Below are 225,705 nucleotides of genomic sequence, written 5' to 3'. Positions count from 1 at the left end.
GCCAGGCCACGACGGCTTCGTCGGCATTGGTCTTCGCATAGGTTAACGCACTTGATCGCAGCCTATGACGCGTTCTCGGTGCTCAGGGTTCCGCATTTCCCCAGACGCGGGCAAGCGGTTCTCAAGACGTGTAAACGTGCGGATCCAGGGTGCCGATGTAGGGCAGGTCCCGGTAACGCTCCGCGTAGTCCAGGCCGTATCCGACTACGAATTCGTTGGGAATGTCGAACCCGATGTACTTGACCGGTACGTCGACCTTGACCGCCTCGGGCTTGCGCAGGAGCGAGACGACCTCGAGCGAGGCCGGGTTGCGGCTGGCGAGGTTCTTCAACAGCCAGGACAGCGTGAGCCCGGAGTCGACGATGTCCTCGACGATGAGCACGTCGCGGCCGGCGATGTCGCGGTCGAGGTCCTTGAGGATCCGCACCACGCCGGACGAGGACGTCGCCGAGCCGTAGGAGGAGACCGCCATGAACTCGAGCTGCGAAGGAAGAGGGAGTGCCCTGGCGAAGTCGGTCATGAACATCACCGCGCCCTTGAGCACGCCGACGAGCAGGAGGTCTCCCCGCCCCGCGCCGGGGCCGTCGGCCGGATAGTCCGCGGCGACCTGCGCGGCCAGTTCGGCGATCTTGTCGTTGATCTGCTGCTCGGTGACGAGCACGGAGGCGATCTCGCCTTCGTACACGGGACGATCCCCTCTAGGTGGTGGAATGGGGTGCTTCGAGCAAGAGCCTGCCATGCGCCCGCTTGGCCACCAACTCGCCGGGTAGCCAGACCCCGCCCTGACCCCGCCAGTTCCCCACCAGCGCGTCGACCGAACGCAGGTGGGCGTCGGTGAGTTCGCGGACCCCGGAGTCCAGCAGCCACCTGCGGAGGACGCGCCGCCGCAGCGCGGGCGGTTCGGTGGCGAGCACCGCGGCGTCGAGCCCTTCCCCGGTGAAGGCCCGCAGGTGGAGCTCGTCCGCGAGTGTGTCCAACGCCTCGGTGTCCTCGCGCAGTTGCGCCGCCGTGCGGGCCAGCGAGGCCGCGACACCACCGGAAAGCACATCCTCCAGAAGGGGCAGTACTTCCGTCCGTAACCGGACACGGGTGAACCGCGGGTCGTCGTTGTGCGGGTCCTGCCACGGGTCGACGCCGAGCGCCCGGCACGCCTGCCGGGTGATGGCGCGGGTGACGCCGAGCAGCGGCCGCCCCCATGGCGGGTCGTGCGGCCGCATCCCGGCCACCGATCGCGGTCCGGAGCCCCGGCCGAGGCCGAGCAGGACGGTTTCGGCCTGGTCGTCGAGGGTGTGGCCGAGCAGGACGAGGCCGTGTCCGCCGGGGAGCGCCGAACGCAAGGCGCCGTAGCGGGCCCGGCGGGCCGCGGCCTCCGGTCCACCCGCGCCCTCGACCCGCACCTTCAGGACCTCGGCGGTGTCGGCGCCCAGTTCCCGCGCCGTACTCGCGGCTTGAGCGGCGGTCTCGGCGGAACCGGTCTGGAGGCCGTGGTCGACGACGAGTGCCCGCACCTTCAGCCCGGCGCGGGAGCCGACGAACGCCGCCGCTTCGGCCAAGGCCAGGGAGTCCGCGCCGCCGGAGACGGCGACACACACCTCGTCGGCGACGGTCGCCGACGCCAGGAAATCCCGTACGGCCGACCGCACGGCCGCGATCGCCGGATCCGGTCCGCTCACCCGTGCAGGCGCCGCACCCAGGCCGCCGGATCGGTGATCTCGGCCCTGGTCGGCAACGTGTTCGGCGAAGTCCACACCGCGTTGAAGCCGTCCATGCCGACGGCGTCGACGACGTGCTTGGTGAACTTCGCGCCCTGTTCGTACTGGCGCAGCTTCGCGTCCACGCCGAGCAGGCTGCGCAGCACGCGGTCGATCAGCCCGCCGCCCTTGCGCCGCGCGGTGAACCGCGAACGGATCAGCTCGACACTCGGCACGACCTGCGGCCCGACGGCGTCCATCACGAAATCGGCGTGCCCCTCCAGCAACGTGGAGAGGGCGAGGAGCCGGTCGAACACCGCGCGTTCGCTCGGCGACTGCAGGAGTTCGGCGAGTCCGGCGCCGCCCGCCTTGCCCTTGCCGATCTGCTTGATGGTGTCCGGCAGACGGCCGACCAGATCGCTCAGCCCGTCCGCGTCCCGGCCGGCGAGCCCGCCGATCAGGCGCTCGACCTCGTCGGCGAAGTAGTCGCGCAGCCAGGTGACCGCGGTGAACTGCAACCGGTGGGTGCATTCGTGCAGGCACACCCACAGCCGGAAATCGTGCCCCGGCACGTCCATCGCCTGCTGGGCGGCGACCACGTTCGGCGCGACGAGCACCAGCTGCCCACGGCGTTCCGGCCCGCCGAACGGGTCGTACTGGCCGAGCACGCGGGAAGCCAGGAAGGCGAGCACCAGACCGGTCTGGACACCGGCGCCACCGGCCAGCACGGGCGCCAGCGGGCCACCTTGGGCCTCCGGCAGCGCGCGCCCGGTGAGCGCGTCGAGCCCCGCGGCGGCCGAGCGGACCCAGCCGGGCCTGTCGACGACTTCGGCTGGCAGCAGCGGCAGGTCGAGGCCGAGCCCGGTCAGCTCGCGGACGTGCCCCTCCGCCTCACTGGTCAGCTCACGCAGATCGGCGACGGCTTCTTCGGCCACTTCGCGGTCGACCACCGGACCGCCACGCACCAGGAGGGCGCCCGTCGAGGCGGCCAGGGACCAGTCGACCATCGAACGTGTCTTGGTCGGCGTTTCCTCAGTCACTCTTATGACGCTACCCGCTGAAAGACCGGTTTCCGTCCCGACTTCCTCACGCTCCGATTCCGTTCGCTCACCTGCAGCCGCACTTGTGCAAGGTCGCCGCGACGACGTCGAGCGCGGCCCTGCCCTTGTTCTGGTCCGAACCGGACGACATCAGCGCGAACACGAGCATCCGGCCGTCGGTGTCCAGCACCACGCCCGCCAGGGTGTTCACCCCGGACAGCGTGCCGGTCTTGCCGCGCACCCAGCCGCGGCCCGCGGCCGACGCGGGATCGCCGTAGCGCTTCTCCAGCGTCCCGCTGCCGCCCGCGACGGGAAGGCCGGCCAGCAGGGGCCGCAGTTTGGCCGTCCGCGGATCCTTGCCGTCCGGCGCCGCCGCGACCGCGAGGATCTCGCTGAGCGCCTTGGCCGGGATCTTGTTCTGGTCGGACAGTCCGCTGCCGTCGTTGATCTGGACGCCGGTGAGGTCGAATCCGGCCTGCTTGAGCACGTCCATCGTCGTGGCCGCGCCGCCGGTGAACGACGGCTCGGCGCCCTTCGCGAGCGCGAGCTGGCGGGCGAGGACGTCGGCCATCAGGTTGTCCGAAAGCTGCAGCAGCGAGTTCGCGAACTCCGCGAGCGGCTGCGACTTGACCTCGCCGAGCACCTTCGCGTCCTTCGGCGCCGTCGTCGTACCGCCGGCTTGGGCTTCGAGCTTCCCCGCGATCTTCTGGGTCAGCGTGGCCGCCGGGTTCGCGATACGGGGCGAATGGTCGTTCTTCGGATCGGCGCGGCCGCCGTCGGCCATCACGGGGAGGACCGGCGCCATGTAGGTGTTCCCGGCGGCCGTGTCCTCCGGGTCCCAGCCCTTCGCCGACGTCGGTCCCTTGAACAGGCTGATGTCCAGCTGGACCTTGGAGATCTTGCCGCCGCCCGCCTTCTTGACCTGGGCGACGAGGTCGTCGACGTGCGCGGCGCCCGGGTACAGCGGCGAGTCGGTGCCCAGCGGCAGCGACGTCAGCGAGGGGTCACCGCCCGCGACGAGGATCACCGTGCCCGGCTCGGCGCCCTGGACGATCTTCGTCGAGAACTGCGTCCCGTGGTCCATCGACAGCAGCGCGGCCGCCACGACGAGGATCTTCGTGGTCGACGCCGGGGTCAGCGGGGTGCCGGAGTTCTTGTCCCAGAGGACGTCACCGGTCGCCGCGTCCACGACGGTGCCGGTGAGCGTGCCGAGGTCGGCGGCACCGGCGGGACCGGCCAGCGCGGCCGCGAGACCTTCCTTCGTCGGCGCGACGCCGTTGACGTCCGGCCCGTGCAGGACCCGGGTGACACCGGCGGGCTTCGGGATCTCACCCTTCGGCGCGTTCGGCGCCCAGGGCAGGCCGAGCCGGTTCGACACCTTCGGCATCGCGGCGGCGCCGCCCATCCCGGCGAGCAACAGGACGACGACCAGGGTCGTGATCAGCAGGGTCTTGCGCTTGCGCTTCGGCTTCGGCGCGGGCGCGGCCTCGGTTTCGGCTGCCGGGGGTTCCTGGGACGGCGGCTCGGGCCGCTGGATCCCGACGGTGGCTTCGGAGTCGAAGCGTTCTTCGGACGGCTCGATGCGGACCGGGCGCGCGTGCATGGTCGCGGACGGGACCGGCGCGGGAAGCGGCGGCTCGACCCGGCTCTGCTCGGGACGGCGCGACGGCTCCTGACGCGGCTGCTCCTGCCTCGGGGGTCCCTGGCTCGGCTCGGGTCTCGAGGGTTCAGCGTCACGCGGTGGGGTGGCGGTGCCCCGGTCGAACTGGTCCCAGTCCGGTTCGTCCTTGTGCTGCGGCTGGACCGGCTTGACGAAGAGCGTCTTAGGCTCTTCGTGCTGCTCCGGCTCGGCCGGCGTCACCGGTGTCACCGGCTCGAAGGCGGACCACTGCGGTGTCGGGGTCTCCGGAACGTCCGGTTCCTCGTCGATGTCACCGACCTCGACGACGGGCTGGAACCACGAGCCACTTTCGGGTGTGACCTTCGGCACTGACAGCTCTTCGGTCTTGCCGTTCGCCAGGCCCGACATGGGCAGCCAGACGGTGGCCTCACCCTCCCTCTTGGCGCCCTTGGGCTCGGCGGATGAGGTGTCCTTGTCGTCCGACGGCCACATCGGGACATCGTTTTCCGGCACTCAACGCTCCTTCATCCACCGTCCGGGGAAGGGGCCAAGCTCACATACGACCACATCGATGCGACCGCCCGAGCCCCCGTGGTCCACACTAGTGAAGACAAGACCATGAACTCGGTGAGCCGTCCGCGACGGCGGGGCGTACCAAAGACGAGAGCAGCGAGGCCGGCGTGGAATTCGACGTCACTATCGAAATCCCCAAGGGGGAGCGCAACAAGTACGAGGTGGACCACAAGACCGGTCGGATCAAACTCGACCGGACGCTGTTCACCGCCACGCAGTACCCCGCCGACTACGGGTTCATCGACGACACCCTCGGCCAGGACGGCGACCCGCTCGACGTGCTGGTGCTCGTCCAGGAGCCGACCTTCCCCGGCTGCCTGATCCGCTGCCGCGCGATCGGCATGTTCCGGATGACCGACGAGAAGGGCCCGGACGACAAGGTCCTCGCCGTCCCGACGAACGACCCGCGCCTGGAGCACCTGCGCGACATCCACCACCTCAACGAGTTCCACAAGCTCGAGATCCAGCACTTCTTCGAGGTGTACAAGGACCTGGAGCCGGGCAAGAGCGTCGAGGGTTCGAGCTGGGTCGGGCGGTCCGAAGCCGAGGCCGAGATCCAGCGTTCGTTCGAGCGTGAGACCGACCGGCTGGCCAAGGAAGCCGTCGACGGTCCGGCTCACTAGTCGCTTAAGTGCCGAAGGGGCCCTTCACCGCGTCGCATGCGGTGAAGGGCCCCTTCGCTTCTAAGCACTCACGATCACCCGCCGACCGTGTCGCGAAAGCCACTTTCGGGACGCTGGGCGTCGCGAAAGTGGCTTTCGCGACGCACCAACCCAACCCAAGCGCCCTGATTACGCCGAGTAGCCCGGGATCGGGAACGGCGCCAGGAACTCGCGGATCTCGGCGGCGATGGTGTCCAAAGCGGACTGTTCCTCGCCGGCCGCCGCGGTGATCGTGCGGTCGATCCAGTCCGCGACCTGCGTCTGGTGCTCCGGCTTGAGCCCGCGGGTGGTGATCGCGGAGGTGCCGAGGCGGATGCCGGACGGGTCGAACGGCTTGCGCGGGTCGAACGGCACCGTGTTGTAGTTCAGTTCGATGCCGGCGCGGTCCAGCGCCTGCGCGGCCGGTTTGCCCGGCACGTTCTTGTTCGTCAGGTCGATCAGCAGCAGGTGGTTGTCGGTGCCGCCGGACACGAGGTCGTAGCCGCGTTCCACCAGCGCCTCCGCCAGCGCGCGGGCGTTGGCGACGATCGTGTGCGCGTACTCGGCGAACTCCGGCTTCTGCGCCTCGCCGAGCGCGACGGCGATCGCGGCGGTCGTGTGGTTGTGAGGGCCGCCCTGCAGACCGGGGAACACCGCCTTGTCGACGGCCTTCGCGTGGTCGGCGTCGGAGAGGATCATCGCGCCGCGCGGGCCGCGCAGGGTCTTGTGCGTGGTCGTGGTGATGACCTGCGCGTGCCCGACCGGCGACGGGTGCGCGCCGCCGGCGACCAGCCCGGCGATGTGGGCGATGTCGGCGACCAGGACGGCGTCGACCTCGCGGGCGATCTCCGCGAACGCCGGGAAGTCGATGGTGCGCGGGATCGCGGTGCCGCCCGCGAAGATCAGCTTCGGCCGGTGCTTCAGCGCGAGTTCGCGGACCTGGTCGAGGTCGACGCGGCCGGTCTCCTTGCGGACGCCGTAGCGGACCGGGGTGAACCACTTGCCGGTCGCGGACACGCTCCAGCCGTGCGTGAGGTGGCCGCCGTCCGGCAGCGCCATGCCGAGGATGGTGTCACCCGGCTGCGCGAAAGCGAGGTACACCGCCAAGTTCGCCGGCGAGCCGGAGTACGGCTGGACGTTCGCGTGGTCGGTGCCGAAGACGGCCTTCGCGCGCTCGATGGCGAGTTTCTCGACCTGGTCGATGAGTTGCTGGCCCTCGTAGTACCGCTTTCCGGCGTAGCCCTCGGAGTACTTGTTGGTGAGGACGGTGCCCGTCGCCTCCAGTACGGCCTGGGAGACGTAGTTCTCGGACGCGATCAGGCGGATCTTGTCGTGCTGGCGTTTCGCCTCGTCCTCCACGAGCCCCGCGATCTGCGGGTCGGCGGCGGCGAGCGCGGAAAGTTCGGGCTGGTGTGTCATCGGACGTACTCCTGCCAGAGACGGCCGGACCCAGGCGCGCGGTACCGGCCTTGTCGTCGCTTCCCGGTGGTGCTCCACCTCAAATGGCGCCAGTCGCTGGTGCGGACAAGCCTAGAGCACGGGCCGGGGCTCGGCGTGCGGACGATGTCCGGCGCACCACCGGCGGCTGCATCCGGCCGTGCGATCACAGAACGCCTGTGCGCAGACGGCGCAGCGTTTGATCCGCCGCCAGCCGCCGAACGCGACGAGTTCCGCCAGCCCGGAGGCGCCCGCGACCAGGTCGCCGCAGCCCGGCCACGAGGTCACCTGCACGACACGCCAGCCGTTTCCGGCCTCGACCAACCGGGGCGCGGCACCGGTCCCGGCGAGGATCCGGTTGAGCCGGTCGGCGGCCGCGTGTTCGTCGGGCAACGCCGATACGACTCCGGCGAGCCACGGATTCCCTTGCGCCAAAAGCCTTTCCGCGACCTCGAGGGCCGGGTCGAGGTCGCGGAAGGGCGGGACGATCACGTGCTTGCGCGTCACGGTTCTTCGATCGCGACGCCCATCGAGCGGGCCGTGCCCGCGATCGTGCGCATGGCCGCGCCCAGGTCTCCGGTGTTGAGGTCGGGCAGTTTCCGTTCGGCGATCTCGCGCAGCTGCTCCTGGGTCAGCTTCCCGGCGACCTCATGCCCTGGGCGTCCGGATCCCTTGCCGCCCAAGGCTTTCTTGATGAGGAACGACGCCGGCGGGGTCTTCAGCCGGAGTTCGAAGGAGCGGTCCTCGAACACCGACACGACCACCGGGACGATGTCGCCGCGCTGCGTGGCGGTCGCCGCGTCGTAAGCCTTCTTGAGCTCGACGAGGTTCACGCCGGTCTGCCCCAGCGTCTTCCCGAGGTCGACCACCGGCGCGTTGCCGGCGGTCAACTCGAGCGTCGCCTGGTGCGTCTTCTTCTTCGACTTCGGTGCCATGAGCCCGAAGCTATGGTCTCCAGTTACTGGAGAGTCAATCGATCGGCTTGATGCTTTCCGCGTGCCTGCGCGCCAGCTCCTGGTAGATCGCCGCGTTGTGCTCCACCCAGCCGCGGGCGGTGCCGTCGAGCGGGACGTGCTTCTTCGCCGGACTGCCCATGGCGACCGTCTCCGGCGGGATGATCATCCCGGGTGTCACCGTGGCACCGGCCGCGACCAGGGCCTTCGCCCCGATCTGCGCCTTGTCGAGCACGGTGGAGCCGTTCCCGATCAGCGCCTGCTCGCCGATCGTGCAGTCGTGCACGAGGCACTGGTGCCCGACGGTGACGTTCTTGCCGACCTCGGTCACGCCGCCGTTGACGTGGATGACCGAGTTGTCCTGGATGTTGGCGCCCTCGCGGATGAGGATCCGCCCGAAGTCGGCGCGCAGCACCGCGCCGTACCAGACGGAAGCACCCTTCTCGACGACGACGTCACCGATCAGGGTGGCGGTGGGGGCGATCCACGCTTCGGGATCCACCTGGGGACGGTGCCCCTCGAATTCGAACATCGGCATGCCCCGCACCCTATGCCGAAAATCCGTGAAGGCCTCCTTCTGTAATGGCCGCTTTCTGACCTGCGCAAACGCGCCGGATGGGCCGGTGACCAGCGAAAACCGATCCTGTTAGTACCGGTCGCTACTGGCCCTTATCGGTGCTCGTGTGTACCCAGCGCGTACCGGTACACAAGCCGTTGGCCCCCTCCTTTGACCAGGTGGGGGCCTTCTGCTTTGTCGGTCAGGACTTCCGTGCCTCGCGCGGGCTCAGGGCGTCCGCGATGATCCATTGCGTCTGAGTGTCGCCCGCGTCAGGCTCGCCCATGGCGAACGTGACCCATCCGACCCAATGGCCCGTCGTGGTGGCTCTCCACATGCTCAGGAAGCCGGGCACCTTCACCGTCAGGTCTAGCCCGTCCGACACAGTGGAGACCGTCTCAGGGACCTGGTAAACGACGCTCAGGTCAACCCAGACGGCACAGGGTGGACGGACCATGTGTAGGTATGGCGTCCTCGGTGACGTGGTGTCTCCGGTGTCGAGCATGAGCCGATTATGCACCCGACTCGAACGCCTGTTCGTATCGAGCAACGCGGGGCAGCCCTAGAGCGGGCCGTCTTGCTCTGTCCAGTTCACGCCGGACGGCCGTTGCCCGCCGGAAGTCAGGAAATCGTGTGCGGCCTGCCGGGCGACGTCTGCGGGGATCTCGGCGTCGTCCGGGTACTCCCGAGGGTTGTTCATGAAGTAGTAGAGAACCTCGCCGTGTTCCGGCAGCGAGAAGGTTCCACCCTTCGAGTGCGCCCCGTTCGGCGCGTCGTCGCCGACGTAGCGCAGGCTTGCCCGTTCGCCGTGCAATCCGATCTCAAGCCATGATTTTTCCGGGTCGCCGTCCGTGTACAGCTCGGCGAGCGTCGGCCCGCTCATGGCCGCCACAGCGTCTAGAACACGGTCGAGACCGGCCGCAGTGGTGACCGTGGTCGCTCCGGACGCGTTGCCGTCGTACCAAGCTTCGATCATGGCTTCTTTCTCTGTCCGAGGTAGGTCGTCCCGATCGGGGTTCCGTCCGGCGTGGTCCCGTACACGGTGAGCGCGCTTCCTTGGGGAAGGATCTTAGGGACCAAGGTTTCACAGCCGAACGGGCCTTTGCACACTTCGTTGTTGACGGCGACGGTTGCGCTGGTGATGCCCTTGTTCTGCATGTGAACGGCTAGCTTGACCTCGACGTCGGCAGTCGTGGAAGGCATCCGCCGGACGCCCTGGTCCTTGAAAAACTGGACGGCATCGGCTTCCAAGTCGTCACGGCCGCTCACGATGTGCCCGGCCTCCCCGTCGCCCGAGTCCGTGACCCACTGCCCGTGTGTCTTCTGCCCCTCCCCACGGTCGACGCGCGGCGGAAGACCTCGCTTCAGCTCGCCCACGCGGTCTTGTGAAACCGGGTCGGGCTTCGTCTGCGTAGTTGTGGTGTGCACACCAGGCCGGCCGCGGGCTCCATCCTCAGCCTTCGGTGCATTGACCTGCGGGTTCGCCGGAGCTTCCGGCACGCCAAGCTTGCCCAGATATGCCGAGATGCTCGCTTTCACGGTCCTGTAGTGGCTGACCGCCTGCTCTGCGGACTGGCGTAGTCCGTCGTAAAGCCCAGGCAAGGCCCCTATCTCAGGGTTAGTGGTGCCGTAGACGGCCTGGCCTAGATGCGCGGCCGATTCTCCGAAGTCCCCGGCGGCCTGCTGCGTCGCCTGCTCCGCCTTTTCAAGGGACGTGACGGCGGCCCGCAGCGCTGCGGCGACTGCTTCGATTTCGCTCAAGCCACACCCCCTGTCTCCCCGTGTCGCGGATCATGACACGGGTGTCTGACAGAGGGGTGCCGATCAGCCGAGAACCGGGGCTAGCCGCTGAAGCAACCACCCAGCGACCCAACGAGACTCCGAATCCTTCACATCGATCGCTTCCTTCGCCAGCTTCGCCCCGAGTTTCTTCGGGTCCGGCGCTGTTGTCGGGTCGTCTGCGACCTGTAGCGACGTGGGCCAATCCCACTGCATCAACCTTGACACCTCCGACGCTACGCAGAGCCTCCGAACCTTCGGGTCCGTGTCGAGCGCCCGCGCCACCACTTCGGCGTTCTCGCGGCCCGGCAGGAAGCCCAGGACGGAAATCGCGTTAGCCCGCAGCGTCGATGTCTTGCCTTCGACCGCCCAGGTTCGGAAGTGGCCGATAGCAGTCTCGGACAGGTTCGGGCAGATCGCCGCATCGATAGAGCTGGACGTCGGTCCTTGGGCGAACACATCAGGCTCTCCCGCCTCGACGGCCGCTAAGACGCGTTCACGCTCCTGCGGAGTGTCGATCTTGATCAGGCGAGGATGGACAAGGTCGGGCCTCTTCATGCCGTCTCCTAGCACTCGCTCGTACGCGGTCAGCAACTCCAGGGTAACGGGCTTTTTCCCCGTCTCGACGAGACCGAGGTAGCTCTTCGCGTACCTCGTGGCCTTGGCCATCTCAGCTAGCGAGAGCTTCATGTAGAGGCGGGCGCCCCGGAGCTGCGCACCCGTCGTCGTTTCGCTGATCTCAGTCGGAGTAGACACCAGTAGACACCTCGCCTGTTCACCTCACGCCCAGTAGCAACGATGCTACTTGACAAGGGAATACAGGCGAGGGGGCGAGGACTTGGAGAACGCAGCGGTGTGCGTTGCTGGTGGGCTCTTCGTCCTAGCCGGGGTGCTCGGAGTGGTGACCTTCCGGCGTCAGCGACAAGAGCGGCTCGCGCGTGGCTCCAAGCGTGTTCCGTGGACTGTGCTGGAAGCTCGCATCAAGAAGGAGAGGGAGGCCGAGTCCGCCACCGCTGCGGCGCTGCGGCGTCAGCGTGAGGGCGTACCGGTCTCTTGGGCTTCCGCGCCCAGAGTGCCTCAATACGTTACGGACCATTTGAGAAGCTCCGCCGGACGGGCGCCGGAAGATGACACCGTCGTCATTCCGAAGCAGTCGAGAGTGGAAGTAACGCAGCCCCTTCCCGTCATTGGCCGCTTGAAGGTGTGAAATGGATATTGACGAAGCTTTTGATGAACTTTCAAAGCCTGAATGGGAGAAGTGGGCTTTCGGGGCGGAGAATGACCCGATCGGCCTTGTGTACATCTACTGGTGGAATGAATGCGCGGACGTCGTGCTGATCCGAAGCGAGGAATCCGCAGACACTTACCGTGCGCGAGTCAGTGACAAAGTTCACCCATTTTCCCCCGATGTTGTCGATTGGTACTTCGGCGGGAAAACTGGCGATGCAGTTGGGCGTCTCTTGCGACTGCCCCCGCCGGGAGATCCACGCGCCCCCACGCATGGGCACCGATTTCTTGGCTCTTCACGAGTGCCCATGACTTGGATGTCGGGACCGAAGCGACTCGTAGCGGCTGGCACGCGTCGCCCAGGGTAGTAACGCGCCCGACTTTCCACAGCTCACGGCGGGTGCATCGGCTAAGCGCCTTGAGTGCTCGACGCGGATGCGCCCGCCGTGCTCCACTTGACCAAAGGCAAAGCTTGAGTGTTTACGACCTAAAGCGAGGCATTGAAAGTTCTCGCCAGAAGCTCATGGATGACACCGATCCAGCTTTTCAGTTTATCGAAGGCAAGTTCAACGAAGCTGCACTCGAATTTCACAACGCAACACAGGGTTACCAGTACCTTCCGCACGTGGAGTCCATGACCGCAGGCTTTATGGAGGTGAACGAAGTTCTCACGAACATGCTTGCGAAGCGTGTCTACATGAGCGCAATGATGATGAGCATTCGGGATTCGGTTTAGGCGGGCCACCGTGATGACAGAGCAGGAAGTACGAGAATGGAAGGCGGACGAAGCGAAGGCCAATCGTCTTCGTGCCACGCTTACGCCTGACAAACGTGCCGTTCTCACCCTGATTTATGAACGTAGGTGCGGCCTTACGTTCGGTGAGATCCAGGCCGGAACCGGACTCGACATGCACCGTATCTACGGAATCGTCAGTAATTACTTGCGTCACGATGTGCTTAAGGAGCGAAGACCGTACGCGGACACAGCGTGGCAACGCCGTTACTTCTACAGTGGCAGGTTCGGCGGCGCCGCAATCCTCGGTGAATAAGAGAGGCCCCCTCCCGGCGCGGGGAGGGGGCCTCTCGTGCTTGTGCCGCTAGTTCTCACACTGCTTCGGCCCGGCCGTCTCGTTCTGGTGGGCAAGGGTGCGGTCGTCGGCACTGCGGACGGCCACGCTCTGGAAGTCGGTCTTCGTGTCCTTGGCGGCCTTGAGCGCGGCCTCACAGACGGCTGTGGACGTCGCCTTGTCGGTTTTGGTGAGCGAGGTAGCGACGATCACCGCGCGGCCGTCCAACGTGATCTGCGAGACCTTGTCGGCCCACGGGGTGGACTTGGCCGAAGCGGTGAAGGCGTCGCGGAGAGCTGCGGGTGTGTCGACGGCCGGAGCGGACGACACCGGAGGTACGGAGGGCACGGGGGCCGTGGTGGTCTCGGCGCCGCAGGCGGCTGTCAGGCAGAGCCCGGCGAAGGCCGCTGCGGACGCGGCGAAACGGCGGACGGACTTCGTCGTAAAGGTGTGGTTCACGTGCTCTCTATCGCTTTCCGCGCGCGGATAGTTACTTTGTTGTGTGCACCACAAGAATGGGCAAAAAGAAAGACCCCCCACCCGGAGGTGAGGGGTCTTCCTGTTCGGGTTAGAACCGGCGTATAAGTCCGTCCCGGCCCGAGACGCGCTCAGAGTACCAGCACGCACCAGGGCACAGGACCGACCTTCGGCCCTACTTTGAGGCGGCCTTCTTGCGGCCTGTCTTCCGCGCGGATGCTGTCCCGGAAGCCTTCTGCTTGGCCTGGTCGTACTGAAACTTCACGGTCTGGGGGATCGCACCCCGCGTGCCCAGGTTGTAACCGTTCTCTGCGGCCCACGCCCGGATCTGTGGGTTCTCCGGGTTGGCGGGCTTCCGCACGTAGGCGGGCCGATCCGGTTGCGTGGAGCTCAGAGCAGGACGGGCGTCCTTACGGATCTTGCGCCCCCCGACGCGCCGAGCCTTCGCGATGTACGTACTCAGATACTCCCGCAGGTCGCTCGCGCGTTCGCTGGACAGGTCGATGCGGTAATTGATCCCGTCGAGTGCGAACGGCACCGATTCGGCGCCAGGCGTCCCGTCGAGATCACACACTACCGAAGCAGTGATTTTCCTAGCCATGGCTAATCCTTACTCCTAGCTCCCCATCTAACGCACACATCGTATCGACCAACGAACCGGAGTTTTGCAATACCCCACAATAGATCTGACCGGCTTGCGCGCATTGTGGTGCACATTCCAAACGACACGGAAACGGTCGCGGTGTGCACACTAATTCGTCGGACCCGGCTTGTGGTGTGCACGCCACAAAAGGCCCCCGCGGCCGGCGAGGGGACTCTTGTGGTGTGCACGCCAACTAGCGCCGGACGGTGTCCGGGTACTTGTCCACCGTGACCAGGTGCGTTCGGGGGAAGCCGTTCTTCGTGCGGCACTCGCGAACGCTGAACTCGGAGCCTGCGACCAATTCCCGGATGTGGTGCGTTTTCCCGTGCTCGCAGGGCGAGACGCGATGCAAGGTCACGGGCTCAGCTCTCACGCTGCCTCTGCTGCGGGTTCGGCTGCGACCCACTCCGCAGCCTCGAAGAGGTCCACGTCTCCGGCCTCGAACAGGGTGGCCGTGATCTTCAGCGCGGCGGCCCGCCGGGTCAGGTCGGCGAAGGTCTCCGCCGTTGCGGCCGGGGTGTCCTGCGTGCGGTCGTCGGCTTCGGATGCGGTCAGGGTGAGCTTGTCGGCGGCGTCGGCCGCGTCCGTCCGGGAGAGGATGACGCTGCGGCTCGTGCCGCCGTCGACACCGACGCAGAGAAGGATTCCGGGGTCGTCGGTCGTCCGGCCCAGGAAGACGCCGGAGACTTCGCCCGCCTTTCCCTGTTCGGCGAGAAGCTCGCGGATCTTGTCGGCAACCGCGCGGGCGTCGTCGCTGGTGATCTCAAGCTCTGCCGCGTCGGCGAGTCCGTCCGTGGGTTCGGCTTCGTTGACGGTGATCAGGATCGAAGAGCCAAGGGTGGCAATCCCGATGAAGTCCTCTTCGTCGGTAACACAACGATAGACGTGCATTAGTAGTTCCTTAAGAGAGTACGTATGGCCCGGAATTAAGCGGCGCAACGCGCGTCTTCGGGCGAACGGGGCTTGACGATTTCGGGCGCCGGTTCGTCGGTGTCGGCGCCGTGTTCGCGTGTGACTCCGATGGCGTCGGCAGCGCGGGTCAGCTTGGCGAGCGCGGAAGCTCGCAGGCGTTTCACGTGACGGGAGGACATGCCGAGAAGCTCGGCGGTCTCTTCGGTCGTGGCGGCCAGTCCGCGAAACCCGAAAATCGCTTCAATGACGTCGTGCTCGCGCATGGTCAATTCGGCGTGCTCAATGGTGCGGTGAACGTCGTCGCGATCCTCGACACGGGCGAGCGCTTCGGCTGCGGCAGGGTCGGCGGTGGTTTCCGCGAAGGAGAGCCCGCCGGAGTTGCTCGCGTCGTTCCATTGCACGGGCGCACCGAACGCACTGCCATGCACCGCCCAGAAATGAGCGAGGCTCCACCCGAAGTGGTTGCGGGCGTATTGGACGGCCGCAAGCGTGCTGTATGTCCCGTCATCGTTCACGGTGGCGTTGAGCGCTTCCCGGAGGCGGCGCCGTTCCCGTCCCGGAATCGGCGGGCGGCCGGGTCGCTGCGAGTCGACCAGGTCGACCAGGTGGCGACGGAGTGACCGACCGATGTACGGGCCGATAGCTCCGCCGAATCGCTCGCTCACCAGTCCGGCGCGCACGTCTTCGATGAGCCGAAGTGCGCCTTCCTGGTGGAGGTCCTCCCGGCTCAGTGCAGCGTCCCCCGCGACGCGTGCGGCTGTCCGTTCCAGGTCTGTCGCCACCCGCACGTACAGCGGCAGCTCCGCCGCGCGGTCGCCCTGTGCGATGTCCGCGACGAGATCCGGCGTCTCCCTGAAGTCCTCGTGTGCTTCCCCCGCGAGCCCGCTCAAAGCGAGTCGCGCAATGTGCCCCGGCAGTGCCGCACCCTGCGCTTGGATCGGCTTCTGCGCGTCCATCCGGTCACGCAGAGTGTCAGCAAGCGCTCTCTGCCGGGTTGTGCCCTGAACCAAACTCCTCGTCCTCCCCCTACCTCGCATTCGTGTCCCCGACCGCTGCATTGCTCAGCCAAGCTAGCGCCAAGCGACGGGGCACGCCTTCGTGAAAAAAGTTCGGCAAAACGTGTAACGCGCAGGTCAGCGCCGCTTTCCTACTGTCCGGTAAGGACAGTTGAAACTTGAAACACCTGCTCGGCCTGCGGATCGACTCGAACGTGTGTTCGATGTGAATCAGGTGCGGCCCTGGCGGTAACTCTCGCGTTCGTCCATGTGGTAGCGAACAGATCACTTGAATGTGAGCAGTGTCACCATCGAATACTCTCAGCCGTTAGGCTGTTCGAGTGATTTCGATCAAGGAGCGGCCTGCCTGATCTCCAGCGAACGGGCAGCGTCGCGGGTCCTCGCGGTGGCGGCTTCGGTGTGTAGAACGGCTTGCACGATGTGACGCCGAGTAGCGTCCAGCGCCCCGTACAGCCCGGCGTCTTCCCGAGCGAGGATGACGTCTTCCACGGGACGGCTCACCCCGTCGACAGGGCGAGCGGGCGCGGCCCTCGGAGACATCGCGGTTGCGGAGTCGGCGACTCCGGCCACGGCCTCGAACGCGTCGGCGGCAGTCCGCAGCCTTCGCGCGATAGAGACGAAGGTGTCGGTTCTCAGGCTCAATTCGATTCCCTCTCGGTGTCGGCAATGGCAAGTAATTCGTCGGCGCGGGCGAGATATACGACGGCCGCGCGCAGGATTTCCGGCGACTCCCGGAAATGTCCGATTCCGGCGTTGCACGAATGGCAGAGCAAGGCGCGCACGGTCCCGGATTGGTGGTCGTGGTCGACCATGAGCCCAAGCGGTAGGCGGTCTTCGTGCCGTCCGCAGAGCGCGCACCGGTAGCGCTGTTCGGCCCGCAGCTCGTCCACGTCGGCGGCCGTGATGCCGTACCGAGCTACGTACCTTCTGTTGCGTGCCGCGTCGCGGGTGGCCTGATGGCGGATGGCGGCGGCCCGGCGGGTGCACGTGGCGCAGATTCCCCGGCGGCCGTCCCGGCTAGAAGCCCTCCGGTAGTACTCGGACAAGGGCTTTAGTGCCCCGCAGCGACCGCAGACCTTCGCGGCCGTCACGCGGCCGTCCAGGTGCGCCACAGGCCCCGGACGGCCGCCCGCTGGTCGTCGGTCAGGTCGGCGAGCCTGCCAGGCAGCCACTCGCCCAACGTCTTCCCGCCCTTGGACAGGTTGCACGGCGAGCAGGCCGGAGCGAGGTTCCACGGCGCGTCATCCCCGGCCAGGACGAGCGGCCACACGTGGTCCAGGTGCTCAGCCTTCCCGCCGCAGTAGGCGCAGCGGTCACGGTAGAGCCTGCGCAGCCATGGCACGTCATACGCGAGGGCGTACACGGCCCGCTGGTCGGCCCGTAGGGCGTGACCGCGTGCTCTCTGCCGATCCCGGTAGGACGGGAAGACCCGGTATGCCTGGTCGGCGAAGTCGCGGAAGTACCTCGCGGCCTGCGCAGCGAGTGCCTCCAGGCAGGCACGGACGTCGTCGGCGACTTGTGGTGTGCACGCCAATCCGGCCCCGCGGCCGGCGAGCGGTGCTCTCGTGGTGCACACACCAAGGTCGGGCCGCTCCGTGTCGGCCCGCAGGGCGACGTGATGAGCCTCCGCCCGGCGGGCGGCCTGGTCCATGTCGCCGTACTGCGCGAGCAGCCGCGCCGTCTCCAGTCGGCGCCGTGCCTTGAAATGCTCTCCCGAGCACGAGCGGCACAGGAAGAGCTTGCGCGGCCACATCGGGTAGACCCGGACCCCCTCGGTTGCTCCGCAGCGACACCGCGCCATGGCTTCCCCCTCCTTGCTCAGGCGGCGGCCCCGTAGAGCGATCCCCACGTGCGTCCGCCGATGTCCAGATCTGTGGTGAGCGGCACGCCGAAGAAATCGGGTACCGCCATTGCCGTTTGAATTTCGTGCCCGATTTCTTTCGCGTCTTCGGCGGGCGCGACGAAGACCACTTCGTCATGCACGGGAAGCCGGAGATAATCGGTCAGGCCGCGCTCATCGAGCCGCAATAGCGCTTCGGCCAAAACGTCGCGCGAGGTGCTCTGAACCATGTAGTTCGTGGCCGCGTAGAGCCGTCGCCGGTCGAGCGGGAGACGGCGCCCGGACGGGGTGATGACCTCCTTGGCGCCCCACTCGGCCCGGTTCTGAAGCCGCTTCGAGTACCGGCGAACCCCGGCATAGGCGCGGTCATAGGCGCGGATGGCGGCCTTGACCTGGTCCAGCGGTGCCCCGGTCTGCCGGGCGAGCGTGTCCGGGCCTCCGCCGTAGACCTTCCCGAAGCCGATGCCCTTGCACACCTTGCGGTGGTACTCGGTGAAGCCGGGGCCGTAGATCAGCTCCGCCGTGAAGCCGTGCAAGTCCTTTCCCGCGTGGATTGCGGCGGTCATCTGGACGTCCCCGGACAGCGCGGCGAGTACCCGCAGCTCGACCGCCTGATAGTCGACCGTGCCGACGACGCAGCCGGGTTCGGCCTGCATGGCGCGGCGGATCACCCAGTCGCCGGACGGGAGTTGCTGAAGCGGAGGCCGGGAGATCGACATGCGCGCCGTGCGGGCCTGAAGGCTCGCGATGTCCGGGTGAATCCGGTCCTGCCCGTCGCGGCGGGACAGCATGGCGTCCGCGTAGGACGTAGCCCACTTCGACGCGCGTTTCGCCCGCAGCACAGCGTCCGCAAGAGGATTCGGCTCACGCGCGCCGATGCGTTGCCACTTGCGGTCAAGGTCGGCAAAGGGCAGCAAGACTTCCTTGTCGACCTTCAGCGCCCCGGATTCCGTTGTCTCCGTGAGGGTTTCGCCCATGCCTTCGAGCGCGGCGGAGATCTGCGCCGGAGCGTTCACCGACGACACCCCGAACCTGCGGGCAACCCCGCTCCACTCGTCCGCTTCGGCGAGTAGCCGCGCAGCAAGGGATTCGGTGTACTCGACGTCCAACAGGAAGCCCTTTGCTTCCATCCGCGCGCACACCAGCGCTACCGCGTGCTCGAACTCCGAGAGCCGCTCATACCCGGCGGCCTGCGCGAGCGGACCCAGCACGCGGAACAGGCGGGCCGTCAGGATGACGTCCAGCCCGGCGTACAAGGTGTACAAGGGATTGCGGAGGTCGATTGCGGCCCAGCCGGTTTCCTTGTTGTGCCCGATCTTCCGGAACTCCGAGTACAGCCCGGCTTGAGTGTCCGGCGCGTCCGGGTCGATGTGCCGTGCCGACAAGGGTTTGAGCCCTTGCCCGATGCCGCCGGGGTCCTGCGGCCCGCGCGGGTCAAGCAGGTGCGCGAGAATCCGCGTGTCCGTGACCCGGCGCCACAAGCTCGTCAGTTCCACGCCGAGATGAGCCCACACGGCGAGCGCATCGAACTTGGCGTTGTGTGCCAACAGGTACGGCAATGTTTCGAGCGCTTCGCGGACGGCGGCTTGTGGTGCACACACCAGGCCGGCGAGAGGGTCGACCGGGATCACCCATGCTTCGCGTTCGGTGCCGAACTGGACCAGGCGGACCCGGAATCCGGGCGCGAAGATGTCGAGCCCGGTTGTCTCCGTGTCGAACGCAATGGGACGGTTTTCGTTGCTACGGCACCAATCCAGGAACGCGCGAACATCTTCGGACGTCTCGACGTTGCGGACGATGACCTGTTCCCCGGCGATCCGGTAGCGCTGTACGCGCATAGTCCCCCTTGCTGCAAGCGCGCAGAACTGACCAGGCCACAAGGAAAACCCTGCGGCCCGGCCTGTCTGCTTGGTGGTTGCGGGCTACCCCGCGTGGATCTCGTCCGGCCTTGCGGCCCGTACTCCGATCAGCTTCTTACCTGCGTTCGCGCGAATGCTCTTCACCTTGCGTGATTCCAGGTTGCGGGCGAATTCCCTTGGACCCCAACGAAGAACCTGCATGACCTGCTCGTCGTCCCTCCAGTTCTGGAACATGTCCCAAGCCTGCTTTTGCAGGATGCTTCCCTGTGGGTCGCGCACGAGCACGCCCGGCAGAAACCCGTCCAACAGGTCGGACTGTTGCCGGTACTCGGCGACGGCCGCACGCACGGACGCGGGTTCACGCAGGCCCCCGGCGTACCACTCGGCCGCCCCCTGCACTGCCCACGCGAGGATGCCCGGCGCTTCGGCGAGCAAGGTCCGCGACAGGGCCGGGTCCTTGTCCGCGTCGCTGAACGCGCGCGTGAACGGGATGAGCCTTGTCCTGCGCCAAAACCCGTCATCCTGACCGCGCACATCGGGCCGATAGTTCGTGGCCATGAGCATGAGCGCGGTGGGCTGAAAGGTGAAGATCCCCTTGTACAGCTCACGTGCCGTGACGGGGTCCCCGGCGGTGAGCTGTTTCAACAGTGCTTCGTTCAGCCGCAGCCCCTCGGACAGCTCCGAGAGCACCGCCAGGCGGACACCGCGCAGCGCCGCAAGAGCCGGGTTCGCGGCACCGGGGTCGTAGCTTCGCTGGTAGGCCACGGCCGCTTGCGAGACATGCCCCGTGATGCCGCGCAGCACGTCCGCCAAGGTGTTGACGAACACCGACTTGCCGTTAGAGCCGTGCCCGTAAAGCAATGCGAAGGCGTGCTCTCGTGTCTCGCCGGTGATGCCGTATCCGATGAGCCTACGCATGTACGCGGGCAACTCGGCGTCGTCCGGGAAGATCTCGGCGAGAAACTGTGTCCACCGTGGACACTGCGCGTCCGGGTCGAAGTCCTGCCGGATGAGCTTGGTCAACCGGTCGTCACGCGTGTGTGGCCGTAGCCGTCCGGTGCGCAGGTCCACCACGCCGTTGTTGAACGTGAGCAAGTGCGGGTGTGCGTCGAAGTCCTCGACTTCGTGACCGGTGATCGTGCGGAGGTGCTCCAGCGCGGCCCGGATGCCGGAATCCATGTGCATCCGCCGCGTGGTTTTCAGTGCGCTCTTGTACGCGTTGGACTCGTCGCCGAACCGCTCGCGGATCTCGGCAAGCTCCGCCGTCATCGCGTCGGCCACCCGGTGACCGATGGCTCGTTCCCGCGTGGCACTCATGACCGACCACACCTTGCCCGTCCACGTCAGGAAGCCGACTCCGTCCACATAGGCGGTGTCCTTGCCGACGATGTCCAGTGCCCGGCGGGCGTTGGCAATGTCGGTCCCCTCCATCGGCACCCGCTCCCTTCGCGGCCTGGTCGGTGTCGGCGGTGTCGTCTCCGCAGCCACCCACGCGGGCGCGTCGGACACAGCGGTGTGCAGCGCTGCGGCGAACTCGCCCGGTCCGGCGGCACGCCACGCGGCGAGATCCTTGATCCCGGCAGGGATGGCGAGGACGCACACCTGAACGTCGAGCGCGGCGAGCTGCGCGCCCAACGCGTCGTTGAATTCCCGGCCCGATCGGTCGTTGTCCCCGGCGAGCACGAACAAGGCCCCGTCCGGCGCCCCGTCGACCAGCTCCCGCGCCGTGCGTTCGGAGCGCGCGACCCCGGAGCCACGGACGGCCACGGCGGTGTACCCGGCGGCAACCGCCGTCAGAGCGTCGCCCGGCCCCTCGGTCACTAGGACCGTGTCGAAGGAACCGGAGGTGCGGAACACCCCAGTAGCGGACCACCTCATGCCTTCGGCAGGACTCGCGAGGTTCACCCAGCGGGCCGGGCAGGCTCCGCCAACGTCACGGCCCTGAAGCCCGCGCGGCGTCCCGTGCCAATCGAGCATGGGCACGACCAAACGCGGGTGAGCGGTGTACGCCTGCGTGCGGAAATCCTTGCCCCGCGTCGTCACGGTCCCGTCATCGTGGCCAAGCTGTAGCTCCCGGCCCATGTCCTCGGTCACCCCGAACCGCTCCAGCGCGTACACGGCGCTCTCAGAGCCAGGAAGGCGGACCGCTGCGGCCGTCACGTACTGCATGAGCGCGGCGACGGCGCCGGGGTCCAGCTCCACGGGCGGAGCGTCGGAGAGAGTCGGCTCACCGCTCACCCCGAACAGGTCGGCCGTCCGCAGCCCGGCGGCCGTCAGGACAGCGTCGGTCGAGCATCCGGCGCGGCAGTGGATCAGCGCCCGCCCGTCCGGCTTGAGCGAGACGAACAGCGACGGGCGCCCGTCCTTGTGCGCGGGACAGGTCACCAGGACCCCGCCCCGGTCTTCGAGCACGGCCCCGCCGCCCAACCGCTGTAGCAGCGCGTCAACGTGCAACGGTCTTCCCCCTCCTGATCAGTTGGTGTGTGCACCACAAGCCACCCTTCGCCGGCCGCGGGGCCGGGGGCGTGGTGTGTGCACCACAAGAAATCGTTCCTCGCTTGTGGTGATTACAACGATTAGTGCAAACGGTGCGGGTTTGGCAAGCGGTGAAGCGCTGACAGTTTGTCAGCGTGGATCACATCGAATTATTTAATTCAAACCAAATGCGCTTATGATTTGATTCAAATCATTGCGGATGGGTCCTAGCACGAGAAATGGCCCCCGGAGCCGTCCAGGTGGACAGCTCCGGGGGCGGTAGTGCGAGCGCCTACGCGGCGCCCTTGATGGTGATCTCCGGGCGGTGGTACTCGACGTGCCTACCGGCCTTCGTGTCGTACTCGACGAAGGTCAGCTTCAGGTCCGCCTTGAGCGGGCCGTCCGCAGCAGACAGCGTCCGCTCCAGCTCCGGCAGGTCGTTCACGAGCGACCACGAACCGGACGAGAACAGGAACAGCCCAAGGTCCGGGTCGTCAGCCAGACGGAACCGCAGCCGGATGTCCGGCTTCGGACCCCGGCCGCTCTTGGCCTGCTCCTTGCGCTTGGTCAGCTCGCGCGGGCACCCGCACGACTCGCCGATCTCCGCATCTTCGGGGTGGCCCTCGATGAAGTACGCACCGTCACAGATGTGGATCGGCCCGGCCTGCCCGTAGAGAGCCATCCGGGTACGCAGCGCGGAAGCGTCCTCGATCACGACGGACACGCTCGCGGAGTCGGTCATTACCTGAAGGTTGTCGGACTTGTCGGTGTCCCACTCTTCCGGAGTGCCGCCGTACAGCTCCGCCATGCGGTCGGCGACGTCCGGGTCATCGGTCGTCACACGCCACTCTGACAGCGCCTGCGGGCGGCGACCGATCAGGATGCCGGAGCGGAAACGCCCGACGATGTCGTCGGCAAAGTTACTCCGCGTCTTGGGCTTGGCGTCCGGATCGGTCTCGAAAATACGCAGCGACAAAAGGAATCCTCGCTGTCGTGTGCGGACCCGGCTGGTCCGCAGTGGTGCAGAAGCTCAGAAACGGAACGGGTTCACGTACTGCGGCGCCCGAAGCTCGCGGTACAGCGCGTCCATGTAGGCCGCGTTGCGCCGGGCCGTGAGCCTGCGGGACTCCGCCTTGCGTGCCTCTTCGGCCCTCTCCCGCGCGGCCCGCTCGCTCGCGGCCATGTCGGCGGCCTTGATCAGGGTTTCGCCGATCTCGCGGGCCTGCGCTTCGGTGAGCGGCAAGCCCTTGGCGTCCCCGGTGCCATCGGCCGTGATCTTGATGGTTGCGGCGTGCTCGTCGTTCGCCTCCACGCGGTTGACCCGCAGCGTGCGGCGGTGCGCGGTGACGACGGCCGGGAAGGGTGAGACGGTCTCGACCTTCGCGCCCTTGGGCAGCGTGGCCGTGTCCGGCTTGTTGGTGGTTTCGTACGTGACCTTGTGCGTTGCCATGAAACGGTTTCCCCTCTTACTACTTGCTGGACGAGCGACGTTCGGAGCCGGTCGAAGCGACGGACTCATAAAGTGGTTTGCCGATGACGGTTGACGCTTCGGTCGTGACCCTGTCGAAAACCTTGCGCAGAGTCAGGAAGTAGCCGAAGACCTCTGCGTCGACACGAGCCGGGACGAGCTTCCAGCCCTCCGGCCGCAGATGCAGAACCGCGCCCGCGTGGATCTCCGGAACGGGAACCTGCTCGCCGTCCTGCGTCACGATGTGGTCCGCGTAGCTGTACGCGGAGAGCTGCAACGCCACTTCTTCGTGGACGCCGGAGCGCGTCGACTTCGCGTCGAGCATCACGGTTTCGCCGTCGATGTCACAGATGGCGTCGAACGAACCGGCGTACTTGTGCGTGGTCGACCACACCGTGTCTTCGATGTGCCGATAGGACGGCTGGTAGCGGTCGTGAAACTCGTTGATCCACCGGACGTAGGGTTCCAAGTCCGGATGCTGCCTCCCGACCTGATCGCCCCGCGCCAACTTCTCGTACAGCGCATGGACTTCGGTCCCGATGTCGGCCGCTTCGTTCGTGGTCCGGCGGTGCGCCCGCTTGAGGTAGTCGACCGCGCCGGTTGGGTCGTTCATGGCCAGACCGACCACGGGGCCGATGTTCGACACGGCCGATTCGGCGGTGACCTTCGCGGCCCAATAGGTCAGGAAAGGCTTGGGAAGCATGGAAAGTACGGACGTGACGCCGGGGACCTTTTCGCGGGTCTCAGGGTTCACGTAGAAGCGGCTTCCGCCGCGCTTGATGGTTTTTACTGCGCTCACTCATTTCCCCTCTGTCGCGCTCTCTCAACCCGATCAGTGGCGGTAGAGGGACGCGAGGGGACATGATCCGAAGAGAAAGTTTCCGGACATGAAAAAGCCCCTTGTCCCGCAAGGGAAAGGGGCTCAATCTTCGAGCAGTCGTTACGGGCCTTCGGGTTCCAGCCGGGTACGCAGGCGGTCACACGCGGCGGCCGTGTCGGCGAGAACAGCGCGGACCTTATCGGCCGTGTCCGCGTCCAAGGTGGACGCTTCCGGCGAGTCGACAAGGGCGGTAGCAAGCGTGTGGAGTTGCGCTACCTGATCGGGCAGGCTCGCCGAAGCACTGGTGACACGATCGGCATCCGCGCCCTTGCGACGCGGGGCGTTACGGTCCTGCGGGCTCAAGTCGTATTCGGCGAGCTGTTCCGTGCTCAGCTCCCGCCGCAGCACGATTCCGACTTGATGGCGGACCGACCCTTGCAGCCGCTTCGAGTCCTCACGGGACAGCCCCGACGCTTCGTAGAGCGCGGCCACGGCGGACCGGTACGCCTGCGACTTCGCCGCGTAATCCGGCCTGCCCTTCTCATCCTGAAACGTCCCCCGCAGCTCGAACAGCACGCGGGCTAGCTCCTGCTTGGCGTCAAGCGAGTTGCGCAGGACGGCAGTCTTCGCCAGGTCCGCCCCGGTGCGGACAAGCGCGGCCTGCCGGGTCGTGAGGTCCGGATGTGCTCCCATGTCTCCCACCCTTTCACGGGGCGAGCCCTCCATGCGGACTCGCCCCGTGACCATGGTAACGCAGCTCAGGCGTGCTTATTCGTCGTCTTCGTCCTCTTCGTCGCGCGGCCGGAAAGGCTCCATGCAGTCGCCGCAGAGGATCGGGGCGCGCTCCAGGCGGCCGGGGGTGATCGGGAAAGGATCGGCGGTCGCACAGATGCAGGTCACGTAGATGCGCTTCCCACCCCGCGACCCGCCGCGCGAGCCCCTGCCGCGCTTCTGCGTGCCGCTACCGCCGTCGCCGTCTTCCCCGCCGTCGCCACCTTCCCCACCCAAGGCGCCGGGGTCTCCGTTCTCCAATCTCCGGCCCTCCGCCAGGTACGCGAGACGAGCGGCTTCGAGTTTCTCGATGACCTTCTCGTACTTCGCGGCGGTCTTGTCGGTGATCTCGACCTGCGAAAAGCCGATGGACTTGTGCGGCGCCTTGCCTTCGGGCCAGATAAGTCCCAGTTCGTTCGCGGCCCGCACGAACGTCTTGTTGTGGCGACCGTTGATGTTGGTCCCGTGTTCGCTGCGAGCTTCGTTGAGTCCGTGCGCGGCTTCGTGCAGAAGGGTTTGCATGATCCGGCGGCCGGGTAAGCCGAGCAACTCGCCAGAGACGAAAAGCTCCGGCATGCCCGTGAGGATCTGCTGAATGACGTTGGGCGCAGCACCTTCCTTGCCCTCTTCGTCCTGCGTCCAGCGACCAGGCCAGAAGTGCGCCCACTTCGGGTTCTTCCCGTGGAAGCCGGAGCCTGTTACCACGACCACGTCGGGTAGCTCCTTGTGCTTACGCTGGATCGCCCGCCACGCCATCTCAATGGTCTTGATGATCTCGCTACCGGTCTTCGTCATGTCAGCTTCCCTCCGTCGTGGCCTGCTGCAACAAACCTAAGCTGCGTTACCATGGTAACGCAGCTATTTGTGGTGCACACCACACCGACACAGCTGTGCCCGGCTTGGCGTGCACACCACAAGGAAGGCCCCGCGGCCGGCTCGAGTGCGCTTGATGTGCACACCACAAACCGGACGCGGGCGACGGGCTCAATCGGCCGGGGCGGTCTCCGGCTCCGGCGCGTCGTCCTCGAACTCGTATTCGTGGGCGCGTAGGCCGCGCTGGTCGGCAGGGACGGCGGTCACCCGGCGGTGGATCTCCACGCCCGCGATGAGCGAGACCGCAGCGGCGGCGACGTCGAGCAGGGCGCCGTCCGGCAGGCCGGGCACCAGGTGCACGAGCAGGCCCACCAGGGCGCCCACGAGAGTGAGCACCAGGGCCGGGAACCGGCGGACATAGGCAATCAAAGTACGTACTCCTTCACGAGCTGATGGACGCGGTCGGCGAGCGCGTCCGGGGTGTCGTCGTTGGTCACGGTCACGTCCGCGCGGATGGCGTCGGACTCGCTTTCGGACACGTGGGTGTCGGCTCCGGTCAGGCCGGGCCGCCGGACGCGGAGGATGACGAAGCCGCGTGACCGCAGCTCGTCCGCTTCGTTGGCGAATCGCACGTCCGGAACGACCACAGGCCCGTGCACCAGGCGGACGCGATCGGTTAGCGCGTTGACCCACACGCCCGGCCCGAGGGCCTCCCGTGCGCTCACCCCGAGACGCTGAAGAACCCGCCGCGTCTCCGGGTAGGCGTCCTTCGCCCGCTCCCAGCCGATCCGGTCGACCACATCCGCGAGCCGTTCACCCTCCCGCACGAGCGGGCTCGTTTCGTAGGCCATGGCCTTCAGCGGGTCGGCGAAGCCCAACCGCGTGTACCCGTGATGCCGCACCAGCACCCCGGCGGCCGTGTCCTTCCCGGACCGCATCCGGCCGACGATGCCAACAGACCTTCGTGTCATCTCTTCCCCTCCCTGTGGCTGCCCCTTGCTTCGTCTTCAGTGGCGGTAGGAGGGCTTAGGGGGACATGGGCGGACCGGAAACCTTCCCGGTCCGCCCGAGGGCCTCTCAGAGCTTCAGGGCCGCGAGCGTGCGCGGACCCGCGATGCCGTCCGCGACGAGCCCGGCCCGACGCTGAAACTCCTTGACCACACTTTCCGTACCGGCGCCGTAGATGCCGTCAGCCGTGAGATGCGAGTACGCGGGGTACCAGGCGTTGAGCCGACGCTGAAGCGCGGTGACAGCCGGACCTTGCGAACCGCGCTTGAGCGTGGCCCCCGGCGGCGCAGGTGTAGGAGTGCCCCCACCAGTGCCAGGAACAGCACCCCCAAGACCGGAAGTGATTCGCGCCCACGTGGCGGGGCCGACAATCCCGTCAGCGGTGAGGCCCTGCCGGGACTGGTAGCGCTTGACGGCCGATTCGGTGTCAGTTCCGAAAATGCCGTCCGCCTTGAGACCGAGGAATCGTTGAACAAGCGCGACGTCGGCCCCGGAGCTACCGCGCTTGAGGGTGGCGCGTCCACCGGAGCCGGAGTCAGGAGGGGAGGGGTTGCCGCCCCCGTTCAGCCGGGACGCGACCGCAGCCACGCGGGCGTGCGGTGCGTTGATCTCGAAGTGCATTTCGTCCGCGCGGCCGGAGTAGTCGCCACCCCATCGCACGACGTTGTCCACTTCGGACAGAATCCGATGGATCTCCGCGACCTGCGGCCCGGTGAAGGTGCCCCGCTTGCCGAGCGGGTGCCGCGTCGCATTCGCATCGGCGGCCGTGGCCGAAGCGTGGTTGCTGGTCGCGGTGCCGCCCCGGATCGGCCTGTTCGCATAACCCCAGTCGTCGGCGCCCTGGTCGAGATCCTCAACGCGCTTGTCGAACTGGGACAGCACGTACATGAGCACGTCGCCCGCCGGGCCGTCCGCAACGACGATGCGAACATTCGTGCCGGGAACCGTGCGGGACGAGCGCGGAGGGTTCACGGGCCAGCCGTTCTGAGAAACAGCCATAGAGAAACTCCCTTGCAGCAGAAGGAAAAAGAAGGCGGCTTGTGGTGTGCACGCCAAAGGGGAGGCACCGCGGCCGGCGAAGGGTCGCTTGTGGTGCACACGCCAAGGTCAGTAGCCGAAGCCGCGCGGCTCCAGCGGCCAAGTGCCGTAGGTGTTCGGGAACGGGGCAGCCTCTTTCGGCGATGGTGCCGGGAGGTCGGGGGTCTCGAACACGGGCGGAGGCAAAGGGGGAACCGGCTTCGGCAGCTCGATCCGTTCCGGGTCAGGTGGGACAGGATCGTCGGTCGGCTCCGTCGTCAGCGTCTGCCGTTGCTGTGCAGCGGCTGCACTCGGCGTCCCCTGAAGCAAGGTGCCTTCCGCCGTCGCGGTCGGGTAAGACGACAGCGGAGCCAGGAACACGTATTCCGGCTCGTACACAAGTACGGAAATCGTGTTCTCGGTCGGCTGTACCCAACTCAGTAGGACGTTGGCCTGTGGCACGGAAAACCCGTTGGCCCGCGCGTCATCCCAGATGGAGCTAGGCCGCGCATTCAGCACATGGTTGGAGGTGGCTTCGGCGAAGTACCGGACGACGCACTTCCGCAGTACCGAGACGGCTTCGGTGTCCTGCCATTCGTCAACCGGCATTCCGTGTAGCCATGCCATCTCGAATACCTGAACGTTCCACTCGTCAGGATTGGTCTTCCCCCGGAAGGTGAACGTCCGGGTTGACGTCCTCAGGCCACCAAGTGCCGCCTCGAAGTTGAAACGGAGAGACGAAGTGCCGAACGCTTGAATCATGAAGCGCGCCACTAGAACGGGGTACTTGGGGTTCACCATTCCGCTTGCGTAGACCGCTTCACGGCCGTTGCGCGTGAAGAGTTGCCGGGGCACTGCTCCGTCGTTCGTCGTCAGCCTGTCGCGGTAGGTGACCTTTCGTTCTCCGCGCTCAAGGGCGCTGATTCTGTCCGCGAGGCCCCGGAATTCCGCTTGCAGCGACGGCGGCAAAGTCGGGTTAGCCATTGGTGTCACCTCCAAACACTTCGCGGGGAGCGGCGGTCAAAGTGATTTGCTCCGCGCCGGACTCGTCGACGGATACGGAAAGTTCGGTGATGCGCCACATGCCGTCAATCGGGACAAGGCCGGACCCGCCACGTACGGTCAGTGCGTCGCCTAAGGCGAAGTCATCGAGTCCGGGTGAGCTGTTCGGGTAGAGCGCGATGGAGGGCAATGTGATGGGCGCGGAACCAATCCGGATGCGCTCTTCAGCCTTGGCCTTGAGCGTGCCGTACTCCTTGACGTCCGAAAAGGACTCGACGGCTTCCAGACGCGGAAAGACCTTTGACGGGAAGCCCGCCGATGCCCACACCTGATCTGCACCGTCGCCCGAACCGAGTGCGAAAGCGTGCGTTACTACCGACTTTCCGCCTACTGTCGCCGACGGGATATCGCAGTTACGCCCCTGTTCAAGCGTGACCGCGCGAAATCGTCCGACCGCCGGGTAATGGACCGTGAACGTGGTGACCAAGTCCGCATCTCGCCACGCGGTATCAAACGAGAAATCGAATCCATTGATGACGGCGGCGAGTTGCTCGACCGCTTCACCGATACTCTTGTGTTCAGACTCTTTGTACGTACGGTCCCGCTTGATTCCGGTCTTCTCGTTCCCGTATTCGATCATTCCCAAACGGGAGCCGTCGCCGTAGTTGCCAGCGTGCCGGAGAAGGGATCGGGCAATGTCCGCCTGGTCGACTTGGGTGAATGCCGTCGTTGCATGGTAGTGCCGATGGCGGAAGTATGAGAGCCAGCCTTCGCAATTCAACTCTAGTGTGCCTGCCGCGAAATCGGCGGAGGCATCCCAGACGAGCCCAGACCAGACGATACGGCCGGACCGCTCGATGTATACGGCGGTGGCTCCGCCTGCGATGACCGTTTGCGTGTTCACGCGGGCAACAGTTGGATTCAGAGCGATTGTGACGGATGCCGATCCGGGGGCGTTGAGGGTATTGGTGTAGTTGAACTTCTCCGCCGGTAGTTCGCCGTGAATGATTCCTGACAAGACGTCCCGGAAGAGAACACGATATGTGGCGGTCACAGAGCCCCGATATCTTCGACCATGAGAATCCGACCGTTTCCACCCGAGAAGGTCAAAGCCGGGTTGTCGAACCCGTTTGCGGTCAGGCCAAGCGAATACGTGCCGCTCGTGGGGACAGTGAACGTAGTCACCATCTCGAAGGTCTGCCGTGTCGCGTTGTTCTTCAGGATGCCGGTCGTCTTGATGACGGGGCTGGACAGGGACACGGACGTGCCCGCAGCAAGGCGGATATCCGCGCTACCGTTCGGCGGCCCGAAACCGGCGGCATGGTGTTGCGCCGAGAACGTAACCTTGTATCGGCGCGATGCCGAAAGGCTCAAGGTCAGGCGTTCCAGGAGAACGGGCGATGTGAAGGTGTCTTCCGTTGTCCGCTTGACCTCGCCGACCCAGCCGCGAGGCAAGGTCGGATCGGTCGCACCGATCCACGCCGAACCGTTCCACAGCCACAGTTGCCCAGTGGTGCCGTCCGACCAGATCTGACCAGGGCGGCCCCTGGTGGGCCTCTCTGTGCTCGTGATGGTCGGTCCCGCGATCATCTGTTGCCCGCCAACGAAACGCTTGTCGAAGCCGGACGGGTTGACCCCCTTCGACGCGGCCGGAATAGCGAAATCCCAGACGACATAAGCGTTTGGAGTCTCCGGCGGTACGGGCGTCGCGGCGGGAGCGCCCTTGCGGATCTCCATGAACCACTTGCCCGTGTCCGCGCCGGTCACCGGCGGGACGACGTAGGCGACGAGCCGGTCTGTACGGTCGCGGGTCGAGTCGGCGGGGTCCAGCGTCAACGCTGTTGCTTCCGTCGACTCGACCAGGTACACGCCTGATTCTGTTGTGCCGGAGGGGATCGCACCGCGTCCCGGTGCGACGGTCACGGCCGATCCGGACAGTGACACGGCGAAGTCGGCGGTTCCGAAGAGTCCGACCGTGTCGCCGATCATCTGACCCAGCAACCGCCGGACAAGCCCGGCAGCGTATTCGGTGCCGTCACAGAAGAGAGGTGGAGTGTCCATCTGTTTGACAAGCGCCATATAGGAAATTCCTCCCGGCGAAGATCAGACCCAAGCGGATGTCCATTGGCATTCCAACGAGGCGCCTTCGCCGCCTGAACCGGGATCGATGCGGAATCCGCGAAACACGAATTCGGTAAGGCCGGGTGAGCAGGTAAGCCACGTATTCGCGGTACCTGAAGTAAGGAACCGCGGGGCAGTGCCATTAAGTAGGACTTCATGGGTGTACGTGTCGATATCGAGCCACTCGCCACGGAGTAGCGTGTAATTGAAGCTCAGCATTTGCCCGGTTGCGAGATTGATAATCTGCGGGTTGGTGACCGGTCCGCGAATGATGAACTTCGGGTAAGTGGTGAAGTTTCCTTCGTTGAGAACACGGACGATTCCCAGGCTTCGGGGTGGCCCGAATTTGATGGGGAACCGGAATGGTGGTTTGATTCCGCCGCCTAGCGCGTTGGCGTCGGCAAGCGGTGCAGAGTCGCGCAGTAAGACCGGGGAGACGATAAGCGGGCTTGCGCAATACATTTCGACCGTGACCATGGCGAGCCCGTTGGAGTACTCCACGTTTACCGGGATGCCGCGCTTGCGGACGCGAGCGGAGACGAAGCGGACTCCGCCTCCGGCGATACCCGGAAAACGGAACACCAACGGCGCGTCCGGTGCGGCCGGGGTGAAGGCGGCCGTCACCGCGTTGAGCGCGTCGGCCAGCTCGGCGCCGTCGCGTCCGTATGCCTCGATGGTGAGGGTGACCGTGCGCGACCCCAGGTAATCGGAGCCGCTCACGTCGCCGTGACGGCTCAGAGCGGCCCTGTCGGAGGTCCGCATACCGGGGACGTCTAGAAGCCCGTCCACGGCCACGAGGGACAGCGGAGAATCCGGGGCGCCGATGATCAGCCCCCGGTACTCCGCCATCCACTCGTCCGTGACGGTCTCGGCGGCTCGCTGCGCTGCGGAGAACAGGGTGGGAACGAGTTGCATTCGACTACCTCCCACCGGTTCTCATGGCCCACGCGACTTCACGACCAATGGCGTACGGGTTCGCATTCGTTTGCGCGTAGACATTTACGACGGCGCCATTTCCTGAACCCCCGCCGGCCGCGGCATGATTCGGAATTACCTGCGCACCTTTCGGTAATAGCACTTGCTCCGGTCCTCGCTCGCCGACCGTGTAAACTCCAGTCGCCGAGATTGGGCCACCCATGGCGCGGAAAGGGTTGATGCTGCTAAGGAAATTGCCGACGTCTGAGATGCGGTCCTGAATCCACTGAATCGCTCCCCGGATCTTGGACACGACCCAGTCGAACGCGTCGCCGATGGCTCGGCGGATGTCGCCTCCGAGATTGAAAAAGAATCCGGTTATCCCGGACCAGATATCGATGACCCAGTTATAGGCGCCCCGGACTTTGTCAACGACCCAGTTGAAATGTTCGGTGACAGTGCGGACGATGTTGCGTCCGGCAGACACGATGAAATCTACGACCGCATTCCAGGCATCGACCGTCCACTGTTTCACCGTGTCCCAATTCGCGATGATCAGCGCGACCAGGCCGACGACGGCGGCGATGATCCAGCCGATAGGCCCCATGGCCATGACCCAGGCTGCGGCCATCTGCGCGCCCCGGATCAAGGACTGCACGCCGAGTGCGACCCATCCGGCGACAAGCACGGCGAACGCGGGAACCTGCGCCGCGAGTGAGGCGAGCGCTTCCACTTTGGACAGGACCCAGGCCCCGGCGATACGGGCGCCCTGAATCGCTGCCTGTACTCCCAGCCCGACCCACGCGGCTCCGAGAGCGACGAAGGCGATCATCTGCCCGGCGAGCGATGCGGCGGCCTGAACCTTCGACAGGACCCATGCGGCGGCGACTCTCGCCGACTGCATAAGACTTTGCAGCCCGAGACCGACCCACAGCGCGGACAGAGACACCAGCGCGGCCGACTGTGTGACGAGAGACGCTATCGCCTGAACCTTGGAAACCGTCCACGCCGCAACTGTTTGCGCTGCGCTGATGGTGGCCTGTACGCCCATCGCGACGAGCGCGGGCAGGAACACGGCTGTGATGATCCCAGCCACGACGGAGAGCCAATCGGCGTTACGTCCGACCCAGTCCACAAGGGACGTCAGAGCCGGAAGTACTGTGCTGGTCAAGATCCCAGCGGCGACGCTCAGCGCCGGGCCTAGGACGGTGGCCAGTACGCCCGCCACCTTCTCGATTAGTGGCACCACGTAGGTACCGAGGACGGTCACGAGCCCGCTAGACAACGTGCGGCCGAACGCTTCAAGCTTCGCCTGTGCGTTGTCGTGCAACGTGTTTCCGGCCGCTGCGGCGGCGCCGGACACTTGGCCTAGACCCGCGACGGCGGTTGACGGGTCGAGCGCATAGAGCGCGTCCTGAAGGTCTTCCGCCTGCGTGCCGAAGAGATTCACGGCCGCCGTCGAGCGCTTCACGGGGTCGGGGATGGCACGGAGCCGGTCTAGGGTGAGGTCGAGCGCTGCGGCGGCGACTGGTCCGCCTGCGGCGAACTTGCCCGCCATCTCCGACGCGCTCAGGCCGATTGCAGTGAACCCGTCTGCTGTGGTTTTGCTGCCATCCTTGGCGCGGATGGCGAACTCCTTCAACGCGTCGGCGACTTTGTCCGCGTCGCGCGCTCCGGCCTGAAGTCCTTGGGAGAGCAGGCCGGTAGCCGTCTGCCCGTCGAGCCCGAGAGCGCGGAACATGGTGCCGTATTCGTTGAGCGTGTCGAGAAAGTCACCGGACTTGTCCACACCACGCTGAAACCCGGCAACGATGATGTCGAAAGCCTCATCGGCGTTCGCTGCTAGGCCGGTACGGATCATCTGCCCAACGGCGCGGGTGACTCCGCCTAGGTCCTGGTCGAAGATCTTTGCCGTATCACTGGCCTTCGCGCCGATCCTCTGAAGCTCGCCTTGTGACGCGGTGCTCATGCCGTCGATGTTCTGCACGACACCGCGAATCGCTTCGGTGATATCGGCCATCGATTCGCCGTAGCCCTTGGCGTACAAGGCACCTGCGGCGGCGCCGTAGGTCTTGGCCTGTGCTCCGGTCGCGCCAAGTTGGGCGTTGAGCTTGTCCGTCAACGACTCTTGCGCGATAGCGTCTGAGATAGCGGTTCCGATGCCTGCGACCGCGCCGGACACGAGTGCGAATTTCGCGGCCATGCCAGCGACTTTTCCGGCGACGTTGCCGAGTGAGACGCCGAAGCCGGACACGGCTTGTTCGCCGTCGTCAAGTTTCTTGGTGAGGTCGGAGACGTCACCAAGGATGGTTACCTTGATCGGCTTAGCCATCGGCGCCCCCTCACGTCATCACCGGGGTACGTCGCGTCCCCGGCTCGTGCCCTCCGCCGTGTCGGCGGTTGCGGTCCTTCAGGTCTTTGTCCATTGCGGACACCAGCGCGTTGAACTCCACGAGCCGCAGCGTGTGCAGGTCTGACCATGTGACGCCGAAGTGCGCCACAAGCCGCGCTTTCGTTACTGCGCGGCGGGCACAGTAGGGTCCGGCTTCCCCGCCGGGCGCTCGACGCGGATCTTCAGGCTTCCGGCCTGCTCGATGGTGAAGGCGGGGTCTTCACGACGCTTCACCACGAACGCGAGGGCGCGGAGGAACTTGCCCTTGCGGGAACCGGGCTTGGCCACCGATTCAATGGACGCGTCGATGATCTCTTCGACGGTCTCGATTTCGTCAATCGTCAGTTCATCGATGTCAATGGAAATAAAGTCGGACAACGATTCTCCAGTCTGTTTAAGAGCCGAGAGCGCGCCGGACGAGCCGGGTAATCCGCTCACGAAACACAGCGGTGTACTCGTCTTGCTTCCGCCCGGCGGTGTGGAATAGGAAGGGCTGCGCGCGGATGTGCCGCTTGCGCCACCCGAAGTGGATCGGCCCGGCGTACGGGACCGACGAGCCGCGTCCCGCGCGAACGATGGCGCCCTTGACGCTCGCGCTCGGCTTGACCGTGCGTGCCAGTCGGCCGGAGCGATGCGGAGCCGCACGGCTCGCAGGCTGCGCGACAACGTCGGCGGTGTCCTTATGCGCCTGCGCTAGCTCCTTGCGCAGGTCGGCGTCCTTAGTGCGGCGGATGGCGCTCCGTAGCTCCCGGAGCCCATCTACCCGCACCTCGAAGTCACGGACCATGGAAGGGATGGACCTCCTTGTGGTGTGCACACCAAGCCCCCTTCGCCGGCCGCGGGGCCTTCAGGTTGTGGTGTGCACACCAAGCAGGGGGCGGACTCAGCCGCTCGTCGGAGGGGTCGGAGTCGGCTCGGTGTAGACGAGCTTCAGCGCGTCGGCGGTACCGGGGTCGAGAATCCGGAACGGCAATTCCATGACCGTGACTTCGTCAATGGAGGCTTCGGGGGAATCGCCGGTGAACTGGATCGCCGGAGCTTCGACAACGAGAGAAGACGGCTTTCCGTCACTCGCCTTCGTCGCGCCCGTGTAGGTGATGCGAGCGGACAGCACGGCGCCCGCAATGAATGCCTCATATAGCGCGAGCGTCGAGTCATCGAATTCTGCTTCGATGGACCCTTCGTAGGTCGGCACTGCCGCACGAACGGGCACTTTCTTGAGCGGGTTCGCCCGTACAAAGCGCCGGTCGGTCTTCAGGCCGGACTCAGCCGAGATGGTCCACTTCGTCACGTCGAGCGGCGTGTACGCGGACGCGCCGGGCATCTTGAACTCAACCACGCCCGCCGTCCAGTCGTACGGGAAGGCTTCAGTCGGGTAGGCCGGGGCGAGCGGGGCCGCGCCGTGCGTCACGGTCTGAAAGTCGAACGCCACCTTGGCCGTTAGCGGGGAACCGACTTCCTGCGTCAGCTCAACGGTTGTCGCGACACACCCGACGTGGCGGAAGGCGGTTACACCACCGGATGCTTTAGGGCGCACCATTTCGGCGGTGAAGCTCTTGCCGCTTCCGGTGCTCGCGGACGTGAACGTGTGCACCGTGGTCTTGCCTGCGGGCTTGCTCTCATGCCGGTCGAAGGCGGAGGCGAACAGGGTTGCGGCTCCAGCGTCGAGTACATCGCACTCGATCTCACCTTCGCCGCCCATGTCCACGATGCGGCGGCGGTCTGCGCGGGCGGTCTGTAGACCGGTGCGGAAGCCCACGGACTCCATGAACTCGCGGGTAGTCTTCCAGCTATCGCCCTTGCCTTCGTAGCCGTCCACAGTGGATGCGGCGGTGCCGTAGGCGGTTTCAGCGCCCAGGGCGATTGTTGCGTCTAGGGCCACTGGGGCACCCTCCTATGTGTGTATGCGTGCCCGAAGAGCGAGCGTGACGTCAGCGACGGCGGTTGAGCCGTTGCCGCCGTCGCCATTGGTGACGGCGACACGCACGGGCCGGGCGTCCATGAGCCCGGACACTCGGTGCGGGTGGAAGTCGTCCAGCACAGCGCGTTCGATCTCGGCCCGTAGCTCATACGCTGCGGTCTCGGCCCTGACCGGGTCGCCGGGTACCGTCGCCCATGCCCTGATGGTCAGTTCGGCCGTGACGTTGGACGGCTTCCGTCGCCCGGCCGCGAGTGCTACGGGCTCGATCTCCGGTTCTACGGTGTCGGTGAACCACACGCTTCGGCTTCGTGCGTCTGCGGGTTCGGCGTAGGACACCTGGACCCCTGACCCGGCGAACCGGGCCGTGAGTGCTTCGTACAGCGCGAGCTTGGCGGCAAGGATCACGTACACGTGCTCACCCCCACGGGGGCCGGGTTCGATAGCGGTTCAGGACCGCGTTCACCTCCGGCAGGGACGTAGGCCGCCAGTCGCCCCCGGCTTGGGCAAGTGAGACCTGTCCGAACTCTGAGTTGATGGACAGGGCACGGTCGGGCATCCGGGAGTGGAGATCCACGGCCCACTGTCGCGCGATGGTCCGCACGGCCCACCTGATGGCCGTAGGCGGGCGTTCCGGCCACGCTTGGCCCGTGTACCCCTCCACGGTTTCGACGGCGTAGGAGAGGGCCTCCGACAGGTCCGCGTCGGTGAACAGATCGGCGTCGGCGAGCCCGTCCAGGCGCCGCAGCTCCGGCAGGGTCGCGTACTGGTCATGCACCACGCGGCACCTCCGTTCTTGTGGTGTGCACCTCAAGGCACGCCCGCGGCCGGCTCGAGTGCGGAATGTGGTGCGCACTCCAACCGGCCGGGGGCGTTACCGCAGGTGGGACGGATCAGGCAGCGGTGACCGGAGCGGGCAGGGTGAGCAGGGCGGAGCCGGTCGCGTCGAGCAACGAGCCCCCGGCCCGCTGAACGAACTTGTACGAGACCAGGTCCTCAACGAACTTCGCTTCGGTCGAGCGTGCGACCCGCAGCGGACCGGCGAACCGGGTGATGAAGCCCGAGAGGTCCGACAGGACGACCTTGGTGTTGTCGTTGTCGAAACCGGCGTCTCGCAGGACCGGGCGGCCCATGAGCGTGAGGGCGGTCCCGTCCGCGACGGACTTCAACAGGTACTGCCCGTTGCCGTCCTTGAGCTTGCGCAGGCGCGCGATGGTCTTACGGCCCATGAGCCAGCTCGCGCGGTTCGCGGCTGCGGTCGGCAGCTCGTAGAACAGATCGATGACGTAATCGGCCGCGTCGGCTTCCTTGGTGAGCTTCGCCGGGGTCTCCTTGATGGTGATCCCGGCGAGCAGGGCGGCGAGGAAGTCCCTGCCCATCTGGTCGGCCAAGTTCGGCCCGGCGTCGGCAGCGAGGAAGCCCACCAGGTCCACCACGTCGTCCTGAACCAATTCGGACGACAGGTGAGTCACGTAGCCGTACTTCTCCGGCGTGTTGCTCACGGTGTCGGTGGACGGGTAGTTCTCCGGCAGAGCCTGCGCCTCAGTGGGCTTGGTCTCCGGCCGCTTCGGGGAGACGCGGGGGAAGGTCAGCTTCTCGCCCGTGCTGGTCGTGACGGAGCGGGCGCCACCGACGATGACGTTGGACCGCTCCGCGATGATCTCGATGAGCTGCGTGTACAGCGTGTCCGAAGGAGTGGCCTTGCCCGCCTGCTTGTTCGCCGCGTCCACGCCCACGCCCATCACGGCGCGGAACTCGGCCGCGTCGCCGACGTTCATGCTTCGGAGGGTGGTGCTGTCCTTCTCGCGGGCGTCGATGGCCTGCGGCTGCGGGGCGCCCTGCGCGAGCAGAGCCACGGCGAGGCTGCGGGCCTCTTCGGTGCGCTGCGCGGCCTGCTCCCGCGCTTCGGCGGTCTTGGCGTTGGCGAACAGGTCGGCGAAACGGGTGTCAAGCCGGTCGAGCAGCTCCAGAATGCGGGCGCTCGTGTCGGTGGCGCCGTCTGCGTCGGCGGCGGTGAGGGCGTGCTCTGCGCGGGCGCGCTCTTCGGCGGTGTCCTGAAGCTCAGCAGTGGTCAAGGTGGTGGTGCTCCCCTTCGGTGTGGCTGCGGCCGTCGCGGGCCGGGCGTCGGGTGTCTTGGCGCTGCGGGCTTCGTGAAGGGCGCGCAGGGCTGCGGTGGTGTCGGGGTAGGCCGGGTTCAGGACCGGGCCTAGTTCCACAACGTTGATGCGGCGAAGGGTGCGGATCACTTCGCCGTCTGGCGTGTCGGTCCATTCCTGATCGGAACGGGCGTCCGGAAGGGAGAACGTGAACGAGCTGCCCGCAACGACACCGCGCCGGATCAGCTCGGCGACATCGCGCGCGGTGCTGGTGTTCGGTAGGTCGATCTCGTACCAACCGCCGATGTCGTCTTCACCGACGCGCAGCCCTGCGCCCGTGCGGGCAAGGGGGGCGTTCGCGTTGTGGTTGAACGTCGCGAGCATCTCGTTACGTGCCATGGATTCCCGGCCCGCTCCGCGTTCGATGCGCTCCCGGAACCCGCCTAGGTCATGGGACAGCGCGCCGAAAACGTAGGCGTAGCCGCGAATGGTGGTGTTCTCGCCTTCGGATCGCAGCTCGACCGGGCGCGCGTAATCGCGTCGCTCAGTGGTCAACGGGTGCGGTCTCCTTTGGCTTCTCGGCGGAGTCTTCGCCGGTTTTCTCCGCGTCGGTCGCGGGGTCTTCGGGGGCGGTCTCGTCCGGCTCGTCGGCCGGTTCGGTGGTGGTCTTTCCGCCGGAGAGCGACAGAGGGCCGTCCGGGGTGAGCAACGCCAAGTTGAGCGGGAGTTGAAAGAAGTCGCCGTACTCGGTGTCCGGTGGAAGGTCTTCCAGTGCCCGGACTTCGTTGCGGGTGTAGATCCCGGATGCGAGACCGACGCGGTAGGTGTCCATGCGGTCTTTGAGGGCGCCGCGCTGGATAGCGTCGATGTTCAGCCGGACGAACGCTTTCGTGTCTCCTGTGTCGGCGATGAGCAGAGCCGTTAGGGCTTCCTCGATCCGCTCGACCCATGGGCGCGTGGAGTACTGCGCAAAGCTCGTGTTCTGTTCCGACAGGCCGGAGCCCCACGACGTCGAGTTGGTGGCGTCCGCGATGAGATGCGGCGGCACACCGAAAAGCCTTGCCACGTCGGGGACCTGGAACTGTCGCGTCTGCAAGAACTGCGCTTCGTCCGGGCTGATCGTGACCTTCTGGAACGTCGCCCCCTCCGTGAGGATGGCGAGCCCGTGACGATTACCCCGGCCCCTGTGGATATTGCGCCACGTCTGCCGGGCAGCCTTCAGGCCCTCCGGCGTCATCGGGCCGGGCACGTTGACCACTGCGCCGGGAAGCGCGCCGTCTCGAAAGAAGTCCGCTCCGTACTCCAGTGCCGACAACGCGGAACCGATGGTGAGGGATGCGGCCTTGAGCGGCGAGACCCCGCGCAGTTCTCCGGCGAGCGGGAGCCCTTGAAGGTGAATGACGTCCTTCGGGTCGAGCGCTCCGACCACGTCGGACGGTTCCTCTTCGCCCGCGACCGACAGTTGATACACCAGCCGCTTACGGCCGGAACGGGTCGCGACGTAGCGCGGCTCCACCATGGACGCGGGGATGACGTCGAGCGCGACCACCCGGCCGCCCACACGGGAAACCAGGATGTAGGCGTTTCCCTCCAACAGAAGGCTTGTCATGATCTGCCCGAAGAACGCAATCCGCCCGATATCCGGATTCGGCTTGGTCAGCCAGTCGGGCGCGGTGAACGGGCGGCGACGTCCGGCCACGCGGCGGTACGCGTCCACGGGAAGCGTCGCAATCGCATCGGTCAGAAGCCGGACGCAGGCGAAGACAGCCGAGACCTTGAGCGCGGTCTCACGCGTCAACGGCTCGTCGTCCGGGGCATCCACGCCGAACAGTTCGGCGGTGGTCCTGGCCTGCTCGACCGGGACCGGCGCGGAGCGCTTCTCCACAAAGGACATGAAGCCCACTAGGCCGCACCACCCTTCGACTTGGCAGCGCACACCGCGCCGATCACGGCGAGCACTCCGCCTGTGATCCATCCGGCGGGGCCGTAGATGGCTGCGGCGCCTGTCGTGATCGCCGACGCGCCCCCGGTCGCGAGGATCTCCGCTGTGTTTTTCCGCCACAGTGCGGCGGTACGTTTACGGAGTTTCTTTGCGGCGCAGGCGATTTGCCGCCACTTGTCAGTGTTGAGCACAGCGGCCCCCTTTCACCACGTGTCGTCATCCTCGAAGTCGTCCCAGGGCTTGCCGTCTACTAGGAAGCCGTCACTTGTGCGCCTGTCCTCGCGGAATAGCTGTGCGCGGTGAAGGGCGCCGATCAGGCATACGGCGAGGTCGATTTTTCGTTTGCTGCCTGCGGTTTCCTTGTGAATTCGCGGGCCTCGCGTGTCCTCTCGTACGACCGCGTTGGCGAGATGGCGGGCTAGCGCCGGGTCGCCGGAGTGCGTCATCCGGCCTTCCGTGATCACCTCATAAGCGCTCTGTGTCGCGGGCACCATGCGTGCAAGTGAGTTGGTCGGGAACTCCACGACCGGCAAGCCCTCTTCGGCTAGCTCCTGCATCGCAACTTCCCACCGGTACGGGTCGCCGGGGACCTCCGCAACGCGGTAGATCCCGCAAATATCCCGGATTCTCTGCTTGACCTCACCCAGTGGCGTACGCCAGTGCGGGTCATCCGGCGGGGCTTCCCAGTGCCCGAGTACTTCCGCGTGCAAGTCGGACAGGCGGACACCGACGATGCCGGTTGAATCGCCTTTCCACGCCGCGTCAACGAAAGCAACGATTTCGTCGCCGGGCTCAAGCCGCTTGTCCGGCCGCGCGAGCGCTTCCCACGCGCCGTGGGGAAGCCACGTCGAGCCACCCCGGACGAACTGATTCAGCCGGTACATGCGGAAATTGGCTTCGGGCGTGCGCTTGCAGCTCGCGGCGAAGTCCGCGTGATTCATGATTTCCCACGACGGATTGCAGCGCTGCCACACGTCGGGGTCGCGGTGGTCCACGGTTTCGCCGGGGTGGACCCCGTACCAGCGGGACCAGAAAGAGGGGTCGTCCTCTTCGCCCGACTCGACCCGGCGGCCGTGCTCGACCATGTCCGCGAACGGCCCGTCAGGCAACGGCCCGGCGGTCGAGATCACCAAGAACAATGGCTCGTTCCGTTGGGCAGAGCCAAGAGTGAGCGCGTCGAACAGGTCACTGTTCTTCGCCTGCGCGTACTCGTCCATCACGATCATGGACGGGTTCAAACCTTGCTGAAGTCCGGCGTCGGCGGACACGGCCTTGAACCGGCCGCCTGTCGCGTGGCAGATGATCTGATCACGTTGGACAGTGCAGATGTCCGATAGAAGCGGGGACATGCGGACCATGCGTGAGGCTTCGGCGAACAGTAGCCGGGCCTGGTCGCGGGTGTTGGCGGCGCAGATGACTTCCGGCGCTGCGTCGCGGGTGTCCGCGCACAGGTGGTACAGCGCGAGCGCTGCGGCAAGCTGTGTCTTGCCGTTCTTGCGCGCCACGCCGAGAACGGCCGTGCGGTATCGGCGTCGGCCGTCCGGGGTGAGCCGGTAAATCTCATCGATGACGTCGCGTTGCCACGCGAGCAGACGGAACGGCTGCCCGAGATAGGAGCCGCCTAGCGTGAGGTGCTGGACGAATCGGCGTACCCGTCGTCCCTCTGTTTTGGGGGACAACGGTTTCGCCTCCTAATCGTCGTCAGGGTCACCCAAGATGTCGTCCAAAGTCGTCCGGCGCGCAGCGTTCGCGGCGATTCCCAGACGAAGGCGGGCTTCCAGATTCAGCCCGAGAGTTGTTTCTATGGCGCGCATTTCCTTCTCGGTGGACTCGACGTACCGCAGCGCCGGATGAATTACGGTCTGCCCGGTACTGCCCACTGTCGTGAGCCCGTCGATTTCCACTTCGCGCAGCAGAGCGGCCCGCCGGTCGTGAAGCTCGCAATAGCGTTCGATCACGAACCGGTCGGTTGCGGGGAGGTAGGCGCCTTCACCCGCAGCCCACACGGCCCGCCAGATCTCGCGGCCGACGTCGCCCAGCTTCGACGGTACGCGCGGCGCACGTCCGACGTGGACAGTTGGCGCGGACGGGGAACCGTTGGCACTGCGCGGGTTTCCGGAGCGATCCTCCGGCCGCTTCGCGTGCGACATGCCGACTACCTCCATCCCGTCTTGTGGTGTGCACCTCAACCGGCATCTCGCCGGCCGCGGGGTCTTTCTTGTGGTGTGCACACCAAGCTGCATGTCATCGCTAAGATTGATCGGACGAGCAAGCGGATGGGGAGCTATGGACTTGGGAGCACTTTGGCGGGATCTACCGAGATGGGTTCATGATCTCGATTGGGGAAATGTGCCGTCATGGCTGTCTGCATTATCGATTGTCGTCGCGGTTGCCGCATTCATGCGCGACAAGCGCAGACACCAACGGCGACAGGTTGACGAAGTCACAGCCGCAGGTCACGTTCTCTTTGATGCGCCGCGCATTCGCAATAGGGATGACTCCGAAGAGTCCGAGTACGATCCGCTATACGTCTCGCTCTACGTGCAGAATGCCAGCAAGCTTCCCGTTCGCGATGTTGTAGTTAACTACACTGTCCGCGTGCACTGGCGAGACAGGCGCACGCGAAAGTTCTACCGTACACGCTTTACCAGGGTGGCCTGGTACGCGCAGAATATCGACCCTGATACTACGATGAAACCGCAAATGTCTGAAATTGAGATAGCGGCACCGCCGAACGAACGCCATACATTGACGCGTGATGCCTCGCTGACTATCACACATGTGTACATACGCGACAGTGTTGGCAAAATGTGGGTGTGGTTCCCCGGCTCAGGCCGGGCGGCTATCCCCATGGGATTCAGAAGCGCGCTTCGGAACCTCGGATCGGGCATCCGTCGGCAAACTCAGTACTAGGTCAGTAGCCGCTGTAGCGGGCGCCCGTGCGCCTGCCGACGACTCCGGGCACGTTGCTTTCCGAGCCGTAGCGGCCACGGGCGTAACGAACTCCCGCAATGATGTTGTCGACGGGGTGGCGGATGTCGCCATAGCCGGGCAACGCCCATCGGTCGAACGTCGGCCGGATCGTTTGGACCAGGCCCACACTCGGCGTTCCGCGTCGGGCGTTGATGTCCCAGGTGTTCACGGCGCACGGGTCGCCGGAGGACTCGGCCGCGATGATGAGCCGCAGCGCATCCCTGTCAGTGATCGGCGGTTCGCCGACGTGCTCCAGCGCGGCGGAAGCTTGCGCAATCCATCGGTCGAGCGCGTCCCCCTTTGCGGGGCCACACGGCGGGTTCGAGTCCTTCGCCGGGGGTTCGGGGTCCGGGCCTGCCCCGGCGGGCTGCGGGCTCGCGGGCACCGAAGGCAAGGCGGGCCGGGTCGGTTCGGCAGGCTGCGACCACACCAGGGCCGGGCGCGGCCGGGGGTTCACGGCGTACACCGTGGAGAACAGGAGAACGGCGACGAGTGCCCCGGCGATCACGCGGTCGGTCGCCGACACGGAGCCGGGCAAGGTGCCTCCGTTCAGAGGTCGGCCGGGGACCGCCGTTGCGGACCGGCGTGTAAGTCCGTCCTTGGCGTCGCCCGGCGGGCGCGGAAGAGTGGGACCGCCCCGAACGGGGAGCACCAGGCCGCGAGAGGGGCGCGGCCGGGCTCAACCCGCACGGGGCGGTGGTCTACGCAGGCTGCGCGGAAGCGAGCTGCGGGAGGAGAAGGCACACGGCGGAGGCCGCTTGCTGCGGCACGACACCGTTACCGAGAAGGCGGAGTTTCTGCGCGCGGGACAGGCCGGGCATCTCTGCCACGTATCCAGGCGCAAGGCCCATGAGCCACTCAACGAACGGCGCGGTGAGCAGGTAAGTACCTCGCTCGGTCTCGAAGGCCGGAGCCGGGGCTACTCGCCTAAGGGCGTGTTCCCATCCTCGGACGGCGTCGGAGTACTTGCCCCAGTCGAGTCCTCCACCAAGCGCGCTATCGCCGTCTGAAGGTTGAGCCCTCCCCGGCGGCCCCCCGACCAGGCGCCCGCGTGGCACGTCGCGTGTGGGGTCGGCAGCAACCACGAATAGCCTCCGCCGCAGATGCGGCGCCCCGACATCACCAGCGGATACAACCGCCCATGCGAATAGATACCCAGCTTCGGCAAGGTCTGCAAAGACGACATCGGCGCCGCGCCGGAGATGTCCGGCAACGTTCTCCAGCACGATGACTCTCGGTCGAAGTACGCGAATGGCGCTAGCGATCCAGGGCCAGAGATGGCGGGGGTCTTCGGTTCCAAGTCGCCTCCCGGCGTGCGAGAAAGGCTGACACGGGTAACCGGCGGTCAACACGTCGACAGGTGGGACGGTCTGCCAATCGGTCGCCGTGACGTCCCCCAGGTTCGGGGCGGATGGGTGGTAGGCGGTCATGACCGCGATAGCCGCCGGGTCGATATCGGCCCACCACGCGAGCCGCCCGCCGAACACCTCGACGGCCGCGAGGTCGAGCCCGCCGAGACCGGAACACAGAGACCCGATCGTCGGAGAGGTCACTTGCCCGCCCGGCATCGGTCGAGCGCAAGGGCGAGATAGTCCGGGTTCAGATCGACCCCGATAGCGCGCAGACCTGCGGCGCGAGCGGCGACGAGCGACGTCCCCGACCCGCAGAAAGGGTCAAGGATCGTGGGGTGTGCACCACAAGATTCGGCACCGCGGCCGGCGAAGGGCTTCTTGTCGTGTGCACCACAAGAAGGCACGGACGCGGCAATACAGCGTTCGGCGAGCCGCAGCGGCATCGGCGCGAAGTGCGCGCCCTTGAAAGGCTGCGTCGGTAGCGTCCACACGTCGCCGGGATTGTGGCCCCGGTCTTCGTGCCCCGGTGGCGGCCACACGCTCGTGACGCTGTTGGCCTTCTTCGGCCCCGGCTTGCGGGCACGGCGGGACGGGGAGCGGTCGCCCGTGTACGGCTCGCGGACCGCGTCCAGGTTGAACCTGTACCGGTTCGACTTCGTCAGCAAGAACACCGACTCGTGCCGGTTCGAGAACCGGTCTTGCACGCTCTCCGGCATCGCGTTCGGCTTGGCCCAGATGATGGCGTTCCGCAGGAACCACCCGTCCGCCTGAAGGGCGAAGGCCACCTTCCACGGAAGGCCGATCAGGTTCTTAGGGCGCGTCCCGGTCGCTCCGGCCCGCAGCGGTCCGGACTTCGCGGTGTAGGCGTCGCCCAGGTTCAGCCACACAAGGCCGTCGTCGACGAGCACCCGGCGGACTTCGGCGAACACGGAAACGAGCCGTTCGACGTACTCCGCCACGGTCGGCTCATGGCCGATCTGTCCGGCGTCGCCGTAGTCGCGGAGCCCGAAGTACGGCGGGCTCGTCACGACCGCGTTCACCGAACCGGGCTCCAGCGTTCGGAGCACGTCGGCCGCGTCGCCCTGGTGAAGGGTGAGCGTCTCGTCTCGGTAGTACTCGGCCACGCGCTCACCTCCATTCAGTCGGCGCGGGGAAGCCCGCCACGGGGAGCTATCAACAAGGGCCAGACACCCGCGAAGCGCTCGACCCGTGACGGGCTGGAATGGCTGCCTAAGCCCCTGTTTCCGGGGGTTTTAGGCACGTTTTAAAGGGCTTTCGCCCTGCTTTCGGGCAGCGTGAACCGGCCCGCGAGCAGGCAAAACGCACGCTCGCGGGCGGCTCGTGCTGGTCAAAAAACGGACTCGCACTCAGGGCGTGTCCAAAGAGGGGCCGGGGTGTTCTACCGCCCCGGAGCGGCCAGACTTTCGCCCCGCCTTCCCCATGAGCGCGCAGCGCGTTCGCCTTCAGAAGAGAGCGTGAAGGATCGCAGGATGAGTAAGGGTGTGCCTGCCTGTCCTAGCTCTGTGGTCTGAAGATCCGGCGCGCGTTCTCGTCTTCGGTCTTGTCCTTGTGGCACGCGGTGCACAGCACTTGAATGTTGCCGGGCTCGTCGCGTCCGCCATCCCGCAGTGGCCGGATGTGATCCACCTGAACAGCCCGCGCGGGGAAGGTGTGACCGCAGCCCCGGCAGCGTGCCCCGCCTGCGCGGTTGATCGCTCGTCGGACTGCCTGCCGGACGCGGTCACCCGCCCTCCGGCGATGGCTACCCCCGCAGCGCTCACAGTGGGCGCCCCCAGGAACAGCCGTCCGGGGACAGGTCATGCACGCACGTCGGAGCATGAGCACCCCCAGGGCTGTTTGCGGCCTCTACTTACTTCAGTGGCGGTGGGGTGACATCCGACCAGGCGAAACGCCCTCCCTGTGGCGCACACCACACCAAGACGTGTCGAAGTGTCGATTAGAGCCCTTTTCTGTAATCCCCTTAGAGAGAAGAGAGCTATAGAAGACCTAGAAACACCCGCATTTCAACACTTCGACACTCCGCCCCGCGTCCGCCCGCAGCACGGCACGTGCCGCGTGTCCCCCTACCGCCACTGAGAGGTAATGACGGGAAACAAGGCGCACGACGAAGTCCGGCGAGCGCCTCCCGTGGAGGTGGCCTATGGGGGCACTGCTCACCGCGCGGGAAGTCGCGCAGTACTGCGGAGTGCCGCTGAAGACCGTCTACGGCTGGAACACGGCCGGAACGGGACCGAAGTACTACCGGGTTGGGAAGCACGTCCGATACAGAGCGTCCGAAGTGGACAAGTGGCTAGAGCGGCACGCTGTGACCCCGCGCGACCCGGCGTAGGGACTGACCTTCAGAGATCGGTGAACAACGTCGCGACGTCCACGCCGAGAGCGTCCGCGATTTGAAAGACCGCGTCCACGGACGCGCTGTTCCGCCCGGCTTCGATGCGCCCGTAGGTGGTGCGGTCGAGCCCGGCAGCGTCGGCGATGTCCTGTTGAGTCCGGTTCGCCTGCTCGCGCACGTCGCGAATCCGCACGCCAAGGGCAAGACGGCGGCGGGGAGCGGCCTTACGGCTTGTCGGCGGCACGGCGAACAACCTAGCCCACCCCAGAGGGAAGGGCGGTACGCTACAGTCCATGCGGCACATATGCCGCATTAGTGATCATGAAATGGGGTTGGCTTCGATGAGCGTTGAGGACCGGTGGCACCACAAGGGCACCCGCAAGCGCACGGCGGACTACGGCCGGGGCAAGCGGTGGCGCGTGCGGAACAAGGGCGCCCGGACCATGTCCTTTCACAAGAAGAGCGACGCGCAGGCGCACGACGTCAAGGTCAACAACGACTTGCTCAAGGGCCTTGTGCCGTTCGATCCGACGGCCGGGCGCGTCCTGGTGTCGGAGGCGGTCCCCAAGTGGCTCAAAGAGCGCTACTCCGACGTTCAGACCCGCCGAACGGTCGCGTCCCGGTTCAAGAACCACATTTTGCCGACGTTCGGTCACCTGCGGGTCTGTGACATCACCCTGTCGCGGGTCATGGAGTGGTGGGCGGAGATGTGCGAGAAGACCAAGCCCAACGGCGAGCGGTACGCGACCAGCACCCTTGAGCTTGTCTACGTCCATTTCGGCTCGTTCCTGCGGACTGCGGTCAAGGGCGCTACCAAGCTTCTCCCCGTGCATCCCTTCGACGGGTGGGACGTGGAGGTGCCCCGGCGTGACAGACGCGTCCGGAACATCTGGGAGCAAGAACGGGTCAACACCGTGCTTGCCGCCATGCCGGAGCGGGAACGGCCCATCGGGCTCGTGTCGGCGACGTGCGGGCATCGGCAGGGCGAAGCGTTCGCCGTCGCGCTCGAAGACGTGAACCGCTTCCGCAAGGAGATCACCATCCGCCACCAGGTGAAGCGCGTCGGCGGGAAGCTCGTCCTAGCCAAGCCCAAGGGCGGCAAGGTCCGCACGGTCCCACTCGCCGACGTCACCGCGACCGCCATTGCCCAGCACGCGGAGAAGCACGGGACGACGGTCGTCCGATGCACGTGCTGTAACAAGGACTGGCACGTGGTATTCACCAACGACAAAGGCGGCCTGATCGACCGCGCCAAGTGGAACCCGGACGTCTGGCATCCCGCGATCAAGGCGGCCGAACTCGCCAAGGGCGGCGCCCACGGGATTCACAACCTGCGCCACTACTACGCGTCCCGGCTCATCGAAGGCGGCCCCGGTCATCGGGGAGCGTCCATGGAACAGGTCCGCGACTACATGGGGCACGCTTCCATCGTCACCACCAGCGAGACGTATGGGCACCTGTTCGAGCAGGCTCACGAGCGCGCCCGCTCGCTCATGGATGACCTGTTCTCGGCTGTTGTGTACCCGCTGCGTACCGCCGAAGGCCGGTAGCCGTGTTAGCGCAGGTCAGACGGCTACCGGTCTCCGGGGCTACAGAAGGGGCCCTTCCCTACCTTGAGAGTCGTGAGGGCCTCCTTCCCTACCCTGAGAGTAGGGAAGGAGGCCTTCACGGAACGCCGCTCAGCCGATGGCGGTGTTCAGCAGGAGGTCCACGGCGCGGTCGTTACGCGTGGTCTCCCGGACGATCACCTCGTCGGGCGGGTAGAAACCGGGGTTGGAGCCCCGCGGGTACATCTCGAAGGTGAAGCTCAGGATCTTGTGGGTGCCCCACATCCAGTCGTCGATCGTCCCGTCCGTGATGTACAGGTCGCTCGACTGCTGCGGCGTGTAGCCGTTGGTCGCCGCCAGCTGCCTGCCCACCGTCTGGAAACGCTGCGCCTCGGCCGCGGTCATCCCCGGCGCGGTGTCGTTGTAGGTGAAGCCGAACGGCCACAGCACGAGCTCCGAATAGGTGTGGAAGTCGATGCTCGCCTTGATCTGCTGGACGCCGCCGATCTTGCGCGAGTTCACGAAGTTGGACACGGCCCTGGTCTCCGGCGCGGAGAACGCCGACGGGCCGCGGTAGGTCTCACTGGTCGTCGAGCCCGACGAACCGCCGCAGCAGCCCCAGTTGTAAGCCCAGTTGCGGTTGGGGTCGGTGCCGTTGCCCTGACGGTTCTTGCGCCAGTACTTGTAGCTGCCGCCGGAGATGTCGTACTCCGAGCCGTCCGGGTTGACGTTCGGGATCACGTAGATCTCGGTGCTGTCGACGAAGCGTTTGATCGCCGGGTCGGCGGCGTAGCCCTGGGTGAACCGGTTCACGATCCGCAGGCACATCTCGGTGGTGAGGTGCTCGCGGGCGTGCTGACCGCAGGTGAAGAGGACTTCGGGCTCGTTCTCGTCGGTCGCCACGTTGTCGCTGATCTTGAACATGTTGAGGGCGCGGCCCTGGTACGAATTCCCGACACTGCTCAGGCGCCCGATCGACGAGTAGGTCGAAGCGGCGTTGCGCAGGACCGTCGTGACCTCGGCGTAGTTGTGGAAGCCGGAGTCAGACGGCGGGAAGTCGTTGATCGCGTTGGTGCCGACCTTCTCCGACCTGTCGACGACGCCGCGCTGCTCGACGCGGAAGCCGAGCGAACGGACCTTCGCCGCGTCGGACGCTTCGCCGATGAACGTCGTGGTGCCACCCGCGGAGCCGAGGACGTCGACGCCCAGCCGGGAGATCTGCGTGCGCTGCTGCGCGGTGCCGGTCCCGAATACCTCGTAGATCTGCACCTGCGCGTCTTCGGCCTGCTGGTCGGCGGTCGCCGGACTCGCGGCGACCGGGATGGTGAACGCCGCGACGGCCGCGATCGCCACGGCCATGCACCGTCTTATGCGCATCGTCGTCTCCTAGCTCTGGGCAAGGGAAGGGGAACCTCACCATGGCCGGAGCCGGAAGAGGAGAACAATCCGTAACGGTACGGATCTAATGCGTATTTCTACCCGTAGTTCGCGAAACAGAGCGCTTCGATGTCGCCGCGCAGTGCGGCGAACGGCCGCCGCCGCACACGCTGCTGGACGATCGCGCCGAGCAGGTAGGACAGCAGGGCCCGTGCCCGCGCCCGCGGGTCTTCGACGTCGAGCGGGGCGAGCAGTTCCGCGAGCAGTTCGGTGATCGACGTCAGCATGACGTCGATGGCCTGCGGATGCTGCGCGCGGCCCGCCGCGATCCAGTATTCGAACCAGAGGAAGGCCGCGTTCGGGCGGCCGGAGAACTCGGCGAGGAAGGCTTCGAGCGCCGCGAAGAGCCGCTCATCCGGGTGATCGTGCTTCGCCGAAATTTTGCGCAAATCGGCCGTGAACGTTGTGATGTGCGCCGCCATCGCGCGGTCGATCAGGACGTCGATGTCCGCGAAGTAGTAATGAATCGCACTCTTCGTGAGCGGCCCGGCCTCCGCGATCGCGCGGACGGTGCACCCCGCGAGCCCGTCCCTCGCGAGCACGACACGCGCCGCTTCGACGATCTGTTCCTGTTTCTGCAGCTGATTGGGGGAGAGCCGCGCGCTGCGGCCGGGAACGGCGGTCACGAAGTTCCTTACACCAAGTAGTCAGGACACGAGCCCTGAAGCTTAGGGCAACCGTCCTGGCCGGTCACAGCGGGTGAAAAATCTAGGTGGCTAGCGGCCGATCTGTAGCGGACAATGCGCGGCATGGTGACCTCAGGGGACAACGGGTTCAGCCCGGCCGCACGACGGCAGCTGGAGAAGGAACTCGCCGATCTGCGTGCGCAGCGCGACGCGATGGCGCCGCTCGTCGGCGAGCAGGAACGAACCGGCGACGCCGCCGATCAGGCGGAGGTGCTGGACCGCGCGGAGGCCGCCGCCTACCTCGACCGGCGCATCGCCGACGTCGCGGCGAAGCTCGAGCACGGCGGCCGGAACAGCAAGGGCCTGCTCCCCGACGGCACCACCGTCACTCTCAAGTTCGCCGACGGCGACGAAGACGAACTCCACATCGTCACGATCCCGGGCGAGGACGCCGACGCCTCCACGGTCACTTCGGACAGCCCGCTCGGCCTCGCGCTCGTGGGTGCCAAGGAGGGCGACGAGATCAAGTACCGGACGCCGCGCGGCGAGACCAGCGCCACCGTCGTCACGCTGAAGCCGCCTGCCTGACCTCGGTCCAGGTGGTCGTGAGTGGCGATTCGGGTTCTAGCTGAACCTGTCTTATGTACCTACTGTGGATCACATGGGATTCAGTCATCAGGTTAGTGCAGGTCAGGGCGGGCGTCAGCCGGTGTTGGACTCGTATGCGCGCCTGTCGCGGAATCAGGCGGGGAAGCTGGAGAAGTGCGAGACCCAGCACGCCGACAACCGGGATGTGATCGACCGGTTGGGCGGCGTGCTGGGTGAGGAGATCTCGGACCCGAAGCTGTCGGCCTGGAACCCGAAGGTGCATCGTCCGGGCTGGGAACGGATCATGAAACGGGTCGCGGCGCGGGCGTCGGATGGGGTGGTGTTGTGGAACACCGACCGTGGTTGGCGGCAGTCGCAGGATCTTGAGGACCTGTTCAAGCTGATCGAGGGCACGGGCTATGACTCGTACACGGTGGCGTCCTCACACGGCCGCTACGACCTCACCGACTACAACGACCGGTACCAGCTACGGCAGGAGGTCGCGCACAATCAGCGCAACTCCGATGAGGCGTCTCAGCGGATCTCACGGCGGTTCGAGGTGCTGCGCAAGCGCGGTATCCCGCATCACCAGGGGCGCCGGTTCGGGTTCGGGGGTCTGGACCGGACGGTGCCGCGTGAGGAGTGGTTGGACGCGGACGGAAAGGACACCCGTAAGCCTGTTCCGGCGGAGTTGGTGGAACGCGAACGCAGGGCGTTGAGGGACGCCACGGACGCCGTGTTGGCGGGGGTGTTCCAATCCACGATCGCGGACGAGTGGAACGCGGCGGGACTGCTCACGATCACGGGTAAGACGTGGCTGCCGCGCCAAGTCGGTGAGGTACTGCTCAGGCCGATCAATGCTGGTCTGATCGAGCATGACGGCGTGGTGGTGGGCACGATGCCGGGTGAGCCGATCGTGAAACCGGAGAAGTTCACCAAGCTGCGCGCGTTGTGTGCGGGGCGGACGCAGGGCCAGCATCCGAGCGGGGTCTACGTAGGGTCGGGGATCTTGCGGTGCCCGCTGTGCGGGCGAGGTGTGAGCGGGCGCCCGCATTCGGGGAACTACCCAGACGGTGAGCGGCGACGGCAGTACGGGTGCTCGAAGAGTTCGGGCGGGTGCGGCAAGGTCGGCGCCGATATGCGGCGGGTGGATCGTGAATTGCGCGGGCTGGTGATCTCGCGTCTGTCGGACACCAAGCACGCGGCGGCGATCCGGGCCGCGCGTGCGCGTGTCTCGGAACGGTTGGCCGAGATCCACATGGAACTCGGTGAGTGTGAACGCTTGTTGAAGTCGATCGCGGCGAAACTCGGCGCGGGGAAGATGACCGAGGACGCTTACGATGCGGCCAACGAACCGCTGATGGCCACACATGCACGGTTGGAAGCGGAGCGGGACGAACTGACCGGCGGGAACCCGGACGGTCCTACCGAGGCGATGAGCAGTGAGGACGCGGCGGCGCAGTGGGACGCGGCCGAGTTCGATGAACGCCGCGCGATGCTCACCGACGCACTCAGCGGTGACACTCTGTATCTCGACCCCGCCGCTAAGAACGGGAAACGGCAGTTCGACCCCAAGCGGGTGCGGATCGACCCGCACAAGCCCAAGCGCCGTACGCGCGGCCAGCACGCGGCCTGATAGAGCAACGACCCGAGGCCACACCACCCCGGAAACGGGGGCGGGTGTGTCCTCGGGTCGTCGGTGTGTCAGGCCGCGCGGCGGCTTTCGTCGTTCCTCTCAGCGTTGGCGGCGTGGCGGCGTTTGTCGATGCGGTTAAGGATCACCGCGAGTGAGGTGATCCGTTCTTCGGTGAGCGGCGGGAGGTCGGCGACTTTCGCGGCCCACCGGTCGACCGCTTCGGCGTCGAGTCGGGCTTGTTCTTCGGCGTACGTTTCCTTCCTGCGGGTGTCTGCTTCGGTGGCCTTGAGGTGGCGGTGCGGGCGGCGTGGGTGCGGTTGCCGGGTGGGCATGGCGGCGGTGTCCTCTCGGCGCGTGGTGCGGGTATCGGCGGTGTGAGTTCGGCTGGCGTCTCCTTTCCAGGGGTTGCGGTGACAGGTTCGGCGGGCACGTCGATGCATGCCCCGGTCGCGAGGTCGTAGACGGACAGTTGGCGGGCGGCGCGTCCGTGGTCGAGTGCTTCGGCCAGGGTGGGCACCACAATGGACACATCGAGGTACACGCGTCCGGTGTCGGGGTTGTGCCAGCCGCCGAACGCCCTTCCCTCCACATGCAGGATGGGTGCGTGGCGGGTGAGGTAGGCGGCGAGCTCATCGGGGGTCACGGGTGCCTCGGTGACGTGTTCGTACTGCGGGTGCACCGACACCGCGAACCCCGTACGCGGCGTGACACCCGTGACGGGGTCGACCGTGAACCCGCCGTCCGGGACGGCGCACGCGGCTGCCAGTTCAGCCAGCCGCGCCACCGACAACCCGTCTTCCTGCTCGGTGGTGGCTTGGTTGTTCACGCGGACCTCCGGGGAGTGAGGCCGGACGGGGAGTCCCACCACGCCGGTTCGCGCGGTGGTGCGGGCGCGGCGGCGAGTAGCGGCATGATCGCCTTGTCGCCCGGCTGGAACGCCGCTTCCCCGTACGGGAGTTCCGGGGCGTGGTGGCTCACCCGTGGACCCCGTTCGGGCAGGTTCGCCAACGTGAGCCGGGTGACCGGACCATGGTCACGGCCGGACCACAACGTCCACACCTCTCCCGCCGGATCATCGGCGCCCGGCAGGTCCCGCGCGGTCGTCGCGATCACCACGCCCGGATCGTGTCCACCGAGGAACTTCACCAGCCCGGCCCGGAACGCCTGTTCCCGCCGCGCGGAGTGCAGGGAGAACAGCAGCACCCCGAACCGATCGGTGTAGAACGCACTGTAGGCGGCGATCTTGCGGGCCAGCACCCGCAGCGACTCGGTACCGGTGTCGTATTCGAGGAAGAACCGCACCGCGCGGCCGCCGGACTCCCAGCAGCCGTAGCCGTCCGGCCGCACCCGCGCCTCGCCCCCGTCGGTTCCCTGGTTGGTCCAGAAGAACTCCGCCGAGCGGCGTTCCGGCCACCACTGCGTTAGCCTCCCCGCCCCGCCGTCATCGGTGCGGGTGGGGTTCGAGTGCGCGGCCAGCCCGCAGAAAAACCCGTTCACCCCGAGCTGATGAGTGAGGGTCGGTAAGAACGCGAGCCGTTCCAGCCGTTGCATGTGGGCTTTCGCGGTCGGCGGGGTCACCGCCCGCGCGGCGGCGATCATCCGCGCCCCTATATAGCCGAGCGCGTAGCGGGCCTCACTGGTCCCGCCGAACATGTACGAGTCACGGAACGCGAACAGCACACCCAACGACCGCAACCGCGCCAAACGGTCTTGCGCACGGCGCCGTGACGAAAACTCCAGTGACGCGATCTGGCCCGTGGTCAGCACCTGGTGTTCGGCCAGCAGCCACAACAGGCGACGATCCCGCTCGACCAGGCGGAACCAGATCCCAGGGTTGGGTTCACCAGGCCGGACCGACCTGGCCGGCGACCGTCCCGCGGCCGCAGCCGACGACCCCGCGGACCCCACCTTTTTCCGGGTGGATGATGACTCATACCCCTTCACTCGGCCTCCCTCACCGGGCCGCCGAATCCACGCCGTACCAGGGGACACGCGACCAGCGTCCCCGGCGCTTGGGGCGGCGGACATAGAACGCCGAGCCGATGCCGAAGCATCCGCCGAACCAACCGCCAACCCATCCGCACCGCCACCACCGAGACCACGTGAACCGCTGCCGGGCGGCACTGCGGCTTGTGGCGACTGCGTAGTTTTCCTGTCAGACATGAGAAACAACCTCTTTCGAACACGCGACGAACCGAGCAAGACCGAATAGCTATCCAGTTGTCTCTACCGCTCACACGACCAATCGGTGATCACCTCCTTGCGCCCCCTAACTCCGAAAAAAACACTGTTTTTGGACATTGCATTGGCAAACTTCTCAACTTTTACCCGAATGGGGGACGGGGTCGGGCCCCCCGCCATCTGGGCGCCCTGCAAGCCCTCACCAGCGGATCAGCCGTTCCCCGCCCCGGCGGGTGGGGCAGCGGAGTTACAGCGTCGAAACTGCGCCGAACCACCCGCCTGACACGTTTTGGCGACGCGGGATGCCTTACCGCGCCCTTTCGAACCAAGAGGCCGGATTTCGGGCCTTTTTTGGACACCAAGCGCGGCACGGTCACCCGGGTTGGGCTCCCGCCAGCCGGGCGCCTCAAGCGGCGTCGCCAGCGGGTCAGTCGCCCCGTTTCAGCGAGTGAGGCGGCACAGTTACGACGCCGACCAAGCGCCGCACCATCCGCCGGACACCTTGTTCACTGGGCAATACCGAGAAAGCAGAGTCTTTGCGGCACGGGTTCTCGAATAACTTGTTTCACGTTCCGTGAGTGCGGCCGCCGTCCCCTCCTTTCGCAGCAAGAAGCCGGTTTTCGGGCCCTTTTTCGACACCGAGCACGCCAAGGTCACCCGAAAGCACCAATGCTTGGTGCATGTTCGCGTCTTCCGGCATGGGTTGATGGAGGCACGATGATGACGGTGACAGTGCGGGCTGACAACGAAGCGGGGGTACGCTGGTCTGGTAGTTCTCCGCGTGCGACTCCGCGAATGAGGGATGCGTAATGTCCTCGCCGATCAGCAACAGGCTACGAGAGATTCGTAAAGCTCAAGGCAAGTCGCTAGCGGTCATCTCCGGGCTGGCTGGTATTTCGCCGTCGTACCTGTCCCGGCTCGAATCCGGCGATCGGGCGCTTGACCGCCGATCGCTTGTTGTCGCCCTCGCCAACGCTCTCGAAGTGGCGCCGAGTGAGATCACCGGGGCCGCCATCACCATGGGCGAACTGGAGGAAGACCACTCCCTAAACCAAGTACGACTCGCGCTTCTCGCCGTCAGCATGGGCGACCCGCGTGGGGAAGTTATGCCTCTGGAAGCCTTGCTGCTCCGAGCTTCCGACCTTCTCGCCAAACAAAGAGAGTGTGACTACGCCCTGGTCGGGGCTCTGCTGCCGCAACTGATCAGGGACCTCCATGCCACCTTGGATGCCCGGCGCGACGAGCGGGAAATTCTCCGGCTGCTGGTGACAACACACGTGCAAGGCACCCAAGCGTGGCTTGGTGACATCGGCGCGAGCATGGACCTCGCTTGGCAAGCCGTCAGCCTTGCGCAACGCGCGGCCGAACGGCTCGATGAACCACTGTATGGGGCGGTGTCGGCCTTCGGGACAGCGTTCGGACTGATCGGTGCCGGAGGCTTCGACATGGCTGCCCGCACGCTTGCCGATGCCGCGCCCGGTACCGCGACGTCAGCGGACATGCAGGTGTCCGGGATGCTTAGCCTGACGTCCTCTCTCGTGTCCGCTGCGCGGAAGGACAACACGCAGCGCGTAGCTGCGCTTGACCATGCGGCCGATCTGGCGGTTCACGTCGGCGAGGGCAACAACGCATTGTGGTTCGGCTTCGGACCATCGAACGTAGGCGTGTGGCGCATGTCGGTGGCGCTGGAAGCCGGAGAACACGCGGACGCCGTAAAGATCGCTGAGATGGTCAACCCGGATGCGCTACCCACGCCAACGCGGCGGTCGGCCTACTATCGGGAGTACGGGCGCGCCCTCGCCAGATTCCCTAAACGCCGTGACGAAGCCGTGCTGATGCTCCGCCGGGCGGAGAAAATCTCGCCTGCCCGTATTCACCGGCACCCGTTCATGCGCTCGATCCTTGCCGAACTGGTTGCCAAGGGCACCAAACAGGCCGCTGTCGGCCGCGAACTTCGCGGCATGGCGTACCGGGCTGGCTTGCGCGTCTAACTCGAACGTGTAGCCCATTCGAGTGTTTGCCACCGTGGCAAGTTTCGGATCTTGACCGGCTCGAAACTGATCATGTGACTGCACACGAAGGCGGAACACCTCCGGCGACTAGCGGAGAGAACGAGGATGACAGGAATTCGAATGCCTGGCACGGCAGTGAAAAACATTGCCATAGCGGCCTGACAGATCTCGGGTTCGATAATCGAGGCCATCGCCGTGCTGGTGAAATCGACCTTGAAAACCGCCATCACGGCACGACGATCGCGGAGATGACCGCCGCCGATTGGGCGGAGGCAGCACGAATGCTACGGGCGTGGGATGCGGGGTGGCGACCGTGATCCACGGAGCGCGGCCGGGGCGGCATGGTGGGCTGTACATCTGCTGGCATCGCAGCCAGCATGACGGGCAGGATCATGCGGTCACAGATGAGGAATTCTTCCGTGCACGCAAGGAAAACTCCCGTGGACGGTATATGGCCTTGTGTGGTCACGTGGTACTGGCGGCGCCGATGCTCATGCCGAACGGCCGCCCATGCGAGGGCTGCCGCGCGTTCGTGAGGGCCTGGTCAACTGCGCGCACTGTTCGACATTGGCGGCGACCGACACGGCATCGCGCACCGGCCGGATGGCGCCGCCTTGTCCGGAAATGCAGCCGTGTCACACCGCGAACACAAGCTTGACGCAAGCAGCAAATTGCTATTCGCAAACTTCGAGTGAACTGAAATGGATCCGAGCATGAAAACGCGTGGCGCGATGCCGTTGGCTGATGCGAATAGTGACAGGGAGGCGATGCAGGAGATTGTCCGGGTTCAGCATCAACTGTCCAGGATCAGGAAATCCCGAAAGTGGTCTTTGAACTACGTGGGAATCGAGTTGGATGTGCATCCATCTACCGTATGGCGATGGGAGAACAACCCTGCCTATTCCGGCAATGTCGGCGAGCTTCAGATGTATGCACGCTTCCTTGGCTATACGCTTCGGGTTCTAGTCGTTGCCGACGACATCAACGAATCAAAAACAGTAGTCCCTGAAGATTCTGAGCATTCTGACGGTATCGCTACTGGCGAGCTAAGGTCTTTGCCTGGTGGCGATACCGGCGGCTACTTCACCCCCGAAGCACACCACTTTGGTGCCGCTCGCGGTCCCGCGCCGGACCAGTAAGGCCACGAACGGTTCGCTTGCTCTGCTGACTTCAGGCCACCAGAGCAAGCGAGCCAAATCCGCAGGTCACGAGTAGGTAACTTAAACAGGGTCAGCTCTAACCCGAATCGCCACTCACGACCAACGTGCCCCACTCGCCACCGCCGCCTTCACGCGCCCGGACGGCACAGCACCGGATTCGCCAGTTCGGCGCACGGCCGGTGCCCGTGGGACCGCACGATGTCCTTGCCGACCTGGTTGGTCAGGTACCGCAGGAAGCTGGCGACGAGCGAGTCCGCCTTCGGCTCGCCGAACGTGTACGCGTACTCGGTCTCCCAGAACGGGTACGCCGCGTGGATCGCGCCCTCCAGCGTCGCCTGATGGCCGTCGATGCGGACCGGCAGCACGTCCTGGCGTTTCGTGGCCGCGCCGAGTTCGCTGTAGCCGAGCGCGCCCGGCACGCGCGACACCGCGTCGAGGACGTCGTTCGTGGACGGCTTCGCGCAGCGCACCACACCCGGCTGGGCGCCCGGCGCCGGCTTGAGGCAGTCGTCGGAGTTGTCTCCGGGCTCCCGCTTGCCCGCCAGGATCTGTTCCTCGAACGTCCGCCGCGTGCCGGAGTCGGAATGCCGGTCGACGAGCCGGACCGGCCGGTCCTTGCCGCCGATCTCCTTCCAGTTCGCGATCTTGCCGTCGTAGACGTCGCGGATCTGCGCGAGCGAAAGGTCCTGGACGCCCGCTTCGGCGTTGATCACGAGCGTGAACAGCGAGAACGCGACCGGACGCGGCAGCAGTCGCGGGTAACCCTCGCCCTTCGCCCCGTCGGAAAACGCCAGCGTGCCGTCGTTCCCGGCCTGGTTCAGGCTGCCGAGCCCTTCCGCGCTCCCCCTGCTGTCGAAGGTGAACGATGCGCCCGGGCACGTCTTCGTGTACGAAGCCGTCGTCTCCTTCAGCACCGGCGCGAAGGCCGTCGATCCGGTGATCGTGAGCTTCCCGGACGCGCAGTCCAGCGGAGGCGGCTTCTCGTCGAAGACCAGCGAGCGGGTCAGCTGGAAGATGCTGAGCACCACGAGGAAGAGGATCAGCGCCATCACCGAACCCGTCGGCCCGGTGCGGCTCTTGGTCTCGCGGAGGCTGCCGCCCTTGATCTCGCCGATGACCTGGGGATCGTCGAAAGCGTCGGGCGAGCCGTTGGGGATACGGTCGAGTACGGCGAGGATCTTGTAGTGCGCGCCGCGGTTCAGCGGCACCCTCGGCAGGTCGATCACCCCGGCAGGCCGTTCGGGATTCTCGTCGCGCGCGCCGAAACCGGAGTCGTCGCCGAAACATTCGTGCAGATGCGGCGAGCTGAGCTCGGTCACCACCATCCCGGCCACGGTGCGGCCGGGGAACTTCACGCGGACGCCGACGCGATCGTTCTCGTTGACCGCGTAATCGTCTGTGTCGATGTCGGTGGTGCCGCTGTTCTCGATGCGCAGCAGCACGAACGACGGGTCGACGAGCCGCTCGCCGTTCTCGTGCTGCAACTGCGCGAGCGCGTCCGCCGTCGGCGCGAACCCGCGTCCGGACGCCGTCGGGGTGTCCATCTGCACGCGGTAGCCGAGCCGTTTGCGGCCGACCAGCACGAACTCCCACAGGAACGCGACGGCAGGGACGGCGATCCCGACCACCGCGAGCAGGACGTCCCAGGGAAAGCCTTCCAAGACCAGCCTCCAGGTTCGGGGAATCGAACCTAAGGCTCATCCCGGCCGGGGACGGCGGACTTCAGCCAGTGTTCACCGGCCGTCCGCGAAGGCGTAGTCGTCGAGGTCGAAGAACCGGCTCGTCACCATCGTTTCCAGCGTGGGCGAGGCACGGAACGGCACGTCCCCGTTCGCGTCGAAGTAGTAGCTGTTGGCCAGCGAACAGCTGTCCTGGAAGAACACCTGGTGCTTGCGGCGGTCCAGCATGCTCCGGAAGTACCGGTCGTTGGCCTCGTTCGTGACCTCCACGCGGGTCGCGCCGGTCTTCCGCGCGTTGCGCAGGCACCGGATGATGTGCGCGGTCTGCGTCTCGATGAGGTTGAAGTACGAGGAACCGTTGTAGCCGTAGGGCCCGAGGATGGTGAAGAAGTTCGGGAAGCCGGGGACGCTGACGCCCTGGTAGGCCTGGAACCGGTTCTCCTCCCAGAACTTCTCCAGGTCGGCGCCGCCGGATCCGCGTACGGTGAACGCGGGCATGTTGCCCTTCTCGAACACCTTGAACCCGGTCGCCAGCACCAGGACGTCGATCGGATGCTCGGTGCCGTCGACGGTGCGCACCCCGGATCCGGTGATCGCGTCGATGCTCGTGGTCTCCAGCGTGACGTTGTCCCGGTCGAAGGTCTGCAGGTAGTCGTTGGAGAAGCTCGGCCGCTTGCAGCCCAAGGCATAGCGCGGGGTGAGCTTCTCGCGGGTCACGGGGTCCTTCACCGCGCGGCGCAGATGCGCGCGCCCGATCCGCTCCCCCGCGCCCGCGGTCGGCAGGAGATTGTGGAAATGCGCGGCCAGCGGGAAGGTCACTTCGACCAGCGCCTGGCTGGCCAGCCGGGACACCAGTTTCGCGCCGGGCAGCCGCCGCAGCGCGAGCCGCGCCGCCCGCGGCAGGACGGCGTCGGGTTTGGGCAGGCACCAGATCGGCGTCCGTTGGAACACCGTCAGATGCCCGGCCTCCGGCGCGATCGACGGGATGACCTGCACGGCCGAGGCCCCGGTCCCGACGACGGCGACGCGTTTGCCGCGCAGATCGACGCCGTGGTCCCAGCGGGCGGTGTGCATGACCGTGCCCCGGAAGGCGTCGAGCCCGTCGATGTCCGGCGGCTTCGGCTGGGTGAGCACGCCGGTGGCGCCGACGACGAACCGCGCCGTCATCGACCAGCCGTCGGCGGTTTCCAGGCGCCACAAGTGCGTTTCGTCGTCGAAGGCCGCGGAGACGACCTTGCTGCCGAGGCGGGTGCGGCGGCGGATGTCGTACTTGTCGACGCAGTAGTCGGCGTACGCCTTCAGTTCGCGGCCCGGCGCGTAGACCCGCGACCAGCCGGAGATCTGCTCGAACGAGAACTGGTAGCTGAACGACGGGATGTCGACGGCGACGCCGGGATAGGTGTTCCAATGCCAGGCGCCGCCGACACCGTCGCCCTCCTCCAGCATCAGGAAGTCCTCGAAGCCGGCTTTTTGAAGCAGGATCGCGGCGCCGATCCCGGAGAAGCCGCCGCCGATGATCGCGATCTCGTGGTCCGGCGTCATGCGGGAAGTCCTTCCTTGGCGAAAAGCGAACTGGCGCCGAGCACGACGACGTCGGCCTGGTGCTCGATCCCTTCGGCGGTACGGATTCCGTGGGGTACGAAGGCGTAGACCGGCCAGGTGATGAGTTTGCAACCGGGCTTTTCGAGCGCGCCGTAATAACCGAGACCGGGCGCCGTCCGACGCGACCCGAAGTGGCGGTCGGGGGTCAGCAGCCTGCGGAGCCACGGGTCTTTCACCTGCCAGCGCAGGAAGACCTTGGCGACGGCGATGCCGAGGACGTCCGGCCCCGGGACCGGCATCGGTACCACCCAGTCGGGTTCTTCCTGGAACACCTTCACCGCCCGCGCGGTGGCCGCCACCTCGGGCACGATCTGCGCCGCCTCACGGCCGGGCGCGACCACGGCGACCCGCTGCCCGGCGAAGTCCCGTCCGAACCAATCGGTACCGCGCAGCACCTCGCCGCGGAATTCGCCCAAGGTCATGACGCGACCGGTTCGTGGGTGATCTCCTCGGTCCACGACTGCGGCTTTCCCAGCAGCCGCGCGGGGATCAGGCGGGTCATCTTCACCATCGGGTCGGCGAGCAGCCGGTGGTAGGCGTGCGAGCGGTCGACGATCATCGCCGCCTGCGCCTTGAGCACGTGGTACGCCGGGATGCGTTTCGTGAACTCGCCGCGGCCGCCGATCGTGGAGAACCGCTTCACGGCGTTGTACAGCTTCTTCTCCGGCAGACCCATCGCCACGATGTTGTCCCGCATCTTGTTGATCAGCGGGACGAACACCACGATCAGGCCGAGGACGATCTGGGGTTTGAGCGAGCCGACGGATTCGGTGAGCAGCTTGGTCGTGGAGCCGGCGCCGATCAGTTCCAGCACCTCGAAATCGGCCGTGATGTGCCGGGACTCGTCGGAGTTGATATGCCGGAACACCTGGTGGCACACCGGATCGGAGACCTCTTCCAGCAGGAACTTCACCAGTGCGCCGTCCAGCGCGCATTCCAGCAGCGGGATGAGCGTGGCCAGCGCCGTCAGCGGCAGCGTGTCGCCGTAGTCGTCGAGGACCTTGATGGCGAGTTTGACGTTGATGTTCGGCTCGGGCATCGAACCGTGCTCGTCGAGCATGCCCCAGCGCTTCATCAACGCCAGTTCGGCGTTGGCGTGCTTCTGTTCCTCGGCGTGGAAGTAGCGGTAGATCTCCTGGATGACCGGTGTCGGGGCCTTCTTGGCCAGCGAGGCGAACCCGCGGGCGCCGACGTGCTCGATCCACACGAGATCGGCCATGAACGGCCGCATCTTGGCGCGGAGTTCGTCGGTCATCGTCTCCGCGCCGGGCGCGTCCCAGTCGATGTCGGCCAGCGACCACTGCTTGTCCTTGATGGTCTGGAGCATCGCCTCGAAGTCGTAGGCCATCACTTCTCCTTTTCGGCGGGCAGGAACCGGCCGAGCAGACCGGCGATCCGCGTGTACGGGACGGGCACGAAACGCTTGGCGTGCCAGAGAAGCTGAGCGTCGGGTTGCGGCACCACGTAGAGACGGCCGCGATCGTGGGCGTCGAGGGTCGTCCGCGCGACTTTTTCGGCGGAGAACCCGACCACGTCGGAGACCCGCCGCGCGAGGCCGCGCGCCTCGGCGTCGATGAGTTCGCCGTCGAAGATGTTGGTACGCACGAAAGTCGGGCACAGGACGGTGACCGCGACACCCGTGCCGGACAGCTCCGCGGCCAGTGTCTCCGAAAGACTGACGACCCCGGCCTTGCTCACGTTGTAGGCGGCCATCCTCGGTGCGGCGGTGAAGCCGGCGGCCGAGGCGACGTTGATGACGCCGCCCGCCTTCGCCGCCCGCATGGCGGGGACGAAGGTGTGGCAGCCGTGGATCACACCCCAGAGATTCACGCCGAGGGTGCGCTGCCAGTCGGACAGCGGGCTCTCCCCGACGGGTTTGCCGCCGGCGCCGATCCCGGCGTTGTTGACGACGAGATCCGGCTCGCGGCCGAGCCAGGAACGCGCCTGGCTCGCGAGCTCGGCGACTTCATCCACACTGGACACGTCGCAGGCGATGGCGACCGCGTTCTCGAGCGTTTTCGCGGTTTCCTCGGCGGCTTCGAAGTCGATGTCCGCGCACACGACCCGGCTGCCGCGCCGGACGAGTTCGGCCGCGATCGCCCTCCCGATCCCGCTGCCCGCGCCGGTGACGACGGCGTGTGCTCCGTGAGTCCGTTTCACTAGGCCGCCTTTTCGATCGCTGTCAGATTTTCGGTCAGGAACCGGCAGGCACGCTCCATCGCGGGCCGCGCCTCCGGGACGAAGCGGGTCAATGCCTGGAACACGTGCATCTGACCGGGGACCACGTCGAGTTCGCAGTCCGCGCCCGCGCGGCGCAGCGCCCTGGCCAGCTCGATGGCGTCCGCGGCGAGCATTTCGAGTCCGCCAGCCTGGATGATCGTCGGCGGGAAGCCCTTGATGTCGTCGAAGGCGAACCGCAACCGTGCCGACGCGAGGTCGGCGTCCACTGTGTACAGACCGACGAGCCGGGCGGCCGCGGCGGCGGAGATCATCGGGTCCGGGCTCATGCGTTCCCTCTGGGCGGCCAACGAGAAAGTCACGTCGAACAACGGTGAGAAGAGGGCCAGCGCGGCAGGCGGATCCTTGCGTTCCCGGATCAGCTGCGCGGCGAGATCGACCGCGAGATGCCCTCCCGCCGAGTCACCCGCGACGAGGATCCGCCGATATCCCTGGTCGAGGAGCCGTTCGTAGGCCGCGCGGACGTCGTCGGCGGCGCTCGGGAAGCGATGCCGGGGCGCGAGCCGGTACTCGCAGGCGAAGACCGGCAGCCCGGTGCCGTCGGAAACCCGCGTGGTCAGCCCGCGATGCGTGCGCGCCGAGCAGAGCGCGTAGCCGCTGCCATGGACGTAGAGGACAACCGCGTCGCCTTCGGTCACTTCGGGGCCGCGGACCCACTCGCCACCGACGCCGGGCTGGACGCGGCTTCCCTTCAACGGCGGCGAAGCCAGCCACAAACTGCTCGCGATGAAAGCGCGGGAGAACGCGACGCCCGCCCGGTTGGCCGGGATCGCGTTGGCGATCGGCCGCACGAAGGCGGACGTCAGCGCGGCGGCCAAACCAGGTCGCAGGCCATTCTGCGGTCGCATGCCCTCAGAATGAATCCGAGGGCACCTGCTGTCAAGATGGACAGGTGACCGCGTCCCGCCGCTACAGCGGCAAGACCGCAGACGAACGCCGCGCCGAACGACGGCTCGCGCTGCTCGCCGCCGCACTGGACATCTGGCAGGAACAAGGCTGGGCGGCGGTCACCATGCGCGGCGTCTGCGCGCGGGCGAACCTGACGGACCGGTACTTCTACGAGAGCTTCGCGAACCGCGACGCCTTGCTCGCCACCGCCTGGGAACAGGTCCGCGACGAGACCCTGCGGATGATCCTCGACGCCGTCGCCGCCCGGATCGAGCAACCCGCCCTCGACCAGCTCCGCGCCGCCGTCGACGTCGTCGTGCACCACGTGCAGGAAGAGCCATCCCGCGCGCAGATCCTGTTCGGCGACCACGCGGGCAGCGCGGTGCTGGAGCAACTGCGGCGGCAGACCGTCCAGGAGACCACCGGCCTGCTGATCGAACTCGCGCGGCCGCATCTGAAGCCGGACGTGGACGGGCTGGAGTTCCGCGTCAACGTCCTGCTGGGCATCGGCGGCTTCGTCGAGATCATGCTCGCTTGGCGCTCCGGCCTGCTCGACGCGGACGCGGACACGCTCGTCGACCACCTCACGGGAGTGGGCACTTCGCTGTCGCGGATGTTCCTCAAAGGTGACACCAACGAGTGAATTTCCGTTCCGGGTGCGGAGCCTGCCCCGGAAACGGATCAGGGCCCCATCCGGAGTGTCCGAATGGGGCCCTGACCTGCGGAGCCGCCTAGGGGAATCGAACCCCTGACCTATTCATTACGAGTGAATCGCTCTGGCCGACTGAGCTAAGGCGGCGGACATCGGGCTCGCACCCGATGACGGAGACAAGTGTAGCGGAGGCTTGAACGTCACCTTCGAGGGCCACCGTCGTTAAGGTCCTATGACGCCGGTCTCAGTCCCCCAAGATCGGCCCACCCCCACTGGAGGACCTGTTCATGCGGCAACGACTGCCCCGTGTGCTGGCGCTTCCGGCCGCCGCGGCCCTGCTTCTGCTGACCGCGGCCCCGGCGACCGCCCAGACGATTCCCACCACGCCGATCCCCGATCCGGCGAATCCGGGACAGCCGCCGATGTCGGCGCCGATCGGTCCGCAGCCGCTGGGCAAGGCCGTCGGTGACGCGGGTGCGGCCCTCGGCGTGCTGCGGCTGCTGCCGAACGCGGTGCCGACCAGCGCCATCCTCCCCGGGGCGGGCGAGATGCTGCCGAAGCAGTCCGCGCTCGAGGCCGGGATGGGGCTTTCCAGCGCGCAGGCCAACTCCGAGGCCTACCTGAGCTACGAAAAGTCGATCGCGCAGTCGTCGCCGTTCGGCCTGTCCGCCGCGGGCAACGCGCCGCAGACGCCGGGCAGCCTCGTGCAGACGGCGTTGCCGGACAACCCAAAGCAGATCAGCGGCGGCCTCAACGCGCCGAAGAACCCGCTGTTCAACCTCGGCCTGCTCAACGGTGAAGCGCACGCGCGCTGGAGCCCGACGCTCGGTCCGTGCGTCGGCACGATCGCCGACTCGAGCACGTCGATCGCGAACCTCGCGCTGCTGCCGACCATCCCGAACATCCCGGGCGCCGACCAGCTCACCCAGGCTTCGGAGCAGCTCAAGTCGGGCCTGTCCGCCCTCGGCCCGCTGGCGAACCTCGGCGGCCTTCTTTCGGGCACCAGCACCAACGCCGACGGCAAGGGCGCCGTGCTGAGCCTGCCGAACACGCTGTCGTCGCGGTCGGTCGTGCGGCTGGTCGACATCCCCGGTTCGAAGAACAAGGCCGTCGAATCGACGTCGACCCTGCAGGCGGCCAACATCGAACTGCTGAAGGGCACGCCGCTCGGCCTGACGATCAAGGTCGCCAGCCAGCCGACGCTGCGGGTCACCTCGACCGGCGACAAGAAGACGTCGAAGGTCGAGTACACCGCGCCGGTGCTGCAGATCGTCCGCGGCGACAAGGTCCTGTTCACCCTCGACGCGAACAACCCGGCCAAGGACATCCCGATCGGCATCCCGCTGCCGTCGCTCAAGCAGGTCCCCGGCTTCGAGCAGCTGAAGAACGTGCCGGTCGTCGGCGGGCTCGCCGAGATGGTGAACGGTGCCACCAAACAGCTTCCGGGCGGCGAGGCCGGGAACGGGCTCACCCTCGACCTCGGGGTGCTGAAGCTGTCGATCGCCGGGCTGAACCAGAAGTCGAGCGACATGACCTCGCCGTTCAAGGGCTTCCAGATGGGTGCCTCGGCACGACTGCTGGACCTGCAGATCCTGCCGACGACGGCACTGCAGAAGGCACTCCCGCCGGACGCCGCGAAGAAGCTGCCTTCGTCGCTGGCCCAGGTCTCGCTCGGTGAGCAGATCGCCCGCGCGTACGCGCCGGCCGGCGGTGTCGAATGCGGCACCGTGACCCCGCCGCCCGCGGGCAACAACGGTGGCGCGGCGCCGAAGGGGCCGGTCAAGAACCTGGCCTACACCAACGCGGCCTACGACACGGTGCCGATGTTCTGGTCGGGTACCGCGATGCTGCTGATCGGTGTCGTCCTCGTGGCCGCCATGCCGGGACGCCGCCGGCTCGCAGTGGTCACCGTCACGGAAGACACGCCTGGGCCGGGGTCGCCGGGGTTCGGGTCGCCGGGGTTCAAGCCTTCGCCGCGGCCGCGCTCGGGGGACTAGACGGGGCGAGGAGGGTGATGAACGGTCCTTTCACGCCTTGCCCCCGCGTGAGAGGTCCGTTCGTACCTCCCTCTTAGCCGCCTTTCGGAAGTCAGGGGCCTTCGCCGCTTTCATGCGGTGAAGGCCCCTTTCGCTTCTCGGTGACTGTGTGGATTTTGGTGCGTTGGATGACCAGAAATCCACACAATCACCGGTTCGCCGCCCTGCTCGGCCGCTTTCGCCCACTTCGCTACTTCGCTGCGTTTCGCGGCTTCGCTCACTTCGCCGCTTCCCCCGCCTTCGCTCACTACTCCCATCGGCCCCGCGATGCCCCCAATGCCACATTGGGGTCGCTGAGCGTCTCCAATGCCACATTGGGGACATCACAGCACCAGCACCAGCACCAGCCGAACCCGAAGCCCCTTCACTTACCCACAGCACTTGTCCACAACCATCCCCACCTGTGGACAACTCCCGCGACCAGCCCTTTTGACCCTCCACCCCCGGTAGACTGGACTCGGGGACGCCCCCCTGGGACGGGCGGGGGGCTGGGGTAGGTGCGAGAAGAGCCGGGTCAGCCTTGGCGCAGGGTGGTGACCATGGCTTCGACGGCGATTCGTGGCTTCACGTTCAGGTCGATGGCCTCGCGGCATTCCAGGACGGCTTCGAGGCGGCGCAGGATCGAGTCCGGCGCCCAGGCGGAAGCGGCCTGCGTGATTTCCGAGGCGTGGTCGGGATGGTTCAGTGTCGCGCCGGCGCCGCTCGCGGTCACGAGCACGTCCCGGTAGAACGCGGCGAGGTCCACCAGCGCGAGATCGAGGGTGTCCCGCTGCGTACGGGTCGCGCGTGACTTCTGGCGCTTCTCGAGTTGTTTCACAGCGGCTTCGGCGGCTCGTTTCGCCCCGCCGACGCCCTTCCCGATGCCGTCGCCACCCATCGCGGTGCGGAGTTCGGAACGTTCGGCCTCGTCGCGGACCTTGCTCTCTTCGCCCGCGTCGGCCTCGGCCGCGCTGATCAGCTGATCGGCGCAGGTGAACACATCGGACGGACGGCGCAGGCCGAGCGGGATCCGCAGCACGGTCGCCCGTCGCTGCCGGGCGGCCTCATCCGTGGCGAGCCGTCGCGCGCGGCCGACATGTCCACTCGAGACGGACGCGGCCCAACGCGCACGTTCGGGGTCGATACCGTCCCGCTCGATCAGCACCTGCGCGATCGCCTCGGGCGGCGGCGTCCGCAACGTGACCAGACGGCACCGCGAGCGGATCGTCACCGACACGTCGTCCGGGTGATCGGAGGGCGCGCACAGCAGGAACACCGTGCGATCCGGCGGCTCCTCGACGGCCTTCAGCAACGCGTTCGACGCGCCTTCGGTCAGCCTGTCGGCGTCCTCGATGACCACCACCTGCCACCTCCCGGTGGTCGGGCGGCGGGCGGCGGACTGCACCAGTGAGCGCATTTCGGCGACGGAGATCGAAAGGCCTTCGGGCACGACGAGTTTGACGTCCGCGTGCGTGCCGGCGAGCACGGTGCGGCAGCCAGGGCATTCCCCGCATCCGGTGCCGGTGCTGCACTGCAACGCCGCCGCGAAAACCCGCGCGGCGGTCGAGCGCCCCGAACCGGGCGGGCCGGTGACCAGCCAGGCGTGCGTCATCGCGCCGGGCGCGACAGGCTGGTTCTCGACGATCCGCGCGGCCGCCGTCGACGCCGAAGAAAGCGTGCGCGCGGCGGGCTCCTGGCCGACGAGCTGCTTCCAGACACCGATCAGCGCAGGGGCTTCCGTCATCTCACCTCGACCTTTTCCTCCGACGGTGCGAGCCCGGCGAGCCTGCCGACGAGCACCGCGCGGATCGCGGTCCGCACGCGGTCGCTCACCTCGTCCTCGGTGCCGTCCGCGTCGACCACGACGTACCGGTCCGGGTCGGCGGCGGCCATTTCCGTGAGCAGATGCTGCACCCGCCACTGCGCGTCCAGCGATTCCGACTTCCGCATGACCGTGCCGGGGTCGGCGTCGAGCAGGACCGTGATGTCCGGCCGCAGCCGGTTGGTCGCCCAGTCGGCGAGCCCTTCGAGTTCCTGGCTGTCCAGCCCGGCGACCGCCGACAGATGCGCCAGCGGCGAGTCCACGAACCGTTCCATCACGACGACCGAACCGGCGTCGAGCGCGGGCTGGATGTCCCGTTCGACGATGTCCGCCCGCACCGCGGCGGCGGCGAGCGCCTGCGCCCGCGCACCGGTCAGCGAAGCACCGGCGAGCAACTTCGCGAGCCGTTGGTCGTCCAGCGCCGGGTCAGCCGCCAGTACGACCGGACGCGTGCCTCCGCGCAGCCATTCGGCCAGCCGCGCGGCCTGCGTTTCGGTGTTGATCGCCCGCGTCCCCTCGAGCGCGATCAGCAGCCCGTTCACCCGGCGCGGGCTGCGGCGCAAGGCGTTGCGGAGGTCGGCGAGGATCGGCTCGGCGCGCCTGTCGTCCATCTGCCGGTAGGCGACGATGCCGGCGATCAGCGCGAGGACACCGCCGCCGATCATCACCGGCCGGGTGCCGTCGATCGTGATCGTGCCGCCCCACAGTTCGACCTCGGTCGTCTGGACCGCGCTGATCAGCACCGGCACCAGGATCGTCGAGCCGAACAGCACGATCTTCATCAGCGACTGGTAGATCGCGTTGATCCGGCCGCGGATGGAGTCCTCGATCCGCGAACCGATGATCGTGACACCGGTCAGGAACGCCGTCCCGGCCCACACCCCGACGGCGGCGACGGCGACCAGTGAAACGGCGAGATGCGGCGACAGCGCGACGACGATGAGGCACAGGCCCGCGGCGACGATCGAGATCCCGAACAGCCGGTCGTGCGCGAGCCGCCGAGCGAGCTTCGGGGCCACCGCCATCCCGGTGGCGAGCCCGAGGAAGACGGCGAGCACGAGGAGGTTGAACGCCGCGTCACCGGCGAGCAGGCTCGACGAGTACGGCTTGGCCGAACCGATCACCGCGCCACCGGCGGCGAACGCGCCGAACGCGCCGATCATCAACCCGCGGACCAACGGCGTCGTCCGCACGAACCGGGCGCCGTCGGAGATCATCTGGCGGAAGCCGAATTTCTCCTCGTCCGCGGCCTTGACCTTGGGTTTCTCGACCGAGTGGACGTTACGCAGCGAGAGCTCGGGGATGCGGGTGGCGATCACGATCGCACTGGTCAGGTACAGCAGGCCGGTGATGACGACGGCGACCTTCGCGATGCCGAGCTGGGCGTCGCCCTGGAAGAAGTGGAACGTGGTGTTACTACCGGTGAGCACGGCGTTCGCCCCGGCCGCGGTGATCACCGCGAGGCCGTAGGTCATCACCATGCCGAGCTGGTTGGCCGTCTCGACCTGATCCGGGCGGCGCAGCAGGTTCGGCACCGCCGCGTCCTTCGACGGGATCCACATCATCGCGCAGCAGCCGACCAGGAAGTTCCCGACGAACACCCACCACGGCGTGCCGACGAACGCGATCGACAGCAGGAACCCGCACCGACCGAGGTCGCAGAGCACCATCACCTTGCGCCGGTCGAACCGGTCGGCGAGCAGCCCGCCGAGCGGGGCGAACAGCAGCCCCGGCAGCAGCGACGTCAGCACGACACCGACGAACGCGAAGTTCTGCGCGGCGTAGTTGTCGGTCAGTTTGGTGACCAGGCCGGTCAGCGTCAGCAGGTTCAGCCAGTCCGCGACACTGCACAGGTACGAGACACCCCAGATCCGGCGGAACGGCTTGATCGCCAGCACCCGCCGCACGCGATGCATCGTGGAAGCGTCACGCCCCGCCGAAGAACCAGTGCCCGCTTCGGGCACCGACTGCACGCCCTCGCTGATACGCCCACCCCACTAGTCACGCGGCGCCGAGGTGCGACCCGGGTCAACGCCGGGTCCCCCGACCGTATGGCCAGGGTATCCCGATGGGTGAGGTCCGTCCGGACGGCCCCGTCCGGCGCAAGCGCCGGACGGGTTACCCGAAGATCCCCGTGATGCTGTTGAACAGGCTGGACAGCAGCTGGATGGCGAGGATCGCGAAGACGATCATGAGGGCGACCGCGATCATCACACCGGCGGTGTTCGACGACGGCTTGCCGAGCCTCGGCATCTGCATGGAACGCTTGGCACGCCGTACTTCGACCTCGGCCTCTTCGTCGACCTCGACCGGCTCTTCCTGCTTCAAGCGGCGCGGTGGACGGATCAGCTGAGACGGCCTCGAAGGCCAGGTCCGCTGTTGGGGCAGGATCCCGATCGGCGCAGCGCCCTGCTCACCGACCGTGCTGACGATCTCGGTGGGCGGACGGACGGCGCCGGGGCTTCCGGCGGGCTGCTCGTCCGCGAGCATGGCCGCGCTGACCATCCGGCTGACGACTTCGGGGTCGTGCTGGACCGGTCCCGGTATCGGTACGTGGATGTCGTCGGCCTCGGCCGACGGATTCGCTTGGGCCGCGGTGCCGGTCGTGACCAGCCCGGACAGGGGGTCGGCGAACCTGTCGCCCGGAGGATCTGCCTGAGTGCCATCGCCCTTCACGAAGTCGGGGGCATCGAAGAAGGGAGTTCCGCCCTTCCCGCTCATGGTGACCACCTCACTACGGAATGTCCTCTGCTTCCAGGGTAACCACCTCGGCTCGTCGCACATCCGCCCAATGGGCCAGATAAATGTCACGCGCCGCGAGGCTGACCTTCACATCCTCCAACAAGGGTTCGAAGAAAGAACGCCGGTACCGGGCATCTGTCGCGGTTGATGCGGCGAAGTAGAGACCGGAGAAAACGGCGAGGAACACGGAGACGTTGACGAGCGCGGAACTCACCGGAAGAGGGACACCCAGGAGGGTGCCCGGCGCCGATTCGCGGCCGGCGAACTGGGTCACGACCTCCGGCCGGAGGATCAGCACCCCGAACACGATGAAGAACGCGAACACCAGCACCCCGAAGGCCACGATCTGCACCGCTTGGGCGAAGAACAGCACCAAGGCGATGTTCAAACGCTCGATCTTCGTCAGCGCGCGCCGATCGGGCGGGGGTGTGTCGTCGTCGAACGGCGTGCCGCGCAGGACGGGCGCCCCGGGTTCCACGGTCCAGGACTTCAGCTCCTTGATCTCGTCGGACAGCATCGACGCGAGGAACACCGCGCCGATCAGCACGAGGAAGCCGACCACCAGCCACAACCGGCCGGGGGTCAGCCGTTCCACGGCCTGCCACAGCTCGGCGGTGAAGAAGCTGAACATCACCACCAGCAGAAGCAGCGGCAACGCCCGCGACGCCAGCGTGCCGATGGCCCTGACCTGCGCGACCGCGCTCCGCGCCGCCCAGGTCAGGATCGAGCCGACGCCGATGCGGACCAGCAGCATCAGCACGGCCAGTGCGGCGAGATTGGCGAGGACGGCCGCCCAGAGCGGGTGCTCCCACGACACCAGCCCGGTGAGCCGTTCGCCGAGCGGCAATACGAGCAGCCAAAAGCCGATCGTCGCCGCCATGACGGCCAGCCGGACCCGCGTGCGGTGCAGCGCCCGGAGCAGTTTCGCCATCAGGCGACCGGCGATCACCGGCACGACGACCACGGCGAACGTCAACGCCAGCACACCGAGGACGTACGCGACACCGCTCTCGCGCATCCGGGCCGCGAGCACGTCCTCGGGGACGTCGAGCAGCTTCAGCAGCCCGGCCAGCAGCAGGTCGAGCAGGCTCAGGAACACCAGCCCGGGCGTCGAACGGCGCAACATGCCCGCTCCACGCCTCCGCCTGTGGATGACCATCGGCAGCCCTCGCCGCCGGAACCACGCGTCGGCCGCCCGCCGGTCCAGGTCCATGCCCGCCCCCCTCGTCCACGGCTACGTCCGGCTCAAGTCCACCGCCTCGTGCAGCCAGCCCGCCAGTGCCCGGCGGTCCATTCCACCGAACATCAGCCACCCTTCGGAAGGGGCGGCGTACAACACGAACCTCCCCAGATCGTTGTCGATGATCACGAAGCCGTAGTCCGGGTACTCGGCGTTCAGCCCGCCGAAGGCGACGAGATCGAGGATCGCCGTCCCGGTCCGCGGCCGGTTCAGCGTGTCTCCGACCAGGCCGACCTCCTCGTCTTGGCCGGGCAGCGGCACGCCGTGCTCGTCGATCCTGATGCGCATGAGCTCGGTGTCACCGGCGGGGACGTGCGGGAGCCCGCCGAACACCCGGGCTCCCAGCTCGCCGAAATCGCTCAGGCTGAACGTGGTCCGCCGTTCCGACCGCATCCGCCAGACGACCGCCTGATGCCCGTCGCCGTAGCAATCGACCCGCACCGCGCGGGGCGCGGACGCGAAGACGCCGGTGAGGACGCCTCGCACCGAACCCCGCAGCATCACGCCGTGCATCTGGACGGCGGCCGGATGGATCTCGCCGTTCTCCATCAGCCCGGCCTCTTCGAGCATCGCCGCCTTGGCCGCGTACCGCTCGGCCTGGGTGACGAGATCCGCCGGCCCGTCGTAGGACGGGCACAGGCGGCGGATCTCGTCGTCGGTGATCTCCGGGTCGTAGCCCAGGTACACGCTCCGTCGCTCGGGCACCGCGCGCAGCACTGGCTCGGCGGCACGCTTCATCAGTTCCTTCACGGTCGCCGGTTCACGCATGGTTCTGCACCGCCTTCACGATCCATTGCTCGGCCGTCGACCGGCTGGCCGGGCCCCAGGTGAGCGTCCAGCGGCCGTCGCCGTCCATCGCCGAGCTGAACTGGTACCGGCCGAGGTCGTTGTCCACCAGGCCGAACGCGCCGTGCGGGTACTCGGCGAGGATGGAGTTCCGCACCGCGAGATCGACGAGGACCGTGCCGTGCCGCGGCCGCGAAGCGCCCTCACGGATCACCTCGACGGCCTCGCGGGCCCGCAGCGGGATCAGCCCGCCCGCGTCCGTTTCGATGCGCACGGTCTCGCCGGTGCCCGGCGGATGGTCGGGCAGCCCGTCGAACACCCAGCCGGGCAGCGCGCTGAGGAAACCGGACCGCAGCCGCGCTCGCTTGCCGAGCTTGTTCAGCACCGTGGTGTAGTCCTCGTCGCCGAAGAACCGGACCTCCCACGGCTCCGCGCGGGACGGGAACACCCCGGTCACCACGCCGCGGATGAACCCGCCGCGCAGCGCCCGGTACAGCCCGACGGCCTCGGGCGTGACCTCACCGCCGGGGGCCAGCCCGATGGTCGCCATCCCGCTCACGAACCGGGTGTACTGCTCCACCTCCTCGGCCAGGGTGAGCCCTGGAGTCGGCTCCTCGTCGGCCAGCACCGGCGGCACGGCGAGCTGCGGATCGTAGAACTCCATCACCGAGGGACGCTCCGGAACCTCGGCGGCCAGCGGGGCGATGACCTCGTCGATGACGTCGAAGACAGCGGTCGTTGAAGTGCTCACCTGACCATTGAACACCCTGGTACCGACAATTTTTAGAACTTTTGTTCGAACGGGTGAGGTCGGTCGGCGAGCGGTCGGTGAGCGGTTTCCGGTCGCCAGATTTGCTCACCTGAGCTATTTTTTGCTCATGCAAGCAAAGGCGAAGACGTTCACCGAGAGTGCGAGACGGGCACAGATCGTGGCCGCGGCCATCGAGACGATCGCCGAGCTCGGCTACACCCGCGCGTCGTTCGCCCGCATCGCGAAACAGGCGAATCTGTCGAGCACCGGGCTCATCTCGTACCACTTCGCGAACAAGGAAGAACTCGTCCGCACGGTCCTCGAAGACGTCTTCCGCGAGATCGGCGCGTTCATGACCGAGCGGATGGCCGATCCGCCGTCCGCGACCGCCGCGCTGCGGACGTACCTGGAGGCGAATCTCGAGTTCGCCGCCGCGCGGCCGACCCGGATGCGGGCGTTGCTGAACATCTTCCTCGGCGGCGCCCTCGACTACGACCCGGCGAACGAGCGGGCGGCGCTGGAACCGGTCGAACGCATCCTGCGCTGGGGCCAGGAGTCTGGCGAGTTCCGCGAGTTCGACGTCCACGTGATGGCGACGACGATCCGGCGTTCGGTGGAGGGCCCGGTGTTCCTGCTCGCCGGAACACCGGAACCGGACCTCACCACCTACGCGGCCGAACTGGTGACCCTCTTCGATCTCGCGACCAGGAAGCAGTGAACCCGTGTGTGGCGCCGTCTCGCGGACTCCTGAAAGGACCTGTCATGCATCTCCTGCTGGCCATCGTCACCGGCCTTCTCACGATCGTCGCCCCCGCGGATCCGCTGGTCGTGCGCACCGACGCCGGCCCGGTCCGCGGGATGGACTCCGGCCCGACCCGGACGTTCAGCGGGATCAGGTTCGCCGCACCACCCGTCGGCGAGGATCGCTGGAAGCCGCCACGACCGCCCGAACCCTGGAAGGGCGTCGCCGATGCGACGAAACCAGGGGCCGCCTGCACCCAGTACCTGCCGGGCAGCGCCGAGGACTGCCTCTTCCTGAACGTCACCGTGCCGCGTGACGCGGGCAGCCGTCGGCTACCGGTGCTGGTCTGGCTGCACGGCGGCGGTTACACCATGGACGCGGGAAGCCTCTACGGCGCGCGACGCCTGGCGGACCAGGGCGACGTCGTCGTGGTGACGACGAACTACCGGCTCGGCGTCTTCGGCTACTTCGGTCTTCCCGGCCTCCAGGGTTCCGGCGATTTCGGGCTCATGGACCAGCTTTCGGCGCTGCGCTGGACCCAGCGCAACATCTCCGCGTTCAGCGGCGATCCGCGGAACGTGACACTGGCCGGGCAGTCCTCGGGAGGGATGAGCACCTGCGCGCTGCTCACCTCGCCCGCCGCGGCCGGGCTGTTCGACAAGGCCGCGATCATGTCCGGCTCTTGCCTGCTGGACTGGCCGCGCGGGGGCCTGATCCCGAATCAGGAAGCACAAACGCCGTATTCGCCGCTCTCCAAGACCGAAGCCGACGGTGCGGCGATGGCCGCGAGCCACGGCTGCACGGGTCCGGACACGATCGGCTGCCTGCGTCGGCTCCCGGCCGCGGATCTGCTGAAGGACAGCCAGTCCTTCAGCAATCACCTGACCTATCACACGCCGTTGCTGCCGAACGATCCCGCGAAAGCCGTGCGACAAGGCGCTTTTCACCGGGTACCGGTGCTTTCCGGCGGCACGCACGACGAAATGCGCGCGTTCATCGCCGGTGTCGAGAAGCTCAAGCCGATCACCGAGGAGCGCTATCAGGAGTTCCTGCGCAAGACGTTCGGCGAGCACGCGGACGAGGTCGCGGCCGAATACCCGTCGCGGGACCACCTTTCGCCCGCCCTGGCCTGGGCGACGGTCACCACGGACCGGTCATGGGCCTGCCCGACGGCGGAGGGGAACCGGCTGCTGTCCCGGCGGACCTCCGTGCACGCCTACGAGTTCGACGACAAGAACGCGCCCAACGTCAACGGCAACGACGTGCCCACCGTGCCGCACGGCGCGGCGCACGCCCTCGAACTGGTCTATCTGTTCGAGCTCAGCGGGGTCGAACAGTCACTGGACGAGGCACAGAAACGCCTTTCGGAGCAGATGATCGCGTACTGGACCACCTTCATGCGCACGGGTGATCCGAACGCGGCCGGATCACCCCGGTGGGCCCCCGCCGGGACGGTGCTTTCGCTCGCGCCGGACGCGATCCGTCCGGTCGCGCACGACGCCGATCACCGGTGCGGCTTCTGGGCGGGCCTTCGCTCCTGACCGCCCGTCCCCCAGTGCTATGAAAGGTCCTTTCCTTGCAAATTTTGCAAGGAAAGGACCTTTCATAGCGCGCTAAGGGGAGCTACTTCGTCTTCGTGGCCGTCGAGCGCGCCGAAGGCTTCTTCGCCGTAGTCGTCTTCGCCGCCGTCGACTTGGTCGCGGTGGTCTTCTTGGCCGTGGTCGTCTTGGTGGCCGCCGTCTTCGACGCCGCCGGCTTCCGTGCCGGAGCCTTGCGCTTGGGCGCGGGGCCCTTCGCGCGCTTCTCCGCCAGCAGTTCGGCGCCGCGCTCGGCGGTCAGCTCCTCGATGCTGTCCGACTTCCGCAGCGTCGCGTTGTACTCGCCGTCGGTCACGTACGGACCGAAGCGGCCGTCCTTGACCACCATCGGCTTACCCGACACCGGATCGTCGCCCAGCTCCTTGAGCGGCGGCTTCGCGGTCGCGGACCGGCCACGCTGCTTCGGCTCCGAGTAGATCTTCAGCGCCTCTTCGAGCGTGATCGAGAACAGCTGGTCCTCGGTCGTGAGCGAACGCGAGTCCGTGCCCTTCTTCAGGTACGGCCCGTAGCGCCCGTTCTGCGCGGTGATCTCGTCGCCGGATTCCGGGTCCTTGCCGACCACGCGCGGCAGCGAGAGCAGCTTCAGCGCGTCTTCGAGGGTCATCGTCTCGATCGACATCGACTTGAACAGCGAACCCGTACGCGGCTTCGGCTGCTTCGCCTTCGCGGCCTTCTTCTGCGCGGCTGTCGCGCCTTCGGGCAGCGGCTCCGGCTCGGGCAGGAGCTCGGTGACGTACGGGCCGAAGCGGCCTTCCTTCGCCACGATCTCGTGTCCGCTGACCGGGTCCGTGCCGAGCACGCGGCCTTCCTGCGGCGTCGCGAACAGCTTCTCGGCGAGTTCCAGGGTCAGCTCGTCCGGCGGCAGGTCCTCGGGCAGGTTCGCCCGCTGCGACGTGCCGTCGACCTCGCGCTCGAGGTACGGGCCGTAGCGGCCGACGCGCACGACGACGGTGTGGCCGTCGGGGTCGCTGAACAGCGGGATCGAGTTGATCTCACGGGCGTCGATGTCCTCGACGCCGGAACCGACCAGCTTCTTCAGCCCGCCGAGGCGGCCGACGGAACCGTCGACACCCATGTCGCCGCCGAAGTAGAACTTCGACAGCCACTGCGTGCGGTGCTCGTCACCGGCGGCGATGCGGTCGAGTTCGTCCTCCATGCCGGCGGTGAAGTCGTAGTCGACCAGCCGCTCGAAATGCCGCTCCATCAGCCCGATCACGGCGAACGCGACCCAGGAGGGCACCAGCGCGGAACCCTTCTTCCACACGTAGCCGCGGTCCTGGATGGTCTTGATGATCGACGCGTACGTCGACGGGCGGCCGATGCCCAGCTCTTCGAGCTTGCTGACCAGGCTCGGCTCCGAGTAGCGCGCCGGCGGCGACGTGGTGTGCCCGTCCGGGCTCAGGTCGGTCGCGGTCAGCGCCTGGTCCTTGGCCAGCTGAGGGAGACGGCTCTGCTTGTCGTCCGCCTCGCCACCGCTCTCGGTGTCGACGGCCTCGACGTACGCCTTGAGGAACCCGGCGAAGGTGATCGTGCGGCCCGACGAGGCGAACGTGACCTCTTCCCCGCTGGTGGCGGTGCCGACGATGCGCACCGACATCGTGGTGCCCTTCGCGTCCGCCATCTGCGACGCGATCGTGCGCTGCCAGATCATCTCGTAAAGGCGGTACTCGTCGGTGTCCAGATCCTTCGCGACCTGGCCCGGCGTGCGGAAGACCTCGCCAGAGGGACGGATCGCCTCGTGGGCTTCCTGCGCGTTCTTCACCTTGCGGGTGTACTGGCGCGGCGACGGCGAGACGTATTCCTTGCCGTACAGCTGCGTCGCCTGGCTGCGCGCCGCCGAGATCGCCGACTCCGACAGCGTCGTGGAGTCGGTACGCATATAAGTGATGTAACCGTTCTCGTACAGCTTCTGCGCGATCCGCATGGTGCGCTCGGAGGTGAACCGCAGCTTGCGGCCCGCCTCCTGCTGCAGGGTCGAGGTCATGAAGGGCGCGTACGGCTTCCGCGTGTACGGCTTCTCCTCGACGCTCGCGACCTTGAAGTCACGGTTCTTCAGCGCCTCGGCCAGCCGGACCGCGTCGGCCTCGGCCAGCACGCGGATCTCGTTGTTCGAAGCCTTGAGCTGCCCGTCCGAGCCGAAGTCGCGGCCTGTGGCAAGACGCGCGCCGTCGACGGCGATCATCCTGGCCGGGAAGTTGCGCGGGGAGGCGTCGGCTCCGGCGTCCATCGTCGCCGAGATGTCCCAGTACGACGCTGACGTGAAGCGCATGCGCTCACGTTCCCGCTCGACCACGATCCTGGTCGCCACGGACTGCACACGGCCCGCCGAAAGCTTCGGCATGACCTTCTTCCACAGCACGGGCGAGACCTCGTAGCCGTAGAGCCGGTCCAGGATGCGGCGGGTCTCCTGCGCGTCGACGAGGTCGGCGTCGAGCTCACGGGTGCTGTCGGCCGCGGCGCGGATCGCCTGCTCGGTGACCTCGTGGAAGACCATCCGGCGGACCGGGACCTTCGGCTTGAGGGTCTCCAGCAGATGCCACGCGATGGCCTCGCCCTCGCGGTCGGGGTCCGTGGCGAGGTAGAGCTCGTCGACGTCCTTCAGCAGGCTCTTCAGCTCGGTGACCTTGGACTTCTTGTCCGGCGTGACGACGTACAGCGCCTTGAAGTCGTTGTCGACGTCGACACCCAGCCGTGCCCACGACTCGCCCTTGTACTGGGCGGGCACGTCGGCCGCGCCGCGGGGAAGGTCACGGATGTGTCCGACGGAGGACTCCACGACGTAGTTCGCGCCGAGGTACGGGGCGATCTTGCGGGCCTTGGTCGGCGACTCGACGATCACCAGCCGACGACGGCCCGCGCCGTCGTCCGACGCCGAGGTCTTCTTCGTCCGTGCTCCTGCCACGCTGTCCTGCTCTCCGCTCATCTTCGGCGCCTTCGCGCCGCCTCTCGACCCGTCAGTGTGCACGCTCGCACCGCCCGGACCACGGCTAGGTGGTGCAACACGCCGCCGATCGTGTGTCCAGCGCATCGCCGCTGACCTCGTCGATGTTTCCTTTCAACACCTAGCACGTGATGTCCGACACGTCGGCCCGGGGGCCCGCGTGATGGGGTGAACACCCTCCGTTCGACGGTGGTGGCTCACTCCCGCCAACGCTTCACTTGATGTCCACGCCGACCCGAAAGGACTTCACGTGACCCGACGACTCCTCGGCACACTGTTCGCCATGCTGACCGCGTCCGCGCTGGTCGGGACCGCACAGGCCGAAGCAGCCACGACCACTTTCGCCGGAACCGTGGCGTTGTCGAACTGCTCCGGGTCGGTGGTCAAACCGCCCGAGGCGAGCCTCGACGACCCCGCCCTCGTCCTTTCCAACGGGCATTGCCTGCAAGAAGGTTTCCCGGACCCCGGAGAAGTAATCGTCAATCAACCGTCGTCGAGGACCTTCAGCCTGCTGTCCAAGGACGGCCGTTCGTCGCTGGGCACCCTCAAGGCGAAGAAGCTGCTCTACGCGACGATGACCGACACCGACGTCTCGCTCTACCAGCTCAACACCAGCTACGCCAAGATCAAGGCGACCTACGGTATCGCCCCGCTGACACTTTCGCCGACCCGTCCGGCGGCGGGCGTCGCGATGGACGTGGTGTCGGGATATTGGAAGAAGATCTACTCCTGCAACATCGACGGCTTCGTCCACGAGCTGCACGAGGCGGACTGGGTCTGGAAGGACTCGATCAGGTACACCTCGGCGTGCAAGACGATCGGCGGGACCTCGGGGTCGCCGATCATCGAGACCTCGACCGGGAAGGTCGTCGGCGTCAACAACACCGGCAACGAAAGCGGCCAGCGGTGCACGATGAACAACCCGTGCGAGGTCGACGCCGCCGGGAACGTGACCGTGCGGAAGGGCATCAACTACGGGGAGCAGACCTACCAGCTGACCTCCTGTCTTTCGCGCAGCGAACTGGACCTGTCGAACCCGAACTGCCGGGCTCCGAAACCCTGACCTACCTCGTCACCGAGCGCTATGAAAGGTCCTTTCCTTGCGAAATTTGCAAGGAAAGGACCTTTCATAGCGTTCACGTGAAGATCAACCAGCGCGGACCACGGGCACCAGGCTCGGCCAAGCGGGCTCCGCCCCGGCGGGCGCGTCCCCGATCAGCTCCAGCACATGCGCAAGCCGCCTTCGCCCGGTGACCCGCAACAACGCCTCTTCGCCACGCTGCGCCTTCGCCGGCACGCCCAGCTGGGCCAGCGCAGCGATCAGCCGCTCGTGCGTCTCCGGCGCTTCCGGGTCGAGCGCGAGCAGGTAGCCGTTGCCCTGCGGACTGCCCGCCGCCAGCGCCCACATCCTCAACATCGCGCCGTCGAGCCGGAACCCGTCCGGCAGAACCTTCTTCTCTTCACCACGGCTCCAGCCCCGCTCCAGCGGCAGCAGGTCGACCCGGAACGGCGTTCTCACCAGCGGCCGCCCGCATTCGGCGGCCGAGACCTGCGCCTCGGCGCCGCGCCGACGGCATTCCCTGGCGAGGGCGCCCGCCCGCCACGGCTCGTCGACCACGGCGGACAGCCGCGCGGCCGTCCGCCCGAAACCCGTCATCCGCCCGGGCCCGCACAGCACCCCGGCGAGGTCGGCGAGCCCCGGCCCGCTCGCCTCCGCCGAGAAGAGCGAGATCGTCCCGTCCACCCGCACAGAATAGAACACAAGTTCGAGTCATGGCCAGTGATGAGGCGGTGACTCAGCGAGGTTGTTTGACCAATTCCTGGCAAATCGGGAGCCGGCTGCTCGCCGCGGCGAGCTGAGGGACGTCGTTAAGGCCCCTGAGAAGGTCGAGGCGGTCTAGTTCGTCGAGGGACGTCCTCGCGTCGCGAAGCGCGGTTTTCGTCGCTTCGGGCTCGGCTGAGGAGTCGAGACGGTGGCGGACGTCGTCGGCGCGGGCGCGGATGCCTTCGAGCTGGTCGACGGCGGCCGTTCGCGAGGTGTCGCCGCCGGCGACCGGGGCCGGACCGAGGTCCTGGAACGCGGCGGTGGTGCGGTCCAGCCCTCGGACCACAGAAGCCATCAACTCGCTGGACGTACGCGAAGCCTGCTGCGGCGAGCTCGGATCGACGCTGGGCAACGTCGCCAGCGTCCGGACGAGTCCGCCCGCCGCGCCGCAGTATCCCTCCGCCCAAGCGGAGGCGGGGTCGGCCTCCGACGCGCTGACCGTCGCGAGACCTTCTTGTCTGGCGTGGGAAGTCACCGCGGGCTGCTGCCCGCACCCGGCGAGGCCGAGCCCGATACCTGTTGCTAGCGCGGCAAGGACGGTGAACCGCGGCCGCACGAAAACACCTCCCGACCTGACGACTTCCCGATTGGCCCCCGACGGTACCGATACCGGTGGGCAATGCAAATCAACGTGGCGGCAAGAAAGGTCAGGAAGGCAGCTTCTTGCAGTTCGGCGCCTGTGCGGCCAGCGCTTTCAACGACGCGTTCGTTTCCAGCTGCTGGAACGGGTCGGGCATGTCGTTGATGTCGGAGCCGATCTGCCGGAAAGCGGCCGCGGCGGCCGCCACGGCCCTCTTGTCGTCCTTCGGCGCGGCGTCCAGCGCGGCCTTCGCGGCGAGGACCTCGTCCCGGATCGGCGTCAGCGCGTCGACGATGCTCTTGCGTGCCGCGTCGGCTTCCGCGCTCGGTGCCTGGCCGAGCTTCCGCAGGCCCGTGACCGCGTTGTCGAAACCGGGCGCGAACACCCCGAAGGCCTCGTCCATCACCCGCCGCGCGCTGGCGACATCGTCCTGCTCGAAGTCGGGCATCGTGAAGTCACCGATCTTGGCGAAGTCGATCAGCGAACCGCAGAAACCGTCCATCCACGAACCCCCGGCCGCGGGAGCGGGAGAAGAAGGAGAAGGTGCGGCCGCCTGCTCGGCGCCACCGCAGCCCGCGAGGAGGAGAACGGCGGCGAACAGGACGATCGAACGCCTCATGGCAGGGACTCCCCGGATCGGATCGGCGTGACGCGCAGAGATTAGCCTGCGCCGGAAAGCCGCCGGGCCCGCCACGGAAATCGTGGCGGGCCCGGCGGAACAGAACTTTCGGCGTTACGCCTTCGCTTGCGCGGGCGTGTCGGAAAGGACCGACTCGCGGCGCTTGGAGACGACGATCGCGGCGACGATGATCGCGACGGCGACCAGCGAGATCCCGATCCGGACGCCGACGTTGGCGTCCGGGCCGATCGAGAACTGCACGACCGCCGGGGCGATCAGCACCGACACCAGGTTCATCACCTTGATCAGCGGGTTGATCGCCGGACCGGCGGTGTCCTTGAACGGGTCGCCCACGGTGTCACCGATGATGGTGGCCTCGTGCGCGTCCGAACCCTTGCCGCCGTGGCTTCCGTCCTCCACGAGCTTCTTCGCGTTGTCCCAGGCACCACCGGAGTTGGCGAGGAAGATCGCCATCAGGGTGCCGGTCGCGATCGCACCGCCAAGGTAACCGGCGAGCGCGCCGGTGCCGAGGCCGAAACCGACCGCGATCGGGGCGAAGACCGCGAGCAGACCTGGAGTGGTCAGCTCACGCAGCGAGTCGCGCGTGACGATGTCGACGACACGGCCGTACTCGGGCCGCGTGGTGCCCTCCATGATCCCCGGGATGTCGCGGAACTGGCGGCGCACTTCGTAGACGACCGCGCCGGCGGCACGGGACACCGCGTTGACCGCGAGACCGGAGAACAGGAACACGACCGCCGCGCCGATGATCACACCGACGAGCGTCTCCGGGCCGACGATGTTCGCGACGAATTCCTTGCCATCGCCGATCGCCTTGGTGATCGCGTCCTGATAGGACCCGAACAGCGCCGTCGCCGCGAGGACCGCCGTGGCGATCGCGATGCCCTTGGTGATGGCCTTGGTGGTGTTGCCGACCGCGTCGAGCTCGGTGAGGATCTGCGCGGCGTCCTCGTCGACGTCACCCGACATCTCGGCGATGCCCTGCGCGTTGTCCGAAATCGGGCCGAAGGTGTCCATCGCGACGATGACACCGACGGTGGTGAGCAGACCGGTACCGGCCAGCGCCACGGCGAACAGCGCGACGCCGCCACCGACCAGGAAGGCTCCGAAAACGGCCGCGCCGATGACCAGCGCGGTGTACACGGCGGATTCGAAACCGACCGAGATACCGGCCAGGATCACTGTGGCCGCACCGGTTTCCGAGGACTTGCCGACCTCCTTGACCGGCTTGTACTCGGTGCCGGTGTAGTAGCCGGTGAGCTTGAGGATGATCGCGGCGAGCACGATGCCGATGATCACCGAGAGGGTCGCGATCAGCGCCGGGTTGCCGGACTTGCCGGCGAAGGCCTGTCCGAACTCGGAGAACGAACCGGGCAGGTAGACGAACGCCGCGATCGTCGAGAGCACCGCGGAAATCCCCGCGGAGATGTAGAACGAGCGGTTGATCGTGACCAGACCGCCTTCGCCCGCCTTGGCCTTGGTGATGTAGACACCGATGACCGCGGTGATCACGCCGATGGCGGGAACGATGAGCGGGAAGATCAGGCCGTGCACGCCGAAGGCGGTGCTACCCAGGATCAGCGCCGCGACGAGCATGACCGCGTACGACTCGAAGAGGTCCGCCGCCATCCCGGCGCAGTCGCCCACGTTGTCACCGACGTTGTCGGCGATGGTGGCCGCGTTGCGCGGGTCGTCCTCGGGGATGCCCTGCTCGACCTTGCCGACCAGGTCGGCGCCGACGTCGGCGGCCTTCGTGAAGATACCGCCGCCGACACGCATGAACATCGCGATCAGCGCGGCACCGAAACCGAAGCCCTCCAACACCTTCGGGGCCTGTCCGGTGTAGACCAGGACGACCACCGCGGCGCCGAAGAGGCCGAGACCGACGGTGATCATGCCGACGACGCCGCCGGTGCGGAACGCCAGTCGCATCGCCTTTTCGCGACCGCCGGGCTCACGCGAAGCGGCCGCGACACGCAGGTTCGCCTGCGTCGCCAGCCACATGCCGAGATAGCCGATCGCGAAGGAGAACCCCGCGCCGACCAGGAAGAAGAGGGACCTGCCGATCTTCTCGTTCCAGTCTTCGGCCGGCAAAGCGAAGAGCAACACGAACACGATTCCCCCGAAGATCACGAGGGTGTTGCGCTGCCGTTTGAGATAGGCAGCCGCGCCTTCCTGCACTGCCTTCGCGATGTCCTGCATCTTGGAGGTGCCCTGGCCAGCGGCCAGGACCTCCTTGAGCAGAACGTAGCCGATGACCAGTGCGGCAAGGGCGACCACGGCGATCACACCGACGATGGTGTAACCACCTCCGGAGAGCGTGAGTTCGCCCTCCGCGAGGAACTGCCGGGACATTCGTCCTCCTGGAGACGTCGCCGTTGGCCAACGACGATCCGCCGATGGAGCCGGCGGCTCGTGCGTTGACATGGGATCTGAGCCGAACGTCACGCTAGTCGCACTGCAAGGCACGTCTCACATGACGCTCGCCACAGACGGTGTGGATTGCGGGAGTGTATTGGTAGTGGGATGGAGGGCGGCAAGGCGTCCCCGCCACCGCACGTTCCGTAATCTTGTGAGGCTGGTCACTGTATCGATCATCGGCGGCCCGTTCCAGTGCTCGTTCCGTCCGGCGGCGGTCCGTTTCTGTCGGTGCGCTGTGCGAAGCTTCCGAAGGTGGACGGCACGGCGGAATCCGGTAAGGGTCGGCGGCTTCTCGACCGCGCGACGGCGGGAATCCCGGCTTCGCTGTACCCGGTCACCCATGTGGCCGAACTGCCGTCACGCCCGGCGGATTCGGTGGACTGGCCGGAGTGGGCGGCGGATCCGGTCGTCGAGGCGCTGACGGCGAACGGCGTCAAGGCGCCGTGGCGGCATCAGGCGGAAGCCGCGTCGCTGGCCCGCGACGGCAAGCACGTCGTGATCTCCACCGGCACCGCGTCGGGCAAGTCGCTCGCGTACCAGTTGCCGGTGCTCTCGGCACTGGTCGAGGACGAGCGGGCCACGGCGCTGTACCTGTCCCCGACCAAGGCACTCGGCGCCGATCAGTTGCGCGCCGTGTCCTCTTTGGACATCAAGAAGGCGCGGGCGGCGTCGTTCGACGGCGACACCCCACTGGAAGAGCGGGACTGGGTCCGCGCGCACGCGAACTGGGTGTTCACGAACCCGGACATGCTGCACCGCGGGATCCTCTCGTCGCACTCGCGCTGGTCACGGTTCTTCCGGCGGCTCTCGTTCGTCGTCGTCGACGAATGCCACAGCTACCGCGGTGTCTTCGGCTCCCATGTGGCGCTGCTGCTGCGCAGGCTGCGGCGGGTCGCGGCGTACTACGGCGCTTCGCCGGTCTTCGTCCTCGCGTCCGCGACCACGGCGGACCCGGCGGCGTTCGCCGCGAAACTCTCCGGACAGGACTGTGTCCCGGTCACCGAGGACGGTTCGCCGCGCGGGGCCCGCACGGTCGCGTTGTGGGAACCCCCGCTGCTGTCGGAACTATCGGGCGAGAACGGGGCGCCGGTGCGGCGCTCGGCCGGCGCCGAGGCTTCCCGGATCCTCGCCGAACTGGTCATCGAGGGCGCCCGCTCGCTGGCGTTCGTCCGGTCGCGGCGAGGAGCGGAGCTGACCGCGCTCGGCGCCCGGCGGATTCTGTCCGAAGTGGACGGTTCCTTGGCGGATTCCGTCGCCGCGTACCGCTCCGGGTACCTGCCGGAGGAGCGGCGTGCCCTCGAAGCGGCGTTGCTCTCCGGTCGGCTGCTCGGGGTCGCGACGACGAACGCGCTCGAACTCGGCGTCGACATCGCCGGGCTGGACGCGGTGGTGCTGGCCGGTTACCCGGGGACGCTCGCGTCTTTCTGGCAGCAGGCCGGCCGGGCCGGGCGAGCGGGTGACGCGGCACTTGTCGTGTTCGTGGCCCGTGACGATCCGCTGGACACCTATCTCGTGCACCATCCGGCCGCGATCCTGGACCGGCCGGTGGAGGCCGCCGTCCTCGACCCGTCGAATCCGTATGTGCTGGGGCCGCAACTGGCCTGCGCCATCGCCGAACTCCCGTTGACCGAACCGGAGGTCGCGGCCTTCGGCGGTGACGCGGCGCGTGCCGTACTCGCCGATCTGGTCAAGGAGAAGATCATCCGGCGCCGCACGAGCGGCTGGTACTGGACTTCGCGCGACCGGCCGCATTCCGAGGTCGGCATCCGCGGTTCCGGCGGCGAGCAGATCGCCGTGGTGGAAGCCGATTCCGGCCGGATGCTGGGCACGGTCGACCCGGGTTCCGCCTGCTACGCGGTGCATCCCGGCGCGGTGTACCTGCACCAGGGTTCGTCCTATGTGGTCGACGAACTGGATCTGGAGACCGGGCTCGCCCTGGTACACGCGGAGGATCCGGACTGGAGCACGTCACCGCGCGAGATCGTCGACATCAGCGTGCTGCGCACCGAAGAGACCAGGACGCACGGCGGGATCACGGTGAACCTCGGCGAGGTGTCGGTGAGTTCGCAAGTGGTCGGCTACTTGCGGAGACGTCCGTCGGGCGAGGTGCTGGATCAGACTCCGCTCGACCTGCCGGAGCAGAGCCTGCACACCCGCGCCGTCTGGTACACGATCTCGGCGGAGCTGCTCGGCCTGTCCGATGGCGTGGCGGGGACCGGGGGCCATCGGCCGGGGGCCGGGGTTCTGGAGCCGGTGGGGACCGGAGGCTCCGGGGTGGGGACCGGGGAACTTGGCGGAGCACCGGGGACGGGCGCCGGATTGGATCCGGCGCGCGTCCCCGGTGCCCTGCATGCCGCCGAGCACGCGGCGATCGGCCTGCTACCGCTGTTCGCTACGTGCGACCGCTGGGACATCGGCGGGGTGTCGACCGCGTGGCACGAAGACACCGGGGAGGCGACGGTGTTCGTGCACGATGGCCATCCCGGGGGTGCGGGATTCGCCGATCGCGGGTTTGCCGCAATTGTCCCTTGGCTGGCCGCAACGCGGGAGGCGATCGTTTCCTGCGAGTGCCCGGCCGGCTGCCCGTCCTGCGTCCAGTCGCCGAAGTGCGGGAACGGCAACGATCCGCTGGACAAGGCGGGGGCGGTGGCTGTTCTGGACACCGTGCTCGGGGCGTTGCGTCAGCACGGGTCCCGGTCCGGCCACCTGTTGGCTTGAAATTGTGGGTTGATCAGGCGGCGGTGCTCAGGGTCGCCACGGGGGTGGCGGCCTTGTCACCGGCCAGCGCACGGACGAGCACGTCGTGCACCTCGGTGGCCTCGGGCAGCTGCCAGCCCCAGACCTCGGGCTTGACCCGCCAGTGCACGACACCGTGCTGGAACGGCGACGGGGGCAGCGGGATGTAGTCGTTCGCGCCGTGCCACTGGATCGAAGCCTCGTCGGCCAGTTCCCGCGGGATGCTCGTGGCGACGGTGGTGAGGAACAGCCAGCGGCCGTTCGGCATCGCGACGATCGGCGCCGGGTGACCGGTGGCGCGCAGCAGGCGGGCCGCGGCCTTGCCGAGCTCGTCGTCGACCTCGATGGCGTCCAGCACGGTGCCGGTGGCCACGAGCAGGCTGTGCGTTTCGTCGCCGAACCAGGTGGCGACCTCGTGCGGGTGGGTCTCGGTCAGTTCGCGCCAGTCGTCCTGGGCCGGGACGGGACGCCGCCAGGTGAGGTCGTCACCTTCGGCGGTGAGCGCCGCGGGCTCGGCACCCGGGAGCACCGGCCAGCCACGCCAGGCGAGACCGATCGCCTCCGCACGCATTTCGATGCGGAAGGCGCCCCGCCAGCTGTCCGGCCAATTCGCGTCCAACATTACTGTCCCTGCCTCAGGTCAACTCTGTCCTGTGTCTGTCTCTGTCGCACCGGCCTCGGCGAACTTTTCGAAGTGGTGCACATCTCAATAAACGGCAAGTTGCACATCGGGAGAAGACCTCACGCGACAACCGGCGGTTACGCAGCGATGAACGCGCGGTAGTGCGACCGGACGGACCGAACGCCGGACGTCCGGTTAACCGGCGTCTCCGACCGGGCCTGGGCCGTTCGTCGCAGCCGACCTGGGCTTCCGGCCCTCGTGACGGCGCTCACGGTGAGCGGCGGACGACCGTTCGGCGGAGCGCTGATCATGGTTTCGACCGCTCGCCGTGCGTCAACGACCGCTGCCCGCGCCCAGCGGTTACTCACGCGTACTACCGGCCGGTCACCGCCCGGCGACCGTTCACCGTGCGACGCCCGTCACGGTGGCCGGTCGACCGGACCGGCCCTGGCGCGTGCCTCGGCCCGTCCGATGGCGGCGAGGTGTCCTGACGGCTCCGATCGCACCTCGACCAGGGCATCGCCGCGCTCCCACCGGCAGGTCAGGAGCGTGACCGCCATCCGGACGGCGACCTGCCGCGCCCGTTCGCAGGCCACGCCGGGACCGTCCGTCGCGTGTGAGGCCGCCGCGAGCGCCGCCAGATCGGCGGCGGCCTCGGCGCGATGCCGGGTCGTGACGGCGGCGCCGAGCCAGAAGACGAACGCCACCGCGCCGATCAGGACGGCGACGATCGAGGCGGTCCACGCGGTCGCGACGCCGCGATCGTCCGCGGTCACGGCCCGCTCCCCGGCTCGGCGATGGCGAAGGCACGGGAGTTCAGCCGGATTCCCGGCAGGAGTCCGGCCACCGGTTCGGCCTCGACACCGGCGGAGATGGTGTCGCCTTCGCGGACGACGTCCAGCCGCGCGCCGGGCGGCGCGATCTCCCGCACCGCCTGTTCGGCACGGGCGGGCTGGCCGCGGGCGAGGAGCCGGGCCGCCTCTCGAGCCGCGTCAGTGCAGCGAAGCTGGTCGGAAGCGGCCCCGATCCCGGCGAACAACAGCGCCGAGACGAAGGTCAGCGCGCCGATACCGAGCGCGGCCTCCACCGTGACGGACCCGCGGTCGGGCATCAGAGCTTCACCGACAAGGCCCGCTCGATGAGCCCGGTGAGCCCGGAGACGACGGCCTCGCTGCTGACGACCAGGTAGAGGACGGCGGCCAGCGCGGCGGCGGCCAAGGTGGCGATGGCGTATTCGATCGTCACCATGCCGTCGTCGTCGCGGAAGGTGGGGAGCTTGTACATGGGGAATCGCCTTTCGGTTCTGTGTGTCGGTGCACCCGCGATAGCGGGGCCTTCGGCCGGGGCGGGTTCGCGGCTTTGGTCGCTTATTCGTGCTTCCTCTTCAGTTCCGCCGTCCGGCTCTTAGAGGGGGCCGCCGAGACGACCGGCGAGGCCGAGCACGACGGGCAGGACGCCGAGGCAGAGGAACGCGGGGAGGAAGCAGAGGCCGATCGGGGCCGCGAGCAGCACTCCGGCCCGTTCGGCGCGCTCCTCGGCCTCGGCGGAGAGCGATTCGCGCAGTCTTCGCGCGAGGTCCTTCGCGTGGGTCGCGAGCGCGGTGCCCGCTCTCGCCGTGCGGACGGCGGCGACGGACAGTTCGGTCAGGCCGGGCCGATCGCGGATCGGTGCCCAGGCTTCCGCCGGTCCGACACCCACGGCGAGGTGCGCCGCCACCGAACGCAGCGCCGCCGCGGTCTTCGGTGACGCTGCCGGTACGACGGCCTCGAGCGCGACGGGCACCGGCAGCCCGCCCGCCAGGCAGGCGGCCAGCAGGTCGAGCGTGGCGGCGGACCGGAGGAGTTCGGAGACGCCTTTGTCCCGGGACGACCGTTCCCGGAGCCAGGCGAGGAGACGTCCTGGCCGCGCGACGGTCCGGGCAGCGACGTGCGGCCACGAGAAGACGGCACCGCCCAGCAGGATCAACGCCGCTCCGGTCAGCACGGCGCCACCCGCCCGGTGAGTGCCCGGCACCAGGCCGTGCCTGTCCAGAGCAGCCCGCTGCCGACGACGAGCAGGAACTGACCGGCACCCGTCCCGGTGAGGACGGCGACCGGACTCGCCCCCATCGCCTCGCCGAGCGGCAGGCACACCAGCGGGAGGAGGGCGAGTACGGCGGCGCTCGCCCGGGGGCCGGCCATCTTGGCTTTGAGACGGCGCCGGAAGCCGATCTCCGCCTCGGCATCCCGTCGTGCGGCGTCGAGCACGTCGGCCATCGGAAGCCCGAACCGGTTCGCGAGGGTCCAGGCGTTCACCAGCGCCGGTGGCGCGTCCGGATCGGCGGTCTCGCCACCGAGCCGGGCGGCCGCGCCGAGTCCGCGCAACCGTTCGGACGCCGCGGGCATCGCCTCCGCGGTGGCTTCGATCGCCGCCACCGGATGGGCACCCGCCCGGAGTTCGCCGATCATCGTCCGCAGCACGGAGGCGGTGAGTTCTGCTTCGGCCAGCGCCGCCTTCGCCCGTGCCCGCCATCGGTGCTCCTGACGGACGGTCAAGGTCACCACGAGCGTCGCCACCGCCCAGCCGATCCCGAGCAGCGGCAGGACGAGCAACGCGGGCAGCGGCCACCAGCCCACGCGGACGGCTCGGGGCGGCCGCCAGGCGAACGGCGTGCCCGCCACGGGTCTCGGCCAGCAGGCCACTCCCGCGCCGCAGGACAGGAGGAACCAGGGGTTCATGCCGCCATCTCCTCGAACGGGGTCTCGTCGCCGATCCAGTTGCCCTTGCTCCAGATCGGGACGACCTTGGCCTCGCCTCGGAACGACCGGAGGACGCCGACCTCGTCCAGCCGCCGGATCCCGCCCGGCAGGCGGCGCATGTGCAGCACCACCCGCACCGCGGCCGCCAGCTGGCTGTGCAGGGCGTCCCGTTTGAGCCCGCCGAGCGAAGCCAGCGCCTCCATCCGGGCCGGGACCTCCATCGGTGAATTGGCGTGCACGGTGCAGCCTCCGCCCTCGTGCCCGGTGTTCATCGCGTTGAGCAGCGCGCAAACCTCGGCGCCACGCACCTCGCCGACGACCAGGCGGTCCGGGCGCATGCGCAATGCCTGCCGCACCAGCTCACCGAGACTGATCTCTCCCGCGCCCTCGACGTTGGCCGGGCGGGCGATCAGGCTGACGAACTGCGGATGATCCGGTTGCAGTTCGCCGGCGTCCTCGACGCAGACGATGCGTTCGCCCGGGGGCACCGCGCCGAGCAGCGCGGAGAGCAGGGTCGTCTTGCCCGCCCCCGTCCCGCCGGACACCAGGAACGCGAGCCGTCGCTGGATGACCGAATCGAGCAGGTCCGCACCGCTGGTGCCGAACACCCCGCGCAACCGGAGTTCGGCGAGATCATGACTGGCGGGCCGGAGAATGCGGAGCGAAAGGGAAGTCCCGGCGGGCGCGATCGGCGGGAGGACCGCGTGCATCCTGATCCGGCGTCGCGGTCCCGCTCCCGGCAGCCAGCAGTCGGCGAACGGTTGCGCGTCGTCCAGCCGCCGTCCACCGGCGAGGGCGAGCCGCTGGGCCAGCCTGCGGACCGCTTCCTCGTCGGTGAAGCGAACTTCTGTCTCTTTGGGACCTTCACCGATGTCGGCCCAGACCTCATCGGGGGCGGTGACGAGAATGTCGGTGACGCCGGGCTTTTCGAGAAGCGGCGCGAGCGGGCCGACGCCGACGAACTCGTCGCGGGCCAGCCGGACCGCGCCGAGGACGGCGTCCTGACCGAGCGCCCCGCCTGCTTCGGCGCGGACCGCCCGCGCGACGCTCACCGGGTCCGCCGGGACGGCCGATCCGGCCAGCCGCCGCCGGACCCGCTCGACCAGATCGTCGGTCATCGCGAGGCACCGGCCAGGTTTCCGCGTGCGGCCGCGAGGACTTCGGTGGCGGCCGTCGCCAGGTGTCCACGAGGCTTCAAAAGAAACTCGCCTCGATCGAGGGCCGCCGAAAGGGATCGCTCGCGACCCATCGACGTGATGAGCGGGACACCGACGGCGTCGGCGATCTCTTGCGGGATCAGCCCGGCGGGCGACGGGCCCCGGACCGCGACACCGATCCGTGTCGCGTGGGGTTCGAGCCTGGCGATGACCTGTTTCGCCGCCGCGCAGGCTCGGAGTTCCGCGGGGACGACGACCACGACCAGATCGGCCAGCCCGATCACGGCGGACGTTTCGGTGCCGAAATACCTCGGCAGATCGCAGACGACCGTCCGCCCGGCCCTCCGCCCGGCGCACAACACGCCCTCGATCGCGTCCGGACCGGGGCCGCGTCCTTCCCTGCCGTAGGACACAAAGGACAGTGAGCCGGTCGCGTATTTCTTTCGTGGCAGGGCTTCGCTCAACGCGGTCATCGACACCCTGCCACCGAGGTCGAGCTCCGGCCAGCGCGGCCCGCGATCGCGTTCGGCGGCGAGGAGGACGTCGACCCCGCCGCCGAGCGGGTCGCAGTCGACGAGCAGGCCGCCGCTGCCGGACTTCTCCGCCCGGTACGCGACGGCGGCCGCCAGTACGGAAGCACCGGCTCCGCCCCGCCCGCCGATGATCCCGATGACGACGCCGTCGTCCCGCGCGGGCCCGTCGACGACGTCGGCGAACTCGCCGATGAGGTCGCTTTCCTCGTCCGGCAGCGAAAGGACCTTCTCCGAACCGGTGTTGAAGGCACGCTCCCACGTCACCGGGGTCGGCGCGCCCTTGCAGACGAGCAGGACCTTGTTCCGTCGCAGCAGGCGATTCGGTGTGCTCGCGGCCTCCTCGTCGAGCACCACGAGCGGCGCGCGGGCCCATCTCCCGCGTGCGGCGTCCAGATCCGGTGCTCGTTCGACCTCGCAGCCCGCGGCAGCCGCCACGCGCAGGATCTCGTCGAGCAGGATGTCGTCTCCGGCGACGACGAGTGGATGTTCTTCGGTCATGGCTCCCCCAGTGATCGGTCGGACTCGGGTTGTGACTCCACGGTCGCGCCGCTTCCGTCCGCGCACAACGCCGTTCCGTCCCGCCTGTGGACAACCGGGGTGTTGTGGACAACTCCGCGGCGAGAGATCGTTTTCCCGGCGCTTTCGTCGGTCCCTTCCGGCATACTTCCCGGCTTTCATCCCATCCTGTTCCTCGACGAAACCGCGCACGGAAACCGTTGAGAGAAAAGAAAGTTAACGAACTTCGTCCGATTCGGCCTTGTCCTGAAGGGATTTCCGCGACCGACAAGGTCTGAACCATTGGCAGGGCGGGAAGTTAGAGGGCGGCCCTCGCCAGGGGGGAGGGACGAGGGCCGCCTGGGGTTCAGCCCCGGGGGGTCGGACTGAACCAGGGCCCGGTGCTACACCGGACAATCTCACTGTAACTCCGATACCGCCCCGTTGCGGGCGACGCCGGTACCCACAATTCGATAACGGCACGACGCGCCGGATCCCATGCGCGGTCGTGAATTTTCCACCGCGGTATCCCGGCCGTGGTCGACCAACGGGCGGGCCGGTGTCCGGCTCTCCTATCCTTGGCGGGTGGACCGACCCAGCACGACGCCCAGCACGGTCGCGGCGTTCTTCGATCTCGACAAAACGATCATCGCCTCCTCGAGCGCACTGGCCTTCAGCAAGCCTCTTCTGCGCGAAGGCCTGATCAACCGCCGAGCCGCGCTTCGCAGCGCGTACGCCCAGCTCGTCTTCTCCCTCGCGGGCGCGGACGCGGCGAAGACCGAGCGGATGCGGGCCGAGGTTTCCGCGCTGTGCGCCGGATGGGACGTCGCCCAGGTGTCCGCCATCGTCCGCGAGACGTTGCACGACGTCGTCGACCCGCTCGTCTACGCGGAGGCCGCGGAACTGATCTCCTCGCATCGCGCGGACGGGCACGACGTCGTCGTGTTGTCGGCGACCGGCGAGGAAGTCGTCGCACCGGTCGCCGAAATGCTCGGCGCGACGCGCAGCGTGGCCACGCGGATGCAGATCGTGGACGGTCGCTACTCGGGCGAAGTCGATTTCTACTGCTACGGCGAGAACAAGGCCGTCGCCGCGAAGCAACTCGCGACGACGTACGGCTACGACCTCACCCAGTGCCACGCGTACACCGACTCGAGCACCGACATCCCGCTACTCGAAGTCGTCGGACGGCCGCACGCGGTCAACCCCGACCGCGTCCTGCGCAAGCACGCGACCGAGCAGGGCTGGGAGATCCTCGCCTTCGAGCACCCGATGTCGCTGCGGACCCGGATCCCGGCGCGGTCGGCGGGGCTGGTGGCGCTCGGCGCCTTCGCCGCCGGGGCCACCTGGTACGGCTACAACCGGCGCAAACGCACCCGCTGAGCGCACACCCACACGGCGGTACCGAACCGGTTTTCGCAGCCAGGGCCGCGAATTGTCCGTCGCGGAGGGTGCCCGTGTCACTAGATCGAGCCTCTGTACCGGTGCACCCGTCTGCGCACTTGAAGTGACCCGGCTCACGGCGTAGAAAGTAGGTGCGGACGTTCGGTCGGCCAGGGAACAGGTAGAAGAGAAGCCTGTTCCACCCCGGCGAATCTCCGTGTGCGGACACCGGGTACCCACGCGCAGCGCGCCGCGGGAGGCTCGTCGTCTAGGGACTGCGTACCGGGACGCCGGACGCCGAGTCCATGAAGGTACGACCAGAGTTGCACGCTTGGTCGCCCGAGTTGCCCGCACTGATTGGCGGCGCCCGCCGGCTTCGGCCGACGGGCGCCGCCAGTGTTTTAGCCCTGTTTTCAAGCGTGACAGGCCCGTTCGCGTCCCTTTGTGTATGAACGGACCGATCGCGGGGGTGGCCGATGGACAAGCAAAGTGCTCGTGGGTAGCTTCCGGATATCAGTGCTTCCAGGTGGACTTCTTTCCACCTGAGAGTCAGGCACGAATCTGGGAGGCTTTGAGGTGACGACCCGAACCGCGCACGCCCGTCATCGGAGGATCCATGCGCTCGCCGTGCCCCTCGCGGGTCTGCTCACCCTCGCCGTCACGGCCGTTCCGGCGACCGCGCAGCCGGTGACGGCGGACGTGGAGGCGCAGCGGACGCTGCGCGGATTGACCCTGGAGCAGAAGGTCGGGCAGCTGTTCGTCACCTGGGTGAACGGGAAGTCCGCCGACGAGGTCAACGCCAAGAACAAGGCCGACTTCGGTGTGGACACCCCCGCGCAGGTGATCGAGAAGTACCACCTGGGCGGCGTCATCTACTTCAACAACGACAGCCGCGACAACTTCGACGATCCAGTACAGGTCGCGAAGCTGTCGAACGGGCTCCAGCGGACCGCTCTCCGCAGCGGCGCCCACATCCCGCTGCAGATCGCGACCGACCAGGAAGGCGGCACGGTCACCCGGATGGGTGCCCCCGCCACCGAACTGCCGAACGCGATGGCGATCTCGGCGGGCCGGGACACCAAGGCCGCGCAGGAGGCCGCCCGGATTCTCGGGCACGAACTGCGCGCCGTCGGCATCAACCAGGACTTCGCCCCTGACGCCGACGTGAACTCGAACCCGGCGAACCCGGTGATCGGTGTCCGTTCCTTCTCCGGCCGCCCGGACCTTGCAAGCGAGTTCGTCGCGGCCCAGGTCAGGGGCTTCCAGAACTCCGGGCGGCGCTCCGAGACGGTGTCCGCCGCCGCGAAGCACTTCCCCGGCCACGGCGACGCCGCCACCGACAGTCACCACGAGCTGCCCAGGATCGACCGGAGTGAGGCCAGCTGGCGCGAGACCGACGTGCCGCCGTTCAAGGCCGCGATCAAGGCCGGCATCGACTCGATCATGAGCGCGCACATCCAGTTCCCGAGCCTCGACCCGTCGGGCGAGCCCGCGACGCTGTCGAAGCCGATCCTCACCGGCAAGCTGCGCGAGGAGCTCGGTTACCGCGGTGTCGTCGTCACCGACTCGCTCTCGATGGACGCCGTGCGCGAGATGCACAGCGACGCGGAGATCCCGGTGCTGGCACTGAAGGCGGGCATCGACCAGCTGCTCATGCCGGTGAACCTCGAACTCGCGATCAACTCGGTGCTCGACGCCGTCCGCAAGGGTGAGCTGACCGAGCAGCGCATCGACGAGAGCGTCCTCCGGGTGCTCAAGCTCAAGCTGAACCGGGGCATCCTGACCTCGCCGTTCGTCGACCCGGCCAAGGTGATGTCGAAGGTCGGCACCCCGGCCAACCTCGCGACCGCGCAGGGCATCGCCGACCGGTCGGTCACCGCGATCCGCAACGACGGCGGCGTCCTGCCGCTCAAGCAGCAGCCCGCGAAGACGCTCGTGACCGGCTGGGGCGTGAGCACGACGACGTCACTGGCCGCGAAGCTCACCGCGCACGGCACGCAGGCGACGGCGTTGCAGACCGGCCAGACACCGACCGACGCGCAGATCGCGCAGGCCGTCGCGGCGGCGAAGAACGTCGACCTCGTCGTCGTGCTGACCAACAACGTCGGCACGTATCCGTTGCAGGGCAAGCTGTTGCAGGCGCTGGCCGACACCGGGAAACCCGTCGTCGCGGTCGCCGCCCAGATCCCCTACGACGCCGGTTACGAGAACCCGATCAAGACGTGGCTCGCCACGTACGGCTACATCTCGCCTTCGCTCGAAGCGCTGGCGAAGGTGATCCTCGGGAAGGTGAAGCCGCAGGGCAAGCTGCCGGTGGACGTCCCCGCGGGCAAGGACGTCGGCACGGTGAAATACCCCTTCGGCCACGGGCTGACCTGGTGAACCTCAACCGCCGCCACTTCCTCGCCACCGGTGCGCTCGCGGTCCCGGCGCTGACGGCCGGCTCCTCGGTCGCGCGGGCGCAGCCGGAAAGCGAGAGCAAAGGTCCCCCGCTCACCCGCACCGGAGCGGACGTGCTCGCCGCCAAGGGCTGGGCACCGCTGTCCGGCCGGAAGCTCGGAGTGCTGTCGAATCCGACGGGTGTGCTGGCGAGCGGCGACCACATCGTCGACTCGATGGTCGCCGCCGGGGTCCGGCCGCTCGCCGCGTTCGGGCCGGAACACGGTTTCCGCGGCAGCGCGCAGGCGGGCGGCTCCGAAGGCGACTACACCGATCCGCGCACCGGCGTGCCGGTGTACGACGCGTACGGCGCCGACGCGACGAAGCTCGCCGGGATGTTCACGAAGGCGGGTGTGGACACCGTCGTCTTCGACATCGCCGATGTCGGCGCGCGGTTCTACACCTACATCTGGTCGCTGTACACGGCGATGGTCGCGGCGGCGAAGGTCGGCGCGGCGATCGTCGTGCTGGACCGGCCGAACCCGCTGGGCGGCAGGGCCGCCGGGCCGATGCTGAACCCGGCGTTCGCCTCGGGTGTCGGCCGGAAGCCGATCGTGCAGCAGCACGGCATGACCGTCGGCGAACTCGCGCGGTTCTTCGCGGCCGAATTCCTGCCTGCCGAGGGCGTCACGCCGGGCAAGCTCGAAATCGTCGAAGTGCGCGACTGGCGGCGTGATCAGCTCTTCGACCGCACCGGACTGACCTGGGTCCCGCCGAGCCCGAACATGCCGACGCCGGACACCGCGCTCGTCTATCCCGGCACCGGGATGTTCGAGGGCACCGTGTTCTCCGAAGGCCGCGGCACAACGAGGCCGTTCGAGATCATCGGCGCGCCCGGCCTCGACTGGCGCTGGCGCGAAAAGCTCGGCGAGCTGCGGCTTCCCGGCGTGAAATTCCGTGAGGCGTACTTCGTGCCGACGTTCGGCAAGTTCGTCAACGAGCCTTGCGGCGGCGTGCAGGTGACCATCACGGACCCGCGCGCGTTCGACGCCATCCGCACCGCGGTCACCATGTTCGTCACCGCGAAACAGGTGCACCCGGACAAGTTCAAGTGGCGGCCCGACAACTTCCTCGACAAGCTCTCGGGTTCCGACAGGTTGCGCACGATGATCGACAAGGGCGCCGGGCCGGACGAGATCGTCGGGTCCTGGCAGGCCGAACTGGCCGAGTTCGACCGGAAACGCCGTCGCCATCTCATCTATCGCTGAGGGGAACGACCTTGCGTGTTAGGAAGATCCTGATCGCGGCTGTTTCCGTCCTGGTCGCGGCGACCACGCTGTCGACGGCGGGAGCACAGGCGATTCCGGGTAACGGAGAACAGGCGGACCGCGCGGCGGGCCGGTTCGACAAGCCGCGTGAAGGCTTCGCGCCCGCGTCCACCGTCCTGCGCGACGGCGCGCCCTCCGAGGTCGGCCTCGATCCGGCGCCGATCAAGGCGGCCGAGCAGTTCATCGAGAGCTGGACGAAGCCGGACGCCACCGGGCATCCCCACTTCTCCGGAGCGGTCGGCCTGCTCGCGCACGACGGCGTGGTCGTCGAGCGCCAGGCCGTCGGCGGCGCTGTCCGCTACGCCGACGCGAAGGGCACAGAGCTGCCACCGGAGCAGCAGGTGCCGATGCGCGCGGACACCATCTTCGACATGGCCTCGATCTCGAAGCTGTTCACCTCCATCGCGGTGATGCAGCTGGCCGAGACGGGCAAGCTGGACATCTCGGCGCCGGTGGTGCGGTACCTGCCGGAGTTCGGGGTGAACGGCAAAGAGGCCGTCACCGTCCAGCAGCTGCTCACGCACGTCTCGGGCTTCGCCGCGACACCGCTCCCGTCGCTGTGGGAGGGCTACCCGGACATCCCGTCGCGCCGGAAGGCCGTCCTCGACAGCCCGCTGAAGAACGCGCCCGGCAGCACGTACCTGTACTCCGACATCAACCTGCTGACGCTCGGCTTCCTGGTCGAAAAGCTGGCCGGGGCACCGCTGGACAAGGTGGTCCAGGACCGCATCGCCGGCCCGCTGGGCCTGGCCGACACCGGATACAACCCGCCGGTGTCGAAACTCGCCAGGGTCGCGGCGACCGAGTACGCCGCGAAGCCGCCTCGAGGGCTCGTACGCGGCGAAGTCCACGACGAGAACGCCTGGTCGCTGGGCGGCGTCGCCGGGCACGCGGGCGTCTTCTCCACCGCGCCGGACATGGCCGTGCTGGCGCAGACGATCCTCAACGGCGGCGCGTACCGCGGTCAGCGGATCCTGCGTCCGGAAACCGTCCAGGCGATGCTGACGAACTACAACCACAAGTTCCCCGACAACTCCCACGGGCTCGGTTTCGAACTCGACCAGCCCTGGTACATGGGCGCGCTGTCGGCGCCCTCGACGGCGGGCCACACCGGGTTCACCGGGACCTCGCTGGTGATCGACCCGCTGTCGAGGTCGTTCGCGATCCTGCTCACCAACCGCGTGCACCCGACCCGGAGCTGGGGCTCGATCAACCTCGCCAGGGAAGCGTGGGCGAGTTCGCTCGCGAAGGCGATGGCGGTCCGCCCGGCGCACGGCCGTGAGGCGTGGTTCAGCGGCGCCGGAGACGTCTCGACGGCCACGCTCACGACCCCGCCGCTACAGACCCGTGGCGGGCCGCTGAAGGTCTCCTTCGCCACCTTCGTGGACACCGAAGGACCCTCGGACTCGCTCTTCTTGGAAGCGAGTACCGACGGCGGAGCCACCTGGAAAACGATTACTCTGCGTGCGAACGGACCAGGCGCTCCCGCCGGGGATCAACCCGGACTCGGCGGGCACGGCCATCGGGCTTGGTGGCGGGTCGCCGCCGAGGTGTCGCAAAGCTCACAAATCACCCTCCGATGGCGTTACACGACCGATGCCCGTTACACCGGACGGGGAATTTCTTTGGACGGTGTGAAAGTCACTGAACGCGGCCGCACACTGCTGGACAGTGAGCATAATCCGCCTACTTTCGTCGCTACCGGCTGGAAATTGAGCCCTAGGTAACCAGCCGGTTCCGATGCGGTGACCTGCCTGCCCCGTTGACCGGGACACAGCCCCTTGCGTCGCGACACTAAGTTGCCAAGTCGTTAGCTCGACCTCGTTAACGGCCTCGACCTGGTTAGCGACTTTCTGGTCAACGATTAATCGCAAATCGAATCCGCAGACACGGATAGGTTGCGATCTTCCCGAAGGGTGTGGGTAGCCTTGTCGCAGATGCCAACGGTTAGTAACTTTCCCACGGTGGGCGATACCGATTCCGTAATCGCGGCCGCACCGTCCGAGGCCGTGCCGGCGCAGCCGACACGGGACGCTGACGCGAGCCCGCTTGTCCGGATTCGCTCCCTCCTGCCCGGGCTCGCCCGGGCTGAACAGCGTGTCGCGAAGGTCGTTCTCGAGGACCCCGCGACGGTCGCACGACGCAGCATCACCGAGGTCGCGCTCGCGGCCAACACGAGCGAAACCACCGTCACGCGGTTCTGCAAGGCCGTCGGTGTCGGCGGATATCCGCAGCTCAGGATCGCCTTGGCGGCCGACACCGCCCGCACGGAGGCCCGGTCGAGCCGGAACCTCGGCGGCGAGATCGGCCCGGAGGACGACCTGGCCGCGGTGATCGGCAAGGTGAGCTTCGCGGACGCCCGTGCCGTGGAGGAGACCGCCGACCAGCTCGACGTCCCGTCGCTACAGCGGGTGATCGACGTTTTGGCGGGCGCCGGCCGGGTCGACGTCTACGGCGTGGGCGCGAGCGCGTTCGTGGCCGCGGACCTGCAGCAGAAGCTGCACCGCATCGGGCGGGTCAGCTTCGCCTGGTCGGACACGCACATCATGCTCACCTCGGCCGCCGTGCTGAGCCCGGGAGACGTCGCGATCGGCATCTCCCACACGGGCGCGACCACGGACACCGTCGAGGCGCTGCGCGTGGCCCGCGAGCACGGCGCGATCACCGTCGCCGTGACGAACTTCCCGCGTTCGCCGATCACCGAGGTCTCCGACCACGTACTGACCACGGCCGCACGGGAGACGACGTTCCGCTCGGGTGCGACCGCCAGTCGCATCGCGCAGCTGACCGTCATCGACTGCCTGTTCATCGGTGTCGCGCAGCGGCACATGGACGCGTCGGTCAACGCGCTCGACGCGACCAGGGACGCGGTTGGCTCGCACCGTCTGGGCGTCCGGCCCGACGGCAGGCGGCGGCCGCGGGAAACCGGCAAATGAGCGAAAAAGTGAGGCGCATGATGACCGTCCCACGCCAGGTGGTGCACGTCGATTCGCCAACCGAACAGCGCAATCCACGGACGACCGACATCGACCTGATGTCGACCATGGGGATCCTCGGCGCGATCAACGCCGAGGATCGCCGGGTCCCCGAAGCCGTCGCCGCGGTGCTGCCGCAGGTGGCACGGGCGGTCGACTTCGCCGTGGAAGCGCTGCGGTCGGGAAACCGCGTGCACTACTTCGGGGCCGGCACCTCCGGCAGGCTGGCGACGTTGGACGCGGCGGAGCTCGTGCCGACGTTCAACGTGCCCTCCGATTGGTTCATCGCGCATCACGCGGGCGGCGCACGCGCGCTGCGCCAAGCCGTCGAAGACGCCGAGGACAACGCGAAGGCCGGAGCCGCCGAGGTGACCGAGTCGGTCGCCCCCGGCGACTTCGTGCTCGGGCTGACGGCTTCCGGCCGGACGCCCTACGTCCTCGGCGCGCTGGCCGCGGCCAGCCGTCGCGGCGCCCGGACCGCTTTGGTCTCGGGCAATCCGGCCGCGGTGACGCCGCCGGGGGTCGATGTCCTCATCGCGGTGGACACCGGCCCCGAGGCGATCGCCGGGTCGACGCGGATGAAGGCGGGCACGGCGCAGAAGATCATCCTCACGGCGTTCTCCACCGCGACGATGATCAAGCTCGGCCGCACCTACTCGAACCTGATGGTCAGCATGCGGGCGACCAACGCGAAGCTGCGCGGACGGACCATCCGGATCTTGCGCGAGGCCACCGGCATGAGCATGGCGGACTGCTCCGACGCGCTCACCGAGGCCGACGGCGACCTCAAGGTCGCGCTGGTCCATCTGCTGTCCGGCGAGGATGTCGCGAACGCGGCGAAGGCGCTGGCGGCCAACGATGGCCACGTACGCAAGGCTCTCGACTCCCTGCGGGTGCGCGCGAGCTGAACCGATCGCCCAGGCTCCCGGGTCTTCGCGACCGAGAGACCGGGTGGTCACCGGCGGACAGACCCGTTCATCCCGACGCTTCGCGCTTACGCGACGCGAACGGGTGTCCGTCGCCGGGATGCCTTCGTGCTCGCATGACCCTGTGGTGACCCTGGTGTCCCCAATGCCACATTGGGGACACCACAGCACAGGGAAAGTCGAGCGGCCACGCGATATTTAGCGTACCCACGCTAACGATAGCAAGGGTCCCTTGCTATCACTTTCGGTCAGGCGGGCTGGACCACAGGCCTCCGCGAAGGGACCGAAAGCGCGAAGGCGAGCAGAGCGACGAAGGCGGCAACGGGGCCGACCCACCAGACGCCCGCCGACGACAGGACGACGCCACCCAGCGCGGCGCCGAGGGCACCGCCGGCGTAGATCGCGGAACCGTTGAGCCCCATGGCGACCGTCGGCGCGTCGGGCGCCAGCGAGAACAGCCGGTGCTGCTGCGGCACCATCAGCATCCCGCCGAACACTCCCGAAGCCAGCGCGAAGACCAGTGCGCCGGGCAGGCTCAGCACGGCGACGTCCAGCAGCGCCAGCGTCGCGACCGTGCCGACGAGCGAGATCGAGCGGACGCGCGCGGAGCCGAGGGAGTCGGTCGCCCGGCCCGCGAAGGCGTTGCCCGCGATCTGCCCGATCCCGAAGCCGACGAGCAGCCACGAGATCATCGCGCCCGCCGCCACGGGCGCCATCAGCACCGGCAGGTACACGAAGGCCGCGAAGCCGGCAGCGGTACCGAGAACGCTCACGCCGAGCACGCGCGCGATCGGCGGCCGCGCGACGACGGCGAGCCTGGCGCGCAGGGTCACCGTCGGCATCCGGACGCCGGGCAGCAGCGGCACGAGCAGCGTCACCACCACCGCCACCGCGCCGATCCCCCACATGACCGCGCGCCAGCCGAACCAGTTCCCGGCGAGCACCCCGATCGGCACGCCGAGCACCATCGAGACGCTCATCCCGGCGGAGACGGTGGCCAGAGCGCGGCCGCGGCGCTCGTCCGAGGCCAGCGCCCCGGCGAGGACGTAGGCGTTGGATTGGAACGCGGCGGCGCCGAGGGCGGCCAGCACGCGTGCGACGGCGACCACGGCGAAGGACTCGCCGAGCGCCTGACCGGCCATGCCGATCGTGAACAGCACCATCCCCGCGCCGAGCACCCACCGCCGATCGAGCTTGCCGGTGAACGCCGCGATGAGCGGTGAGGAAACCGCGTAGGTCACCGCGAAGACCGTGGTCAGCTGGCCCGCGACGGCTTCGGAAACGCGCAGGTCGGCGGCGATGGTGGGCAGCAGCCCGTTCAGGACGAACCCGTCGGTGCCGACGGTGAACGTCCCGACGGCGAGTACCAGCAGAGCCCCCAGAGCGAGCCGATCATTAGATGATCGTCGAATCGTCATGGGAGGTATAGTGGCCGGACTATTCGATGACTGTCAAACAGTTGGAGCGAAGTGAGCACCACGCTGCCGCAGCCGGCGACCGAGGAGATCGAGATCGTGCCGGTCCTCCAGGCGCTCGCGGATCCCGTACGCCTGGAGCTGATCCGCGCCCTGCGAAGCAACCCTTCGCCGCGAAGCTGCGCCGTCACCGAGTACGACGTCGAGATCAGCGCGCCGACGCTTTCCCATCACTGGAAGGTCTTACGCGAGGCCGGCCTCACGACGACGTTCGTCGAGGGCCGGACCCGCTGGGTCGAGTTACGGACCGAGGACGTCCACGCGCGGTTCCCCGGGCTACTGGACGCCGTCCTCGCTTAGCCGCCACTTCGCCGCGAGTTCTGCCGCGGCGCACACGCCGACGTCGAGCAGATACGGCCCGGCCTGACCGCAACCGGATCCCGGCGCGATCGGCTGACCGTGCCCCATCCCGGTGACGGCGTGCGTGTCGACAGCGGCGCCGACGTCGGTCCACTGCTCGGCGAGCTCGCGCATGTTCATCGGGGCGACCGTGTAGTCCGCGGTCCCGTGCCAGACGCTGACCGGCGACCGCGGCCCCGTGCCCACGGCCCGCACCTTGTCACCCCACTGTTCCGGGGTCAGATCCTTGCCGGGGTTCATGCAGGAGTACGCGTCGATCATCGAGGTCGCGCAGCCGTAAGGCAGTCCCGCGACAACGCCGCCGCCCGCGAACAGTTCCGGATACGTCGCGAGCAACACCGAGGTCATCGCGCCACCCGCCGACAGGCCGGTCACGTACGTCCGGCTTCCGGCCGCGTATCGCGTCATCTGCGCGATCGATTCGGCCTCCCCGGACCCGCGTTTGATGTCGCCCGCCTGGAACCAGTTGAAGCACTTGCTGAAGTTGTTCGCCGAAACCTGTTGCGGCAAAACGAGTTTGAAGCGCAGCTTGTCCGCGAGCCCGACCCAGCCGGAGCCGCGCGCGTAGCCGGCCGCGTCCTGGGCGCAGCCGTGCAGCACGACCACCGCCGGACGTCCGGACGGCAGCCCGTCGGGAACGTACTCGAACATCCGCAACGCACCGGGATTGCTCCCGAACCCGGTCACCGGGCGGATCGTCGCCGCCTGTGCCGGAGCCGGAAAGAGAAGGGTCAATGCCGAAACCACCGCGCCGATGAGGAGTTTTCGCATCACCCGAGGCTAAAACCGTCACCCGCGGGATTTCCACGTGGCAGACCACCACAGCCGCGACCCGTTTTGTGTGGTCGCGCCGGGTACCGGCCTCGGAAGACCGCGCTTATCGTCGGCCGATGCGGTTCATTCTGGTCCTCGCGATGATGCTGGCCCTGGCCACCCCCGCCCAGGCGGCAAGCGGTTGCGGGAACGTGCGCGTTCCCGGGGCCGCGAAACAGCAACTGTCCTGTTTGGACGATCTGACCACCACTGGAACCCTGGCCACCGGGCATACGGTCCAGGCCGACTGGGCCGGGCTGACCTCGGCCGGTTTCCCCGCGCCCAAGGGGGTTCCCGGCGTCCAGATCGACGGCTACTTCCCGGACACCTCGACGGCCAACACCACGCACGGCTGGAACCACGACGCGCAATTCGTGCTACGGCTGCCCGATCGCTGGAACGGCGGACTCGTCGTCTCGGGGTCACCCGGCGTGCGGCGGCAGTACGCGAACGATCGCGCGATCGGCGACCAGGTGCTCGCCGCCGGCTACGCGTTCGCCGCCACCGACAAGGGCAACACCGGAGCCGGCTTCCACACCGACGGACGTCGCCCCGGTGACGCGCTCGCCGAGTGGAACTCGCGGGTCACCCAGCTGACCATCGCCGCGAAGGGCGCCGTGGCGCACCGCTACGGACGCCTGCCGAGCCGCACGCTGGCGGCCGGGATGTCGAACGGCGGCTACCTCGTCCGCTGGCAGCTCGAGAACCGGCCGTGGCTCTACGACGGCGGCATCGATTGGGAGGGCGCGCTTTGGCACGAAGACGGTCCGAACCTGTTCACCTTCCTGCCGCCCGCGATCAAGGCCTACCCCGCGTACGTCGCCGGCTCCGCGCAAGCCCACCAGCAAATCCTCGACGCCGGTTTCGCGCCGGGCTCGGAATTCCTTTGGCAGTACCACAACGACGTCTACTGGGGCCTGACTCAACGTATCTACCAGGCCGAGTTCGACCCGGCGTTCGCCGGAACCGACTACGACTACGCCACTCGCCCGCCGTCGGTGCACCGCGCGGTCGAACGGATTTCGCTGACCGGCCGGATCGGCAAACCGCTGATCACCCTGCACGGCACCCTCGACACCCTCCTGCCGATCACCCGCGATTCCGACGTCTACCAGCGGATGATCGCCGAGCAGGGCCGCGCGGAGCTACAGCGCTACTACCGGATCGTCGACGGCAACCACGTCGACGGGCTCTACGACGCGTACCCGGACAAGCTGCGGCCCATCGGCCCGTGCTTCCGCACGGCGTTCACCGCGCTCGAAGGCTGGCTCGACGGCATCCAGCCGCCCGCTTCGGCGACGATCCCGCGCGCGAGCGGTGACCTCGCGGCCACTTGCGTACTAAGCTGATCGGATGGAATTCCAGGACGTCGTACGACGCCGTCGCATGGTCCGGAAGTTCACCGATGAGCCCGTCGCGGAAGAGAGTCTGCGGCGCATCCTGCGCAACGCGCTGAAGGGTCCCTCTGCCGGTTTCTCACAGGGACAAGGATTTCTCGTCCTCACCGGCGAGGAACTGGCGAAGTTCTGGGAGTTCGGGGCGAGCTGGGCGCCGGAAACCGTGACCACGGCACCGGTCGCGATCGTCCCGCTCTCGGTCAAGAACGCCTATCTGGACCGGTACGCCAAGCCGGACAAGGGTTTCACCGAGGGCGACGACTCGTGGTGGCGCGTGCCGTACTGGGATGTCGACACCGGGATGGCGACCATGCTGATCCTTCAGACGGCCGTCGACGAGGGCCTCGGCGCGGTGTTCTTCGGGCTCGCGCCGGAAAGCGTGGAGCGGCTTCACAGCGAGTTCGGGGTGCCCGCGGATCACGATCCGATCGGCGTCGTGGCGCTCGGACACGGTGCCGAACCCGGACCTTCGCCCGGCTCTTCGGCGACCAAAGTCGCTCGCCGCGGCTTCGACGAGGTCATCCGTTTCGGTCACTGGTGAGGCGGTGCAGCCTGAGCGCCAGTTGGAGTTCCAGCGCGCGCTCGGGCGCCTGCCATTGCTCGCCCAGCAGTGACGCGATGCGGTCCAGCCGCTGCACGACGGTGTTGACGTGCACGTGAAGCAGCTCTTTCGCCCGCGTCAAGTTGCCGCCGCAGGCGAAATACGCGCGAAGGGTGCCGATCAGATCCGTGCCGCGGCGTTCGTCGTAGTCGAGCACCGGGCCGATCGTGGCGGTCACGTACGCACCGAGGTCGGCGTGCTCGCCGAGGAGCAGCCCGACGAAGCCGAGATCGGCCATGCTCGCGCCTTCCCCCGCCCGCCCGAGTGCCAGCAACGACGCGACGCACCGCGCGGCTTCGGCGTGCGCCACGGCCAGTTCCCGCGGCGACGCCGCCGGGCCCGCCGCACCAACCGTGACCGGACAGTCCATTGTGGACGACAGTTCGGCGGCGACGGATCTGGCCAGTGCCCCGGGATCCGCGCCACGGACCAGCAGGACGACCTCGTCGGCGTGGACACCGACCAGATCCGCGTGCCGCACGGCCGCCGCGGCCAGCCGTCGCCGGGAGACGTCGTCGGAATGCGCGATCAGCACCGCGTGCGGTGTCGACAAGTCGACTCCCAGGCGGCGACCGCGAGCCAGTAGCGCGGAGGGGTTACGGCCAGGCGCGGTGATCAGGTCCGACAGCAGCTCCCCGCGCACTTCGTCCTCGGCGCGTGCGACGGAACGCCGTTGCATCAACAGCACCGCGGTGACCACGCCCGCCCGCTCGAACAGCCGCCGATCGGCCTCGCCGAGCGACGGCCCGCCGCCGAGTACCAGGCTGCCAAGGAATTCCTGGCCCGCCTGGACTGCACACAACCAACCGTCCTCTGTGGACACTGCCCGGCCGCTCGCCCGGGACGCCGACACCGCCGCACGCGAGAGACTCAGCACCGCACCGGTGCGGGCCAGGACAACGCCTTCCGCGTCGTAGACGGCGATGGCGCCGCCGAGCACGTCCGCGACCGCGGCGGCGACCTCGGCCAGATCGCCGCCGCGCAGCACGAGATCCATCAGCCGGTCGTGTGCGTCTTCGGCACGGCGCATCGCGTCGTTGTGCGCGCTGATCGTCGCGTTGGCGGCGTTCAGTTCGGCGACCGCGCGGCGCGTCTCGTCGAGCAGATGCGCGTTGTCCAGCGCGATCGCCGCGTGGTCGGCCAGCGACGACAGCAGCGCGACCTCGTCGGGCGAGAACTCCCGCGTGGTGCGGTCGGAGGCGAACAGCACCCCGATGACCTTGCTGCCGATCGCCAGCGGTACCCCGAGGATCGCGGTCAGTCCCTCGTCGAGCACCCCGGTGTCGATCGACGACGTATGGCGGAACCGCTTGTCGTCGAAGTAATCCGCCGTCGCGTACGGCCGAGCGGTCTGCGCGACCAGCCCGCCGAGTCCCTCGCCCATCCCCAGCACGATGTCCTGGAACAGCGCGGAAACCGAGCCGTCGGTCACGCGGACGTAGGTCTTGCCTTCGGATTCGTCGTTGAGGCTGAGATACGAGACGTCCACGCCGAGCAACGCCCGCGCCCGCCGCACGATCGACCGGAGGACGGCGTCCGGATCGTCCAGCCTGGCGAGGTCGCTGGCCGTGTCGAACAGCGCGGCCAGCTCCGCCTCGCGCCGCCGGTGCTCGGCGACGGTGTCCCGGATCCGCAGCGCCAGCTCGGTGGCCTTCGGATCGACAGGGACCTGCGCCAGCTGCTCGCTGCCCGCCCCGGAGGCGAGCAGTTCGAGCAGCCGGCGCAACCGCGTCGCCGTCTCAGCACCGTCCACAACGGTCATGCTGGCACGTGACCGCGCTCCGTGAGAACTTCGGAGTGCAGGGACTCGCCCTTGGTCTCGCGGGCGGCGAGCAGCGCGATCACGGTCAGCACGCACATCGCGACCACGTAGAGCGACACCGGGATCGTGCTGCCGAACTCCTTGAACAGCGCGACCGCGATGAGCGGCGCCACCGCCCCCGCCGCGATCGACGACAGCTGGCCGCCGACCGAAAGGCCGGTGTAGCGGACCCGCGTCGGGAACTGCTCGGAGAAGAACGCGGCCTGCGGGCCGTACATCGCGCCGTGCAGCACCAGCCCGACGGTCGCCGCGAGAATGATGACACCGGGATTCTTCGTGTCGAGCATCGCGAAGAACGCGAAACTCCACGCCGCCATGCCGATCGCGCCGAACAGGTAGACCGGTCGGCGGCCGATCCGGTCGGAAAGAATGCCCCACAAGGGAATCGTCACGAAATGCACGGCGGAACCGATGAGCACCGCGTTGAGTCCGGCCGATTTCGGCAGACCCAGCCCGGTGGTGACGTAAACGAGAATGAACGCCGTGATCACGTAGTACGAAACGTTTTCCGCCATCCGCGAGCCGATCGTGATCAGCACCGCGCGCCAGTTGTTCCGGAACACCTCGACCACCGGTGCGCGCTCGGGCTTGCTCTTCTCCTGTGCTGCCAAGAAGACCGGCGATTCGCTGACCGCGAGCCGGATCCACAGCCCGATCACCACGAGGACACCGGAAAGCAGGAACGGGATCCGCCAGCCCCAGCTGAGGAACGCTTCATCGGACTGCGTCCCGGCGAGGATCGCCAAGACCGCCGTCGCGAGCAGGTTCCCGCCGGGTGCACCGCACTGCGGCCAAGACGCCCAGAACCCGCGGCGTTTGTCGTCGCCGTGTTCGGAGACGATCAGCACCGCGCCGCCCCATTCGCCGCCGAGCGCGAAACCCTGTACCAGCCGCAGCAGCGTCAGCAGGATCGGCGCCAGGACACCGACGGTGGCGTACGTCGGGAGGATGCCCATCGCGCAGGTCGAACCGCCCATCAGCAACAGGCTCAGCACCAGCAGTTTCTTGCGGCCGACCCGGTCGCCGAAGTGCCCGAACACCAGCCCGCCGACCGGCCGCGCGAGGAAACCGACCGCGTAGGTCAGGAACGCGAGCAGCGTGCCGGTCAGCGGATCGTTGCTGGGAAAGAACAATTTGCCGAACACCAGCGCCGCGGCGGAGGTGTAGAGGAAGAAGTCGTACCACTCTATCGTCGTGCCGATCAGGCTGGCGCTGACGACCTTCGCGATCGAGCCGCGGTTCTGCGTGGTCACCGAGGGCTTCCTTTCTTGGGGGTTCACGCGGCGGTCCAGCCGCCGTCGAGGGGGATGGAGGTGCCGGTGACGTGGGCGGCGCGGTCGCCGGACAGCCAGAGCACGCAGGCGGCGACGTCGGCGGGTTCGATGAGCCGCTTGATCGCCGACCGGCGGAGCAGGACCTGTTCGATGACGGCGTCGCGTTCGAGCCCGTGTTCTTCGGCCTGCGCCTGGAGCTGGCCGGTGACCAGCGGCGTGCGGACGTAGCCGGGATTGACGCAGTTGCTGGTCACGCCGTGTTCCGCGCCTTCGAGCGCGGTGACCTTGGAGAGCCCTTCGAGCGCGTGTTTCGCGGTGACGTACGCGGATTTGAACGGGCTCGCGCGGAGGCCGTGGACGCTGGACATGTTGACCACGCGCCCCCAGCCGCGGTCGTACATGTTCGGCAGCACGCGGCGGATGAGCAGGAACGGCGCGGTGACCATGAGCGCCTGGATGCCGGTGAAGGTCTCCGGCGGGAATTCGTGGATCGGCGCGATGTGCTGGAAACCGGCGTTGTTGACGAGGATGTCGATCTCGGCCGGGAGGGTCTCGACGGCCTGTGCGTCGGTGAGGTCGACGACGTGCGCGATGCCGTTGATGCCGGCGGCCGCCTTCTCGACGGCGTCGTCGATGTCGGCGAGGTGGACCTTGGCCCCCGCCTCGGCGAGCGCTTCGGCGCAGGCCAGGCCGATCCCGCTCGCCGCACCCGTGACCAGCGCGGACTTACCGGCCAGATCGCTGTGATACGCACCACTCATGCCGGACGACGTTAGGTCGCTCCCGGCACTTAGACCATGTGGTTACGCCCTACACCTGCACAAGATCCCGTGTGGGCGCCACACACCCCGCAATTCGGCACCTGGTTGCGCTGGTTGCGCGTGCAAGTATCGCAACCAGGTGCCGAATTGCGGGGGTCTAGCCGGCGGCGTCGGAGATCGACTTCGCCTCGCGGGCCCCCGTCTCGAAGGCTTCACACGAAAAGAGCAGCCAAGCCCGGACGCCATCAGGAGTCCCGCCGGAGAACGCCGAAGCGGCTTCGAGGTACTTCGGCACGCGCCGGAAGTACGCCACCTCGGGCACCGTCAGCGCCTTCGGGTCCAGCCCGGTCGCCACCGCCGAAAGCCGCGCCGCGGCCCTCGCGACGACACCGTCCGCGGAGCCGAAAGGCTTGAGCGCCAACAGTTCCCCGTGCACGACGGCGGTCAGCACCGGCCCCGGCACCGACGTCGCCCCGGTGATCAGTTGCGCCAGCATCTCCAGCCGCGGACCGACGTCGCCGGACGACCGCGGCCGCCCCAGCGCGTCGGGATCCGTCACGAGATCCGACGCGGCGAGAAGGTGCAAGCGCGCCAACGCCTGCAACGGCGCACGACGCCACGTCGGGAGCAGACTTTCCAGCGCTTCCGCGACCCGCAGCGCGCCTGCCAGGACCGGATCGGTCACCTCACCGGATTCGGGCAGTTCGGGCGCGGCGCCTTCGATCCCCGCCGACGCCCGCGCCGACCGCACGGACGCTTCGGCGGCCGTCTCCGCGCCGCCGCGCAGGTTGGCTGGCAGCCGGTGGACGGCGAACACCGCGTCCTGTGCCGATTTCGCGGCCGCGGCGACCCCTTCGAGGTCCAGCAGCGGCTTCAGCGGATCCGTCACGCGTCCAGCACCTGGCCCTCGCGGCGTACGACCGGTGCCTGCACCGACCACGGGAAGTTGATCCACCGGTCCGTGTGCTTCCAGACGTACTCACCTTTGACCTCGGAGCGCGGCTTCTCGTAGACGACCGCGCAGCGCACCTCGGCGACATGGTCGGCACAGAAGTCGCGGACCAGCTTCAACGTCGCACCCGTGTCCGCGACGTCGTCGGCGACGAGCACCTTCTTCTTCGTCAGGTCGACGACGTTCGGCACCGGCGGCAGCATCACCGGCAGGTCGAGACGCTGGTCGACGCCGGTGTAGAACTCGACGTTCATCACGTGCAGGTTCTTCACGTCGAGCGCGTAGCCGAGCGCGCCCGCGACGAACAGCCCGCCTCGCGCGATCGACAGGATGAGGTCCGGCTCGAAGCCGTCGTCGGCGACGGCCTGCGCCAGCTCCCTGCTGGCCGTCCCGAACAACTCCCAGGTGAGCTCTTCCCGCTCCTCGGCCATGCTGCCTCGCCTTCTCGATCGTTCCCGCGAGCATAGGCAACGCCCCAGTGGCCTTCTCGAATGCTTCGAAACTGGCTCTCCAGTAAGGCCATTGCGGGGACGTAGCGTCGAGCCCGTGACCGACTGGAACAGCTGGAGTGTCCATGCCACCCTGCGCGGCGAACGCGTCCGCCTCGAGCCGCTGACCCGCGATCACGCGAAGGGCTTGTTCGCGGCGGGCTCCGACCCGGCGATCTGGACCTGGCTCAGCCTCCGGCAGCCGCGCGACCTCGCCGCCGCCGAAACCATGGTCGACGGCATCCTCGCCGACCCGGACCGCCGCGCCTGGGCCCAGATCGACGCCCGCACCGGCGAGGTCGCGGGCACGACGTCGTTCTACGCGATGAACGCGCGCCACAAGATCGTTTCCCTCGGCTACACCTGGATCGGTTCCGAATGGCAGCGGACCGGACTCAACCGCGAGTCGAAACTCCTGTTGCTGCGCCACGCTTTCGACGACCTCGGCGCGAACCGCGTCTCGTGGGAGACCGACATCCGCAACCTCCAGTCCCAGAAGGCGATCGAACGTCTCGGCGCGCAACGGGAAGGGGTGCTGCGCGCGCATCGCGTCCGGCCCGACGGGACCATCCGTGACACCGTCGTCTACTCCGTCACCGGACCAGAATGGCCGGCGGTCCGTACCGCTTTGTCCTCAAGCGTGTGAATGCCGCGCGCAACCACGATGCAACCTTTTACTTCGCGTCGTAACGTCGATAGCGTGCCAACGGGCGTGAAGACACGCGAATCACAGGAGGCATCGCACCATGACCGAGCAGTCGCCGGCGCTGGACAATTTGCTCACGGAGAGCAGGACCTTCCCCCCAAGTGAGGCTTTCAGCGCGCAAGCGAATGCCACCGCCGACTTCTACGCCGAAGCCGACGCCGACCGCGAAGCGTTCTGGGCCAAGCAGGCCGAGCGCCTCCAGTGGGAAACGAAGTGGTCTCAAGTACTGGACTGGACCAATGCGCCGGTGGCGAAGTGGTTCGTGGGCGGGAAGCTCAACGTCGCCTACAACTGCGTCGACCGCCATGTCGATTCCGGGCACGGCGACCAGGTCGCCATCCACTGGGTCGGCGAGCCCGGCGACAACCGTGACATCACCTACGCGCAGCTGAAGGACGAGGTTTCCAAGGCCGCGAACGCCTTCGAGTCCCTCGGCCTCACGGCGGGCGACCGGGTCGCCATCCAGATGCCGATGGTGCCCGAAGCGATCGTCGCGATGCTCGCGTGTGCCCGCATCGGCGTCTTGCACAGTGTCGTCTTCGGTGGTTTTTCCCCGACAGCACTGCGATCCCGGGTGGACGACCAGGCGGCGCGGATCGTCATCACGACCGACGGCCAGTACCGCCGCGGCAAGGCCGCCCCGATGAAGGTCAATGTCGACGAAGCGCTCGAAGGCGCCGAATCGGTCGAGAAGGTCATCGTCGTCCGACGCACCGGCGAAGAGGTGCCGATCACCGAAGGCCGCGACCTCTGGTGGCACGAACTGGTCGACGGCCAGTCCGCGGAGCACGCGCCGCAGGCGTTCGACTCCGAACACCCGCTCTTCATCCTCTACACCTCCGGCACCACCGGGAAGCCGAAGGGCATCCTGCACACCTCCGGCGGTTACCTGACCCAGGCCGCGTACACGCACCACAACGTCTTCGACCACAAGGCCGGCGAAGACGTCTACTGGTGCACCGCCGACATCGGCTGGATCACCGGGCACACGTACATCGTGTACGGGCCCTTGGCGAACCGGACGACGCAGGTCGTCTACGAAGGCACGCCGAACACCCCGCACGAGGGCCGCCACTGGGAGATCGTCCAGCAGCACAAGGTCTCCATCTACTACACCGCGCCCACGCTGATCCGCACGTTCATGAAGTGGGGCAACGAGATCCCGCAGAAGTACGACCTCTCGTCGCTGCGCGTGCTCGGCAGTGTCGGCGAGCCGATCAACCCCGAAGCGTGGATCTGGTACCGCGAGAACGTCGGCGCGAACTCGGCGCCGATCGTCGACACCTGGTGGCAGACCGAGACCGGCGGGATCATGATCTCGCCGCTGCCGGGCGTCACCGCCACGAAGCCGGGCTCGGCGCAGAAGGCGCTGCCGGGCATCTCGGCGAAGGTCGTCGACGACCAGGGCGTCGAGGTCGGCAACGGCGGCGGCGGGTACCTCGTGCTCGACAAGCCATGGCCGGGCATGCTGCGCGGCATCTGGGGCGACGAGGAGCGTTTCCGCGAGACCTACTGGTCCCGCTTCGCCGACCAGGGTTACTACTTCGCCGGCGACGGCGCGAAGTACGACACCGACGGCGACGTCTGGCTGCTGGGCCGGGTCGACGACGTGATGAACGTGTCCGGGCACCGCATCTCGACCACCGAGGTCGAGTCCGCGCTGGTCTCGCATCCGACGGTCGCCGAGGCCGCCGTCGTCGGCGCGACCGACCCGACCACCGGGCAGGGCATCGTCGCCTTCGTCATCCTCCGCGGCAACGCGGTGGACGGTGGCGACAAGGCCGTGCAGGAGCTGCGCAACCACGTCGCCAAGGAGATCGGCCCGATCGCGAAGCCGCGGCAGATCCTGGTCGTGCAGGAGCTGCCCAAGACGCGGTCCGGCAAGATCATGCGCCGCCTGCTGCGCGACGTCGCCGAGAACCGCCAGGTCGGCGACGTGACCACGCTGGCCGACTCGTCGGTGATGGACCTGATCTCTTCGGGCCTGAAGACCGGCAAGTCCGAGGAGTAACCCCACCTCACGCGCCATGAAAGGTCCTTTCCTTGCAAATTTTGCAAGGAAAGGACCTTTCATGGCGTCCGACACGCCTACCACACCCCGGTTCGCATCACTCGAACGCCTGTTCTAGGATGTGCCGGGTACCACCCCATACCCGGGCAAGGAGACGACACCGACGATGACCGTGGATGCCTTGACACGCACTGACGCCGTGTCCGAAGAAGCGGCTACCGAAGCGCCCGTCGACTCGACGCCGCAGGCGGAGACGGCCGAAGCCCCTGCCGAGGCCAAGACCGAGACTCCGGAAACCCCGGAGAACCCCACCGAAGACGCCACCGACAGCGCGGTGGAGTCCCCCAAGCCCAAGCGTGGCCGCCCGAAGGTCGCCACGACGGCGAAGAAGACCCGCACCGTCGAGCTGACCCTCACGGTCACCGGCACCGCCGACGGCGAGTGGCAGGCCGAGCTCAAGAACGGCGCCAAGTGGGTCGCGAAGGGCCTGGAGATCCCGGCCGCCGCCGTGTCCCGCGCCGCCAAGGAACTGCACGCGGACCTGTCGGGCCCGATCGACGAGGTCATCAACGCCGCCCGCGAGCTTCAGGCCGCGAAGGTCGCTCAGCTCGAAGCCGAGCTGGAGAAGGCGAAGCTGGCGCTGGCCGAGCTGGACGCGTAAGACTTTCCTCCCGACCGGGGCGGACGCTGGATATCAGTGTCCGCCCCGGTTTTTCATTCCGCGATCGGCGGCCGCGAGGGCAGCGGCGTCTTGAACTCGATCCACTGACTGTCCACAATGGCCTCGACGCTGTGCGGAACCCCGCGCGGGTGGACGATCGTCCCGCCCGCTTCGAGGGTCACTTCCCTGCCGTCGAGAGTGCCGCGCAGCGAACCGGACAGCAGGTACACGATGCTGTCGTGATCGTGGCTGTGCACGGGCGAAGCGACGCCCGCCGGATAGTGGATCTCGTACGCCAGACCGCCTTCCGCCGTGGCGAGCGTCCGGAACCGGCCCTGCCCGCCGATCAGCGGCAGACCCTCCACTGTGGACATCGGGGACCAGGTCATCGCGCGGGCTCCATGGCCGCCGCCTCCTCCTCGCGGTCCGGGTCACGGGCGAGCAGGACACCGACGACGGTCACCACCGCGGTGGCGAGCAGGTAGACCCCGATCGCGACCCAGGTGTCGAAGCCGGCCAGCAGCGCCGTGAACAGCAGCGGCGCGGGCGCCCCGCCGATCACACCGGCGAGGGTGTACGCCAGCGAGCTGCCGGTGTAGCGCAGGCGCGGCGAGAACTGCTCGGTGACGAGCGCGGCCTGCGGGCCGTAGAGCGCGGCGTGGATGACCAGCGCGAGCACGATGCCGAGCGCCAGCATGAGGAACGAACCGCCGCTGACCATCGGGAAGAACACGAACGGCCAGATCCCGGCGGCGATGGTCGCGACCAGGTACATCTTGCGCCGCGAGACGCGGTCCGAGAGCGCGCCGAACAACGGCATCAGCACCAGCTGGAACGCCGAACCGATCATCACCGCGGCCAGCCCGGCGCCACGCGAGAGGCCGGTGTGCGTGGTGACGTAGGTGAGCACGAAGACGGTGAACAGCGCGTACAGCACGTCCGGGCAGACGCGGATCAGCACGGCCGCGACCAGCGCACGGCGTTCGGTGCGGAAGACCTCGGAGATCGGCGCCGACGAACGCTCGCCGCGCTCCTGGATCTGCTTGAAGACCGGCGTCTCCTCCAGCTTGAGCCGGATCCACAGACCGAAACCGACCAGCGCGCCGGAAAGCAGGAACGCGATCCGCCAGCCCCAGCTGTTGAACTGGGCCTCGGTGAGCAGCGCGGCCAGTACGGCGAGGACACCGTTGGCGAGCAGGTTGCCCGCGGGCGGGCCGATCTGGGCGGCCGACGCCCAGAAACCGCGTTTGGCCGGATCGCCGAACTCACTGGAGAGCAGGACGGCGCCACCCCATTCGCCGCCGATGCCGACACCCTGCGCGAACCGCAGCGCGACGAGCAGCACGGCCGCGAAGCCGCCGATGCTCTCGTACGTGGGCAGGACACCGATGAGGAACGTCGCCACCCCGGTGAGCACGAGCGTCATGACCAGGATCCGCTTGCGGCCGAGCACGTCGCCGAGGCGGCCGAAGAGGAATCCGCCGAGCGGCCGGGCGAGGTAGCCGACGGCGTAGGTGGAGAACGCCGCCATCGTGCTCGCGAGCTGATCTTCCGAGGGGAAGAAGAGCTGCCCGAAGATCGTCGCGGCCGCCACCGAGTAGGCCGCGAAGTCGTACCACTCGAGCGCTGTCCCCGAGAGGCTGGCCGCGAAGGCCTTGTGCAGCGAACGCCGGTCACCGGCTGGTGAGGTCATGTCCACATCCCGTCCGTAGGAGATCCGCAACCCCGCCGGGAGGGGTTGAATTGCGGATATACTCCTTGTATACAAGCTGTATGCGCAACCCCCAATCTCGGAGGACAGATGCCTGAGCTGCGTTTCACCCTTCCCGGCGGCGAGGAGCGGCGGACCGAGGTCCACACGCTGCTGAACGCCGGATACGCCGGTCGCAGCCAGGAGGACGTCGCCGCCCACGTGGCCGAACTGGCCGAACTCGGCGTCCCCGCGCCTTCGGTGATCCCGGCGCTCTACCCGGTCGCGCCGTACCTGGCGAGCCAGACCGACGAGGTCCCCGTGCAGCACGAGCGGACCTCCGGCGAGGCCGAATGGGCCATCGTCATCACCGGCCCCGAGCCCGAGGACGTCCTCCTGACCGCCGCCTGCGACCACACCGACCGCGCGCTCGAAGCGCACGGCGTCGCGTGGAGCAAGAACGCCGGCCCCGACGTCCTCGCCGCCAAGGCCTGGCGTCTCGTCGACGTCCAGGACCGGCTCGACGACCTCACGCTGTCCGCCTGGGCCGGGGAAACCCTGATCCAGCAAGGGAAACTCGCCGAGCTCCTGCCGCCGTCGTACTGGCTGGAGGTGCTGCGCGAACGCGGCCTCCACGCTCCGGGCACCGTGCTGATCTCGGGGACCATCCCGATGGTGCACGGCGTCGACCAGTTCGCCGACTCCTGGCGCGTGGAACTGGGCGACCCGGCGACCGGCGAGACGATCGAACTCGCCTACACCGTGCGGCGGCTGCCCGAACCGATCGGCTGAAGCAGTTCGCCGAGGAAGACGCGGTACTCGTCCTTCATCGGCAACTCGCGCTCCACGCGGACGCGGCGGCGGGTCGCGGGGACCTCGATCTCGCGCACCGGGTCGAATCCGGTGCGCTCGTAGGATTCCCAGTGCAGCCCGACGCCGCGCCGCTGCCAGGCGGGCACTTCAGTGAAGTTGATGCCATGCGCGTAAAGCAGCTCGTTCTTCTCGGGGATACCCGCGCCCTCCAAGGCGTCTCCCGCTTCCCGCGCCGATTTCCCCGCCTTGCGCAAGGTCCAGTAACACCAGCCGTTGAGCGCGCAGCGTGTCGCGTCCGCTTGACGCCATGAGAAATAGTCGACGACGTCGTCCGCCGTCGTGCCGAGCCAAACGCGTCCGTCGAAGTGCGCGGGCACTCCGGCCGCGTGCGTGAACGCCGCCGACGCGATCCCGGCGGAGATCGACACGAGCTTCTCGACTCCCCTGCCGAACAGGTCGACGGCGGGATCGAGCAAGATCGAGATCTCGTCGCTCTCGGTGTAGACGTACGGCGCGGCGAAGTCCGCCATCAAGGCCTTGGCCGCCTCGACCATGCACTCACTGAACCGGGGATCGAAGGGCTTCTCGAACCGCGTTTCGGTGAACTTGGAGAACCCGCGGCCGTCCACGCGGAGCACCGTCCACGATCCCGGTGGGACGGTCAGGCCGTGGAACCACTCGCGTTCGCGTTGCCGCGCCTCGAAACCGCCGGATTCCACGGTCACCCCCGTTCCACGACGAAACCGCCCTCACCGTCGAAACCGACGGAGTACAGCTCATCGAAACCATCCTCGGCGCCAGGTCGCCTGAGGCGTTTCAGCGTCGCATACAAACCGACGTCGGGCACCCGCGTTTTCCCTTTCCTGAGCGCGTTGCGCTCGTGGGACCCGGCGAGGTCCGGTGGGAACCAGTAGCCGCGCACCCGCGCGCCGTACCGCCTGGCGACCTCGACCAGCGGCGCCCATTCCTCCGGCGAAGGGTTGGTGTTGTCCACGACCACCGAACGGCCGTCCTCGAGCGCTTCGGCCAGCATCCGCAGTTGCCGGGCCTGGGGACGCCGGGCGTTGGGGAAGGTGTCCTTGCTGACATGGACGTGCGTGCTCGCGAACTCCCGCCGGAAGAACGTCGTCTTGCCGGACGCCTGGAGCCCGATCAGGATCACCATCTCTGCCACGGACTCAACCTAGCCGCTAACCGATGGGTTAGGTAAGGCAATAGTCAATAAGGATTGCCTCTATTTACCGAAACGGCCTTCACTCGCCGGATACCGTTCTTTGTGTTTCACTGAAAAGGTGACCGATACCGTATCGACTTCACATCCGCACGAGCCGCACGCGGATCTGGGCGGCAAGCTGAACTGGCTTCGCGCCGGGGTTCTCGGCGCGAACGACGGGATCGTTTCGGTGGCGGGCATCGTGGTCGGCGTCGCGGGCGCGACCACCGACTCCACCGTGATCGCGACCGCGGGAATCGCCGGGCTGGTCGCGGGTGCCCTTTCGATGGCGGGCGGCGAATACGTGTCGGTGAGCACCCAGCGCGACACCGAACGCGCCCAGTTGCGCCTGGAAAAGCGTGAACTCAAAGAGATGCCAGAGGCCGAAGAACGGGAACTCGCGGAGATCTACGAGTCGAAAGGGCTGTCCCCGGAACTCGCCGCCGAAGTCGCCCGCGAACTGACCGAAAAGGACGCCCTGCAGGCACACGCCGAAGCCGAACTCGGCATCGATCCGGACAATCTGACCAGCCCGTGGCAGGCGGCGTGGGCCTCGCTGGTCGCGTTCACCGTCGGCGCGCTGCTGCCGCTGCTGTCGATCGTGTGGACGCCGACCTCGGCGCGGGTCTGGGCGTGCGCGTCGGCGGTGGCGGCCGGCCTGGCGCTGACCGGGTTCGTCAGCGCGAAACTCGGCGACGCCCGCGTCGGCCGCGCGATCGCGCGGAACGTCGGCGTCGGCGCGCTGACGATGCTGGTGACCTACTACGTCGGTGTGCTGTTCGGCGTCAGCGTGGGCTGAACCGGCGCAGGGAGGCGTCCGTGCCCAGCTCCGCGCGGGCGGCCGGGTTCTCCACGTAGAACCGCACCAGGTGATAGACCACGGTCGGGTCGAGCGCGAACGACGTCGTGTCGATCTCGATCATCGGCGCGGGCGGGAGCTTGTCGAGCTTCCAGATCCCGCCGAGCGGCCGCCTGTCCCATGGCGCGTTGGTGTAGGCGATCACCAACACTTCGGGCGTTCCGTTGTATGCGGCCTTCGCCCCGGCGAACGCCTCCCACGGCAGGAACGACGAGAAGGCCCTCCCGCGCTGGAAAATCCCCTGCTGCGCCAGGACGACCCGGCCGCGCCGCAACCGGCCCGCCACCACGAACACGAGGAAACTCAAGAAGAACAAGGCGGCGAGCCCCATCAACGCCGCTCCGGCCGGTGCCGCCGGCACCTCTTCGCCCGCCGACAGGAAGTCCCAGGCGCCCAGCGTGCAGATGGCCGTCATGCAGACCACCAGCAGCGTCAGGACCGTGAAGGCCGCTTGCGAGTAGCGGATTTCGGTGGCGGGGCGCCCCTCGTAGGTGGTGATCGCGATGTCGGCATGGCGGTGCCCCGGACGGATCCTCGTCACCAGCCCGTACACCGCTGTGAGCAGGAACAACGCTGCGAGCAGGAGAGCGTACTTCAGCGCACCGGCCTTGCCGATCGCGACGAACCCGAACCCGACGGGCACACAGGCGACCCCGAGGAGCACGACGAAGACCAGCGCCGCCTTGTACTTCGCGCCGTCACCGGGCGGCCATTCCGCGGGTCGCTCGTGGAGATCAGAAGATGGCATCCCACGCGTCCTTGGCGAGTCCGCCGATGGCCTTGCCCGCATCGCCCACAGCTTCGGCCCCGTCCTCGATCGCTCCGCCCACGTCGCCGATCCCGTTGGTCCACAGGGAATCGACCATGCCCGACGCGAATACACCTACCACAGCACCGCCGATGGCACCGACCGCCGTTCCGACGACGGGCACCGGGATCAGCGTGCCGATCGCCGCGCCGGCGGCCACCGAGGCGCCGAAACCGACGCCACCGGAAACGATCGCCTGTGCGGCCGGTTTGCCATTGGCGATGTCGTAGGCGACCCCGGCGACGGCGAGCGCGCCACCCGCTCGAAGGCCCCATTTGGCCGCGTTGGCATCGGTGTTCTTCGCCGCCGCGGCGACGTCGTCCGCCTGCTGGGCAGCGGTCCGTCCGAGGTCGACATCGCGATAGATCTGCGACGCGGGGGTCCCCGCCGGCGCGGTTCGCGCCCGCTCCAGGAACTTCGCGGATTCCTCGGAAAGGAACTTCGCCTGTTTGCCGAGAATCGACGAATGTTTGGCGGCGAGTGTCCCGGCGGCACCGCTGGTGAGGTCACCGACCACGAGGAACCACTTCTGCGTGACGTCCTGCCAGACGTTCTTCAGCGTGTCGCCCGCGAGTTTCGCGATGTGGCTCGCGGCGTCGGACTCGGTCTTGGCTGTGTTGTACGCCTTGACCTTGGCCGCGTGCGCGTTCGACGCGGTGACGGCGTCGTTGTGCGCCGTCATCGCCTCCGGCGTGGCGGCTTCACCGGTCGGTGCGGCGCCGGGCGCGGACGGGCCCTTGCCCGGATCCTCGATGACGTCGCCGTTCACCGTGAGCCCGGCGGCGGCGGCGCGTTTCCGGACCCCGCGCATGTCTTCCTGTGCGCGGTGGAGGTCTGCGGCGTAGGTGTCGAAGTTCTGCGCGGCCGTCTTGGCGGCGGCGGACAACTGGTCGGTCTTCTCGGCCCCGGTGGTCATCTTGGCGCGGAAGGCCTGGCCGCCCTCGCCACCCCATCCGGCATCCGCGCTGTTCCTGGCGTGGTAGATCTGCGTCGCCGCGTCCGAAACGCTTTTCGCCAGCGAGTCGCGAAGCCAATGCCCCGCGCCGCGGATGCTTTCCGGATTTCCCTCGATCTTCGTGTCGATCCCCATGGTCAGCGCCCCCCGGCCGCTTTACGGACGTCTTCTCCCGCGGCGTGGTCCTGCTCGCGGTAGCCCTTGTTCGCCGAAGCGACGTCGTCGCCGGCACCGGCCGCGCCGAGCACCAGCGCACTCGCGTTCTCGACGAAATGGGCGAGGATGCCGACGACCGCCGGCGTCCCGACTCCCGCGTCGGGAGCGCCGGGGACCGAATTCCCCAGCGCGTCGACGTCGGAGCTGGCGTTGCGAAGCGTGCTGGCGATGCCGTCGAGGACGTCGTGATCGACCTTCGGCCCGGTCACGCCGCTCCCTCCTGCCGTTTGTCCTCGGGAATCACGACGTCGAGCAGCAGGAGCTGAAAGGGCTGCGCCTTCTGCAACGCGTCGAGCCCGGGTGTCGGCATGACGATCCAAGGCTGATGGGGACCACAGCAATCGTGCAGGCGATCGAGCGCGGAATAGGCGAGGAGCGCGACCCTGCCGTCTCTCGTAGTGCGCATGGCGACGCGGGCTTCATTGGCGTCGGCCACCGCTTCCATACAGGGCAGGTACACGACCGGCGGGAATTCCCGCGGGATCGGCTTGCTTTCCGGCTGTGCGTTTTCGGGACTGGTCATTTCGTCAACCCTGGTGGTCCGTTTTGCGTCGTCCATGGCGATCGTCTCAGTTCGTCGGCTTTGACGCAGTTCGACGCCGTGGGGTTCCCGGACCGGAATGGACGAAGGCCCCCTCCCCGCGTTGTGCGCGGGAAGAGGGCCTTCATCAGGTGAATCGGAGCGTCTAGTGAACGCCCTTCATCAGCTTGCGGATCATCGGCGTCGCCACCAGGAGCGCCACACCGACCACGATGGCCACTCCGCCGACGATGCTGAAATACGGCGCTTCGTTCTCCACCGAGTAGAACTCGGCGAGCTTTCCGGACATCGCCGTACCGAGCGAAATGGACAGGAAGTTCAGCGCCACCATCTGCGTCCGGAACGCCTCCGGCGCGAGTTTGGTCGACAGCGAGAGACCGACCGGCGAAAGCATCAGTTCCGCCATGGTGAACACGAACAGGATGCCTGCCAGCGCGAGCAGTGGGCTCGCGTTCTTGCCGCTGCCGACCATCGGGAGGAACAGCAGGAACGCCAGGCCCATGGTGACGGTGCCGAGCACGAATTTGATCGGCGAGGACGGCTGCTTGGGGCCGAGTTTCGTCCAGATCGCCGCGATCACCGGCGCGAACAGGATGATGAACACCGGGTTGATCGAGTTGACCCACGCCACCGGCATCTCCCAGCCGAAGACGGTGCGGTTCAATCGCTCGTCCGTGTAGGCGGCGACGACGGTGAACTGCTGCTGGTACAGCGAGAAGAACGCCGCGCTCGCGATGAACATCGGGATGAACGAGTACACCCTGGTGCGTTCGTCGGAGGTGATCTTCTTGCTGCTGATGATCACCACGAAGTAGACGACCGAGATGACCGCGACGGCCCCGACGACGACGTCGACCAGGTTCGCCGGGTTGATCACACCGAAGACCACCAGCAGGACGATCGCCGCGACACCCACCGCGGTGCCGGCGTAGACCACCGGGCGCTGCGAAGCCGGCAGCGGGTTGGGGATCTCGCTCGCCTTCTCGCCGAGGTTCTTGCGGCCGATCGTGTACTGGATCAGGCCGAGCGCCATGCCGACCGCGGCGAGCCCGAAACCGACGTGGAAACCGATCTCGCTCTGCGCGAGCCCGGTCAGCAGCGGCCCGACGAAGCCACCGACGTTCACTCCCATGTAGAAGATCGTGAAACCACCGTCGCGGCGTTCGTCACCTGGCGCGTACAACGTCCCGACGATGGCGGTGGCGTTGGACTTCAGCCCGCCGCTGCCGACGGCCACGCAGACGAGGCCGACACCGATGCCGGCGAGACCGGGCAGCACGGCGAGGCTGACGTGCCCGATCATGATGAGGATCGCGCTGTAGAACAGCGTCCGTTCGGAGCCGAGCACGCGGTCCGCGACCCAGGCGCCGATCACCGCCGACAGGTAGACCATGCCGCCGTACGCGCCGACGATGCCGAGCGCGGAGGCCTTCGGCAACGCCAGGCCGCCCTGGCTGACTTCGTAGTAGAGGTAGATCGGGAGGATGCCGAGCATCCCGTAGAACGAGAAACGCTCCCACATCTCGACGCCGAAGAGGTTCGCGAGCCCTCGTGGGTGCCCGAAAAACCTCGTGTCTCGCTGGACCTCGGTAGAGGTACTCACCATGCCGTCCTTAGTGAAGACATCGTTGTCGGTTTCCGGTTGACATGCTAGAAGCCCACCATGTGGACGGGACACCGACGTCCGCATGATCTCTGTGGCAGCTGTCATGAACGCGAGATTTCCGCAGCTCGAAGCATTAAAATCGCGTCAAGGTGCGCCGGGAAGTCTGGTCGGCAACAGTGTTCGTCGTCGCCGAAACACCCGGAGGATGCCTTGTCCGGCCCCACCCGCCCCGCGAAAGCCGTCGCCGAATTCGCCCGCTACCTGCGTACGGAGACGACCGGTGGGATGATCCTGCTCGGCGCCACCGCGATCGCCCTCCTTTGGGCCAATTCGCCCATCGACGACATTTACCGCGCGATTCGTGATTTCCGCCTCGGCCCGGAATTCCTCCACCTGAATCTGACGATCGGCGACTGGGCGAAGGACGGCCTGCTCGCGCTGTTCTTCTTCGTCGCCGGGCTCGAACTCAAACGCGAACTCGTGGTCGGTGAGCTCTCCCGGTTCAAACAGGCGATCCTTCCGGTGGTCGCCGCGATCGGCGGCATGATCGTCCCGGCGCTGGTCGCGCTCGCCGTCGGCTGGGGAGCGCCGGGCATCGAACGCGCGTGGGCCATCCCGGTCGCCACGGACATCGCGTTCGCGCTGGGCGTCCTCGCCCTGACCGCGTCGAACCTGCCGAGCAGTGCCAGGGTCTTCCTGCTCTCGCTCGCGGTGGTCGACGACCTCGGCGCGATCCTCGTCATCGCGATCCTGTTCACCGCCAAGTTCGACCTCGTCGCCGCGGGCGTCGCCGTCGTCGCGCTCGCGTTGTACGCCTATCTGCAGAAGCGCCGCGTCCGCAGCGCCTGGATCTACGTGCCGCTGGCCTTGATCACGTGGGTCGCGGTGCACTCGGCCGGTGTCCACGCCACCATCGCCGGCGTCGCGCTCGGCCTGCTCACCCGCGTCCGCTCCGACGAAGGCGAGGAGCACGCGCCCGCGATCCGGCTCGAACACCGGCTCCAGCCTTGGTCGGCCGCGGTCGCGGTGCCGTTGTTCGCGCTGTTCGCGGCGGGGATCAAGGTGGACGGCGAGTCGCTCGGCGAGGTGTTCACCACGGCGTTGCCGCTGGCCATCCTGGTCGGGCTGGTCGGCGGGAAGCTGATCGGGATCTTCGGCGCCAGCCTGCTCGCGGTGAAGTTCAAACTCGCGGAGAAACCCAGGGGGATGGGCTGGCGCGACATCGGCGCGCTGTCGATGCTCGGCGGCGTCGGGTTCACGGTGAGCCTGCTGATCGCCGACCTCGCGCTCGAGGGGGAAGCCGTCGAACTGGCGAAGGCGGCGGTGCTGATCGCTTCGGCCATCGCCTCGCTTTCGGCCGCCGCGATGCTCGTGCACCGCAGCCGCGTGCACGCGAAGGACGATTGAACCTGCGACACTCGCCGGTCCGCCGCGCCCGTGATCGGGGCACGTGGCACGATGGCCGGTGTGAGCAGCCCCAAGCACGAACGTACCGGCCCCGACGGCGTGGGGGCCGTGCCCTACCTCCCCCTGTCGAGCGATGACGACGTGGTAGCGAGCGAGCAGTCCCTCGGGAAACTCGTCGGCGATGCCACACAGCACGTTTCGACACTGATCCGCGCCGAGGTCGAGCTGGCCAAGTCCGAGGTCGTCGCGGAGGCGAAGAAGGGCCTCAAGGGCGCCATCTTCTTCCTTGTCGCGCTGGTCATCGGCCTGTACAGCTCGTTCTTCTTCTTTTTCTTCCTCGGCGAACTGCTGTCGGAGTTCCTGCAGCGCTGGGCGGCGTTCCTGATCGTGTTCGGGCTGATGCTCGTCTCGACGGCGGCCGCGGGCTTCCTCGGCTACCGCAAGGTGAAGAAGATCAAGGCGCCGGAGCGCACGATCAACAGCTTCAAGGACACCGCCGCCGCGTTCAAGCCGCGTCACGGCGCCGAAGACCAAGACTGAGTCTTCGAGCGGTGCAGGCGACACCGGATCCGTCGATCGTCCGGATCGACGGACCGTGGACCCATCGTGACGTCTCGGCGAACGGCATCCGGCTGCACGTCGCCGAACTCGGCGACGGGCCGGTGGTCCTGCTGCTGCACGGGTTCGCCGAGTTCTGGTGGACCTGGCACCACCAGCTGACGGCGCTCGCCGACGCCGGTTTCCGTGCGATCGCGGTCGATCTGCGCGGCTACGGCGACTCGGACAAGCCCCCGCGCGGCTACGACGCGTGGACCTTGGCCGGTGACGTCGGCGGGCTGATCAAGTCGCTCGGCGCGCGCAAGGCCCATCTCGTCGGACATGCCTGGGGCGGCATGCTCGCGTGGACGGTCGGCGCGCTGCACCCCCGGCTGGTGTCTTCGGTCAGCGTGCTGGGCGGCGCGCATCCGCTGGCGTTGCGCCGGGCCGTCCGGCGGCCGGGACAACTGCGCGCGTCGGGACATCTGTTCCGTTTCCAGGTACCGATGGCGCCGGAAAAATGGCTGGTCAAGGACGAAGCGCTCGCCGTCGAAGAGCTGTTCCGCGCCTGGTCCGGTCCACAGTGGACGGACACTGCCGACTTCACCGAGACCGTGCGGACGTTCCGGCAGGCGATGCTCGTGCAGGGAGTGCCGCACAGCGCGCTCGAGTACTACCGATGGGCGTTCCGCGCGCAGTTCCGCGGCGAAGGCCGCCGGTTCAGCGAAGCACTGCAAGGCCGCTTCGCTCCCCGCGTGCTGCAACTGCACGGTGAGGAAGACCGATGCGTCCTGCCCGAGACGGCGGCGGCGTCTCGGCGCTGGGCCCCGGACGCTCGTCTTGAGCGCTGGCCCGGCATCGGGCACTTCCCGCATCTGGAGGCCCCGGACCGCACATCTGTGGCGCTGCTGGACTTCCTCCGTATCTTGGAAGCATGACCGAGCGCAAACCGACGGGCGTGTCGTTCGAGTCCTGGGTGGACCGGCAGGTCAGCGCCGCGGAGGCGAAGGGCGAGTTCGACGACCTTCCCGGCGCGGGGAAACCGCTGCCGAAGACCGACGGCAACGACACGGCCCTTGCCTGGGTGGTGAACAAGGTCCGTAGCGAAGGGCACGACGTATCGGCGCTGCTGCCGCCGTCGCTGGCCATCGCGAAGGAACTCGACGACCTGCCGGACACGCTGGCGCGGGTGCGGGTGCGCCGTGAGGCACGGGTGCGGGAGATCGTCGAGGACCTGAACGAACGGATCCGCGCCGAGCACCGGCGTCCGGCGGGCGGCCCGGTGCTGCGGGCACGGCCGCTGGACGTGGAGGAGACCGTCGCTTCTTGGCGTGAAGGCCTCTCCTCAGGCTCCTGATTCACCCTCCGCGCGTGCCATGAAAGAGCCTTTCCTTGCAAATTTTGCAAGGAAAGGCTCTTTCATGGCACGCGAGGGGCTCAGTTCGCGCAGGGACCGGTCGACGCGTTCGCGCTCAACGCCGGTGCCGTGTCCACCACCGGCCGCACCTGCTCCGAAGTCAGCGTGAAGCCGGTCTCCGGGTCTTCGACGGCCGCGCCGAAGACGACCCCGATGACCTCGCCCTCGGGGTTGATCATCGGCCCACCCGAGTTGCCGCTGCGGACCTGCCCGCGCACGGTGAACACGTCACGCTGCACGGTGTTGGACTCGTAGATGTCCGGTCCGCGCAGGTTGATCCGGCCGCGCACTCTGGCCGGGGTCGCGGTGTACGGGCCGTCGAGCGGGTAGCCGAGCACGATCGCGTTGTCGCCTGCCCGCGCGACCCGCGGCGTGAACGGCAGCACCGGTGCTTGAAGCCTCGGCACCGCGAGCACGGCCACGTCGGCCTCGGGGTCGAAGTAGACGACCCTGGCCGGGAACTTGCCCGAAGTCGACTCGATGGCGACCTCGTCGGTCCCCGCGACGACGTGCGCGTTCGTCATCACGCGCTGCGGCGCGACGACGAATCCGCTGCCCTCCAGCGCCCGCGAGCACGAAGTCGCGTTCCCGCGGATCTTCACGACGCTGCGGTGCAACTGTTTGACGATCGCGCTCGCCTGCAGGGCGGTGTCCGGCGGGCTGGTGTCCTGGACGTTCGGCTTCTGGAACGGGTCCACAATGGACGGGAAGCCCGACGCGTCGAGCAGTTTGCGCAGTTCGCTCGGGAAACCCTGCGCCGCGTCCGGCATGACGTTGTTGACCTCGCCGAGCACGACCGAGCTGTTGATCGACTTCGCCAGCCCAGGCACTCCCGAGACGGCCGTGAGCGGCGTCGCGATCAGCCACGCGACCACGAACACCACGGCGGCCTGGACCACCGCGCCGAGTGTCTTGTCGACCCCGGAAAGCTTGTCCGGGTTGATCTTCTGCCGCAGTCTCCGGCCTGCCCAGACCCCGAGGGTCTCGCCAAGCGCGACCAGGAACACCACGGTCGCCACCGCGAAGGCGACCTTCGCCGCCGGATGTTCGAAGAGTTCGACGATCAGCGGCGCGATCTTGATCCCCGCCAGCGCGCCGAGCACCACTCCGACCAGCGAGGGAAGGGCGATGATCACCCCCTGGAACGCGCCGGACACGCCCGCCAGCAGCGCGAGGAGGATCACCAGTACGTCGACCCAGTTCACCGGCGCCTACTCCTTCTCCGGCACTTGCCGCCCGTCGACCCGCGCCTGATGTTCGGCCAACGCTACGTCAAGGTCCCGGACGTCGCCGTGGTCCCAGTCCCGTTCCCAGCCACCGAGCGACAACGTCCTCGCCAGCAGGCCGCCCGTGAAACCCCAGACGAAGAGCCCGCCGACGTCGAACGCGGGCCCCTTCCAGTCGTAGCCCTTGCGCGTCACCTGGAACCGGTTGGCCGGGTCGGCGAGTTCGGCGACCGGCACCCTGGCCACCGCCGCCGTCTCACCGGGATCGACGGCGTGCACGGGCGACGGTGTCCGCCAGTAGGCGAGCACCGGCGTCACGGCGAAGGCGGACACCGGCACGAACAGTTCCGGGAAGATCGCCACCGGCAGCACGCCGGCGGGTTCGACGCCGGTCTCCTCCTCGGCCTCGCGCAACGCGGTGCCGACCGGCCCGTCGTCGTCCGGCTCGGCTCCCCCGCCGGGGAAGGAGACCTGGCCCGCGTGCGAGCCGAGGGTGTCGGCGCGGCGCTGGAGCAGCACGTCCGGCCCCTGCGGGCCCTCGCCGAAGAGCATCAGGACGGACGCGGACCGGTAGCTCGCGTCCGGCGGCACGCTGAACCGGCTGAAGGTGGCCGTGTCGAGGTCCCCGCTGATCTTGACCAGCGGCTGCAACCAGGCGGGCACGGCGTCGGTGTCCACGAGGGGGCCGGTCATGGTTTCCCTTCCACAGCGGCGCGCATCTGGTCAGTGTTCAGGAAGACGCGTGGGTTCTCGATGAGCCTGACGTCGCCACCCGCCGTGACCAGGTACGTCGCGGGAAGGGAGGAAGGGACCTTTAGTGCCGTCCGCACCGGGCCCGACTGTCCGTCACCGTCGAACACCGACGGCAACCGGACACCCAGATCGCTCAGCATCGCCAGCCCGTCGGCCCCGGAGCTCGCGACCTGGACGAGGAGCACGCGGGCGGCGCCGGGCAGCGCGGCGTACTCCTGCAGCAACGGCAGTTCGGCGCGGCACGGCTCGCACCACGACGCCCACAGGTTGACCAGCACGGGACCGCCCGAGAGCACCTTGGCGAGGTCGACCCTGGAGCCGTCGCCGAGACATTCGACGTCGACGCCGCGCAGCTTCGCCACCTCGCCCGGCCCGGGCGGCGGGCAGGGAGCGAGCGCGGCCTTCGCACGGGCGGCCGTGAGATCCCCCGACGTCTTGGCGGGCTCCCGGCCGTCACGGGTGGTGAGCAACGCGACGATCAGGGCCACCACCAGCACGGCGGCGCCGAGAGCCAGTTTGGTGACCCTGGTCACCGGCGCGCCGCCAGGTCGAGGATGTGTTCGCGCTCTTCGCCCTTGACCAGCTTCGCGGCCTCTTCGAACTCCGTCGGGCCGGTTCCGTACGAGGGGCACATCTTGGCCAGCGGACAAGCGCCACAAGCAGGTTTGCGGGCGTGGCAGACGCGACGGCCGTGGAAGATCGTCCGGTGCGACAGGAGGGTCCACTCCTTGCGCGGGATCAGCTCGCCGACGGCGTGCTCGACCTTGACCGGGTCCTCCTCCTCGGTCCAGCCCCAGCGGCGGACCAGGCGGCCGAAATGGGTGTCGACGGTGATCCCGGGGACCCCGAAGGCGTCGCCGAGCACGACGTTGGCCGTCTTGCGGCCGACACCGGGCAACGTGACGAGGTCCTTCAGCTTGCCGGGCACTTCGCCGTCGTAGCGCTCCACCAGGGCGGCGCCCAGTCCCATCACCGAGTTCGCCTTGGCGCGGAAGAATCCCGTCGGCCGGAGGTACTCCTCGAGTTCGGCGCGATCGGCGCCGGCGTAGTCGGCGGCGGTCCGATAGCGCGCGAAGAGGGCGGGCGTGACCTGATTCACGCGGACGTCGGTGGTCTGTGCCGACAGCACGACCGCGACCAGCAGTTCGAGCGGGTTGGTGAAGTCAAGCTCACAGTGCGCGCCGGGGAACTCGTCGTCGAGGCAACGCTTCATCCGCCTGGCGCGTCTCACCAAGGCGAGCCGGCTTTCACCCGCACCCCCCGCACGGGGGGCATTGGTGGGGGCAGGAGGCACCCCGATAGCCTACGGGCGCCATCGGACGAGCCAGTGGGGAGCACCCGCCGGTCGACGGCCGACACGCCAGAACACCACCTCGGCGCTTCGATCGAGGACGCCATGAGCGAGGATCTGGAGTAATGCACAACTTTTCGGAATTCCCGGGGCAGGGCGCATGACCGTCTGGTTCGTCATCCTCGTTCCCTTGGTGATCATGTTCTTCGCGCTGTTCATGGAACGCGTGGAGACCCGGCTCAAGCACGTCGCGGTGCAGGAGAACGAAGTCGAGGAGTTCCTCGAGCAGGCACAGCCCAACGAGGTCAGGGCCCTTTACGGGCACGGCATCGGGCGCGCGCTCGAGCTCTTCCGGCTGCGCAGGCTCGGCGGGAAGGCGGCCAGGCTTCGCGCGCGACGCGTGCGGAGTTAGGCTCCACGTTCGAGCGAGATCGTTCCAGGCACGCGCGCACGTTCGGCGTGCCGACGAGCGATCTCGCGCGCACGACCTAGACTGACGCGAAAAGTGATCGACGACACGGTCCTCGGCAGATGAGGATCGACGTCGTATCTCGATGAGGAGGCACCCGAGGTGGACGAAACCCTGGCCCGAGCGGGCATTTTCCAGGGTGTTGAGCCGGCAGCCGCCGAGGCGCTGGCACAGACCTTGGAATCCGTGGAGTTCCCTCGCGGGCATGTCATCTTCAACGAGGGTGAACCCGGCGACAAGCTTTACATCATCCAGTCCGGCAAGGTGAAGATCGGCCGCAAGTCACCGGACGGCCGCGAGAACCTGCTGGGCATCTTCGGCCCGTCCGACATGTTCGGCGAGCTGTCCATTTTCGACCCCGGCCCGCGGACGTCCAGCGCGACGACCGTGACCGAGGTCCGCGCGGTGACGATGGACCGCCCGGCGCTGCGGCAGTGGATCTCCACCCGCCCGGAGATCGCCGAGCAGTTACTGCGCGTGGTCGCCCGCAGGCTGCGCCGGACGAACAACATGGTCGCCGAGCTGATCTTCACCGACGTCCCCGGACGCGTGGCGCGCGCGCTGCTGCAGCTCGCGCAGCGGTTCGGCAGCCAGGAAGCCGGTCTGCTGCGGGTCACCCACGACCTGACGCAGGAAGAGATCGCCCAGTACGTCGGCGCTTCGCGCGAGACCGTCAACAAGGCTCTCGCCGACTTCGCGCACCGTGGCTGGCTGCGGCTCGAGGGCAAGAGCGTCCTGATCCTGGACCCGGAGCGCTTGGCCCGCCGCGCCCGCTAGTCCCACCAGCACGCAATTCGGCACCTGCTTGCGGTACTTGCCACACGCAAGTACCGCAAGCAGGTGCCGAATTGCGTGTCCGGATACAACGAAGAGCCGGGCGCCACCCCCGACGTGGCGCACCGGCTCTTCGCTGTGCGCGGACCATCCCCCGACGATCCGCGCTCCCCGCCCTCCGGAACAAGGCCCCGACCCGTACGCCGGAGGGAGCTGGAGACTGTGTGGTTGTCGTACAACCATCCACGGCCATCGGCCGTGAACTCAAGTTCTTTCACTCTCAAGGACGCCATCTGCGTCGATTTGTTGCCCCGAATGACTCAGAATGGCCTGACTGTTACCCGATCGTGACGAACCGGGCGGTTCATCGCCCGAAGTACCCGAATCCGGTGGTGACCAAACTTACCGTCACAGAACTGGTACTCGCGTACCAAAGTAGTTCATACTGGTACGCGTGTCCCAGTCTGTGTCCGCCTCCGCCGAGAGCCACCGCACCACCCTCGCCGACTACCGAGCCGCGCTGACCGCGCCCGGATCCCGCGCGGCGGTGATCGCGTCCCTCCTCGCCCGCCTGCCGATCGCGATGATCGGCATCTCCGCGCTGCTCTACGTCCAGCGCGAGACGGGCTCGTTCGCCTCGGCCGGGCTGGTTTCGGCCGGGTCGCTGGTGGGTGTCTCGGTCGGCGCGGTCGTGCAGGGACGGCTCATCGACCGCTTCGGGCCGACACGGCCGCTGCTGACCACCACGGTGTTCTTCGCCCTGGCGATGACCGGGCTGGTGTTCGCGATCGAGGCGCACGCGCCGACCCTCGTGCTGGTCCCGCTCGCCTTCGGCACCGGGATCACGGAACCGATGGTCGGCTCGGCCTCCCGGGCGCTGTGGACACGGCTGCTGCCCGCCGGGCCGACGCGGAACGCCGCGTTCTCGTACGAGGCGATCAGCATGGAGGTCTTCTTCATCCTCGGCCCCGGATTCGCCGGGCTGCTGATCGCCGCGCCGTGGGCGGGCACCGGCATCGTGACCGGCTCGCTGACGATGATCGCGGGCGCGGTGCTGTTCGCGCTGAGCCCGACCGTGCGGGCATGGGGGCCGTCGCCGTCTTCGGGCGGCAAACTGCTCGGCGCGCTGGCCAGCCCCGGCATGCGCACGCTCGCGATCGCCGCGCTGGGCTTCGGCGCCGTGATCGGCTTCGTCGAGGTCGCCGTCCCGGCGGCCGCCGCCGAAGCGGGGAACACCTCCATCGGCGGGCTGCTGCTCTCGGCCTGGTCGGTCAGCTCGGTCGCGTTCGGCGTCGCGTACAGCCTGCGACCGTGGCCGCGTCAGATGGGCCTGCGGCTGCCGGTGCTGCTGGCGGGCTTCGGCGCTTTGGTGGCGCTGCTCGCGCTGCCCGGTTCACTCTGGGGCCTCGCGCTCGCCATGCTCGCCGCGGGTGCGCTCATCACGCCGCAGTCGACGACGCACTCGGCGGCCATCGAGATCGCCGCGCCGAAGGGCACGGCGGCCGAGGCGTTCGGCTGGGTGCTCACCGCGGTGACCCTCGGCCTGGCGTTCGGGCAGTCGATCAGCGGTTACCTCGTCGAGCACGCCGGGCACGAAGCGGCGTTCCTCGCCGCCGGCGCCGTCGGGTTCGCGCTCGCCGCGGTGGTGTGGCTGATGCGCGGCAGCTTCCGCCCGCGGCCTTCCGGTCCCGTCGCCGAAGCCCCCGAACTTGTCGGTGCCGCCCGCTAACTTGCGGGCATGGACCTGACTGCCGACACCCGCTCCCTCTCGTCCGCCGTTTCCGCCGCCGCACGGTTGCTGTCGGCCCGCTCCGGTCTGCTCCTGCGCGCCGGACGGGAAGGCCTGACCGTCGGCGGCAGCGACAGCGAACGAGCGGTCCGCCTGACCAGCGACGCCATGGTCCACACCGATGGCGAGGTCCTCGTCCCGGCCGGGCCGCTCGCGGAGACGCTGCGGATGCTCGACGGCGATTTGGTGCGCCTGGTCGTCGAGGGAGCACGGCTGGCCGTGCGCGTGGAAGGCGGCCGGTTCGCGCTTCCGTTGCTGAGCCGCGAACTGAACCTCCCGGACATGCCGCCGAAGGTGTCCGAAGTGGACGGTCACGCGCTGGTGACCGCGTTGCGCACGGTCGCGGGCACGGCCGCCAAGGACGACGCGCTGCCGATGTTCACCGGCGTCCGCGTGCAGAGCTTCAGCCGTGAGCTGCGGCTGACGGCGTCCGACCGGTACCGGATGGCCGTCGCCACCCTCCCTTTGCGTTCCGAGGGCGAGCCGATCGACGCGCTCGTCCCGGCGGGCCTCCTGGCCGAGACGGCGAAGCAGGCTCGCGGCATCGTCGGCCTGCACGGCGACAGGACCCGGTTCGGGCTGAGCTGGGCCGGAGTCACCGTCACCACCGCCGTCCTCGACGCGGGATTCCTGTCGGAGAAGCTGATCGAGTCGTCCACTGTGGACACGACGGTCGAGGTCGCCGCCGACGCGCTGGCCGCCGCCGTACGCCGGGTGGGCGTCTACGCGGACGAGCGCCGGGTACTGACGCTGGAGGTCGGCGACTCGCAGCTGCGGCTCGCCAGTTCGAAGCAGGACACCGGCGAGGCCGAGGAGACCTTGAAGGCCGAGGTTTCGGGCGGCCGGACGTCGCCCTCGTTCCAGGCGCGCTACCTGCTGGACGCGCTGCAGGGTTTCGCCGGGGAGCGGGTGCGGCTCGACATCCAGCCCGGCATGCGGGCCTGCGTCATCCGCGCGGTGGAGCCGGGCGATGTGGAGCTGACGTATTACGTGATGCCCATGCTGCCGCGCTGACGCCTGCACTCTACCGTCCACAAAGGACTTACCGGTGCGAAGGCGGGTTGCGAAAGCGGCTTTCGCAACGTGGTGATGGCGGCGTAGACGTGCCAAGGAGCGCAACGGCCGCCCTCCCGCGGATGTCGCGAAAGCCACTTTCGCGACGCCTGACGTCCCCAAGGTGGCTTTCGCGACACCACCTCGGCACTGAATCGCGACGCAGTCACCACCCTGCCGAACGCTATGAAAGGTCCTTTCCTTGCAAAATTTGCAAGGAAAGGACCTTTCATGGCATTCGGCGAGTCAGGCGGAAGCAGCCTTCACAGCGGCCTCGATCTCACCGAACGAAGGGTTCACCATCGCCTTCGAGCCCACGAAGACCGTCGGCACGACCTCGTTCCCGTTCGCCACCGAACGCACCCGCGCGGCCGCGTCCGGGTCCTCCCAGATGTTGACCCGCTTCACGGTGAAGCCGCTCTTCGACAGCGGCCGCTCCAGCGCGGCGCAGAACCCGCATCCGGGGCGCCAGTAGAACTCGACCTCGACGTCACTCATTCGCCGTCCTCCGACCTCAGGTAGTCCAACTGTGCCTGCACACTCCACTCCGCGGGCGCCCACAGAGCCTTGTCGACATCGGCGTAGACGACCTCGACGACCTGACGCGGGGTGGCATCCGCGCCGAGCGTCTCCAAGGCCGAACGCACCTGGTCGAGCCGTTCTTCCCGATGCGCCAGGTATTCGCGCGCGGTCGCGGCCAGATCGGGCAGTTCCGGGCCGTGGCCCGGCAGGCCGATGGTGCCGCCGGGCAGCTCGATGAGTTTCCGCAGCGAGCGCAGGTAGTCGCCGAGGTCGTGCAGCACGGTGGTGCCGCGGCCGAGGATGGTGTCACCGGTGAGGATCTGCCCGTCGGACACCAGGCAGATCGAGTCACCGGTGTGCCCTGGCGTGTGCAGCACCGACAGCCGGACGCCGCCCGCCTCGATCACTTCACCGTCCACAAGGGACTTCCCCCCGACGCAGAGCGACTCGTCGAAGGCCCGCACCGGCGCGCCGACGCGGTCGGCGAACCAGGGCGCGCCCTCGGCGTGGTCGGGGTGGTGGTGGGTCAGGACGATCAGCTCGACGGCGCCGGTCTCCGCCAGCAGGCTCAGGTGCTCGACGTCCTCGTGGCCGGGGTCGACGACCACGGAACCGGACGCGCCGGAGCCGCGCAGCACCCAGGAGTTGGTGCCCTCCAACGTCATCGAAGACGGATTGTGCTCCAGCAGCACGGAAGCCGTCGGCGTCACCTGGCGCAGCACGCCGTACGCGGGGGCGCTCACGCCGGGTCCAGGATGACGCGGACCTTGTCGCCGTCGCGCACCAGCGTCGGCATGATCTTCGAGATCTCGCGTTCGACGGCACGCGCCGCGGCCGCCGACTCGAACTCGGCCAGTTCCGCGAGGGTGATCCAGGTCGGGGGCATGAGCATGCGGCGCCCTTCCTTGGCGTCGGCGATGGCTTCCTCGGGCCGCTGCCAGCCGGAACTGACGGCCTCGGAGGTGGCGCCGTCCGCCTGCTGTCCCTCAGGCAGTTCGGCGACGAAGAAGCAGGTGTCGTAGCGGCGCGGTTCCTGCGGCGGGGTGACCCAGTTCGCCCACGGGCGCAGGAGATCCGCGCGCAGCGTCAGGCCGTTCGCTTCGAGGAACGCGGCGAGCGAGAGCTCGCGGGAGACCAGCTTTTCGCGGGCGTCGTGGTACCGCGTCGCATCGGCGACGACGGAGTCCCCGAGGCTCGCGAGCAGCACTCCCGACTCCTCGAACGTCTCCCGCACGGCCGCGCACACGAGGGCGCGGGCCAGCGATTCGTCGCAACCGAAGCGTTCCGCCCACCAAGCGGGCCCGGGGCCCGCCCAGCTCACCGAGGTGTCGACGTCGCGGGAATCCACGCCACCGCCGGGGAAGACGGTCATCCCGCCGGCGAATGGCATGCCCTTCACCCGATGCTGCAGGAAGACCTCGACGCCATCGGCGCCGTCGCGGAGGAGGATCACGGTCGCCGCGTCCTTGGGCGTCACCGGCTCGCCGTCGGCGTTGGCCCGGGTGCCCACCCCGGCCCCCACCGGGATGTCGAATGTCAGTTCTTCAGCCACACCAGCAACCTAACATCGCAATTCGGCACCTGGTTGCGATCGTTGCGCGTGCAACGATCGCAACCAGGTGCCGAATTGCGTGGGACTTGCTACGACCAGCTAGAGCCGCTGCTGCGCGAAGCGCCGTTCAGCCGGATCTTCGCCGCTTCGGCGCGCTCCCGTTCGGCGAGCTCGGCGTGCAGCTCGCGCAGGAGAGCGCGGTCGCGCTCGCTCAGGCTGGGGTCGTCGAGGTCGAGAGCCGGCAGTTCGACGACCTCGTGCATGCTCGGCTTGCCCGTGGCGATCTCGCGGCCCTTTTCCGGGTCCTCCTTGAGCGCCTGGCGCAGCTGCGCCACTTCGGCCGGGGTCAGGTCGGCCGTGCGCTCGGCGCGGGTCTCCGCCCGCGATTTGCGCGGCGGCGCCGTCTCCGGAGCAGGCGTCGCCGGTGCGGGCGCCTGCACGATCGGCACCACCGGCGCGATCGGCTCGACCGGTTCGTGCGTGCTGCTGCTGACCGGCCGCAGCCCGTGCCTGCTCGGCTGCTCCTTGACCGGCTCGGGAGCCGGGGCGGGAGCGGGCGGCGGAGTCACCGGCTCGGACCGAAAGTCACTGGAATGGGTACTCCCGGTGACCCAGACAGGACTCGCGGCCGACGAAGCGGCCTGGTGGTACGCGGACCGCGCGACGCCGGGTCCCGCGACCTCGACGACCGACCGGATGCCCGCGCGGCGAAGCGCGGTGTCCACGCGGAACGCGACCGCCGGCGGGTTGCCCTCCGGGCCGATCTCGACCAGGACGACCCGCTGCGGCAACGCACCGGGCACGCTGCCGGCGGGCGTGTTCCGCCACACCGCGTGCACCGACCGGACGTCCGGCAGCACCTGCAGGGTGCGGTCGAGCGCCTCGGCGAGGCCGAATTCGGGCTGGTTCTCGCCGGTGAACCGGTGGGTGAGCACCGGCTCGTCCTCCTCGACGACCAGCAGGTCGTTCGCCAAGGTGGCGTCGGATCGGCTCATCTCGAGGACGAGGGCGAGTTCACGTTGTTCGGACGAGCTCACCGGGATCTTCCCCGCGATCAGGGTGCCGGTGGTGAGCTCCACCGCTTCGTCGATGTGCGCACGCGCGATCAGCTCACGCGCTTCGGTCAAAGCACTGTCGTCGATACGACCCGCCAAGGCCAGTAACAGGTTGTGCAGGCGCAGGGGCACCGAGAACCCGTCCATGGGCGGGCCGTCGTGGACCTCCACCATTGCTCTGCTCCCTCCCGGCTCGCCTGGTGGAGCGAGCGTTAAGCGGCGACCAGCCGACTTCCGGTGTCCACCGCACCCACACAGACGAGCTCGGAGTTGGCGAGCGCGGTGCGGTGATAGCCGGTGAGGTCGATGCTCGGCGGCAGAACCTCGACGCCGGGCTCCTCGTCACCCAGCACGCGCAGGACGCGCTGCAGTTCACCGGTCAGCCTCGGCAGCCCGTTCAGCGCCGTGACCAGGAGGACTCGTTTCGCCCCACCCTCGCCGACCACACCGAGGTGTCGCCAGCTTTGCCGCACTTCACCCACATCCGGCCGTCCCCGCAACGTCGCGTGGATCAATACGGACACAGAGTCGACGGAGTTCACCCATTCGGGCGCACTCTGCGTGAATGTGTACCTGGTCTCGGTGACGTCGTCTACCCCCAGGGTGGAACTCACCTGATGCCAGTCGGCCCCGTGAGGAATGAGCCCGGCGACTAGCAGGCGATATTCGGTTTGATCGAGGTCGATCCTGTGCTTAAGCAAAGACCTCGGCAGGGTCCGCGCGAGCGTCCCCATCGCGCCTTCGCCCAGCCAGTCACGGAACCGCCACAGGAGCTGGTCCGGCAGCCGTCCGGCCAGCCGGAGCAGGAGCTCGTGCGAGGACTTCTCGATGTCCGGGTCCATCACTTCACCTCCACGATCAGTTCGATCTCGACCGGCGCCCCGATCGGCAGCTCGGCGACGCCGACGGCCGAACGGGCGTGGATGCCCGCCTCGCCGAAGATCTCGCCGAGCAGCTCGGACGCCCCGTTGATCACCGCGGGCTGGCCGGTGAAGCCCTCCGCGGACGCCACGAACCCGACGACCTTGACCACCCGGACCACGTTGTCGATCCCGACGACGGAGTCGACCGCGGCGAGGGCGTTCAGGATCGACGTCCGCGCGTACTGCTTCGCCTCTTCGGGACTGACCTCGGCGCCGACCTTGCCGGTCGCTTCGAGCTCGCCCTTGACGAAGGGCAGCTGCCCGGCCGTGTAGACGTGCGAACCGGTTCGGACGGCGGGCACGTAGGCCGCCAGCGGCGCGGCGACGGCCGGCAGTTCGATACCGAGCTCGGCGAGTCGATCGCTCCAGGTCATGGCTTCAATCCCTCAGTTCTTGGCTCGTTTGAGGTAGGCGACGTGCTGCTCGCCGGTCGGGTTCGGGAGCACGGTGACGAGCTCCCAGCCGTCCTCGCCCCACTGGTCGAGGATCTGCTTGGTGGCGTGGATCAACAGGGGGACGGTCGCGTACTCCCACTTGGTGGCGCTCATGCCCGGGAGCGTAGCCAAACCGGCAAGGGCGCCCGACACACATGCGGAAAACCCTCTCGCGACCGGTTCGCCGATTTCCCGCCGATGTGGTTCACTTCACACCTACTCGGGAGTAGATAGGACGCCGACATGCGGACGACGAAGTCCCTCGCCGCCACTTTCCTGGCCGCGGCCCTTGCCCTGATCTGCGCTTCACCGGCCATCGCGGAGGAGGAACTCCCCGTCCCGTGGACGCTCGCCGCGGCGCTGCCCGCACAGGCCGCGAATCCCGGCGGCCCGCCACCCGGCGCGAACGACTTCGACTGCCGTCCCAGCGCGGCCCATCCGAATCCGGTGGTGCTCACCCACGGTCTCAGCGCCAACCAGACGGTGAACTGGCAGACGTTCGGGCCGCTGCTCAAGAACAAGGGGTACTGCGTCTTCTCCTTGACCTACGGCGTTCCCGGGAAACCGCTGCCGATCTACCAGCCCGGCGGGCTCCTGCCGATGGAGCAGAGCGCGAAGGAACTTTCGGCGTTCGTCGACAAGGTGCTCGGCGCGACCGGGGCGTCCAAGGTGGACCTCCTCGGACATTCCGAGGGAACGCTGATGCCTTCCTATTACGTGAAGTTCCTCGGCGGAGCGTCCAAAGTGGACAAGTACGTCAGCCTGACCCCGCTCTGGGAGGGCACGACCCTGTTCGGCGCCTCGCATCTGTACGCGCTCGCCGGCGCGCTGGGACTCGCGACCGGGTTCAACGGCATCCTCGACCCGTTGTGCGGCTCTTGCCGCCAGTTCCTGCGCGGTTCGGAGTTCCTCACGAACCTGCGGTCGGGCAACGGCGTCTTCCAGCCGGGTGTGACCTACACGAACATCATGACCCGCTACGACGAGGCCGTCGTCCCGTACACGAGCGGCATGGGCAAGGGCCCGAACGTGAAGAACATCGTCCTGCAGGACAGCTGCCTGCTGGACCTGGCCGAGCACGCCGGCGTCGCCGCCGACCGCAACGCCGCCGGGCACGTCCTCAACGCGCTGGACCCGGCGCACGCGAAACCGGTCCCCTGCGTTCCCGCCACCCCCATCGGGAGCTGAAGGACCCAATCACGCGTATGACGGCGCTACGGTGGGCCCGTGGAGACCTGGCGTGTGGTCGCGACCGTCCTGCTCGCCGCGGCCGGGCTGCCGCTGGTGCTGGTCCTGATGGCGAAGGCACGGGACCGCACGGACAGCTCGGCGACGGTCGCGATCACCGGCGCGGTGGCCTTCGTGGTCCTCCTGCTGCTCGGTGTGGTGATGCTCACGGTGCTGCCCGCGGTCCTGACCTGGGCCATCGTCGGATTGGTCGCGGCTGCGCTCGGCGTCATGATGCTGGCGAGCTGATCGCTCAATTAGGGTGGGACCGGTGAGCACATCCCTTGCCGGCTGGACCGACGAACTCGCGAGAGCCAGGCTGCATTTCGTCACCGGTAAGGGCGGGACGGGCAAGACGACGCTCGCCGCCTCGCTGGGCCTCGCCCTCGCCAAGGGCGGGCGCCGCGTGCTGCTGATCGAGGTCGAAGGCCGCCAGGGCATCGCCCAGCTCTTCGACACCGAGCCGCTGCCGTACGCCGAGCAACGCATCGCGGCCGTCCCCGGCGGCGGGGAGCTGCGCGCCCTGCACATCGACGTCGAGGCCGCCCTCCTCGAGTACTTCGAGATGTTCTACAACCTCGGTTTCGCGGGGCGGACGCTGCGGCGGATGGGCGCGATCGAGTTCGCGACCACGCTCGCGCCGGGTCTGCGTGACGTCCTGCTCACCGGGAAGATCAAGGAATGCGTCGGCCGCACCGAATCGGACGGCCGCCACACCTATGACGCCGTCGTCGTCGACTCGCCGCCCACCGGCCGGGTCGTGAAGTTCCTCGACGTCACCAAGGCGCTGACCGACCTCGCCAAGACCGGCCCGATCCGCGGCCAGGCCGACGGCGTCGTCCGGCTGCTGCACTCCGGCGAGACCGCCATCCACCTGGTGACACTGCTGGAAGAGATGCCCGTCCGGGAGACCGTCGAAGCGGTCGCCGAACTCGACGGCGCGGATCTGCGCCCCGGCGCGGTGCTGGTCAACCGGGTCCGCCCGCCGCGGCTGCCCGCCCGTTCGGTGACCGCCGCCGCGGACGGCCGCGTCGACGCCTCGCGTGTCCGCGCCGGGCTCGCGTCGGCCGGGCTGAACCTGCCCGACAGCACCCTCGACGCGCTGGTCGAGGAGACCGTCGAGCACGCCGTGCGGGTCGCGGCCGAACAACGCGCCCGCGAGCAACTGGCCGAAGCCGATCTGCCGGGCCTCGAACTGCCGGACCTGACCGACGGGGTCGACGTCGCTGCGCTCTACGACCTCGCCGAGGCGCTGACCGAGCAGGGGGTGCGCTGATGTCGGACGTCCTGGAGATCGACAAGCTCATCGACGATCCGGAGAGCCGGGTCATCGTGTGCTGCGGATCCGGCGGGGTCGGCAAGACGACCACCGCGGCGGCGCTGGCGTTGCGCGCGGCCGAACGCGGACGGCAGACGGTGGTGCTCACCATCGACCCGGCCCGGCGGCTGGCGCAGGCGCTCGGCCTGCGCGAACTGGGCAATCACCCGAAGCAGGTGCAGGTCGAGGGCTTCGAGCCCAAGGGTGAACTCTGGGCGATGATGCTCGACATGCGCCGCACCTTCGACGACATGGTGCGCGTGCACGCCGGCCCGGAACGCGCCGAGCAGCTGCTGCAGAACCCCTTCTACCAGACCATTTCCACGTCTTTCTCCGGCACGCAGGAGTACATGGCGATGGAGAAGCTCGGGCAGCTCGCGGCCACCGACGAGTGGGATCTGATCATCGTCGACACGCCGCCGAGCCGGTCCGCGCTGGACTTCCTCGACGCGCCGACACGGCTTTCCAGCGCGCTCGACGGCCGGATGATCCGGCTGCTCACCGGGCCCGCGAAGGCCGGCGGCTGGGGCCTGCGCAAGGTCGTCAACGCCGGGTTCTCGATGTTCGCGAAGGCCGTCTCGACCATCATCGGCGGCCAGCTGCTGACCGACGCTTCGGCGTTCATGCAGGCCTTCGACAGCATGTTCGGCGGCTTCCGCGAACGCGCGCGCAAGACCTCCGAACTGCTGCGGTCCGGCGGCACGTCGTTCCTGGTGGTGGCCGCGCCGGAGCCGGACGCGCTGCGCGAGGCGTCCTACTTCGTGGAGCGGCTCTCGGAAGAGAGCATGCCGCTGGCCGGGCTGGTCGCGAACCGGACGCATCCGGTGCTGGCCCCGCTGTCCGGCGCGGAGGCCATCGCGGCCGCCGAGCAGCTCGCGAAGGGCGAGGCCGGCGCGCCGCTGGCCGAAGCCGTCCTTCGCCTGCACGCGGACCGTGTCGCGCTGGCCGATCGAGAGACGCGGCTGCTCGCCAGGTTCACGCGGGCGCATCCCGAGGTCCCGCTGGTGCGGGTGCCCGCGCTCCCCAGTGACGTGCACGATCTCGAAGGCCTGCGCGACATCGGCGTTCGCCTCGCCACCCAGTCCTGAGTTTCCGTGAAGGACCTCTTCCCTACCTTGGACTCAGGGAAGAGGTCCTTGACGGAATCATGATCACGAGACTCGGACGCGTACGTCTTCCTCTTCGTCGATCCCGGTGAAACTGCGCTTCGCCGCTTCAAGCAGGTCTGCCCAGCTGGTCACGTCCGGCCGCCGCCGCAGCAGCGCCCGCCGTTCCCGTTCGGTCATACCTCCCCAGATGCCGAAGTTGATCCGGCCATCGAGCGCCTCGGCGAGGCATTCCGTCCTGACCGGGCAACCGAGGCAGACCGCCTTGGCCCGGTTCTGTTCCGCCCCCCGGACGAACAAGCCGTCCGGATCGGTGTCGCGGCACGACGCATTGACTCGCCAGCTCGACTGGTTGGTTTCCATACCCCCAGCTCCCTACCCTGGTGTTCGACACACCACGGGAGGACGAAAAGCCTGCGCTCCTGCCCCCATGAGCGTGTCTCCCTGTGTGCTCACGTCGGTTGAGCCGACACCTCCCCGGTGCCGGTGCCTCCGTTCGGTCGAATGCGACTGCCGCTCGCACTCACCCGTCTGTCGGCTTTTTCATACGTGAGACGTTGACGGACTGTAGGGGCCCTCGGTTCCCCCCGCCAAGCCCTAGAATGCCTCCCGTTACCAGCCGTCACCGCATGGGGTCGATTTCGTGATCAAAACCCCACCCACAGCGAGGTGACGTCACGGTGGGCTAACGGGTTCCGCGTACCCTGGTCCGCGTGCGCAAAACGGACGGTCTGCTGAAGCTCATTGGCCTTTGTGTGCTCGCGGGGGTGCTGGTCGCGGGGATGTTGTTCCCGGTGGCGGGTGCCGCGGGGGTGCTGTCGAACCAGGCGAGCGAGACCGTCGACAAGACGTCTTCGGACCTTGCGGACATTCCGCCGCCACTGGTGACGACGATCACCGACAACACCGGCAAGCAGATCGCGACGCTGTACAAGCAGTTCCGCATCCCGACGACCGAGACCCAGATCAACGACGCCATGAAGTGGGCGCTGATCTCGGTCGAGGACAAACGCTTCTACGAGCACAACGGGGTGGACTGGAAGGGCACGCTGCGCGCCGCGGTCAGCAACAGCACCGGCGGGGACACGCAGGGCGCCTCGACGCTGACCCAGCAGTACGTCAAGAACTACCTGATCAACGTCGTCTACCGGGACGACAAGCCGGGACAGAAGCGCGCACAGGAACAGTCGGTCGCCCGGAAACTGAAGGAAGCCCGGATCGCGATCCAGCTGGAAACCAAGCTGAACAAGATGCAGATCCTGACCGGCTACCTGAACGTCGTCGAATTCTCGCGCGAGATCTACGGCGTCGGCGCGGCCGCGAACGCGTACTTCAACACGCCCGTCGAGAAGCTCACGGTGCCGCAGGCGGCGTTGCTGGCCGGCCTGGTGAACAACCCGGTCGTCAACGACCCGTGGAAGAGCCCGGCGAAGGCGACCGAGCGCCGCAACCTGGTGCTGGACCGCATGGTCGACAACCAGAAGCTCGCGAAGGCGGACGCGGAACGCTTCAAGGCCGAGCCGCTCGGCGTCGTCGAAGGCGGGCCGCAGAAGCCCGCGTCGAACTGCACCGGCGCCGGCCCGGAGAACGGTTTCTTCTGCCAGTACGTCGAGGACTATCTCCTCAAGAACGGCATGACGAAGGACGATCTCTACACCGGCGGCTACCAGATCAAGACCACTTTGGACGAACGGGCGAACCACGAAGCCAAGATGTCGGCCGAAGCCCAGGTCAAGAAGACGCAGGACAACGTCGCGAACACGCTCTCGCTGGTGAAGCCGGGCAAGCAACGACACGAAGTCGTTGCGCTCGCGGCGAACCGTGACTACGGACTTCACGAAGACCAAGGCCAGACGACGTTCGCGTTGCCTTCCGGCGTCTACAACACGGGCGGCGCGGGCTCCGCGTACAAGGTCTTCACCGCCGCCGCGGCGCTGGAAGCGGGCGTGGCCGGGATCAACAGTCCCCTTCCCGTGCCCGACTTCTACACCTCCCACGTGTTCGCCGGTGGTGGCCCCAAATGCGGCCCGACCGGACCTCCGATGCGGTCCCGCTGGTACTGCCTCGGCAACGCGGGTGACTACAACCCGGCGGGCGGCACCATGTCGATGCAGCAGGCGCTGGCGACTTCGCCGAACACGGCGTTCGTGGCCCTCGAGGAGAAGGTCGGGAGCACGGGGCCGATCGTGGAGATGGCGCGCAAGCTCGGTATGCGCGACACCATGGCCAGCAACCTCGGCGGTGGCGCCGTCGACCCCAAGTCCGACAATCCCGGCGCCAACACCAGCCAGCTTCAGGCCTTCGGCCCGCGGCCCGGCTGGCCGGGGAACGCCTCGTTCACCCTCGGCCCGGCCCCGCTGAGCGGACTGGAACTGGCGAACGTCGGCGCCACGATCATGAGCGGTGGCGTCTGGTGCCCGCCGACCCCGCTGGCCGGCGTCACCGACCGGGATGGAAAGCCGGTGCCCGTCAAGGAAGCCGCTTGCGAGCAGGTGGTGCCCGAAGGTCTCGCCAACACCCTCGCGGTCGGCATGAGCCGGGACAGCCAGCCCGGCGGGACATCGGCAGGCGCCGCGAGCGGCGCTCGGTGGAACCGGCCGGTGATGGGCAAGACCGGGACCACCCAGAGCAACGGCTCGGGAACGTACCTCGGAGCCACGCCGCAGCTCGCGGGCGCGGCGATGGTGTTCCGTCCGAAGGGTGGAAACGGCGGCCTGTGCTACCTCGGCCCGGGTAACGTGACCACTCGCGGCTGCGAAAACATGTTCGGCGGGAAGACGCCGGCGCAGACCTGGTTCGGGGCGATGTCGAAGATCCTCGAAGGCCAGGAGGCGCTGCCGCTGCCGCAGCCGGACCCGAAGTACATGGGCGGCGGACGCTGACCGCGTCCACCAGCGCAAATCACGATGAGTTACATGAATCTAACTTTGAGTGAGCGGCTGGCGGCTTAACGGGGAACAACGGCCGACGGGATCATGTCGACTGATCGCCAGCCCCCGTGCCGACCACGGAAGGTGAAGAAAAGAGGCCATTCCAGCGATTTATCGAGATCGCCGGAATGGGGGCGGACGATCACCACCGACGAGCACGTAAACTGGACATTGTGAGCACGCTCAGTAACGAAAGCACTTCGGGGGCGACGGTACGGCGCTTGGCCGTGGGAACCGTCGCCCTGGGAGCCGCGACCCTCGGTTACGCGGTCGGAATCGAAAGGCGCCGGTGGACGCTTCGCACCGCGGAGCTCCCGGTCCTCGCGGCAGGGGCGAAGCCCTTCACGATCCTCCACATCTCGGACCTGCACATGCTTCCCGGCCATGTGAGCAAGCAACGCTGGGTAGCGGCGCTCGACGAGCTCGAACCGGACCTCGTCGTCAACACTGGTGACAACCTGTCACATCAGCAGGCCGTGCCGTCCGTGCTGCGCGCACTCGGCCCCCTGCTCGAGCGGCCCGGCGTGTTCATCTTCGGCAGCAACGACTACTACGCGCCGAAGCCGAAGAACCCCGCGCGCTACCTCATGCCGAAGGGCAAGAAGAAGCGGATCCACGGCGAGCACCTGCCGTGGCGCGACCTCCGCGCGGCCTTCGTCGAACACGGCTGGCACGACCTCACCCACGTCCGCCGCACCATCGAGGTCGCCGACCAGTACGTGTTCACCGCCGGTGTCGACGACGCGCACCTCCGCCGCGACCGCTACGCCGACATCGCCGGCCCGGTGGACACCGCGGCGGCCGTCCGCATCGGCGTCACGCACTCGCCGGAACCCCGCGTGCTCGACGATTTCGCGGGCGACGGCTACGACCTCGTCCTCGCCGGGCACACGCACGGCGGCCAGCTCCGCATCCCGGGCTACGGCGCGCTCGTCACCAACTGCGAACTCGACCGCACCCGCGCCCGCGGCGCGTCCCGCTGGGGCGCCCAGATGTGGCTCCACGTCTCCGCTGGACTGGGCACCTCCCCGTACGCCCCCGCCCGCTTCGCGTGCCCGCCCGAGGCGAGCCTGCTGACCCTCGTGCCACGGGGCACGACCAGCGCGAACCACCGGAACGCAGCCCCCCGCAAAGCCCGAAACACCGTCCGCTAAACTTCTCCTCGACCCGCTAAGAAGTATCCGGGGTGTGGCGCAGCTTGGTAGCGTGCCTCGTTCGGGTCGAGGAGGTCGTGGGTTCGAATCCCGCCACCCCGACGTTGGATCGAAAGAGCCTTGCTCGCTTCGGCGAGCAGGGCTCTTTCGCGTTGCGGCTCCGTCGGTGGGCCGAGCCCGATGCCTCGTCCGTGAAAGCCTCCTTGCCTACCCTGAAAGTAGGGAAGGAGCCCCTCACTACCTTCGCCGATGTAGTCCCAAGTTCCGAGCATGTCGCGAAAGCCACTTTCGCGACGCCTGCTGTCCCGAAAGTGGCTTTCGCGACACTTACCCCGAGAGCGACCTGCCCACTACCGCACCAAGCAGGCCCAAGAGAAAACGAGCCCCGCCCAGCCCCCGCCACTCCCAGGGGGGCGACCCCGGGTCCAGCGTATCGCCGGGGGCCGTCGGGACCGGGCGAAAGAGGGGGTGGCGGGGTTGGTTGTCCACAACGGTGGGCGGGTGTGGACAACCGAGAGCCGCCGAAGCCCAAGGGTTCCCAATGCCTCATTTGAGACGCTGAGTGTCCCCAATGCGGCATTGGGGACACCGAAAGACCTCAGCGGGTGGCGAGAAGTTCGGTCCAGCATTGCGCGAAGTCCCCATCGCCGGAGCGCGCCCAGGACCAGGCCGATCGGGCGGCCGAAGCGAGTTGGTCGCGGTCCGGGGTCGTCGCGGTTTCCAGCGCCGTCACCAGACGCCCCTCCACGTACGTCGCCAGCGCCCGGTACGTCGTGTCCGTGCGGTAGCGGGTTTTCGTTCGCACGTCGGTGAAACCGGCGGCCGTCACCGCGGCGGGCAACGAGCGCCCGGCGAACGGGTCACCGCCTGCGCGGCGGCACAACAGATAGTGCCCGCGAAGGGCGGCGTCGACGTTCGCCGTCTTCGGCCGCAGCCGCGCGCGACTCCAGTCCGATGTGGACAGTGCGAGGGCTCCGCCGGGTTTGAGGACCCGCCGGATCTCCGCCAGCGCGGCACCCGGCTCTCGCAGATGCTCGAAGACGGCGTGCGCGAAGGCCACATCCACCGAAGCGTCGGCGAACGGCAACGCGCACGCGTCGCCCATCACAAAGTCCACTGTGGACTTTCTGTGCCCGTTCTCGATACCGAGGGTGATCGAACCCGGCCCGCAGCCGACGTCGACGCATCCCATCCCCGGCCCGAACAGCGGTTGCGCGAACACGGCCCGTTCGACCGCCTGGCGCGCGAACCGCGCGGACACCGCGGCGCGCGGCGGGTTTCCCTCCAGCACCCCGCACACAGTACGGCTCCGGAGTGGCAGGATCGAGGGGTGAGCACGCAGCCAGGCACTGAATATCCGTCCGCGGCGGTCCCGGACCGCCTGTTCGACGACGCCGAAGCCGAGGCCAGGTGGCGGGCCCGCTTCCGCGCGCCGCGCATTTCGGTCCCCGAGTGGGCCATCGACGCCCCCGAAGCGAACATCTACGTCTCCAACGCCAGCGGCGTCTGGGAGGTCTACTCCTGGGACCGGTCGACCGGTGAACACCGCCGCGTCACCGACCGCCCCAACGGCACCATGCACGCCACCCCGTCCCCCGACGGCCGCTGGATCTGGTGGTTCGACGACACCGACGGCGACGAATTCGGTTCCTGGGTCCGCGAACCGTTCGCGCCGGGGGCCGCCGCCGAGCGCGCGGTGCCGGACGTCCACGACGGCTACCCCGCCGGTCTCGAGATCGGCACCAAGGTGGTCGCCGTCGGCGTCTCGACCGACGACGGCAGCGAACTTTTCGCCCATATCGACGGCAAGACCACCGGTTTCTACAAGCACGAGGACGACGCGGGCATCGCCTCGCTGTCCCGCGACGAGTCGCTGCTCGCGATCTCCCATTCCGAGCACGGTGATTCACGACACCCCGCGCTGCGCGTCCTGTCGACCGACGGCTTCACCGCGGTCGCCGACAAGTGGGACGGCGAGGGCAAGGGCCTCGGCGCGCTCGAGTTCTCGCCGGTCGCGGGCGATCAGCGGTTGCTGGTGCTGCACGAACGGCGCGGCCGCGAAGAACTCCTGATCTGGGACACCGCCGCGGACACCGAACGGGAGATCGAGCTCGATCTGCCCGGCGAAGTGGTCGCGGGCTGGTATCCGGACGCGCGGGCGTTGCTGGTCGTCCACTTCCACCAAGGCCGCAGTTCCCTTCACCGGTACGACCTCGCGAGCGGCGAATTGTCCTCTTTGGACACACCGCCGGGCAGGATCGGCGGCGCGGGCGTGCGGCCCGACGGTACCGTCGAGTACTCGTGGTCCAGTGCCGCGCAGCCGACGGCGGTGCGCGCGCGGACGTCGGACGGCGCGGACTCGGTGCTCCTCGAGCCGCCGGGCGATCGGGCTCCGGAATCGGCCCCGGTCACCGACGCGTTCGTCGAGGGGATCGGGGGGCAGATCCACGCACTGGTCTCACGTCCGGCCGACGCGCCCGAAGGTCCGCTTCCGACGGTCTTCTCCTTGCACGGCGGGCCCCATTCCGCCGACGAGGACCGGTTTTCCGCGTACCGCGCCGTCTGGCTCGACGCGGGATTCGCCGTCGTCGAAGTCAACTACCGCGGCTCGACCGGTTACGGCTCGGCCTGGCGTGACGCCATCGAAGGACGTCCAGGCCTGACCGAGCTCGAAGACGTCGCCGCCGTGCACGACTGGGCTGTCCAAAGTGGACTCGCCGATCCGGCCAAATGCGTAGTGAACGGCGCTTCGTGGGGCGGCTACCTGAGCCTGCTGGCACTGGGCACCCAGCCGGCCCGCTGGGCGGCGGGGATCGCCGGGGTTCCCGTCGCGGACTACGTCGCCGCGTACGAGGACGAGATGGAGCAGCTCCGCTCCTTCGACCGGGCGCTGTTCGGCGGTTCGCCGGAGACGGTGCCCGCGGTGTACCGGGAATGCTCGCCGATCACCTACGTCGAGGCCGTGACGGCGCCGGTGCTGGTGCTCGCCGGGGACAACGACCCGCGGTGCCCGATCCGGCAGGTCGAGAACTACCTCGACAGGCTCGCGAAGCGGGAGATCCCGTTCGAGTTCTACCGGTTCGACGCGGGCCACGGGTCGCTGGTGATCGCCGAGACGGTCAAGCAGACCGCGATCGAGGTGTTCTTCGCGCTGCGGGCGGTCGGGCTTCGCTGACGTGCTATGAAAGGTCCTTTCCTTGCAAATTTTGCAAGGAAAGGACCTTTCATAGCACTCGGCGAGCCGGTCAGCGTTCGGACAAGAGCGTCCCGCCTGCCGCCCAGTGTTCGGCGGGGATCTCGTTGAGCGTCACCCAGACGCCTTCGGGCTTGCCACCGCAGGTGCGGACGAAGGCATCGGTCACCTCGCGTACGAGGGCCTGCTTCTGCTCGGCCGTGCGGCCGGGGAACATGGAGACGCTGATCATCGGCATGGGCGGAACTCTAAAGGCCGCGGTCGTGCTTCCGGAGCCTGTCCACCGCGTAGGCGTCACCCTCGAAGGTGAGGCGGACGGCGTCGCGGCCGAAGACGAACAGCAGCAACTCGATCGGCGCGCCGATCACGGTCACCGTGTCCGGACCTTCCTTCACCGGCGCTTCGCGGCCTTCGGGGGTCTTCAGGATCACGCCGACAGGTGACTTCCGCAGGTTCAGCTTCGAGGCCTGCTTCGCCGATTTCCACGCCGCCGCGTCCCGCGCGGGTTCGGCCGGACGCGGCTCCCAGCCGGGCTGTCCTCGGCGGACGTCCTCGTGGTGCACCAGGAATTCCGGGCCGTTCACCAGTTCGTCGAGCGCGCCGATCGACGTCGGCCAGAACCAGGCTGGGCCGGACCGGACCTTGCCGACGACCTCGGGCCAGGGCTGCGCGGCGTAGGAGTCCTGCACCCGCTGCGTGTACGACGCCAGCGCCGGGACCAGGATGCCGGGCGCCGCGTCGGGCCGCCGCTCGCGGACCAGCAGATGCGCCGCGAGATCCCGCGTCTTCCAGCCCGTGCACAGGGTCGGCGCGTCCGGGCCGACCTCTTCGAAAAGCTCGCTCAACGCACGACGTTCGTCTCCGGCGACTCCCATAGCCTCCGACGTTACGCGCCGGTAGAGCCAGGGGAAATCCGGCGTGACGCAGGGCACCCGGCTCAGTGATGGAACGCGGTCCGCGGTCGCGGGCCGTGATCGAGCTCGGGCAGCAGACGCCGGAGGTCGGCGAGCAGCAGATCGGCGAGGTCGTGCGTGAAACCGTTGCGCACCACGATCCTCAGCACCGCGAGATCGGTCCGGTGTGCCGGGAACGTGTACGCCGGGACGAGCCAGCCACGCTCGCGAAGCCGCCGCGACACATCGAAGACGTCGAAGCTCTCGACGTCCGCCTTCGTCGTGAAGGCGAACACGGGCAGCTGATCGCCTCGCGTCAGCAGTTCGAACGGCCCCAGCTCGGCGATCCCGTCCGCCAGCTGGGTCGCCACGTCGCGTGAAGCCTGTTGCACGGCACGGAAACCTTCACGGCCGAGCCGGACGAACGTGTAGTACTGCGCGGCCACTTCGGCGCCGGGCCGCGAGAAGTTCAACGCGAAAGTCGGCATGTCGCCACCGAGGTAGTTGACGTTGAAGACGAGTTCCTCCGGCAGCGCGGCCTTGTCGCGCCACACCACCCAGCCGACGCCGGGGTAGACCAGCCCGTATTTGTGCCCGGAAGTGTTGATCGACGCCACCCTCGGCAGGCGGAAGTCCCAGGTCAGCTCGGGGTCGAGGAACGGCGCGATCATCGCGCCGGAAGCGCCGTCGACGTGCACCGGGATGTCCCAGCCGGAGCGTTCCGCCAGTCCGTCGAGCGCGGCCGCGATCTCGGCGACGGGCTCGTAACTGCCGTCGAAGGTGGACCCGAGGATCGCGACGACGCCGATGGTGTTCTCGTCGCACCGGGCGATCGCCTCGTCCGCGGTGAGGTGGAAGCGGTCGCCGTCCATTGGCACCAGCCGCGGCTCGACCTCCCAGTATTCGCAGAACTTCTCCCAGCAGACCTGGACGTTCGCGCCCATCACCAGATTCGGCTCGCCGGTGCGCCCCGGTTTCGACCACCGGCGTTTCAACGCCATCCCGGCGAGCATGCAGGCTTCCGACGAACCGGTCGTGGAGCAGCCGATGATCGCGGTGGGATCGGGCGCGTGCCACAGGTCGGCGAGGATGTTCACGCAGCGCCGCTCGAGTTCCGCGGTCTGCGGGTACTCGTCCTTGTCGATCATGTTCTTGTCGACGCATTCGGCCATCAGCTCGCGGGCCTGCGGCTCCATCCACGTGGTGACGAACGTGGCGAGGTTGAGCCGGGCGTTTCCGTCGAGCATCAGCTCGTCGCGCACGAGCTGGAGCGCGGTGTCGGGCGGCAGCGGGTCTTCGGCGAGGCTGTCGTGCGGAAGGCGGATGCTCGCGGCGAGCGCGGGATACGCGCCGGCGTGCAGCGGGTTGGCTCCGCCCTTGCGATCCGGATCGGTCGCTTTCCCCTTGTGCAGCACCATGGACCGAACGTAGCCCCGCGGGCGGGTGGGGGCACCTCGATCGCCCCCGACGTGCAATGAAAGGACCTTTCCTTGCAAATTTGGCAAGGAAAGGTCCTTTCATAGCATTCGGGACCGGTGGATCAGGCCTGCTGCGCCTGCCACATCCAGTGCGCCTTCTCAAGCTCCTGGGTGATCTCGATGAGCAGGTCCTGGGTGACCAGGTCGCTCTTGTCGGTCTCGTCGATGCGCTTGCGCAGCCGCTCGATCAGCGTGGCGAGGATGTCGACGATCGCGGCGACCGTGGACTCGACGGACTGCCAGTTGTCGGGGTAGTCCGGCAGGCCGGAGCTCTCCACGACGACCTTCGCCTGGCCGTTCGGCGAGATGCCGATGGCGTTGGCGCGTTCGGCGACCTCGTCGACGTACTGGCGCGCGGTGGCGACCAGCTCGTCGAGCTGCAGGTGCGCGCTGCGGAAGTTCGCGCCGACGACGTTCCAGTGGGCCTGCTTCGCGATCAGCGACAGATCCACCAGATCGACCAGCGTGGCCTGCAAGGCGTTACCGGTGATCTCCTTGTCGGCTTCGCTCAGCGGACTCTTGATCGGAGACTTGCCCATATTCGGTCTTCCTTTCAGAAACTAGCCGGTTCGGGAATGGACCTGCCGCGGCCGGGATCAGACCGTCGCGGACAGCGCGACCTCGATGTTGCCGCGGGTCGCGTTCGAGTAGGGACACACCTGGTGCGCCTGCTCGACGAGCTGATCGGCCTGCGCCTGCTCCAGGCCGGGCAGCGAAACGTTGAGCGCCACACCGAGACCGAAGCCCTCGCCCTGCTTGAGCACGCTGACCTCGGCGGTCACGGTGGAGCCGTCCAGCGTCACCTTCGCCTGGCGCGCGACGAGCTGCAACGCGGAGTGGAAGCAGGCGGAATAACCGGCGGCGAAGAGCTGCTCGGGGTTCGTCTTGTCCCCGCCCGGTCCGCCCATCTCCTTCGGGATCGCCAACGACTCGTCGATGACGCCGTCAGAGGACGTGACCTCACCGTTGCGGCCGTCGCCGCGAGCGGTGGCCACAGCGGTGTACAGAGCTTCAGCCATTCTTCGCCTACCTCCTGGTCTCAAGACACGCCCCGTTGAGCGTCTCTTCGGTGTCAACGTCCCGCAACCGCGAAACCTTGCCACCCCATGGCAGGCATCACGTCCGGGAATTACCCGGACGAAGACGGAGGCAAACCGGCTAGTGACCGGCGCGACTCAGCGCGAACTCGGCGACCTGGGTTCCGATCAGGCGAAGGGTGCGGACGCTCTTCTCGTCCGAGGCGCCGCCCGCTTCGTCGAACTTGGTCTCCGCGGTGTTGATGGAACCACCCAATGGGGTGGCCCAGCCGCGCAGCGCGTGCGTGATCGTGCGCAGCTGCTCCAGTGTGGTGACCGCCGCCTGCCAGCCGAACGCGACGGCGGCGAGGCCGACCGCGCGGCCGTCGAGGTACGGCCGGGCGTCGTCGCGGAGGTCTTCGACGTAGTCCAGGGCGTTCTTGACCAGGCCGGACAACGCGCCGTGGTAGCCGGGTGAGACCACGATGATCCCGTCGGCGCGGCGGATCGCCTCGACCAGGCGCACGGCCCGTTCGTGCCGTTCGTCCAGCGCGGTGTCGTAGAACGGCAGCACCAGCTCGGGACCGGAGATCAGTTCGGTGGTGACTCCCGCTTCGGCCGCGCTACCCAGCGCGATGCGCAACGCGCGCTCGGATTGCGAGCCCTCCCGCAGGGAGCCGCCGATACCGAGGACATGCACCGCGTTCGTCGAAGTCACGCTTTCGAGGCTAACCCCTCTACTTAAGTGGAGGACCAGGATCTGGAACCGAGGTCTGCGTCACACCCGTTCGCCGCAACGGCGCCGGTTCCCGCTGGACGGCATACCTACTCGAAAGTAACCTGACCGGAAGCCCACAGGAGGAAGTATGGCGATACCGCTCCAGATCCGTGCCGAGGCCGCGTTTTCGCAGCTGGCGTTCTGGCTCCCGAAGCCGGTCAGAAGGGCCATCGCCGGGCCGCCGCTCCGCCTCGACGGACAGGAACTCGCGCTGGACGCCCAGCTACTGCTCCGCCTGCAGAAGCTGGCGAAGGCGTCGCTGGTGCGGGGAAGCGTCGAAGAGTCGCGCAGCATGCTCCTGGCGAGCAGGCATCTGGTCAGCGGGCCGACGATCGAACCGGTCGCCACCCGGGAGCTGCTCATCCCGACGGGTGACGGCGACGTGCCCGCAACGCTCTACACGCCGACGGGGCTGCCGGATCCGTCCGGGCTACTGGTGTTCTTCCACGGCGGCGGCTGGGTGGTCGGCAGCCGCGCCTCCCACGACAACACCGTCCGTTACCTGGCGAAACAGGCGGGCGTGCGGGTTCTTTCGGTGGAGTACAGGCTCGCGCCGGAGACGCGGTTCCCCGGCGCCACCGAAGACGCGATCGCGGCGTTCGAGTACGCCTTCGCGAAGGCACGCGACCTGGGCGCCGACCCGGCGCGCATCGCCGTCGGCGGTGACAGCGCGGGCGGGAACCTCGCGGCGGTCACGGCGCAGCAGGCGGTGAAACGCGGCGGCGGCGTCCCGGCGTTCCAGCTGCTGTTCTATCCGGCGACCGATTTCACCGTGCGCCGCCGCTCCCGGGAATTGTTCGCGGAGGACCTGTTCCTCACCGATACGGATATGACCTGGTTCGAAGGGCATTACGTGCCGAAAGGCACCGATCTGTACAACCCGAAACTGTCACCGCTGCACGGCGACGTTTCCGGATTGCCGCCCGCGTATATCGCGACGGCCGGTTTCGACCCGCTGCGCGACGAGGGCGAGGCTTACGCGGAGAAATTGCGGAAGGCCGGGGTCCCGGTGGCGCTCAGCCGCCAGCCGGACCTGATCCACGGGTACATCAACTTCCTCGGCGTCGGGCGGCGGTTCCGCGAGGCGACGGCCGAAGCGGCGGGAGCCCTGCGACTGGGCCTCGCCCCGAAGTGAAAGCCAGAGCCCGAGTGAGGAGAAATGTCCCCACTCGGGCTCCGGCCCCCATATCGTGGCCCGCCGCCCTGCACGGCGAACCCTGACGATTTTCGACTGATCTACGGCGTCGGAAGCGGGACGGGCGGAACCGGCAGCGGCGGGACAGGGAGTCCGCCGAGCAGCCCGGCGAGAATGCCGGTCACGGCCGTGAGCAGGGCTTTCACCAGGTCACTGACGATCTTCAGCGGTCCGGGCAGGTCCGGAAGCGACGGGATCGGCACCGGCAACGGCGGCAGCTGGCGGGCCTTGGCCGTCGGGTCGGCCAGCAGCCTGCTGGACTCGACGGAACGGCCCTGTGCCAGGTCGCCGAGTTTCTGGGTCTCGGTCTGGATCTGGTAGCGCTTGCCCGCGGCGATGTCACCGAGGACGGGGCTGAGCTTGTCCAAGTCCGCCCGCGTCTTGGCGACGTCTCCGGCGTAGGCCACCTTGGTGAGGCCGTCTCGCATCTGCAGCACCTGCGCGGCGAGCGCCTGTGTGTTCGACGAGCCCTTTCCACCATCAGTGCTAGCCGTAGCGGCGCCGGCTGAGGCCACCGCCAACAGACTGCCTGCGGCGACCGCGGCAATCGTCCGGGCAATGTTGCCTTTCATTCCCTTACCTCCTGGCCTCTGGGACCTGACGAGGTAAATCGATACCCGCCGTATCGGCCGAACACCACCCGATCACCGGTTAGGACAGTTATCTAACCCTTACGTGCCGGATTCATTCCAGGGGAAGACCCCCGCAATTGATTAACGTCGAAATCTTGTGCTTCCCCCTGAAGATCATCATTTTCCGGCCGTTTTATGACCACCTGTGACCGATCGACACGGTAGTGCGGTTCGTTCACCCACAGCGGTGTAAACGGTGATCGTTTCGCTTCATCACTCCGTCGGACAGGCGTGTCGCACTGCTCCACTCGGGTTGTCCCCCACGCACGCCACGCCACCTTCTGGTTTCACATGCGAGTGGGGACATGAGAACGCCCCCGGTGCGTACACCGGGGGCGTTCAGTGGTGGGAGCAGCCTCTCCAGGAGAGGTTCTTTACTCGCGGAAGGCGTCCGCGACCTTGTCGCCGAGGTCCTTGTCGACGTTCCGCCAGTACTCGAAGACGCGCTCGAGCACCGGACGCGAGACGTCGTTCGAGGCGTGGCCGATGATGTTGTTCGCGAGCCGCTCACGCTGCTCGTCGTCCATCACGTCGCGGACGAGCGTGCCCGGCTGGCCGAAGTCGTCGTCCTCGGCGTGGAGCTTGTACGCCGACCGGATGACCTCGTCCTCGACGCCGTAGCCCGACGCGGTCTCGGAAGCGATCTCCGCGCTGGCGTGCGGGCCGCCGTAGGAGTTCGGCGCGTACACCGGGTCGCCTGGGTTGTTGTAGCGCATCGCGCCGTCGCGCGAGTAGCTGTTGACCGGGGACTTCGGCGCGTTGACCGGCAGCTGTGTGTAGTTCGCGCCGATCCGGTAGCGGTGGGCGTCCGGGTATGCGAACAGGCGGCCCTGCAGCATCTTGTCCGGCGACGGGCCGATGCCCGGCACCAGGTTGGACGGCTCGAACGCGGCCTGCTCGATCTCCGCGAAGTAGTTCGCCGGATTGCGGTCGAGCACCCAGCGGCCGACCTTGATCAGCGGGTAGTCGCCCTTCGGCCACACCTTGGTCAGGTCGAACGGGTTGAAGCGGTAGTCCGCGGCTTCGGCGTACGGCATCACCTGGACGTACAGCGTCCAGCTGGGGTGATTGCCCTGCTTGATGTTCTTGAACAGGTCGCGGATGTAGTAGTCCGAGTCCTCGCCCGCGATGCGGTCGGCGTCGGCCTGCGGCAGGTAGCCGATGCCCTGGTCGGTCTTGAAGTGGTACTTGACCCAGAACTTCTCGCCGCCGGCGTTCTCCCACAGATAGGTGTGCGAGCCGAAGCCGTCCATCTCGCGCCAGTTCGACGGGATGCCGCGGTCGCCCATCAGCCAGGTGACCTGGTGCGCGGACTCGGGCCGCAGCGTCCAGAAGTCCCACTGGATGTCGTGGTCGCGCAGGTGGTTGTCGGCGCGGCGCTTCTGCGAGTGGATGAAGTCGGGGAACTTGATCGGGTCGCGGATGAAGAACACCGGGGTGTTGTTGCCGACGAGGTCGTAGTTGCCCTCGGAGGTGTAGAACTTCACCGCGAAGCCGCGCGGGTCGCGCCACGTGTCGGGCGAGCCGTTCTCACCGGCGACCGACGAGAAGCGGGCCAGGCTCTCGGTGCGCACGCCAGACTGGAAGAGCGCGGCCTTCGTGAACTGGCTGACGTCTTCGGTGACCTCGAGGAACCCGTGCGCGCCGCCGCCCTTGGCGTGCACGACGCGTTCCGGCACGCGCTCCCGGTTGAACTGGGCGTTCTTCTCGATCAGGTAGTGGTCCTGGAGCAGGATCGGGCCGTTGGCGCCCACCGTCAGCGAGTCGTTGTCGCTCGCGACGGGGATGCCCACGTTGTTCGTGGTCGGCAAGCTCACGCAGGTGCCTCCTGGTTCGTGGTGGTGGAGCGGTCAGCTGCCTCCACCCTCTCGCGCAATCTGGAATCAGTCAAGAAAACACCCCGGGTCGGGTGACGGACACCGCGAAATAAAGTTGCACGCGCGTACCAAGTTACGTTCTCATCGGACGTATGGCCCTCGCTCCGTACCGTCGCGTATTAGCCGTGCCCGGAGTTCCCAGCTCGATGCTGCTGATGTTCCTGGCGCGGCTCCCGATGACGGCCATGGGCGTGACGATGACGCTGTACGTGGTCAACGATCTCGGCCGCGGCTACGGTGCCGCCGGGCTGGTCGGTGCCGCCACCACCCTCGGCAGCGCGATCGGGGCACCACTCGTCGGCCGGTACGTCGACCGCTACGGGCTGCGGCCGGTGGTCGCGATCTGCGGGCTGGCCTCCACGTCGTTCTGGATCAGCGCGCCGCATCTGCCGTATCAGGTGCTGCTGGTGGTCGCGCTCCCCGCGGGTGTGCTGTCGGTGCCCGCGGGAACGCTCGCGCGGCTGGTGCTCACCGCGCTCGTGCCACTGGAGCAGCGGCGGGCTGCCTACTCGCTGGACACGATCCTGGTGGAGGCGTCGTTCATGATCGGGCCGTCGGCCGGGATCATGGCGATCACACAACTGCCCGCGGTCTACGCGCTCACCGGTATCGGAGTCTGCTTCGCGCTTTCGGCGACGCTGATCTACCGGCAGAACCCGCCGATCCGCGCCGAAGCCGACGCAGGCGTGTTCACCGGGGAGCGGCCGACCGTCCGAAGCTGGCTCACCGGACGGCTCGTGATGGCGATGTTCATCGCCGCCGGCGCGCTGTTCTGCCTGGTCGGCATGGAACTCGCCGCCTTGGCGACGCTGCGCGCGAGCGGCGACATCGCCTGGTCCGGACTGTTGATCACGGTGATGTGCGTCGCGTCCGTGCTCGGCGGCGCGATCCACGGCGCGGTCCGGCGGTCGCTCTCACAGGGCACGCTGATGCTGCTGCTCGCGGTGCTCACCCTGCCGGTCGGGCTGATCGCCGGGCCGTGGTGGCTACTGGCGATCGTGCTGTTCCCGAGCAACGTGCTGTGCGCGCCGACGCTCGCGGCGAGCACGGAGACGGTCAGCGCGGCGGCGCCGCCGCGGGTGCGCGGCGAGGCGATGGGCCTGCTGGACGCGGCCAGCCGGATCGGGCTGGCGATCGGGAGCCCGATCATCGGGTTCGTGATCGACCATTCCAGCCCGGGCTGGGGATTCGCGGCCTCGGCGCTGGGTGCGCTGATGATCGCCGCGGTCGGCCTGTTCTGGCGTCGCTCCCGCACCCCCGCCCGGATGCCCGCGCTCACTTCCTCCTGACGCAATTCGGCACCTGGTTGCGATGGTTGCGCACGCATCCATCGCAACCAGGTGCCGAATTGCGGGAGAGGGGCTAGGCGCAGACCTTGCGGAGGGCGTCGACCCGCTCGATGTTGCGCTTGGTCCAGTCCGCGACCTTGCCCGCGTCCTGGATGTTCTCCTTCTGGACCTGCAGATACGAGTCGGCCATGCCGGTGAGCGCGCCCGCCACGTTCTGCTCGCCGACGCTGTTCGCCAGCTCACGCAGACGCTTTTCCTTGTCCGCGGCCCGCTCCTTGATGGTCGCCGGGTCCGGGTTGAGGTCGACGAGGCTGAGCGCCTCGGCGCACGCACTGACCTTCGTCGCGGCCTTGTTCGTCTGATCGACCGCGTTCGTGACCTCGCTGCAGCCCGCCAGCGCGAGTCCGGCGGCCGCCAGGAGCGCCGCGATTCCCAACCTCTTCATGACGACCACAGTAGCGAGAAACGTGGGTGGTATGTCGGGTTCCCCCGGCACACCACCCCGCTTCACCCCTTGACGCAGACGACCTGCTTCAGATGCGCGACCACTTCGACGAGGTCGGTCTGCGCCTTGATCACCGTTTCGATGTCCTTGTACGCGGCCGGGATCTCGTCCACCACGCCGGAGTCCTTGCGGCATTCGACGCCGGCGGTCTGCGCGGCGAGGTCTTCGGCGGTGTACAGCTTCTTGGCCTTGTTCCGCGACATCCGGCGGCCCGCGCCGTGCGACGCGGACTGGAAGGACGACGCGTTCCCGAGGCCGCGCACGATGTACGAACCGGTGCCCATGCTGCCAGGGATGATCCCGAGGTCACCCGAGCCCGCGCGGATCGCGCCCTTGCGGGTCACCAGCAGATCGACGCCGTCGTAGGTCTCTTCGGCGACGTAGTTGTGGTGACAGCTGATCGCGTCGTCGAACGTCGTCTGCGGGACGACGTCCTTCAGCGCCTGCTTCACGAGCGCGACCATGGTGGCGCGGTTGCGCGCCGCGTAGTCCTGCGCCCAGAACAGGTCCCGCCGGTACGCCTGCATCTCCGGCGTACCCGCGACGAACACGGCGAGGTCCGGATCCGGCAGGTCCGCGTTGTGCGGCAGCTTCCGCGCGACGGCCATATGCCGTTCCGCGAGTTCCTTGCCGATGTTGCGCGAACCCGAGTGCAGCATCAGCCACACGCGGCCTTCGTCGTCGCCGCCCTGTTCGAGGCAGACCTCGATGAAGTGGTTGCCGCCGCCGAGGCTCCCGATCTGGCGCGAGGCGCGGTCGTGCAGCTCCTGGACGCCGGGATGCAGGTCGCCGAAGGACTTCCAGAACGCGTCCCAGCCACCGACACCGTGCACCTTCGCCGGGTTCACCGGGGTCTTGTGCAGGCCGAAGCCGACCGGGACGGCCGATTCGATCCGGCGGCGGAGCTTCAGCAGGTCGTCGGGCAGATCGGCGGCGGTGAGCGAGGTCCGTACCGCGCTCATCCCGCAGCCGATGTCCACGCCGACGGCGGCCGGGGACACCGCGTCGCGCATCGCGATCACGCTGCCGACGGTCGCGCCCTTGCCGTAGTGGACGTCGGGCATGACCGCGACGCCGTGCACCCACGGCAGGTTGGCGACGTTGTGCAGCTGCCGCATGGCCTGGTCCTCGACCGATGTGGGGTCGGCCCACATCCGGATCGGAACCCGCGAGCCTTCGACCGCCGTGTACATGACTTTCCCTTCGTGGAAAACGTTTGTCGCCACAGAGCATGCACTGACCGAAGGCCCCCGACAACGCAATTAGTCACCTACTTGCCTGAGCGCCCGGGGGCAAGTAGGTGACTAATTGCGTTGTGGCGTCAGGAGTTCGCGGCGACCAGTTCCGCGATCTGGACGGCGTTGAGCGCCGCGCCTTTCCGCAGGTTGTCGTTCGACAGGAACAGCACCAGGCCGCGGCCGCCGTCGACACCCGGGTCCGTCCGCAGGCGCCCGACGTACGACGGGTCCTGGCCGGCGGCCTGCAGTGGCGTCGGGATGTCCGACAGCTCCACGCCGGGAGCGCCGGTGAGCAGCTCGGTCGCGCGGGCGACCGAAAGCGGCTGCGAGAACTCCGCGTTGATGGAGATCGAGTGCCCCGAGAACACCGGCACCCGCACGCAGGTGCAGGAGACCCGCAGCTCCGGGATGCTCAGGATCTTGCGGCTCTCGTTGCGGAACTTCTTCTCCTCGTCCGTCTCGAACTCACCGTCGTCCACAATGGACCCGGCCAGCGGGAGGACGTTGTGCGCGATGGGCCGCGCGTACTTCTTCGGCTCGGGGAAGGTCACCGCCGCGCCGTCGTGGGTCAGCGCGCCCGCGTTCGACGCCGCCGCGGCGAGCTGGCCTTCGAGCTCTTCGACACCGGCGAGCCCGCTGCCGGACACCGCCTGGTAGGTGCTCGCGACCAGCCGCACGAGGCCCGCTTCGGCGTGCAGCGGCTTGAGCACCGGCATCGCGGCCATCGTGGTGCAGTTGGGGTTCGCGATGATCCCCTTGCGCGCTTCCTTGATCGCCTCCGGGTTGACCTCGCTGACGATCAGCGGGACGTCCGGGTCCATACGCCACGCCGACGAGTTGTCGATCACCGTGGCACCGGCCGCGGCGAACCGCTCCGCCTGCGCCTTGGAGGTCGAGCCACCGGCGGAGAACAGCGCGATGTTCAAACCGGACGGATCCGCGGTCGTCGCGTCCTCGATGACGATTTCCTCGTCCTGCCAAGGAAGCTTCGAACCGGCGGACCGCGCCGAAGCGAAGTACCGCATTTCGGCGACCGGGAAACCCCGTTCGGCCAGCAGACGGCGCATGACACCGCCGACCTGACCGGTCGCCCCGACGACCCCTACCCGCAGACCTTCCGACATCAGCGACCACTCCCCGCGTAGACGACGGCTTCTTCGTCGCCGCCGAGTTCGAATGCCTCGTGGATCGCGCGCACCGCGTCGTCGAGCTGCGCGTCCCGGATCAGCACCGAGATCCGGATCTCCGAGGTGTTGATGATTTCGATGTTGACGCCCGACTGCGCGAGCGCCTCGCAGAACGTCGCCGTGACACCGGGGTGCGAACGCATCCCCGCGCCGACGAGCGAGACCTTGCCGACGTGGTCGTCGTAGAGGACCGACTCGAAGCCGATCCCCTCCTTGATCTTCTCCAGCGACCGCACGGCCTTGGCGCCGTTGGCCTTCGACAGCGTGAAGGTGATGTCGGTGCGGCCCGAGACGGTGCTGGACACGTTCTGCAGCACCATGTCGATGTCGATCTCGTCGTCGGCGATCACCCGGAAGATCCTGGCGGCGGCACCGGCGTGGTCCGGCACTCCGGTCACCGTGATCTTGGCTTCGGAGCGGTCGTGCGCCACACCGGTGATCAACGCTTGTTCCACGGGGATCTCCTCGATAGAACCGGTCACCGTGGTGCCCGGCTTGTCACTGTAGGAAGAACGGACTCGGATCGGGACGCCGTAGCGGCGCGCGTACTCCACCGAGCGCAGGTGCAGGATCTTCGACCCGCTCGCGGCCAGTTCCAGCATCTCCTCGTAGGCGATGGTGTCCAGCTTGCGGGCGTCGGGCACGACCCGGGGATCGGCGGTGTACACACCGTCCACATCGGAATAGATCTCGCAGACGTCGGCGTTCAGCGCCGCGGCCAGCGCGACGGCGGTGGTGTCCGAACCGCCGCGGCCGAGGGTGGTGATGTCCTTGGTGTCCTGCGACACGCCCTGGAAACCCGCCACCAGCGCGATGTAGCCCTGGTCGAGGGCTTCCGTCACACGGCTGGGGCTGACGTCGATGATCCGCGCGTTGCCGTGCACGGACGTCGTCACCACGCCGGCCTGCGAGCCGGTGAACGACCACGCCTCCGCGCCCTGCGCCGAAATCGCCATCGCCACCAGCGAGTTGGAGATGCGCTCACCCGCTGTGAGCAGCATGTCCATCTCGCGTTCCGGCGGCGCCGGGTTGACCTGCTGAGCCAGGTCGAGCAGCTCGTCCGTCGTGTCACCCATGGCGGAGCAGACGACGACCACGTCGTTGCCCGCCTTCTTGGTGGCGACGATGCGTTCCGCGACGCGTTTGATCCGGTCGGCACTTTCCAGCGACGAACCGCCGTACTTCTGGACCACGAGGGCCACGCCCGAACCTCCTCGACGGGCCGGGCGTGCTCCTGGTGGGCACCGAGGAGCCCCCGCGTCCCTTATTTGGGCGAAAGCCTACCGGGGTCACGCACACTCGCCACCCTCGTAAGTGGTCCTGACCACCGCTTCGAGGACTCCTGGAAGTAAATCTTCCTTAACACCAACGAAATAGTCGGAGGGCTTTCACTTTAGTGACGGAGAGCACCCCTTGTTATCGTCCGGCGGTGCACAAACCCGCCGACACAAGTACCCCGATCGCGTCGATCCTGGCCCACCGCTGGAGCCCGCGTGCCTACGACGAGTCAGCGATCGTCACCGAAGACCAGCTCCGCGCGCTGCTCGAAGCGGCCCGCTGGGCGCCGTCGTTCGGCAACACCCAGCCCGCCCGCTACCTGGTCGGGCTGCGCGGCACGCCGTCGTTCGACCGCATCCTCTCGACGCTCAACTCGGGCAACCGCGCGTGGGCCCATCGCGCCGGGCTGCTGCTGATCGGCGTGATGGTGACCACGAACGAGAAGGGCGACGTCCCGTACGCCGAGTACGGGCTGGGGCTGGCGAGCGAGAACCTCGTGCTCCAGGCCGTCGACCTCGGCCTGATCGCGCATCAGATGGCGGGCTTCTCCGCTGAAGCCGCGAAGGACTTCTTCGGGCTCCCCGACGACGTCGTCCCGAAGGTCGCCATCGCCGTCGGCTCGCCCGCGGACGCCTCGGTGCTCGAAGAGGACTGGCGGATCGAGCGCGAGAAGGCGCCGCGTGAGCGAGTCCCGCTGGCCGATTTCGCCTACGCCGACGCCTGGGGCACAAGCGCTTTCTCCGAGTGAGGGAGCCATCGCAGAGCGAGAGCCCCGAGCCCGGCGTGCAGCAGGCTCAGCACGGCGGCGGCGATGTGCAGGCCCGCGACGAAGGCCTCCTTCGCGTCAAGAGCGGCCGTGGGCGCGATCTCGAGAGTTTCGCCGAGTGTCGGCGCGACGTCCGGGCCCGCCAGGCGGAAGACCAGCGCGGCGAGCGAACCCATGAGCGCGATGCCCAGCGCGTTGCCGATCTCGTTGCTCGTTTCGGCGATCGCGCCCGCCGCTCCCGCCCGCTCGGCGGGCACCGCGGCGACGGCCGTGTCGGCCACCACGCTGAACGAGATGCCGTAGCCCACACCGGCGACCACCGTCGAGGCGACGTACCAGCCCGCTCCGCCCGTGACACCGGTCATGAGCAGCAGGGCGAGCCCGGCGGCGATGGAGAAGTGGCAGACGGCCAGCGCCGCGCGTTTGCCGATGCGGTCGACCAGCGCGGGTGTGGCGACGCACATGATCGTGAGCACGGCCGCCCCTGGCAGCGCGAGCAGCGCCGCGTGCAGAACGGGTAGCCCGAGCACGGACTGCAGATGGATCCCCGACAGGTACGCGGCCGCCGACCATGCCGCCAGCGGCAGCAGCCCGGTGACGATCGCGATGGTGAAGACGCGGTCACGGAACAGGGAGAAGTCGACCAGTGGGTGGTCGAGGCCCCGCTGACGCCGGGCGAACCACACCAGCAGCACCGCTCCGGTGATCCCCGCGGAGACCGCGACCACGGACAGGCCGTCGGCGGCCGCGTGCTTGATCCCGTAGATCGCGAGCAGGAGGCCGGCGGCGGAGAGCACCACGCTGAGCACGTCGACACGTCCCCGTCCGGTGGCCCGCACCTCCCGCAGCAGCACCGGCGCGAGCGCCAGGAACACCGCGATCACCGGCAGGTTGACCAGGAAGACCGAACCCCACGGGAACCGCTCCAGCAGGATCCCGCCGACGACCGGGCCGATCGCGAAACCGGCGGCGAACGCGGCCGCGAAGACGCCGATGGCCTGTGCCCGTCGCCGAGGATCGGTGAAGAGTTCGCTCAGCACGGCCAGCGCGGACGGCAGCAGTGTCGCGCCCGCGAGCCCCATCAGGGCCCGGAACGCGATCAGCAGCTCCGGGCTCGGGGCGAACGCCGCGCCCGCCGAACCGATGCCGAACACGGCCGCGCCGATCATCAGCAGCTTCAGGCGGCCGTACCGGTCGCCGATGGTGCCGAAGGCGACCAGCAGCGAGCCGACCGCGAACCCGTAGACGTCCAGGATCCACAACGCCTGATCGGCCGTCGGGGTGAGCGCCTGGCTGATCCTGGGCATCGCGAGGAACAGGATCGAACCGTCCATGGAGACCAGGAAGACCGGGCAAAGGATCACCAGCAGGCCGAACCAGGCCCGGGAATGCTGTCGTGTCATGCCGTCGACGGTGCGCGGGCGCCGCCGCGGCAACCATCCCCGTGGCGTGGGTACACCCAGCAGGTACACCCACGGCGCCGCCCGGAAATCTAGGCTGGGGTCATGGAGAGCCTCGGCGTGTACCTCAAAAGCCGTCGTGACCGGGTGACTCCCGCCGAACTCGGCCTGCGCACCTACGGCACCTCACGACGCGTGCCCGGCCTGCGCCGCGAGGAGCTCGCCCAGCTCGCCGGGGTGAGCGCCGGGTACTACACGCGGCTGGAGCAGGGCCTGGCCGAAACCGCTTCACGACAGGTGCTCGACGCGCTCGCCCGCGCGCTCCGGTTCGACGACGTCGAGACCGTCCACCTGCACAACCTCGCCCGGCAGTCCCCGCTCCCGAAGCTGTCCGACCCCGGCCAGGAGGAGCCACATCCCCGCGTCCTCGCGCTGCTGGAGAATCTCGGCGAGGCCGTACCCGCGCTCGTCTTCGGCCGCCGCGGCGACGTGCTCGCGTGGAACCACGCCGGGCACGCGCTCATGGCCGAACACCTCGATTTCGACGCGCCGTCGGATCCGGAGCGACGGCCTTCGCTGCCGCGCATGTTCTTCCTCGACCCACTCACCCGCGACCTGCACCGGAACCGGGCCGAACTCGCCCGCGTCCACGTCGCCTATCTGCGGTTGACCGCGGGCCGCCACCCCACCGACGCCCGGCTGGCCGCCCTCATCGGCGAACTGTCGATGCGCAGCGACGAATTCGCGACCCTTTGGGCGACCGGCGACGTCGCCGACTGCACCGTCGGCGCCATGCATCTCCAGCATCCGACGGTCGGCACGGTGAGCGTCGATTACCAGGTGTGGCTCCAGCCCGACAGTCCCGACCACCGGCTGGAGATCTACACGCCGAAGGACCCGGGTTCCGCCGACGCGCTGAAGATCCTGACGCACGTTGATCGGGAGTCGTGAGTGGCGTGTCGCGAAAGCGGGGCGTCGAACTCCTATGTCGTGAAGGGTCCCTTCACGACATACCCACGACCGCGAAACTCTCGTTAGCGCCGTGGATACCTAAGCCGCACTTGGCTCTAATCCAATGCCAGGTAGCTTAAGTTGATCTTGGGCGGGGATCTTCAGCGGCTGCCGGCCTGCTCGATCAAGCCGGACAAGTCACCGGCAGCGGACCCGAGGCGCGACTGTCCACACGGGACGCCAGCCCGGATCCGGCGCCCGATTTAGGTGCTTTGCGCGGCCGCGGGAGGGGGTCGCCCATTTCGCCATAAATCGGAAATTCAGTCATCGAATGTGTCCACAGTGGACGCTAGGGGAGCGTCGGCTTCCGTCGACCAGGGCAACCGGGCGCTTGACCTGCGGCAACCGTCGTCGACGGGGACGCCGTCGCGGTGCCGTACGGCGGAAGCGGCAAGCCGATCTTCATCGTCATGGCCTGGTGAGCGCCGTCAAGGCGGGTCTGTTCTGGCTGATCGACTTCGGCCTGATCGTCGACCTGCTGCTGCTCGTCCTGGGCGTGTACTCGGCGCTGGTGGTGTTCGGGGTCTACACCGGCACCGTCGTCCGGCCGCATGTGCTCTCGTCGCGCGAGGTCCGCGACCCGGCCAAGGCGTTCCGCGACGAAACCTGGCTCAGCCACGACGATTTCTACGAGACGAACCTGCTCGCCGAACTGCGTGAGCCGATCACCGTGACCCGGCCGCTCGGCAAGACCGAGTCCGTCCGCGTCGTGAAGTTCCAGGCGGACGACCCGAAAGCCGCCATCGAGGCCTACGAACGGCTCACGATCAGGTGAGCCGATAGGTCCCGGCCACGATGGCCTGTGCGAGTTCGGTGACGCTGCCGTTCCGGGCGAAGGCGTGCGCCCGGAGCATCGCCTGCGCGTCCGAAACCGAACAGTCGTGGGCAGCCATCACCATCCCCGTGGCCTGGTGCACCACGACCCGGCGGTCCAGGTCGCCGAACAACGGGTGCACGGGAAGACCGTCGGCGCCGTCGAGCCGCACGGCCGGGTTCAACGCGGTTTCGGTCAGCGCTTCGGCGAACACTCCCACGGACCGGGCCACCGCGACGTCCGGTTCGGCCTCGAACCGATACGCGGTGAGGGTCCCCATCAAGGCATCCGGCAGGCCCAGCGGCGCCGAAACCACCGCGTGGATCCCGAATTCCCGCGCGGCGGGGCCGAACCGGGGCCACCGCCCGGAGAGCTCCGGTTCGCTGCAGACACCGGGCCTCAGCGGCCTGTTCCGTGACGGCCCTTCGCCGAGGACTTCTTCGAGATCGTGCACGCGGGCGGCGACGGGATCGGACACCACGACCGCCGAATCCCGCCCGGCGAGGCCGAACAGGGTCACCACCAGGCTCTCGACGCCGGACGCGTCGGCCACCGCCGTCATGAACGCCGGGGGGACGACGGCCGGTTCCGCCGGCCGGTCCGCCCAGCGCCCGACGGCGTCGAGGTAGCCGACGTGCAGCGTCGCGGCGGCACGGTGTTTGCACTCGGTCGCGCGGTGGAGTTCCGCCATCCGGCGGTGGAACGGCCGCATGGCCTCGGTGGTCGTGCCCAGCAGGCCTTCGTGCCGCCGGGCGACGGCGGCCGCGCGATCCGCGCGCCCGCGCTCGGTTTCGATCAGTCCGCGCATCGCCGACGGGTCGTACCGGCCACCAGTGCCGTCCCACATGGGCTGAGCGTACGCCCGCACCAGGCCGGCGGAAGTGACCCGAATGGCTGAGCCACAGGGGTTTTGGGGCTTCCGGCGGAGGACTAACGTTGATTACCCAGCGCCTCTGAGAACTGCAATCCGCAGGAAGGCCGCTTCTGATGCGAAATCGCGAAAGATGGGTCGCCGATACGTTGCTGGAGCTGGCCGACACGCTGGCTCCCACCCTCGACCCGGTGAATTATTGGCTCTGTGTGGCGGATCGCTACGCCCAATTGATTCCATCGTCGTCGATCCGGCTGGCCGTCTTCGGCGTCCACGACGCCCTGCCTGTCGTGGTGAACACGGACGAGCGGCTCGGGGAACCCTCGATCGGCGAATTCCTCGCCGAAGAGGGCCCTGGAATCGACAGCTGCGAAAGCCGGCGACCGGTCGTCGGCGTCCGGCTCGACGAGGCGACCGCACGGTGGGAGCGGCTGGCGCCCGCCGCCCTTTCCCTCGGTTTCCACACCGTGCACGCGTTCCCGTTCAGCCGCCACGAGGAGGTTCTCGGTGCGGTGACGATCTTGACCGCGGAGACCACCGGGCTACCGGAAGCCGATGTGTGGATCGCGAGCGCGCTCGCCGACGCGGCGACGATCGGCATGCTCAACCACCGGGCGATCGCCGGGCTCACCACCACCTCGGAACAACTGCAAGGGGCGCTCAGCAGCCGGGTGATCATCGAGCAGGCCAAGGGACTCGTGTCGGCCAGGTTGGAGATCGGCACGGAGGACGCGTTCCACCTGATCCGCCACTACGCGCGCAACCACAATCTGCGGATCGGCCCGATTTGCGAGAGGCTGCTCAGCCGCCGCATGACCGCGGCCGACCTGGCGGCGTCGCTCTCCGAGCATGCGACGAAGGCGAACCACCGCCCCTGACTCACGTGGGCTGCCGCCGCTCGATCACCAGCACGACTCCGCCGCCCGGACGTCACCGGCCTCGGCCAGCTTGACGCTGAGCGAAGACCGGCGGTCGAGGATTCCGGCGAGGAGCGTTTCGCGGCGCGGGTCGAGATGCTGGACGACGACCACGGGCACGGGAAAGTCTGCGGGCAGGGCGCCGAACACCTCGATCAGCGCCTTGACCCCACCCGCCGACGAGGCGATGGCGACGATCTCGTAAGCCGCCTCGTGGCGGCCGCGCCCGGGCATATTCCGAACGTGGTGCTCCCGGCCCCACAAAGCGCCTTGCTAGGCCGAACCGCCCACGCGACGGATGATCTTCGCGAGGATGCCCGTGACGACCATCCAGAAGATCGCGGCGATGCCGTAGTTGATCAGCACGCGGAGCTTGGCGTCTTCGGGCATGAAGAGGTCCTTGAAGCCCAGCAGGAGCCCGTCGGCCCAGCCGCGGACGAACGACACGATGCCGTTGCCGGGGTTCGCCTCGCCGATCACGAAGACGACGTGCAGCACCAGGATGGCCGCGAAGACCAGGCCGACCCACCGGACCACGCTCGCCAGTATCCCGGCCGCGCGCCCGCCCCCTGCCCGCCAGTCGACCTTGCGTCTGGTCTCCTGATCAGCGGTTTCCTTCTCTTCAGCGTGCTCGCCCATGCCGGGCAGTGTGGCACGCCGTCTGGTCCGATTGCTACCCGCGAGTAACCCGAATGGGCGCCGCCGTGGTCACGGTTCGATCGCGGCCCGGGTTTCCTTTCGGGAGATCTCGTGGTTAAGGTGACGTCGTGGCTCGAGTTCTCCTGCTTCGCTGCCGCGACGGGGCCTGATCGGACCGGCTCCCCGTCGCGGGGCTTCGTGGTGCCGGTCGTCGCACCCGATTCTTCAGGAGAACCTTCCCCTCATGAGCATCCGTAAGCCCACGCGCCCGGCCCCTTCCGAGCAGGCTTCGTGGAACACCCAGCGCGGCACTTCGATGCCCGTACACCGCTATCGCCCCTGGTACGACCTGGTCGAGGACATCTCGCTGCCCGACCGCACCTGGCCGGACAAGCGCATCGACACCGCGCCGCTGTGGTGCGCGGTCGACCTGCGCGACGGCAACCAGGCCCTGATCGACCCGATGTCGCCCGCGCGCAAGCGCAAGTTCTTCGACCTGCTGGTCCGCATGGGCTACAAGGAGATCGAGGTCGGCTTCCCGGCGGCGTCGCAGACGGACTTCGACTTCGTCCGCGAGATCATCGACGAGGGCGCCATCCCGGACGACGTCAGCATCCAGGTGCTGACCCAGTGCCGCCCGGAACTGATCGAGCGCACGTTCAAGGCGCTCGAAGGCGCGCCGCGCGCGATCGTCCACATCTACAACTCGACCTCGATCCTGCAGCGTCGCGTCGTGTTCCGCGAGGAGCGCATCGGCATCACGAAGATCGCTTCGCAGGCCGCTGAGCTGGTCGTCGACTACGCCGCGAAGCAGCCGGACACCGACTTCCGCTTCCAGTACTCGCCGGAGTCCTACACGGGCACCGAGCTGTCGTACGCGCTCGAGGTCTGCAACACGATCACCGAGATCTGGCAGCCGACGCCGGAGAAGCCGGTCATCCTGAATCTGCCCGCCACCGTCGAGATGGCGTCACCGAACGTCTACGCCGACTCGATCGAGTGGATGCACCGCAACCTGGAGCGCCGCGATTCGGTGATCCTGTCGCTGCACCCGCACAACGACCGCGGCACCGGCATCGCCGCCGCCGAACTGGGCTTCCAGGCCGGCGCGGACCGGATCGAAGGCTGCCTGTTCGGCAACGGCGAGCGCACCGGCAACGTCGACCTGGTCGCGCTGGGCATGAACCTGTACAGCCAGGGCGTCGACCCGCAGATCGACTTCTCCGACATGGACGAGATCAAGCGGACCGTCGAATACTGCAACCAGCTGCCCGTGCACGAACGCAGCCCGTGGGCGGGTGACCTGGTGTTCACCGCGTTCTCCGGCAGCCACCAGGACGCGATCAACAAGGGCCTCGACGCGATGAATGCCGCCGCCGACAAGGCGGGGACGCCGGTCGACGAGCACCCGTGGGAGGTCCCGTACCTGCCGATCGACCCGAAGGACATCGGCCGCAACTACGAGGCCGTCATCCGGGTGAACTCGCAGTCCGGCAAGGGCGGCGTCGCCTACATCATGAAGGCCGAGCACCAGCTCGACCTGCCGCGGCGCCTGCAGATCGAGTTCTCGAAGGTCGTCCAGCGCCACACCGACACCGAGGGCGGCGAGGTCGACCCGACCACGATGTGGAACGCGTTCTCGGCCGAGTACCTGGAGCTGAAGACGCCGCTGGAGCTGGTCCGCCGGCACGTCAGGGACAACGGCGACGGCGAGTACGACATCACCGCCACCGTCCGGGTCGAAGGCGACGAACACGAGGTCACCGGCCGCGGGAACGGCCCGATCGCGGCGTTCTTCGACGCGCTGTCGACCGTCGGGTTCGACCTGCGGCTGCTGGACTACAGCGAGCACACGCTCTCGCCGGGCGACGACGCGCGCGCCGCGTCGTACATCGAGTGCGCGATCTCCGACCGGGTGTACTGGGGCATCGGGATCGACCCGTCGATCGTGACCGCTTCGCTGCGGGCCGTCGTCTCGGCCGTGAACCGGGCTCACCGGTAGGTCTCCCGATTGAGATGAAGGGGCCTTTCATAGCAAATTTTGCTGTGAAAGGCCCCTTCATCTCACGTGTGACGCCCGCACAACCCGCAACCAGAGGACTACTTGCGCCGGGTTAGAGGGCCTTCACGGCGGCCAGGATGTCGGCCGGGTCGGTGCGGGTGGTGTAGTCCGGGTGTACGTCGATGTAGCGGATGACGCCTTCGCCGTCCACGACCAGGACGGTCGGGTACGGCAGTTCCCAGTCCGCCGCCCCGTTGATCTTCTCGACGTCGCCGATGAGCGTGTCGAAGACCGGCTTCGTCTCCGGCGCCAGCTCGAACGTGATGCCGAGTGCACGCCCGAGCGCGTTGTCCACATCGGACAGCACGGTGAACTCCAGATCCTTTGTGGACAGCGAGTCGTCCGGCAGCTGCGGGCTGACCGCGACCAGTTTCACGCCCAGGTTTTCCAGCTCCGGCAACAGTTCCTGCTGGTACGTGCGCAAGGCCAGGTTGCAGTACGGACACCACGCGCCGCGATAGAACACGACGACCGCCGGCCCGTCCGCGACCCGGACCTGAGCGCCGCCGGCGTCCGGCAGCGTGAGCTCCGGCATCGCCGTCCCCGGCTTCGCGGCCGCCTCGGCGACCACCCCGACGAACGTTTCGCGGTCGGCCTTGAGCACCTCGGCGATCTCCGCCGGAACGTGGCTCGCGACCGAGCTCCGCAGCTCGGCGAGGTCGGTGTTGAGATCCCCCATGGTCGGCTCCTCTGGTTGTACTGATCGGTACAGTGCGGCCGACTGTACTATCCGGTACATGAGTGGTCAACCGGCGAAGACCCCGCGAGGGCGGATGACTCGGGACGCGATCGTCGACGCGGCCGCCGCGCTGATGTACGTCAACGGCGTGGCCGGGACGAGCGTCGACAAGGTGCTCGCGGCCAGTGGCGCCGGGAAATCGCAGATGTACCACTACTTCAAGAACAAGGACGAACTCGTCGAAGCGGTCATCGCCCGCTTCCTCGAGAAGATCCTCGGCAACCAGCCGACCATCTTCGAGCTGCACGACTGGGCCGATTTCGACCAGTGGGCGAGCGAGATCCTGGCCGTCCAGACCACCCCCCAGGGACCGATCGCCTGCCCGCTCGGCAACCTCACCGGCGAACTCGGCGACGACCCCAAGATGGCGCCGCTGCTCGACAAGGCCTACCGCGAATGGGAGTCACATCTCGAACGCGGACTGGAGTCCTTGCAAGCAAAGGGAAAGCTCATCGACGACGCCGACCCGGCCAGGCTCGCGCAGGCCGCGATGGCCTGTGTCCAGGGCGGTCTGCTGATGGCCCACGTGCGGCACGACATCACGCCGATCGCCGACGCGCTCCGGATCGCGCTGGACCATCTGAAGAGTCACGCTCGCCCGTGAGCGCCGCGACCTCGTCGGCGAGCGCGTCGAGCACCTTCGCCACCGCCGGCCGCGAAGACGCGCCGAGCCGATACACCGCCTCCACGTGCCGCGCCGCCTTGATCCCGGCGAGCGGACGGCAGACGAGACCGCTGCCGCGGCGAGTGTCCATTGTGTACCTGGGCAGCAACGCGATCCCATGCCCGGCCGCGACGAGCCGTTCGGTGATGCGGAAATCGTTGATGCGCTGGACCACCTGCGGGCGCACGCCGGTGCGGATGATCAGCGACTGGAGGATGTCGTCGACCGGGAAGCCGGCGTTGACGCTGATCCAGCGTTCGTCGGCCAGTTCGGCGAGCTCGATGCGGCGCCGTTTCGCGAGCCGATGCCCCGCGGGGAGCGCGACGTCGAGCGGTTCACGCAGCAGATGCCGTGTCTCCAGCCGGTCCGACCCGAGCGACGGCGCGTGCTCGTCCCGGTGCGCCACCACGATGTCGTAATCCGCGACGAGCCCGGGGACCTCCGGCGGGGTCATGTCGACGTCGCGCACGATGACGTCCAGTCCGTCGAACTCCGCCGTCCGGTGCAGCAGGCCGGGCAGCAGCATCAGCCCGGCCGACTGGAAGATCGCCATCCGCACGCGGCCGCGAGGAGCGCTGCGGTAAGTGTCCAATTCGGACTCCGCGCGTTCGAGGGCGGCGAGCACGTCGTCCGCGCGGGCGACCAGCGCGCGGCCCGCGTCGGTCAGCCGCAGCCCTCGCCCGGCGGGTTCCGTGAGCGCGAGACCGACGTCACTTTGCAAGGCGCGCAGCTGCTGGGAAACCGCGGACGGGGTGCAGTGCAACGCCTTCGCGGCCGCCGTCACGCTGCCGCGGTCGGCGAACTCCCGCAGGGTCCGCAACCGGCCGATGTCCATGCCGCCAGCATATGTGAAGCCGAACTGAACGGTCGCTGCAAATATTCTCGCTGGTCCTAAATGGTCGTTACCCGTAAGAGTGAAGACATGCCCGCCCGCGATCGTCTGCTCGCCCTGCTCGTCGCCGTCCTCTGGGGCTGCAACTTTCTCGCCATCCACGCCACCCTCGGCCAGTTCCCGCCCGTCTTCGCCGGCGGGCTGCGCTTCGCGGTCATCGCCATCCCGACCATCCTGTTCGTGCCATGGCCGAAGGTGAAGATCCGCCACCTGCTCGGCTACGGGCTCGGGTTCGGCACCGGGCAGTTCGTGTTCCTCTTCATCGCGATGGACACCGGCATGCCGACCGGTCTCGCGTCGCTGGTGCTGCAGGCTTCGGCCCCGTTCACCGTCCTGCTCGGCGCCGTCTTCCTGCGGGAACGCGTGTCGAGGCGGCAGCTCGCCGGAATACTGCTCGCCGTCGCCGGGATGGCGACGATCGCCTGGCAGCAGGCGGGGAACGCCGCCCTGCTGCCGGTGATCCTGACCCTGCTCGGCGCGCTGAGCTGGGCGTTCGGCAACCTGAGCACCCGACAGGCGGCACCGGACAACCCGCTGAACTTCGTCCTCTGGATGTCGGTGGTGCCGCCGCTGCCGATGTTCGCGCTGTCGCTGGTCATGGAGGGCCCCGCCGAGATCGGGCACTCGCTGAGCACGCTGGGGACCCCGACCGGGCTGATCGGCCTCGGCGGGCTCGCCTACGTGGTGCTGTTCGGCACGATCGTCGGCTCCGGGATCTGGACGTCGCTGATGCGCCGCAATCCGGCGGGCGTGGTCGCGCCGTTCTCCCTGCTGGTGCCGGTGGTCGGGCTGTCGATGGCGTTCCTGGTGCTGGACGAGCGGCCGTCGCCGCTGGAGATCGTCGCGGCGGCCGTGGTCATCGGCGGGGTCCTGTTCGGTTCGGCGAAACGCCGCGTGCGCGAGCCGGACTTCCTCGCTGAAGCCGAAACACCTCAGCCCACTGGCGTGCGGTGAGGGTCTTGGGCAGGGCCGTCGGCGGAATCCGCTCCTCCTGAAGCCAGCGCCGGGTCTCGCGGGACGCGCCGACCATCTCCGCGATCCCCCGGCCCCGGCCGGTGAACACGCGCCGCACGAAGTCCTGATAGCGCTCGCGGTCTTCGACGAGCGGACGCTCCCTGCGGGTCATGGTCAACAGCCCGCCGTCGACGCCGGGCCGAGGCCGGAATGCCGTCGCCGGGACCCTGCTGACCAGCCGGAACTCGAACCACGGCCACCACTGCGCGGTCATCATCGTCGCGCCGCCGACACCCGCGCGGCGGCGCGCCACCTCCCACTGCGTGAGCAGTACGGCGTCCGTCCACATCGGAGCGGTGAGGACGCGCCGCAGCAGCGCGGTGGTCAGATGGAACGGCAGATTGCCGACCAGCACGTACGGCGTCGGCGGCGGGGTGAACCGCAGGAAGTCCGCGGTGACGATCTCCGTCGGCGGCTCGACGCGGCCCGCCAGCCTCGCGGCACGGCGGTCGTCGATTTCGACGCCGGTCAACCGCCTGCCCAGCCGTTGCAGGGGCAGGGTCAGCGCGCCGTCGCCAGGGCCGATCTCGATGATCGGCCCGTCGGTGACGGCGACGAGCCGCACCACGGTTTCGATGGTGTTCCGGTCGATGAGGAAGTTCTGGCCGAGTTCATGACGGCCAGGACGTTGTGTGCGCAAGGGATCTCCGCGGCTTCGAGGTGAGCCGGGCAGCACGAGGCGGGCCCGGCGATGACTCGCTCGGGCGACGGTTCCTTGCTGGACGCTGGGGATCCGCCGCTAGGCGCGGCGGGTCCTGGTGAACGCGGAAGCACACATGGCGGCGAAACTACCTCGGGCCGGTGTGCTCCCGCGAACGGTTTTACGCGCCGATCCGGCTCGTACCCAGGTGCTCGACCGGCCCGGACAGCGCGGCCTTGACCCCGCGTGTGAGGTCGTCGGTGAGCACTTCGGTCTCGCCCTTTTCGAGCCCGTCGACGACCTGACGGGCGACGTCACGCGGGTCGTTCTTGGGGATGTCGAGGCCCTGGGTCATGTCGGTGTCGGTGTAGGCGAGGTGGACGCCGACGACGTGGGTGCCCTGCTCGGCGAACTCGATCCGGAGCGAGTTGGTGAGCGACCAGAAGGCCGCCTTCGACGCGCCGTAGGAACCCGAGCCCGCCGCCCACGACAGGATCGAATGCACGTTGACCAGTGCTCCGCCGTCCTTGAGCCGCGGCGCAAACGCTTGCGCGATCCGCAGCGCACCGAAGACGTTCGTCTCGAAGACCGGGCGGTGCGCGTCGACGTCTTCGGTGAGCAGCGAGCCGAGGCCGAGGACCCCGGCGTTGTTGAAGACGACCGTGACGTCACTCGCCCGCTCGGCCAGCGCGCGGACGGATTCCGGGTCGGTGACGTCGAGCGGGAGCGGCACGATCCGCGGGTCGGTCTCCTCGCGCGGCGACCTGGCGGTCGCGTACACCTTGGCCGCGCCGCGGCCGAGCAGTTCGGCGACGAACGCCTTGCCGAGTCCGCGCTGTCCGCCGGTGACCAGGACGACGGCGCCTTCGATGGAGGTCATGACTTGCTCCCTTGACAGAAGTGTTCGGCTTTTGCCTCTGTCGTCAGGATGGAGACGCGAGCCGACAGAGTCAAGTACGCTTGACCTATGTCATGGACCGCGACCGACCGCTACCGGTTACGCACCGCCCCGTCGGGGCTGGCGCTCGTTCAGGACTTCCTCAACACGAAGGCGATCAAGACACACGGCCTCGACCTGCTGAGCGACGCCGATCTGGCGCGGCCCTGGGCCGCCGAGGCGCTGGCGGAATGGTCGCGGACCCGGGACGCCGACGTGCCCGAGATCACGCTGGGTCCGAGCGACCTTCGCGCGCTTCGAGAGCTTCGCGGGTCTTTCGTTTCGCTCCTGGACGGCGACGATGTGGCCGTCCAGAAGCCGATCAAGGCGGATCTGGCCCTGCGGGACGGCGTCGTCCGGCTGTTCCCGTCCGGTACCGGACGGCAGTGGCTCACTTCGGCGCTGTGGACGGAAACGCTGCTCGCGCAGCAGGCCGGGATCTGGCCGCGGCTGAAACTGTGCCGGCTCGACGGCTGCCGTTCGGCCTTCTACGACGTCTCGCGCAACAACAGCGGGGTCTGGCACGACGTGCGGACCTGCGGGAACGTCGCGAACCTGCGGGCGGCGCGGGAGCGGAAGAAAGCGCTCAGCTGAACGAGGCCAGCGCCGACGGGATCGGGATCTCGCCGCCGATGACGTCGAAACCCTGGTTCTCGGTGAGCGGCTCTTCCAGCGTGCCGACCAGGACGGCGGCGACGTCCGCGCGGGAGACGCGGCCCGGTTCGAGGTGACCGGCGACCTTGACGTGGCCGGTGGGATGGTCGTCGGTGAGCGTGCCGGGCCGGACGATCGTCCAGTTCAGGCTCGAACGGCGGAGGACGCTGTCGGAGATCTGCTTCGCCATCAGGATCGACCGCACCAGGCGATCGCCCTGATCCGGCGCGTCCGCGAACTGCGCGGAAAGCTGCACGAACCGCGAGACACCCGCCTTCTCCGCCGCGCGGATCGCGGTGATCACGCCGTCGCGGTCGACGAGATCGACCGAGGCCTGATCCGGATCGGGCGCGCCGATCGCGCTGATCACCACCTCGGAACCGGCGAGCGCCTCGACGAGGTCGTCCGCGTCGGCGGTGACGTCCGCGACCACGGTTTCGGCGCCGAGACCGGCGACCTCGTCGGCGCGGCGACGGCTGCGCAACCCCGCCCGCACCTGATGACCCCGCCCCCGCAGGAGCCGGACCACGTGGATCCCCGTCCGCCCCGACGCACCCAGCACTGTGACCCGCATTACACGAGTCTGCCCGAAGGCGGCCGCTTTTGCCTGGTCACACCCGCCGCAATTCGTCACCTACTTGCGATGGGCGCCGCAAGTAGGTGACTAATTGCGGTGGTGCTTGGCCTTGCGGCGGGGTTTGGCGCCTCGCCGACAGGGCCGCCCGACGGGGCCGCGCGTGTTGCGAAAGCCACTTTCGCAACCTTCAACGTTGCGAAAGTGGCTTTCGCAACGCGTCCGGTCACGCGCCCGCCGCAATTCGTCACCTACTTGCGGTGGTCCCAAGTACATGAAGGCCCCCTTCCTGTAGCTGGACGCAAGGAAGGGGGCCTTCATGTACTTCGCTGGAGCTAGAGGATCTCCGCCGCCGAGCCGACGTCCGGCAGACCGCCGACGTCCGGGTTCAGCTCTCCGGCGCCGACGAGTTCCGCCTTGACCTCATGCGGTTTGATCCGGCCATCGCGGATGTCCTCCGCGTAGTGGCAGGCGACCCGGTGCCCGGCGCCGATCTCCCGCAGCTGCGGGCGGTCGGTGTCGCACAGGCTCTGCTGCTTCCACGGGCACCGCGTGTGGAACCGGCAGCCGGACGGCGGCCGCGCCGGCGAGGGCAGGTCGCCGGCGAGCAGGATCTGCTCCCGGCTGTCCTCCACCACCGGGTCCGGCACGGGGATCGCCGAGAGCAGCGCCCGCGTGTACGGGTGCAGCGGGTTCTCGTACAGCGTGTCGGCGTCGGCCTCTTCGACCAGCGAGCCGAGGTACATCACGCCGATGCGGTCGGAGATGTGCCGCACCACCGCGAGGTCGTGCGCGATCACCAGGTAGGTGAGCCCGAGTTTCGTCTGCAGATCTTCCAGGAGGTTGACCACCTGCGCCTGCACCGAGACGTCCAGCGCGGACACCGGTTCGTCGGCGACGATCAGGTCCGGTTCGACCGCGAGCGCCCGCGCGATGCCGATGCGCTGACGCTGGCCGCCCGAGAACTCGTGCGGGTACTTCCGCAGCGAGGACTCCGGAAGACCCACGGCGGACAGGAGTTCACGCAACCGCTTGGCGGTCGTTTCCTTGTCGTCGGCGAGGCCGTGCGCCTTCATTCCTTCGGTCAGAATGGATTCCACCGACTGCCGAGGGTCCAAAGAGGACATCGGGTCCTGGAAGACCATCTGCATCCGGCGGCGGGCCTTGCGCAGGTCCTCGCCCTTGAGGCCCGCGACGTCGGTGCCGTCGAAGACGACGTTGCCGTTCGTCAGCTCGGTCAGCCGGAGGATCGCCCTGCCCAAAGTGGACTTCCCGCAGCCGGATTCCCCGACCAGACCGTAGGTTTCACCCTTGCGGATGGCCAGATCGACGCCGTCCACGGCGTACACGTACCCGACCGTGCGGTCGAAGACGATGCCGCGTTTGATCGGGAAGTGCACCTTGAGGTCGTTGACCTCGAGCAGTACTTCCTGCTCCGGTACCGCGTGCGTCATCGGGCCCCTCCTCGTGCGGCCACGGCCGGGATCACCGGGTTGTGGCAGCGCAGCAGTCCTCCGCGATCGGGGGTCAGCTGCGGTGAAACCTCCCGGCACACGCCGAGAGCGTTCGGGCAGCGGGGCGCGAAGGCGCAACCGCCGTCCCACGGGATGTTGTCGGAGACGGATCCCTTGATGGGGATGAGTTTCTCTCCGCGGCCCGCGTCGAGACGCGGGATCGAGGCGAGCAGGCCGTGCGTGTACGGATGCCGGGGCTCGGCGAACAGCGAGTGCCGCTCGGCCCGCTCGACGATCTTGCCGCCGTAGAGCACGTTGACCTCGTCGCAGAGTCCGGCGACGACACCGAGGTCGTGCGTGATCATGATCAGCGCGGTCCCGGTGTCCTGCACCAGTTCCCGCAGCAGCGCGAGGATCTGCGCCTGGATCGTCACGTCGAGCGCGGTGGTCGGCTCGTCGGCGATGAGCAGCCGGGGACGGCAGGCGAGCGCGATCGCGATCAGCGCGCGCTGCCGCATCCCGCCGGAAAGCTGGTGCGGGTACTCGGAAAGCCGCCGTGCCGGGTCGGGGATGCCGACCTTGTCCAGCAGTTCCGCCGCCTCCACCGACGCCGCCTTGCGCGACATCCCGCGATGCCGCTCCAGCACCTCGGTGATCTGGAGGCCGATCGGGATGACCGGGTTCAGCGAGGACAGCGGATCCTGGAACACCATGCCGAGGTCGCGGCCGCGGCGGTCCCGCATTTCCTTGTCCGGCAGGCTGAGCAGATCCGTGCCTTCGAACGACACCGAACCGCTGACGTGGTTGCCGCGTTTCGCGAGCAGCCGCATGATCGCCAGCGAGGTCACGGACTTGCCGCAACCGGACTCGCCGACGAGGCCGACCGTCTGGCCGGGTTCGACGTCGAAACTGACCTCGTCCACCGCGGTGAACGGCTTCTCGCCGCGCCGTTGGAAAACGACCTTGAGGTCGCGTACTTCAAGGAGAGCCATGAAAGATCACCGCCTGTTCTTCGGATCGAGGGCTTCCCGCAAGGACTCGCCGAGCAGCGTGAACCCGAGCGCGACGATGATGATCGCGATGGCCGGGTAGTACGCCAGCTCGGGGCGGATGTCGAGGAACTGCCGAGCGCTGCGGCTCAGCATGATGCCCCATTCCGCCCGGTTCGGGTCCGGGTCGCCGAGACCGAGGAACGACAGCGCAGCCGCCTCGAGGATGGCGGTCGCCAGGGTCAGCGTGGCCTGCACGATGACCGGGCCGAGCGAGTTGGGCAGCATATGCCGCAACACGACCGCCCTGCGTTTGACGCCGAGCGACGTCGCCGCGAGCACATGGTCGCTGTTCCGTTGCGCGAGCATCGACCCACGCAGCAACCGCGCGAAAATCGGCACGCTGACCATCGACACCGCGACGATCACCGTCCACTGGCTCGGCTTCTGGAACAGCGCGGCGACCGAGATCGCCAGCAGCAGCGACGGCACGGACAGCATGACGTCGACGAGCCGCATCAGCACGGTGTCGACCCAGCCGCCGAAAGCGCCGGCGAGGCCACCGATGATCATGCCGACCACGACGCCGATGATCGTCGCGAGCACACCGACCAGCAGCGTGTTCTGCGCGCCGACCAGCAGCCGCGAAAGGTAGTCGCGGCCGAAGTCGTCGACACCGAGCGGGAAACCGGGCTGAGCGCCCGGAATGATGCCCTGGCCGAGGATGACCTGGCCCTGCAGATACCGCTCGTAGGGATCCTTCGGCGCCAGCAGCGGCGCGAAGATCGCCACGAGCAGGAACAGTCCGGTGATCACGGCGCCGGTGATGGCCACCGGGCTCCGCATCATCCGGCGCAGTGCCTCGCCACCGAGGCTGTGCCCCTTCGCCGACGAAGCCGCGAGCTTGTCGATCGGCTCCTTCTTCTTGTTCAGCAAAGTGTTCATCGGACACGCACCCTCGGGTCGATGAGCCCGTACGAGACGTCGACCAGCATGTTCACCAGCACGTAGACCAGCGCGCCGAACAGCAGCAGCGCCTGCAGACGCGGGTAGTCACGCCGTTCGATGCCTTCGGCGAGCAGGAAGCCGAGGCCGCGGAAGTTGAACACCCGCTCGGTCAGCACGGCGCCACCGAGCAGCGCGCCGGTCTGGAGACCGATGACGGTGACCACCGGCAGCAGGCCGTTGCGGAGCACGTGACGGCGCCGGACGATCGGCTGGGTCAGGCCCTTCGAGTTGGCCGTGCGGATGAAGTCCTCGTTCAGCACGTCCAGCACCGAAGCCCGGGTGATCCGGACGATGACCGCGAGCGGAATCGTGGCCAGCGCGAACGCCGGGAGGATCAGGTGGGCGATCGCGTCCCAGGCGGCGTCCCATTCCTGGGTGATGATGCCGTCGAGGACGGCGAACCCGGTGACGGTGGTGGCGTCGAGGCCCGCCATCTGACGGCCCTGCGAGGGAAGTCCCAGCGGGGCGGCCAGCAGGTCCTGCATCATGTAGCCGAGGAAGAACACCGGCACGGCGACGCCGACCAGGCTCAGCACGATGATGACGTTGTCGACGGTCCCGCCGCGGAAGCGGGCGGACAGGTAGCCGAACGGGATGCCGAAGCCCACCGCGATGAGCATCGCGCAGAAGCCGAGCTCGAGGGTGGCGGGAAGGAAGTTCCCGATCTCCGACATGACCGGCTGGGCGGAGACCAGCGAGTTGCCGAAGTCGCCGGTGATCGCCCGGCCTAGGAACTTGAAGTACTGGACGAAGATCGGATCGTCGAGGCCGAGGAGCTTGTTCAGGTCGGCGATCTTCTCCGGGGTCGCCTTGTCACCCAGCAGGGCGCCGGCGGGGCCGCCGGGAAGGGACCGTAGCCAGGCGAAGATCAAAATGGACAGGATCAAGAGCGTCGGTATCGCTTGTAGCAGCCGACGCACGAGAAAACGGAGCACGTGCGTTCCTTTGTTGCCAGCCCGGGAATGGGCCACAGGGGGCGGGCGCGGTAGCGCCCACCCCCTGGTGGCTTAGTGGTGGTGGATCAGTTGACCGTGACGGTGTAGAAGCGCTCGTCGGTCAGCGGGCTGGCGACCAGACCCTTCACCTTCGGGCCGACGACGATCGCCGGGGGGCCGTAGGAGATCGGGATGGCGGGCAGGTACTCCATGATCTGCTTGTTGACTTCCTGGTACGCCTTGGTGTGCGCCTCACCGGCGGGCGCGGCGTCCGCGGCGGAGAGGGCGTTGAAGAGCTCGGGGTTGCTGAAACCGAACTCCGCCTTCTCGCGGCCGAAGAAGGTGCCGACGAAGTTACCGGCGTCGTTGTAGTCACCGGTCCAGCCGAGCAGGTGCACGTCGTGCTTGCCCGCCTTCTGGACGTCGTCCTTGTAGCCACCGTTCCACGGCTTGGCGATCGGCTCGACCTTGATGCCCATGGCCTTCATGTCCTCGGACAGCGAGGTGAAGATGTCGGCCGGGTTCGGCATGTACGGCCGGGTGACCTCGGTCGGGTAGTAGAACTTGAGGGTCATGCCCTCGGCGCCGGCCGCCTTCAGCAGGTCTTTCGCCTTCTGAAGGTTGTAGTCGTACTTGGTGACGTTCTCGTTGTAGCCGTCGATCGCCTTCGGCACGAACTGCGTCGCGGTCTCGGCGCCCTCGGGGAGCTTCGACTTCACGAACTGCTCACGGTTGAGGCCGTACGCCAGCGCCTTGCGGACGTTGGGGTCCTTCAGCTTCGGGTTGTTCTTCTGGTTGATGCCCAGGTACAGGATGTTGAACGACGGGCGGATGAGCACCTGCTCACCGTCGTTGCGCAGCAGGCCGTAGTCCGCGGGCGACGGGTAGTCGTAGCCCTGGATGTCGCCGGCCTTGAGCGCCTGCTTGCGGGCGTTCTCGTCCGGGATGACCTTGAAGACCAGCTTGTCGAGCTTGGCCGTCTGGGTCGGCGAGTCGGTGGCCTTGACCAGCGTGATCTCACCCTTGGCCTGGTCCCAGCTCTCGAACTTGAACGGGCCGGTGCCGGTCGGGTGCTTCAGCGCGTACTCCGGGTAGGAGAACGAGTCACCGCTCTGGGTGACGGCGTCGGCGTTGTACTTCTTCAGCGCGTCCGGGCTCTGGATGGACAGCGACGGCAGGGTGAAGGCCGCCGGGAAGGCGCCCTTGGCCTTGTTCAGGTTCAGGACGGCGGTGGACTCGTCCTTGGCCTGGCAGTCCTTGAACACCGGGTCGCCGGAAGCGTCGCCCTCGTTCTTCGCGAAGCCCTCGAAGACGTCGCCGTAGTAGATCATCTGGCTCTGGGCGGCGGCGCCCTTCATGTTGAACATGCGGTTGAAGTTGAAGCAGACCGCTTCGGCGTTGAACGGGGTGCCGTCGTGGAACTTCACACCCTTCTTCAGGGTGAAGGTCCAGGTCTTGCCTTCGTTGCTGCCTTCCCACTTCTCCGCCAGACCCGGCTCGAGGTCCGCGGTCCCCGGCTTGTTCATGATCAGCGTGTCCATCATCTGGCGGATGATGCGGAAGGTTTCACCGTCGTCGTTGAAGAGCGGGTCGAACGTCTTCGGGTTACCGGCGGCTCCGAAGACCATGGTGCCTCCCGAGCCACCCCCTGCGCCTTCTTCACGCTTCGATTCGGCACAGGCGGAAATGGAGACCGCGAGTGCGCCGGCAAGCCCGATCAGGGCCACACGGCGTGCTCGGGTCACCCGCAGTTGCTGCATCTGGCACCCCTTGAGGAGATATTCGGTGTTTAGGCACCGTCGGCGTCGATCGGTCGAAACTCGAACTCCGCGGACGATCGGTGTGCTCGCCGACACTAGCGGGAACTCAGCCCGCACTTAAGCACGCGAGGTTACGATCGCGCTACACGACGGCCAATACGACCGCAAAGTGTCCGCAATTCTGGACGGAGTGTAATCAATTTCGGACCACTAACGCGCAGAGTGCCGGGTCACTGACTCAAATGGGTGCTTACCGCTACTACCAATGGGTCACTGACAAAACAGGACATCCGTGGGTATCGGGCCCCTCTCGCGAGTGGTAAGGCCTACCCGCACAAAGGTGCCGTCGACGGGGTCTGAAGTCCGTGAAGGCCTCCTTGCGGGACTCTGTCGTTCCGCGCGCAGTACATGAAGGCCCCCTTCCTGTACCTAGGCGCAAGGATGGGGGCCTTCATGTACTGCGGGGAGGCCTTCACGCGCTGTCGCTCTAGTGCCGGGGCTCAAGATGGCGTTCCCGCCCGCCGTGGCCTCGGCACGGGCTGAGGTCAGCCCGGCATGACGTGAAGGGCCCTTCCCTACCCTCAAGGTAGGAAGGAGTCCCTCACGGACCTGCGATCCCGGCCCACCCGGCGTGGTCGCCGCCTGGCCTTGGTCTCACCACTCGCGAGAGGTGAGCACCCGGTCCGCCGCGGCACGGGTCCCGTCCACGGCGAACCACCCGCGTTCGAACAGTTGCCAGCGCCGCAGGTCCACACGGGATTCCTCGCCGTCGCGGCCCGTCGCGCGGTCGAGGCGTTCGGCCTCGTTCCCGCCGTCGAGCCAGGTCAGCAGCGACAACGACGGCCGGATCCGCGCGCGGCCACTGGAAACGCCTTCCAGCACCAGGATGTCGGGGACCGGGATCTCGACTTCTTCACCCGGTCGAGGAGTGCCGCTGGTCCAGTCCACCCGCCGGTAGCGGCCGGGCCTGCCCGCGCGCAACGGTTCCAGTACCCCGGTTTCCAGGCGTGGCCACCATGAAACGGGCTCGTCCCAGGTGGCGAACTCGTCGGTGCTCACCAGCGCTACGTGGACGCCACAGCCGCCGCGGTCGGCGAGTTCGGCGACGATCTTCCCGGCCAGCGTGGACTTCCCGGAGCCGGACGGGCCGTCGACGGCGAGCACGCGGACGGCGCCCAACCTCGGCGGGGCCGCGAAAAGGGCGTCGATCAGCGTGCGCGTACGGGGCTCACTTCGGGGAGCCCTTTGACGTTGTCGGGCGCGGCCGTCCTCGCTTCGAGCGCGGCGACGCGTTCTTCCAAGTCACGCTGGGCGTCGGCGAGTTCGCAGCGGAGCAGCGCGATTTCCTCGACGGAGGTCCGGACCTCTTCTTCGAGATGCCCGACCTCGGTCGACAGATGCAGTGCGACCAGTGCGAGCACCACACCGGCCAAGAGGAATACGAAGTTCGACGGCGTCTGAACGCCGGTTACCCTGGCCAGGAAGTCGGCGGCCTGCGGAACGAGCGCGAGCACGACCACGCCGACGGCGAGGACGAGCCAAACACCCGCGTACTTTTCCCGCAGTTTCCGCCGTCGCATCATCTCGAGGACGACGAACAGCACGAGACAGGCGACGACGATGCTGAGAATGCGCCAGCCAGCCATAATCAGCTCCTTTTACGCCGAATCCGACGAGTCGACGGCGGGGCGGCGGCGCACCAGCGCCAGCAGCAGGGCGAGTCCGGCGCGGCCGAGGTAGACGGCCGATTTCACCGGCGAATGGCTCGGCGTTCCGGCCGCCCGTTCGCGCATGATCACCGGGATTTCCTTGATCTTCAGTTCGGCGCGGATCGCCATCACGAGCGATTCGACCGTGTCGCCGAGGTATTCGGCCGGGTAGTACGCGGCGAACAGTTTGATCGCGCGCGGGCCCATCGCCTTGAACCCGGAGGTCACGTCGGTGAGCTTGGTCTTCCCGAGCCGGGAGAAAACGAGCGAGAGCGCGACCATCGCGTATTTCCGCGGGCCGCTCGCTTTGTACGAACCCTTGCCCGCGAACCGCGAGCCGATCGCGATGTCGGCGTCGTCGAGCGCGTCCAGCAGGGCGGCGACCTCGTCGGGATCGTGCTGACCGTCCGCGTCCACCTGCACGACGACGTCGTAGCCGCGGGCGGCCGCGTACCGGAAGCCGGTGCGCATCGCCCCGCCGACGCCGAGGTTCACCGCCAGGCGGGCCACCTCCGCGCCCGCCGCGCGGGCGAGGTTGGCCGTGTCGTCGGACGAGCCGTCGTCGACGACCAGCACGTCCATGCCCGGCAAGGACTGCTTGACCTGGGAAATGACCGCGCCGACACTGGCCTGCTCGTTCAACGCAGGCATCACGATGAGTACGCGGCGGGTGGTCACGGACGTACTGGACACTGGATCACTCTATCTTCTTACTGGCCGTGAGCGGTGTCGGACCCGGCGGGCGCGCCATCGGCGACCACACCTTGCTGACCTTCGATTTCGTAAACCGACGCGTCGAGGTTGTGGAAGACGCGTTTGAAACCCGGAGTGATGTCGAGGCGCTGGAGACCCACCGCGGACTGCGCGTTGGGGGCCACCTTGCCCTTGCCGACGAGCACGTAACGCACCTTGAGGTCGGTGAGCGCCTCGCGCACGCGCGGCTCGCGGTTGATGTCGTTCAGGAAGACGCTGAGCCAGCCCGCCTTGGTGGTGAACTCGGCGCCGTAGTTGGTCCACTCGACCGGCTGAACCCCCGAAAGGGCGTACATCCACACCGAGCCGTCGGCCTTGTCGTTCATCACGCGCTCGCCCGGCACGACGTGCTTCCCGAGCCAGGCGTAGGCCGCTTCCTCGCCCTTGCTGACCGAGGGGCCCTCGCCGTAGTTCATCGCGAGCCGCGCGGAGTTGCGGCCGATGTAGCCGCCCTTGCTCAGCACCGTGACGACCAGGCCGACCACCACCGCGCCCGCGATGGCCGCGGTGACCGGGTTCAGGCCGGGCCTGCGCTCGCCGAGCTTCTCCGCGATCTTGCCCGACGTGGTGTGCACGAACTCGCCGAACGCGACGGCGCCCGCCAGCGGGACGAGCGCGCCGATCCGCCAGTGGTCGTTGTAGAACACGCCGGTCAGGGTGTGGATGAGCGGGGTCTCCAGCGAGATCGTCGCGGCGAACAGGCCGCCGAGTACGACGTACGCGCCGACCATCCAGAGCATCCGCCGGTGCCGGACCAGGAAGAACACGCCGATGATCGCCGGGATGCCGATCCACCACTGCGGGAACGACGCCATCGGCGAGAACGTGATGGTCTGCCCGAGCGCGCCGGACACGCTGGTCTCCGACGCCCAGAACGCGCTCGTCACGCCGCCCGCGTTGTAGAGCGCGGGCAGGACCTGTGGCACGCCGAGTACGACCGCCACCCCGATCGTGGCCACCAGGGAGGCCGCGCTCCGGCGCCAGTCGATCTTCTCGAAGCGGAACAGCACCGCGAGCAGGATCAGCAGGAAGTAGACCATGATCACGAAGATCAGGCTGGTGTGCAGGCCTGCCAGCCCGGCGACGCCGACGCCGATCGCGACCGGTCCGGCGACGCCGTTCGGCTTGAGCAGCAGGCGGGCGAGCGCGAGCATCGCGGGCACGAGCGCCACGCCGGCGACGTACGGCCACAGCGGGCCGCGCCACAGCGAGTCGTACGGGAACGCGGTGAACCAGGTGGACACGGCCGCGGCGGCGGCGGTCGCGAGGACCGGCATGCGCCAGGCGCGGCACATCGCCGCGACGCCGACCGGGACGGTCAGCACGACCATGAGCGCCGCCAGGTTCAGCGTCGGCATCATCGTCAGGCCGCCCTTGCCGAAGATCAGGGCGAGCAGCGCGTGGTAGGTGTCGGGGTAGAAGTAGTCGTGCTGGTTCGGCAGGTTCGCGATGGTGCCGACGGTCGACGCGCGCGCGTCGCCGTGCTCGGCGATCCAGCGCACCAGGTTGCCGTGGAACGGGGCGTCCCAGCCCTGCTGGACGTTCTCCAGGCTGTGCGAACCACGCAGGAAGGTGACCAGGCCGACGCCGAGGCCGACCACCACACCGGCGCCGATCAGCAGGTGGTCACGCAGGGAGCGCTTCGTCTCGTCGTCGTCTTCGTCCTCGGCCCACTCGGGGTGCCGCTTCGCGGTGAAGCGGAGCACGAGGAACGAAAGGCCGAAGCCGACGAGGGACAGCAGCAGCACCCACAGGCCGACGTTCAGCATCGTCCAGCGGATGCCGAAGCGGCCGAGGATCGGGATGCCGATGGCGACGAGGCCGAAGGTCAGCAGCGGGGCCGCGGCGGCGAGGGTCCAGCCGCGCAGCCTGATCGCGCCGCCGAAGACGAGCCCCGGCAGCCAGAACGCCAGCAAGACCAAAAGAACGTTCATCGAATTCGCTGTCCAACCCTATTCGGCGTCAGGAACGCCACCGAAGTTCGCGGCGCGCGATGGCGCCGCCACACTATCGAGACGTTTCGGAAGGCCGCGCGTTGCCCGGCCCGGGCGTGCCGCGCACCACGAACGCCATGACGACCAGCAGGCCGACGGTCGGTCCGGCGGCGAGGCCGACGACGGCGCGCACGACGGTGTCGCCCGGGAAGAACAGCAGGACCAGCGCGGTCGCGACGACGACGGCCGCCCAGGTGATCAGCACCTTCGTGGCCTTGGCCTGCGCGACGAGGACGGCGGCGAGCAGCTGCATCGCGGCCAGCAGGACCGAGGACCAGACGAGCCCGGCCATCCACCAGGCCTCGGGGTCGTTCTTGGCGCCGTAGACCAGGCGAACCGCCCAGGGGCCGATCAGCCAGCCGATCAGCGCGCCGAGCGCCCCGAGCGCCAGCGCGCCCATCGAGCCGAGCGCGAGCAGCCTCCGCAGCCGGTGCTTGCCCTCCTCGGTGCTGGACAGGCGCACCACGGTCGGGACCGCGAGTGCCTGGACCGGCGCCATCAGCGTGAGCGGCGTCCTGGCCACGAACAGGGCGAGGAAGAGCACGCCGAGCTTGTCCTTGTCGCCACCCGGGGTGAGCAGGCTGACCAGCGCGGGGTAGCCGGTGATGACGCTCGCGGTGAGCCCGGCACCCGCGAGGAGCATCAGCATGTTCTTGACGATCGGCCTCGCGGGCGCGTCGGCTTCGAGCTTGGGATCGACCAGCTTGGCGGCACCACGAGCGAAGAGCAGCCAGGCGAACGAGCCGGTCGCGGCGGCGATGGCGAACCAGTGGACCTGGGTGAGCCCGGCGACCACCAGCGCGGCGACCACCAGGATCCGCACGGCGGCCTCGACCAGGATCAGCCACGAGTAGGACCGGACGTGGTCCTGGCCGATCAGCAGACCGCGCGCGGCGAACTGGAAGGCGAACGAAAGCCCGCCGGCGAGCACGATCACGGCGAGCGCGAACTGGCCGCCGTAGACCTTGTCGGTGATCGGCGGCAACAGCGTGACGAGTCCGACGAGCACCACGGCGATCGCGCTGGTGGCGAAGGCGATCACCGCCGGGCGGCCTGCCTTGCGGCCGTCGAGCGCGGCGTGCGCGGACTGGCGCGAGATCTCCTGCTCAAGGGGGGACAGGGCGGCGCCCAGCCCCATCAACATGCCCCAGAAGGAGAGCAGGACGGCGTTGTCGGCCTGCGAGAGCGTCCGGCCCCAGACGACGGTGAGGACGTAGCCGAGCGCGATCGCGATCAGCAGGTAGACGCCGATCCGCCCGGCGGATTTCCCGGTGTCCTTCGCCAGTTTTTCGCTGCTCACCGTGCTGCTCATCGCCGCAGCCGGGCCCGCAGCGCCATGAAGAGGCCTCGGAGCGCTCCGGCGCCGAAGCCGGCGGCGAACACCGGGGTGAGCTGGGCGACCGCCTTGGCCTCGGCCTTGGTCGCGCCGAACTTCGTCACCGCGAACCCGGCGGCCGTCGAACCCGCGGCGGCCAGCGCGACAGCGGTCTTCGGACGCTTCGCGGCGAAACCGAGCCCGAGCACTCCGACGGCCATGGCGGCGAACAGTCCGTTGCGCGCGGGCCCCGGCGACGCGAGATACGAATCGACGAACGTGGTGCCGCGGAAATACGACTGGCCGATGAACTTCTTGAACGAATCCCGGCCGTGGTAGGTCGCGGAGAAGCCGGGCGCGAGGAAGATGCGGTGCCGTTCGGCGATCCAGCGCAGAACACCCGTGTCGTCACTGGCGAAACGGACGTCTTCGAAGAGCGACTCGAACGCGTTGGACGAATCCTCGAGAACGTCCTTCGGCGCGGAAAAGAATCCCGTGCCTTTAGGGAAGACGTCGAACTCTTCGATACCGAAGGACATCAACCGCGGGTTCGCGCAATAACGGCGCCACGGGATCTTGACCAGCCCGGCCATGAATCCCGCATACGGATTGTGTTCGGACGCGACGTTGACGTGACCGTTCCACACCGTGCGTTCGGGATGGTCCACGAGCTGGTCGCGGAGGAAGGTGAGCGAGCCGGAGTCCACGATCACGCGGCTGTCGAGCAGCAGGATCTGCCGCCCGGACGCCTTCGCGATGCCCGCCCGGCGTGCCTCGAACCGGCCGCTGTTCGGCTGGGTGAGCACGGTGATGCCGTACAGCTCCTGCAGCTTGGCGAGCTTGTCGCCGGTGCCGTCGGTGCTGCCGTCGTCGACCACGACGACCTCGACCGGCCAGTTCGCCGCCTGTGCCGACGCGATCAGCGCCCCCACACTGCGGTCGATCCAGTTCTGCTCGTTGTAGACCGGGATCACCACGGACAGGGCCGGGAGGAGCGAATTCGCACTCACCCCGGCGAGGTTACCTTGCGCGGCCCACCAGTATCCTTCGGGCACCGCAGACCCCGACAGAATGGCTGTTCCGGTGATTTCCTTCATTCTCGGCACCACGGCGGAACTGATCAAAATCGCGCCGGTCTACCACGGCATCCTCGAACGCGGGGTCCGGCCGAAGATCTGGTTCACCGCCCAGCACGTCGACGAGGTCTCGGACGTACTCGCCGATCTGAACCTCCCCGAGCCCGACGTCTGGCTGGTGCCGAAGGAGAAGGCGCACAACCTGGAGTCGCCCGCGCAGGTGCCGGGCTGGGCCGCGCAGGTGCTGCGCACCGCGTGGAGCCGCCGCGCCGAACTGAAGGCCGCGCTGGTCGAGGACGGCCGTCCGCCGCTGGTGCTGGTGCACGGTGACACGTTCACCACGCCGTACGGCTCGCTCATCGGGAAGCGGATCCTCAAGTCGCGGGTCGGGCACGTCGAGGCCGGCGCGCGGTCGGGCAGCATCATGTCGCCGCTGCCGGAGGAGCTGAACCGGAAGATCGCCGCGAAGATCGTCGACATGCACTTCGCGCCGAGCGCGCGCGAGGTGAACAACCTCCGCAACGCGCGCGGCGTCGTCGTCGACACCGAGGCGAACACCGCGATCGACGCGATGCGGATGGCCATCAACGGCCCGCTCGACGTCGAGGGCCTGCCGGAGAAGTTCGGCCTCGCCACCCTGCACCGCTTCGAGCTGGTCTCGCGCGCGGACAAGTACCGCGAGGCGCTCGAGATCCTGCGCGAGCAGAGCAAGCAGATGCCGATCCTCTACATGGCGGGCGCGCCCGAGCGCGAGAAGATCCGCTCGCTCGGCCTGGCGAACCTCTTCGACGAGAAGAACTTCATCATCCAGCCGAAGATGCGGTACCTGAAGTTCCTGCCGCTGGTCGCGCGCGCCGAATACGTCGTCACCGACTCGGGTGGCCTGTCGGCCGAGTGCTACTACCTCGGCCTGCCGTGCGCCGTGCACCGCGAGCGCACCGAGACGCCGCAGCACCTGGGCGAGACCGTCGTGCTGACCGAGATGCGCGGGGACAAGCTGCAGAACTTCCTCGACACCTACCAGAACCGCCGCGGCGACTCCTGGGTCGACAAGTTCCACCCGTCGGAGATCATCGTCGACACGCTGGCTCGCCTGGGCTACTGCTGACGCTTCGCTCGTCGCCCTCGCGGACTGACATGAAAGGCCCCTTCATTGCAAATTTTGCGATGAAGGGGCCTTTCATGTCGCTTGAACGAACCTAGAGAGCCCGTCGTCCCGAAAGCGCCCGCCCCAGCGTCAGCTCGTCCGCGAACTCCAGGTCACCGCCCATCGGCAGCCCCGACGCCAGCCGCGTCACGGTCAGGCCGGGGAAGTCGCGAAGCATCCGCACGAGATACGTCGCGGTCGCCTCGCCTTCGGTGTTCGGGTCGGTCGCGATGATGATCTCGCTGATCTCCGCGCCGCCGATCCGCGCGAGCAGCTCACGCATGCGCAGCTGCTCCGGCCCGATGCCGGACAACGGGTCCAGCGCGCCGCCGAGTACGTGGTAGCGGCCCTTGAACTCGCGCGTCCGCTCGACGGCGAGGACGTCCTTCGGCTCCTCGACCACGCAGATGACCGTGAGGTCGCGGCGGGTGTCGCGGCAGATCCGGCAGGTCTCCTGTTCCGAGACGTTGCCGCAGACTTCGCAGAACTGCACGCCTTCCTTGACCTTGCCGAGCACTTCCTGCAAGCGCGAGATATCCGCGGGATCGGCCGCCAGCAGGTGGAAGGCGATCCGTTGTGCGCTCTTGGGACCGACGCCGGGCAGCCGCCCGAGCTCGTCGATCAGATCCTGGACGACACCCTCGTACAAGCTAGCCGCCGAGCCCGGGGAAGCCGCCGAGGTCCGGCATCCCGCCGCCGAGACCGCCGGCGAGCGGGCCGAGTTTCTGTTCGGTGAGCTTCTGCGCGTTGGCCGAGGCGTCCCGCACGGCCGCGATGACCAGGTCGGACAGGGTCTCGACGTCGTCGGGGTCGACCACCTTGGGGTCGATGGCCAGCGCTTTGAGCTGACTGTCGCCGGACACGGTCGCGGTGACCAGGCCGCCGCCGGAAGTGCCGGTCACCTCCGTGTTGGCCAGCTCTTCCTGGGCCTCGACCAGCTTCTGCTGCATCTGCTGTGCCTGCTGCATGATCTGCGACAGGTCGAAGCCGCCACCGGGTTGCACCATGATCCGATCGGTCCTCTCCTGGAAAATCCCGTGCCGCCTACCAGCCTAGCCGTCACCCGTGTGGCACCGTGGGCGCCGTGCGACGACGGATGGGCCTCATGGTGGCGATCGGCTTGACGCTGTTCACGGCGTGCGGGGTGGACACCCCCGCGTCCTCGCCGTCGAGTCCGTCCGCTCCGGGGACCACCACGGTCTTCACCACGCTTCCGCAGCCGAGTCCCACGACGAGCACGCCGCCTTCGAGCGCGCCTCAGCCGCCTCCGAGCACACGGCAGCCGAAGACGGGCAAGGTCGTCGTGCTCGATCCCGGCCACAACGGCGGCAACTCCGGCAAGCCCGGCGAGATCAACAAGCAGGTCCCGGCGGGACGCGGCAAGACGAAACCGTGCAACACCACCGGAACCTCGACGAATTCCGGCTATTCCGAGCACGCGTTCACCTGGGATGTGTCGCAGCGGATCTCGCAGGCCTTGGCGGCCAAGGGAATCCGCGTCATCCTCACCCGGCAGAACGACACCGGGGTCGGGCCGTGCGTCAACGAACGCGCCGCGATCGGGAACGACGCCGAGGCGGACGCCGTCGTGTCGATCCACGCGGACGGCTCGAATTCCGCCGGAGCGCACGGTTTCCACGTCGCCTATTCCGCCCCGCCGCTGAACCCCCAGCAGGGCGAGCCCTCGGTGAAACTCGCGACGGCGTTGCGGGACGGCATCCGCGCGGGCGGTTTCCCGACGTCGACGTACCTCGGTTCGAACGGGCTCGCCCCGCGCGGCGACCTCGGTGGTCTCAACCTCTCGACCCGGCCGGCCGCGCTCGTCGAATGCGGGAACATGCGCAACGCCGCCGAGGCGGCGGCGATGGCGAGCGAAGAAGGACGTCAGCAGTACGCGGCCGTCATCGCGAAGGCCATCGAGGACTACCTAGCGGGCTAGGGACTCGGCAAGACCGCTTCCACCGCAGGCGCCGGGGCCACCAGCCCATCCGGTTCCGTTTCCCTGGCGCCGGAACGGGAGGCGCGGACGCGGCGTCCCTCCCCCTTGCCGCGTCCGCGCGTTCCCACAACCGGAAGAGCTTCGCCCGCTCGTCGCGCCCGGCTCGGCAGACCGTCGCGATCCTTTCCAGCGGACCGAAGGCGACCGGAACGGTGACACCGCTGCAGTAGCGATGGACCGTCGACCGGCTCAACTGCGCCTTGGCACCGATCCGTTCGTAGCTGTGACCACTACGCCGTTTCAGCTCCGCGAGCAGTTCCGCCAGGGCGCGGCCGTGCTCTCCACCTGTCATGGACCCTCCCCGAGTGGTGCCCACGAAGCGTCACCGATGGCCGCGCGCGGGGACACACCTTTTCGTCCCAGCGAAAACCCTGCCGCCGCATGCCGTCCCAGAGACGTCTCAGGCGCCCACGTTCCCGCAGGTCAGGGCCGGGTTTTCGTCTCACCCTCCCGGATCTGGCCGAACTGCTTGCCGGGCCGCGTCGGGCACGTTTGAGTTACCGCCAGCTAATGAAATGCCGTCTTGAGGGGGACATGGCATGACTCTGCGCATGATCTTCGATCGTGAGGATCTCCAAGGGATCCGGATCGCCGAAGCACCCGACCCGTTGTGGGAACTGGTCCTCGGTTCACATCAACTGCGGGAGAACCACCCGTCGGCCTGGCGTCAGCGGGTCCAGCTGAACGCGCGGCAGAACGACGAAGCGGCACGATCGCTGAAGACGCTGTTCACGCTGGTTCCGCCGAAGGGGAACTTTCCCGACTTCCTGACCCCACCCGGCTCGGCGGGATCGTTCGAAAGCGGGCTCGAAGCGGTGGCGTGCACACCCCGCCGCCGGTTGTGCGCCGATCTCCGGACCGTGTTCACCGGCGCCGCGCCGCACTGGGTGAAACGGCTCGCCGACGGCGATCGCGAGGAGGTGCACGGGGTAGTCGGCGCCCTGCGCGACTCCTACGAGCTGGTGATCGCGCCGTTCTGGCACAGCATGCGCGAGACCGTCGCCGCCGATCGCGCGCGCCGCGTCCGCACGTTGGCCACCGAGGGGGCGGGCGCGATGATGCGCGGCATCCCCGGCGTGCGCGGCTGGGACGGCGAGGTACTGGAGGTCGCGTACCCCCGGGAGCGGACCGTTCACCTCGGCGGCCGGGGGCTGACCCTGATCCCGAGCCGGTTCTGCGCGAACACGCCGGTCACCTTCATCGATCCGGCGCTGCCGCCGGTGCTGCTCTACCCCGCCCGCGTGACGAGCGCCCGTCCGGCGGACACGTCCCCCGAACTGGTGGCGCTTCTCGGCCGGACCCGCGCCGAGAGCCTCGGGGCGCTGCGCGTACCGCGTACGACCAGCAAGCTGGCCACATGCCTCGGCACCTCGATCGGCACGGCCAGCAAACAGGCCGCCGTGCTGCGCGAGGCCGGGCTCGTCTCCAGCGCCCGGCAGGGCGGCGCCATCCTGCACCACCTCACCCGCCTCGGCACGGCACTGCTCACCGGGGAACTCCACGAAGGGACCTCTCCATGAAATCGGTACTCGCCGCCGTCGCCCTGCTCCTCGGCACGGCCGCCCCCGCCGCCGCGGCGACGGACTTCCCGGTGTTGCAGATGAACCTGTGCCGCAGCGGTGTCGCGAAATGCTTCGACCAGGGCGGGACGAACCCGATGGCGAAGGCGGCGAGCACGATCGTCGCGGTGAACCCGGCCATCGTGACGTTGAACGAGGCCTGTTCGTCGGAAACGACGAAGCTGGCCGCCGACGTCAAGGCGCAGTCGGGCCGGGTCTACACGGTCGTGTGGCAGCCCGTCGGCAAGAAGGAGAACGGCCGGACGACGCCGTATCCGTGCACGTCAGGGCGTGGCGAGTACGGCATCGCGGTGCTGGCCAGAGAGGACCTCGGCGCGGTGAAGGCGCGCGAAGGCGGCTACTACGGGCCTCAGGACGGCGGGGCGGAACAGCGCGCCTACCTGTGCGCGAAGTTCGGCACGGTCAACGCGTGCACCACGCACCTGTCGACGAAGCGGCCCGCGGTCGAACAGCAGTGCCAGGATCTGAAGGGGCTGCTGGCGAAGTACGGCACCGGCACCGTGTTCGGCGGCGACCTGAACCTGCGCTACCCGGGTGATCCGAGCGCGCAGGCGTGCGTTCCCGCCGGGTCGTTCCGGAAGGGCGACGGCAGCGTGCAGCACATCATCGCCGGGGGCGCCTTCGGCTTCGGCAGCTCCGGGAAGACGTCGATCCCCGGCACCGATCACCCGGCCTGGCGAGTCACCCTGACCCGCTGACCCCCGCATCCAGGTGACTACTTGCGTTCGTCGAGGGGGCGGGCGTTGAGGTGGTCGGCGAGCAGTTTCCGGGCGATCTCTTCCGGATCCTTCTCGGGCGGGAGCGGCGGAGGCGGCGGCGCGGGGCTCGCGTCCTCGTTGTAGAGGTCCTCGTCCTCCTCGACCGGCTCGGGCGGGAGCGGGATGTCGGGCTCGGTCGTGACCACCTTCGGCCGCTGGGGCTCCGGCTTCGGCGCGGGAGGCGCCGGAGCGGCGGAGGGCGCTTCGGCGGACCGGCGGGTGAAGGAACGCTCAGGCGCGGACGGAGCCGGCGCGGCCTTGGGAGCGGCGGCCTGCCGGGGCTGCGCGGCGCCGTGGACGCACCGGATCTGCCAGTCGTCTTCGAAGACCGCCTTGAACGCGGCCGCGATGCGCTCCGTGTGCAGCGGTTCGGAAAGCCTGCGGACCACCGGTTCCGCGTTGTGCGTGAGCGTGACGGCGTTGCCATCGACACTCACCACACTCGCCTGCGTGAGCATCGCGCCGGTGACGGTGCCGCCCGGGATCTTGCGGATCGCGGCCTGTACCTGCGGCCAGCGGGCGCGGATCCCGTCCACGTCCGTCGAGCCACCCGAAGGCGCTGCTGCTGCCTCCGCGGGCGCGGCCGGCGGCGGGGTGGGCACGGACGGGCGTTGCGGGGCGGGCCGTTCGGCGACCGGTTCCGGCCGCGCGACGGGCTGGGGTGCCGGTGCGGCCTGCGGGGACGACGCGGGCTCCTGAGCGGGTGCGGCGGGGCGTCGCGACGGCCGCTGGAACTCGCGGACGGGTTCACCCGAAGGCACGGGAGGGGCGGGCGCGGTCTGCGCCACCGGCGCAGCCTGAGCGGCCGGAGCGGCCGGAGCAGCTTGTGCCGGACCATTGGCGACGGGCGCCGGAGCCGAGGCGGTACGCCGCTCGAGCCGTTCGAGACGGGCGAGCAACGCGTCGGTGCCCTCGGCGACCGAAGGCAGCAGCATCCGCGCCGTCAGCAGTTCCAGCACCAGCCGCGGCGAGGTCGCGCCCCGCATCTCCAAGAGTCCATTGTGGACGATGTCGGCGTAGCGCGAGAGCGTGGCGGGCTCCAGTTTGCCCGCCTGCTCCTTCATCTTCTTGAGTTCGTCGTCCGGCGCGGCGACCAGTCCGCGCTCGCCCGCGTCCGGCACCGAACGCAGCATCACCAGATCGCGCAGGCGGTCGAGCAGGTCGGTGGCGAACCGGCGCGGGTCGTGCCCGGCCTCGGCGAGGCTCTCGACGGTGCCGAACACGGCCGCCGCGTCGTCCGCGGCCAGCGCGTCGACCATGCCGTCGATGAGCGCGACGTCGGTGACACCCAGCAGCGACACCGCGCGCGAGTAGTCGACGCCGTCCGGCCCCGCCCCCGCCAGCAGCTGGTCCAGCACCGATTGCGTGTCCCGCGCCGAACCGCCGCCCGCGCGGATGACCAGCGGATACACCGCGGGCTCGACCTGCGCGCCCTCGGCGGCGACGTTGCGTTCCAGCAGCTCACGCATGGAGCTGGGCGGGATCAGCCGGAAGGGGTAGTGGTGCGTCCGCGACCGGATGGTGGGCAGCACCTTGTCCGGTTCGGTGGTCGCGAAGATGAAGATCAGGTGCTCCGGCGGCTCTTCCACGATCTTCAGCAGGGCGTTGAAGCCCTGGGTGGTGACCATGTGCGCCTCGTCGATGATGAACACGCGGTAGCGCGAGTCCGCCGGGGCGTAGAAGGCCCTGTCCCGCAGCTCGCGGGCGTCGTCGACGCCACCGTGGCTGGCGGCGTCGAGTTCGGTGACGTCGACGCTGCCGGGGCCTTCGGGCGCGAGGTTGCGGCACGAGTTGCACTCGCCGCACGGATCCGGCGTCGGGCCCTTCGCGCAGTTCAGTGAACGCGCCATGATGCGGGCACTCGACGTCTTGCCGCAGCCGCGCGGGCCGGAGAAGAGGTAGGCGTGGTTGATGCGCCCGGCTGCCAGCGCCGTACGCAGCGGATCGGTCACATGCTCCTGCCCGACGACCTCGGCGAAGGTAGCCGGACGGTACTTTCGGTATAGAGCTAGAGCCACGCGGCGAGACTACCGGGAGGGGCCGACAGGGTGAGACCAGCACCGACCCCGGGAACGTATCCGGTCCGCTTCGGAGCCGCCGAACTCCTGCGTGACGCCGACCGCCCGAACGCCTGGATGATCACTGTCGACGGCGTCGCCCAGTCGCACGTCAACCTCGACGACCCCACGGATCTCGAGTTCGACTACATCCGCCGGATCGCCGACGTCGTCGACTGCCTCGGCGAAGGACCGCTCGACGTGCTGCACGTCGGCGGGGCGGCCTGCACACTCCCCCGCTACATCACCGCCGCGCGGCCGCGCTCGCGGCAGCTGGTCTTCGACGCCGACGGCGAGCTCGTCGCGCTCATCCGCGAGCAACTGGGCCTGAAGGGGCTGAAGGTCCGTGTCGGCGACGGCCGCGAAGGCGTCTCCGGCAGGTACGACGCTTCGGCCGACCTGGTCATCGTGGACGCTTTCGAACGCGGGATCCTGGCCGGCGGGCTCGCGACCGTCGAGTTCACGAACGAGGTCGCGCGCGTCCTCCGGCCGGCCGGGACCTACCTGGCCAACATCTCCGACGGTCCGAACCTGCCGTTCCTCCGCCGGTTCCTGGCGACACTGGCGACGTCGTTCCCGCACCTCGCGCTGCTCGCGGAGCCGGGTGTCCTGCGGGGCCGCCGGTTCGGGAACATCGTCGTCGCCGCTTCCCGCGTCGAACTGCCGGTGACCGAGATGACCCGCCGAGCCGCGTCGTCCGCGTACCCGGCCCGCTGCGTCGCGGGAGAAGACCTCCGCGACCTGCAAGGCAAAGCGAAACCCGTCACCGACGCGGAAGCCCTGCCGTCGCCTGTGCCGCCGAAGGACGTCTTCGGGATCTTCTAGGGCTCGTGAGTGATTCGGGTCAGGGCCACGGGTGTCTTAGGTCGGGATCGCAGGTCCGTGCCGAGCTCGGCCCGAGCCGAGGCAGACCCGCGCGTGAAGGACTCCAGTCGGGCGCTCGCGTGAGTGGTCGCGGTTGTGGGGATTGTCGTGCCGTCGGAAGCACTGAAACAGCCGCCCGCTCATCCTCGCGTCTCGTGAGTGGCGATTCAGTTCAGAGCCGGCCGTGTTCCAGGTGCCTACGGCGAGATGGATCGGGTTCGCAGGTCCGTGAGGGACTCCTTCCCTACCCTGAGAGTAGGGAAGGGGCCCTTCACCTCAGGCAGGACCGCTTCAGCCCGGGCCGAGGCGGCCCTGAGCCTCGGCCGCTATAGCGACGGCGCGTGAAACCAGTACATGAAGGACCCCATCCTTGCGCCCAGGTACAGCAAGGACCCCTTCATGTACTTCAAACCAGGCGTCACGCGAGAAGCGCCGCAAGTCACGCACGACCACCCGCACCGACGACTGTGGGGGCGGGTTCTGACCCCGGAAATGAAAGGGGATCCCGCGCACCCGTCAGAGCTTGCTTATCCTTGCTGCCTTCCGGCCCTGGGGAGGTTCACAAGATGGACGCCGCGCGGGATCCGAGGACCAGTGTAGTCACTCCCGTCCATGCATGGAGGACAGTGGGGGGTATGAGTACTCCGACCTGGGTAGATGTCCTCAAAGCCGCCGATGCCGTCCACCCGTTCGTGCGACACACGCCGCTGCTGCGCGCCGAGGTCGACGGGCGGCCGCTGGTGCTCAAGCTGGAGCATCTGCAGCGGAGCGGGTCGTTCAAACTGCGGGGCGCGGTGAACGCGCTGCTGAGCGGGCCGTTGCCGGAGCGGGTGCTGACGGCGTCCGGCGGCAACCACGGGCTGGGCGTGGCGACGGCGGCTTCGCTGCTGAATGTGCCCGCGACGGTGTACGTGCCGGAGTCGGCTCCGCAGGCGAAGACGGCCAGGATCGAGGCCGCGGGCGCGAAGCTCATCCGTCACGGAGCGACGTACGCCGAGGCCGCCGCGAAGGCGCTCGAAGCCGCCTCTGAGCCGGGTACGCGGTACCTGCACGCGTACGACGATCCCACCGTCGTCGCTGGTCAGGGCACCGTGGCGGCCGAAGTGGTCCAGGACGCGCCGGACGTCGACGCGTTCTTGGTCGCGGTCGGCGGTGGCGGGCTGGTCGCGGGGACGTCACTGGCCGGGTTGCCGACGTACGCCGTCGAGCCGGAGCGGTGCCGCGCGCTCGACGCCGCGCTGGCGGCGGGCGAGCCGGTGGACGTGGAGATCGACTCGGTGGCCGCGTCGGCGCTGGGCGCGACCAGGATCGGGAGCGTCCCGTTCGCCGTGCTCCGCGATCGGGTGACCTCCGTGCTGGTCAGCGACGCGGAACTGCTCGCCGCGCGGGACCGGCTCTGGGAGGAGTTCCGCCTCGCCGTCGAACCGGCCGCGGCCGTCCCGTTCGCCGCGTGGCTGGCCGGACGGGCCGAGGGCGAGCTGCCCTGCGTAATCCTGTGCGGCGCTAACAGTGACTGGACGCCCGGAGCCTGACCCGGAACTCGGTCCGCCCCGGATGGCTGGCGACCCCGACCTGCCCGCCGTGCGCGGCGACGACGGCCGCGACGATGGCCAGCCCGAGTCCGGTGCTGCCCGCCGCCCGTGACCTCGAATCGTCGCCGCGGGCGAAGCGTTCGAAGACGTCCGGGAGGATCGCCGGCGGGATACCCGGACCACTGTCGACAATGGACAGTGTCACCATCGAGTCCACTATGGACAGCGAGGTGGTGACCTCGGTGCCCGCCGGGGTGTGCGTGCGCGCGTTGCCCAGCAGGTTGATCACCACCTGGTGCAGCTGGTCCGCGTCGCCGAGGACGGTGATCGGTTCCGGCGGCACCTCCAGCAGCCACTTGTGCTCCGGGCCGGCGACGTGCGCGTCGGCGACGGCGTCCGCGACCAGCCGGGACAGATCGACCGGCTGATGCACCACCGGACGGCCGGAGTCGAGCCGCGCGAGCAGCAGCAGATCCTCGACAAGGCCGGTCATCCGCGTCGATTCCGACTCGACCCTGCCCATCGCGAACGCGATGTCCGGCGGCACCTCGGAGCCGGACCGCCGGGTGAGTTCCGCGTATCCGCGGATGGCAGCGAGCGGGGTCCGCAGTTCGTGGCTGGCGTCCGCGACGAACCGGCGCACCCGGCTCTCACTGGCCTGACGGGCGGACAGCGCGCTCGCGATGTGGCCGAGCATGCGGTTGAGCGCGAAGCCGACCTTGCCGACCTCGGTACGCGGATCGGTGTCCACTTCGGACACTCGTTCGGACAGCGCGACCTCGCCGCGGTCCAACGGGAGTTCGGCGACCCTGGTCGCCGTGGCGGCCAGCCGGTCGAGGGGTTTCATGGTGCGCCGCACGGTCACGGCGCCGAGCGCGCCCGCGAGCAGGATGCCACCGATGGCCACCCCGCCGAAGATGAAACCGAGGTTCCACAACGTGTCCGTGACGTCCTTTGTGGGCAGTCCGGTGATCGCGACGCTGCCGTTGGCCGCCGGTTTGGCCACCACGCGGTACTCCCCGAGTGCCCCGAGGTCCACGTCGGTGGGCTTGTCGGTCGGCGTCGACCGCAGCAGGGCGGACATCTGGGCCGGGCCGAGCGGGTCGTGGGGGAACGGATCGGCGATCTTCGCGTCGTAGCTGGACCGCAGCACCGCCGCGATCACCCGGCCGTCCGGGAGGATGTTCACGAACAACGAACCGGTGCTCTGTCCGTACGCGCGCAGGCCCTCGGGAACCCTTTCCCCGCCGGGACGGCCCGGTGGCGGCGGACGGCTCGCGCGTTCACTCGTCTCGGCGAGCCGGGCGTCGAGCTGATCGAACAGGAAGTCGCGCAACGCCAGTTCGGTCACCACGCCGACCACCAGGCAGACGAGCGCGAGCAGCCCCGCGACCTGCGCGATCAACCGCCGTCGCAGCGACCACGGCCGCCTACCCCGCGGGTTTGAGGACATACCCGGCGCCGCGCATCGTGTGGATCATCGGTTCCCTGTCGGCGTCGATCTTCTTGCGGAGGTAGGAAATGTACAGCTCGACGATGTTGGCCTGGCCGCCGAAGTCGTAGCTCCACACCCGGTCGAGGATCTGCGCCTTCGACAGCACCCGCTTCGGATTCCGCATGAGGTAACGCAGCAGTTCGAACTCGGTCGCGGTCAGCGGCACCAAATCACCACCACGGTGCACTTCGCGGCTGTCCTCGTCCAAAGTCAGGTCTCCGACGACCAGCGTCGAACCGCTCGGCCCGGCCACCCCGCCCGCACGCCGCAGCAGCGCGCGCAGCCGCAACGCGACCTCCTCCAGGCTGAACGGTTTGGTGACGTAGTCGTCGCCGCCCGCGGTGAGCCCGGCGATCCGGTCCTCCACCGCGTCCTTCGCGGTCAGGAACAGCACCGGCAGGTTCGGCACCTCGGAACGCAAGCGCCGCAACACGTCCAGCCCGCTCATATCCGGCAGCATGACGTCCAGCACCACCGCGTCCGGCCGGAATTCCCTGGCGACGCGGACCGCCTCGATACCGTCGGCGGCGGTGCGGATGTCCCAGCCCTCCATGCGCAGCGCCATCGACACGAGCTCGGACAGGGTCGCCTCGTCGTCGACGACCAGTACCCGCACGGGGCTGCCGTCGGCACGGCGCAGGCCCGCCTTGCCGGAACCGGGCGAAGGGACGTTCACACTGGTCATGCTGCCATCCTGGGCGGTCCCGATGAGGCTTCTCTGTGTCCCGCCTGTGCGTTTCCTGTGAACGATCACCCTGCCGGGGAGCGAAACACAGCGCGTGCCCACCGACGGCACAGCTTCCGCACAGCGACGGCGCCGACCATGGCCGCAACCGACCACACGGAGGCGACCAGATGACCGAACCGACCAAACCCGCCGAACCCCCGGCGGACGAGACCGCCACCTGGGGTGCGCCTGCCCCGGCAGGTGAACCGAAGAAGACCTGGTCGGGCCGCAAGACCGCGATCGCGGCCGGGGTCGCGGTGGTGATCGCCGCCGGCGGCGGGGCCGCGATCTGGGCCGGAACCGCCGCGAACGGCGCCGAACAGAGCGGGATGATGGGCGGTCCCGGCGGTGGCCGGGTGCTCGTCGGCCCTGGCGGGGGTATGCCGCGAGACACGCTGCACGGCGACTTCGTCGTCTCCGACGGCAAGGGCGGCTACCGCACCGAACGGACGCAGACCGGCGAGATCACCGAGATCAGCGCGACGTCCATCAGCCTGACCAGCAAGGACGGTTACAAGCAGGTCTACACGATCGACGCGTCGACGCGGAAGACCGGCGATCCCAAGGCCGGCGAGACGGTGATGGTGAACGCCACGGTCACCGGCGACACCGCGACGGCGACGACCATCGGCAAACCGGGGCAGAACCAGCGCGGCGGGCCGCCCGGTCAGGGGCAACAGGGGCGCTACTGAGCCAGGATGGCGAGCAGCGCGGCGGTCGTCTCGGCGGGCTCCTGCCCGCTGGTGTCCAGGACGACGCGGTCGGTGCGGGCCTGCCGCATCCGGGCTGCTTCGGTGACCGCGCGGGCGGCCACCCTGTCCCGTACAACAGGTGGCACGCCGCGTAATTCGTCACCCGCCAGTAGCGCGGATTCGCCCTCGGCGCGGCGCCCGACGCGTTCGGTGAGCGTCGGGGCGTCCGCGTCGAGGTGGACGACGGCGACCTCCTCGAAGGCCCGCCGGTGCTCCGGAGGGAATTCCCTGGCGACGACGATCAGCCGCTTCGCTCCGGCTTCGCGGTAGCCGCGCCAGACGGCCGCGAGATTCGCCGCCTCCAGGGCCGGATCCGGCCCGGGGTTCGCGAACCCGAGTTGCGCGAGATCGACGTAGGCGACGGGCAGCTCGCGTGCCCAGAGGTCCCGCAGCGCGCTGAAGGCGGCCGTCGATTTGCCGACCGCCGTCGGTCCGGTCACCACGGTCACCGGACCGGGCAATGGCTCCACGACATCCGGCGCCCGGACCGGTCCGTCGCCCACGACGCAACGCGGGAACAGCACCTCCACGGTCTCCTCGTGCCGCTGCCCGGTCGTGTCCATCGCCTCGCCGAAACCGGTGCGGTCGTAGGCGTCCGCCACCGTGTAAAGATCGGGCAGCGCGGCGGCGGGTGAACCTCGGCCGAGGAACCGGCTCCGGAGTTCGTCGCGATCGCACGTCAGCCGGATGAGGGTGAGGTCGAAGTCGCCGCCCTCGAAATGCGGCTCGACACCGTTTTCGGGGTCCACGATCCCGGACACGACGAGCTGCCTGGCACCCCGCGAGCGCAGGATCCCCAGCACCCGCAGCAGATTGGCCGCCTTGATCGCGTGTGCGGCTTCGCCACCGCCCGGAGGCGGGCCGATCAGCCCGAGCTGGTCGATGTCGACGTACGCGACGTTGCCGCCCGCTTCCACGATGCGCGTGTACAAACCCCAGGCGGTGGTGGATTTCCCGGCTGCCGGCGCCCCGGTCGTCCAGAGCACGGGCGTCTTCGTGGCCCCCATGGCTTTCGATCTTAGGAACCCCTGTCCAGCGAAATAGGGCAGAGTTGGGCGCGTGCGGGACATCAGTGGTTCGCTGGCGAGACAGGCGTACGCGGTCGCGGCCGTCTGCCTGGTCGCCGACGCCGGGCTGTATCTCATCGGCGGACCGCCGCTCTCGCTCGGCTGGCAGGTGTGGGTGCTGCTGGTGGGCGGAATCCTCGCCAACGCCGCGCTCGCCGGGCCTTCGCGGTACTCCGGCTGGGTTTCCGCCGCGCACGCCGTCCTGCTCGTCGCCGCGCCGCTGATGCTGTACCCGTACGACCACTACCTGCAGGCCACGAACGCGGGCGTGCTGATCGCGGGCTACCGCGCGGGCGCCTGGCTCGCGACCAAACCCGCGCTGGCCGCACTCGCCGCGATGCTCGCCGGTCTCGTCGCCTGCAGCCTCATCCCGGTCGACCGGGGCGATCGGGACTGGCGGGTGCTGGTCATCGACGTCGGCGTGAGCGGGCTGCTGCCGTGGATGGTCGGCCGCTACACGACCGCGCGGCGCGCGTACATCGCCGATCTCCAGCGCGCGGAGGAACAACGGCGGCAGCACGAGGCCGAGGCCGTCCGCCGGGCCGTCACCGAAGAACGCACGACGATCGCCCGCGACCTGCACGACGTGATCTCCCACCACGTCAGCGCGATCGGTGTGCACGCCGGCGCCGCGCGGCTCGGGCTGCCAGAAGGAGAACCCGCCGTGCGGCGTTCGCTCTCGGCCGTCGAATCGTCGAGCCGGGCCGCGATGGCCGACCTGCGGCGTCTGCTGGATCTGTTGCACGGCAAGGAGAACGGTGACGCGCAGCGGCAACCGGGGTTGGACAACCTCGACGAGCTGCTCGACAACCTCCGCACCGCCGGGCTGCCCGCGCGGCTGACCACCCACGGCGGGTCGCGGGAACTCCCGGGCTCGGTGGACATCGCGCTGTACCGCATCGCGCAGGAGGCGCTGACGAACGCGCTCCGGCACGGCCGCGGCGGGATCGTCGAGATCGATCTCGCCTACCGGCAGACGGAGGTCGTCCTCACGATCACGAACGAGATGGGCCGTCCGGACACATCGGCCGAGTCGACGAAACGCGGCCTCGCCGGAATCCGGCAACGGGTCGCGTTGTTCGGCGGCCAGGCGGAATGCGGACCGCTCGACGACGGGCGGCACTGGCGGATTCGAGTCGGTTTTCCTTTGGAGGCACAGTGATCCGGGTTCTGCTGGCGGACGACCACGCGATGTTCCGGTCCGGGATGCGCGCGGTGCTGGACACCCAGGCGGACTTCGAATGCGTCGGCGAGGCCGCGGACGGACGCGAAGCCGTCGCGCAGGCGGCCGCGCTGCGCCCGGACGTCGCCGTGCTCGACGTCCGGATGCCCAAATTGGACGGTCTGGCCGCGACCGAGGCGATCATGTCCGCGCCCGGTAACGACACCCGCGTCCTCGTGCTGACGACCTACGACTCCGACGAGTACGTGTATCGCGCGCTGCGCGCCGGCGCGAGCGGGTTCCTGTTGAAAAGCCTCGCGCCCGAGGAACTCGTCTCGGCCATGCGCGTCGCCGCACGCGGAGACGCGCTGATCGACCCGACGGTGACCCGGCGGCTCGTGTCGACCTTCGCCACCAGCATCGAACCCGCGGCCGCCCAACCGGCGGAACTGGAACGGCTCACCTCACGCGAACGCGAAGTCCTCATGCTCGTCGCCGACGCCTCCAGCAACGCGGAAATCGCCGCGCATCTGCACGTGGGCGAAGAGACGGTGAAGACCCACGTTTCCCGTATCCTCGCCAAACTGGGGTTGCGCGACCGGGTGCACGCCGTCGTCTACGCGTTCCGGAACGGCCTCGTCGGCAGACGATGATCGGTTCGCCGGACGGGGCTCCCGGTGCCAGAATCACCGCAGGGCACGTCGAGGCGGGGAGCCGTGGATGAAACGCTGGGTGACGCTCACGATCGGACTGGTCTTCCTGCTGGTGGGCGGCGTCTGGGTGCTCCAGGGCGCCGGGGTGCTGACCGGCAGCTTCATGACCGGGCAGAAACTGTGGTTCCTGATCGGGCTCGTCGCGTTCCTGGTCGGGGTGGTGCTGGTGGCGGCCACCGCCCGCCGCCCGCGTCGGGCACCTACCGAGGATTAGCCGCGCCTTTCACGCTTTCGGACTTCCACCGGTCGCCGGTAAAGAGACGACACGCGTGATCAGAGGCGGAACTCACGTGATTGGAGGCGTAACTCGCGTGATCAGGGGCGGGACACGCGGTCTCAGGCGATCTTGAAGATGGGGTAGCCGGGCGCGATCGCGAGCAGTTCTTCGTCGGAGGCCTTCGCGTCGACACCGTCGAAGAACACGCCGACCTCGAACTTCCAGCGCTTGAGGTACGCGCGCAGGATCGCCGGCTTCTCGTCGTCGGCGAGTTCGGTGTAGGTGAACGTCTCGGTCCGGCGCCCGACGCTGAGCTGTCCTTCACCCGCGACGCGCAGGTTGCGCACCCACTGCGTGACACCGCGCGGCGCGACCAGGTAGCGCTCCCCGTCCAGCTTCAGCAGGTTGACCGGGACCGACCGCAGCTCGCCGCTTTTCCGGCCCCGGACCGAGAGCACCCGGCTGCCCATGACCGAGACACCGAGTTTCGTCAGCTTGAGCACGAACTCGTTGAACGCGTTGGTGGCCTTGGCCGGCTTGACGTAGCGGGTGGCGGCGGGGGGAGTGGCGGTCATCTCGGCTCCTCGAAGTCTTCGAGAGCAGCGCTCTCTGTTAAGAGCAGTGAACACCAGAGCGGTGCGTCATGTCAAGAGCGGTGCTCTCGTTTTGGTGCGATGCTCTATGGTGAGAGCATGGCTGCCACCCAGACCGCGCGCGAACGCGCCCGAGCCGAACTCACCCGCGAGATCAAGGACGAAGCCCGCCGCCAGCTCGCCGAAGTCGGCGCGCTCGGTCTCTCGCTTCGCGCGGTCGCGCGGGAGCTGGGCATGGTCTCGTCGGCGCTCTACCGGTACTTCTCCAGCCGCGAGCAGCTGCTGACCGCGTTGATCGTCGACGCCTACAACGCCGTCGGCGAAGCCGCGGAGGCGGCCGACGACCCCAAGAAGTCCTCGCTGGCGCGGTGGGAGTCGATCTGGCACGCGGTCCGCGCCTGGGCGAAGGCGCACCCGCACGAGTACGCGCTGATCTACGGCTCGCCGATCCCCGGCTACCAGGCCCCGCAGGACACCGTCGCACCCGCGGGCCGGGTGGCGTTCGCGCTGGTCGCGGTCCTGCGCGACGCGAACCTCCGGGTCGAGACCGAGGTCGGCGAGATGCCCGTCGAGCTACTGCACCAGCTCGACGCCGTCACCGAGATCCTCAAGATCAACCTGGCGCCCGAGACGGCCTCCCGGCTGATCATGGCCTGGACCCAGCTGTTCGGGATGATCAACTTCGAGCTGTTCGGCCAGTACGTCGGCTCCGTCGACCCGTCGGACGCCTTCTTCGCGCACGGGATCCGTCAGATGGCCGAGTTCACCGGGATCAAGATGACCGGCTGAGCGCGGTCCAAGAGCGCATCAGCAACTGGACGGCATCCACAACGTCCTCGTCGCCGGTCCCCTCGGGGCTGAGGAAGCGCTGCAACAGGAGTCCGTCCTCGAGCGCGTGCAGGATCAACGCGAGGAACGCCGGGTCCGCTGGCGGTTCTGCGCCCCGCGCGGCGAGCTCGGTCCGGATCGAGGTCTCCAGCAGTGCCCTTGTCGACTTCTCGCCTTCGCCGACGAGCGGGCGCGCGTCGGGATTCCGCAGCGCGTAAAGGGCCAGCTCGGTGCGCAGGGTGAGCCAGCCGGCGAGGTGTTCGGCGCGTTCGACGTTCCACGCGCGCAGGCGGTCCATCATCTCCGCGAAGGAGCCGACGCCCTCACGCAGCGCGGAGACCTCTTCGGCCTCGCGCTGGGTCCGGCGGCGCAGCAGTTCGACGACCAGCTCGCGCTTGCCGTCGAAGTTGCCGTAGAAGGCCCCGCGGGTGAATCCGGCCCGTTCGGCGATCTGCTCGACGGACGTGCCGTTGACCCCGCGTTCGGAGAACAGCTCGGCGGCCGCCGCGAGCAGGCGCTGCCTGGTCTGCTCGCGGCTTTCTTCCCGCGTCAAGCGTTTCGCCGTCACACGGCGATCTTAGAGCCGTGCCGAATCAGCTCTCGGCGGGAGAACTTCCGCTCTTCCGGCCGGTCAGCCACACCCCGCCCGCGAGGACGGCGGCGGCGACCACGACGGCCACCGCGGTGAGCGGCCACAACGCCTGGCTCGCCAAGAACGCGGCGACCGCGCCGAAGAGAACGGCGACGAGGAGCAACGGCGTGGTCCGGACGGCTGTGGCGGCGGGGACGGTCACCATGGGAGCTTTCCCTTCGGGGTGGGGCGCGAAACACTTGGTCTTCGCGGAGGGGACCGCGCCGGGTCGGTGGCCTTACGCCGAGTGGGCACGGATCACCCTTCCGGGCGAGATACCGGCGTGGCGGCTAGCGTCACGACGGGACGACATCGAGGGAAAGGCGGCTCGCGGTGGAGAAGTGGGCGGAGCAGGTCGGCAGGATCCGGGTCATCGGAACCGGGGTGATGGGCCGGGGCATCGTCCAGCTCGCCGTGACGGCGGGGCTCGAGGTCGAGCTCGCCGACGCCCGGCCCGACGCCGTCGGCGAGGCCATCGATCACGTCGGCGCGATGCTCGGCAAGCTCGCCTCGAAAGGCAAGATCACCGAAGAAGCCGCCACGGCCGCGAAGGGCAGGCTGATCGCGGCCGAAGACCCGCTGGCCCCCGCCGACGGTGTCGACCTCGTCATCGAAGCGGTCCGCGAGGACCTGGAGATCAAACGCGCGCTGTTCGCCGAACTGGAGCGGGTCTGCGGCCCGGACACCGTGTTCGCCACCAACACCAGCTCGCTTTCGGTCACCGAGATCGGTGCCGCGCTGACCGATCCGGGCCGCCTGCTCGGCCTGCACTTCTTCAACCCGGTCCCGCTGATGCGGCTGGTCGAGGTCGTGCCCGGCGCGCGGACCGCCGGGTGGCTGCCGCCCGCCGTGACCGAACTCGTCCGCGGCTGGGGACACGAACCCGTCCTCGCGCGCGACGCGCCGGGCTTCCTGGTCAACCACGCCGGACGCGGGCTGGGCACCGAGGCACTGCAGATCCTCGCCGAGGGGATCGCGACCCCGGCCGAGGTGGACCGCGTCGCGCGTGACGTGCTCGGCTTGAAACTCGGCCCGTTCGAACTGCTGGACCTCACCGGCCTCGACGTCTCGCACGCCGTGCTCGAAAGCATCTGGAGCGGCTTCCACGGCGAACCGCGGCTGCGGCCGTCGTGGCTGACGCGTCCCCGCGTCGCCGCCGGGCTGTTCGGACGCAAGAACGGCGAGGGCTTCCACAGCTACGTCGACGGGCAACAGCAGGTCGAGCCGGAGCCCGCCGCGCCGGAAGCCCCCACCACTCCGGTGTGGGTCGACGACGAACGGCTCGGCACGCTGCTCTCGGCGGCGGGAATCCAGGTCGTGCACTCCGCCTACCCGGACACGGTCCTGATCGTCAGCCCGATCGGCTCGTCCACTGTGGACACCGCACTGGCCGCGGGCCTTCCGGCGGAACGGGTCGTCGGCGTCGACCCGCTCGGCGGCTACGGGAAACGCCTGACGCTTTCGGTCCACCCCGCGCTCGACCCTGCCGCCGGCCGCACCGCCTGGGGCGCGCTCGCCGCGACCGGACTGCCGGTGACCGTGGTCCGCGACGGCCCCGCGCCGATCGCGCAGCGGCTGCTGGCGTCGATCGTCAACACCGCCTGCTTCATCGCCGGACAGCGGCTCGCCACACCGGAGGACATCGACACCGCCGTCCGGCTCGGCCTCGGCTACCCGAGCGGCCCGCTGACCTGGGGCGACGAAGCGGGCGCGGTCCTCCTGCTGCGGGTCCTGCGCGGACTCGTCGCGAGCACCGGCGACCAGCGCTACCGGCCGAGCCCCTGGCTGACCGAACGCGTCGCGCTCGGCCTGCCGCTCACCTCGACGGGCACCGTCCCCGCCGACCTCCTGCGCTGAGACCCGCTGACGCGTGAAGGCCCCCTTCCCTCGGCTGAGCCGAGGGAAGGGGGCCTTCACGCGTGATCAGTGCCTACCAGGGACGGTCGGTCACCGAACCGTTGGAGGCGTTCCAGAACACGTAGCCGCCCTGGAAGTTGTTCTGCCTTCCGCCGGTGACGACGAGTTCGTCGCTGGTCGGGTAACGCAGGTAAGAACGTTCCCAGCCGAGCGCCGCCCAGCGTTTGCGGATCTCGCCCCACACGCCGTGCGCGTCGGTCGCCATCGACCAGTAGATGGAACCGGCCTTGGTGAAGTGGGTGTACCGGCCGACGCCGTCCGGGGTCGCCGCCTCGTCCGTGGTGGGGTATCCCATGGGCCCGGATTCCCAGCCGAGCGCCGCCCAGCGGACGCGGATCCGGCCGTGGATCGCCCTCGCGTCCGTCTGGACGGTGTAGTAGATCGAACCGGCCTTGCTGAAGTGGTTGTAGCGGCCGAGTCCGTCCGGAGTGCCCGCCTCGTCGGTGCTCGGGTAACCCAGCGGTCCCCGCTCCCAGTCGAGCGACGCCCACTTCTGCCGGATCCTGCCGTAGATCGGGTGGGCCCCGGTGTTCACGGTGTAGTAGATCGACGACTGCAGAACGCCGGGCCAGACCGGGAAGTGGTTGTACCGGGCGACACCGTCCGGAGTGGCCTGTTCGTCGGTGGCGGGCGGGCCGAACTTCACATGCCCACCGGCGGCGAGGTACTTCTTGAGGATCTCGCCTTCGATCTGCTTGACGCCCGTCTCCTTCGACCAGTACAGCCGCCCGCGCTCGTAGGTGCGGAAGCGGACCGTGCCGTCGACGGCTTCGGGTGCGGTCGGCGCGCCCAGTCGTTGCGCCAGCGCGGGTTCGTCGCGGTAGCGCTTGTCGATCGGCGTGATGTAGTTCGCCGTGATCGTCTGGTCGACGGTGCCCATGGTGATGTTCGTCAGCCGCCCGGTGGCCCCGTTGGACCAGCCGGTGAAGGTCGACGAACCGTCGGAAGCGACCTCGGCCGCCTGGATCTCGACGGTCGCGCCTTCGACCACCATCGCCGAGGTGGCGCCGCCTTCCGGCGTGATGCCGAGCGCCGCGGCGACGTTGCTGGTCAGGGTCAGCCGGTGCTCGCGCGGCTTCGCGACGTAGGTCTTCGAGACCGTGACGCCGGCGCTGTCGGTCGCCGTCGCGGTGAACTCCAGGTTGGAGTCCGTGTGATCGGTGAACGGCATGGTGAACTCGGGGCCGGTGCCGCCGCGGTCGGGATGCGCGTGGCAGACCGCGTTCTCCGGGCAGTGCCGGACCAGCGTGGTCCAGGTGACCGGGAGGGCGCCGTCTTCGGTGTCGGTGATGGTCGCGCCGACCTTGACCTCCTCGCCGACCGCGAACAGGCGGTCACCGGGGTCGGTCATGACGAGCTTCGGCGAGTGGTTTCCGGGCGCCACGGCGATGTCCGTGCTCCCGGAGGCCTGCAGGCCGTCCTTCACCGTCAGTTTCGCGGTGAACTTCTCGGTCCCGGCCGCGTAGGTGTGGCTGACCTTCGCGCCGGTACCGGTCGTGCCGTCACCGAAGTCCCACTGGTAGGTCAGCGGGTCGTTGTCGAAGTCGTAGGAACCGCTGCCGTCGAAGGAGACCGTGCGGGTTTCGGGGTTCGTCTCCGAAGTGGCCACCGCGACGGGCGCCTTGTTCCCGGTGGTGTAGCTCAGCCGTCGCAGCAGGCCGGTGTAGATGTCGGCGTACACGATGTCGCCGTTGGCGGCGGCCAGGAACTTGACCGGACCACCGATACCGGTGAACTTCGGCGGCGTCTCCTGCGGGCGGACGACGCGGCCCTGCGTGTCGTACTTGGCCGTCCAGAGCTTCTGGGTGGCGTAGTCACCGAAGAAGTACGCGCCCCGGTATTCCTCCGGGTACGACTCTCCATTGTAGACAATGCCGGCGGTGATGCTGTTGCCGTTGTCGACGCCCTGCCCGTGGCGGATCGCCAGCATCGGCGGGGTGTTCACGGCCGAGGCGCACTGCGGCATCGCGGAGAAACCGTCGGAGGGCTGGTTGCCCTCGAAACACGGCCAGCCGTGGTTCGCGCCCTTCTGGACGAAGTTGATCTCTTCCCAGGTGCCCCAGCCGACGTCGCCGACCACCGGCAGGCCGGTGCTGGCGTCGAGGCTGAACCGGAACGGGCTGCGGAAGCCGCTCGCGAACACCTTGGAGCGCAGCGAGGTCGGGTTCGCCGCGGTGTAGTAGGGGTTGTCCGGCACGCCTGCGCCGTCCGAGGTGATGTGGAAGATCTTGCCGAAGATCTTGTCGAGGTCGTACACGTTGAGCGCGAACGGGTCGGCCGCGCCCTGGAAGCGGGAGCTGTCGCCGGTCGAGACCCACACCGTGCCGTCGGGGGCGGCCACGACACCGGTGATGCCGTGGATGTCGGTGTTGGCGGCGCCCTCGATGAGCACCTTCTCCCCGGTCAGCCCGGTCGGCCGGTCGGTGCCGGAGACGGTCCAGCGCGAGGCGCGCAGGGCGATCCCGCCGCCGGCGACGTCGACCGCGCGGGCCGTGTAGATCGCGCGGGAGGTGGCGTAGTCGGGTGCGATCGCGATGCCGACCAGCCCGAGGTCGCCGGTGCTGCGAACGGGCAGGGTCGCGATGCTCTGCGTCTGTCCGGTGGTGGACACCCAGGCGACGTTGCCCTGCTTTCCGGTGGTCAGCATCGAGCCGTCGGGCAGGTAGGCGAAGTCGGTCAGGTCGTATGGAGCCTGCCCGCTCTGCTGGTCACGCAGGACGAAGCCGGGCGGCATAACGGGTGCGGCGGACGCGGAGGTCGACGTCAGCGGCACCAGCAAGGTCACTATCAGCAACGTCACGACGGCGTGACAGAGCGCGCGGAATTTCGAAGGCATGCAAGGGCCCCTTCCCCAGTCGAACGTCTCATCGACGGGGCCCAGGTGGGCATTTCACACTTTCGAGTGCCTTTATCGAATTGTGATCACCACCTTCGATCGATCACCTGCCCTGTGCTCCGGTTCCACGTGACGTAGCCGCCTTGGAAGCTGTTCTGCCGTCCGATGGGGATGCCGAACTCGTCCGTCGCCGGGTAGCGCAGGTACGACCGCTCCCAGCCGAGCGCGGCCCAGCGCTGCCGGATCGCCCCGTAGATCGCGTGCGCGTCGGTGGCCATCGTCCAGTAGACCGAGCCCGCCTTCGTGAAGTGGTTGTACCGGCCGACGCCGTCGGGGGTCGGGAGCTCGTCCGTCGCCGGGTAGCCGAGCGGTCCCCTCTCCCAGCCGAGCGCGGCCCATTTGACCCGGATCCGCCCGTACACCGGATGCGCGCCGGCCGACGGCGTCCAGTAGATCGAGGACTGCGCCGTGCCCGGCCAGTTCGGGAAGTGGTTGTACCGGCCGACGCCGTCCGGAGTGCCGGTCTCGTCCGTCGCGGGCGGACCGAACTTCCGGTGCCCGCCGAGCGCGAGGTACTTCTTGAGGATCTCGCCTTCGATCTGCTTCACGCCGGTCTCAGCGCTCCAGTAGAGCCTGCCGCCCGCGTACGCCCGGTAGCGCACGGTCCCGTCGGTGGTCTCGGGCCCGGTCGGCGCGCCGAGCCGTTGCCGCAGCGCGGGTTCCGCCTGGTAGCGCTTGTCGATCGGGGTGAGGTAGTTCGCGGTCATGGTCAGGTCGTGCGCCGGAACGGTGACGGTCACCGTGCGCGACGTCCTCCCGTCGGACCAGTTCACGAACGTCGATACGCCGTCCGCGGCGATCTCCTCCGCCACCACCTCGAACGTCGATCCCTCGGTCACCATCGCCGTGCTGACCCCGCCCTCGGCCGGGATGCTCAACGCCGCGGGAACACTGCCGGTCAGCGTCAGCCGATGCTCACGCGGCAGGGCGACGTAGGTCCTGCTCGCCGCCACCCCGGCACTGTCGGTCACCGTCGCGGTGATCTCGACGCGGGAGTCCTGGTGATCGGTGAAGGGCACGGTGAAATCCGGTCCGCCGCCCGGTGAACCGGGATGCGCGTGACAGGTCGCCTCCTCCGGGCAGTGCCGGATCAGCGTGGTCCAGGCGACCGGCAGCGCGCCGTCCTCGGCGTCGGTCGCCGTCACCCCGACGACGACCGGTTCCCCGACCGCGAAGGTCCGCGCGCCGGGATCCGTCATCACCGGATCCGGCGAATGGTTTCCCGGCACCACGACGACATCGGTGCCGCCGGAGCCGCCGAGCCGGTCGGTGACGGTGAGCCGCGCGCTCGCGCTCGTCATTCCGGCACCGTAGGCGTGGGTCACCCGGACCCCGGTCTGGCTCGTACCGTCGCCGAAATCCCAGTGGTAGGTCAGCGGGTCGCCGTCGAAGTCGTAGGACCCGGCGCCGTCGAAGGTCACCGTCCTCGTCGACGGCTCGGTGCTCGACGCCGCCACCGCGACCGGTTCCGCGTTCGTCCCCGGATAGCTGAGCCGCCGCAGGTTCCCGGTGTGGATGTCGGCGTACACGATGTCGCCGTTGGCCGCGGCCGCGAACTTGACCGGACCGCCGACACCGGTGAACTTCGGCGGCCGTTGCGGTGCCTGGACGAGCCTGCCCTGGCTGTCGTACGTCATCGTCCAGATCTTCTGCGTGACGTAGTCGCCGAAGAAGAAGGCGCCGCGGTATTCGTCCGGATAGGACGATCCACTGTAGACGATCCCGGCGGTGACACTGTTCCCTTCGTCGGCCCCGGAACCGTGGTGGTACGCGGTGATCGGCGGCGTGTTGACCACACCCGCGCAACCGGCGAGGCCGGCGTACCCGGGCGTCGGCGAATTCCCTTCCCAGCAAGGCCAGCCGTGGTTCGCACCCGGCCGCACGACGTCGACCTCTTCCCAGGTGTTCCAGCCGACATCGCCCACGACCGGCAGGCCGAGCCGCGGGTCGAGGGAGAAGCGGAACGGGCTGCGGTAACCGCTGGAGAACACCTTGGAGCGATTCGAATTCGGCGCCGCGGCGGAGTAATAGGGGTTGCCGGGCACGCCGGCGCCATCCGGTGTGACGTGCAGGATCTTGCCGTACAGCTGATCGAGGTCGAGTGCGCGCAACGCGCCCGGATCCATCCTGGTGAAGTCGGCGGCGTCACCGATGGAGATCCACAACGTCCCGTCCGATGCGGCGACGAGCCCCGAGACTCCGTGGACGTTGTGGAACCCGGGAAGGTCGACGAGCACTCGTTCGTTCGCGAGGCCGGTGGGGATGTCCGCGCCGGTCACCGTCCAGCGCGCCACCCGCATGGTGAACGCGCCGCCGCCCGTGTCGAACGACCACGCGAGGTAGATCCGGCGCGAGGTGGCGAAATCCGGGGCGACGGCGAGACCGACGAGGCCGAGATCCCCGTTGTCGTGGACGGGAAGGGTCGCGACCGTCCGCGCCGGGCCGGTCACGGGCATCCAGGCGACCTTGCCGCTCTTGCCGATGCTGAGCACCGAACCGTCCGGCAGATAAGCGAAATCGGTCAGGTCGAACGCGGCCTGTCCACTCGGCTGATCACGCAACACGAAGCCGGACGGCAGGGTGGGCGCCGCGCTCGCTTCCGGAGCGCCCACCCACCCCGGGAGAAGCAGGATGGCAACCGACAAGGCCACGAGTATGCGAGTGAGTGCCCGGCTCGGCTTCATCGGCGCTTCCCCATTTCCGGCGTGTCATGGCACGTCGCCGGGAAAGGCCGGGTCATTGCGGAATCCGTGCCGAAGCAACCGAACCGCAATGATCCACACGAGAACGCTGCCTCACCGTGGTCGTGAGTGGCGATTCGGGTTACCGGGCCGAAAGTGTCGTATCGGGTGGAGAGGCCGGGGCCGGGTTTCGGGACACGCCCCACCCAAGTACATGAAGGCCCCCTTCCTGTACCTAGGCGCAAGGAAGGGGGCCTTCATGTACTTGGGCGCGGAGCCGCTCGTCAGGCCACGACCTGCACCATGTCGCCGTTCTGCAAAGTCGTGAAGTACTTCTGCGAGGCCGCCGCGGACAGGTGGATGCAGCCGTGCGAGTACACCGAGAGGCTGCCGGTGTGGAACGCGATGCCCGGCAGGAAGAACACCGAGTTCGGCATCGGCGCGTCGAACTGCTTCGAGTGGTAGTTCTTGACCTTGGCCGAAACGTGGAAGACCCCGGTCGGCGTGGCGTGGCCCTTCTTGCCGGGCAGCTGCTTGACGGGGCCGTAGATGACCTTGCCGTCCTGCAGCAGCCACGTCTTCAACGCGGAAAGGTCGACGCAGGCGCTCACGCCCGGCGAGGCCAGCGCGGCCTTGCAGGGGACGGCGGCGGCGTTGGCGGCGGGCTTGGCCGCCGGTTTCGGCGTGGGCTTCGGCGTCGGCTTGGGCTTCGAGGACGTCGGCTTCGGCTTGGAGCTGGAGCTACTGGGCGTAGGCGTCGGCGTCGGCGAAGACGTGGCAGGCGCCGACGTGGTCGTGGTCCCGCCCACCGGGCCGCCCTGCGCGACGGCGCCGCCACCGGGCGCGCTGCCGCCGGCGTTGCCGGAACACGCGGTCAGCACCAGCGCCGTGGCCAGTGCGCTCACCCCCACCAGGAACTTCTTCACGACCCGTACCCCCGTTTGCCCGTAGTCCTGCTGACATGGGTAAAGACGGAGGTCACCCGTCCGGGGTTGTTGATCGGAAGGTCACGATCGCGTCTCAGGGCACGCGGCCGACGACCCGCGCGTACATCCGGCCCGGATTGGCGCCTTCGTCCAGATATCCGGGCAGCGGCGGCAGGTCCCGTGCGAACACGGCCAGCCGCCCGAACAGTTCGTCCGCGTCGGACGGACGCCGTTCCGGGTCCTTCTCCAGGAGATCCGCGAGCAGCACCCGCAGTCCATCCGGGACACCGTCCACTTCGGCCGGGCTCTCCTTGACCTGCTTCTCGAAGACCGCGTACGCCGTCGGGCCGGTGAAGAGCTGCCTGCCGGTCAGCATTTCGTGCAGGACGCAGCCCAGCGCGTACAGATCGCTGCGCGGCCCGGCGATCCCGCGCTGGATCTGCTCGGGCGCCATGTACGCGGGGGTTCCCAGGATCTGCCCGGCACGGGTGAACTGGGCGACGTCGGTCTCGCGCAGCATCGCGAGCCCGAAGTCGAGCACCTTCACGCTGCCGTCGGGACACAACATCAGGTTGGTGGGCTTGAGATCGCGGTGGCAGATGGAAAGCGCGTGCGCGGCGGACAACACGGCACAGGCCTGCGCCGCGATCGCGGCCGCCCACGGCACCGGCAGCGGCCCGTGTTCGGCGGCGAGATCGGCGACGGTCACACCCTCGATGAACTGCATGACCTGGTACAGCCGCTCGTCGTAGGTGCCGAAGTCGTACAGCGTCGGCGCGCCCGCGTGTTCCAGGGTCGCGAGGATCCGCGCCTCGCGGATGAACCGCTGCTCGAGTTCGGCGTCCGGACCGCCGGGGAGCCCGAGGAACTTCACCGCCACGCGGCGGCCGAGATGCCGGTCGTGGCCCGCGTAGACCGCGCCCATCCCACCCCGGCCGAGCGGCAGCTCGTCGAGTTCGTAGCGATCGGCGATCAGCAACCTCGTCCCCCCCACCGCCACCCTCAACGGAGAAGCTCCGCTTCCAACACCTATCCATTCTCCGGCTCGAGCTGTCCTTCGGTGAGCCCGGCCAAGCCTAGCCGCACCAGCTCCAGGCCCGATTCCGCCGCCTCGCGCAGGGCGGCCTCGAAGGCGGCGAGCCGGGTGAACGCCGCCCCGTAGGACCGCTGTGTCTCGATGGGCAGGCGCGGGATCCGGGTGCGCTTGAGGTCGATCCTGGTCGACGAGGTCGGTGCGACCTGCCCTGCCGCGCGCAGGCAGCCTGCGAGGAACGCGGCGTCCAGCCGTTCGGGATCGGTGCGGTACTTGGACATCGTCGGATCCGCTGGGACCATCTCTCCACTGTGGACATACGCTGGTACGGCGGGTGACGCGACGACATCGCCCTCTTCCACCGATTCCGGCACGATGAGCACGCCGGACTTCAGCAGCTCGCCGATCGTGGTGAACGCCGGCTTCTCGTCGGAAACCGCCAGCGACGGCAGTTCCGGCCGGATCCCGTCGAACCGCCTCCGGACTTCCAGGAACGCCTCACCCGCGTGTTCGTCCCGTGCCTGATGCCGTGCCGGGGAAAGGTCGATCTCCTCGTCGAGCAGGTCGATGATCCGGACCGCGCCCGGCACCTCGGCGCCGCGCAGATGGTCCCGCCACTGTTCCTCCACAGTGGACGGATCGGCCGACAGGAGCAGCCGGGACGGCGGCCGCTCCCCGGGTTCCGGGCGCCGCAACAGCCAGAGATCCGCTCCGGCGACGGTCACCACCGCCCGCAAAGCCCCGGCTCGCAACAGGTTCCCGCGGATCCGCCGTCCGGTACGGCGTCCGGCGGCGGCGGGCGGCATGCGGATCGCGACCAGCCCGCCGGGCTTCACATGCGCGAGACAGTGCTGGACCCACGCCAGTTCCGGTTCGCCTCGCGGCGGCTGGCCGTACTTCCACCGCGGGTCGCCGACGAGGTCGTCGTAGCCCCATTCGCGTTCGTTGAACGGCGGATCGCAGACGACGGCGTCCGCGAGAACCCCTTCGTAGGAGTCCATCGACAGCGCGTCCGCGCCGTACATCTCCATGTCGGCCCCCGCGAGCAGCAGCCGATGCGCGGCGATGCACGAGGTCGCCGGATCGTCGACCTGGCCGAGCAGCCGGGTCCCGCCGGAGGCGAGCAGCAGGGTCCCGAGCCCGCACGCGGGGTCGAGCACGACGCCGGGTTCGGGACCGATGAGGCCGGCCATCAGCGCGGCCACCGGCTCGGGGGTGACGGACAGCCGGCGGGAGTGCGCCTCGACGTAGCGCTCGCACAGGAACTCGAAGGCCTCCCGCGCGCCCTGCTCGTCGGCGAAGCGATCCACCAGTTCGAACAGCTCGACATCGTCGTAACGGGGCGAGAAGGTCCATTCGCGGACACCGCGCCGCGACAGGTAGGCGCCCACCCTGCCGACCCGGTCGCCGAGTGCCAGGTCGTCGCCGAGGTTCCGCAGCCGCTGCCAGATCCGGTCCCCGAGCGAGATCTCGACCGGTTTGCCGCGCTCACGCAGCCAGTGTTCGACGTGGACAAGGGAAAAGAGGGGGCTCGACGCCGTCCCGCCGACGGGCGGCGGAAAATCTCCGTAACGTCGACGCCAGTTGCTCACCGCGGCGCGGCCGACGCCGGCGATCCGCGCGATGTCCGCCGCGCTGACGGTGGCTTGCTCCTCCATCGGCGCATCGTAACCGACAGCTGAGCATTCCAGCCCTTTGTTTGTGAACTCAGTACACAGCTGCTTTACTGGGGTCCATGAGGTACACCCTTCGGTACGCGGCCGGCTCGGACGTCGGGCGACGCCGCCAGGTCAACCAGGACTCGGTCTACGCCAGCGCCAGGATGCTGGCCGTCGCCGACGGTATCGGCGGCCAGCCGCACGGCGAGGTGGCCAGTGCCGAGGCGGTCGGCGTCCTGTCCCGGCTCGACGCGGACCTCCACGGTTTCGACCTCGCGGAAGTCGACCTGGCCGAGGTGCTCTCCGGCGGCCTGCGCACCATCGACGACCGGCTCGCCGCGACGGCCGAGCAGGAGCCCGAGACGCGGGGCATGGGCACCACCCTGACGGCGTTGCTGTTCGACGGCTCGCACTTCACGGCCGCCCACATCGGCGACTCCAAGGGATATCTCCTCCGCGAAGGAACGCTTCAGCGCTTCACGCGCGATCACACCCTCGCGCAGGCGCTCGCGGACGACGGCCGCATCGACCCGTCGGAGGTCGAAGGGCACCCTCGCGGCTCGCTGTTGATGAAGGCGCTCCTGAGCACCGGAAGCGGCGAAGCGGACATCTGGGCCTTCGACGCCGCCCCCGGAGACCGTCTCCTGCTGTGCTCGGACGGGTTAACGGCAACGGTTGTCGAAACCGTTATCAAGGACGTCCTCGGCGCCTTCCAAGATCCCGCCGAGACCGTCCCGAGGCTGATCGACCTGGCCAACGAAGGCGGCGGACCGGACAACATCACCTGCGTCGTCGCCGACGTTCTCGCCCCCGCGCCCGCCTGAGCCCGAGAAGCCGCGAACGCAGGTCAGACCCGCCTTCGCGGGGCCGAAAGGGCATCCGGTAAAGTTCCCCACGGAGGATTGGCCGAGCGGCCTAAGGCGCACGCTTGGAAAGCGTGTTGGGTTCACGCCCTCGCAGGTTCGAATCCTGTATCCTCCGCCGTCAGCAAGGCCCCGGACGTTCCGACGTCCGGGGCCTTGTTGATTAGTTAGCAGGACCTTCACTTAACAGAGTCAGTTGATCACGCTAAGTTTATTGGTGGTCGTTCCAGCCCCCGACGTCCCAAGGAGTCCGCCAAAATGGCCGGAGTCGAAGAGATCCGCGCTGGTATCGCGCTCGCGAACGAGAAGGCATCCGCGAGCATCGCCGCACTTCAGCAGGCAGCGCAGTCTCTCGAAGAAGCACAGCTTTCGCTTTCCCAGGCCACCCAGGGCAGCACCCAGCACGAGGTGAGCCAGGCGCACGGGCTACTCGCCGAGGCCCTGCAGGGCATCACCGGTATGCAGAGCACCATCCAGGCGGGCATTTCGTCGGCCGAGTCCTACTCGACCCGCCTCTAGCGCATGTACCTCGAAGAACTGCACCAGCTGCTGACGGCCGTCCAATCCGGCCTCGCCGACGGACGTGCCCATGCCGAGCGGGCCAGAAGCCTGCTCGAAGAATCCAGGCGCGCTCTTGTGGAACCACAGGCCCAAGCCGTTCCATGGGTGCCGTCGCAGCTGGCGCAGGCCGACGAGGGGATCGAAAACCTCCTGACGCGCCTTTCCGCCGCTGACGACCTGGTCAGCGGTTACCAATCACGCCTCTGAGATCGGCGAGCCGGTATGGGCAGCAAAGCGAGTGAACAGCGCAATCGCGTCGTTACGGCGCTGGAGCGGGTCCGGCACCAGATCGGGCTCGTCCTCGGCGCCGCCGCCGGCGCCCGCCAGTCCGCCGAAGCGGAACTGGCCAAACTCCAACTGGAACAGCACATAGTCCGGGTGGGGATGAACAACTCCACCTCGGAGCAGTACACCGAATGGTCGCGGCACCCCGCCGCGAACGAGGTGTTCGGCCTGCTCGGCACTGTGCGAGGCCAGTTCTACGCGGACTGGGAAGCGGGCCCGAACGAGCTGCGCGAACTCGTCGCGAACAACGCGCCGGGCCCCGCGAGCCGGGAGCCGGGCAACTGGCTCGGCCGCGTCGGCGGGAATCCCGGCATCACCGCGCCGGGGCTGTGGCGCATCGGTTCGGCGACCGTGCCGGGCCGGGATGTCCCGCGCACGTTCGACGTCGCGCTGCCGCTGCTCGACGAGTCGCATCTGTCCATCACGTCGGCACCGAAGACCCGGGCCGCGGTGGACGGCATCGTGCAGAACCTGCTGATGCGGATCCTGAGCACGTTCGAACCCGGCGCGGTGCGCGTCCACCTGTGGGACGTCGGCCAGCTGACCGCGATCCTGCCCGACCTGTATCCGCTGAGCCGCACGAGCGCGCTCACCCTGTACGACCCCGGACGGCTCGAAGACCTCCTCGACGAGCTGGCCGGGCACATCCGCCGCATCCACGCGACCGGGATGCAGGCGGGGCACACGTCGCTGCGGGAGATCCGGCGGGCGAGCGGCCAGCGCGTCGAACCGTTCCGCGTCGCGGTGCTCTACGGCAACGGCGAGACCCTCGAACCGGAGCGTGCCCGCGAACTGAAACGTGTCGCCACCGGGGCGCTCGCGGCCGGGATCTGCCTGATCCTGATCGACGTGCCGACCATGCTGTCGACGTCGGTCGAATCGCTGAGCCTGCACGACGACCGGCACGCGACGAGCAGCATGACCGGCCCCGACCTGATCGTCGACCTCGACCCGCCGATGCCGTCCGGGCAGGTCATCCGGGCCGCCGGGCGGATCGCCGAGGCGCTGATCGCCAAACAGGGCGGGCCGCGCGCGTTCGCCGACCTGCTGCCCACCGAACTGGGCAAGGAGAGTTCGGCGCGGGAACTCCGGGCGCCCGTCGGGTTCTTCGAGGGCGAGCCGGTGGAGGTCGTCATCGGTGACGCCAGCCCGCACGTGCTCATCGGCGGGCCGAGCGGTTCGGGGAAGACGAACTTCCTGTACTCGCTGCTCGGCAGCCTCGCGGCGCGGTACTCGCCGGACGAACTCGCGCTGTACCTGCTGGACTTCAAGGAAGGCGTGTCGTTCGCGGGGCTCGCGCCGGGGCGGCGGGACGCCAGCTGGCTGCCGCACGCCAAACTCATCGGGGTCAACGTCAACACCGACCGCGAGTTCGGCCTGGCGCTGCTGCGGTTCCTCGCCGACGAGCTGCGCCGCCGGTCCGCCGCGGCGAAACTGCACGAGGTCACCAACCTCGCGGACCTGCGCGAACAGGACCCCGGCGGGCACTGGCCGCGGATCGTCGCCGTCATCGACGAATTCCAGTACCTGTTCGCCGGTCGCGACGGCGTGACGGCGACCGCGACCCAGCTGCTGGAGGACATCGCGCGGCGAGGCCGGTCCCAGGGCATCCACCTGGTGCTGGCGAGCCAGGACGTCGCCGGGATCGAGGCCTTCTGGGGCAAACCGGCGGTGTTCGAGCAGTGCACGCTGCGGATCGCGATGCCGAAGGCGCGGCGCGTGCTGTCCGAGACCAACAACGCGGCGGTCTCGGCGCCGAAGTGGCATGCGGTGATCAACCACGATTCCGGTGTGGCACACGGGAATCAGCTCGCCCACGTGCCGGACGCGAGCAGCAAGGACGTCTTCAACAAGCTGCAGCAACGGCTTTGGGAACAGTACTCGGAGTCGTTCAAGCGGCCGCGACTGTTCGACGGCGCGCATTCCCCGGTGCTGGAACAGTTCCCGGCGTTCACCGAGCTGAAACCGACGGACAAACCGCGTGCGCTGCTCGGCCAGTCCATCGACGTCGACGAGGCCGCTTGCGGGGTGGACCTGCCGAAAGCACCGGGCCGGAACGTCGCCGTCCTCGGCGCGGCCACGGCGGAGGCACTGTCCATCATGGACTCCGCCGCTCGATCGCTGGCCCGCCAGTACCGTTACGAGTCGGTGGAGTTCGTGCTCTCGTGTCCCATCGAAGCCTCCGTCCCCGCGGTGGCCGAGCTGGCCGAGCGACTGCGCGCGGAGGGACACAAGGCGACCCTGGTCGACGATTTGCCCGCCCGGGTAATCGATATCGCGGATAATCTGTCCTCTTTGGACAAAGCACAGGTGCTGCTGCTGTACGGCGTCGACGCCTCGATCCCCGCGCTGGAGGCGAAGGCGCCCGGTCAGCTCAAGAGCGGTTTGGATCAGCTGCGGGTGCTGCTGAAGCAGGGTCCGACACACGGCGTCCACACCATCGGCTGGTGGCGCAGCGTCGCCCGGCTGAAGGACACCCTCGGTTTCGCCGGCACCGACGACATCGGCACCTGGGCGGCATTGGACGTCCAGGGCAACGATCTGTCGCCGTTCGCCGCGGGACAGGTCGTGCACTGGTCGCCGCGGGCGGGCCGGGCGCTGTTCTTCGACCGCACCACCCACGGCGCCCCTGAGGTGATCATCCCGTTCCAGCGTCCGGAAGGGCTTCTCGATGGATGACGGCATCACCGCGGCCATGCGGTACAAGGAGATCGTCGGCCGCGCGCGCACCTCGGCGGATAACCTCCGCAACTGGGAGATCGGGCGCGCGGACGAACTGGAGGCCCGGCTCGCCGAGGCGCACCAGGCCGTCGCGGACGCCGCCGAACGCGAGCAGCGCGCCGTCGACCGGTGCACCCGCTGGTGGAGAATGGCGCAGCACAACGTCGAAGGCCTCTCGTGGCTGCCCGACGACGAGGACCCGAGGCCGGTCCCGAACGCGCGGCCCAGCTACCTGGAGAAGTACCTGGAAGAGGTCAAGCCGAGCTACCAGGAACTCGTGCAGGCCGTACTTTCCCTGGGCTGGCGCGCGAAACGCTCCTGACCACGCAATCAGTCACCTACTTGCGAGATACACCGACGCAAGTAGGTGACTGATTGCGGGCGGATCAGGGCTTCGGCAGGTAAGGACCGAAGACGCGCTCCAGGTAGTCCGCCAGGTCGTGGAACGCGTCCAGGACCGGGTTGCCGGCGCTCGGCCGGAATCGCAGCACCTGCGGGTCGTGGTCGCTGGCCTGCTTCGCGAACTCCGCGTTCAGGTGGACGACGTC

At 68.2% G+C, this 225,705-nt stretch carries 225 protein-coding genes, 3 tRNA genes and 1 other RNA gene (1 of these 229 running past the window's edge); 73 read left to right on the top strand and 156 right to left on the bottom strand.

The genetic code is table 11. The annotated features are described in order from the left end of the window. Positions 1–121: 121 nt before the first annotated feature. From hpt to dacB, 4 genes are all read right to left on the bottom strand, one after another. The gene (gene hpt / locus ACLJO0_RS04470; RefSeq protein ID WP_125786176.1) at positions 122–685 is read right to left on the bottom strand and encodes a hypoxanthine phosphoribosyltransferase; all 564 of its coding nucleotides are present in this window, start codon (positions 683–685) and stop codon (positions 122–124) included. Positions 686–698: 13 nt separating this feature from the next. Then, positions 699–1,673: a tRNA lysidine(34) synthetase TilS gene (tilS, locus tag ACLJO0_RS04465; RefSeq protein ID WP_410576664.1), complete on the bottom strand. Its 975-nt coding sequence runs from the start codon at positions 1,671–1,673 to the stop codon at positions 699–701. Continuing rightward, a complete protein-coding gene (locus tag ACLJO0_RS04460; protein WP_410576967.1) occupies positions 1,670–2,698 on the bottom strand; it encodes a zinc-dependent metalloprotease in 1,029 nt (342 codons plus the stop codon). The genes tilS and ACLJO0_RS04460 overlap by 4 nt, the downstream gene beginning before the upstream one ends. 100 nt (positions 2,699–2,798) lie before the next feature. Next, complete coding sequence (gene dacB / locus ACLJO0_RS04455) at positions 2,799–4,865, bottom strand: D-alanyl-D-alanine carboxypeptidase/D-alanyl-D-alanine-endopeptidase (protein ID WP_410576663.1); 2,067 nt, start codon at positions 4,863–4,865, stop codon at positions 2,799–2,801. Positions 4,866–5,032: 167 nt separating this feature from the next. Here dacB and ACLJO0_RS04450 point away from each other — a divergent pair, with 167 nt between their 5' ends. Continuing rightward, positions 5,033–5,548, top strand: coding sequence for an inorganic diphosphatase (locus ACLJO0_RS04450; protein ID WP_125791192.1), 516 nt, complete (start codon positions 5,033–5,035; stop codon positions 5,546–5,548). Between the two features lie 168 nt (positions 5,549–5,716). Here ACLJO0_RS04450 and glyA read toward each other — a convergent pair whose 3' ends face one another. From glyA to ACLJO0_RS04415, 7 genes are all read right to left on the bottom strand, one after another. After that, entirely contained in the window at positions 5,717–6,985 is a 1,269-nt protein-coding gene (gene glyA / locus ACLJO0_RS04445; protein ID WP_125791191.1) for a serine hydroxymethyltransferase, read from the bottom strand. Positions 6,986–7,096: 111 nt separating this feature from the next. Further along, a complete protein-coding gene (locus ACLJO0_RS04440) occupies positions 7,097–7,510 on the bottom strand; it encodes a hypothetical protein (RefSeq protein ID WP_410576662.1) in 414 nt (137 codons plus the stop codon). Continuing rightward, positions 7,507–7,938 carry an uL11 family ribosomal protein gene (locus ACLJO0_RS04435; protein WP_410576661.1) on the bottom strand — a complete coding sequence of 144 codons (432 nt, stop codon included), beginning with the start codon at positions 7,936–7,938 and terminating at the stop codon, positions 7,507–7,509. The genes ACLJO0_RS04440 and ACLJO0_RS04435 overlap by 4 nt, the downstream gene beginning before the upstream one ends. A 34-nt stretch (positions 7,939–7,972) precedes the next feature. Further along, positions 7,973–8,494 carry a gamma carbonic anhydrase family protein gene (locus ACLJO0_RS04430; protein ID WP_125791188.1) on the bottom strand — a complete coding sequence of 174 codons (522 nt, stop codon included), beginning with the start codon at positions 8,492–8,494 and terminating at the stop codon, positions 7,973–7,975. A gap of 580 nt (positions 8,495–9,074) precedes the next feature. Beyond that, complete coding sequence (locus ACLJO0_RS04425) at positions 9,075–9,488, bottom strand: Imm1 family immunity protein (RefSeq protein ID WP_410576660.1); 414 nt, start codon at positions 9,486–9,488, stop codon at positions 9,075–9,077. After that, on the bottom strand, positions 9,485–10,273 hold the full coding sequence (locus ACLJO0_RS04420) for a DddA-like double-stranded DNA deaminase toxin (protein ID WP_410576659.1): 789 nt from the start codon (positions 10,271–10,273) through the stop codon (positions 9,485–9,487). Before ACLJO0_RS04420 ends, ACLJO0_RS04425 begins: the two co-directional genes overlap by 4 nt. Before the next feature lie 63 nt (positions 10,274–10,336). Then, a complete protein-coding gene (locus ACLJO0_RS04415; protein WP_410576658.1) occupies positions 10,337–11,047 on the bottom strand; it encodes a helix-turn-helix domain-containing protein in 711 nt (236 codons plus the stop codon). A 994-nt stretch (positions 11,048–12,041) separates the two neighbouring features. Here ACLJO0_RS04415 and ACLJO0_RS04410 point away from each other — a divergent pair. Next, a complete protein-coding gene (locus ACLJO0_RS04410; RefSeq protein ID WP_410576657.1) occupies positions 12,042–12,254 on the top strand; it encodes a hypothetical protein in 213 nt (70 codons plus the stop codon). 361 nt (positions 12,255–12,615) lie between these two features. Here the strand turns inward: ACLJO0_RS04410 and ACLJO0_RS04405 are convergent, their stop codons facing one another. The 32 genes from ACLJO0_RS04405 to ACLJO0_RS04250 form a co-directional block, all read right to left on the bottom strand. Beyond that, positions 12,616–13,044, bottom strand: a complete 429-nt coding sequence (locus tag ACLJO0_RS04405) for a hypothetical protein (RefSeq protein WP_410576656.1) — start codon at positions 13,042–13,044, stop codon at positions 12,616–12,618. 193 nt (positions 13,045–13,237) lie between these two features. Further along, positions 13,238–13,663, bottom strand: coding sequence for a histone-like nucleoid-structuring protein Lsr2 (locus ACLJO0_RS04400; RefSeq protein ID WP_410576655.1), 426 nt, complete (start codon positions 13,661–13,663; stop codon positions 13,238–13,240). A gap of 235 nt (positions 13,664–13,898) precedes the next feature. Further along, a complete protein-coding gene (locus ACLJO0_RS04395) occupies positions 13,899–14,063 on the bottom strand; it encodes a hypothetical protein (RefSeq protein WP_410576654.1) in 165 nt (54 codons plus the stop codon). An 11-nt stretch (positions 14,064–14,074) separates the two neighbouring features. After that, complete coding sequence (locus ACLJO0_RS04390; RefSeq protein WP_410576653.1) at positions 14,075–14,644, bottom strand: hypothetical protein; 570 nt, start codon at positions 14,642–14,644, stop codon at positions 14,075–14,077. Then, the gene (locus ACLJO0_RS04385; protein WP_410576652.1) at positions 14,632–15,573 is read right to left on the bottom strand and encodes a sigma factor-like helix-turn-helix DNA-binding protein; all 942 of its coding nucleotides are present in this window, start codon (positions 15,571–15,573) and stop codon (positions 14,632–14,634) included. The genes ACLJO0_RS04390 and ACLJO0_RS04385 overlap by 13 nt, the downstream gene beginning before the upstream one ends. Before the next feature lie 390 nt (positions 15,574–15,963). Beyond that, entirely contained in the window at positions 15,964–16,275 is a 312-nt protein-coding gene (locus ACLJO0_RS04380; protein WP_410576651.1) for a hypothetical protein, read from the bottom strand. Beyond that, positions 16,272–16,724: an endonuclease VII domain-containing protein gene (locus tag ACLJO0_RS04375; RefSeq protein ID WP_410576650.1), complete on the bottom strand. Its 453-nt coding sequence runs from the start codon at positions 16,722–16,724 to the stop codon at positions 16,272–16,274. Before ACLJO0_RS04375 ends, ACLJO0_RS04380 begins: the two co-directional genes overlap by 4 nt. Then, a complete protein-coding gene (locus ACLJO0_RS04370; RefSeq protein WP_410576649.1) occupies positions 16,721–17,434 on the bottom strand; it encodes an HNH endonuclease in 714 nt (237 codons plus the stop codon). Before ACLJO0_RS04370 ends, ACLJO0_RS04375 begins: the two co-directional genes overlap by 4 nt. Positions 17,435–17,451: 17 nt before the next feature. Beyond that, entirely contained in the window at positions 17,452–19,311 is a 1,860-nt protein-coding gene (locus tag ACLJO0_RS04365) for a DNA polymerase (RefSeq protein WP_410576648.1), read from the bottom strand. A gap of 84 nt (positions 19,312–19,395) precedes the next feature. Beyond that, complete coding sequence (locus ACLJO0_RS04360; RefSeq protein WP_410576647.1) at positions 19,396–21,786, bottom strand: phage/plasmid primase, P4 family; 2,391 nt, start codon at positions 21,784–21,786, stop codon at positions 19,396–19,398. Positions 21,787–22,099: 313 nt separating this feature from the next. Then, positions 22,100–22,783, bottom strand: a complete 684-nt coding sequence (locus ACLJO0_RS04355; protein ID WP_410576646.1) for a hypothetical protein — start codon at positions 22,781–22,783, stop codon at positions 22,100–22,102. Positions 22,784–22,837: 54 nt separating this feature from the next. Further along, entirely contained in the window at positions 22,838–23,257 is a 420-nt protein-coding gene (locus tag ACLJO0_RS04350; protein ID WP_410576645.1) for a hypothetical protein, read from the bottom strand. Between the two features lie 19 nt (positions 23,258–23,276). Further along, the gene (locus ACLJO0_RS04345; RefSeq protein WP_410576644.1) at positions 23,277–23,978 is read right to left on the bottom strand and encodes a hypothetical protein; all 702 of its coding nucleotides are present in this window, start codon (positions 23,976–23,978) and stop codon (positions 23,277–23,279) included. Between the two features lie 237 nt (positions 23,979–24,215). Further along, a complete protein-coding gene (locus ACLJO0_RS04340) occupies positions 24,216–24,788 on the bottom strand; it encodes a hypothetical protein (RefSeq protein WP_410576643.1) in 573 nt (190 codons plus the stop codon). A gap of 75 nt (positions 24,789–24,863) precedes the next feature. After that, the gene (locus ACLJO0_RS04335) at positions 24,864–25,661 is read right to left on the bottom strand and encodes a hypothetical protein (protein WP_410576642.1); all 798 of its coding nucleotides are present in this window, start codon (positions 25,659–25,661) and stop codon (positions 24,864–24,866) included. A 189-nt stretch (positions 25,662–25,850) separates the two neighbouring features. Beyond that, positions 25,851–26,108, bottom strand: a complete 258-nt coding sequence (locus ACLJO0_RS04330) for a hypothetical protein (RefSeq protein WP_410576641.1) — start codon at positions 26,106–26,108, stop codon at positions 25,851–25,853. Then, on the bottom strand, positions 26,105–26,650 hold the full coding sequence (locus ACLJO0_RS04325) for a hypothetical protein (protein WP_410576640.1): 546 nt from the start codon (positions 26,648–26,650) through the stop codon (positions 26,105–26,107). Before ACLJO0_RS04325 ends, ACLJO0_RS04330 begins: the two co-directional genes overlap by 4 nt. Before the next feature lie 106 nt (positions 26,651–26,756). Further along, positions 26,757–27,686: a peptidoglycan-binding protein gene (locus ACLJO0_RS04320; protein WP_410576639.1), complete on the bottom strand. Its 930-nt coding sequence runs from the start codon at positions 27,684–27,686 to the stop codon at positions 26,757–26,759. Positions 27,687–27,794: 108 nt separating this feature from the next. Further along, on the bottom strand, positions 27,795–28,688 hold the full coding sequence (locus ACLJO0_RS04315) for a hypothetical protein (protein ID WP_410576638.1): 894 nt from the start codon (positions 28,686–28,688) through the stop codon (positions 27,795–27,797). Next, positions 28,681–29,760, bottom strand: a complete 1,080-nt coding sequence (locus ACLJO0_RS04310) for a hypothetical protein (protein WP_410576637.1) — start codon at positions 29,758–29,760, stop codon at positions 28,681–28,683. The genes ACLJO0_RS04315 and ACLJO0_RS04310 overlap by 8 nt, the downstream gene beginning before the upstream one ends. Next, positions 29,757–30,785, bottom strand: a complete 1,029-nt coding sequence (locus ACLJO0_RS04305; RefSeq protein WP_410576636.1) for a hypothetical protein — start codon at positions 30,783–30,785, stop codon at positions 29,757–29,759. The genes ACLJO0_RS04310 and ACLJO0_RS04305 overlap by 4 nt, the downstream gene beginning before the upstream one ends. Positions 30,786–30,809: 24 nt before the next feature. Continuing rightward, positions 30,810–31,742 carry a phage distal tail protein gene (locus ACLJO0_RS04300; protein ID WP_410576635.1) on the bottom strand — a complete coding sequence of 311 codons (933 nt, stop codon included), beginning with the start codon at positions 31,740–31,742 and terminating at the stop codon, positions 30,810–30,812. 4 nt (positions 31,743–31,746) lie between these two features. Beyond that, complete coding sequence (locus ACLJO0_RS04295) at positions 31,747–34,074, bottom strand: phage tail tape measure protein (RefSeq protein WP_410576634.1); 2,328 nt, start codon at positions 34,072–34,074, stop codon at positions 31,747–31,749. A 183-nt stretch (positions 34,075–34,257) separates the two neighbouring features. Then, entirely contained in the window at positions 34,258–34,572 is a 315-nt protein-coding gene (locus ACLJO0_RS04290) for a hypothetical protein (protein ID WP_410576633.1), read from the bottom strand. Between the two features lie 445 nt (positions 34,573–35,017). Then, positions 35,018–36,016 carry a phage tail tube protein gene (locus tag ACLJO0_RS04285; RefSeq protein ID WP_410576632.1) on the bottom strand — a complete coding sequence of 333 codons (999 nt, stop codon included), beginning with the start codon at positions 36,014–36,016 and terminating at the stop codon, positions 35,018–35,020. 12 nt (positions 36,017–36,028) lie between these two features. After that, the gene (locus ACLJO0_RS04280) at positions 36,029–36,466 is read right to left on the bottom strand and encodes a hypothetical protein (RefSeq protein WP_410576631.1); all 438 of its coding nucleotides are present in this window, start codon (positions 36,464–36,466) and stop codon (positions 36,029–36,031) included. A 4-nt stretch (positions 36,467–36,470) separates the two neighbouring features. Further along, positions 36,471–36,833 carry a hypothetical protein gene (locus ACLJO0_RS04275; RefSeq protein ID WP_410576630.1) on the bottom strand — a complete coding sequence of 121 codons (363 nt, stop codon included), beginning with the start codon at positions 36,831–36,833 and terminating at the stop codon, positions 36,471–36,473. A gap of 112 nt (positions 36,834–36,945) precedes the next feature. Next, positions 36,946–38,703, bottom strand: coding sequence for a phage major capsid protein (locus ACLJO0_RS04270; RefSeq protein WP_410576629.1), 1,758 nt, complete (start codon positions 38,701–38,703; stop codon positions 36,946–36,948). Continuing rightward, positions 38,693–40,042 (bottom strand): phage portal protein, encoded by a 1,350-nt coding sequence (locus ACLJO0_RS04265; RefSeq protein ID WP_410576628.1) that lies wholly within the window; start codon positions 40,040–40,042, stop codon positions 38,693–38,695. The genes ACLJO0_RS04270 and ACLJO0_RS04265 overlap by 11 nt, the downstream gene beginning before the upstream one ends. 8 nt (positions 40,043–40,050) lie before the next feature. Beyond that, a complete protein-coding gene (locus tag ACLJO0_RS04260) occupies positions 40,051–40,281 on the bottom strand; it encodes a hypothetical protein (protein WP_410576627.1) in 231 nt (76 codons plus the stop codon). Positions 40,282–40,293: 12 nt separating this feature from the next. After that, the gene (locus ACLJO0_RS04255) at positions 40,294–41,769 is read right to left on the bottom strand and encodes a terminase large subunit domain-containing protein (protein WP_410576626.1); all 1,476 of its coding nucleotides are present in this window, start codon (positions 41,767–41,769) and stop codon (positions 40,294–40,296) included. A 12-nt stretch (positions 41,770–41,781) separates the two neighbouring features. Then, positions 41,782–42,240 carry a phage terminase small subunit P27 family gene (locus tag ACLJO0_RS04250; protein ID WP_410576625.1) on the bottom strand — a complete coding sequence of 153 codons (459 nt, stop codon included), beginning with the start codon at positions 42,238–42,240 and terminating at the stop codon, positions 41,782–41,784. Positions 42,241–42,376: 136 nt separating this feature from the next. Here ACLJO0_RS04250 and ACLJO0_RS04245 point away from each other — a divergent pair, with 136 nt between their 5' ends. Next, on the top strand, positions 42,377–43,003 hold the full coding sequence (locus ACLJO0_RS04245; RefSeq protein WP_410576624.1) for a hypothetical protein: 627 nt from the start codon (positions 42,377–42,379) through the stop codon (positions 43,001–43,003). A 1-nt stretch (position 43,004) separates the two neighbouring features. Here the strand turns inward: ACLJO0_RS04245 and ACLJO0_RS04240 are convergent, their stop codons facing one another. From ACLJO0_RS04240 to ACLJO0_RS04225, 4 genes are all read right to left on the bottom strand, one after another. Further along, on the bottom strand, positions 43,005–43,601 hold the full coding sequence (locus ACLJO0_RS04240) for a transglycosylase SLT domain-containing protein (RefSeq protein ID WP_410576623.1): 597 nt from the start codon (positions 43,599–43,601) through the stop codon (positions 43,005–43,007). Between the two features lie 163 nt (positions 43,602–43,764). Next, on the bottom strand, positions 43,765–44,631 hold the full coding sequence (locus ACLJO0_RS04235) for a DNA cytosine methyltransferase (protein ID WP_410576622.1): 867 nt from the start codon (positions 44,629–44,631) through the stop codon (positions 43,765–43,767). Next, on the bottom strand, positions 44,613–45,539 hold the full coding sequence (locus ACLJO0_RS04230) for a DNA-methyltransferase (RefSeq protein WP_410576621.1): 927 nt from the start codon (positions 45,537–45,539) through the stop codon (positions 44,613–44,615). Before ACLJO0_RS04230 ends, ACLJO0_RS04235 begins: the two co-directional genes overlap by 19 nt. Before the next feature lie 391 nt (positions 45,540–45,930). Next, the gene (locus tag ACLJO0_RS04225; protein WP_410576620.1) at positions 45,931–46,236 is read right to left on the bottom strand and encodes an HNH endonuclease; all 306 of its coding nucleotides are present in this window, start codon (positions 46,234–46,236) and stop codon (positions 45,931–45,933) included. Positions 46,237–46,576: 340 nt separating this feature from the next. Between ACLJO0_RS04225 and ACLJO0_RS04220 the strand changes: the two genes are divergently transcribed. Further along, positions 46,577–46,765 (top strand): helix-turn-helix transcriptional regulator, encoded by a 189-nt coding sequence (locus tag ACLJO0_RS04220; protein ID WP_410576619.1) that lies wholly within the window; start codon positions 46,577–46,579, stop codon positions 46,763–46,765. A 10-nt stretch (positions 46,766–46,775) separates the two neighbouring features. Here the strand turns inward: ACLJO0_RS04220 and ACLJO0_RS04215 are convergent, their stop codons facing one another. After that, the gene (locus tag ACLJO0_RS04215; protein ID WP_158633252.1) at positions 46,776–47,012 is read right to left on the bottom strand and encodes a helix-turn-helix domain-containing protein; all 237 of its coding nucleotides are present in this window, start codon (positions 47,010–47,012) and stop codon (positions 46,776–46,778) included. A gap of 97 nt (positions 47,013–47,109) precedes the next feature. Between ACLJO0_RS04215 and ACLJO0_RS04210 the strand changes: the two genes are divergently transcribed. After that, the gene (locus tag ACLJO0_RS04210) at positions 47,110–48,318 is read left to right on the top strand and encodes a tyrosine-type recombinase/integrase (protein ID WP_410576618.1); all 1,209 of its coding nucleotides are present in this window, start codon (positions 47,110–47,112) and stop codon (positions 48,316–48,318) included. A gap of 129 nt (positions 48,319–48,447) precedes the next feature. Here ACLJO0_RS04210 and ACLJO0_RS04205 read toward each other — a convergent pair whose 3' ends face one another. Both ACLJO0_RS04205 and ACLJO0_RS04200 read right to left on the bottom strand, forming a co-directional pair. After that, on the bottom strand, positions 48,448–49,674 hold the full coding sequence (locus ACLJO0_RS04205; protein ID WP_410576966.1) for a M14 family metallopeptidase: 1,227 nt from the start codon (positions 49,672–49,674) through the stop codon (positions 48,448–48,450). 116 nt (positions 49,675–49,790) lie between these two features. Next, the gene (locus ACLJO0_RS04200; protein ID WP_125786184.1) at positions 49,791–50,378 is read right to left on the bottom strand and encodes a TetR/AcrR family transcriptional regulator; all 588 of its coding nucleotides are present in this window, start codon (positions 50,376–50,378) and stop codon (positions 49,791–49,793) included. A gap of 123 nt (positions 50,379–50,501) precedes the next feature. Here ACLJO0_RS04200 and ACLJO0_RS04195 point away from each other — a divergent pair, with 123 nt between their 5' ends. Continuing rightward, a complete protein-coding gene (locus ACLJO0_RS04195) occupies positions 50,502–50,966 on the top strand; it encodes a GreA/GreB family elongation factor (RefSeq protein WP_125791186.1) in 465 nt (154 codons plus the stop codon). Between the two features lie 121 nt (positions 50,967–51,087). Then, the gene (locus tag ACLJO0_RS04190; protein ID WP_410576617.1) at positions 51,088–52,602 is read left to right on the top strand and encodes a recombinase family protein; all 1,515 of its coding nucleotides are present in this window, start codon (positions 51,088–51,090) and stop codon (positions 52,600–52,602) included. A gap of 142 nt (positions 52,603–52,744) precedes the next feature. Here ACLJO0_RS04190 and ACLJO0_RS04185 read toward each other — a convergent pair whose 3' ends face one another. Together ACLJO0_RS04185 and ACLJO0_RS04180 are read right to left on the bottom strand one after the other, a co-directional pair. Beyond that, a complete protein-coding gene (locus ACLJO0_RS04185) occupies positions 52,745–53,428 on the bottom strand; it encodes a hypothetical protein (RefSeq protein WP_410576616.1) in 684 nt (227 codons plus the stop codon). Then, on the bottom strand, positions 53,425–54,393 hold the full coding sequence (locus tag ACLJO0_RS04180; RefSeq protein WP_410576615.1) for a replication-relaxation family protein: 969 nt from the start codon (positions 54,391–54,393) through the stop codon (positions 53,425–53,427). The genes ACLJO0_RS04185 and ACLJO0_RS04180 overlap by 4 nt, the downstream gene beginning before the upstream one ends. A 1,199-nt stretch (positions 54,394–55,592) precedes the next feature. Between ACLJO0_RS04180 and ACLJO0_RS04175 the strand changes: the two genes are divergently transcribed. Then, a complete protein-coding gene (locus tag ACLJO0_RS04175) occupies positions 55,593–56,774 on the top strand; it encodes a helix-turn-helix domain-containing protein (protein ID WP_410576614.1) in 1,182 nt (393 codons plus the stop codon). Between the two features lie 734 nt (positions 56,775–57,508). Continuing rightward, positions 57,509–57,934, top strand: coding sequence for a helix-turn-helix domain-containing protein (locus ACLJO0_RS04170; RefSeq protein ID WP_410576613.1), 426 nt, complete (start codon positions 57,509–57,511; stop codon positions 57,932–57,934). A gap of 149 nt (positions 57,935–58,083) precedes the next feature. Here the strand turns inward: ACLJO0_RS04170 and ACLJO0_RS04165 are convergent, their stop codons facing one another. The 6 genes from ACLJO0_RS04165 to ACLJO0_RS04140 form a co-directional block, all read right to left on the bottom strand. Then, positions 58,084–59,616 (bottom strand): PstS family phosphate ABC transporter substrate-binding protein, encoded by a 1,533-nt coding sequence (locus tag ACLJO0_RS04165; RefSeq protein WP_410576612.1) that lies wholly within the window; start codon positions 59,614–59,616, stop codon positions 58,084–58,086. 72 nt (positions 59,617–59,688) lie between these two features. After that, positions 59,689–61,176, bottom strand: coding sequence for a flavin-containing monooxygenase (locus ACLJO0_RS04160; RefSeq protein ID WP_410576611.1), 1,488 nt, complete (start codon positions 61,174–61,176; stop codon positions 59,689–59,691). Further along, positions 61,173–61,658, bottom strand: coding sequence for an FAD-dependent oxidoreductase (locus tag ACLJO0_RS04155; protein WP_410576610.1), 486 nt, complete (start codon positions 61,656–61,658; stop codon positions 61,173–61,175). Before ACLJO0_RS04155 ends, ACLJO0_RS04160 begins: the two co-directional genes overlap by 4 nt. Beyond that, complete coding sequence (locus ACLJO0_RS04150) at positions 61,655–62,584, bottom strand: ferritin-like domain-containing protein (protein WP_410576609.1); 930 nt, start codon at positions 62,582–62,584, stop codon at positions 61,655–61,657. Before ACLJO0_RS04150 ends, ACLJO0_RS04155 begins: the two co-directional genes overlap by 4 nt. After that, positions 62,584–63,396, bottom strand: coding sequence for an SDR family NAD(P)-dependent oxidoreductase (locus tag ACLJO0_RS04145; RefSeq protein ID WP_410576608.1), 813 nt, complete (start codon positions 63,394–63,396; stop codon positions 62,584–62,586). The genes ACLJO0_RS04150 and ACLJO0_RS04145 overlap by 1 nt, the downstream gene beginning before the upstream one ends. Then, entirely contained in the window at positions 63,396–64,322 is a 927-nt protein-coding gene (locus ACLJO0_RS04140) for an alpha/beta hydrolase (protein WP_410576607.1), read from the bottom strand. The genes ACLJO0_RS04145 and ACLJO0_RS04140 overlap by 1 nt, the downstream gene beginning before the upstream one ends. Positions 64,323–64,366: 44 nt before the next feature. On the opposite strand from ACLJO0_RS04140, the gene ACLJO0_RS04135 reads away from it, so the two are divergent. Further along, complete coding sequence (locus tag ACLJO0_RS04135; protein WP_410576606.1) at positions 64,367–65,005, top strand: TetR/AcrR family transcriptional regulator; 639 nt, start codon at positions 64,367–64,369, stop codon at positions 65,003–65,005. An 82-nt stretch (positions 65,006–65,087) separates the two neighbouring features. On the opposite strand, the gene ACLJO0_RS04130 is transcribed toward ACLJO0_RS04135, so the two are convergent. After that, positions 65,088–65,161, bottom strand: a tRNA-Thr gene (locus ACLJO0_RS04130). A gap of 140 nt (positions 65,162–65,301) precedes the next feature. On the opposite strand from ACLJO0_RS04130, the gene ACLJO0_RS04125 reads away from it, so the two are divergent. Further along, on the top strand, positions 65,302–67,011 hold the full coding sequence (locus tag ACLJO0_RS04125; RefSeq protein ID WP_410576605.1) for a hypothetical protein: 1,710 nt from the start codon (positions 65,302–65,304) through the stop codon (positions 67,009–67,011). Between the two features lie 553 nt (positions 67,012–67,564). Here ACLJO0_RS04125 and ACLJO0_RS04120 read toward each other — a convergent pair. The 6 genes from ACLJO0_RS04120 to ACLJO0_RS04095 form a co-directional block, all read right to left on the bottom strand. Continuing rightward, positions 67,565–68,773: a DNA polymerase III subunit delta' gene (locus tag ACLJO0_RS04120; protein WP_410576604.1), complete on the bottom strand. Its 1,209-nt coding sequence runs from the start codon at positions 68,771–68,773 to the stop codon at positions 67,565–67,567. Next, a complete protein-coding gene (locus ACLJO0_RS04115) occupies positions 68,770–70,824 on the bottom strand; it encodes a bifunctional MFS transporter/dTMP kinase (protein WP_410576603.1) in 2,055 nt (684 codons plus the stop codon). Before ACLJO0_RS04115 ends, ACLJO0_RS04120 begins: the two co-directional genes overlap by 4 nt. Positions 70,825–70,969: 145 nt before the next feature. Then, positions 70,970–71,572 carry a hypothetical protein gene (locus ACLJO0_RS04110; protein ID WP_410576602.1) on the bottom strand — a complete coding sequence of 201 codons (603 nt, stop codon included), beginning with the start codon at positions 71,570–71,572 and terminating at the stop codon, positions 70,970–70,972. Positions 71,573–71,585: 13 nt separating this feature from the next. Continuing rightward, positions 71,586–72,806 (bottom strand): hypothetical protein, encoded by a 1,221-nt coding sequence (locus tag ACLJO0_RS04105; RefSeq protein WP_410576601.1) that lies wholly within the window; start codon positions 72,804–72,806, stop codon positions 71,586–71,588. Between the two features lie 21 nt (positions 72,807–72,827). Continuing rightward, complete coding sequence (locus ACLJO0_RS04100; protein WP_410576600.1) at positions 72,828–73,601, bottom strand: ESX secretion-associated protein EspG; 774 nt, start codon at positions 73,599–73,601, stop codon at positions 72,828–72,830. Continuing rightward, positions 73,594–74,385: an ESX secretion-associated protein EspG gene (locus ACLJO0_RS04095; protein ID WP_410576599.1), complete on the bottom strand. Its 792-nt coding sequence runs from the start codon at positions 74,383–74,385 to the stop codon at positions 73,594–73,596. Before ACLJO0_RS04095 ends, ACLJO0_RS04100 begins: the two co-directional genes overlap by 8 nt. Positions 74,386–74,497: 112 nt before the next feature. Here ACLJO0_RS04095 and ACLJO0_RS04090 point away from each other — a divergent pair, with 112 nt between their 5' ends. Together ACLJO0_RS04090 and ACLJO0_RS04085 are read left to right on the top strand one after the other, a co-directional pair. Continuing rightward, entirely contained in the window at positions 74,498–75,088 is a 591-nt protein-coding gene (locus ACLJO0_RS04090; protein ID WP_410576598.1) for a TetR/AcrR family transcriptional regulator, read from the top strand. A 44-nt stretch (positions 75,089–75,132) separates the two neighbouring features. Next, positions 75,133–76,653, top strand: coding sequence for a carboxylesterase/lipase family protein (locus ACLJO0_RS04085; RefSeq protein WP_410576597.1), 1,521 nt, complete (start codon positions 75,133–75,135; stop codon positions 76,651–76,653). 82 nt (positions 76,654–76,735) lie between these two features. Here ACLJO0_RS04085 and topA read toward each other — a convergent pair whose 3' ends face one another. Beyond that, positions 76,736–79,633, bottom strand: coding sequence for a type I DNA topoisomerase (topA, locus tag ACLJO0_RS04080; RefSeq protein ID WP_410576596.1), 2,898 nt, complete (start codon positions 79,631–79,633; stop codon positions 76,736–76,738). Positions 79,634–79,901: 268 nt separating this feature from the next. Between topA and ACLJO0_RS04075 the strand changes: the two genes are divergently transcribed. Beyond that, positions 79,902–80,714 (top strand): serine protease, encoded by an 813-nt coding sequence (locus tag ACLJO0_RS04075; protein ID WP_410576595.1) that lies wholly within the window; start codon positions 79,902–79,904, stop codon positions 80,712–80,714. An 84-nt stretch (positions 80,715–80,798) separates the two neighbouring features. On the opposite strand, the gene ACLJO0_RS04070 is transcribed toward ACLJO0_RS04075, so the two are convergent. The 4 genes from ACLJO0_RS04070 to ACLJO0_RS04055 form a co-directional block, all read right to left on the bottom strand. After that, positions 80,799–81,413, bottom strand: coding sequence for a hypothetical protein (locus ACLJO0_RS04070; protein WP_410576594.1), 615 nt, complete (start codon positions 81,411–81,413; stop codon positions 80,799–80,801). Between the two features lie 34 nt (positions 81,414–81,447). Beyond that, positions 81,448–82,032, bottom strand: coding sequence for a hypothetical protein (locus ACLJO0_RS04065; protein ID WP_410576593.1), 585 nt, complete (start codon positions 82,030–82,032; stop codon positions 81,448–81,450). Positions 82,033–82,123: 91 nt separating this feature from the next. Continuing rightward, a complete protein-coding gene (locus ACLJO0_RS04060; RefSeq protein WP_410576592.1) occupies positions 82,124–82,675 on the bottom strand; it encodes a hypothetical protein in 552 nt (183 codons plus the stop codon). A 114-nt stretch (positions 82,676–82,789) separates the two neighbouring features. Beyond that, entirely contained in the window at positions 82,790–85,051 is a 2,262-nt protein-coding gene (locus tag ACLJO0_RS04055) for a sodium-translocating pyrophosphatase (RefSeq protein WP_410576591.1), read from the bottom strand. 318 nt (positions 85,052–85,369) lie between these two features. Between ACLJO0_RS04055 and ACLJO0_RS04050 the strand changes: the two genes are divergently transcribed. Continuing rightward, positions 85,370–87,835 (top strand): DEAD/DEAH box helicase, encoded by a 2,466-nt coding sequence (locus ACLJO0_RS04050; RefSeq protein ID WP_410576590.1) that lies wholly within the window; start codon positions 85,370–85,372, stop codon positions 87,833–87,835. A gap of 13 nt (positions 87,836–87,848) precedes the next feature. On the opposite strand, the gene ACLJO0_RS04045 is transcribed toward ACLJO0_RS04050, so the two are convergent. From ACLJO0_RS04045 to ssd, 8 genes are all read right to left on the bottom strand, one after another. Then, a complete protein-coding gene (locus ACLJO0_RS04045; protein WP_410576589.1) occupies positions 87,849–88,475 on the bottom strand; it encodes a bifunctional DNA primase/polymerase in 627 nt (208 codons plus the stop codon). Positions 88,476–88,894: 419 nt separating this feature from the next. Beyond that, positions 88,895–89,251 carry an Rv3654c family TadE-like protein gene (locus ACLJO0_RS04040; protein ID WP_410576588.1) on the bottom strand — a complete coding sequence of 119 codons (357 nt, stop codon included), beginning with the start codon at positions 89,249–89,251 and terminating at the stop codon, positions 88,895–88,897. Then, a complete protein-coding gene (locus ACLJO0_RS04035) occupies positions 89,248–89,586 on the bottom strand; it encodes a TadE family type IV pilus minor pilin (protein WP_125791164.1) in 339 nt (112 codons plus the stop codon). Before ACLJO0_RS04035 ends, ACLJO0_RS04040 begins: the two co-directional genes overlap by 4 nt. Continuing rightward, complete coding sequence (locus tag ACLJO0_RS04030) at positions 89,586–89,759, bottom strand: DUF4244 domain-containing protein (protein ID WP_410576587.1); 174 nt, start codon at positions 89,757–89,759, stop codon at positions 89,586–89,588. The genes ACLJO0_RS04035 and ACLJO0_RS04030 overlap by 1 nt, the downstream gene beginning before the upstream one ends. 120 nt (positions 89,760–89,879) lie before the next feature. Continuing rightward, the gene (locus ACLJO0_RS04025; protein ID WP_410576586.1) at positions 89,880–90,458 is read right to left on the bottom strand and encodes a type II secretion system F family protein; all 579 of its coding nucleotides are present in this window, start codon (positions 90,456–90,458) and stop codon (positions 89,880–89,882) included. Then, positions 90,452–91,192: a type II secretion system F family protein gene (locus ACLJO0_RS04020; protein ID WP_410576585.1), complete on the bottom strand. Its 741-nt coding sequence runs from the start codon at positions 91,190–91,192 to the stop codon at positions 90,452–90,454. The genes ACLJO0_RS04025 and ACLJO0_RS04020 overlap by 7 nt, the downstream gene beginning before the upstream one ends. Beyond that, positions 91,189–92,331: a TadA family conjugal transfer-associated ATPase gene (locus ACLJO0_RS04015; protein WP_125791160.1), complete on the bottom strand. Its 1,143-nt coding sequence runs from the start codon at positions 92,329–92,331 to the stop codon at positions 91,189–91,191. The genes ACLJO0_RS04020 and ACLJO0_RS04015 overlap by 4 nt, the downstream gene beginning before the upstream one ends. Continuing rightward, complete coding sequence (ssd, locus tag ACLJO0_RS04010; RefSeq protein ID WP_410576584.1) at positions 92,328–93,401, bottom strand: septum site-determining protein Ssd; 1,074 nt, start codon at positions 93,399–93,401, stop codon at positions 92,328–92,330. Before ssd ends, ACLJO0_RS04015 begins: the two co-directional genes overlap by 4 nt. A gap of 582 nt (positions 93,402–93,983) precedes the next feature. Here ssd and ACLJO0_RS04005 point away from each other — a divergent pair. From ACLJO0_RS04005 to ACLJO0_RS03980, 6 genes are all read left to right on the top strand, one after another. After that, positions 93,984–94,781: an HAD family hydrolase gene (locus tag ACLJO0_RS04005; protein ID WP_125791158.1), complete on the top strand. Its 798-nt coding sequence runs from the start codon at positions 93,984–93,986 to the stop codon at positions 94,779–94,781. A gap of 576 nt (positions 94,782–95,357) precedes the next feature. Next, positions 95,358–97,163: a glycoside hydrolase family 3 protein gene (locus tag ACLJO0_RS04000; RefSeq protein ID WP_410576583.1), complete on the top strand. Its 1,806-nt coding sequence runs from the start codon at positions 95,358–95,360 to the stop codon at positions 97,161–97,163. After that, positions 97,160–98,428 carry an exo-beta-N-acetylmuramidase NamZ domain-containing protein gene (locus ACLJO0_RS03995; RefSeq protein ID WP_410576582.1) on the top strand — a complete coding sequence of 423 codons (1,269 nt, stop codon included), beginning with the start codon at positions 97,160–97,162 and terminating at the stop codon, positions 98,426–98,428. Before ACLJO0_RS04000 ends, ACLJO0_RS03995 begins: the two co-directional genes overlap by 4 nt. Before the next feature lie 11 nt (positions 98,429–98,439). Then, positions 98,440–100,215: a serine hydrolase gene (locus ACLJO0_RS03990; RefSeq protein ID WP_410576581.1), complete on the top strand. Its 1,776-nt coding sequence runs from the start codon at positions 98,440–98,442 to the stop codon at positions 100,213–100,215. A gap of 210 nt (positions 100,216–100,425) precedes the next feature. Continuing rightward, on the top strand, positions 100,426–101,424 hold the full coding sequence (locus ACLJO0_RS03985; protein ID WP_370307155.1) for a MurR/RpiR family transcriptional regulator: 999 nt from the start codon (positions 100,426–100,428) through the stop codon (positions 101,422–101,424). Positions 101,425–101,441: 17 nt separating this feature from the next. Next, a complete protein-coding gene (locus ACLJO0_RS03980) occupies positions 101,442–102,371 on the top strand; it encodes an N-acetylmuramic acid 6-phosphate etherase (RefSeq protein WP_125791154.1) in 930 nt (309 codons plus the stop codon). Positions 102,372–102,637: 266 nt separating this feature from the next. Here the strand turns inward: ACLJO0_RS03980 and ACLJO0_RS03975 are convergent, their stop codons facing one another. Continuing rightward, on the bottom strand, positions 102,638–103,807 hold the full coding sequence (locus tag ACLJO0_RS03975; protein ID WP_410576580.1) for an MFS transporter: 1,170 nt from the start codon (positions 103,805–103,807) through the stop codon (positions 102,638–102,640). A 51-nt stretch (positions 103,808–103,858) separates the two neighbouring features. Here ACLJO0_RS03975 and ACLJO0_RS03970 point away from each other — a divergent pair, with 51 nt between their 5' ends. Beyond that, positions 103,859–104,164 (top strand): ArsR/SmtB family transcription factor, encoded by a 306-nt coding sequence (locus tag ACLJO0_RS03970; protein WP_410576579.1) that lies wholly within the window; start codon positions 103,859–103,861, stop codon positions 104,162–104,164. Here the strand turns inward: ACLJO0_RS03970 and ACLJO0_RS03965 are convergent. Next, the gene (locus ACLJO0_RS03965) at positions 104,141–104,995 is read right to left on the bottom strand and encodes an alpha/beta hydrolase family esterase (RefSeq protein WP_410576578.1); all 855 of its coding nucleotides are present in this window, start codon (positions 104,993–104,995) and stop codon (positions 104,141–104,143) included. The two genes, ACLJO0_RS03970 and ACLJO0_RS03965, sit on opposite strands and share 24 nt — an antisense overlap. Before the next feature lie 119 nt (positions 104,996–105,114). Here ACLJO0_RS03965 and ACLJO0_RS03960 point away from each other — a divergent pair, with 119 nt between their 5' ends. Then, positions 105,115–106,386 carry a tannase/feruloyl esterase family alpha/beta hydrolase gene (locus ACLJO0_RS03960; protein WP_410576577.1) on the top strand — a complete coding sequence of 424 codons (1,272 nt, stop codon included), beginning with the start codon at positions 105,115–105,117 and terminating at the stop codon, positions 106,384–106,386. A gap of 4 nt (positions 106,387–106,390) precedes the next feature. Next, on the top strand, positions 106,391–106,975 hold the full coding sequence (locus tag ACLJO0_RS03955; RefSeq protein WP_410576576.1) for a nitroreductase family protein: 585 nt from the start codon (positions 106,391–106,393) through the stop codon (positions 106,973–106,975). Here ACLJO0_RS03955 and ACLJO0_RS03950 read toward each other — a convergent pair. The 5 genes from ACLJO0_RS03950 to ACLJO0_RS03930 form a co-directional block, all read right to left on the bottom strand. Further along, on the bottom strand, positions 106,953–108,797 hold the full coding sequence (locus ACLJO0_RS03950) for a helix-turn-helix domain-containing protein (protein WP_410576575.1): 1,845 nt from the start codon (positions 108,795–108,797) through the stop codon (positions 106,953–106,955). The genes ACLJO0_RS03955 and ACLJO0_RS03950 overlap by 23 nt on opposite strands. Then, entirely contained in the window at positions 108,794–110,110 is a 1,317-nt protein-coding gene (locus tag ACLJO0_RS03945; RefSeq protein ID WP_410576574.1) for an MFS transporter, read from the bottom strand. Before ACLJO0_RS03945 ends, ACLJO0_RS03950 begins: the two co-directional genes overlap by 4 nt. A gap of 23 nt (positions 110,111–110,133) precedes the next feature. Continuing rightward, entirely contained in the window at positions 110,134–110,892 is a 759-nt protein-coding gene (locus ACLJO0_RS03940) for a 3-hydroxybutyrate dehydrogenase (RefSeq protein WP_410576573.1), read from the bottom strand. A 157-nt stretch (positions 110,893–111,049) separates the two neighbouring features. Next, positions 111,050–111,781, bottom strand: coding sequence for an oxidoreductase (locus tag ACLJO0_RS03935; protein ID WP_410576572.1), 732 nt, complete (start codon positions 111,779–111,781; stop codon positions 111,050–111,052). After that, positions 111,778–112,275: a phosphoribosyltransferase gene (locus ACLJO0_RS03930; RefSeq protein ID WP_125679778.1), complete on the bottom strand. Its 498-nt coding sequence runs from the start codon at positions 112,273–112,275 to the stop codon at positions 111,778–111,780. The genes ACLJO0_RS03935 and ACLJO0_RS03930 overlap by 4 nt, the downstream gene beginning before the upstream one ends. A 115-nt stretch (positions 112,276–112,390) precedes the next feature. Between ACLJO0_RS03930 and ACLJO0_RS03925 the strand changes: the two genes are divergently transcribed. From ACLJO0_RS03925 to ACLJO0_RS03915, 3 genes are all read left to right on the top strand, one after another. Then, positions 112,391–112,978, top strand: a complete 588-nt coding sequence (locus tag ACLJO0_RS03925; RefSeq protein WP_410576571.1) for a GNAT family N-acetyltransferase — start codon at positions 112,391–112,393, stop codon at positions 112,976–112,978. Positions 112,979–113,078: 100 nt separating this feature from the next. Next, positions 113,079–115,049 (top strand): acetate--CoA ligase, encoded by a 1,971-nt coding sequence (acs, locus tag ACLJO0_RS03920; protein ID WP_410576570.1) that lies wholly within the window; start codon positions 113,079–113,081, stop codon positions 115,047–115,049. 166 nt (positions 115,050–115,215) lie between these two features. Next, entirely contained in the window at positions 115,216–115,710 is a 495-nt protein-coding gene (locus tag ACLJO0_RS03915; protein ID WP_410576569.1) for a DUF6319 family protein, read from the top strand. A gap of 53 nt (positions 115,711–115,763) precedes the next feature. Here ACLJO0_RS03915 and ACLJO0_RS03910 read toward each other — a convergent pair whose 3' ends face one another. Together ACLJO0_RS03910 and ACLJO0_RS03905 are read right to left on the bottom strand one after the other, a co-directional pair. Continuing rightward, a complete protein-coding gene (locus tag ACLJO0_RS03910; protein WP_410576568.1) occupies positions 115,764–116,099 on the bottom strand; it encodes a cupin domain-containing protein in 336 nt (111 codons plus the stop codon). Continuing rightward, the gene (locus ACLJO0_RS03905; RefSeq protein ID WP_410576567.1) at positions 116,096–117,403 is read right to left on the bottom strand and encodes an MFS transporter; all 1,308 of its coding nucleotides are present in this window, start codon (positions 117,401–117,403) and stop codon (positions 116,096–116,098) included. Before ACLJO0_RS03905 ends, ACLJO0_RS03910 begins: the two co-directional genes overlap by 4 nt. A gap of 108 nt (positions 117,404–117,511) precedes the next feature. Between ACLJO0_RS03905 and ACLJO0_RS03900 the strand changes: the two genes are divergently transcribed. Next, entirely contained in the window at positions 117,512–118,192 is a 681-nt protein-coding gene (locus ACLJO0_RS03900; RefSeq protein WP_410576566.1) for a DUF2848 domain-containing protein, read from the top strand. On the opposite strand, the gene ACLJO0_RS03895 is transcribed toward ACLJO0_RS03900, so the two are convergent. After that, complete coding sequence (locus tag ACLJO0_RS03895) at positions 118,156–118,938, bottom strand: tRNA(His) guanylyltransferase Thg1 family protein (RefSeq protein WP_410576565.1); 783 nt, start codon at positions 118,936–118,938, stop codon at positions 118,156–118,158. The two genes, ACLJO0_RS03900 and ACLJO0_RS03895, sit on opposite strands and share 37 nt — an antisense overlap. Then, positions 118,935–119,378, bottom strand: a complete 444-nt coding sequence (locus tag ACLJO0_RS03890) for an AAA family ATPase (RefSeq protein ID WP_410576965.1) — start codon at positions 119,376–119,378, stop codon at positions 118,935–118,937. The genes ACLJO0_RS03895 and ACLJO0_RS03890 overlap by 4 nt, the downstream gene beginning before the upstream one ends. 127 nt (positions 119,379–119,505) lie before the next feature. Between ACLJO0_RS03890 and ACLJO0_RS03885 the strand changes: the two genes are divergently transcribed. Beyond that, positions 119,506–120,225: a VIT family protein gene (locus ACLJO0_RS03885; RefSeq protein WP_410576564.1), complete on the top strand. Its 720-nt coding sequence runs from the start codon at positions 119,506–119,508 to the stop codon at positions 120,223–120,225. Here ACLJO0_RS03885 and ACLJO0_RS03880 read toward each other — a convergent pair. The 5 genes from ACLJO0_RS03880 to ACLJO0_RS03860 all read right to left on the bottom strand — a co-directional run bounded on the left by ACLJO0_RS03880 (position 120,212) and on the right by ACLJO0_RS03860 (position 124,411). Then, the gene (locus tag ACLJO0_RS03880) at positions 120,212–121,033 is read right to left on the bottom strand and encodes a hypothetical protein (protein ID WP_410576563.1); all 822 of its coding nucleotides are present in this window, start codon (positions 121,031–121,033) and stop codon (positions 120,212–120,214) included. The genes ACLJO0_RS03885 and ACLJO0_RS03880 overlap by 14 nt on opposite strands. Then, positions 121,020–122,183 carry a hypothetical protein gene (locus ACLJO0_RS03875; RefSeq protein ID WP_410576562.1) on the bottom strand — a complete coding sequence of 388 codons (1,164 nt, stop codon included), beginning with the start codon at positions 122,181–122,183 and terminating at the stop codon, positions 121,020–121,022. The genes ACLJO0_RS03880 and ACLJO0_RS03875 overlap by 14 nt, the downstream gene beginning before the upstream one ends. 2 nt (positions 122,184–122,185) lie before the next feature. Next, entirely contained in the window at positions 122,186–122,473 is a 288-nt protein-coding gene (locus ACLJO0_RS03870) for a hypothetical protein (RefSeq protein WP_410576561.1), read from the bottom strand. Beyond that, positions 122,470–122,787: an SAV_915 family protein gene (locus tag ACLJO0_RS03865; protein WP_125791133.1), complete on the bottom strand. Its 318-nt coding sequence runs from the start codon at positions 122,785–122,787 to the stop codon at positions 122,470–122,472. The genes ACLJO0_RS03870 and ACLJO0_RS03865 overlap by 4 nt, the downstream gene beginning before the upstream one ends. 163 nt (positions 122,788–122,950) lie before the next feature. Next, complete coding sequence (locus tag ACLJO0_RS03860) at positions 122,951–124,411, bottom strand: peptide MFS transporter (protein ID WP_410576560.1); 1,461 nt, start codon at positions 124,409–124,411, stop codon at positions 122,951–122,953. 210 nt (positions 124,412–124,621) lie between these two features. Between ACLJO0_RS03860 and nhaA the strand changes: the two genes are divergently transcribed. The 4 genes from nhaA to ACLJO0_RS03840 are packed head-to-tail and all read left to right on the top strand — an operon-like array spanning position 124,622 to position 127,712. Next, positions 124,622–125,818 (top strand): Na+/H+ antiporter NhaA, encoded by a 1,197-nt coding sequence (gene nhaA, locus ACLJO0_RS03855; protein ID WP_410576559.1) that lies wholly within the window; start codon positions 124,622–124,624, stop codon positions 125,816–125,818. Positions 125,819–125,869: 51 nt separating this feature from the next. Continuing rightward, complete coding sequence (locus ACLJO0_RS03850) at positions 125,870–126,358, top strand: phage holin family protein (protein WP_410576558.1); 489 nt, start codon at positions 125,870–125,872, stop codon at positions 126,356–126,358. An 11-nt stretch (positions 126,359–126,369) separates the two neighbouring features. After that, positions 126,370–127,293 (top strand): alpha/beta fold hydrolase, encoded by a 924-nt coding sequence (locus tag ACLJO0_RS03845; RefSeq protein WP_410576557.1) that lies wholly within the window; start codon positions 126,370–126,372, stop codon positions 127,291–127,293. After that, a complete protein-coding gene (locus ACLJO0_RS03840; RefSeq protein WP_410576556.1) occupies positions 127,290–127,712 on the top strand; it encodes a DUF1992 domain-containing protein in 423 nt (140 codons plus the stop codon). Before ACLJO0_RS03845 ends, ACLJO0_RS03840 begins: the two co-directional genes overlap by 4 nt. A gap of 80 nt (positions 127,713–127,792) precedes the next feature. Here ACLJO0_RS03840 and ACLJO0_RS03835 read toward each other — a convergent pair whose 3' ends face one another. Genes ACLJO0_RS03835 through nth form a run of 4 tightly spaced genes read right to left on the bottom strand, consistent with a single transcriptional unit; the run spans position 127,793 to position 130,964 of the window. Further along, positions 127,793–128,977, bottom strand: a complete 1,185-nt coding sequence (locus ACLJO0_RS03835; RefSeq protein WP_410576555.1) for a MarP family serine protease — start codon at positions 128,975–128,977, stop codon at positions 127,793–127,795. Positions 128,978–128,983: 6 nt separating this feature from the next. Further along, positions 128,984–129,691, bottom strand: coding sequence for an NUDIX hydrolase (locus tag ACLJO0_RS03830; RefSeq protein ID WP_410576554.1), 708 nt, complete (start codon positions 129,689–129,691; stop codon positions 128,984–128,986). Further along, positions 129,688–130,284 carry a TlpA family protein disulfide reductase gene (locus ACLJO0_RS03825; protein WP_410576553.1) on the bottom strand — a complete coding sequence of 199 codons (597 nt, stop codon included), beginning with the start codon at positions 130,282–130,284 and terminating at the stop codon, positions 129,688–129,690. The genes ACLJO0_RS03830 and ACLJO0_RS03825 overlap by 4 nt, the downstream gene beginning before the upstream one ends. Next, entirely contained in the window at positions 130,281–130,964 is a 684-nt protein-coding gene (nth, locus tag ACLJO0_RS03820; RefSeq protein ID WP_410576964.1) for an endonuclease III, read from the bottom strand. Before nth ends, ACLJO0_RS03825 begins: the two co-directional genes overlap by 4 nt. 238 nt (positions 130,965–131,202) lie before the next feature. Here nth and ACLJO0_RS03815 point away from each other — a divergent pair, with 238 nt between their 5' ends. The 4 genes from ACLJO0_RS03815 to dnaN all read left to right on the top strand — a co-directional run bounded on the left by ACLJO0_RS03815 (position 131,203) and on the right by dnaN (position 135,088). Then, positions 131,203–131,454, top strand: a complete 252-nt coding sequence (locus ACLJO0_RS03815) for a hypothetical protein (protein ID WP_005166943.1) — start codon at positions 131,203–131,205, stop codon at positions 131,452–131,454. A gap of 159 nt (positions 131,455–131,613) precedes the next feature. After that, positions 131,614–132,288 (top strand): Crp/Fnr family transcriptional regulator, encoded by a 675-nt coding sequence (locus ACLJO0_RS03810; RefSeq protein ID WP_003081747.1) that lies wholly within the window; start codon positions 131,614–131,616, stop codon positions 132,286–132,288. Between the two features lie 463 nt (positions 132,289–132,751). Further along, the gene (locus tag ACLJO0_RS03805) at positions 132,752–134,014 is read left to right on the top strand and encodes an MFS transporter (RefSeq protein WP_410576963.1); all 1,263 of its coding nucleotides are present in this window, start codon (positions 132,752–132,754) and stop codon (positions 134,012–134,014) included. Between the two features lie 9 nt (positions 134,015–134,023). Then, complete coding sequence (dnaN, locus tag ACLJO0_RS03800; RefSeq protein WP_410576552.1) at positions 134,024–135,088, top strand: DNA polymerase III subunit beta; 1,065 nt, start codon at positions 134,024–134,026, stop codon at positions 135,086–135,088. Between the two features lie 285 nt (positions 135,089–135,373). On the opposite strand, the gene ACLJO0_RS03795 is transcribed toward dnaN, so the two are convergent. From ACLJO0_RS03795 to ACLJO0_RS03765, 7 genes are all read right to left on the bottom strand, one after another. Beyond that, positions 135,374–135,625: a glutaredoxin family protein gene (locus ACLJO0_RS03795; RefSeq protein WP_125779656.1), complete on the bottom strand. Its 252-nt coding sequence runs from the start codon at positions 135,623–135,625 to the stop codon at positions 135,374–135,376. Further along, complete coding sequence (locus ACLJO0_RS03790) at positions 135,622–136,392, bottom strand: MBL fold metallo-hydrolase (RefSeq protein WP_410576551.1); 771 nt, start codon at positions 136,390–136,392, stop codon at positions 135,622–135,624. The genes ACLJO0_RS03795 and ACLJO0_RS03790 overlap by 4 nt, the downstream gene beginning before the upstream one ends. Continuing rightward, positions 136,389–137,201, bottom strand: a complete 813-nt coding sequence (locus ACLJO0_RS03785; RefSeq protein ID WP_410576550.1) for an NUDIX hydrolase — start codon at positions 137,199–137,201, stop codon at positions 136,389–136,391. The genes ACLJO0_RS03790 and ACLJO0_RS03785 overlap by 4 nt, the downstream gene beginning before the upstream one ends. Positions 137,202–137,290: 89 nt before the next feature. Then, the gene (locus tag ACLJO0_RS03780; RefSeq protein ID WP_410576549.1) at positions 137,291–138,430 is read right to left on the bottom strand and encodes a hypothetical protein; all 1,140 of its coding nucleotides are present in this window, start codon (positions 138,428–138,430) and stop codon (positions 137,291–137,293) included. 38 nt (positions 138,431–138,468) lie between these two features. Then, positions 138,469–139,098 carry a hypothetical protein gene (locus ACLJO0_RS03775; RefSeq protein WP_037318589.1) on the bottom strand — a complete coding sequence of 210 codons (630 nt, stop codon included), beginning with the start codon at positions 139,096–139,098 and terminating at the stop codon, positions 138,469–138,471. Continuing rightward, positions 139,098–139,553: a RidA family protein gene (locus ACLJO0_RS03770; protein WP_034314703.1), complete on the bottom strand. Its 456-nt coding sequence runs from the start codon at positions 139,551–139,553 to the stop codon at positions 139,098–139,100. The genes ACLJO0_RS03775 and ACLJO0_RS03770 overlap by 1 nt, the downstream gene beginning before the upstream one ends. 12 nt (positions 139,554–139,565) lie before the next feature. Further along, positions 139,566–139,727, bottom strand: a complete 162-nt coding sequence (locus ACLJO0_RS03765; protein WP_005166970.1) for a DUF4177 domain-containing protein — start codon at positions 139,725–139,727, stop codon at positions 139,566–139,568. A 129-nt stretch (positions 139,728–139,856) separates the two neighbouring features. Here ACLJO0_RS03765 and ACLJO0_RS03760 point away from each other — a divergent pair, with 129 nt between their 5' ends. Genes ACLJO0_RS03760 through ACLJO0_RS03745 form a run of 4 tightly spaced genes read left to right on the top strand, consistent with a single transcriptional unit; the run spans position 139,857 to position 143,246 of the window. After that, positions 139,857–140,801, top strand: coding sequence for an esterase/lipase family protein (locus ACLJO0_RS03760; RefSeq protein ID WP_410576548.1), 945 nt, complete (start codon positions 139,857–139,859; stop codon positions 140,799–140,801). A 39-nt stretch (positions 140,802–140,840) separates the two neighbouring features. Continuing rightward, positions 140,841–141,089, top strand: a complete 249-nt coding sequence (locus tag ACLJO0_RS03755) for a hypothetical protein (protein WP_125791117.1) — start codon at positions 140,841–140,843, stop codon at positions 141,087–141,089. Positions 141,090–141,111: 22 nt separating this feature from the next. Next, entirely contained in the window at positions 141,112–142,116 is a 1,005-nt protein-coding gene (locus ACLJO0_RS03750) for an ArsA-related P-loop ATPase (RefSeq protein ID WP_125791116.1), read from the top strand. After that, positions 142,116–143,246 carry an ArsA family ATPase gene (locus ACLJO0_RS03745; protein ID WP_125779671.1) on the top strand — a complete coding sequence of 377 codons (1,131 nt, stop codon included), beginning with the start codon at positions 142,116–142,118 and terminating at the stop codon, positions 143,244–143,246. The genes ACLJO0_RS03750 and ACLJO0_RS03745 overlap by 1 nt, the downstream gene beginning before the upstream one ends. A 63-nt stretch (positions 143,247–143,309) precedes the next feature. Here ACLJO0_RS03745 and ACLJO0_RS03740 read toward each other — a convergent pair whose 3' ends face one another. After that, the gene (locus tag ACLJO0_RS03740) at positions 143,310–143,627 is read right to left on the bottom strand and encodes a WhiB family transcriptional regulator (RefSeq protein ID WP_020632155.1); all 318 of its coding nucleotides are present in this window, start codon (positions 143,625–143,627) and stop codon (positions 143,310–143,312) included. Between the two features lie 350 nt (positions 143,628–143,977). Here ACLJO0_RS03740 and ACLJO0_RS03735 point away from each other — a divergent pair, with 350 nt between their 5' ends. From ACLJO0_RS03735 to ACLJO0_RS03725, 3 genes are all read left to right on the top strand, one after another. Further along, positions 143,978–146,146, top strand: coding sequence for a transglycosylase domain-containing protein (locus ACLJO0_RS03735; protein ID WP_125791114.1), 2,169 nt, complete (start codon positions 143,978–143,980; stop codon positions 146,144–146,146). A 275-nt stretch (positions 146,147–146,421) separates the two neighbouring features. Further along, the gene (locus ACLJO0_RS03730) at positions 146,422–147,348 is read left to right on the top strand and encodes a metallophosphoesterase (RefSeq protein WP_410576962.1); all 927 of its coding nucleotides are present in this window, start codon (positions 146,422–146,424) and stop codon (positions 147,346–147,348) included. Between the two features lie 28 nt (positions 147,349–147,376). Continuing rightward, positions 147,377–147,450, top strand: a tRNA-Pro gene (locus tag ACLJO0_RS03725). 496 nt (positions 147,451–147,946) lie between these two features. Here ACLJO0_RS03725 and ACLJO0_RS03720 read toward each other — a convergent pair. After that, positions 147,947–148,639: a methyltransferase domain-containing protein gene (locus ACLJO0_RS03720; RefSeq protein ID WP_410576547.1), complete on the bottom strand. Its 693-nt coding sequence runs from the start codon at positions 148,637–148,639 to the stop codon at positions 147,947–147,949. Between the two features lie 39 nt (positions 148,640–148,678). On the opposite strand from ACLJO0_RS03720, the gene ACLJO0_RS03715 reads away from it, so the two are divergent. Next, positions 148,679–150,523: a prolyl oligopeptidase family serine peptidase gene (locus ACLJO0_RS03715; RefSeq protein WP_410576546.1), complete on the top strand. Its 1,845-nt coding sequence runs from the start codon at positions 148,679–148,681 to the stop codon at positions 150,521–150,523. Positions 150,524–150,593: 70 nt separating this feature from the next. Here ACLJO0_RS03715 and ACLJO0_RS03710 read toward each other — a convergent pair whose 3' ends face one another. The 6 genes from ACLJO0_RS03710 to ACLJO0_RS03685 all read right to left on the bottom strand — a co-directional run bounded on the left by ACLJO0_RS03710 (position 150,594) and on the right by ACLJO0_RS03685 (position 154,646). After that, positions 150,594–150,779, bottom strand: a complete 186-nt coding sequence (locus ACLJO0_RS03710; RefSeq protein ID WP_125791110.1) for a 2-hydroxymuconate tautomerase — start codon at positions 150,777–150,779, stop codon at positions 150,594–150,596. 10 nt (positions 150,780–150,789) lie between these two features. Continuing rightward, positions 150,790–151,416, bottom strand: a complete 627-nt coding sequence (locus tag ACLJO0_RS03705; RefSeq protein ID WP_410576545.1) for a TIGR03085 family metal-binding protein — start codon at positions 151,414–151,416, stop codon at positions 150,790–150,792. A 62-nt stretch (positions 151,417–151,478) separates the two neighbouring features. Further along, a complete protein-coding gene (locus ACLJO0_RS03700; RefSeq protein ID WP_410576544.1) occupies positions 151,479–152,852 on the bottom strand; it encodes a glutamate decarboxylase in 1,374 nt (457 codons plus the stop codon). 122 nt (positions 152,853–152,974) lie between these two features. Beyond that, positions 152,975–153,451 (bottom strand): DNA starvation/stationary phase protection protein Dps, encoded by a 477-nt coding sequence (dps, locus tag ACLJO0_RS03695; RefSeq protein ID WP_410576543.1) that lies wholly within the window; start codon positions 153,449–153,451, stop codon positions 152,975–152,977. A gap of 57 nt (positions 153,452–153,508) precedes the next feature. Then, a complete protein-coding gene (locus ACLJO0_RS03690) occupies positions 153,509–153,931 on the bottom strand; it encodes an organic hydroperoxide resistance protein (RefSeq protein WP_125791106.1) in 423 nt (140 codons plus the stop codon). Positions 153,932–154,070: 139 nt separating this feature from the next. Beyond that, positions 154,071–154,646, bottom strand: coding sequence for an NADPH-dependent FMN reductase (locus tag ACLJO0_RS03685; RefSeq protein WP_125791105.1), 576 nt, complete (start codon positions 154,644–154,646; stop codon positions 154,071–154,073). Positions 154,647–154,794: 148 nt separating this feature from the next. Between ACLJO0_RS03685 and ACLJO0_RS03680 the strand changes: the two genes are divergently transcribed. Continuing rightward, a complete protein-coding gene (locus tag ACLJO0_RS03680; RefSeq protein ID WP_410576542.1) occupies positions 154,795–155,841 on the top strand; it encodes an alpha/beta hydrolase in 1,047 nt (348 codons plus the stop codon). A 101-nt stretch (positions 155,842–155,942) separates the two neighbouring features. Here the strand turns inward: ACLJO0_RS03680 and ACLJO0_RS03675 are convergent, their stop codons facing one another. Beyond that, positions 155,943–156,473, bottom strand: coding sequence for a hypothetical protein (locus tag ACLJO0_RS03675; RefSeq protein ID WP_219147444.1), 531 nt, complete (start codon positions 156,471–156,473; stop codon positions 155,943–155,945). Positions 156,474–156,907: 434 nt separating this feature from the next. Further along, positions 156,908–158,350: a catalase gene (locus ACLJO0_RS03670; RefSeq protein WP_410576541.1), complete on the bottom strand. Its 1,443-nt coding sequence runs from the start codon at positions 158,348–158,350 to the stop codon at positions 156,908–156,910. A gap of 206 nt (positions 158,351–158,556) precedes the next feature. Here ACLJO0_RS03670 and ACLJO0_RS03665 point away from each other — a divergent pair, with 206 nt between their 5' ends. Further along, a complete protein-coding gene (locus ACLJO0_RS03665; protein ID WP_410576961.1) occupies positions 158,557–159,699 on the top strand; it encodes an MFS transporter in 1,143 nt (380 codons plus the stop codon). A 73-nt stretch (positions 159,700–159,772) separates the two neighbouring features. On the opposite strand, the gene ACLJO0_RS03660 is transcribed toward ACLJO0_RS03665, so the two are convergent. From ACLJO0_RS03660 to ACLJO0_RS03645, 4 genes are all read right to left on the bottom strand, one after another. Then, the gene (locus ACLJO0_RS03660) at positions 159,773–160,144 is read right to left on the bottom strand and encodes a hypothetical protein (protein WP_410576540.1); all 372 of its coding nucleotides are present in this window, start codon (positions 160,142–160,144) and stop codon (positions 159,773–159,775) included. A gap of 62 nt (positions 160,145–160,206) precedes the next feature. Continuing rightward, positions 160,207–161,397, bottom strand: coding sequence for an RtcB family protein (locus tag ACLJO0_RS03655; RefSeq protein WP_410576539.1), 1,191 nt, complete (start codon positions 161,395–161,397; stop codon positions 160,207–160,209). A gap of 128 nt (positions 161,398–161,525) precedes the next feature. After that, positions 161,526–162,566, bottom strand: coding sequence for an aspartate-semialdehyde dehydrogenase (locus tag ACLJO0_RS03650; protein WP_410576538.1), 1,041 nt, complete (start codon positions 162,564–162,566; stop codon positions 161,526–161,528). Then, entirely contained in the window at positions 162,566–163,831 is a 1,266-nt protein-coding gene (locus tag ACLJO0_RS03645; RefSeq protein WP_410576537.1) for an aspartate kinase, read from the bottom strand. The genes ACLJO0_RS03650 and ACLJO0_RS03645 overlap by 1 nt, the downstream gene beginning before the upstream one ends. A gap of 227 nt (positions 163,832–164,058) precedes the next feature. On the opposite strand from ACLJO0_RS03645, the gene ACLJO0_RS03640 reads away from it, so the two are divergent. Beyond that, positions 164,059–164,655, top strand: coding sequence for a nitroreductase family protein (locus ACLJO0_RS03640; RefSeq protein ID WP_410576536.1), 597 nt, complete (start codon positions 164,059–164,061; stop codon positions 164,653–164,655). On the opposite strand, the gene ACLJO0_RS03635 is transcribed toward ACLJO0_RS03640, so the two are convergent. Beyond that, a complete protein-coding gene (locus tag ACLJO0_RS03635; RefSeq protein WP_410576535.1) occupies positions 164,616–166,076 on the bottom strand; it encodes an MFS transporter in 1,461 nt (486 codons plus the stop codon). The genes ACLJO0_RS03640 and ACLJO0_RS03635 overlap by 40 nt on opposite strands. Positions 166,077–166,178: 102 nt before the next feature. Between ACLJO0_RS03635 and ACLJO0_RS03630 the strand changes: the two genes are divergently transcribed. Both ACLJO0_RS03630 and ACLJO0_RS03625 read left to right on the top strand, forming a co-directional pair. After that, on the top strand, positions 166,179–167,024 hold the full coding sequence (locus ACLJO0_RS03630; protein WP_410576534.1) for a helix-turn-helix transcriptional regulator: 846 nt from the start codon (positions 166,179–166,181) through the stop codon (positions 167,022–167,024). A 478-nt stretch (positions 167,025–167,502) separates the two neighbouring features. Further along, positions 167,503–167,859, top strand: a complete 357-nt coding sequence (locus tag ACLJO0_RS03625) for a hypothetical protein (RefSeq protein WP_410576533.1) — start codon at positions 167,503–167,505, stop codon at positions 167,857–167,859. Here the strand turns inward: ACLJO0_RS03625 and ACLJO0_RS03620 are convergent. Beyond that, the gene (locus ACLJO0_RS03620; RefSeq protein ID WP_410576532.1) at positions 167,852–168,745 is read right to left on the bottom strand and encodes an ANTAR domain-containing protein; all 894 of its coding nucleotides are present in this window, start codon (positions 168,743–168,745) and stop codon (positions 167,852–167,854) included. The two genes, ACLJO0_RS03625 and ACLJO0_RS03620, sit on opposite strands and share 8 nt — an antisense overlap. 140 nt (positions 168,746–168,885) lie before the next feature. On the opposite strand from ACLJO0_RS03620, the gene ACLJO0_RS03615 reads away from it, so the two are divergent. Further along, complete coding sequence (locus ACLJO0_RS03615; RefSeq protein WP_410576531.1) at positions 168,886–169,647, top strand: ANTAR domain-containing protein; 762 nt, start codon at positions 168,886–168,888, stop codon at positions 169,645–169,647. A 24-nt stretch (positions 169,648–169,671) separates the two neighbouring features. Here the strand turns inward: ACLJO0_RS03615 and ACLJO0_RS03610 are convergent, their stop codons facing one another. Together ACLJO0_RS03610 and ACLJO0_RS03605 are read right to left on the bottom strand one after the other, a co-directional pair. After that, positions 169,672–169,920 (bottom strand): chemotaxis protein CheB, encoded by a 249-nt coding sequence (locus tag ACLJO0_RS03610; protein WP_410576530.1) that lies wholly within the window; start codon positions 169,918–169,920, stop codon positions 169,672–169,674. 39 nt (positions 169,921–169,959) lie between these two features. Then, the gene (locus ACLJO0_RS03605) at positions 169,960–170,325 is read right to left on the bottom strand and encodes a hypothetical protein (protein ID WP_410576529.1); all 366 of its coding nucleotides are present in this window, start codon (positions 170,323–170,325) and stop codon (positions 169,960–169,962) included. A 244-nt stretch (positions 170,326–170,569) separates the two neighbouring features. Here ACLJO0_RS03605 and leuA point away from each other — a divergent pair, with 244 nt between their 5' ends. Beyond that, positions 170,570–172,327, top strand: coding sequence for a 2-isopropylmalate synthase (gene leuA, locus ACLJO0_RS03600; protein ID WP_410576528.1), 1,758 nt, complete (start codon positions 170,570–170,572; stop codon positions 172,325–172,327). Positions 172,328–172,439: 112 nt separating this feature from the next. Here the strand turns inward: leuA and ACLJO0_RS03595 are convergent, their stop codons facing one another. Continuing rightward, positions 172,440–173,066 carry a peroxiredoxin-like family protein gene (locus tag ACLJO0_RS03595; protein ID WP_410576527.1) on the bottom strand — a complete coding sequence of 209 codons (627 nt, stop codon included), beginning with the start codon at positions 173,064–173,066 and terminating at the stop codon, positions 172,440–172,442. 58 nt (positions 173,067–173,124) lie between these two features. On the opposite strand from ACLJO0_RS03595, the gene ACLJO0_RS03590 reads away from it, so the two are divergent. Beyond that, positions 173,125–173,730 (top strand): TetR/AcrR family transcriptional regulator, encoded by a 606-nt coding sequence (locus ACLJO0_RS03590; RefSeq protein ID WP_410576526.1) that lies wholly within the window; start codon positions 173,125–173,127, stop codon positions 173,728–173,730. Here ACLJO0_RS03590 and ACLJO0_RS03585 read toward each other — a convergent pair. Then, a complete protein-coding gene (locus ACLJO0_RS03585) occupies positions 173,666–174,625 on the bottom strand; it encodes a LysR family transcriptional regulator (RefSeq protein WP_410576525.1) in 960 nt (319 codons plus the stop codon). The genes ACLJO0_RS03590 and ACLJO0_RS03585 overlap by 65 nt on opposite strands. 87 nt (positions 174,626–174,712) lie before the next feature. Here ACLJO0_RS03585 and ACLJO0_RS03580 point away from each other — a divergent pair, with 87 nt between their 5' ends. Continuing rightward, positions 174,713–175,636, top strand: a complete 924-nt coding sequence (locus ACLJO0_RS03580; protein ID WP_410576524.1) for an EamA family transporter — start codon at positions 174,713–174,715, stop codon at positions 175,634–175,636. On the opposite strand, the gene erm is transcribed toward ACLJO0_RS03580, so the two are convergent. Beyond that, positions 175,539–176,336 (bottom strand): 23S ribosomal RNA methyltransferase Erm, encoded by a 798-nt coding sequence (gene erm, locus ACLJO0_RS03575; protein WP_410576523.1) that lies wholly within the window; start codon positions 176,334–176,336, stop codon positions 175,539–175,541. The two genes, ACLJO0_RS03580 and erm, sit on opposite strands and share 98 nt — an antisense overlap. Positions 176,337–176,517: 181 nt before the next feature. Beyond that, entirely contained in the window at positions 176,518–177,216 is a 699-nt protein-coding gene (locus tag ACLJO0_RS03570; RefSeq protein WP_410576522.1) for an SDR family oxidoreductase, read from the bottom strand. Positions 177,217–177,303: 87 nt separating this feature from the next. Here ACLJO0_RS03570 and ACLJO0_RS03565 point away from each other — a divergent pair, with 87 nt between their 5' ends. After that, positions 177,304–177,867 (top strand): CGNR zinc finger domain-containing protein, encoded by a 564-nt coding sequence (locus ACLJO0_RS03565; protein ID WP_410576521.1) that lies wholly within the window; start codon positions 177,304–177,306, stop codon positions 177,865–177,867. Here the strand turns inward: ACLJO0_RS03565 and ACLJO0_RS03560 are convergent. The 12 genes from ACLJO0_RS03560 to ACLJO0_RS03505 all read right to left on the bottom strand — a co-directional run bounded on the left by ACLJO0_RS03560 (position 177,860) and on the right by ACLJO0_RS03505 (position 191,428). Continuing rightward, positions 177,860–178,501, bottom strand: coding sequence for an SDR family oxidoreductase (locus ACLJO0_RS03560; RefSeq protein ID WP_410576520.1), 642 nt, complete (start codon positions 178,499–178,501; stop codon positions 177,860–177,862). The two genes, ACLJO0_RS03565 and ACLJO0_RS03560, sit on opposite strands and share 8 nt — an antisense overlap. Positions 178,502–178,836: 335 nt before the next feature. Continuing rightward, a complete protein-coding gene (locus ACLJO0_RS03555; protein WP_410576519.1) occupies positions 178,837–179,955 on the bottom strand; it encodes an ABC transporter ATP-binding protein in 1,119 nt (372 codons plus the stop codon). Further along, positions 179,952–180,947: an ABC transporter ATP-binding protein gene (locus ACLJO0_RS03550; protein WP_125791083.1), complete on the bottom strand. Its 996-nt coding sequence runs from the start codon at positions 180,945–180,947 to the stop codon at positions 179,952–179,954. The genes ACLJO0_RS03555 and ACLJO0_RS03550 overlap by 4 nt, the downstream gene beginning before the upstream one ends. Before the next feature lie 6 nt (positions 180,948–180,953). Next, the gene (locus tag ACLJO0_RS03545) at positions 180,954–181,889 is read right to left on the bottom strand and encodes an ABC transporter permease (protein WP_125791082.1); all 936 of its coding nucleotides are present in this window, start codon (positions 181,887–181,889) and stop codon (positions 180,954–180,956) included. Then, the gene (locus ACLJO0_RS03540; protein WP_410576518.1) at positions 181,886–182,887 is read right to left on the bottom strand and encodes an ABC transporter permease; all 1,002 of its coding nucleotides are present in this window, start codon (positions 182,885–182,887) and stop codon (positions 181,886–181,888) included. The genes ACLJO0_RS03545 and ACLJO0_RS03540 overlap by 4 nt, the downstream gene beginning before the upstream one ends. An 86-nt stretch (positions 182,888–182,973) precedes the next feature. Further along, positions 182,974–184,515: an ABC transporter substrate-binding protein gene (locus tag ACLJO0_RS03535; protein ID WP_410576517.1), complete on the bottom strand. Its 1,542-nt coding sequence runs from the start codon at positions 184,513–184,515 to the stop codon at positions 182,974–182,976. 786 nt (positions 184,516–185,301) lie between these two features. After that, the gene (locus ACLJO0_RS03530) at positions 185,302–185,811 is read right to left on the bottom strand and encodes a uridine kinase (RefSeq protein WP_410576516.1); all 510 of its coding nucleotides are present in this window, start codon (positions 185,809–185,811) and stop codon (positions 185,302–185,304) included. Positions 185,812–185,855: 44 nt separating this feature from the next. After that, positions 185,856–186,293 (bottom strand): DUF2304 domain-containing protein, encoded by a 438-nt coding sequence (locus ACLJO0_RS03525; protein WP_410576515.1) that lies wholly within the window; start codon positions 186,291–186,293, stop codon positions 185,856–185,858. Positions 186,294–186,305: 12 nt separating this feature from the next. Then, positions 186,306–187,007: a glycosyltransferase family 2 protein gene (locus ACLJO0_RS03520; RefSeq protein WP_125791579.1), complete on the bottom strand. Its 702-nt coding sequence runs from the start codon at positions 187,005–187,007 to the stop codon at positions 186,306–186,308. Between the two features lie 59 nt (positions 187,008–187,066). After that, positions 187,067–189,043, bottom strand: a complete 1,977-nt coding sequence (locus ACLJO0_RS03515) for a DUF6541 family protein (RefSeq protein WP_410576514.1) — start codon at positions 189,041–189,043, stop codon at positions 187,067–187,069. 73 nt (positions 189,044–189,116) lie between these two features. Further along, positions 189,117–190,415 carry a hypothetical protein gene (locus ACLJO0_RS03510; protein ID WP_410576513.1) on the bottom strand — a complete coding sequence of 433 codons (1,299 nt, stop codon included), beginning with the start codon at positions 190,413–190,415 and terminating at the stop codon, positions 189,117–189,119. Next, positions 190,412–191,428 carry a glycosyltransferase family 2 protein gene (locus tag ACLJO0_RS03505; protein ID WP_410576512.1) on the bottom strand — a complete coding sequence of 339 codons (1,017 nt, stop codon included), beginning with the start codon at positions 191,426–191,428 and terminating at the stop codon, positions 190,412–190,414. Before ACLJO0_RS03505 ends, ACLJO0_RS03510 begins: the two co-directional genes overlap by 4 nt. A 61-nt stretch (positions 191,429–191,489) precedes the next feature. Here ACLJO0_RS03505 and ACLJO0_RS03500 point away from each other — a divergent pair, with 61 nt between their 5' ends. After that, the gene (locus ACLJO0_RS03500) at positions 191,490–192,602 is read left to right on the top strand and encodes a UDP-N-acetylglucosamine 2-epimerase (protein WP_396554024.1); all 1,113 of its coding nucleotides are present in this window, start codon (positions 191,490–191,492) and stop codon (positions 192,600–192,602) included. 91 nt (positions 192,603–192,693) lie between these two features. Here the strand turns inward: ACLJO0_RS03500 and recR are convergent, their stop codons facing one another. Beyond that, positions 192,694–193,290 carry a recombination mediator RecR gene (gene recR / locus ACLJO0_RS03495; RefSeq protein WP_125784957.1) on the bottom strand — a complete coding sequence of 199 codons (597 nt, stop codon included), beginning with the start codon at positions 193,288–193,290 and terminating at the stop codon, positions 192,694–192,696. A gap of 1 nt (position 193,291) precedes the next feature. Further along, complete coding sequence (locus tag ACLJO0_RS03490) at positions 193,292–193,648, bottom strand: YbaB/EbfC family nucleoid-associated protein (protein WP_125791073.1); 357 nt, start codon at positions 193,646–193,648, stop codon at positions 193,292–193,294. 89 nt (positions 193,649–193,737) lie between these two features. On the opposite strand from ACLJO0_RS03490, the gene ACLJO0_RS03485 reads away from it, so the two are divergent. Next, the gene (locus ACLJO0_RS03485; protein ID WP_410576960.1) at positions 193,738–194,580 is read left to right on the top strand and encodes an N-acetylmuramoyl-L-alanine amidase; all 843 of its coding nucleotides are present in this window, start codon (positions 193,738–193,740) and stop codon (positions 194,578–194,580) included. Here the strand turns inward: ACLJO0_RS03485 and ACLJO0_RS03480 are convergent. Beyond that, complete coding sequence (locus tag ACLJO0_RS03480) at positions 194,543–194,932, bottom strand: helix-turn-helix domain-containing protein (protein ID WP_410576511.1); 390 nt, start codon at positions 194,930–194,932, stop codon at positions 194,543–194,545. The two genes, ACLJO0_RS03485 and ACLJO0_RS03480, sit on opposite strands and share 38 nt — an antisense overlap. A gap of 247 nt (positions 194,933–195,179) precedes the next feature. Here ACLJO0_RS03480 and ACLJO0_RS03475 point away from each other — a divergent pair, with 247 nt between their 5' ends. Next, positions 195,180–196,160, top strand: coding sequence for an ArsR/SmtB family transcription factor (locus tag ACLJO0_RS03475; protein ID WP_410576510.1), 981 nt, complete (start codon positions 195,180–195,182; stop codon positions 196,158–196,160). Beyond that, positions 196,157–196,918, top strand: coding sequence for an endonuclease/exonuclease/phosphatase family protein (locus tag ACLJO0_RS03470; protein WP_410576509.1), 762 nt, complete (start codon positions 196,157–196,159; stop codon positions 196,916–196,918). Before ACLJO0_RS03475 ends, ACLJO0_RS03470 begins: the two co-directional genes overlap by 4 nt. A 17-nt stretch (positions 196,919–196,935) precedes the next feature. On the opposite strand, the gene ACLJO0_RS03465 is transcribed toward ACLJO0_RS03470, so the two are convergent. Then, positions 196,936–198,996: a DNA polymerase III subunit gamma and tau gene (locus ACLJO0_RS03465; protein WP_410576508.1), complete on the bottom strand. Its 2,061-nt coding sequence runs from the start codon at positions 198,994–198,996 to the stop codon at positions 196,936–196,938. Between the two features lie 30 nt (positions 198,997–199,026). On the opposite strand from ACLJO0_RS03465, the gene ACLJO0_RS03460 reads away from it, so the two are divergent. Beyond that, a complete protein-coding gene (locus ACLJO0_RS03460; RefSeq protein ID WP_410576507.1) occupies positions 199,027–199,860 on the top strand; it encodes a spermidine synthase in 834 nt (277 codons plus the stop codon). 533 nt (positions 199,861–200,393) lie between these two features. Here the strand turns inward: ACLJO0_RS03460 and ffs are convergent. Beyond that, positions 200,394–200,488, bottom strand: an RNA gene (ffs, locus tag ACLJO0_RS03455) — signal recognition particle sRNA small type. A gap of 46 nt (positions 200,489–200,534) precedes the next feature. On the opposite strand from ffs, the gene ACLJO0_RS03450 reads away from it, so the two are divergent. Next, positions 200,535–201,431: a serine/threonine dehydratase gene (locus ACLJO0_RS03450; protein ID WP_410576506.1), complete on the top strand. Its 897-nt coding sequence runs from the start codon at positions 200,535–200,537 to the stop codon at positions 201,429–201,431. Here the strand turns inward: ACLJO0_RS03450 and ACLJO0_RS03445 are convergent. Together ACLJO0_RS03445 and ACLJO0_RS03440 are read right to left on the bottom strand one after the other, a co-directional pair. Next, on the bottom strand, positions 201,403–202,884 hold the full coding sequence (locus ACLJO0_RS03445; RefSeq protein WP_410576505.1) for a sensor histidine kinase: 1,482 nt from the start codon (positions 202,882–202,884) through the stop codon (positions 201,403–201,405). The genes ACLJO0_RS03450 and ACLJO0_RS03445 overlap by 29 nt on opposite strands. After that, positions 202,862–203,611: a response regulator transcription factor gene (locus ACLJO0_RS03440; protein WP_125791065.1), complete on the bottom strand. Its 750-nt coding sequence runs from the start codon at positions 203,609–203,611 to the stop codon at positions 202,862–202,864. Before ACLJO0_RS03440 ends, ACLJO0_RS03445 begins: the two co-directional genes overlap by 23 nt. A 170-nt stretch (positions 203,612–203,781) precedes the next feature. Between ACLJO0_RS03440 and ACLJO0_RS03435 the strand changes: the two genes are divergently transcribed. Further along, positions 203,782–204,345 (top strand): hypothetical protein, encoded by a 564-nt coding sequence (locus ACLJO0_RS03435; RefSeq protein WP_410576504.1) that lies wholly within the window; start codon positions 203,782–203,784, stop codon positions 204,343–204,345. On the opposite strand, the gene ACLJO0_RS03430 is transcribed toward ACLJO0_RS03435, so the two are convergent. After that, on the bottom strand, positions 204,339–205,412 hold the full coding sequence (locus tag ACLJO0_RS03430; RefSeq protein WP_410576503.1) for a hypothetical protein: 1,074 nt from the start codon (positions 205,410–205,412) through the stop codon (positions 204,339–204,341). The two genes, ACLJO0_RS03435 and ACLJO0_RS03430, sit on opposite strands and share 7 nt — an antisense overlap. Before the next feature lie 52 nt (positions 205,413–205,464). Here ACLJO0_RS03430 and ACLJO0_RS03425 point away from each other — a divergent pair, with 52 nt between their 5' ends. The 3 genes from ACLJO0_RS03425 to ACLJO0_RS03415 all read left to right on the top strand — a co-directional run bounded on the left by ACLJO0_RS03425 (position 205,465) and on the right by ACLJO0_RS03415 (position 207,561). Then, positions 205,465–206,634 (top strand): sensor histidine kinase, encoded by a 1,170-nt coding sequence (locus ACLJO0_RS03425; RefSeq protein ID WP_410576502.1) that lies wholly within the window; start codon positions 205,465–205,467, stop codon positions 206,632–206,634. Further along, positions 206,631–207,287, top strand: coding sequence for a response regulator (locus tag ACLJO0_RS03420; RefSeq protein ID WP_125791061.1), 657 nt, complete (start codon positions 206,631–206,633; stop codon positions 207,285–207,287). The genes ACLJO0_RS03425 and ACLJO0_RS03420 overlap by 4 nt, the downstream gene beginning before the upstream one ends. 67 nt (positions 207,288–207,354) lie before the next feature. Beyond that, positions 207,355–207,561 carry a hypothetical protein gene (locus ACLJO0_RS03415; protein ID WP_125791060.1) on the top strand — a complete coding sequence of 69 codons (207 nt, stop codon included), beginning with the start codon at positions 207,355–207,357 and terminating at the stop codon, positions 207,559–207,561. 122 nt (positions 207,562–207,683) lie between these two features. Here the strand turns inward: ACLJO0_RS03415 and ACLJO0_RS03410 are convergent, their stop codons facing one another. Further along, positions 207,684–208,139 (bottom strand): nitroreductase/quinone reductase family protein, encoded by a 456-nt coding sequence (locus tag ACLJO0_RS03410; RefSeq protein ID WP_410576501.1) that lies wholly within the window; start codon positions 208,137–208,139, stop codon positions 207,684–207,686. Positions 208,140–208,256: 117 nt separating this feature from the next. Here ACLJO0_RS03410 and ACLJO0_RS03405 point away from each other — a divergent pair, with 117 nt between their 5' ends. Then, positions 208,257–208,946: a TetR/AcrR family transcriptional regulator gene (locus ACLJO0_RS03405; RefSeq protein ID WP_199748693.1), complete on the top strand. Its 690-nt coding sequence runs from the start codon at positions 208,257–208,259 to the stop codon at positions 208,944–208,946. Here the strand turns inward: ACLJO0_RS03405 and ACLJO0_RS03400 are convergent. Further along, complete coding sequence (locus ACLJO0_RS03400) at positions 208,930–209,553, bottom strand: TetR/AcrR family transcriptional regulator (RefSeq protein ID WP_410576500.1); 624 nt, start codon at positions 209,551–209,553, stop codon at positions 208,930–208,932. The genes ACLJO0_RS03405 and ACLJO0_RS03400 overlap by 17 nt on opposite strands. Before the next feature lie 25 nt (positions 209,554–209,578). Then, positions 209,579–209,782, bottom strand: a complete 204-nt coding sequence (locus tag ACLJO0_RS03395) for a hypothetical protein (protein WP_410576499.1) — start codon at positions 209,780–209,782, stop codon at positions 209,579–209,581. A 167-nt stretch (positions 209,783–209,949) separates the two neighbouring features. Between ACLJO0_RS03395 and ACLJO0_RS03390 the strand changes: the two genes are divergently transcribed. After that, the gene (locus tag ACLJO0_RS03390; RefSeq protein ID WP_410576498.1) at positions 209,950–211,473 is read left to right on the top strand and encodes a 3-hydroxyacyl-CoA dehydrogenase; all 1,524 of its coding nucleotides are present in this window, start codon (positions 209,950–209,952) and stop codon (positions 211,471–211,473) included. A gap of 73 nt (positions 211,474–211,546) precedes the next feature. Here the strand turns inward: ACLJO0_RS03390 and ACLJO0_RS03385 are convergent, their stop codons facing one another. From ACLJO0_RS03385 to ACLJO0_RS03365, 5 genes are all read right to left on the bottom strand, one after another. Further along, positions 211,547–214,369, bottom strand: a complete 2,823-nt coding sequence (locus ACLJO0_RS03385; protein WP_410576497.1) for a PQQ-dependent sugar dehydrogenase — start codon at positions 214,367–214,369, stop codon at positions 211,547–211,549. Between the two features lie 86 nt (positions 214,370–214,455). Continuing rightward, entirely contained in the window at positions 214,456–217,113 is a 2,658-nt protein-coding gene (locus ACLJO0_RS03380; RefSeq protein ID WP_410576496.1) for a PQQ-dependent sugar dehydrogenase, read from the bottom strand. A gap of 281 nt (positions 217,114–217,394) precedes the next feature. Next, positions 217,395–218,036, bottom strand: coding sequence for a L,D-transpeptidase (locus tag ACLJO0_RS03375; RefSeq protein WP_125791053.1), 642 nt, complete (start codon positions 218,034–218,036; stop codon positions 217,395–217,397). A gap of 94 nt (positions 218,037–218,130) precedes the next feature. Beyond that, positions 218,131–219,015, bottom strand: coding sequence for a serine/threonine-protein kinase (locus tag ACLJO0_RS03370; RefSeq protein ID WP_125784936.1), 885 nt, complete (start codon positions 219,013–219,015; stop codon positions 218,131–218,133). A 50-nt stretch (positions 219,016–219,065) separates the two neighbouring features. After that, positions 219,066–220,727, bottom strand: a complete 1,662-nt coding sequence (locus tag ACLJO0_RS03365) for an N-6 DNA methylase (RefSeq protein WP_410576495.1) — start codon at positions 220,725–220,727, stop codon at positions 219,066–219,068. Between the two features lie 77 nt (positions 220,728–220,804). Between ACLJO0_RS03365 and ACLJO0_RS03360 the strand changes: the two genes are divergently transcribed. From ACLJO0_RS03360 to ACLJO0_RS03335, 6 genes are all read left to right on the top strand, one after another. Next, positions 220,805–221,551, top strand: coding sequence for a PP2C family protein-serine/threonine phosphatase (locus ACLJO0_RS03360; protein ID WP_410576494.1), 747 nt, complete (start codon positions 220,805–220,807; stop codon positions 221,549–221,551). A 72-nt stretch (positions 221,552–221,623) separates the two neighbouring features. Next, positions 221,624–221,708 (top strand) — tRNA-Ser (locus ACLJO0_RS03355). Between the two features lie 140 nt (positions 221,709–221,848). Next, positions 221,849–222,109, top strand: a complete 261-nt coding sequence (locus tag ACLJO0_RS03350; protein ID WP_005167132.1) for a hypothetical protein — start codon at positions 221,849–221,851, stop codon at positions 222,107–222,109. Positions 222,110–222,112: 3 nt separating this feature from the next. After that, the gene (locus ACLJO0_RS03345; RefSeq protein ID WP_396554045.1) at positions 222,113–222,358 is read left to right on the top strand and encodes a hypothetical protein; all 246 of its coding nucleotides are present in this window, start codon (positions 222,113–222,115) and stop codon (positions 222,356–222,358) included. A 15-nt stretch (positions 222,359–222,373) separates the two neighbouring features. Continuing rightward, positions 222,374–225,115, top strand: a complete 2,742-nt coding sequence (locus ACLJO0_RS03340) for an FtsK/SpoIIIE domain-containing protein (RefSeq protein WP_410576493.1) — start codon at positions 222,374–222,376, stop codon at positions 225,113–225,115. Next, entirely contained in the window at positions 225,108–225,479 is a 372-nt protein-coding gene (locus ACLJO0_RS03335; RefSeq protein WP_410576492.1) for a hypothetical protein, read from the top strand. The genes ACLJO0_RS03340 and ACLJO0_RS03335 overlap by 8 nt, the downstream gene beginning before the upstream one ends. Positions 225,480–225,543: 64 nt before the next feature. Here the strand turns inward: ACLJO0_RS03335 and ACLJO0_RS03330 are convergent, their stop codons facing one another. Further along, positions 225,544–225,705, bottom strand: the 3' portion of a protein-coding gene (locus ACLJO0_RS03330) for an endonuclease/exonuclease/phosphatase family protein (protein ID WP_410576491.1). It continues 2,316 nt past the right edge of the window; 162 of the gene's 2,478 nt are visible here — the last part of the coding sequence; the start codon falls outside the window, past its right edge; it ends in the stop codon at positions 225,544–225,546.

It is taken from the genome of Amycolatopsis sp. lyj-108, assembly GCF_046549005.1.
GTDB lineage: Bacteria > Actinomycetota > Actinomycetes > Mycobacteriales > Pseudonocardiaceae > Amycolatopsis.
Note: the sequence above shows the minus strand (reverse complement) of the source record. Positions and strands in the feature narration are given on the sequence as shown.

Coding starts and splice junctions, on each gene's coding strand:
- ACLJO0_RS04460 (WP_410576967.1), bottom strand. CDS start 2,698: ATGGTCGACTGGTCCCTGGCCGCCTCGACGGGCGCCCTCCTGGTGCGT.
- glyA (WP_125791191.1), bottom strand. CDS start 6,985: ATGACACACCAGCCCGAACTTTCCGCGCTCGCCGCCGCCGACCCGCAG.
- ACLJO0_RS04435 (WP_410576661.1), bottom strand. CDS start 7,938: ATGGCACCGAAGTCGAAGAAGAAGACGCACCAGGCGACGCTCGAGTTG.
- ACLJO0_RS04430 (WP_125791188.1), bottom strand. CDS start 8,494: ATGCCGATGTTCGAATTCGAGGGGCACCGTCCCCAGGTGGATCCCGAA.
- ACLJO0_RS04425 (WP_410576660.1), bottom strand. CDS start 9,488: ATGATCGAAGCTTGGTACGACGGCAACGCGTCCGGAGCGACCACGGTC.
- ACLJO0_RS04410 (WP_410576657.1), top strand. CDS start 12,042: ATGGATGACACCGATCCAGCTTTTCAGTTTATCGAAGGCAAGTTCAAC.
- ACLJO0_RS04400 (WP_410576655.1), bottom strand. CDS start 13,663: ATGGCTAGGAAAATCACTGCTTCGGTAGTGTGTGATCTCGACGGGACG.
- ACLJO0_RS04385 (WP_410576652.1), bottom strand. CDS start 15,573: ATGGACGCGCAGAAGCCGATCCAAGCGCAGGGTGCGGCACTGCCGGGG.
- ACLJO0_RS04370 (WP_410576649.1), bottom strand. CDS start 17,434: ATGGCGCGGTGTCGCTGCGGAGCAACCGAGGGGGTCCGGGTCTACCCG.
- ACLJO0_RS04365 (WP_410576648.1), bottom strand. CDS start 19,311: ATGCGCGTACAGCGCTACCGGATCGCCGGGGAACAGGTCATCGTCCGC.
- ACLJO0_RS04350 (WP_410576645.1), bottom strand. CDS start 23,257: ATGGCAACGCACAAGGTCACGTACGAAACCACCAACAAGCCGGACACG.
- ACLJO0_RS04345 (WP_410576644.1), bottom strand. CDS start 23,978: ATGCTTCCCAAGCCTTTCCTGACCTATTGGGCCGCGAAGGTCACCGCC.
- ACLJO0_RS04340 (WP_410576643.1), bottom strand. CDS start 24,788: ATGGGAGCACATCCGGACCTCACGACCCGGCAGGCCGCGCTTGTCCGC.
- ACLJO0_RS04335 (WP_410576642.1), bottom strand. CDS start 25,661: ATGACGAAGACCGGTAGCGAGATCATCAAGACCATTGAGATGGCGTGG.
- ACLJO0_RS04325 (WP_410576640.1), bottom strand. CDS start 26,650: ATGACACGAAGGTCTGTTGGCATCGTCGGCCGGATGCGGTCCGGGAAG.
- ACLJO0_RS04320 (WP_410576639.1), bottom strand. CDS start 27,686: ATGGCTGTTTCTCAGAACGGCTGGCCCGTGAACCCTCCGCGCTCGTCC.
- ACLJO0_RS04315 (WP_410576638.1), bottom strand. CDS start 28,688: ATGGCTAACCCGACTTTGCCGCCGTCGCTGCAAGCGGAATTCCGGGGC.
- ACLJO0_RS04305 (WP_410576636.1), bottom strand. CDS start 30,785: ATGGCGCTTGTCAAACAGATGGACACTCCACCTCTCTTCTGTGACGGC.
- ACLJO0_RS04300 (WP_410576635.1), bottom strand. CDS start 31,742: ATGCAACTCGTTCCCACCCTGTTCTCCGCAGCGCAGCGAGCCGCCGAG.
- ACLJO0_RS04295 (WP_410576634.1), bottom strand. CDS start 34,074: ATGGCTAAGCCGATCAAGGTAACCATCCTTGGTGACGTCTCCGACCTC.
- ACLJO0_RS04265 (WP_410576628.1), bottom strand. CDS start 40,042: ATGTCCTTTGTGGAGAAGCGCTCCGCGCCGGTCCCGGTCGAGCAGGCC.
- ACLJO0_RS04250 (WP_410576625.1), bottom strand. CDS start 42,240: ATGTCGCACGCGAAGCGGCCGGAGGATCGCTCCGGAAACCCGCGCAGT.
- ACLJO0_RS04245 (WP_410576624.1), top strand. CDS start 42,377: ATGGACTTGGGAGCACTTTGGCGGGATCTACCGAGATGGGTTCATGAT.
- ACLJO0_RS04235 (WP_410576622.1), bottom strand. CDS start 44,631: ATGCCGGGCGGGCAAGTGACCTCTCCGACGATCGGGTCTCTGTGTTCC.
- ACLJO0_RS04225 (WP_410576620.1), bottom strand. CDS start 46,236: ATGACCTGTCCCCGGACGGCTGTTCCTGGGGGCGCCCACTGTGAGCGC.
- ACLJO0_RS04220 (WP_410576619.1), top strand. CDS start 46,577: ATGGGGGCACTGCTCACCGCGCGGGAAGTCGCGCAGTACTGCGGAGTG.
- ACLJO0_RS04210 (WP_410576618.1), top strand. CDS start 47,110: ATGAGCGTTGAGGACCGGTGGCACCACAAGGGCACCCGCAAGCGCACG.
- ACLJO0_RS04205 (WP_410576966.1), bottom strand. CDS start 49,674: ATGGCCGTGGCGATCGCGGCCGTCGCGGCGTTCACCATCCCGGTCGCC.
- ACLJO0_RS04195 (WP_125791186.1), top strand. CDS start 50,502: ATGGTGACCTCAGGGGACAACGGGTTCAGCCCGGCCGCACGACGGCAG.
- ACLJO0_RS04175 (WP_410576614.1), top strand. CDS start 55,593: ATGTCCTCGCCGATCAGCAACAGGCTACGAGAGATTCGTAAAGCTCAA.
- ACLJO0_RS04170 (WP_410576613.1), top strand. CDS start 57,509: ATGAAAACGCGTGGCGCGATGCCGTTGGCTGATGCGAATAGTGACAGG.
- ACLJO0_RS04160 (WP_410576611.1), bottom strand. CDS start 61,176: ATGACGCCGGACCACGAGATCGCGATCATCGGCGGCGGCTTCTCCGGG.
- ACLJO0_RS04155 (WP_410576610.1), bottom strand. CDS start 61,658: ATGACCTTGGGCGAATTCCGCGGCGAGGTGCTGCGCGGTACCGATTGG.
- ACLJO0_RS04150 (WP_410576609.1), bottom strand. CDS start 62,584: ATGGCCTACGACTTCGAGGCGATGCTCCAGACCATCAAGGACAAGCAG.
- ACLJO0_RS04140 (WP_410576607.1), bottom strand. CDS start 64,322: ATGCGACCGCAGAATGGCCTGCGACCTGGTTTGGCCGCCGCGCTGACG.
- ACLJO0_RS04125 (WP_410576605.1), top strand. CDS start 65,302: ATGCGGCAACGACTGCCCCGTGTGCTGGCGCTTCCGGCCGCCGCGGCC.
- ACLJO0_RS04120 (WP_410576604.1), bottom strand. CDS start 68,773: ATGACGGAAGCCCCTGCGCTGATCGGTGTCTGGAAGCAGCTCGTCGGC.
- ACLJO0_RS04110 (WP_410576602.1), bottom strand. CDS start 71,572: ATGAGCGGGAAGGGCGGAACTCCCTTCTTCGATGCCCCCGACTTCGTG.
- ACLJO0_RS04105 (WP_410576601.1), bottom strand. CDS start 72,806: ATGGACCTGGACCGGCGGGCGGCCGACGCGTGGTTCCGGCGGCGAGGG.
- ACLJO0_RS04100 (WP_410576600.1), bottom strand. CDS start 73,601: ATGCGTGAACCGGCGACCGTGAAGGAACTGATGAAGCGTGCCGCCGAG.
- ACLJO0_RS04090 (WP_410576598.1), top strand. CDS start 74,498: ATGCAAGCAAAGGCGAAGACGTTCACCGAGAGTGCGAGACGGGCACAG.
- ACLJO0_RS04085 (WP_410576597.1), top strand. CDS start 75,133: ATGCATCTCCTGCTGGCCATCGTCACCGGCCTTCTCACGATCGTCGCC.
- topA (WP_410576596.1), bottom strand. CDS start 79,633: ATGAGCGGAGAGCAGGACAGCGTGGCAGGAGCACGGACGAAGAAGACC.
- ACLJO0_RS04060 (WP_410576592.1), bottom strand. CDS start 82,675: ATGAGGCGTTCGATCGTCCTGTTCGCCGCCGTTCTCCTCCTCGCGGGC.
- ACLJO0_RS04055 (WP_410576591.1), bottom strand. CDS start 85,051: ATGTCCCGGCAGTTCCTCGCGGAGGGCGAACTCACGCTCTCCGGAGGT.
- ACLJO0_RS04045 (WP_410576589.1), bottom strand. CDS start 88,475: ATGTTGGACGCGAATTGGCCGGACAGCTGGCGGGGCGCCTTCCGCATC.
- ACLJO0_RS04035 (WP_125791164.1), bottom strand. CDS start 89,586: ATGCCCGACCGCGGGTCCGTCACGGTGGAGGCCGCGCTCGGTATCGGC.
- ACLJO0_RS04030 (WP_410576587.1), bottom strand. CDS start 89,759: ATGTACAAGCTCCCCACCTTCCGCGACGACGACGGCATGGTGACGATC.
- ACLJO0_RS04020 (WP_410576585.1), bottom strand. CDS start 91,192: ATGAACCCCTGGTTCCTCCTGTCCTGCGGCGCGGGAGTGGCCTGCTGG.
- ACLJO0_RS04015 (WP_125791160.1), bottom strand. CDS start 92,331: ATGACCGACGATCTGGTCGAGCGGGTCCGGCGGCGGCTGGCCGGATCG.
- ssd (WP_410576584.1), bottom strand. CDS start 93,401: ATGACCGAAGAACATCCACTCGTCGTCGCCGGAGACGACATCCTGCTC.
- ACLJO0_RS03985 (WP_370307155.1), top strand. CDS start 100,426: ATGCCAACGGTTAGTAACTTTCCCACGGTGGGCGATACCGATTCCGTA.
- ACLJO0_RS03980 (WP_125791154.1), top strand. CDS start 101,442: ATGATGACCGTCCCACGCCAGGTGGTGCACGTCGATTCGCCAACCGAA.
- ACLJO0_RS03975 (WP_410576580.1), bottom strand. CDS start 103,807: ATGACGATTCGACGATCATCTAATGATCGGCTCGCTCTGGGGGCTCTG.
- ACLJO0_RS03965 (WP_410576578.1), bottom strand. CDS start 104,995: ATGCGAAAACTCCTCATCGGCGCGGTGGTTTCGGCATTGACCCTTCTC.
- ACLJO0_RS03960 (WP_410576577.1), top strand. CDS start 105,115: ATGCGGTTCATTCTGGTCCTCGCGATGATGCTGGCCCTGGCCACCCCC.
- ACLJO0_RS03955 (WP_410576576.1), top strand. CDS start 106,391: ATGGAATTCCAGGACGTCGTACGACGCCGTCGCATGGTCCGGAAGTTC.
- ACLJO0_RS03950 (WP_410576575.1), bottom strand. CDS start 108,797: ATGACCGTTGTGGACGGTGCTGAGACGGCGACGCGGTTGCGCCGGCTG.
- ACLJO0_RS03940 (WP_410576573.1), bottom strand. CDS start 110,892: ATGAGTGGTGCGTATCACAGCGATCTGGCCGGTAAGTCCGCGCTGGTC.
- ACLJO0_RS03930 (WP_125679778.1), bottom strand. CDS start 112,275: ATGGCCGAGGAGCGGGAAGAGCTCACCTGGGAGTTGTTCGGGACGGCC.
- acs (WP_410576570.1), top strand. CDS start 113,079: ATGACCGAGCAGTCGCCGGCGCTGGACAATTTGCTCACGGAGAGCAGG.
- ACLJO0_RS03915 (WP_410576569.1), top strand. CDS start 115,216: ATGACCGTGGATGCCTTGACACGCACTGACGCCGTGTCCGAAGAAGCG.
- ACLJO0_RS03910 (WP_410576568.1), bottom strand. CDS start 116,099: ATGACCTGGTCCCCGATGTCCACAGTGGAGGGTCTGCCGCTGATCGGC.
- ACLJO0_RS03905 (WP_410576567.1), bottom strand. CDS start 117,403: ATGACCTCACCAGCCGGTGACCGGCGTTCGCTGCACAAGGCCTTCGCG.
- ACLJO0_RS03900 (WP_410576566.1), top strand. CDS start 117,512: ATGCCTGAGCTGCGTTTCACCCTTCCCGGCGGCGAGGAGCGGCGGACC.
- ACLJO0_RS03890 (WP_410576965.1), bottom strand. CDS start 119,378: ATGGTGATCCTGATCGGGCTCCAGGCGTCCGGCAAGACGACGTTCTTC.
- ACLJO0_RS03880 (WP_410576563.1), bottom strand. CDS start 121,033: ATGCCATCTTCTGATCTCCACGAGCGACCCGCGGAATGGCCGCCCGGT.
- ACLJO0_RS03875 (WP_410576562.1), bottom strand. CDS start 122,183: ATGGGGATCGACACGAAGATCGAGGGAAATCCGGAAAGCATCCGCGGC.
- ACLJO0_RS03865 (WP_125791133.1), bottom strand. CDS start 122,787: ATGACCAGTCCCGAAAACGCACAGCCGGAAAGCAAGCCGATCCCGCGG.
- ACLJO0_RS03860 (WP_410576560.1), bottom strand. CDS start 124,411: ATGGTGAGTACCTCTACCGAGGTCCAGCGAGACACGAGGTTTTTCGGG.
- ACLJO0_RS03850 (WP_410576558.1), top strand. CDS start 125,870: ATGGCCGGTGTGAGCAGCCCCAAGCACGAACGTACCGGCCCCGACGGC.
- ACLJO0_RS03840 (WP_410576556.1), top strand. CDS start 127,290: ATGACCGAGCGCAAACCGACGGGCGTGTCGTTCGAGTCCTGGGTGGAC.
- ACLJO0_RS03830 (WP_410576554.1), bottom strand. CDS start 129,691: ATGACCGGCCCCCTCGTGGACACCGACGCCGTGCCCGCCTGGTTGCAG.
- nth (WP_410576964.1), bottom strand. CDS start 130,964: ATGAAGCGTTGCCTCGACGACGAGTTCCCCGGCGCGCACTGTGAGCTT.
- ACLJO0_RS03815 (WP_005166943.1), top strand. CDS start 131,203: ATGACCGTCTGGTTCGTCATCCTCGTTCCCTTGGTGATCATGTTCTTC.
- dnaN (WP_410576552.1), top strand. CDS start 134,024: ATGGACCTGACTGCCGACACCCGCTCCCTCTCGTCCGCCGTTTCCGCC.
- ACLJO0_RS03795 (WP_125779656.1), bottom strand. CDS start 135,625: ATGAGTGACGTCGAGGTCGAGTTCTACTGGCGCCCCGGATGCGGGTTC.
- ACLJO0_RS03780 (WP_410576549.1), bottom strand. CDS start 138,430: ATGGTGGAGGTCCACGACGGCCCGCCCATGGACGGGTTCTCGGTGCCC.
- ACLJO0_RS03775 (WP_037318589.1), bottom strand. CDS start 139,098: ATGGACCCGGACATCGAGAAGTCCTCGCACGAGCTCCTGCTCCGGCTG.
- ACLJO0_RS03770 (WP_034314703.1), bottom strand. CDS start 139,553: ATGACCTGGAGCGATCGACTCGCCGAGCTCGGTATCGAACTGCCGGCC.
- ACLJO0_RS03765 (WP_005166970.1), bottom strand. CDS start 139,727: ATGAGCGCCACCAAGTGGGAGTACGCGACCGTCCCCCTGTTGATCCAC.
- ACLJO0_RS03760 (WP_410576548.1), top strand. CDS start 139,857: ATGCGGACGACGAAGTCCCTCGCCGCCACTTTCCTGGCCGCGGCCCTT.
- ACLJO0_RS03745 (WP_125779671.1), top strand. CDS start 142,116: ATGTCGGACGTCCTGGAGATCGACAAGCTCATCGACGATCCGGAGAGC.
- ACLJO0_RS03740 (WP_020632155.1), bottom strand. CDS start 143,627: ATGGAAACCAACCAGTCGAGCTGGCGAGTCAATGCGTCGTGCCGCGAC.
- ACLJO0_RS03710 (WP_125791110.1), bottom strand. CDS start 150,779: ATGCCGATGATCAGCGTCTCCATGTTCCCCGGCCGCACGGCCGAGCAG.
- ACLJO0_RS03705 (WP_410576545.1), bottom strand. CDS start 151,416: ATGGGAGTCGCCGGAGACGAACGTCGTGCGTTGAGCGAGCTTTTCGAA.
- ACLJO0_RS03700 (WP_410576544.1), bottom strand. CDS start 152,852: ATGGTGCTGCACAAGGGGAAAGCGACCGATCCGGATCGCAAGGGCGGA.
- dps (WP_410576543.1), bottom strand. CDS start 153,451: ATGGGCAAGTCTCCGATCAAGAGTCCGCTGAGCGAAGCCGACAAGGAG.
- ACLJO0_RS03690 (WP_125791106.1), bottom strand. CDS start 153,931: ATGGCTGAAGCTCTGTACACCGCTGTGGCCACCGCTCGCGGCGACGGC.
- ACLJO0_RS03680 (WP_410576542.1), top strand. CDS start 154,795: ATGGCGATACCGCTCCAGATCCGTGCCGAGGCCGCGTTTTCGCAGCTG.
- ACLJO0_RS03675 (WP_219147444.1), bottom strand. CDS start 156,473: ATGAAAGGCAACATTGCCCGGACGATTGCCGCGGTCGCCGCAGGCAGT.
- ACLJO0_RS03665 (WP_410576961.1), top strand. CDS start 158,557: ATGCTGCTGATGTTCCTGGCGCGGCTCCCGATGACGGCCATGGGCGTG.
- ACLJO0_RS03660 (WP_410576540.1), bottom strand. CDS start 160,144: ATGAAGAGGTTGGGAATCGCGGCGCTCCTGGCGGCCGCCGGACTCGCG.
- ACLJO0_RS03655 (WP_410576539.1), bottom strand. CDS start 161,397: ATGTACACGGCGGTCGAAGGCTCGCGGGTTCCGATCCGGATGTGGGCC.
- ACLJO0_RS03650 (WP_410576538.1), bottom strand. CDS start 162,566: ATGTCGGAAGGTCTGCGGGTAGGGGTCGTCGGGGCGACCGGTCAGGTC.
- ACLJO0_RS03635 (WP_410576535.1), bottom strand. CDS start 166,076: ATGACACGACAGCATTCCCGGGCCTGGTTCGGCCTGCTGGTGATCCTT.
- ACLJO0_RS03630 (WP_410576534.1), top strand. CDS start 166,179: ATGGAGAGCCTCGGCGTGTACCTCAAAAGCCGTCGTGACCGGGTGACT.
- ACLJO0_RS03620 (WP_410576532.1), bottom strand. CDS start 168,745: ATGTGGGACGGCACTGGTGGCCGGTACGACCCGTCGGCGATGCGCGGA.
- ACLJO0_RS03615 (WP_410576531.1), top strand. CDS start 168,886: ATGCGAAATCGCGAAAGATGGGTCGCCGATACGTTGCTGGAGCTGGCC.
- ACLJO0_RS03610 (WP_410576530.1), bottom strand. CDS start 169,920: ATGCCCGGGCGCGGCCGCCACGAGGCGGCTTACGAGATCGTCGCCATC.
- ACLJO0_RS03605 (WP_410576529.1), bottom strand. CDS start 170,325: ATGGGCGAGCACGCTGAAGAGAAGGAAACCGCTGATCAGGAGACCAGA.
- leuA (WP_410576528.1), top strand. CDS start 170,570: ATGAGCATCCGTAAGCCCACGCGCCCGGCCCCTTCCGAGCAGGCTTCG.
- ACLJO0_RS03595 (WP_410576527.1), bottom strand. CDS start 173,066: ATGGGGGATCTCAACACCGACCTCGCCGAGCTGCGGAGCTCGGTCGCG.
- ACLJO0_RS03590 (WP_410576526.1), top strand. CDS start 173,125: ATGAGTGGTCAACCGGCGAAGACCCCGCGAGGGCGGATGACTCGGGAC.
- ACLJO0_RS03585 (WP_410576525.1), bottom strand. CDS start 174,625: ATGGACATCGGCCGGTTGCGGACCCTGCGGGAGTTCGCCGACCGCGGC.
- ACLJO0_RS03580 (WP_410576524.1), top strand. CDS start 174,713: ATGCCCGCCCGCGATCGTCTGCTCGCCCTGCTCGTCGCCGTCCTCTGG.
- ACLJO0_RS03570 (WP_410576522.1), bottom strand. CDS start 177,216: ATGACCTCCATCGAAGGCGCCGTCGTCCTGGTCACCGGCGGACAGCGC.
- ACLJO0_RS03565 (WP_410576521.1), top strand. CDS start 177,304: ATGTCATGGACCGCGACCGACCGCTACCGGTTACGCACCGCCCCGTCG.
- ACLJO0_RS03560 (WP_410576520.1), bottom strand. CDS start 178,501: ATGCGGGTCACAGTGCTGGGTGCGTCGGGGCGGACGGGGATCCACGTG.
- ACLJO0_RS03555 (WP_410576519.1), bottom strand. CDS start 179,955: ATGACGCACGCGGTACCGGAGCAGGAAGTACTGCTCGAGGTCAACGAC.
- ACLJO0_RS03550 (WP_125791083.1), bottom strand. CDS start 180,947: ATGGCTCTCCTTGAAGTACGCGACCTCAAGGTCGTTTTCCAACGGCGC.
- ACLJO0_RS03545 (WP_125791082.1), bottom strand. CDS start 181,889: ATGAACACTTTGCTGAACAAGAAGAAGGAGCCGATCGACAAGCTCGCG.
- ACLJO0_RS03535 (WP_410576517.1), bottom strand. CDS start 184,515: ATGGTCTTCGGAGCCGCCGGTAACCCGAAGACGTTCGACCCGCTCTTC.
- ACLJO0_RS03525 (WP_410576515.1), bottom strand. CDS start 186,293: ATGGCTGGCTGGCGCATTCTCAGCATCGTCGTCGCCTGTCTCGTGCTG.
- ACLJO0_RS03520 (WP_125791579.1), bottom strand. CDS start 187,007: ATGCCTGCGTTGAACGAGCAGGCCAGTGTCGGCGCGGTCATTTCCCAG.
- ACLJO0_RS03515 (WP_410576514.1), bottom strand. CDS start 189,043: ATGAACGTTCTTTTGGTCTTGCTGGCGTTCTGGCTGCCGGGGCTCGTC.
- ACLJO0_RS03510 (WP_410576513.1), bottom strand. CDS start 190,415: ATGAGCAGCACGGTGAGCAGCGAAAAACTGGCGAAGGACACCGGGAAA.
- ACLJO0_RS03500 (WP_396554024.1), top strand. CDS start 191,490: ATGGCTGTTCCGGTGATTTCCTTCATTCTCGGCACCACGGCGGAACTG.
- ACLJO0_RS03490 (WP_125791073.1), bottom strand. CDS start 193,648: ATGGTGCAACCCGGTGGCGGCTTCGACCTGTCGCAGATCATGCAGCAG.
- ACLJO0_RS03485 (WP_410576960.1), top strand. CDS start 193,738: ATGGGCCTCATGGTGGCGATCGGCTTGACGCTGTTCACGGCGTGCGGG.
- ACLJO0_RS03480 (WP_410576511.1), bottom strand. CDS start 194,932: ATGACAGGTGGAGAGCACGGCCGCGCCCTGGCGGAACTGCTCGCGGAG.
- ACLJO0_RS03475 (WP_410576510.1), top strand. CDS start 195,180: ATGACTCTGCGCATGATCTTCGATCGTGAGGATCTCCAAGGGATCCGG.
- ACLJO0_RS03470 (WP_410576509.1), top strand. CDS start 196,157: ATGAAATCGGTACTCGCCGCCGTCGCCCTGCTCCTCGGCACGGCCGCC.
- ACLJO0_RS03450 (WP_410576506.1), top strand. CDS start 200,535: ATGAGTACTCCGACCTGGGTAGATGTCCTCAAAGCCGCCGATGCCGTC.
- ACLJO0_RS03445 (WP_410576505.1), bottom strand. CDS start 202,884: ATGTCCTCAAACCCGCGGGGTAGGCGGCCGTGGTCGCTGCGACGGCGG.
- ACLJO0_RS03440 (WP_125791065.1), bottom strand. CDS start 203,611: ATGACCAGTGTGAACGTCCCTTCGCCCGGTTCCGGCAAGGCGGGCCTG.
- ACLJO0_RS03435 (WP_410576504.1), top strand. CDS start 203,782: ATGACCGAACCGACCAAACCCGCCGAACCCCCGGCGGACGAGACCGCC.
- ACLJO0_RS03430 (WP_410576503.1), bottom strand. CDS start 205,412: ATGGGGGCCACGAAGACGCCCGTGCTCTGGACGACCGGGGCGCCGGCA.
- ACLJO0_RS03415 (WP_125791060.1), top strand. CDS start 207,355: ATGAAACGCTGGGTGACGCTCACGATCGGACTGGTCTTCCTGCTGGTG.
- ACLJO0_RS03410 (WP_410576501.1), bottom strand. CDS start 208,139: ATGACCGCCACTCCCCCCGCCGCCACCCGCTACGTCAAGCCGGCCAAG.
- ACLJO0_RS03405 (WP_199748693.1), top strand. CDS start 208,257: ATGGCTGCCACCCAGACCGCGCGCGAACGCGCCCGAGCCGAACTCACC.
- ACLJO0_RS03395 (WP_410576499.1), bottom strand. CDS start 209,782: ATGGTGACCGTCCCCGCCGCCACAGCCGTCCGGACCACGCCGTTGCTC.
- ACLJO0_RS03385 (WP_410576497.1), bottom strand. CDS start 214,369: ATGCCTTCGAAATTCCGCGCGCTCTGTCACGCCGTCGTGACGTTGCTG.
- ACLJO0_RS03380 (WP_410576496.1), bottom strand. CDS start 217,113: ATGAAGCCGAGCCGGGCACTCACTCGCATACTCGTGGCCTTGTCGGTT.
- ACLJO0_RS03365 (WP_410576495.1), bottom strand. CDS start 220,727: ATGGAGGAGCAAGCCACCGTCAGCGCGGCGGACATCGCGCGGATCGCC.
- ACLJO0_RS03360 (WP_410576494.1), top strand. CDS start 220,805: ATGAGGTACACCCTTCGGTACGCGGCCGGCTCGGACGTCGGGCGACGC.
- ACLJO0_RS03350 (WP_005167132.1), top strand. CDS start 221,849: ATGGCCGGAGTCGAAGAGATCCGCGCTGGTATCGCGCTCGCGAACGAG.
- ACLJO0_RS03345 (WP_396554045.1), top strand. CDS start 222,113: ATGTACCTCGAAGAACTGCACCAGCTGCTGACGGCCGTCCAATCCGGC.
- ACLJO0_RS03340 (WP_410576493.1), top strand. CDS start 222,374: ATGGGCAGCAAAGCGAGTGAACAGCGCAATCGCGTCGTTACGGCGCTG.
- ACLJO0_RS03335 (WP_410576492.1), top strand. CDS start 225,108: ATGGATGACGGCATCACCGCGGCCATGCGGTACAAGGAGATCGTCGGC.